This is a genomic window from Promicromonospora sp. NFX87 (assembly GCF_048564965.1).
Classification (GTDB): Bacteria; Actinomycetota; Actinomycetes; order Actinomycetales; family Cellulomonadaceae; genus Promicromonospora.
The window spans coordinates 6,310,573-6,531,727 of sequence record NZ_CP183413.1 but is presented as its reverse complement, the minus strand read 5'-3'; the positions used below and the strand labels follow the sequence as shown (position 1 = coordinate 6,531,727).

Annotated in this window: 210 protein-coding genes, 4 tRNA genes and 2 pseudogenes (1 of these 216 cut by a window edge); 70 read left to right on the top strand and 146 right to left on the bottom strand. The window is 71.2% G+C overall.

What is annotated here, in order from left to right:
- Window positions 1-459 precede the first annotated feature (459 nt).
- From ACNYC2_RS29310 to ACNYC2_RS29280, 7 genes are all read right to left on the bottom strand, one after another.
- The gene (locus tag ACNYC2_RS29310; RefSeq protein ID WP_419705099.1) at window positions 460-1,146 is read right to left on the bottom strand and encodes a 3-oxoacid CoA-transferase subunit B; all 687 of its coding nucleotides are present in this window, start codon (window positions 1,144-1,146) and stop codon (window positions 460-462) included.
- On the bottom strand, window positions 1,143-1,856 hold the full coding sequence (locus tag ACNYC2_RS29305) for a 3-oxoacid CoA-transferase subunit A (protein WP_419705098.1): 714 nt from the start codon (window positions 1,854-1,856) through the stop codon (window positions 1,143-1,145). The genes ACNYC2_RS29310 and ACNYC2_RS29305 overlap by 4 nt, the downstream gene beginning before the upstream one ends.
- Window positions 1,853-3,046: a thiolase family protein gene (locus ACNYC2_RS29300; RefSeq protein ID WP_419705097.1), complete on the bottom strand. Its 1,194-nt coding sequence runs from the start codon at window positions 3,044-3,046 to the stop codon at window positions 1,853-1,855. Before ACNYC2_RS29300 ends, ACNYC2_RS29305 begins: the two co-directional genes overlap by 4 nt.
- Before the next feature lie 72 nt (window positions 3,047-3,118).
- Window positions 3,119-3,913 carry an IclR family transcriptional regulator domain-containing protein gene (locus tag ACNYC2_RS29295; protein WP_419705096.1) on the bottom strand — a complete coding sequence of 265 codons (795 nt, stop codon included), beginning with the start codon at window positions 3,911-3,913 and terminating at the stop codon, window positions 3,119-3,121.
- A 289-nt stretch (window positions 3,914-4,202) separates the two neighbouring features.
- Window positions 4,203-4,853, bottom strand: a complete 651-nt coding sequence (locus ACNYC2_RS29290) for a PAS and ANTAR domain-containing protein (RefSeq protein WP_419705095.1) — start codon at window positions 4,851-4,853, stop codon at window positions 4,203-4,205.
- 162 nt (window positions 4,854-5,015) lie between these two features.
- A tRNA-Arg gene (locus ACNYC2_RS29285) sits at window positions 5,016-5,088 on the bottom strand.
- A 210-nt stretch (window positions 5,089-5,298) separates the two neighbouring features.
- A tRNA-Ser gene (locus tag ACNYC2_RS29280) sits at window positions 5,299-5,390 on the bottom strand.
- A gap of 238 nt (window positions 5,391-5,628) precedes the next feature.
- Between ACNYC2_RS29280 and ACNYC2_RS29275 the strand changes: the two genes are divergently transcribed.
- Complete coding sequence (locus ACNYC2_RS29275) at window positions 5,629-7,341, top strand: GMC oxidoreductase (RefSeq protein WP_419705094.1); 1,713 nt, start codon at window positions 5,629-5,631, stop codon at window positions 7,339-7,341.
- A 41-nt stretch (window positions 7,342-7,382) separates the two neighbouring features.
- On the opposite strand, the gene ACNYC2_RS29270 is transcribed toward ACNYC2_RS29275, so the two are convergent.
- The 5 genes from ACNYC2_RS29270 to ACNYC2_RS29250 form a co-directional block, all read right to left on the bottom strand.
- Window positions 7,383-7,467: transfer RNA gene (locus ACNYC2_RS29270), tRNA-Ser, on the bottom strand.
- A gap of 124 nt (window positions 7,468-7,591) precedes the next feature.
- The gene (locus ACNYC2_RS29265; protein WP_377141902.1) at window positions 7,592-8,230 is read right to left on the bottom strand and encodes a GTP-binding protein; all 639 of its coding nucleotides are present in this window, start codon (window positions 8,228-8,230) and stop codon (window positions 7,592-7,594) included.
- 172 nt (window positions 8,231-8,402) lie between these two features.
- A complete protein-coding gene (locus ACNYC2_RS29260) occupies window positions 8,403-8,813 on the bottom strand; it encodes a DUF742 domain-containing protein (RefSeq protein WP_020017526.1) in 411 nt (136 codons plus the stop codon).
- A gap of 10 nt (window positions 8,814-8,823) precedes the next feature.
- Complete coding sequence (locus ACNYC2_RS29255) at window positions 8,824-9,273, bottom strand: roadblock/LC7 domain-containing protein (RefSeq protein WP_020017525.1); 450 nt, start codon at window positions 9,271-9,273, stop codon at window positions 8,824-8,826.
- Between the two features lie 42 nt (window positions 9,274-9,315).
- The gene (locus ACNYC2_RS29250) at window positions 9,316-13,476 is read right to left on the bottom strand and encodes an ATP-binding protein (protein WP_419705093.1); all 4,161 of its coding nucleotides are present in this window, start codon (window positions 13,474-13,476) and stop codon (window positions 9,316-9,318) included.
- A 142-nt stretch (window positions 13,477-13,618) separates the two neighbouring features.
- Here ACNYC2_RS29250 and ACNYC2_RS29245 point away from each other — a divergent pair, with 142 nt between their 5' ends.
- Together ACNYC2_RS29245 and ACNYC2_RS29240 are read left to right on the top strand one after the other, a co-directional pair.
- Complete coding sequence (locus ACNYC2_RS29245) at window positions 13,619-14,596, top strand: NAD(P)H-quinone oxidoreductase (RefSeq protein WP_419705092.1); 978 nt, start codon at window positions 13,619-13,621, stop codon at window positions 14,594-14,596.
- Between the two features lie 94 nt (window positions 14,597-14,690).
- Complete coding sequence (locus ACNYC2_RS29240; RefSeq protein WP_419705091.1) at window positions 14,691-15,323, top strand: bacterial proteasome activator family protein; 633 nt, start codon at window positions 14,691-14,693, stop codon at window positions 15,321-15,323.
- Window positions 15,324-15,393: 70 nt separating this feature from the next.
- On the opposite strand, the gene ACNYC2_RS29235 is transcribed toward ACNYC2_RS29240, so the two are convergent.
- The 3 genes from ACNYC2_RS29235 to ACNYC2_RS29225 form a co-directional block, all read right to left on the bottom strand.
- On the bottom strand, window positions 15,394-16,449 hold the full coding sequence (locus ACNYC2_RS29235; protein WP_419705090.1) for a hypothetical protein: 1,056 nt from the start codon (window positions 16,447-16,449) through the stop codon (window positions 15,394-15,396).
- 165 nt (window positions 16,450-16,614) lie between these two features.
- Entirely contained in the window at window positions 16,615-17,190 is a 576-nt protein-coding gene (gene dcd / locus ACNYC2_RS29230) for a dCTP deaminase (protein ID WP_419705089.1), read from the bottom strand.
- A gap of 23 nt (window positions 17,191-17,213) precedes the next feature.
- A complete protein-coding gene (locus tag ACNYC2_RS29225; RefSeq protein WP_419705088.1) occupies window positions 17,214-17,702 on the bottom strand; it encodes a TM2 domain-containing protein in 489 nt (162 codons plus the stop codon).
- A gap of 155 nt (window positions 17,703-17,857) precedes the next feature.
- Here ACNYC2_RS29225 and ACNYC2_RS29220 point away from each other — a divergent pair.
- Window positions 17,858-17,931 (top strand) — tRNA-Gly (locus tag ACNYC2_RS29220).
- 123 nt (window positions 17,932-18,054) lie between these two features.
- Here the strand turns inward: ACNYC2_RS29220 and ACNYC2_RS29215 are convergent.
- From ACNYC2_RS29215 to ACNYC2_RS29200, 4 genes are all read right to left on the bottom strand, one after another.
- Window positions 18,055-18,648: a hypothetical protein gene (locus tag ACNYC2_RS29215; protein ID WP_419705087.1), complete on the bottom strand. Its 594-nt coding sequence runs from the start codon at window positions 18,646-18,648 to the stop codon at window positions 18,055-18,057.
- Window positions 18,649-18,706: 58 nt separating this feature from the next.
- Entirely contained in the window at window positions 18,707-19,246 is a 540-nt protein-coding gene (locus tag ACNYC2_RS29210; protein WP_419705086.1) for a hypothetical protein, read from the bottom strand.
- 136 nt (window positions 19,247-19,382) lie between these two features.
- Window positions 19,383-19,760: a hypothetical protein gene (locus tag ACNYC2_RS29205; RefSeq protein WP_419705085.1), complete on the bottom strand. Its 378-nt coding sequence runs from the start codon at window positions 19,758-19,760 to the stop codon at window positions 19,383-19,385.
- The gene (locus ACNYC2_RS29200; RefSeq protein ID WP_419705084.1) at window positions 19,748-20,047 is read right to left on the bottom strand and encodes a hypothetical protein; all 300 of its coding nucleotides are present in this window, start codon (window positions 20,045-20,047) and stop codon (window positions 19,748-19,750) included. Before ACNYC2_RS29200 ends, ACNYC2_RS29205 begins: the two co-directional genes overlap by 13 nt.
- 140 nt (window positions 20,048-20,187) lie before the next feature.
- Between ACNYC2_RS29200 and ACNYC2_RS29195 the strand changes: the two genes are divergently transcribed.
- Window positions 20,188-20,913 (top strand): GntR family transcriptional regulator, encoded by a 726-nt coding sequence (locus tag ACNYC2_RS29195; protein WP_419705083.1) that lies wholly within the window; start codon window positions 20,188-20,190, stop codon window positions 20,911-20,913.
- A gap of 56 nt (window positions 20,914-20,969) precedes the next feature.
- On the opposite strand, the gene ACNYC2_RS29190 is transcribed toward ACNYC2_RS29195, so the two are convergent.
- On the bottom strand, window positions 20,970-21,881 hold the full coding sequence (locus ACNYC2_RS29190) for a hypothetical protein (RefSeq protein WP_419705082.1): 912 nt from the start codon (window positions 21,879-21,881) through the stop codon (window positions 20,970-20,972).
- A gap of 1 nt (window position 21,882) precedes the next feature.
- Window positions 21,883-22,923 carry an SPFH domain-containing protein gene (locus ACNYC2_RS29185; protein WP_419705081.1) on the bottom strand — a complete coding sequence of 347 codons (1,041 nt, stop codon included), beginning with the start codon at window positions 22,921-22,923 and terminating at the stop codon, window positions 21,883-21,885.
- 88 nt (window positions 22,924-23,011) lie between these two features.
- Here ACNYC2_RS29185 and ACNYC2_RS29180 point away from each other — a divergent pair, with 88 nt between their 5' ends.
- Entirely contained in the window at window positions 23,012-23,788 is a 777-nt protein-coding gene (locus ACNYC2_RS29180) for an NUDIX hydrolase (protein ID WP_419705080.1), read from the top strand.
- Here the strand turns inward: ACNYC2_RS29180 and ACNYC2_RS29175 are convergent.
- A complete protein-coding gene (locus ACNYC2_RS29175) occupies window positions 23,757-24,809 on the bottom strand; it encodes a pirin family protein (protein ID WP_419705079.1) in 1,053 nt (350 codons plus the stop codon). The genes ACNYC2_RS29180 and ACNYC2_RS29175 overlap by 32 nt on opposite strands.
- Window positions 24,810-25,328: 519 nt before the next feature.
- Window positions 25,329-26,339 carry a hypothetical protein gene (locus ACNYC2_RS29170; protein WP_419705078.1) on the bottom strand — a complete coding sequence of 337 codons (1,011 nt, stop codon included), beginning with the start codon at window positions 26,337-26,339 and terminating at the stop codon, window positions 25,329-25,331.
- 303 nt (window positions 26,340-26,642) lie between these two features.
- On the opposite strand from ACNYC2_RS29170, the gene ACNYC2_RS29165 reads away from it, so the two are divergent.
- Window positions 26,643-27,248 (top strand): TetR/AcrR family transcriptional regulator, encoded by a 606-nt coding sequence (locus tag ACNYC2_RS29165; RefSeq protein WP_419705077.1) that lies wholly within the window; start codon window positions 26,643-26,645, stop codon window positions 27,246-27,248.
- A 129-nt stretch (window positions 27,249-27,377) separates the two neighbouring features.
- On the opposite strand, the gene ACNYC2_RS29160 is transcribed toward ACNYC2_RS29165, so the two are convergent.
- From ACNYC2_RS29160 to ptsP, 3 genes are all read right to left on the bottom strand, one after another.
- A complete protein-coding gene (locus tag ACNYC2_RS29160; protein ID WP_116677252.1) occupies window positions 27,378-28,514 on the bottom strand; it encodes a magnesium and cobalt transport protein CorA in 1,137 nt (378 codons plus the stop codon).
- A 311-nt stretch (window positions 28,515-28,825) separates the two neighbouring features.
- Complete coding sequence (locus ACNYC2_RS29155) at window positions 28,826-29,704, bottom strand: sugar phosphate isomerase/epimerase family protein (RefSeq protein WP_419705076.1); 879 nt, start codon at window positions 29,702-29,704, stop codon at window positions 28,826-28,828.
- Between the two features lie 82 nt (window positions 29,705-29,786).
- On the bottom strand, window positions 29,787-31,436 hold the full coding sequence (gene ptsP / locus ACNYC2_RS29150) for a phosphoenolpyruvate--protein phosphotransferase (RefSeq protein WP_419705075.1): 1,650 nt from the start codon (window positions 31,434-31,436) through the stop codon (window positions 29,787-29,789).
- A 211-nt stretch (window positions 31,437-31,647) separates the two neighbouring features.
- Between ptsP and ACNYC2_RS29145 the strand changes: the two genes are divergently transcribed.
- A complete protein-coding gene (locus ACNYC2_RS29145) occupies window positions 31,648-32,154 on the top strand; it encodes a PTS sugar transporter subunit IIA (RefSeq protein WP_419705074.1) in 507 nt (168 codons plus the stop codon).
- Between the two features lie 98 nt (window positions 32,155-32,252).
- On the opposite strand, the gene ACNYC2_RS29140 is transcribed toward ACNYC2_RS29145, so the two are convergent.
- The 4 genes from ACNYC2_RS29140 to ACNYC2_RS29125 all read right to left on the bottom strand — a co-directional run bounded on the left by ACNYC2_RS29140 (window position 32,253) and on the right by ACNYC2_RS29125 (window position 36,302).
- Complete coding sequence (locus ACNYC2_RS29140; RefSeq protein ID WP_419705073.1) at window positions 32,253-32,906, bottom strand: HAD family hydrolase; 654 nt, start codon at window positions 32,904-32,906, stop codon at window positions 32,253-32,255.
- Between the two features lie 62 nt (window positions 32,907-32,968).
- Entirely contained in the window at window positions 32,969-33,901 is a 933-nt protein-coding gene (locus ACNYC2_RS29135; protein ID WP_419705072.1) for a hypothetical protein, read from the bottom strand.
- A 228-nt stretch (window positions 33,902-34,129) separates the two neighbouring features.
- Window positions 34,130-36,076 (bottom strand): NHL domain-containing thioredoxin family protein, encoded by a 1,947-nt coding sequence (locus tag ACNYC2_RS29130; protein ID WP_419705071.1) that lies wholly within the window; start codon window positions 36,074-36,076, stop codon window positions 34,130-34,132.
- A gap of 10 nt (window positions 36,077-36,086) precedes the next feature.
- Window positions 36,087-36,302, bottom strand: a complete 216-nt coding sequence (locus tag ACNYC2_RS29125) for a hypothetical protein (protein WP_419705070.1) — start codon at window positions 36,300-36,302, stop codon at window positions 36,087-36,089.
- Between the two features lie 260 nt (window positions 36,303-36,562).
- Between ACNYC2_RS29125 and ACNYC2_RS29120 the strand changes: the two genes are divergently transcribed.
- Both ACNYC2_RS29120 and ACNYC2_RS29115 read left to right on the top strand, forming a co-directional pair.
- Window positions 36,563-37,648 carry a hypothetical protein gene (locus ACNYC2_RS29120; RefSeq protein WP_419705069.1) on the top strand — a complete coding sequence of 362 codons (1,086 nt, stop codon included), beginning with the start codon at window positions 36,563-36,565 and terminating at the stop codon, window positions 37,646-37,648.
- Between the two features lie 283 nt (window positions 37,649-37,931).
- On the top strand, window positions 37,932-38,225 hold the full coding sequence (locus ACNYC2_RS29115; RefSeq protein WP_419705068.1) for a hypothetical protein: 294 nt from the start codon (window positions 37,932-37,934) through the stop codon (window positions 38,223-38,225).
- A gap of 107 nt (window positions 38,226-38,332) precedes the next feature.
- On the opposite strand, the gene ACNYC2_RS29110 is transcribed toward ACNYC2_RS29115, so the two are convergent.
- Both ACNYC2_RS29110 and ACNYC2_RS29105 read right to left on the bottom strand, forming a co-directional pair.
- A complete protein-coding gene (locus ACNYC2_RS29110) occupies window positions 38,333-40,519 on the bottom strand; it encodes a prolyl oligopeptidase family serine peptidase (protein ID WP_419705067.1) in 2,187 nt (728 codons plus the stop codon).
- A 51-nt stretch (window positions 40,520-40,570) separates the two neighbouring features.
- On the bottom strand, window positions 40,571-42,619 hold the full coding sequence (locus tag ACNYC2_RS29105; protein ID WP_419705066.1) for a cytochrome c oxidase assembly protein: 2,049 nt from the start codon (window positions 42,617-42,619) through the stop codon (window positions 40,571-40,573).
- A 165-nt stretch (window positions 42,620-42,784) separates the two neighbouring features.
- Here ACNYC2_RS29105 and ACNYC2_RS29100 point away from each other — a divergent pair, with 165 nt between their 5' ends.
- Complete coding sequence (locus ACNYC2_RS29100) at window positions 42,785-43,057, top strand: WhiB family transcriptional regulator (protein ID WP_357449574.1); 273 nt, start codon at window positions 42,785-42,787, stop codon at window positions 43,055-43,057.
- A 205-nt stretch (window positions 43,058-43,262) separates the two neighbouring features.
- Here ACNYC2_RS29100 and ACNYC2_RS29095 read toward each other — a convergent pair whose 3' ends face one another.
- The 4 genes from ACNYC2_RS29095 to ACNYC2_RS29080 form a co-directional block, all read right to left on the bottom strand.
- Window positions 43,263-44,735, bottom strand: a complete 1,473-nt coding sequence (locus tag ACNYC2_RS29095; RefSeq protein ID WP_419705065.1) for a dihydrolipoamide acetyltransferase family protein — start codon at window positions 44,733-44,735, stop codon at window positions 43,263-43,265.
- Window positions 44,736-44,753: 18 nt separating this feature from the next.
- Window positions 44,754-45,785 (bottom strand): alpha-ketoacid dehydrogenase subunit beta, encoded by a 1,032-nt coding sequence (locus ACNYC2_RS29090; RefSeq protein ID WP_419705064.1) that lies wholly within the window; start codon window positions 45,783-45,785, stop codon window positions 44,754-44,756.
- A gap of 5 nt (window positions 45,786-45,790) precedes the next feature.
- Entirely contained in the window at window positions 45,791-46,960 is a 1,170-nt protein-coding gene (pdhA, locus tag ACNYC2_RS29085) for a pyruvate dehydrogenase (acetyl-transferring) E1 component subunit alpha (RefSeq protein WP_419705063.1), read from the bottom strand.
- A gap of 301 nt (window positions 46,961-47,261) precedes the next feature.
- Window positions 47,262-48,824 carry an MFS transporter gene (locus tag ACNYC2_RS29080; protein ID WP_419705062.1) on the bottom strand — a complete coding sequence of 521 codons (1,563 nt, stop codon included), beginning with the start codon at window positions 48,822-48,824 and terminating at the stop codon, window positions 47,262-47,264.
- Window positions 48,825-48,925: 101 nt separating this feature from the next.
- Here ACNYC2_RS29080 and ACNYC2_RS29075 point away from each other — a divergent pair, with 101 nt between their 5' ends.
- On the top strand, window positions 48,926-49,822 hold the full coding sequence (locus tag ACNYC2_RS29075) for a helix-turn-helix transcriptional regulator (RefSeq protein ID WP_419705061.1): 897 nt from the start codon (window positions 48,926-48,928) through the stop codon (window positions 49,820-49,822).
- A gap of 89 nt (window positions 49,823-49,911) precedes the next feature.
- On the opposite strand, the gene hisC is transcribed toward ACNYC2_RS29075, so the two are convergent.
- A complete protein-coding gene (hisC, locus tag ACNYC2_RS29070; protein ID WP_419705060.1) occupies window positions 49,912-51,000 on the bottom strand; it encodes a histidinol-phosphate transaminase in 1,089 nt (362 codons plus the stop codon).
- Window positions 51,001-51,014: 14 nt separating this feature from the next.
- Between hisC and ACNYC2_RS29065 the strand changes: the two genes are divergently transcribed.
- Window positions 51,015-51,422 (top strand): phage holin family protein, encoded by a 408-nt coding sequence (locus ACNYC2_RS29065; RefSeq protein ID WP_419705059.1) that lies wholly within the window; start codon window positions 51,015-51,017, stop codon window positions 51,420-51,422.
- Window positions 51,423-51,426: 4 nt separating this feature from the next.
- Here the strand turns inward: ACNYC2_RS29065 and ACNYC2_RS29060 are convergent, their stop codons facing one another.
- Both ACNYC2_RS29060 and ACNYC2_RS29055 read right to left on the bottom strand, forming a co-directional pair.
- Window positions 51,427-52,992, bottom strand: coding sequence for a hypothetical protein (locus ACNYC2_RS29060; RefSeq protein ID WP_419705058.1), 1,566 nt, complete (start codon window positions 52,990-52,992; stop codon window positions 51,427-51,429).
- The gene (locus ACNYC2_RS29055; RefSeq protein ID WP_419705057.1) at window positions 52,989-53,246 is read right to left on the bottom strand and encodes a hypothetical protein; all 258 of its coding nucleotides are present in this window, start codon (window positions 53,244-53,246) and stop codon (window positions 52,989-52,991) included. The genes ACNYC2_RS29060 and ACNYC2_RS29055 overlap by 4 nt, the downstream gene beginning before the upstream one ends.
- Before the next feature lie 220 nt (window positions 53,247-53,466).
- Here ACNYC2_RS29055 and purB point away from each other — a divergent pair, with 220 nt between their 5' ends.
- From purB to ACNYC2_RS29035, 4 genes are all read left to right on the top strand, one after another.
- Window positions 53,467-54,963 carry an adenylosuccinate lyase gene (gene purB, locus ACNYC2_RS29050; RefSeq protein WP_419705056.1) on the top strand — a complete coding sequence of 499 codons (1,497 nt, stop codon included), beginning with the start codon at window positions 53,467-53,469 and terminating at the stop codon, window positions 54,961-54,963.
- A 30-nt stretch (window positions 54,964-54,993) separates the two neighbouring features.
- Window positions 54,994-56,364, top strand: a complete 1,371-nt coding sequence (locus ACNYC2_RS29045; RefSeq protein WP_419705055.1) for a M20 family metallopeptidase — start codon at window positions 54,994-54,996, stop codon at window positions 56,362-56,364.
- A gap of 238 nt (window positions 56,365-56,602) precedes the next feature.
- Window positions 56,603-57,967 (top strand): acetamidase/formamidase family protein, encoded by a 1,365-nt coding sequence (locus ACNYC2_RS29040; protein WP_419705054.1) that lies wholly within the window; start codon window positions 56,603-56,605, stop codon window positions 57,965-57,967.
- Window positions 57,968-58,074: 107 nt separating this feature from the next.
- A complete protein-coding gene (locus ACNYC2_RS29035) occupies window positions 58,075-58,449 on the top strand; it encodes a hypothetical protein (RefSeq protein WP_419705053.1) in 375 nt (124 codons plus the stop codon).
- A 119-nt stretch (window positions 58,450-58,568) separates the two neighbouring features.
- Here the strand turns inward: ACNYC2_RS29035 and ACNYC2_RS29030 are convergent, their stop codons facing one another.
- Entirely contained in the window at window positions 58,569-60,878 is a 2,310-nt protein-coding gene (locus ACNYC2_RS29030) for a YhgE/Pip domain-containing protein (protein WP_419705052.1), read from the bottom strand.
- Window positions 60,875-63,709, bottom strand: a complete 2,835-nt coding sequence (locus ACNYC2_RS29025; RefSeq protein WP_419705051.1) for an MMPL family transporter — start codon at window positions 63,707-63,709, stop codon at window positions 60,875-60,877. Before ACNYC2_RS29025 ends, ACNYC2_RS29030 begins: the two co-directional genes overlap by 4 nt.
- Window positions 63,710-63,834: 125 nt before the next feature.
- Between ACNYC2_RS29025 and ACNYC2_RS29020 the strand changes: the two genes are divergently transcribed.
- Window positions 63,835-64,530, top strand: coding sequence for a TetR/AcrR family transcriptional regulator (locus ACNYC2_RS29020; RefSeq protein ID WP_419705050.1), 696 nt, complete (start codon window positions 63,835-63,837; stop codon window positions 64,528-64,530).
- Window positions 64,531-64,545: 15 nt separating this feature from the next.
- Here the strand turns inward: ACNYC2_RS29020 and ACNYC2_RS29015 are convergent, their stop codons facing one another.
- On the bottom strand, window positions 64,546-65,529 hold the full coding sequence (locus tag ACNYC2_RS29015; RefSeq protein ID WP_419705049.1) for a glycoside hydrolase family 6 protein: 984 nt from the start codon (window positions 65,527-65,529) through the stop codon (window positions 64,546-64,548).
- Between the two features lie 161 nt (window positions 65,530-65,690).
- Window positions 65,691-67,382 (bottom strand): phosphoglucomutase (alpha-D-glucose-1,6-bisphosphate-dependent), encoded by a 1,692-nt coding sequence (pgm, locus tag ACNYC2_RS29010; RefSeq protein WP_419705048.1) that lies wholly within the window; start codon window positions 67,380-67,382, stop codon window positions 65,691-65,693.
- Between the two features lie 74 nt (window positions 67,383-67,456).
- On the opposite strand from pgm, the gene ACNYC2_RS29005 reads away from it, so the two are divergent.
- Window positions 67,457-67,792, top strand: a complete 336-nt coding sequence (locus tag ACNYC2_RS29005) for a rhodanese-like domain-containing protein (protein WP_419705047.1) — start codon at window positions 67,457-67,459, stop codon at window positions 67,790-67,792.
- 51 nt (window positions 67,793-67,843) lie between these two features.
- On the opposite strand, the gene ACNYC2_RS29000 is transcribed toward ACNYC2_RS29005, so the two are convergent.
- Complete coding sequence (locus ACNYC2_RS29000; RefSeq protein ID WP_419705046.1) at window positions 67,844-69,544, bottom strand: glycoside hydrolase family 10 protein; 1,701 nt, start codon at window positions 69,542-69,544, stop codon at window positions 67,844-67,846.
- A gap of 235 nt (window positions 69,545-69,779) precedes the next feature.
- Window positions 69,780-70,088, bottom strand: a complete 309-nt coding sequence (locus ACNYC2_RS28995) for a GNAT family N-acetyltransferase (protein WP_419705045.1) — start codon at window positions 70,086-70,088, stop codon at window positions 69,780-69,782.
- 116 nt (window positions 70,089-70,204) lie between these two features.
- Between ACNYC2_RS28995 and ACNYC2_RS28990 the strand changes: the two genes are divergently transcribed.
- The 3 genes from ACNYC2_RS28990 (at window position 70,205) to ACNYC2_RS28980 (ending at window position 73,546) form a co-directional block, all read left to right on the top strand.
- Window positions 70,205-71,425, top strand: coding sequence for an MFS transporter (locus ACNYC2_RS28990; RefSeq protein ID WP_419705044.1), 1,221 nt, complete (start codon window positions 70,205-70,207; stop codon window positions 71,423-71,425).
- Window positions 71,426-71,531: 106 nt separating this feature from the next.
- The gene (locus tag ACNYC2_RS28985) at window positions 71,532-71,993 is read left to right on the top strand and encodes an NfeD family protein (protein WP_419705043.1); all 462 of its coding nucleotides are present in this window, start codon (window positions 71,532-71,534) and stop codon (window positions 71,991-71,993) included.
- Window positions 71,994-72,091: 98 nt separating this feature from the next.
- Complete coding sequence (locus ACNYC2_RS28980; protein WP_419705042.1) at window positions 72,092-73,546, top strand: flotillin family protein; 1,455 nt, start codon at window positions 72,092-72,094, stop codon at window positions 73,544-73,546.
- Window positions 73,547-73,635: 89 nt separating this feature from the next.
- Here the strand turns inward: ACNYC2_RS28980 and ACNYC2_RS28975 are convergent, their stop codons facing one another.
- From ACNYC2_RS28975 to ACNYC2_RS28960, 4 genes are all read right to left on the bottom strand, one after another.
- Window positions 73,636-74,943, bottom strand: coding sequence for an MFS transporter (locus tag ACNYC2_RS28975; protein ID WP_419705041.1), 1,308 nt, complete (start codon window positions 74,941-74,943; stop codon window positions 73,636-73,638).
- A 273-nt stretch (window positions 74,944-75,216) separates the two neighbouring features.
- A complete protein-coding gene (locus ACNYC2_RS28970; protein WP_419705040.1) occupies window positions 75,217-76,326 on the bottom strand; it encodes a hypothetical protein in 1,110 nt (369 codons plus the stop codon).
- A gap of 81 nt (window positions 76,327-76,407) precedes the next feature.
- On the bottom strand, window positions 76,408-77,826 hold the full coding sequence (locus ACNYC2_RS28965) for a hypothetical protein (RefSeq protein ID WP_419705039.1): 1,419 nt from the start codon (window positions 77,824-77,826) through the stop codon (window positions 76,408-76,410).
- 225 nt (window positions 77,827-78,051) lie between these two features.
- Window positions 78,052-79,182: a VIT1/CCC1 transporter family protein gene (locus tag ACNYC2_RS28960; protein ID WP_419707925.1), complete on the bottom strand. Its 1,131-nt coding sequence runs from the start codon at window positions 79,180-79,182 to the stop codon at window positions 78,052-78,054.
- A gap of 219 nt (window positions 79,183-79,401) precedes the next feature.
- Between ACNYC2_RS28960 and ACNYC2_RS28955 the strand changes: the two genes are divergently transcribed.
- Window positions 79,402-80,013, top strand: coding sequence for a ribonuclease H family protein (locus ACNYC2_RS28955; protein WP_419705038.1), 612 nt, complete (start codon window positions 79,402-79,404; stop codon window positions 80,011-80,013).
- A gap of 82 nt (window positions 80,014-80,095) precedes the next feature.
- Here the strand turns inward: ACNYC2_RS28955 and ACNYC2_RS28950 are convergent, their stop codons facing one another.
- From ACNYC2_RS28950 to ACNYC2_RS28905, 10 genes are all read right to left on the bottom strand, one after another.
- Window positions 80,096-81,625, bottom strand: a complete 1,530-nt coding sequence (locus ACNYC2_RS28950) for a class-II fumarase/aspartase family protein (RefSeq protein ID WP_419705037.1) — start codon at window positions 81,623-81,625, stop codon at window positions 80,096-80,098.
- A gap of 502 nt (window positions 81,626-82,127) precedes the next feature.
- Entirely contained in the window at window positions 82,128-82,265 is a 138-nt protein-coding gene (locus ACNYC2_RS28945; protein ID WP_165827337.1) for a hypothetical protein, read from the bottom strand.
- A gap of 163 nt (window positions 82,266-82,428) precedes the next feature.
- Entirely contained in the window at window positions 82,429-83,451 is a 1,023-nt protein-coding gene (locus ACNYC2_RS28940; protein ID WP_419705036.1) for a branched-chain amino acid ABC transporter permease, read from the bottom strand.
- Window positions 83,448-84,347 (bottom strand): branched-chain amino acid ABC transporter permease, encoded by a 900-nt coding sequence (locus ACNYC2_RS28935; protein WP_419705035.1) that lies wholly within the window; start codon window positions 84,345-84,347, stop codon window positions 83,448-83,450. The genes ACNYC2_RS28940 and ACNYC2_RS28935 overlap by 4 nt, the downstream gene beginning before the upstream one ends.
- Window positions 84,348-84,464: 117 nt before the next feature.
- Window positions 84,465-85,181 carry an ABC transporter ATP-binding protein gene (locus ACNYC2_RS28930; protein ID WP_419705034.1) on the bottom strand — a complete coding sequence of 239 codons (717 nt, stop codon included), beginning with the start codon at window positions 85,179-85,181 and terminating at the stop codon, window positions 84,465-84,467.
- The gene (locus tag ACNYC2_RS28925) at window positions 85,178-85,963 is read right to left on the bottom strand and encodes an ABC transporter ATP-binding protein (RefSeq protein ID WP_419705033.1); all 786 of its coding nucleotides are present in this window, start codon (window positions 85,961-85,963) and stop codon (window positions 85,178-85,180) included. The genes ACNYC2_RS28930 and ACNYC2_RS28925 overlap by 4 nt, the downstream gene beginning before the upstream one ends.
- Window positions 85,964-86,033: 70 nt before the next feature.
- Window positions 86,034-87,344 carry an ABC transporter substrate-binding protein gene (locus tag ACNYC2_RS28920; RefSeq protein ID WP_419705032.1) on the bottom strand — a complete coding sequence of 437 codons (1,311 nt, stop codon included), beginning with the start codon at window positions 87,342-87,344 and terminating at the stop codon, window positions 86,034-86,036.
- A gap of 124 nt (window positions 87,345-87,468) precedes the next feature.
- Window positions 87,469-88,380, bottom strand: a complete 912-nt coding sequence (locus tag ACNYC2_RS28915) for a dioxygenase (RefSeq protein ID WP_419705031.1) — start codon at window positions 88,378-88,380, stop codon at window positions 87,469-87,471.
- A complete protein-coding gene (locus tag ACNYC2_RS28910; RefSeq protein WP_419705030.1) occupies window positions 88,373-90,202 on the bottom strand; it encodes an FAD-dependent oxidoreductase in 1,830 nt (609 codons plus the stop codon). Before ACNYC2_RS28910 ends, ACNYC2_RS28915 begins: the two co-directional genes overlap by 8 nt.
- 64 nt (window positions 90,203-90,266) lie before the next feature.
- Window positions 90,267-91,307 carry a helix-turn-helix domain-containing protein gene (locus ACNYC2_RS28905; protein ID WP_419705029.1) on the bottom strand — a complete coding sequence of 347 codons (1,041 nt, stop codon included), beginning with the start codon at window positions 91,305-91,307 and terminating at the stop codon, window positions 90,267-90,269.
- Between the two features lie 183 nt (window positions 91,308-91,490).
- Between ACNYC2_RS28905 and ACNYC2_RS28900 the strand changes: the two genes are divergently transcribed.
- Window positions 91,491-92,174 (top strand): histidine phosphatase family protein, encoded by a 684-nt coding sequence (locus ACNYC2_RS28900; RefSeq protein ID WP_419705028.1) that lies wholly within the window; start codon window positions 91,491-91,493, stop codon window positions 92,172-92,174.
- Window positions 92,175-92,189: 15 nt separating this feature from the next.
- Entirely contained in the window at window positions 92,190-92,681 is a 492-nt protein-coding gene (locus ACNYC2_RS28895) for a PH domain-containing protein (protein WP_419705027.1), read from the top strand.
- Here the strand turns inward: ACNYC2_RS28895 and ACNYC2_RS28890 are convergent.
- Window positions 92,668-93,495 carry a MerR family transcriptional regulator gene (locus tag ACNYC2_RS28890; RefSeq protein WP_419705026.1) on the bottom strand — a complete coding sequence of 276 codons (828 nt, stop codon included), beginning with the start codon at window positions 93,493-93,495 and terminating at the stop codon, window positions 92,668-92,670. The two genes, ACNYC2_RS28895 and ACNYC2_RS28890, sit on opposite strands and share 14 nt — an antisense overlap.
- A 42-nt stretch (window positions 93,496-93,537) precedes the next feature.
- Here ACNYC2_RS28890 and ACNYC2_RS28885 point away from each other — a divergent pair, with 42 nt between their 5' ends.
- On the top strand, window positions 93,538-94,032 hold the full coding sequence (locus ACNYC2_RS28885; RefSeq protein ID WP_419705025.1) for a DUF6194 family protein: 495 nt from the start codon (window positions 93,538-93,540) through the stop codon (window positions 94,030-94,032).
- A 30-nt stretch (window positions 94,033-94,062) separates the two neighbouring features.
- Here the strand turns inward: ACNYC2_RS28885 and ACNYC2_RS28880 are convergent, their stop codons facing one another.
- The 3 genes from ACNYC2_RS28880 to ACNYC2_RS28870 all read right to left on the bottom strand — a co-directional run bounded on the left by ACNYC2_RS28880 (window position 94,063) and on the right by ACNYC2_RS28870 (window position 97,506).
- Entirely contained in the window at window positions 94,063-94,782 is a 720-nt protein-coding gene (locus ACNYC2_RS28880; protein ID WP_419705024.1) for an MOSC domain-containing protein, read from the bottom strand.
- A gap of 99 nt (window positions 94,783-94,881) precedes the next feature.
- On the bottom strand, window positions 94,882-96,123 hold the full coding sequence (locus ACNYC2_RS28875) for a metallophosphoesterase family protein (RefSeq protein WP_419705023.1): 1,242 nt from the start codon (window positions 96,121-96,123) through the stop codon (window positions 94,882-94,884).
- A gap of 75 nt (window positions 96,124-96,198) precedes the next feature.
- The gene (locus ACNYC2_RS28870) at window positions 96,199-97,506 is read right to left on the bottom strand and encodes an amino acid permease (RefSeq protein WP_419707924.1); all 1,308 of its coding nucleotides are present in this window, start codon (window positions 97,504-97,506) and stop codon (window positions 96,199-96,201) included.
- A gap of 143 nt (window positions 97,507-97,649) precedes the next feature.
- On the opposite strand from ACNYC2_RS28870, the gene ACNYC2_RS28865 reads away from it, so the two are divergent.
- The 6 genes and pseudogenes from ACNYC2_RS28865 to ACNYC2_RS28840 all read left to right on the top strand — a co-directional run bounded on the left by ACNYC2_RS28865 (window position 97,650) and on the right by ACNYC2_RS28840 (window position 104,229).
- A complete protein-coding gene (locus ACNYC2_RS28865) occupies window positions 97,650-99,038 on the top strand; it encodes an NAD(P)/FAD-dependent oxidoreductase (RefSeq protein WP_419705022.1) in 1,389 nt (462 codons plus the stop codon).
- A gap of 101 nt (window positions 99,039-99,139) precedes the next feature.
- Complete coding sequence (locus tag ACNYC2_RS28860; protein WP_419705021.1) at window positions 99,140-100,201, top strand: glycoside hydrolase family 5 protein; 1,062 nt, start codon at window positions 99,140-99,142, stop codon at window positions 100,199-100,201.
- Window positions 100,202-100,241: 40 nt separating this feature from the next.
- Window positions 100,242-101,309 carry a metalloregulator ArsR/SmtB family transcription factor gene (locus ACNYC2_RS28855; protein ID WP_419705020.1) on the top strand — a complete coding sequence of 356 codons (1,068 nt, stop codon included), beginning with the start codon at window positions 100,242-100,244 and terminating at the stop codon, window positions 101,307-101,309.
- A pseudogene (locus tag ACNYC2_RS28850) lies at window positions 101,306-102,991 on the top strand (FAD-dependent oxidoreductase); the annotation flags it as partial. The gene ACNYC2_RS28855 and the pseudogene ACNYC2_RS28850, both read left to right, overlap by 4 nt.
- Window positions 102,992-103,036: 45 nt before the next feature.
- Window positions 103,037-103,483, top strand: a complete 447-nt coding sequence (locus ACNYC2_RS28845; RefSeq protein ID WP_419707923.1) for an arsenate reductase ArsC — start codon at window positions 103,037-103,039, stop codon at window positions 103,481-103,483.
- 44 nt (window positions 103,484-103,527) lie between these two features.
- Window positions 103,528-104,229, top strand: a complete 702-nt coding sequence (locus tag ACNYC2_RS28840; RefSeq protein ID WP_419707922.1) for an aquaporin — start codon at window positions 103,528-103,530, stop codon at window positions 104,227-104,229.
- A 114-nt stretch (window positions 104,230-104,343) separates the two neighbouring features.
- On the opposite strand, the gene ACNYC2_RS28835 is transcribed toward ACNYC2_RS28840, so the two are convergent.
- On the bottom strand, window positions 104,344-105,894 hold the full coding sequence (locus ACNYC2_RS28835; RefSeq protein WP_419705019.1) for an FAD-dependent oxidoreductase: 1,551 nt from the start codon (window positions 105,892-105,894) through the stop codon (window positions 104,344-104,346).
- A gap of 101 nt (window positions 105,895-105,995) precedes the next feature.
- Here ACNYC2_RS28835 and ACNYC2_RS28830 point away from each other — a divergent pair, with 101 nt between their 5' ends.
- From ACNYC2_RS28830 to ACNYC2_RS28820, 3 genes are all read left to right on the top strand, one after another.
- Complete coding sequence (locus tag ACNYC2_RS28830; protein ID WP_419705018.1) at window positions 105,996-106,355, top strand: ArsR/SmtB family transcription factor; 360 nt, start codon at window positions 105,996-105,998, stop codon at window positions 106,353-106,355.
- A 42-nt stretch (window positions 106,356-106,397) separates the two neighbouring features.
- Window positions 106,398-107,459: a low molecular weight phosphatase family protein gene (locus ACNYC2_RS28825; protein ID WP_419705017.1), complete on the top strand. Its 1,062-nt coding sequence runs from the start codon at window positions 106,398-106,400 to the stop codon at window positions 107,457-107,459.
- Window positions 107,460-107,617: 158 nt separating this feature from the next.
- Entirely contained in the window at window positions 107,618-108,355 is a 738-nt protein-coding gene (locus ACNYC2_RS28820) for a VOC family protein (protein WP_419705016.1), read from the top strand.
- A 33-nt stretch (window positions 108,356-108,388) separates the two neighbouring features.
- Here ACNYC2_RS28820 and ACNYC2_RS28815 read toward each other — a convergent pair whose 3' ends face one another.
- The gene (locus tag ACNYC2_RS28815) at window positions 108,389-109,033 is read right to left on the bottom strand and encodes a uridine kinase (RefSeq protein WP_419705015.1); all 645 of its coding nucleotides are present in this window, start codon (window positions 109,031-109,033) and stop codon (window positions 108,389-108,391) included.
- A gap of 204 nt (window positions 109,034-109,237) precedes the next feature.
- Here ACNYC2_RS28815 and ACNYC2_RS28810 point away from each other — a divergent pair, with 204 nt between their 5' ends.
- Entirely contained in the window at window positions 109,238-109,867 is a 630-nt protein-coding gene (locus ACNYC2_RS28810) for a hypothetical protein (protein ID WP_419705014.1), read from the top strand.
- Here the strand turns inward: ACNYC2_RS28810 and ACNYC2_RS28805 are convergent.
- Both ACNYC2_RS28805 and ACNYC2_RS28800 read right to left on the bottom strand, forming a co-directional pair.
- A complete protein-coding gene (locus tag ACNYC2_RS28805) occupies window positions 109,864-110,346 on the bottom strand; it encodes a CoA-binding protein (protein ID WP_357508237.1) in 483 nt (160 codons plus the stop codon). The two genes, ACNYC2_RS28810 and ACNYC2_RS28805, sit on opposite strands and share 4 nt — an antisense overlap.
- Window positions 110,343-111,698, bottom strand: coding sequence for an O-acetylhomoserine aminocarboxypropyltransferase/cysteine synthase family protein (locus ACNYC2_RS28800; protein ID WP_419705013.1), 1,356 nt, complete (start codon window positions 111,696-111,698; stop codon window positions 110,343-110,345). Before ACNYC2_RS28800 ends, ACNYC2_RS28805 begins: the two co-directional genes overlap by 4 nt.
- Window positions 111,699-111,811: 113 nt before the next feature.
- Here ACNYC2_RS28800 and ACNYC2_RS28795 point away from each other — a divergent pair, with 113 nt between their 5' ends.
- Complete coding sequence (locus tag ACNYC2_RS28795; protein WP_419705012.1) at window positions 111,812-115,288, top strand: S41 family peptidase; 3,477 nt, start codon at window positions 111,812-111,814, stop codon at window positions 115,286-115,288.
- A gap of 153 nt (window positions 115,289-115,441) precedes the next feature.
- Here the strand turns inward: ACNYC2_RS28795 and ACNYC2_RS28790 are convergent, their stop codons facing one another.
- On the bottom strand, window positions 115,442-116,296 hold the full coding sequence (locus tag ACNYC2_RS28790) for a class I SAM-dependent methyltransferase (RefSeq protein WP_419705011.1): 855 nt from the start codon (window positions 116,294-116,296) through the stop codon (window positions 115,442-115,444).
- A gap of 188 nt (window positions 116,297-116,484) precedes the next feature.
- On the opposite strand from ACNYC2_RS28790, the gene ACNYC2_RS28785 reads away from it, so the two are divergent.
- The 5 genes from ACNYC2_RS28785 (at window position 116,485) to ACNYC2_RS28765 (ending at window position 120,717) form a co-directional block, all read left to right on the top strand.
- The gene (locus tag ACNYC2_RS28785) at window positions 116,485-117,408 is read left to right on the top strand and encodes a cation diffusion facilitator family transporter (RefSeq protein WP_419705010.1); all 924 of its coding nucleotides are present in this window, start codon (window positions 116,485-116,487) and stop codon (window positions 117,406-117,408) included.
- On the top strand, window positions 117,405-118,319 hold the full coding sequence (locus tag ACNYC2_RS28780; protein WP_419705009.1) for a helix-turn-helix domain-containing protein: 915 nt from the start codon (window positions 117,405-117,407) through the stop codon (window positions 118,317-118,319). Before ACNYC2_RS28785 ends, ACNYC2_RS28780 begins: the two co-directional genes overlap by 4 nt.
- Before the next feature lie 79 nt (window positions 118,320-118,398).
- A complete protein-coding gene (locus tag ACNYC2_RS28775; protein ID WP_419705008.1) occupies window positions 118,399-119,196 on the top strand; it encodes an amino acid ABC transporter substrate-binding protein in 798 nt (265 codons plus the stop codon).
- 44 nt (window positions 119,197-119,240) lie between these two features.
- Window positions 119,241-119,900: an amino acid ABC transporter permease gene (locus tag ACNYC2_RS28770; RefSeq protein ID WP_419705007.1), complete on the top strand. Its 660-nt coding sequence runs from the start codon at window positions 119,241-119,243 to the stop codon at window positions 119,898-119,900.
- Window positions 119,887-120,717: an amino acid ABC transporter ATP-binding protein gene (locus ACNYC2_RS28765; protein ID WP_419705006.1), complete on the top strand. Its 831-nt coding sequence runs from the start codon at window positions 119,887-119,889 to the stop codon at window positions 120,715-120,717. The genes ACNYC2_RS28770 and ACNYC2_RS28765 overlap by 14 nt, the downstream gene beginning before the upstream one ends.
- A gap of 58 nt (window positions 120,718-120,775) precedes the next feature.
- On the opposite strand, the gene ACNYC2_RS28760 is transcribed toward ACNYC2_RS28765, so the two are convergent.
- On the bottom strand, window positions 120,776-121,756 hold the full coding sequence (locus ACNYC2_RS28760; RefSeq protein ID WP_419705005.1) for a Gfo/Idh/MocA family protein: 981 nt from the start codon (window positions 121,754-121,756) through the stop codon (window positions 120,776-120,778).
- 125 nt (window positions 121,757-121,881) lie between these two features.
- The gene (locus tag ACNYC2_RS28755) at window positions 121,882-124,188 is read right to left on the bottom strand and encodes an immune inhibitor A domain-containing protein (RefSeq protein ID WP_419705004.1); all 2,307 of its coding nucleotides are present in this window, start codon (window positions 124,186-124,188) and stop codon (window positions 121,882-121,884) included.
- Window positions 124,189-124,445: 257 nt separating this feature from the next.
- Here ACNYC2_RS28755 and ACNYC2_RS28750 point away from each other — a divergent pair, with 257 nt between their 5' ends.
- The 5 genes from ACNYC2_RS28750 (at window position 124,446) to ACNYC2_RS28730 (ending at window position 127,177) form a co-directional block, all read left to right on the top strand.
- Window positions 124,446-124,568 (top strand): hypothetical protein, encoded by a 123-nt coding sequence (locus ACNYC2_RS28750; RefSeq protein WP_419705003.1) that lies wholly within the window; start codon window positions 124,446-124,448, stop codon window positions 124,566-124,568.
- A gap of 113 nt (window positions 124,569-124,681) precedes the next feature.
- The gene (locus ACNYC2_RS28745; RefSeq protein WP_419705002.1) at window positions 124,682-124,912 is read left to right on the top strand and encodes a hypothetical protein; all 231 of its coding nucleotides are present in this window, start codon (window positions 124,682-124,684) and stop codon (window positions 124,910-124,912) included.
- 38 nt (window positions 124,913-124,950) lie between these two features.
- Entirely contained in the window at window positions 124,951-125,445 is a 495-nt protein-coding gene (locus ACNYC2_RS28740; protein ID WP_419705001.1) for a DUF6879 family protein, read from the top strand.
- Window positions 125,417-126,310, top strand: a complete 894-nt coding sequence (locus tag ACNYC2_RS28735; RefSeq protein ID WP_419705000.1) for a helix-turn-helix domain-containing protein — start codon at window positions 125,417-125,419, stop codon at window positions 126,308-126,310. The genes ACNYC2_RS28740 and ACNYC2_RS28735 overlap by 29 nt, the downstream gene beginning before the upstream one ends.
- A gap of 45 nt (window positions 126,311-126,355) precedes the next feature.
- A complete protein-coding gene (locus tag ACNYC2_RS28730; protein WP_419704999.1) occupies window positions 126,356-127,177 on the top strand; it encodes an HAD family hydrolase in 822 nt (273 codons plus the stop codon).
- A 90-nt stretch (window positions 127,178-127,267) separates the two neighbouring features.
- Here ACNYC2_RS28730 and ACNYC2_RS28725 read toward each other — a convergent pair whose 3' ends face one another.
- Genes ACNYC2_RS28725 through ACNYC2_RS28675 form a run of 11 tightly spaced genes read right to left on the bottom strand, consistent with a single transcriptional unit; the run spans window position 127,268 to window position 138,559 of the window.
- A complete protein-coding gene (locus ACNYC2_RS28725; RefSeq protein ID WP_419704998.1) occupies window positions 127,268-127,711 on the bottom strand; it encodes a hypothetical protein in 444 nt (147 codons plus the stop codon).
- Between the two features lie 13 nt (window positions 127,712-127,724).
- On the bottom strand, window positions 127,725-128,642 hold the full coding sequence (locus ACNYC2_RS28720) for an N-acetylmuramoyl-L-alanine amidase (RefSeq protein WP_419704997.1): 918 nt from the start codon (window positions 128,640-128,642) through the stop codon (window positions 127,725-127,727).
- 3 nt (window positions 128,643-128,645) lie between these two features.
- A complete protein-coding gene (locus ACNYC2_RS28715) occupies window positions 128,646-128,966 on the bottom strand; it encodes a hypothetical protein (RefSeq protein ID WP_419704996.1) in 321 nt (106 codons plus the stop codon).
- Between the two features lie 14 nt (window positions 128,967-128,980).
- Window positions 128,981-129,148, bottom strand: coding sequence for a hypothetical protein (locus ACNYC2_RS28710; RefSeq protein WP_419704995.1), 168 nt, complete (start codon window positions 129,146-129,148; stop codon window positions 128,981-128,983).
- Window positions 129,145-132,540: a hypothetical protein gene (locus ACNYC2_RS28705; RefSeq protein WP_419704994.1), complete on the bottom strand. Its 3,396-nt coding sequence runs from the start codon at window positions 132,538-132,540 to the stop codon at window positions 129,145-129,147. Before ACNYC2_RS28705 ends, ACNYC2_RS28710 begins: the two co-directional genes overlap by 4 nt.
- 58 nt (window positions 132,541-132,598) lie before the next feature.
- Complete coding sequence (locus ACNYC2_RS28700) at window positions 132,599-133,426, bottom strand: hypothetical protein (RefSeq protein WP_419704993.1); 828 nt, start codon at window positions 133,424-133,426, stop codon at window positions 132,599-132,601.
- Window positions 133,426-136,596 carry a hypothetical protein gene (locus ACNYC2_RS28695; RefSeq protein ID WP_419704992.1) on the bottom strand — a complete coding sequence of 1,057 codons (3,171 nt, stop codon included), beginning with the start codon at window positions 136,594-136,596 and terminating at the stop codon, window positions 133,426-133,428. The genes ACNYC2_RS28700 and ACNYC2_RS28695 overlap by 1 nt, the downstream gene beginning before the upstream one ends.
- Before the next feature lie 4 nt (window positions 136,597-136,600).
- The gene (locus ACNYC2_RS28690; protein WP_419704991.1) at window positions 136,601-136,810 is read right to left on the bottom strand and encodes a hypothetical protein; all 210 of its coding nucleotides are present in this window, start codon (window positions 136,808-136,810) and stop codon (window positions 136,601-136,603) included.
- Window positions 136,810-137,364, bottom strand: coding sequence for a DUF7426 family protein (locus ACNYC2_RS28685; RefSeq protein WP_419704990.1), 555 nt, complete (start codon window positions 137,362-137,364; stop codon window positions 136,810-136,812). The genes ACNYC2_RS28690 and ACNYC2_RS28685 overlap by 1 nt, the downstream gene beginning before the upstream one ends.
- Window positions 137,361-138,137 (bottom strand): IPT/TIG domain-containing protein, encoded by a 777-nt coding sequence (locus ACNYC2_RS28680; RefSeq protein WP_419704989.1) that lies wholly within the window; start codon window positions 138,135-138,137, stop codon window positions 137,361-137,363. Before ACNYC2_RS28680 ends, ACNYC2_RS28685 begins: the two co-directional genes overlap by 4 nt.
- A 2-nt stretch (window positions 138,138-138,139) precedes the next feature.
- Entirely contained in the window at window positions 138,140-138,559 is a 420-nt protein-coding gene (locus tag ACNYC2_RS28675; protein ID WP_419704988.1) for a phage tail terminator protein, read from the bottom strand.
- A 53-nt stretch (window positions 138,560-138,612) separates the two neighbouring features.
- Between ACNYC2_RS28675 and ACNYC2_RS28670 the strand changes: the two genes are divergently transcribed.
- On the top strand, window positions 138,613-138,810 hold the full coding sequence (locus ACNYC2_RS28670) for a hypothetical protein (RefSeq protein WP_419704987.1): 198 nt from the start codon (window positions 138,613-138,615) through the stop codon (window positions 138,808-138,810).
- Here the strand turns inward: ACNYC2_RS28670 and ACNYC2_RS28665 are convergent.
- The 35 genes from ACNYC2_RS28665 to ACNYC2_RS28495 form a co-directional block, all read right to left on the bottom strand.
- Complete coding sequence (locus ACNYC2_RS28665; RefSeq protein ID WP_419704986.1) at window positions 138,807-139,154, bottom strand: hypothetical protein; 348 nt, start codon at window positions 139,152-139,154, stop codon at window positions 138,807-138,809. The two genes, ACNYC2_RS28670 and ACNYC2_RS28665, sit on opposite strands and share 4 nt — an antisense overlap.
- Window positions 139,151-139,405, bottom strand: coding sequence for a hypothetical protein (locus ACNYC2_RS28660; protein ID WP_419704985.1), 255 nt, complete (start codon window positions 139,403-139,405; stop codon window positions 139,151-139,153). The genes ACNYC2_RS28665 and ACNYC2_RS28660 overlap by 4 nt, the downstream gene beginning before the upstream one ends.
- Window positions 139,406-139,413: 8 nt before the next feature.
- Window positions 139,414-139,740: a hypothetical protein gene (locus ACNYC2_RS28655; RefSeq protein WP_419704984.1), complete on the bottom strand. Its 327-nt coding sequence runs from the start codon at window positions 139,738-139,740 to the stop codon at window positions 139,414-139,416.
- Window position 139,741: 1 nt separating this feature from the next.
- Window positions 139,742-140,143: a Gp19/Gp15/Gp42 family protein gene (locus tag ACNYC2_RS28650; RefSeq protein WP_419704983.1), complete on the bottom strand. Its 402-nt coding sequence runs from the start codon at window positions 140,141-140,143 to the stop codon at window positions 139,742-139,744.
- Between the two features lie 191 nt (window positions 140,144-140,334).
- Entirely contained in the window at window positions 140,335-140,832 is a 498-nt protein-coding gene (locus tag ACNYC2_RS28645; protein ID WP_419704982.1) for a hypothetical protein, read from the bottom strand.
- Between the two features lie 40 nt (window positions 140,833-140,872).
- On the bottom strand, window positions 140,873-141,691 hold the full coding sequence (locus ACNYC2_RS28640; RefSeq protein WP_419704981.1) for a hypothetical protein: 819 nt from the start codon (window positions 141,689-141,691) through the stop codon (window positions 140,873-140,875).
- Window positions 141,692-141,712: 21 nt separating this feature from the next.
- Window positions 141,713-142,297, bottom strand: coding sequence for a hypothetical protein (locus ACNYC2_RS28635; RefSeq protein ID WP_419704980.1), 585 nt, complete (start codon window positions 142,295-142,297; stop codon window positions 141,713-141,715).
- An 84-nt stretch (window positions 142,298-142,381) separates the two neighbouring features.
- The gene (locus ACNYC2_RS28630; RefSeq protein ID WP_419704979.1) at window positions 142,382-143,230 is read right to left on the bottom strand and encodes a hypothetical protein; all 849 of its coding nucleotides are present in this window, start codon (window positions 143,228-143,230) and stop codon (window positions 142,382-142,384) included.
- Window position 143,231: 1 nt separating this feature from the next.
- Window positions 143,232-144,740: a phage portal protein gene (locus tag ACNYC2_RS28625; protein WP_419704978.1), complete on the bottom strand. Its 1,509-nt coding sequence runs from the start codon at window positions 144,738-144,740 to the stop codon at window positions 143,232-143,234.
- Complete coding sequence (locus tag ACNYC2_RS28620) at window positions 144,737-146,164, bottom strand: hypothetical protein (protein WP_419704977.1); 1,428 nt, start codon at window positions 146,162-146,164, stop codon at window positions 144,737-144,739. Before ACNYC2_RS28620 ends, ACNYC2_RS28625 begins: the two co-directional genes overlap by 4 nt.
- A 28-nt stretch (window positions 146,165-146,192) precedes the next feature.
- Window positions 146,193-146,456: a hypothetical protein gene (locus tag ACNYC2_RS28615; protein WP_419704976.1), complete on the bottom strand. Its 264-nt coding sequence runs from the start codon at window positions 146,454-146,456 to the stop codon at window positions 146,193-146,195.
- Between the two features lie 14 nt (window positions 146,457-146,470).
- Entirely contained in the window at window positions 146,471-146,998 is a 528-nt protein-coding gene (locus ACNYC2_RS28610) for a hypothetical protein (protein WP_419704975.1), read from the bottom strand.
- A gap of 188 nt (window positions 146,999-147,186) precedes the next feature.
- Entirely contained in the window at window positions 147,187-147,504 is a 318-nt protein-coding gene (locus ACNYC2_RS28605) for an HNH endonuclease (protein WP_419704974.1), read from the bottom strand.
- Window positions 147,505-147,636: 132 nt separating this feature from the next.
- Window positions 147,637-148,032: a DUF6221 family protein gene (locus ACNYC2_RS28600; protein WP_419704973.1), complete on the bottom strand. Its 396-nt coding sequence runs from the start codon at window positions 148,030-148,032 to the stop codon at window positions 147,637-147,639.
- Window positions 148,029-148,391, bottom strand: a complete 363-nt coding sequence (locus ACNYC2_RS28595; RefSeq protein ID WP_419704972.1) for a hypothetical protein — start codon at window positions 148,389-148,391, stop codon at window positions 148,029-148,031. Before ACNYC2_RS28595 ends, ACNYC2_RS28600 begins: the two co-directional genes overlap by 4 nt.
- Window positions 148,388-149,206, bottom strand: coding sequence for a hypothetical protein (locus ACNYC2_RS28590; protein ID WP_419704971.1), 819 nt, complete (start codon window positions 149,204-149,206; stop codon window positions 148,388-148,390). The genes ACNYC2_RS28595 and ACNYC2_RS28590 overlap by 4 nt, the downstream gene beginning before the upstream one ends.
- A gap of 32 nt (window positions 149,207-149,238) precedes the next feature.
- On the bottom strand, window positions 149,239-149,874 hold the full coding sequence (locus tag ACNYC2_RS28585; protein ID WP_419704970.1) for a hypothetical protein: 636 nt from the start codon (window positions 149,872-149,874) through the stop codon (window positions 149,239-149,241).
- Window positions 149,875-150,214: 340 nt separating this feature from the next.
- Window positions 150,215-150,748, bottom strand: a complete 534-nt coding sequence (locus ACNYC2_RS28580; protein ID WP_419704969.1) for a hypothetical protein — start codon at window positions 150,746-150,748, stop codon at window positions 150,215-150,217.
- A complete protein-coding gene (locus ACNYC2_RS28575; RefSeq protein WP_419704968.1) occupies window positions 150,745-151,461 on the bottom strand; it encodes a hypothetical protein in 717 nt (238 codons plus the stop codon). The genes ACNYC2_RS28580 and ACNYC2_RS28575 overlap by 4 nt, the downstream gene beginning before the upstream one ends.
- Window positions 151,458-152,003, bottom strand: coding sequence for a hypothetical protein (locus tag ACNYC2_RS28570; RefSeq protein WP_419704967.1), 546 nt, complete (start codon window positions 152,001-152,003; stop codon window positions 151,458-151,460). Before ACNYC2_RS28570 ends, ACNYC2_RS28575 begins: the two co-directional genes overlap by 4 nt.
- 50 nt (window positions 152,004-152,053) lie before the next feature.
- Window positions 152,054-152,467, bottom strand: coding sequence for a hypothetical protein (locus ACNYC2_RS28565; protein ID WP_419704966.1), 414 nt, complete (start codon window positions 152,465-152,467; stop codon window positions 152,054-152,056).
- Window positions 152,468-152,475: 8 nt separating this feature from the next.
- Entirely contained in the window at window positions 152,476-153,393 is a 918-nt protein-coding gene (locus ACNYC2_RS28560; protein ID WP_419704965.1) for a hypothetical protein, read from the bottom strand.
- Window positions 153,390-153,701: a hypothetical protein gene (locus ACNYC2_RS28555; protein ID WP_419704964.1), complete on the bottom strand. Its 312-nt coding sequence runs from the start codon at window positions 153,699-153,701 to the stop codon at window positions 153,390-153,392. The genes ACNYC2_RS28560 and ACNYC2_RS28555 overlap by 4 nt, the downstream gene beginning before the upstream one ends.
- Window positions 153,698-155,149, bottom strand: a complete 1,452-nt coding sequence (locus ACNYC2_RS28550; protein WP_419704963.1) for a ParB/RepB/Spo0J family partition protein — start codon at window positions 155,147-155,149, stop codon at window positions 153,698-153,700. Before ACNYC2_RS28550 ends, ACNYC2_RS28555 begins: the two co-directional genes overlap by 4 nt.
- Before the next feature lie 3 nt (window positions 155,150-155,152).
- Window positions 155,153-155,392 carry a hypothetical protein gene (locus tag ACNYC2_RS28545; protein WP_419704962.1) on the bottom strand — a complete coding sequence of 80 codons (240 nt, stop codon included), beginning with the start codon at window positions 155,390-155,392 and terminating at the stop codon, window positions 155,153-155,155.
- 2 nt (window positions 155,393-155,394) lie between these two features.
- Window positions 155,395-155,742 carry a hypothetical protein gene (locus ACNYC2_RS28540; RefSeq protein WP_419704961.1) on the bottom strand — a complete coding sequence of 116 codons (348 nt, stop codon included), beginning with the start codon at window positions 155,740-155,742 and terminating at the stop codon, window positions 155,395-155,397.
- Window positions 155,739-156,047 (bottom strand): hypothetical protein, encoded by a 309-nt coding sequence (locus ACNYC2_RS28535; protein ID WP_419704960.1) that lies wholly within the window; start codon window positions 156,045-156,047, stop codon window positions 155,739-155,741. The genes ACNYC2_RS28540 and ACNYC2_RS28535 overlap by 4 nt, the downstream gene beginning before the upstream one ends.
- Complete coding sequence (locus tag ACNYC2_RS28530) at window positions 156,044-156,244, bottom strand: hypothetical protein (protein WP_419704959.1); 201 nt, start codon at window positions 156,242-156,244, stop codon at window positions 156,044-156,046. Before ACNYC2_RS28530 ends, ACNYC2_RS28535 begins: the two co-directional genes overlap by 4 nt.
- Before the next feature lie 106 nt (window positions 156,245-156,350).
- Window positions 156,351-156,503: a hypothetical protein gene (locus ACNYC2_RS28525; protein ID WP_419704958.1), complete on the bottom strand. Its 153-nt coding sequence runs from the start codon at window positions 156,501-156,503 to the stop codon at window positions 156,351-156,353.
- Window positions 156,500-156,919 (bottom strand): hypothetical protein, encoded by a 420-nt coding sequence (locus ACNYC2_RS28520; RefSeq protein WP_419704957.1) that lies wholly within the window; start codon window positions 156,917-156,919, stop codon window positions 156,500-156,502. Before ACNYC2_RS28520 ends, ACNYC2_RS28525 begins: the two co-directional genes overlap by 4 nt.
- Entirely contained in the window at window positions 156,919-157,194 is a 276-nt protein-coding gene (locus ACNYC2_RS28515) for a hypothetical protein (RefSeq protein WP_419704956.1), read from the bottom strand. Before ACNYC2_RS28515 ends, ACNYC2_RS28520 begins: the two co-directional genes overlap by 1 nt.
- The gene (locus ACNYC2_RS28510) at window positions 157,191-157,676 is read right to left on the bottom strand and encodes a hypothetical protein (RefSeq protein WP_419704955.1); all 486 of its coding nucleotides are present in this window, start codon (window positions 157,674-157,676) and stop codon (window positions 157,191-157,193) included. Before ACNYC2_RS28510 ends, ACNYC2_RS28515 begins: the two co-directional genes overlap by 4 nt.
- Window positions 157,676-157,831: a hypothetical protein gene (locus ACNYC2_RS28505; protein WP_419704954.1), complete on the bottom strand. Its 156-nt coding sequence runs from the start codon at window positions 157,829-157,831 to the stop codon at window positions 157,676-157,678. The genes ACNYC2_RS28510 and ACNYC2_RS28505 overlap by 1 nt, the downstream gene beginning before the upstream one ends.
- Window positions 157,828-157,986 carry a hypothetical protein gene (locus ACNYC2_RS28500; protein ID WP_419704953.1) on the bottom strand — a complete coding sequence of 53 codons (159 nt, stop codon included), beginning with the start codon at window positions 157,984-157,986 and terminating at the stop codon, window positions 157,828-157,830. Before ACNYC2_RS28500 ends, ACNYC2_RS28505 begins: the two co-directional genes overlap by 4 nt.
- Before the next feature lie 124 nt (window positions 157,987-158,110).
- Window positions 158,111-158,410 (bottom strand): helix-turn-helix domain-containing protein, encoded by a 300-nt coding sequence (locus ACNYC2_RS28495; RefSeq protein ID WP_419704952.1) that lies wholly within the window; start codon window positions 158,408-158,410, stop codon window positions 158,111-158,113.
- A gap of 90 nt (window positions 158,411-158,500) precedes the next feature.
- On the opposite strand from ACNYC2_RS28495, the gene ACNYC2_RS28490 reads away from it, so the two are divergent.
- From ACNYC2_RS28490 to ACNYC2_RS28475, 4 genes and pseudogenes are all read left to right on the top strand, one after another.
- Window positions 158,501-158,800: a helix-turn-helix domain-containing protein gene (locus ACNYC2_RS28490; RefSeq protein ID WP_419704951.1), complete on the top strand. Its 300-nt coding sequence runs from the start codon at window positions 158,501-158,503 to the stop codon at window positions 158,798-158,800.
- Between the two features lie 241 nt (window positions 158,801-159,041).
- Complete coding sequence (locus ACNYC2_RS28485; protein ID WP_419704950.1) at window positions 159,042-160,619, top strand: recombinase family protein; 1,578 nt, start codon at window positions 159,042-159,044, stop codon at window positions 160,617-160,619.
- A 14-nt stretch (window positions 160,620-160,633) separates the two neighbouring features.
- Window positions 160,634-160,963, top strand: a complete 330-nt coding sequence (locus ACNYC2_RS28480; protein WP_419704949.1) for a hypothetical protein — start codon at window positions 160,634-160,636, stop codon at window positions 160,961-160,963.
- A gap of 80 nt (window positions 160,964-161,043) precedes the next feature.
- Window positions 161,044-162,171 (top strand): annotated as a pseudogene (locus ACNYC2_RS28475) (MFS transporter); the annotation flags it as partial.
- Here ACNYC2_RS28475 and ACNYC2_RS28470 read toward each other — a convergent pair.
- On the bottom strand, window positions 162,152-162,691 hold the full coding sequence (locus tag ACNYC2_RS28470; RefSeq protein ID WP_419704948.1) for a septum formation family protein: 540 nt from the start codon (window positions 162,689-162,691) through the stop codon (window positions 162,152-162,154). The pseudogene ACNYC2_RS28475 and the gene ACNYC2_RS28470 overlap by 20 nt on opposite strands.
- A 189-nt stretch (window positions 162,692-162,880) precedes the next feature.
- Between ACNYC2_RS28470 and ACNYC2_RS28465 the strand changes: the two genes are divergently transcribed.
- Together ACNYC2_RS28465 and ACNYC2_RS28460 are read left to right on the top strand one after the other, a co-directional pair.
- Window positions 162,881-164,179 (top strand): endonuclease/exonuclease/phosphatase family protein, encoded by a 1,299-nt coding sequence (locus ACNYC2_RS28465; protein WP_419704947.1) that lies wholly within the window; start codon window positions 162,881-162,883, stop codon window positions 164,177-164,179.
- Window positions 164,180-164,269: 90 nt separating this feature from the next.
- A complete protein-coding gene (locus ACNYC2_RS28460; protein WP_419704946.1) occupies window positions 164,270-166,615 on the top strand; it encodes a S9 family peptidase in 2,346 nt (781 codons plus the stop codon).
- A gap of 62 nt (window positions 166,616-166,677) precedes the next feature.
- On the opposite strand, the gene ACNYC2_RS28455 is transcribed toward ACNYC2_RS28460, so the two are convergent.
- The 8 genes from ACNYC2_RS28455 to ACNYC2_RS28420 form a co-directional block, all read right to left on the bottom strand.
- Entirely contained in the window at window positions 166,678-167,937 is a 1,260-nt protein-coding gene (locus tag ACNYC2_RS28455) for a glycoside hydrolase family 3 N-terminal domain-containing protein (RefSeq protein ID WP_419704945.1), read from the bottom strand.
- 60 nt (window positions 167,938-167,997) lie between these two features.
- Window positions 167,998-169,101, bottom strand: a complete 1,104-nt coding sequence (locus ACNYC2_RS28450; RefSeq protein WP_419704944.1) for a threonine aldolase family protein — start codon at window positions 169,099-169,101, stop codon at window positions 167,998-168,000.
- Window positions 169,102-169,199: 98 nt separating this feature from the next.
- Window positions 169,200-169,964: an ABC transporter ATP-binding protein gene (locus ACNYC2_RS28445; RefSeq protein WP_419704943.1), complete on the bottom strand. Its 765-nt coding sequence runs from the start codon at window positions 169,962-169,964 to the stop codon at window positions 169,200-169,202.
- The gene (locus ACNYC2_RS28440; RefSeq protein WP_419704942.1) at window positions 169,961-170,953 is read right to left on the bottom strand and encodes an ABC transporter ATP-binding protein; all 993 of its coding nucleotides are present in this window, start codon (window positions 170,951-170,953) and stop codon (window positions 169,961-169,963) included. Before ACNYC2_RS28440 ends, ACNYC2_RS28445 begins: the two co-directional genes overlap by 4 nt.
- Entirely contained in the window at window positions 170,943-171,929 is a 987-nt protein-coding gene (locus ACNYC2_RS28435) for a branched-chain amino acid ABC transporter permease (RefSeq protein WP_419704941.1), read from the bottom strand. Before ACNYC2_RS28435 ends, ACNYC2_RS28440 begins: the two co-directional genes overlap by 11 nt.
- Before the next feature lie 13 nt (window positions 171,930-171,942).
- Window positions 171,943-173,346 carry an ABC transporter permease subunit gene (locus tag ACNYC2_RS28430; RefSeq protein WP_419704940.1) on the bottom strand — a complete coding sequence of 468 codons (1,404 nt, stop codon included), beginning with the start codon at window positions 173,344-173,346 and terminating at the stop codon, window positions 171,943-171,945.
- 370 nt (window positions 173,347-173,716) lie between these two features.
- A complete protein-coding gene (locus ACNYC2_RS28425) occupies window positions 173,717-174,994 on the bottom strand; it encodes an ABC transporter substrate-binding protein (protein ID WP_419704939.1) in 1,278 nt (425 codons plus the stop codon).
- Between the two features lie 257 nt (window positions 174,995-175,251).
- Window positions 175,252-176,106 carry an aldo/keto reductase gene (locus ACNYC2_RS28420; protein ID WP_419704938.1) on the bottom strand — a complete coding sequence of 285 codons (855 nt, stop codon included), beginning with the start codon at window positions 176,104-176,106 and terminating at the stop codon, window positions 175,252-175,254.
- Between the two features lie 247 nt (window positions 176,107-176,353).
- On the opposite strand from ACNYC2_RS28420, the gene ACNYC2_RS28415 reads away from it, so the two are divergent.
- Window positions 176,354-176,557 (top strand): cold-shock protein, encoded by a 204-nt coding sequence (locus ACNYC2_RS28415; RefSeq protein ID WP_116677330.1) that lies wholly within the window; start codon window positions 176,354-176,356, stop codon window positions 176,555-176,557.
- A 188-nt stretch (window positions 176,558-176,745) separates the two neighbouring features.
- Window positions 176,746-177,477, top strand: coding sequence for a hypothetical protein (locus ACNYC2_RS28410; RefSeq protein WP_419704937.1), 732 nt, complete (start codon window positions 176,746-176,748; stop codon window positions 177,475-177,477).
- A 101-nt stretch (window positions 177,478-177,578) separates the two neighbouring features.
- Here ACNYC2_RS28410 and ACNYC2_RS28405 read toward each other — a convergent pair whose 3' ends face one another.
- Window positions 177,579-178,730 (bottom strand): DEAD/DEAH box helicase, encoded by a 1,152-nt coding sequence (locus tag ACNYC2_RS28405; RefSeq protein ID WP_419707921.1) that lies wholly within the window; start codon window positions 178,728-178,730, stop codon window positions 177,579-177,581.
- Window positions 178,731-179,110: 380 nt separating this feature from the next.
- The gene (locus ACNYC2_RS28400) at window positions 179,111-181,597 is read right to left on the bottom strand and encodes a TM0106 family RecB-like putative nuclease (RefSeq protein ID WP_419704936.1); all 2,487 of its coding nucleotides are present in this window, start codon (window positions 181,595-181,597) and stop codon (window positions 179,111-179,113) included.
- Window positions 181,598-181,754: 157 nt separating this feature from the next.
- On the opposite strand from ACNYC2_RS28400, the gene ACNYC2_RS28395 reads away from it, so the two are divergent.
- Complete coding sequence (locus tag ACNYC2_RS28395; RefSeq protein WP_419704935.1) at window positions 181,755-182,957, top strand: excalibur calcium-binding domain-containing protein; 1,203 nt, start codon at window positions 181,755-181,757, stop codon at window positions 182,955-182,957.
- Window positions 182,958-183,101: 144 nt separating this feature from the next.
- Here the strand turns inward: ACNYC2_RS28395 and ACNYC2_RS28390 are convergent, their stop codons facing one another.
- The 4 genes from ACNYC2_RS28390 to ACNYC2_RS28375 form a co-directional block, all read right to left on the bottom strand.
- Complete coding sequence (locus tag ACNYC2_RS28390) at window positions 183,102-184,439, bottom strand: hypothetical protein (RefSeq protein ID WP_419704934.1); 1,338 nt, start codon at window positions 184,437-184,439, stop codon at window positions 183,102-183,104.
- A 2-nt stretch (window positions 184,440-184,441) separates the two neighbouring features.
- Window positions 184,442-185,224, bottom strand: a complete 783-nt coding sequence (locus ACNYC2_RS28385) for a SigE family RNA polymerase sigma factor (protein ID WP_419704933.1) — start codon at window positions 185,222-185,224, stop codon at window positions 184,442-184,444.
- A 159-nt stretch (window positions 185,225-185,383) separates the two neighbouring features.
- On the bottom strand, window positions 185,384-186,799 hold the full coding sequence (locus ACNYC2_RS28380; RefSeq protein WP_419704932.1) for a hypothetical protein: 1,416 nt from the start codon (window positions 186,797-186,799) through the stop codon (window positions 185,384-185,386).
- A complete protein-coding gene (locus ACNYC2_RS28375) occupies window positions 186,796-187,461 on the bottom strand; it encodes a SigE family RNA polymerase sigma factor (protein WP_419704931.1) in 666 nt (221 codons plus the stop codon). The genes ACNYC2_RS28380 and ACNYC2_RS28375 overlap by 4 nt, the downstream gene beginning before the upstream one ends.
- Before the next feature lie 112 nt (window positions 187,462-187,573).
- Between ACNYC2_RS28375 and ACNYC2_RS28370 the strand changes: the two genes are divergently transcribed.
- Both ACNYC2_RS28370 and ACNYC2_RS28365 read left to right on the top strand, forming a co-directional pair.
- Window positions 187,574-188,353 (top strand): response regulator transcription factor, encoded by a 780-nt coding sequence (locus ACNYC2_RS28370; protein WP_419704930.1) that lies wholly within the window; start codon window positions 187,574-187,576, stop codon window positions 188,351-188,353.
- Entirely contained in the window at window positions 188,350-189,393 is a 1,044-nt protein-coding gene (locus ACNYC2_RS28365) for a sensor histidine kinase (RefSeq protein ID WP_419704929.1), read from the top strand. The genes ACNYC2_RS28370 and ACNYC2_RS28365 overlap by 4 nt, the downstream gene beginning before the upstream one ends.
- A 61-nt stretch (window positions 189,394-189,454) precedes the next feature.
- Here ACNYC2_RS28365 and ACNYC2_RS28360 read toward each other — a convergent pair whose 3' ends face one another.
- The 10 genes from ACNYC2_RS28360 to ACNYC2_RS28315 form a co-directional block, all read right to left on the bottom strand.
- Window positions 189,455-190,270 carry an amino acid ABC transporter ATP-binding protein gene (locus tag ACNYC2_RS28360; RefSeq protein ID WP_419704928.1) on the bottom strand — a complete coding sequence of 272 codons (816 nt, stop codon included), beginning with the start codon at window positions 190,268-190,270 and terminating at the stop codon, window positions 189,455-189,457.
- Window positions 190,267-191,241 (bottom strand): amino acid ABC transporter permease, encoded by a 975-nt coding sequence (locus ACNYC2_RS28355; protein ID WP_419704927.1) that lies wholly within the window; start codon window positions 191,239-191,241, stop codon window positions 190,267-190,269. The genes ACNYC2_RS28360 and ACNYC2_RS28355 overlap by 4 nt, the downstream gene beginning before the upstream one ends.
- Before the next feature lie 31 nt (window positions 191,242-191,272).
- Window positions 191,273-192,199 carry an ABC transporter substrate-binding protein gene (locus tag ACNYC2_RS28350; RefSeq protein ID WP_419704926.1) on the bottom strand — a complete coding sequence of 309 codons (927 nt, stop codon included), beginning with the start codon at window positions 192,197-192,199 and terminating at the stop codon, window positions 191,273-191,275.
- A gap of 278 nt (window positions 192,200-192,477) precedes the next feature.
- Window positions 192,478-192,654, bottom strand: a complete 177-nt coding sequence (locus ACNYC2_RS28345) for a methionine/alanine import family NSS transporter small subunit (protein WP_419704925.1) — start codon at window positions 192,652-192,654, stop codon at window positions 192,478-192,480.
- Window positions 192,651-194,213, bottom strand: coding sequence for a sodium-dependent transporter (locus ACNYC2_RS28340; RefSeq protein WP_419704924.1), 1,563 nt, complete (start codon window positions 194,211-194,213; stop codon window positions 192,651-192,653). Before ACNYC2_RS28340 ends, ACNYC2_RS28345 begins: the two co-directional genes overlap by 4 nt.
- A gap of 46 nt (window positions 194,214-194,259) precedes the next feature.
- Window positions 194,260-195,531, bottom strand: a complete 1,272-nt coding sequence (locus ACNYC2_RS28335; protein ID WP_419704923.1) for a D-arabinono-1,4-lactone oxidase — start codon at window positions 195,529-195,531, stop codon at window positions 194,260-194,262.
- A 40-nt stretch (window positions 195,532-195,571) separates the two neighbouring features.
- Window positions 195,572-195,952 carry an STAS domain-containing protein gene (locus ACNYC2_RS28330; RefSeq protein ID WP_357503951.1) on the bottom strand — a complete coding sequence of 127 codons (381 nt, stop codon included), beginning with the start codon at window positions 195,950-195,952 and terminating at the stop codon, window positions 195,572-195,574.
- 291 nt (window positions 195,953-196,243) lie between these two features.
- Entirely contained in the window at window positions 196,244-196,711 is a 468-nt protein-coding gene (locus tag ACNYC2_RS28325) for an aminoacyl-tRNA deacylase (RefSeq protein ID WP_116677347.1), read from the bottom strand.
- A 71-nt stretch (window positions 196,712-196,782) separates the two neighbouring features.
- On the bottom strand, window positions 196,783-197,112 hold the full coding sequence (locus ACNYC2_RS28320) for a DUF2087 domain-containing protein (protein WP_419704922.1): 330 nt from the start codon (window positions 197,110-197,112) through the stop codon (window positions 196,783-196,785).
- Window positions 197,109-198,962 (bottom strand): D-alanyl-D-alanine carboxypeptidase family protein, encoded by a 1,854-nt coding sequence (locus ACNYC2_RS28315; protein WP_419704921.1) that lies wholly within the window; start codon window positions 198,960-198,962, stop codon window positions 197,109-197,111. The genes ACNYC2_RS28320 and ACNYC2_RS28315 overlap by 4 nt, the downstream gene beginning before the upstream one ends.
- A 316-nt stretch (window positions 198,963-199,278) precedes the next feature.
- Between ACNYC2_RS28315 and ACNYC2_RS28310 the strand changes: the two genes are divergently transcribed.
- The 3 genes from ACNYC2_RS28310 (at window position 199,279) to ACNYC2_RS28300 (ending at window position 201,152) form a co-directional block, all read left to right on the top strand.
- Entirely contained in the window at window positions 199,279-199,548 is a 270-nt protein-coding gene (locus ACNYC2_RS28310; RefSeq protein ID WP_419704920.1) for a hypothetical protein, read from the top strand.
- Window positions 199,549-199,748: 200 nt separating this feature from the next.
- Entirely contained in the window at window positions 199,749-200,240 is a 492-nt protein-coding gene (locus ACNYC2_RS28305; RefSeq protein WP_419704919.1) for a hypothetical protein, read from the top strand.
- 234 nt (window positions 200,241-200,474) lie between these two features.
- Window positions 200,475-201,152 carry an HNH endonuclease family protein gene (locus ACNYC2_RS28300; protein ID WP_419704918.1) on the top strand — a complete coding sequence of 226 codons (678 nt, stop codon included), beginning with the start codon at window positions 200,475-200,477 and terminating at the stop codon, window positions 201,150-201,152.
- A gap of 28 nt (window positions 201,153-201,180) precedes the next feature.
- Here ACNYC2_RS28300 and ACNYC2_RS28295 read toward each other — a convergent pair whose 3' ends face one another.
- Both ACNYC2_RS28295 and ACNYC2_RS28290 read right to left on the bottom strand, forming a co-directional pair.
- Window positions 201,181-201,753, bottom strand: a complete 573-nt coding sequence (locus ACNYC2_RS28295; protein ID WP_419704917.1) for a hypothetical protein — start codon at window positions 201,751-201,753, stop codon at window positions 201,181-201,183.
- A complete protein-coding gene (locus ACNYC2_RS28290) occupies window positions 201,750-202,235 on the bottom strand; it encodes a hypothetical protein (RefSeq protein ID WP_419704916.1) in 486 nt (161 codons plus the stop codon). Before ACNYC2_RS28290 ends, ACNYC2_RS28295 begins: the two co-directional genes overlap by 4 nt.
- A 335-nt stretch (window positions 202,236-202,570) precedes the next feature.
- Here ACNYC2_RS28290 and ACNYC2_RS28285 point away from each other — a divergent pair, with 335 nt between their 5' ends.
- Together ACNYC2_RS28285 and ACNYC2_RS28280 are read left to right on the top strand one after the other, a co-directional pair.
- Window positions 202,571-204,097, top strand: coding sequence for a glycoside hydrolase family 76 protein (locus ACNYC2_RS28285; RefSeq protein ID WP_419704915.1), 1,527 nt, complete (start codon window positions 202,571-202,573; stop codon window positions 204,095-204,097).
- 108 nt (window positions 204,098-204,205) lie between these two features.
- Complete coding sequence (locus ACNYC2_RS28280; RefSeq protein WP_419704914.1) at window positions 204,206-208,915, top strand: DUF3418 domain-containing protein; 4,710 nt, start codon at window positions 204,206-204,208, stop codon at window positions 208,913-208,915.
- 60 nt (window positions 208,916-208,975) lie between these two features.
- Here ACNYC2_RS28280 and ACNYC2_RS28275 read toward each other — a convergent pair whose 3' ends face one another.
- Window positions 208,976-211,363 carry a hypothetical protein gene (locus ACNYC2_RS28275; RefSeq protein ID WP_419704913.1) on the bottom strand — a complete coding sequence of 796 codons (2,388 nt, stop codon included), beginning with the start codon at window positions 211,361-211,363 and terminating at the stop codon, window positions 208,976-208,978.
- 219 nt (window positions 211,364-211,582) lie between these two features.
- Here ACNYC2_RS28275 and ACNYC2_RS28270 point away from each other — a divergent pair, with 219 nt between their 5' ends.
- The 3 genes from ACNYC2_RS28270 to ACNYC2_RS28260 all read left to right on the top strand — a co-directional run bounded on the left by ACNYC2_RS28270 (window position 211,583) and on the right by ACNYC2_RS28260 (window position 213,649).
- Window positions 211,583-211,780, top strand: a complete 198-nt coding sequence (locus ACNYC2_RS28270) for a PspC domain-containing protein (RefSeq protein WP_419704912.1) — start codon at window positions 211,583-211,585, stop codon at window positions 211,778-211,780.
- A 91-nt stretch (window positions 211,781-211,871) separates the two neighbouring features.
- The gene (locus tag ACNYC2_RS28265) at window positions 211,872-212,060 is read left to right on the top strand and encodes a PspC domain-containing protein (RefSeq protein ID WP_357455064.1); all 189 of its coding nucleotides are present in this window, start codon (window positions 211,872-211,874) and stop codon (window positions 212,058-212,060) included.
- A gap of 149 nt (window positions 212,061-212,209) precedes the next feature.
- On the top strand, window positions 212,210-213,649 hold the full coding sequence (locus ACNYC2_RS28260) for an alpha-amylase (protein WP_419704911.1): 1,440 nt from the start codon (window positions 212,210-212,212) through the stop codon (window positions 213,647-213,649).
- 102 nt (window positions 213,650-213,751) lie between these two features.
- Here the strand turns inward: ACNYC2_RS28260 and ACNYC2_RS28255 are convergent, their stop codons facing one another.
- Window positions 213,752-216,154, bottom strand: a complete 2,403-nt coding sequence (locus ACNYC2_RS28255; protein ID WP_419704910.1) for an esterase-like activity of phytase family protein — start codon at window positions 216,152-216,154, stop codon at window positions 213,752-213,754.
- Window positions 216,155-216,293: 139 nt separating this feature from the next.
- On the opposite strand from ACNYC2_RS28255, the gene ACNYC2_RS28250 reads away from it, so the two are divergent.
- Together ACNYC2_RS28250 and ACNYC2_RS28245 are read left to right on the top strand one after the other, a co-directional pair.
- Window positions 216,294-217,595 carry an MFS transporter gene (locus ACNYC2_RS28250; RefSeq protein ID WP_419704909.1) on the top strand — a complete coding sequence of 434 codons (1,302 nt, stop codon included), beginning with the start codon at window positions 216,294-216,296 and terminating at the stop codon, window positions 217,593-217,595.
- A 106-nt stretch (window positions 217,596-217,701) separates the two neighbouring features.
- Window positions 217,702-218,106 (top strand): hypothetical protein, encoded by a 405-nt coding sequence (locus ACNYC2_RS28245; RefSeq protein ID WP_357448055.1) that lies wholly within the window; start codon window positions 217,702-217,704, stop codon window positions 218,104-218,106.
- Window positions 218,107-218,110: 4 nt separating this feature from the next.
- Here ACNYC2_RS28245 and ACNYC2_RS28240 read toward each other — a convergent pair whose 3' ends face one another.
- A complete protein-coding gene (locus ACNYC2_RS28240; protein ID WP_419704908.1) occupies window positions 218,111-218,905 on the bottom strand; it encodes a hypothetical protein in 795 nt (264 codons plus the stop codon).
- 96 nt (window positions 218,906-219,001) lie between these two features.
- Here ACNYC2_RS28240 and ACNYC2_RS28235 point away from each other — a divergent pair, with 96 nt between their 5' ends.
- On the top strand, window positions 219,002-221,155 hold the 5' portion of the coding sequence (locus ACNYC2_RS28235; RefSeq protein ID WP_419704907.1) for an SNF2-related protein. It continues 1,131 nt past the right edge of the window; the window shows 2,154 of its 3,285 coding nt (coding positions 1-2,154); its start codon is at window positions 219,002-219,004; its stop codon lies beyond the right edge, outside the window.

The window sequence follows — 221,155 nt, the reverse complement described above, 5'->3', positions numbered from 1 at the left end:
ACTTCTCTAACTTACCAGAGCCGATCCTGCCTCGCAAACTCGCTGATCCTGTTGGATCTGCATGCTCTACAAGAGAGGATCCACATCTGATATCCCGCAAGGCGATTTGACCTGCCCTGCATCAGAGATGGGATCCAGCCCCGGCGCGGCCACCCGGGCCGTTTCCGGCCCCGTGTCCGTCGGCCCGTCGGGCTGACATCCAGAACAGTACGTCAGGTGCAGGGGTGCGTCAAAGCCGAGGCCCGTGACGGCGGACACAGAAGCGCTGTTCACCGGATGTTTTTCCAAGAGCACCTCAGGTTCGAGGGGTCTGGAGTCATGCAGAACGACCTCAGCCGCCGCCTGGAGCGGCAGATTGGCCCTGACCAGACCAAGAACTCACCTCGTCGGCCATGTCTACGTAATCTTTGATTCAGATTTCGTCATCACGTCGACACGGGCCGTCACGCCCTGCCGGGACTAGGCCTGACTGGGAGCCAGTCCTAGTCCCAGCATCTCCTCGAGCTGCCCGTGCGAGACCCCGAAGGTTTCGACGAGGCGTGCCTCGCCGTCGAGCGCCGGCCCGACGTCGATCACCGCGACGTCGCTGTAGATCCGCGACACGCAGCCGATACCTGTGAGCGGGAGCGTGCACTCGCGTACGAGCTTGGGTCGGCCGTCCTTGGTCAGCAGCTTCATCATGACGACGCTCCGCTTGGCGCCCACGGCGAGGTCCATCGCCCCGCCCACAGCGGGTACGGCCCCGGGACTGCCCGTGGACCAGTTCGCCAGGTCGCCCGACGTCGACACCTGGAAGGCACCGAGCACACAGACGTCGATGTGTCCGCCGCGCATCATGGCGAACGAGTCCGCCTGGTGGAAGTACGCGGCACCGGCCAGCTCGGTGACGGGGACCTTGCCCGCGTTGATCAGTTCCGGGTCCACGAGGTCCGCCCGCGGCGACGGCCCCATGCCCAGCAGCCCGTTCTCCGTGTGCAGGGTGATGCCGGAGTCCGCCGGCAGATGGTCGGCCACCAGCGTCGGCAGGCCGATCCCCAGATTCACGTACGAGCCGGGCCTGATGTCTGCGGCCACGCGGGCCGCGAGCTGCGCCATGGAGAGCGGGGCCGTACCGCGCGAGCCCGCCGCGATCGTCTCCGCGCTCACGATGCGGCTCCTCGTTCCGCGGGCTGCGCGCCCGCGAGCGTGGTCGCGCCGTCGATCTTCACCACTGCGTCGACATAGATGCCGGGGGTCACCACCGTCTCGGGGTCGATGGTCCCGACCGGAACCACCTCCGTCACCTGCACCACCGTCCGTCGCGCGGCCGTAGCCATGACCGGCCCGAAGTTCCTGGCCGTCTTGCGGTAGACGAGGTTGCCGGCGCCGTCGGCCCGGAATGCCTTGACCAGGGCGAGGTCGGCGTGGATCGGTGACTCGAAGACCATCGGGACGCCGTCGACCACGCGTGTCTCCTTACCCTCGGCCAGCGGGGTCCCGAAGCCGGTCGGGGTGAAGAAGCCACCCAGGCCGGCGCCTGCCGCGCGGATCCGCTCGGCGAGGTTGCCCTGCGGGACCAACTCGAGCTCGATCCGGCCCGCGCGATAGGCCTCGTCGAAGTGCCACGAGTCCACCTGCCGGGGGAACGAGCAGACGATCCGGCGGACGCGGCCCAGGTGGATGAGGCGGGCCAGGGCGTCCTCCCCGTTGCCGGCGTTGTTGGAGACGACGACGAGATCGCCGGCGCTCTGGGCCAGGAGCGCCTCGATGAGCTCTACCGGCTGACCGGCGGGCCCGAACCCGCCGATCATCACCGTCGAACCGTCGGCGACGTCGCCCACCGCTTCAAGAGCGGTCCGCGCGAGCTGGACGGTCATGCGGTGGCTCGCACGTTCTCCAGCACCACTGCCATGCCCTGCCCCACGCCGATACAGATCGCCGCGACGCCCCAGCGCTGGTCCTCCGCGACGAGCCTGCGCGCGAGCGTCCCCAGGATCCGGGTGCCCGAAGCGCCGAGCGGATGGCCGAGCGCCGTCGCGCCGCCCCATGCGTTGACGATGTCCAGGTCCACGCCCCAGGCGTCGACGCAGGCGAGCGACTGAGCGGCGAACGCCTCGTTGAGCTCGACGGCGCCGACGTCGGCCCAGGCGATACCGCTCTTCGACAGGGCGCGGTCGACGGCTTCCACGGGCGCGTACCCGAAGTACTGCGGCTCGTTGGCGACCGACGCCCGGCCCGCGATACGGGCGAGCGGTTCCAGGCCGGTGTGGCCGGCCGCGGACTCCGAGCCGATCAGTGCGGAGCTGGCGCCGTCCGTCAGCGGCGAGGCGTTCCCGGCGGTGATGGTGCCGCCCTCCGCGCGGAACGACGGCTTCAGGGCGGCCAGCTGCTCCACGGTGCTGCCCGGGCGAACGGGTTCGTCCCGGAGCAGATCGGTGTCGGGGTACGCGGTGACCAGGTCGTCGTACCGGCCGGCCTCCCAGGCCTCGTGCGCCAGCCGGTGGCTGCGCAGAGCGAACTCGTCCTGGCGCTCTCGCGTGATGCCGTACTTCTCCCGCAGGCGTTCGGTGGCCTCGCCGAGGGACACGGTCCAGTCCGGCTGCATCCGCGCGTTGACCAGCCGCCAGCCCAGCGTGGTCGAGACGAGCTCACCGTTGCCCGCCGGATAGGCACGCTCCGGCTTGCGCATCACCCAGGGTGCGCGGCTCATCGACTCGACCCCACCCGCGACGACCACGTCGGCGTCGCCCGACTCCACGGCGCGGGCCGCCTGGACGACTGCCTCGAGCGACGAGCCGCACAGCCGGTTCACGGTGGCTCCGGGAACCGTCAGGGGCAGCCCGGCGAGCAGGACCGCCATGCGCGCCACGTTCCGGTTCTCCTCGCCGGCGCCGTTCGCGTTGCCCAGGATGACGTCGTCGATCCGGGCCGGATCCAGGCCGGGCGCCCGGCGCGTCTGCTCCCCTACGACGAAGGCCGCGAGATCGTCGGGGCGGATCGCTGACAGCGCCCCGCCGTAACGGCCGAAGGGAGTGCGCACCGCGTCATAGACGTATGCGTGTCTCATCGATCCAGACCCCTGTCTGTTCGCTGTGCGCACATAAGTTCCATATGCGCACACTCACGCTAGCAGCCGGGCTCAGGTCCGGGTACGGGCCAGATCCGCCTCGATCTCGCGGGCCGCACGCAGCAGCGCCGGGAGTATCTCGGTGGCCATCTGCTCGACCGGCCCACGACGGACTGGTGCCGAGACGTTGACGGCTGCGACCACTCGGCCCGTCCCGTCCCGCAGGGGTGCGGCGACGGAGCGCAGGCCCTCCTCGAGCTCCTGGTCGACGAGCGCCCAGCCCTGCTCCCGGACGGTGGCCAGCTCAGCACGCAGCACTCCCTTGTCCGTGATCGTGCGCGGGGTGAGCGGCGCGAGGGTGACCGCGGCCAGGAGGGCCTCGCGCTCGCCGTCCGGCACGTGTGCCAGAACTGCGCGGCCCATCGAGGTCGCGACCGCCGGGAACCTGGTGCCGATCTGGATCGCGGCGGACATGATGCGGTGGGTCGCCACGCGGGCCACGTAGACGATGTCGGAGCCGTCGAGCACCGCCACCGACGACGACTCCCCGACGTCCTCCGCCAGCTGCTCCAGGTGGGGCTGCGCCACCTCCGGCAACGACAGGCTCGACAGGTACGCGTACCCGAGCTCGAGCACCTGGGGGCGCAGCGCGAACACCCGCCCGTCGGTCACCACGTACCCGAGCTCGACCAGGGTGTGGAGGAAGCGCCGCGCGGACGCGCGGCTCAGCTCGGCCTCGCGGGCGACCTCGCTCAGGGTCATCCGGGCACGGTCCGTGCCGAACGCACGGATCACGGACAGGCCGCGCTCCAGCGACTGCACGAACTCGCCCGACCTGGCGCCGGCGTCGTGCACGATCTCCCTCATCCGAGGTCCTCCCTGCCAGCGCGCGCGTCCGCTTCGCATCCTCGGCCGGGTCTCCGGCCGCTCCAGCTCGCACACGTGCGACCGGGGGGTGCGTCACCTGGGCAGCACGCCCGCCCGGAACTTCCCAGGGCCGACGCCGGAACGCAACGTTGAGCTCCGACGTCCGCCCTGGCGACTCTCCGAACGGGTGTGCCGCACGTGAACGTAGCGACAGCCGCAGGCCAGGTCAACAGTCGAGTGGCCTGGGTCACAACCGTGACCCGATCGGGATATGCGCGGCCGCGTGCAGCTAGCCGACGGGCGGGCGGGGGCGCGACGGTGTCAGGGCAGCGACCACGTCTGCCGTCGATCCTCCGGAACGGGCCAGCTCGACGATCTGCTGAGCGACGTCCCGCACGGCGACGTTCGTGTCGTTGGAGATGCTGCGCAGCCGCTCGAACGCCTCTTCGGCATCGATGTTCAGGACGAAGGCGATGACGCCCTTGGCCTGCTCGATGGAGGCGCGCGTCGCGGCTGACGCGCGGATCGACTCGTTCGCCACCTCGTTCGCGTGGGCCTTGACCGCGGCGGTCACATCGACGAAGTAGCCGACGAGCGCGCCGACCTGGCGCGTCTCGGGGTCGCGGCTGCCCTGTCCGACGACGGTCAGCGTCCGCTCGCGCCCCCGGGCATCCATGATGCGGTGGACACTGCTGAACGGCTTGCCCGTCACCGCGGCGTTCGCCAGGACGCGGGACACGCGGGCACGGTCGTCGGGGTGCTTGTGGGCGAGGATGAGGGCCGTGGTCACGACCACCTCGCCGGGCTCGAAGCCGTGGATCTGGAACGTCTCGTCCGACCACCACCACGCCTGCGTGGCCAGGTTGTAGCGGTAACGCCCTACTACGTGGTTCAACCCGAGCGTGAGAGCACGCTCGATCTCCAAAGGCTCAGCGGTCATCTATGCAGTCCTCCTGCGCGTGGTGCGCCGATGAGCCGCGGCCTGACTCGATCCGAGCGTAGCGGTTAATCCACCGTCACCGGAACCCGAGAAGAAAATTAGTGCCCTGCCAACGACGAAGCCCCGGTCAGCGTTTCCGCTGACCGGGGCTTCGTTCTGCTGTGCGCCCGAAGGGATTCGAACCCCCAACCTTCTGATCCGTAGTCAGATGCTCTATCCGTTGAGCTACGGGCGCTGGTCGTACTACTTGCTACCTGCCTGCCGTTCACACGGCCGACCGACGAGAACATTACCGCCTGTTCGTCGCGGGCCCAAACTCAAACCCACGATTCCCGAGGAGAACTCCGTCACAGCCCTCCGGAGGGCTGTCGTCCACGAGCTGAACCGACGTTCCGGAGCCTCTCACAGAAAAGGCCCCGGGCGTCACGCGCGGCCGGGACCTTCCTGGCGGAGACGGAGGGATTTGAACCCTCGAACGGGTTGCCCCGTTACCACCTTAGCAGGGTGGCGCACTAGACCTGACTATGCGACGTCTCCTCGCGGCGGCCCTGCTCAGGCAGGGCCATGCCGCGCGGCCCAGGCTACCTGCCGTACGGCGGACTGAGCAAAGCGGAGGAGCCGACGGCGCCTCGATCGGCCCCGCATCGCCGTCATCCCGCCGATTTTTTCATGTGAACACGTTGCCGGCCGGGACGGGTGGAGCCCGTGGAGGGCCGCTCATCACCTCAGAGCCCGCGTATTTCACACCGCGTCAATAGCGAGTACATTCGCTGGCATGGACTACGACGTCTTGGTGATCGGGTCGGGCTTCGGCGGCAGCGTGGCCGCCCTCCGCCTCACCGAAAAAGGCTACCGCGTGGGTGTGCTCGAGGCCGGCCGGAGGTTCGAGGACCACGAGTTCGCCCAGAACTCCTGGCACCTCAAGCAGTTCCTGTGGGCGCCGGCACTGGGCTGCTACGGGATCCAGCGGGTGCGCCTGCTGCGCAACGTGCTGTGCCTGACGGGCGCGGGCGTGGGCGGCGGCTCGCTGGTCTACGCCAACACGCTCTACCGTCCGCTCGACCCGTTCTACGCGGACCCCGCGTGGTCCCACATCACCGACTGGAAGACCGAGCTCGCGCCGTACTACGACCAGGCGGAGCGCATGCTCGGCGTCGTCCAGTACCACGGCCGGTCCCCCGCCGACGAGATCGTCCGGAGCGTCGCCGAGGACATGGGCGTCGGCCACACCTTCCGCCCCACCCGCGTGGGCGTGTACTTCGGGCCCGGTGGCGCCGAGGCCCCGTCCCCGGGACAGTCCGCCCCGGACCCCTTCTTCGGCGGCGCCGGCCCGGAACGCACGGGCTGCACCGAGTGCGGCGAGTGCATGACCGGCTGTCGCCACGGTGCCAAGAACACCCTGGTCAAGAACTATCTCTATCTCGCCGAGCGTGCGGGTGCCGAGGTGCACCCGCTCACCACGGCCCACGGCGTGCGCCAGCTGCCCGACGGCAGCTACGAGATACGCACCCACCGCACCGGCAAGAAGTGGGCGGGCAAGCACACGTTCACCGCCCGGCAGGTGGTCCTCGGAGCGGGCACGCTCGGCACCCAGCGCCTCCTGCACGCCATGAAGGACTCGGGCACGCTGCCCCGGCTGTCGGACCGGCTCGGGCACCTCACGCGGACCAACTCCGAGGCGCTGCTCGGCGCGATGACGCACAAGGTCGGCGCGACGGACTACTCACGCGGCATCGCGATCACGTCGTCGTTCTACCCGAACGAGAGCACGCACATCGAACCCGTCCGCTACGGCCACGGTTCCAACGTCATGGCCGCGCTGCAGCACATCCTCGTCGACGGCGGGCCGTTCCGGTTCGCCCGCTGGATCGGCGAGCTGGGCAAGAACCTGAAATGGCTGCCCGTGCTGATGGACTGGCGCCGCTGGTCCGAGCGGACGGTCATCGCACTGGTCATGCAGGCCCACGACAACTCCCTGGTCACCCTCACCAGGCGTTCGCCGTTCGGCCGGTTCATGACGTCGAAGCAGGGCACCGGCGCGCCGAACCCCAGCTGGATCCCCGAGGGGCACGAGGCGGTACGCCGTATGGCCGACAAGCTGGGCGACGGTGAGGTCGAGGGCGTCGCCGGCGGCACCATCGGCGACCCGTTCAACATCCCGCTGACGGCGCACATCCTCGGCGGCTGCGCGATCGGGGCCGACGCCAGGAGCGGCGTCGTCGACCCCTACCTGCGCGTGTTCGGCCACGACGGCCTGCACGTCATGGACGGGTCGGCGGTGACCGCGAACCTGGGCGTGAACCCGTCGCTCACCATCACGGCTCAGGCCGAGCGCGCCTGCGCGCTGTGGCCCAACGCGGGCGAGCCGGACGCCCGTCCGGCCCTGGGATCGGCCTACGTGCCCGTGCGACCGGTACGCCCTACCTCCCCGGTCGTGCCCGAGGCGGCGCCCGCGGCGCTGCGCCTGCCCATCGTGGGCATCAGCTAGCCGCCCGGACAGGCGCTCTACTTCGACAACAACCACAAATGCGGAGGGCGAGGGATTCGAACCCCCGGTGCGTTGCCGCACAACAGTTTTCAAGACTGTCACATTAGGCCGCTCTGTCAGCCCTCCTCGCGCGCACGTCCCGAAGTGCATCGGGGAGTACGGCGCGGCCACACAGTCTAGCGTCCGACGAGACAGCTACGGCGGGCCGCCCACCGGGTGGCCCGCCGTCCGCAGAATGCTGGAGAGTTCCTCAGCCCTGCGCCTGTGCGCCCGACCTGAGCTGCCGCATCGCGAGCTGGACCAGCGCGATCAGCGTCTGCTTGGTCGCCGCCCGAGAGCGTGCGTCCGTGTAGAGCATCGGCACGTGCGCGGGGATCTGCAGAGCCTCGCGTACGTCCTCGAGCCGGTGCTTGGCCACGCCGTCGAAGCAGTTGACGCCCACGACGAACGGGATGTTGCGCGACTCGAAGTAGTCGATCGCCGGGAAGCACTGCTCCAGGCGGTCGGTGTCGACCAGGACGACCGCACCGATCGCGCCGCGCACCAGGTCGTCCCACATGAAGAGGAACCGGTCCTGGCCCGGGGTGCCGAACAGGTACAGCCACAGGTTGCCCGGGAGCTCGACACGGCCGAAGTCCATGGCCACCGTGGTGGTGGTCTTGCGGTCGGTGACGCCACCGGCGTCGTCGACGCCGACCGAGTGCTCGGTCATGGCGGCTTCGGTGTTCAGCGGCTCGACGTCGGAGATCGAGCCGATGAACGTCGTCTTGCCGACGGCGAAGCCACCGGCGACGACGATCTTGACGACCGTGGGCGCGGTGCGCTCGGCTGCGGGCTGAGCACCAGGAGCGGTCTGTGCGCCGGCGTTGCCGGCCGGAGCCTGCTGCATCACCGGCGGAGCAGGCTGCGCCTGCGGCGGACGGGACGCCTGTGCGGTGGGCGCCGGAGCACCGCCGCCACCACCCAGCACGCTCTGGCGCGCAGGCGTGCTCGAGGAAGCGGTCGCAGTGCCGGCGTTACCCGACACCGGGGCCCAGTTGGGACCGCTGCGGGCCCCGCCGTCAGAGGGCGGAAATGCCATTCAGAACACTCTCCAAGACGCTCAGCGACAGGCCCGAGTTCGAGCTGCCGTGGCCTGTGTGGACGTTAACCGGTGTCGAGGTGTGTACGGTCACGTGCCCTTCCTCCTGCATGTCCGCCACGAGAATCCGGACGACACCCAGGGGCAGCCGCAGAAGGGCCGAGAGCTCGGCGATCGACACATAAGTGTGCGCGGCGTGCTGAAGGATCGCGCGCTTCTCGGGCGGCAACCCAAAACTGCTGACAGCGCCTGGCAAAACCTCAACGAGGGCCTCGAGCGGCAGGTCGGAGAGCTCCGACCGCACCCGGCCACCGGTGACCGCGTAGGGGCGCACGGTGGACGTCTCACGGACGTCCCCCTGCCCCTGGGAACCGAAAGGTGCGTACGTCATGGTCGAGTCCTCATCCCACGCTGGCGGCTCGGGTCTGCCCATCGACCGGGAGGCTGCCACGCATCTCCGAGATCAGCTGCGGCGTGAGCGTGGCCTCGGTGCGGGACACCAGAAGAGCCATCTCGTAACCGATAAGACCGATGTCGCACGTAGCCTCCGCCACCACGCCGAGCACTGACCCGTTCGAGACATTCATCAGGAAAAGGAAGCCGTTGTCCATCTCGATGATTGCCTGACGGACATTACCGCCGTTGAGCTGACGAGATGCTCCACGCGTAAGGCTTGACATACCCGAAACGATTGCCGCGAGCTGGTCACCGCTCGTCCGGTCCAGCTGGTCGGACATCGCCATGAGCAGGCCGTCTGCCGACACGACCAGCGTGTGCCGGCTGCCAGGAACCGTACGCACGAAGTTGTCGAGCAGCCACCCGAAATTCGTTGCTTCGGTGCTGAGGGTCACTCTCTGTTCCTCCTAGTCAGAATCCACAGACGCGCTTGCTTGTCACCGCGACTGCGGCGCTGAGTCAGGGACATGATTCACGGTCGAGGGTGCCCACGTCGAGTCCCCATCGGCCTTCTTGCCGTTCGCGTTCTCGGTTTCGCCCTCTTCGACGGACTCCGAACGACCACGGGCCGTGGCCGACTGGAATGCCGAAAGACGCGAGCGAAGCTGCTCGGGATCACGGTCAATGCGAGCCGAGAGGCGCTCGACAGTGGGGTCCGCCCCGGTGCCGGAGGCACCGCGAGTGCGGCGAGTCAGACCACCGTTGGCAACCTCGGTGTTGACGGCTGCCGGACGGTACGAGTCGTTCTCTTTCACATCATCTTCCTGGAAAGCCCCTCGGCGAAGGAGGCTCGTCATCTCCTCGTAGAGGACCGCCGAAGCCGTCCACTCCGACCGTGCCTCCACCGAGTCCCGCACGTACTCCGGGTCGAGCGGGTCCTTCCCGTCGCCGTCGGTGCCGGCGGCACGCTTGGCGAGCGGCGCAGGCGAACCGTACGTCGGGTCGTACACAGCACCCGTCGGGTACGGCTCGCTGAACTCGCGGATCGGCTCGCGAACCGGGGCCTCGAAGGACTGCTGCACGGCCGCCATCGGCACGGCCTGTGTGGCCGGGCCCGAGTCGAACGAGGTGGGTGCCCGCTCCGGCGCCGGGGCCGGGGCAGGCGCCGCTGCACGCGGCGCCGCGTCGATGAACGGGTTGTTGCCGTGGGCCGGGGCCGGGTTGTTGCCGTGGGCCGGGGCCGGAACGGTCGCGTGCGCCTGGGTGGGCATCGGAACCGTGCCACCCGCGGGAGCGCTCGGCACGGCAGGCATCGCCGAGGTCAGCGACTCCTGGACCGCCCGCTGGTAGCCCTCCTGGTATCCCCGCTGGTAGGTCGGGTCCGCCACGGGCTGGTGCGGCTGCGCCGGGGCGGGAGCCTGGACCGGGAAGGCCCCGGTCATCGGGCCCGCCGCCTGCGGGGCGGGAACGCCCCGCGGGACGTACGGCGCCTGGAAGTCCTGCGGCACCTGCAGATCCTGGAAGTCCTGCGGCGGCAGATTCTGCGCCTGGAGGTTCTGCGCCTGGAAGCTCTGCGTCTCCACGTTCGACGCGCCGAACGCGGGCACGTCAGCGGCGGGGCTGCTCACGGTCTGGATCGGACGCGACGCCGGTCGCTCCTGCGGCTGGTAGGCACGCAGCTCGCCCGTGGCCGGCTGGCCCGGACGGCGACCGAACAGGCCACGCTTCGGCTGAGCCGGCTTGGCACCCTGCTGGGCGCCCGAGCCGCTCGAGCGGCGGCTCGGGAGGTCCGCCATGAGCTCTTCGAACGCGGGCAGTGCCTCGAAGGACGAGTCGGGCCCCTGGAGGCCGTCGGCCCCGAAGCCCTGCGACTGCTCGTCGTCGCCCTGGAACGAGCCACCGAAGCCTGCCGGCGGTCCACCGAAGCTCCGGGCCGGTGCCGGTGCGGCAGGCGCCTGAGCGCCTCCCGCGGCCGGGAACCGCATGACGTCGGTGTCGGACATCCCCGGCAGCGCGGCCGGGTCCTGCGTCACCGGGTCGAGCTGCAGCGACTGCGGCCCACCGGCGTCGACCGGGTCGATCGTGTTCAGCGAGCGGAAGCTCGAGAAGAGCGCGCTGCGCTGGTCGACGTCCACCGCGACCGGCGTGGTCTCCTCGAAGACCGGTGCGACGGGCGTGACCGGCTCCTCCGGCTGCGGTGCGCGCTGACGGCTCGGGAGCGAGCTGCCCTCGGACACGTTCGACGGCGGTGCCCACGCGTTGTCGTCGCCCTGGTACTCCTGCGGGAGCGACGGCGTCTGGATCTCGGGCAGGACTATCGAGCCGGTCGGCGTCGTCTCAGCCATCGGCTGTGCCGCGGTCGAGCTGCGGCGCCGGGCCAGGCCGAGCGCCGTCGTGCCGTCCGTGAGGGCGTTGATGTCGACCTGCTGCGCGACGGGCGCCGGCTGCGCCGCGAAGGCGGCAGCGGCGATCTGCGACGTGCCGGTCGGGACCGGCAGGCCGCCCTGCTGCGGCAGAGAGGTCGTGGCCGGCGACGCCGACGAGATGGCCGGCGAGCCGAAGCCGTTGGCGGGCGCACCACGCATCGCACCGGTGCCCGGGCCGGTGGCCAGGCCACCGTTGAACTGCGAGGCGGCCGCCTGCGTGTTGGCCTCCAGCGGGTCCGTGGGCATCGGCAGCGGCATGGCGTTGTCCGGCATGAACAGCACCGCCGGGAAGCGGACCGTCACCTCGGTACCGGTGCCGCCCTCGCCCACGCCGAACTCGACCTGGGCACCGAGACGGTCGGACAGCCGGCCAACGACGTAGAGGCCGAGGCGCTGGGCGCCGACGGCGTCCGACGCGGCGTGGCTGAGCACCTTGCGGTTGGCCTCGGCGACCTCGGCGGGGTTCATCCCGAGGCCGTGGTCGCGGACCACGACGGTGACGAACTGCTCGTCACGCGCGGTGGTGACCTCGACCGGGGTGTGCGGCTCGGAGAACATCGTCGCGTTCTCGAGGAGCTCGGCCAGCAGGTGTGCCGCGTTCAGCGCGTTGTGGCCGAGCATCATCGGGTCGACGACGAGGTTCAGGCGCACGCGGTCGTACAGCTCGATCTCGGAGGACGCCGTACGGATGACGTCGGAGACCGGCATGGGCTGGCGGACACGACGACCCGAGTCGATGCCCGCGAGGACGAGGAGGGACTCCGCGTTGCGGCGCATCCGGGTCGCGAGGTGGTCGAGCCGGAACAGGTTCGACAGCGTCGACGGGTCTTCCTCGGAACGCTCGAGGTCGTCGAGGAACGCGAGCTGCCGGTTCAGGAGCACCTGGTCGCGGCGGGCGACGTTGACGAACATCTCGGCGATCGAGCCACGGAGGGCTGCCTGCTCGCGGGCCACGTCGATGGTGGTCCGGTTGACGTCGTTGAACGCGGCGGCCAGCTGGCCGATCTCGTCCGACGACTCGACGGTGATCGGGTCCAGGTCGATGCTCGGGCCCTGGCCCGGCACCGAGACCTGCTCCACCAGGGTGGGCAGGCGGTCACGGACGACGCCGGCGGCCTGGGTGAGGCGGCGCAGCGGGGAGACCAGACGGCGGGCGATGACGAGCGCCGTGATGATCGAGAAGCCGAGGGCCGCGATCGCGATACCACCGGTGAGGTACGCGCGGTTGGCGGCGACGTCCGCCCGCTCCTGCGCGAAGGCCGAGGCGTCCTCTCGGACGGCATCGCGGACGATGCGTGCCTCGTCGACCCACTTGGCCGACTCGCCGATGAACGCCTCGCCCTGGTCCTTGATGGATTCGAGCTCACCACGCGCCACCGAGCCGCGAACGTTGCCATAGATGCCGTCCATGCCGGGGACCTGGTAGTCCCCGGGGATGCGGTCGTAGAGGTCCTGCGTCTCGTCCCACTCGCGGTCGCCCAGGTTCACCAGGTCCGCCGCGCGCAGCGCCAAGGACCGGGAGGCCGCAGGACCCGCGGGGTGCTTGTCGTAGATCCCGAGCGTCAGGGCGACGATCGGGCGCTCGTAGGTGTTCGTGAGCATGAGCTGGTCCATCGAGTGGTACGCCTCGAGACGCGTACCGAGCTGACGGTCCTCCGACGTGTCCGCGATGGCGTCCATCACCTCGAGGGCGCCGTCGATGTAGCCGCCGTACGCCTCGGTCGCCGCCTGCTCGGTGAGCCGGCCCGCGGCGACCTTCTTCTGCACGTCGGTGATGGCCGCGCGGTCCTCGATGGTCTCCGCGACGGCGGTCTTGACGCGCTGGTCCAGCATCGAGATGTCGATGTCGAGCAGCGCCTCGTCGCGCTCGTCGAGTGCCGTGATCGTCTGCGCCTGGGCAGCCGGGGCGGCCCACACCGGGGCGCCGTCCTTGATGACCGGCTTGCCCTTGTCGTCGAGCTCCGGCGTCCCTTGGAGCAGCGCACGGCTGGCCTGTTCGCCGGCCGAGTCGTTGTCGATCATCGCCACGATGTTGAGCGACCGTTCCTGCGCGAAAGTCGTTCCTGCCGCGTCCTGGTACTCCAGCGCGGCGACGAGATCACTCGTCTGCTGCGCGCGCATCGCGTCGACCACAGACAGGCCGATGATGTACGCCGCTGCGATGACCAGGACGATGGCAGGCGTGACCAGTGTCGCAAGAACTTTCCCGCGCACTCCCAACCTGCGGAACATGCGTACCTCTCTCCATCACTGATCCGGAAGGGGGTGGCGTGCTTCTGCCCGCCGAGCATCCCTCGGTGCTGCGTACAAGTTACCGGCACCCGGTTTCCGCTGGCGACCTTCGTGAGGCCACACGGAAGTAGGCTTCATCGCTGTGCGAGCCGTCACGATATCTGGACCGGGCCCATCAGGGAAACTCTCCCTTTCATCCCTGACTCCACCGATTGCTGGCCAAAGGGACGTGGTGATCACCGTCGCTGCAGCCGGCGTGAACCGTGCTGACCTGCTCCAACGCGCCGGATACTACCCCCCTCCGCCGGGTGCGCCCGACTGGCCGGGTCTTGAGATATCGGGAATTGTGAAGCGTGTCGGCTCCGGCGTGTCGCGATGGCGCGCCGGTGACCGGGTGGTCGCCCTGCTCGAGGGCGGCGGTTACGCCGAGGAAGTCGCGGTCCGCGAGACGCAGGTGCTCCCGGTGCCCGACGGCGTCGACCTGGTCGATGCGGCGGCCCTGCCCGAGGCGGCGTGCACGGTCTGGAACAACCTCGTGGACGTCGGCCGGCTGCGCGCCGGGGAGTGGGTGCTCGTCCACGGCGGTTCGGGCGGCATCGGCAGCTTCGCGATCCAGGTCGCCCGGGCGCTCGGCGCGCACGTGGCCGCGACCGCCGGCGGACCGGAGCGCACCGCCCGCTGCGCGGAGCTCGGTGCGGACCTGGTCATCGATCACCGCGAGCAGGACTTCGCCGACGAGATCCGGCGGGCGACCGACGACCACGGTGCCGACGTGGTGCTCGACCTGCTCGGCGGCGGCGCGCTCGGCGACAACGTCCGAGCACTGGCCAGGGGCGGGCGCCTGGTGGTCATCGGTATGCAAAAGGGACGCCGGGGCGAAATCGACCTCAGCGACCTCCTGGCCCGGCGCGGGACGGTCACCGGAACGCTGCTGAGGTCCCGGCCGGCGGACGAGAAGGCACGCATCGTCGCTGATACCGAACAACACGTCTGGCCCCTGGTCGCGGACGGGCGCGTTCGGCCCGTGGTGCATGCCCGCATCCCGTTCGCGGAGGCGCAGTCCGCGCACGACCTGCTGGAGTCAGGGGAGGCGTTCGGCAAGGTTCTTCTGGTGCCCTGATCATCGTGTGCCTATATATAGGCATGGTCGACAATTTCGGCCGCGCCGAGATGCTGCCATGCGGACGACAGGCAATCCGGGCAAGACTGGACTCATGACCGACGAGCAAGCCATCCCCCAGTCAGAAGAACGGCGCGACGACCGCCCCGAAGGAGCGCCCACCGTGCACCCCCAGGTGGTGACGCCCGACGGCGCCGCCGTGCCGTCGGGACGCAAGCCCGAGGGCTCCGCGGAGGACCCGATCGACGAGGCCGAGGCCGTCGTCGGTCAGGTCGAGGAACCGGCGAAGGTCATGCGCATCGGCGGCATGGTCAAGCGGCTGCTCGACGAGGTCCGCGACGCACCGCTGGACGAAGCCGCTCGTACCCGCCTGGCCGAGATCCACGAGCGCTCGATCCGCGAGCTCGAGGACGGCCTGTCCCCCGACCTCGTCGACGAGCTGCACCGGATCACGCTGCCCTTCTCGGACGACTCCGCGCCGTCCGACGCCGAGCTCCGGGTGGCGCAGGCGCAGCTCGTGGGCTGGCTCGAGGGCCTGTTCCACGGCATCCAGACGGCGCTCGTCGCGCAGCAGATGGCCGCCCAGGCGCAGCTCTCGCAGATGCGCCGCGCGCTGCCGCCCGGCTCGGGGGCGTTCGGCCCCGGCGGCCCTGGCGGCCCCACCATGCCCGGCGCACAGGACGAGGAGTCCGGCGGCGAGCGCCGGACCCCCGGCCAGTACCTCTGACCCGCTGGTCCTGACGCGTTCGCCCTGCCGGTCCCCGTGGGACCGGCAGGGCGAGGTCAGGAGCGGGTGCTCAGAGGTCGGAGGGGTCTACCAGAAAGCCGTCCTCGTCGGCGATCTCGCCTCCCGCGGCGGCGTGGACGGCGCCGGCGAGCCGGGCCACCAGCTCCGCCGCGCGCTTCCGCGCGACTCGTAGCTCCATGGACGGGAACTCGCGCTGCGACTCCACGAGGTCCTGCGGCTCCCAGTGCACCCAGTAGCGCACGGCGCCCTGCTCGGCCCACGGCAGGCCACGCAGCAGGCGCGGCAGCTTCTCCTCGCCGGAGATCTCCACCGAGACGATGCCGTCGACGTCGAGGTCCACGATCAGCCCGTACCCGTCGAGGACGCGCGGACCCGTGAGGGCCTTGATGTCGTAGTCGTCGGCGGCCGCGTGCAGCTTCTTGCGCAGCTCGGGGTCCAGGGGATCGCCGGGGTAGAGCGGCTTGTCGGCGATGCCCCGGGGCGGGCCGCCCCACTCCTTGCCCTCCATGTGGAGGCGGGCGCGCGGGTGCACCTTCTGCAGGATCGTGAGCGCGGCCTGCGGGTCGAGCCAGACGTCGGAGTAGACGGTCATGTCGATGGCCGCGCCGGCGTCGGGCGTGAGCACGACGCCGGCGCCGGGCTTCGCCGTCGGGCCGCCCGGGGCGTCCCAGAGGCCACCCACGTCCAGGCGGAGGGAGCCGCCCAGCCGGCGTGCGACCGAGACCAGCCACTCGACCAGGCGGCGCTCCTCGCGCTCGGGCATACCGGCCGCGAAGGCGCGTCCGATGCCGTCGCGGTCGCCGGCCGGGAACGGCACCTCGCCACGCTCCCGGTGGCAGACGATGTCGAAGGCCATCTCGGCCCCCGGCGGGACGCCGAGATCGAAGCCTTCACCCACGGGCTGGTACGGGCCGTTCATCACCGCGTGCCGCGAGACCCGCAGCACGCCGACCTCCTTGCCCTGCGCGCGACGCACCTGTGGTGCGCCCGCCACGTTGCCAGGGAGGATGCCCGCCGGCACCACGTCCCAGCGGGTGGCGGAGAAGCGAGAGAGGGCGAGGACCTCGATCTCGTCCAGCTCCACGTCGCCAGGCACTGTGAGCACATGCCTCGCCTGGTGCGCCTGCGCAACCGTGCGCGGCAGGAGCGGAAGCTGGGGAGCGGCCATCGGGGTCCCTTCTGACGTCCGGGTGTGTGCCCGGTCCGCGCCGGGCACCCGGGAGCCTACCGCTCACCGAGTGCCCTCATCGGCGGCGCCCGGCCCGGGCGGTCAGACCGCGGTGCGGTGGAAGTTCTTCGAGGATCGGGACGCCGTCGGACCGCGTTGGCCCTGGTAGCGGGAGCCGTACAGATCCGATCCGTACGGGTGCTCCGAGGCCGACGACAGCCGGAAGAAGCACATCTGCCCGATCTTCATGCCGGGCCACAGCTTGATCGGCAGCGTCGCGACGTTGCTGAGCTCGAGTGTCACGTGCCCGCTGAACCCGGGGTCGATGAAGCCGGCGGTCGAGTGGGTCAGGAGGCCGAGCCGCCCCAGGGAGGACTTGCCCTCGAGGCGGGCGGCGACGTCGTCGGGCAGGGTGACCGCCTCGTAGGTGCTGCCGAGGACGAACTCCCCCGGGTGCAGCACGAACGCCTCGTCGTTGTCCGCCTCCACCAGGCGGGTCAGCTCCGGCTGGTCGGTCGCGGGGTCGATGAACGGGTACTTGTGGTTGTCGAAGAGCCGGAAGTACTTGTCGAGGCGCACGTCGATGCTCGACGGCTGCAGCATCGACGGGTCGTACGGGTCGAGGACCACGCGGTCGGCCTCGAGCTCGGCACGGATGTCACGGTCGGAGAGGAGCACCCCGACACGGTACTGGGCCCCCGTCACCACTGCAGCGGCTTGTGCTTCGCGTCCACCGACCAGTAGCCCTTGCGCATCACGAGGTAGAGGATTCCTTCGATGCCGCCCCAGATCGCGGGCACGAACCACGCGTTCCCCAGCGACACCGCGGTGATGAGCAGCATGATCCAGCCCAGGCCCTTGTAGCCGAGGTAGAACCGGTGCGCGCCCACCACGCCGAGCAGGATCCCGAGCAGGCCCGCGGTGATGCGGGACTTGCGTCCCGGTACGTGCTCGACGGGCGGCGTGGGCCGGTCGTAGTCGTACTGCTGCTGATAGTTCGCCGGGGCCGCACCCGACGGCGTCCTGACCGCAGGGCCCGCCGGGGTCTTCGGCGTCTTCGGCGTCTTCATGGCGCGCGTCGCACCGGGCGGCGGCGGAGGCGGCGTCGGCTTGCTCGGCGGACGCGGGGGCAACCGCTTCGTCTCCTGGTAGATCGGCTCGGTGGGCTTCTCGCTGGGATGCTCGCTCACGACTGCTCCGGCTGCTCGGCGACACTCGCTCCGAAGTCCGGTTCGGGATCCGGGCGAGGTTGGGTATGATCGGGTCGCGCGCCAGGTTCACGGGCGCTGTTGCGGAACCCTAGCGGGATTCTGAAACAGCAGATACCCGGGCAGAACCGGACGATGCGGGTGTAGTTCAATGGTAGAACTTCAGCTTCCCAAGCTGATAGCGCGGGTTCGATTCCCGTCACCCGCTCCACAAGCTCCGCCCCAGGTCAGAGGATGTTTCCTGACCTGGGGCGGAGTTGTTTCCATGATTCGTAGCGCTGGCTCGAGTCCGCTCATCGAGCTGCAGGAAGCCATCACACCCACCGGGTCGCCCTCAGGAGCCCGGGTCGTTGAGCGCCGCCAACCGCGGCGTTTGGCCCAAGGCGTGCAAGCCATAGACGAGCTGCTCATACCAGGAGCGTTGCGCTTCGAGCTCGGGACTCACCTGCAGCGCGCTCCCGGGACCGTCCGGGAAGATCATCACCCGGAACGTGACGCCTTCGTCGTCAGGCTTGTTCGGCTCGGTGAAGACACTGAACTCCCACGACTCCGCCCCCGAACCAGCGCCGGCATGGATGCGGCGCAGCGCGTAGCTGGGATGACGCACGAAGACACCAGATCCCGCCCTGACCGCCGCCGCCTGCAACGGACGCCAGGGCGGCTCCGGTCCGATGTGGTGCATGTCCGAGAAGAGTTGCCGACGCAGCTTCACGTACCGAGGAGCGATCGCAGACAGGCCCTCGACAGCATCCGCCAGGTCCAACCGGCTGTCGCAGTGGTCCAAGCTGTGCTCTCGCCCCTCGAGCTCGTCTCGGACCCAAGCACTCAGGAGGCGATTCAGTGCGCCCAACCGGTACGCGCTCTCGGCTTGCTCGACCACGAACAGAGCACCGAGATAGAGGCCGCGATACTTCTCCTGCAGGTCCACCGTGCCCCCCAGCTGGTCCGTGTTGGCAGCAGACCCTACCGGACCGTGTTGGGCCAGCTCAGCCGGACACCTCGTCCGGCAGCGTGGTCAGGACCGTCAGGGACACGTGCGTCTCGCCCGGCCCGGGTTCGAGGCCGACCAGGGCGAACGCGTCCTCCCCGTCGGGGCTCAGCCAGCCCTGCGCCCACGCGTCGTCCCCCGGCTGCAGGGGCAGCGCCTCCCACCCCCGGTCACCCGCGAGCTCGGCGTCGTAGGCCTCCCGCACCTCCGCCACGTCCACCGCGGTGTCCAGGACCAGCGGGCGGGTGTGCAGACGTTCCCTGTCGACCTGCTCGGCGAGCGCGTAGTAGACCGGGTCCGTCGCGCGCAGGTCCCGGGCGGCGGTGTCGTCGCCGAACGCGTACTCCTCCGGGGCCGTCACACCGTCGGGCATGGCGGGGATCGCACCCGGTGGTTCGGACGGCGCAGTCGTGCAGGCCGCCATCAGGCCGGCGACCAGGACGGCGGTCGGGAGCCAGGCCACGGGGAGCCGGGCTGCCGAGCTGATACCAGAGCGTGCCGGGCGACGCTGCGCCGACGGCGATGGGCGAGACCTCATCGCCCCAGCCTGCCCGGTCCGGGTGAACGCGAGACGACGCCGGGCCGAAGGACTCCGCCGGTTCACCCGCTCCACGCAGGAGCACCGCAGGCCGGACCCACCGTCGGACCTGCGGTGCCCGTTCTTGAGGCCGGGTTCAGCCCCGCACCGGCGCAGTCAGGTGCAGGGAGACCGCCAGACCACGTTCGGCGGCCGGTACCCAGCCGCTCCAGCACCGCCACACCTGCGGGCCCTCGCTCTCGTGGTGCCCATGGCGCTCGGCCAGGTGGAGCATCCCCGCGAGCCGTATGGCGTCGGGCACCCGTGCGGCTACGACGTCGACGGTCAGCACGCCCACCACGTCGTCCTCGAGATCGAGGTGGTCGACACCCGCCCGGACGTCCAGGGTGTGGATGTCGAAGATGTGCGCGATCAGCGCGGTGACCCCGACGAGCTCCGCGAGGTGCGCGCCCGGCGTCGGGCAGTGGTCGGCGCCCAGGCCCGCGTCGCAGGAGCCCCCGGTCACGTCGGCCACGCCCGGATCGACCGCGCGGTCCCCCGCAGCTCGGCGTAGACGAACATCTCCATGCCGTTCCACCGGCCCGTCCAGACGGTGAAGCCCGGCTTGGTGGCCGGGTAGTCGGTGGCGACGGTGATCCCGAGCTGAGCCGCGATGTCCGCCCCCTCGACCAGCCGGGCCGGGTGCACGACCAGATGGTCGCGGAACACCTCTACCCACTTGATCCGCGCGTCCCCTACTTCCGCCAGCAGGTCCGCCGCACCGGCCGCGGAATCGGCCAGGCTGCCCGCTTTCGTCGCCATCTCTCCCACCTCTCCGCGCCTACCTCTAGGCGCATAGACAGCCTGTTGGGCGCGAACTGGGCACCGCAACCGCTACGCCGAAAAGTTGCGTATACGCACTGGCTGCGGGTTAGGTGGGTTCCGTGTCTAGAGAGGGACGTGTGACTGCCGCAAGCATCGCCAAGGATCTTCGTGCCGCGATCCGCTCCGGGACCTACAAACCGGGCGATCGCCTTCCGAGCGAAGCAGCGCTCATGTCGAACTACGGCGTGGCGCGCATGACCGCGCGCCACGGCCTGTCGATGCTCAAGGACGAGGGGCTGACCGTCACCCGGCACGGCTCCGGCGTGTTCGTGCGCGCCTTCGAGCCGATCGTGCGGGACACCACCGGCGGCAAGGCCGACGGCAGCTCGACGGTGACCGCCGAGATTGACGAGACCGGCGCCGGGCTCACCGTCCGCACGCTCGCCGTCACCGCGGAGGCGGAAGCGCCCGAGAAGGTGCGGACGACGCTCGGGCTCGCCGAGGGCGACAAGGTGACCGTGCGCGAGCGGCTCCACCTGCGCGAGCGCAAGCCCGTGCTGTTCGCGACGTCGTACCTGCCCGCGGCGATAGCCGCCGGAACGCCCATCGCCGCCCAGGAGGTCGGGCCGGGCGGGACCCACGCACGCCTCACCGAGGCCGGACATGCGCCGGTGCGGTTCCGCGAGGACGTGGTGGGCCGGATGCCGACCATCGAGGAGATCGAGGAGCTACGGATCGAGCCCGGCACACCGGTGCTGTCGGTCACGCGCACCGCGTTCACCGAGGACGGCACGCCGGTCGAGGTCAGCTACGTGGTGCTCGACGCCGGCGAGTTCATGCTCCGGTACGACATCGACGGCTGAGGCGTTCAGGCCGCCGCGGCCGTTCGTCGGCCACGGCGGCGCCGAGCGCCCCGGTCTCACACGAGCCGGAGCCGTCGCTCCGCGACCCCGATCCGGACCTCCTGTCCCCACGACACCTCGAGCCGGTCGCTCTCCATCCCGTCCCCGAACACGACGAGCCGGTCGGACTGGACGGTGACCACGAGCTCACCGTCGTCCCCGAGCGTGCCCTCCGTCATCGTGACGCCGGTCGCGGGCGACGGCCAGGCCTCCCGGACGAACCAGGCCAGCGCCTGCTCGGTGGGTGCGGGCAGCCGCCGTCCGCCACGATCGTGCGCGATCGAGGCGGACCACCCGGTCGCGCCGGTGCCCGTGCTCACGATCAGGCCCGACGACGACTGCCGCTCCGCGCCCCCACCGACGGTCAGCACGTAGCGCGCCGACTGGTGGCTCGTGTGCCCCAGGAACAGCTCGTTGACCGCGCGCAGCTCCTGGCCGTCGTCGAGCCGTGCGCGCGCCATCGTGAGCTCGTCGCACCGCACGACGGACGCCGGCTCCCCGGCCCTGCCCTGGGGGTCCGCCAGGCCGGCGATGATGTCCGCGACCCCGTCGGCGTCGTGCCGTACCAGGACGCCGAGGTTGGTGCCCGGCTCCGGGTTCACGCCGATCACGAGCTGCCGGTCCAGGTACTTGGCCGCGTTGGCGACGAGGCCGTCCTGACCCACCACCAGCACGACGTCCTCCGGCGCGAAGAGGAAGCGGTCCAGGTCGGCCCGCTCCACCTCCGCGAGAGCCCAGTCGGACGGCACGCTCGCCGCGACCGCCCGGCGGGCCGACGCCGCGGCCTCGTGCCGGGCCTCGACATCCGCCAGGGTGCGGCCGCGGGTGCGGAGGAAGAACTCCGCCTGGCCACGTGTGGCGTGCCGGTCGAGCAGCTCGTCGAGCTCCGTGCGGCGGTGCACCAGCACCGCCCGGGTGCGCAGACCCACCTCAGCGCTCCGCGGCCGGCACGCCGTCCGACGCCGGTGCACCGGCCGCAGGTGCGGTCAGCGCACCCAGCAGCCCGCTCACCAGATCCGGCGTGACGGTCAGCGAGCCCACGTTCGGCAGGTGGGCCGCGGCGTCACGCAGGGCGAGCGCAGCGAGCACCTCGCGCCCGACGTTCGCGTAGATCTCCATGAGCGCCGCCTCCTTGGCCGCCTCGGCCTCGCCGAGCTGCCGCAGGGAGGCCGCCTGGGCAGCCGCCGCGATCTCGCGCCGCTCGGCCTCGGACCTGGCCGACACCAGGGCGGCCGCCGCAGCCTCCTCGGCCTCCCTGCGCTTGTTCGCGCCCTCCTGTGCGACGAGCTGCTCGCGGCGGGAGGCGAGCTCGATCTGGCTCGCGAGCTCGTTCTCGGCGATCTTGCGCTCCCGTTCGACGGCGACGGCGCGCCGCTCGTAGGTGGCGCGGTCAGCCTCGGACTGGAGCCGCTCGCGCACGGGCGTACGCAGCGCCTTCTCCACGTCGCCCTCGGGCCGGACCGCCAGCACGCGCACACCCAGCACCTCGATGCCGGTCGCGACCAGGCGCGCGTCGTCGCCGAGCCCGCCGAGCGCCGTCCGGACCCGTCCGATGCCGGACGCGAGCGCGTCGGCGAGGTCCAGCGTGGCGATCAGGTCGACGGTGAGGCTCTGGGCGAGCTGGCCCACGATGGCACCCACCTGCTGGCGACCGCTCGCCTCCTGACCGGCGCCGTGGACGGGGAAGATGCCGAAGTCCAGCCGCTGGGAGGCGAGGACTGGGTCACCGAACCGGTAGGTGACGTTCGCCTGCACGCTCACGTCCTGCTGGTCACGAGTGACCGCGTGGAAGAGGACCGGGAGCTCCTGGTCGGTGGCGGGCACCTCGCTGAGCACCGACGTGTCGGGGCGGAACCAGAAGGCCTGTCCCACACCCTCGTGCCGTACCCGGCCCTTGCTGAGGTGAACCACGTAGTCGCTCGGTGAGCCCAGGAACTGGCGGACCCAGGGGTAGAGCTTGATCGTTGCCATCGTCGACCTCTCATCCGATTATCGTCAGATTGACGATAACCGACCCTTCGGCTTTTCGTCAAGATGACGAGAATGTACGGTCGATGCCATGGCCCGAACATCACCCGCTCGCACCGCAGTACCCGACACGGCGGGCTCCTTCCCCGTGACGGTCGACGTCGTGGCGCTCACCGTGCGTGCCGGAGCGCTGCACGTGCTCGTCGTCGACCGGCTCCTGGAGCCGTTCCGGGGACAGGCCGCGCTGCCGGGCGGGTTCGTGCTGGCGAACGAGACCCTGGAACAGGCCGCGGGGCGTGAGCTCGAGGAGGAGACGGGGCTGACCGTCCCGGCCCGGGTGGCCGGCGCGGGCCCGTGGCACCTGGAGCAGCTGCGTACCTACGGCCCGCTCGGCCGAGACCCGCGCGGGCCGGTGCTGTCCGTGGCCTACCTGCTGCTCGCCCCCGCCTTCGGGCTCCCGGCGGCCGGCGGCGACGCGGCCGAGGCGCGCTGGGTCCCGGTGATCGAGGAGGGCAACCCGCTCGCCTTCGACCACGACCAGATCCTGGCCGACGGCGTCGAGCGCGCCCGGGCGAAGATCGAGTACTCACCCCTCGCCGCGGCGTTCTGCCCGCCCGAGTTCACGGTCGCGGAGCTGCGCGGAGTCTACGAGGCGGTCTGGGGCACGCAGGTGGACGCGCGTAACTTCCACCGCAAGGCGACCGGTACGCCGGGCTTCCTGGAGCCGACCGGCCGCCTCGGCGGGGGCGGCCCCGGGCGGCCGGCGGAGCTCTACCGGCTTGCGTCCGGCGTGGACCCGGCGGCCGCCGTGCTGCACCCCCCGCTGCTGCGCTCCGTCAGCCCCGGCCGGGCCGCGTCCTCGGCTTGAGCCGCAGGTCCGGTAGCGCCGGTGCCCGCAGCGGCCCGCTCGCGTAGCCCTGGACCTGGCCGAACCGGCGTCCGGCGGCACCCGCGGCGTAACCGGTCGGCCCACCGTCCGGTCCCGAGGGGTCCAGCCCGGCGACCAGCGCCATCCAGTCGGCGCGGGCCCGCGCGATGTCCTCGTGCGTGCGGCCCATGAAGTTCCACCACATGATGACGTCCTCGGCGAAGGGCAGACCGCCGATCAGGACCGCTCGCGCCGGTGCGCCGGCACCCGCGCGCACGACGAGGGTGGACCGCCCGGGCGCCGCGTAGCCGAGGCCGGCCGGTGGCACCCCGCAGCCCTCGAAGGTCACGTCGCCGCTGTCCACCAGCAGGGCGTGCTCGTGGTCCGCGTCGACGTCGAGCCGGAGCTCCGCGCCTGGCTCCAGGTCGATCTGCGCTCCCACGAGCGGCGTGTACGTCGTCGCGGGTGAGGCCAGCTGCTCGCCGGCCACCGCCAGCCTCCCGATGAACACCTGCACGACGGCGCCGTCGTGCCGCGCGACCGGAAGGTCACCGTGGTGCTCGAAGTGCGGGTCGATGCCGAGGGCCGACCCGGGCAGCGCCGTCCACAGCTGCACACCGTGCAGGAGCGGCGGGCGCCCTGCGGGCGACTCCTCCGAGTGCGAGATGCCCACCCCCGCCGTCATCAGGTTGAGCTCGCCCGGACGGACCGCCTGCAGCGAGCCCACTGAGTCGCGGTGCAGGATCTCGCCCTCGAAGAGCCAGCTCACCGTCTGGAGCCCGGTGTGCGGGTGCGGCGGGACCTGCATGCCCTCGCCGACCGAGACGTCGTCGGGACCGTAGTGGTCGCTGAAGCACCACGCCCCCACGAGGGACCGGGCGCGCTGCGGGATGGTGCGCCGCACGTTCATCGCCCGCGGGCCGCCCAGCGGGACGTCGCGCGGGCTGAGGAGCTCGATGCCGGCGCCCTGCTCGCCCGCCGCGCAGACCTGTTCGGCGGGCCGGGTCTCGAGGTTGCTCATGCGCCGAGCCTAGACCGGGGCCATCCGTCCGGGACCCTCCGTCCCGGGACACGGCCAGGGCCCCCGGGGCAGGCCGGGGGCCCTGGCGCACCGCGCACCCTGGTCCACCCTCAGTGAGGACCAGAGCGCCGTGTCGACGTCACGGCCCCGAACCATCCGTCAGGCCTGGAGCACCAGGCCTGTTCTCCACGGACGCCCGGACGCGGGCGGTCTTCCGGCCCCGTTCAGGACCTGTGGCGTCATCCACAGCCCGCACCGCGGTACGGGACGTCCTGTCGTTCTCCGGTCAACCATGTGTCCGATGCCCGGGCCGGTCGGTACTGCTGCAGCGCACCGCATCTGCACCCGAATCGTCGAACCATTGCCACGTTTCTATCCGCGTGTCGCAGGAGCGGCAACTGCTCCGGCGTTGTAATTTTCACCCCGCCTTTGCCCACAGTTCTGTCCACAGGAACAAGCGCGGATTTCCCGTACCACCCACAGGGCTGTGGACAAGATCTGTGGATAACTAAAGGGTGATCAAACCCAGGCGCGCGACCCCGGAGTGCTGCCTGCCGTCGGGTCGCTGCGTGCGTCCAGCTCCTCCGACCCGGTGATGAAGCCACCGTCGTCCACGAGGATCCCCCCGATCCGGCTCTGGAGCGCCACCGCGAGGCGGGCGAGGGAGGCACGCATGCGGGCCCGGGCGATGACGTGGAGTCCGGACGCCTGCTCGAGCTCGAGCTCGTAGGGATCGGCGGGGGCCCAGCTCAGCCGATAGGCGAACGGCCCGTAGCTGCGCCAGTCCAGCGCACCGAGCGCGCGCGGCACCCGGTCGACGCGCTCCACGTCGACGACGAGCGCGCCGTCGTACGCGGTGCTGCCGGCGAGCGTGTAGCGCGGCGACCCGTCCGGGGTGGCCTGCTCCGCGGAGACGTCGGCGGTGGCGATGAGCGAGCGCAGCATCGGCAGCACGTCGCCCGGCAGGAGGACGTGTGCCGCGTAGAGCGCCACGTTGACCGACGCGGCAGGGTCCGGGACCAGGGGCTGCCTGCCGTCCGCGAGCACCGCGCCCCCGGACTTGCGGGCTGCCGCGACCATCCACTGCACGATGCGCAGCTCCTCGCCCTGCGGCAGGGCGTGCGGGAAGGTCCGGGCGATGCCGTCCCGGTCGCCGTACGACGTCGGAGCCGCGCCGCGGACGTCCCGCAGGCCGTCCGCGCGGGCCACCGAGTACGCCTCGGCCTTCACGGCGGAGATGCTGAGCTCGGCGAGGTGCGCCTCGCCGACCTCGAACGGGCCGGTCGCCACGTGCGCCTCGCCCAGACGCATGACACCCGGCACCAGCGCGTCGGGCTGCGCCATGCCGCGAAACCGGGCACCGGCCATCCGCCGGGACCCCGAGGTACGGGTCGGTTCTCGGAGCCACTCGATGTCGGAGAACCACGCGGCAGCGAGCTCGCTGACGGTGACGGGGCCGTTCGTACTGGGCAGGATCAGAATGTGACCCGAGGCGTGTTCCGCTGGAATCACACCCGCCAGAAATGTCATGCGCGCACTTTACTGCGGGTCACTTTCCGCGATGATGCAGGCATGTTACAAAGAGGAAACACGCTCGTGACAGCAGGCGCGGTTTATTTGGGCAGCGTCCGACATGTATGCCTTTGGATATTCACTGGCGACTGAGTCTCACCGCAAGAAGATGGAAATTCCGCCATCAGCCTCCGAAAAGACGCCATACGAGGGCTTGGCACCATCGTCACCACGAAGACCCCCCTCCGTTGCCGCTCCGGACCGGCACGTCCTGCGATCCTGGGTTCCAGTTACCTGACGAGGCGGGCATATGATGTCAGCATGCCCAAGATCATCGGGAAGAGCCTGCACGAGCACCGGCAGATGACCAGGCACAAGCTCTTCACCGCTCTGTCCACCCTCATGGCGGAGCGCGGGTTCGACACCATCACCCTGGCCGACATCGCCGCAGCGGCGAACGTCGGCCGGACTGCTGTCTACAACCACTTCCACGACAAGGAAGCGCTGCTCCTCGGGTTCATCACGCACGAGACCGAGCAGTACGCCCACACGCTGGAGCGCGCGCTCGACGGTGTGGACGACCCTGTGGAGCAGCTGCGCACCTACATCCGCCAGCAGGCTCAGCTCACCCGCGTCTTCCACCTCGCCCCCGGTCCGGACCTGCGGACGGTCCTGTCCCGCGCCACGCAGCAGCGCCTGCGTGAGCACGCCGACATCGTCGAGGCGATCCTCCGCCGGATCCTCACGGCCGGGATCGACGCGGGTACGTTCCCGCCCCAGGACATCGAGCCGACGGTGCATCTCGTCAACGCCTGCCTGTCCGGCCGCCTCATCCCCGACGAGCCCCTCGCCCGCGAACGCACCATCCGCGCCGCGGAGTCGTTCGTGCTGCGCGCGGTCGGGGCGCGGGAGCGCGTCCCCGCCTGAGCCGTCGGCTGACGCCGAAGTAGAACCGTGGCGAAGTAGAACCGTGGCGAGGTAGAGCGCTCGGTGCGCTGCGGTTCTACCTCGCTGCGGTTCTACTTCGCCACGGTTCTACTTCAGCGTGGGGAGGGGTCAGATCCAGCGCTTCCAGCGGAAGACGCCGAACAGGCCGACGCTCACGGCCAGCATCGCCACGAGGGCGACCGGGTAGCCGTACGCCCAGTCGAGCTCCGGCATGACCTCGAAGTTCATGCCGTAGACCGTGCCGACGAGCGTGGGGGCGAACAGGATGGCCGCCCAGCCCGAGATCTTCTTGACCTCCTCGCCCTGGCGGATGCTGACCTCCGACAGGTGCTTCATCTCCTCGTTCTGCCGCTGCGCGACGAGGGTCGCGGCCACGGTCAGGATGTCGCGCAGCGCGGCCCGGAAGACCTCGATACGGTCGGCGGCCTCGGTGAGGTGGTCCGCGACGTCGCGCAGGTAGGCCTGCAGTTCCGGGTCCACGCCGTACTTGTCGGCGCCCTTGGCGAGCGAGGCGCACAGCGCCTGCTCCGGCCGTACCGCCCGCTGGAAGTCGATGACCTCGCGGGACAGCTCGTAGATGCGCCGCGACACGTCCGGGGCGCCGCCCCAGACGTCGGACTCGATCTCGTCGATGTCGTGGTCCAGCCCGGCGACGACGGGCGCGTAACCGTCCACGACGCTGTCGAGGATCGCGTACAGGACGGCCTCGGGTCCCCGCGAGAGCATCTCGCGGTCCGACTCCAGGCGGCTCCGTACGGCCGCCAGGTCCGGCGAGGCGCCGTGCCGCACGGTCACCACGAAGTCGGGGCCGACGAAGACGTGCAGCTCGCCGAACTCGACCTCCTCGGCGTCGTCCAGGTAGCGGGCCGCGCGCAGCACCACGAAGAGGGTGTCGCCGTAGCGCTCGATCTTGGGGCGCTGGTGCGCCTGGATCGCGTCCTCGATGGCGAGGGGGTGCAGGTCGAACTCACGCGCGAGCGACGTCAGCTCGGCCTCGTCCGGCCGCTCCAGCCCGATCCAGGCCATGCCGCCGGGCCGGGAGCGGAGCGCGCTGAACGTCTCGGCGAGGTTGTCGTAGCCGGCGGTGCGGATGCCGTCGTCGTAGATCGCGGCGGCGACCACCGACGAGCGGGGCGCGGGCGCGACGGGGCGCGGGGCGACGTCGGGCACCACGTCGACGGTGCGGCGCGGGCGCCGGACGCCGAGCAGCGGACGAGAAGGGCGGGAGGGCAGGAACGTAGCCATGGGGAACTCCTGGGGGTCGAGCGCAGGAAAAGGACTGCGAACGGACACCGCAGCGGAGACGGCCGAACGACCGGTGGACCTCACGCCCGAGACGGGCGGAGCGCACCGGTGCGCGAGTACCCGCGCAAGGGCGGGAGGGGAACCGTCAGCTCAGCTGCGGTTCGGACTACTCGGAGGCTCGCTACGTGTCATGCGCGCCACCTCCTTGGTCCCAGCGGCGGATCGCCGCGCCGTACGTTCTCGACGGAGGCCAGTCTAGCCACGTCGAGGCGCAGAATCGAACCCTTTCGAGAGCAGGATCACACAATCCGTCACCAGGCGTCGTGGGGACGGTGGTGCACGCCGGGCGGAGTCTGGAAGTCGTGCGGCGTCGGCGACAGGTAGGCGCGCGCGAACTCAAGCGACGCGGCCAGGTCGCCGTGTCGCTCGGCGGCCGTGCGCGCCGCGCGGGTGGAGATCTCGACACAGACGTCGCCGCTCCAGCGTCGCGCGACCAGCTCCTGGAGCACCTTCTCGGCCTGCATGCTGCCGCGACCAGGCACCAGGTGCTCGTCCCGGGCCCCGAAGTTGCCGTCCGCCAGGTGCACGTGCCGCAGGCGGTCGCCGAACGTGTGGAGCAGCGTCAGCGCGTCCTGCTGCGCCACGCTCGCGTGCGACAGGTCGAGGGTCACGGCGTCGTAGTCGTGCTCGGCCGGGTCCCAGCCGGGCAGGTACGCCTGGAACTCGCGCTTGCCGCCGCGCCACGGGTACATGTTCTCGACGGCGATCGTGACACCCGTCGTCGCGCTCAGCTCGCGCACCTGCTCCTGGAACTGTCGCGCGTACTTGTACTGCCAGCGGAACGGCGGGTGCACCACGACGGTCCCCGCGCCGAGCTCGAGAGCCATCTCCGCGGTCCGTTCGAGCTTGGCCACCGGGGACCGGCCCCAGACCCGCTGGCTCACCAGCAGCGTCGGCGCGTGCACCGAACGCACGGGCATGCCCGTGTCGGCAGCCAGCTTCGCGAGGGACCGGGGGTTCTGGGTCACCTCCTCGGACCAGACCATGACCTCGACGCCGTCATAGCCGAGCTCGGCCGCCGACTCGAAGGCCAGCGGCACACGGCGAGGGAAGACCGAGGCCGTCGAGAGCGTGACCTGCACGTCAGGTGCAGCGGGCTCGTGCGGTTCGGTCCGAATCGGTTCGGGCATGCGGGCCACCTTAAAGCGCCTACGTGACTGTGATGTGACCAGTGGGTTCAGATGAGGTCGAAGTGCGAGTTCAAGTGCGGGTTCAAGTGAGCAGACGTTCCTGTACGACGTCGCGTGCCGCCTGCGCCGTCGAGCACTCGAGCACTGTCCGTGCCAGCTCGACGCACTCGTCCCGGGACACGCCTGCCAGGGTGCTCGCGACGTCGGCCAGCGCGCGGGGGGTCATGGACAGTGACGTTACGCCCAACCCCACCAGGACAGGAGCGAGCAGCGGATCTGCCGCCGCCTCGCCGCACACGCCCACGGGAGCACCATGCATCGCGCCGCCCTCACACGCCACTCGGACGAGCTGCAGGACGGCGGGCTGCCAGGGCGTGGACAGCGCGGCGACGCCGGCCAGGTCGCGGTCCGCCGCCATCGTGTACTGGGTGAGGTCGTTGGTGCCCAGGCTCGCGAACGACACCTCGGCCAGGACGTGGCGCGCCTGGAGCGCGGCTGCCGGCGTCTCGATCATCACGCCTGACTGCTCCAGCCCGTGGGCAGAGCAGGCAGCCGCGAAGTCACGCGCCTCGTCGACCGTGGCGACCATCGGCGCCATGACCCAGACCTCGGCGGTCTCGGCGGCGGCGGCCTGGGCTATCGCGTCCAGCTGACGGTCCAGCACGTCGGGGTGCGCGACGGCGGTGCGCAGCCCCCGCACACCGAGCGCCGGGTTGTCCTCGTGGTCCGGGGTGAGGAACCGGAGCGGCTTGTCGGCGCCCGCGTCGAGCGTACGGACGACGACCCGGCGGCCCGGGAAGTGGGACAGGACCGCCCGGTAGGCGGTCACCTGCTCCTCGACGCTGGGCTCCTCGCCCCGCCCGAGGAAGCAGAACTCGGTGCGGAACAGGCCGACGCCCCGCGCACCGGCGGCAGCGGCCGCCTGGGCTGCCGCGGGGTCCGCGACGTTCGCCACGAGCTCCACCGCGGACCCGTCGCGCGTGACACCCCTGCCGTCGAAGGTGGCTGCGGTGATGGAACGACGGGCACCCTCGACCTCCGCCGGCGACGGGGCGCGCAGGACGACGCCGACCGTGCCGTCGACCACTATCTCCTCGCCATCGGTGAGGTCGCCCGCTCCGGGCAGCGCCACGACCGCGGGGATGCCCAGGGCGCGGGCCAGGATCGCCATGTGCGAGGTGGGGCCACCGCGCGCCGTGACGACCGCCGTGACCACCGCCGGGTCCAGCATCGCGGTGTCGGCCGGGGCGAGGTCGCTCGCCACCAGCACGAACGGATGCCCCGGGTCGGGCACACCGGGCGGGGCCGCGCCCGTGAGCGCGGCGACTATGCGGTCCCGGACGTCCCGCACGTCGCGGGCGCGCTCCGACATCGGCGGGCCGAGGGCCTCGAGCTGGTTGGCCACCGAGCCGGCGGCGTCCCACACCGCGCGCTCCGGGGTGAGCCGGTCCTCCCGGACCCGCCGGGCGGCGCCCGCGGCAAGGGTCGGGTCGGCGGCCATGGCGGCGGTGACCGCGAGCACGTCGGCCGCGGTGCCCGACGCGCGGCTCGCCCGCTCCGCGAGGTCGGCCTCCACCCGGGCGGCGGCCTCCGTGACGGCACGAACGGCTTCGTCGGCGGAGCCCGACAGGCGGGTCGTCCTCGGCTCGGGCACGCGGGCCGGCATCCGGACCACCGGACCTGCTGCGCGCCCCGGGCTCGCCGGAACCCCCGTGAGCCTCTCGCTCGTCATCCGTACGCTCCCCAAGGCTCGTCGTCGCGTGCGCTCGGAACGTTACACGCGAGCGCTCCCCCGGGCGAGGCTCGGTTTTTCGGAGGAGGCCGCACCTGGAGAGGCTGCGGGGCGGACTCGCCGGGCGGAAGCGCCGGGGCCGCACGACCAGGCCGCCAGGGCGGGCAAAGGGCTGCTCTCGGGAAAGTCGGCGGTCTGGCAAGATGACACCATGGCCGAGGCCCTGATCGTCGGATCCCCCGTCGCCGGACGGGTGGTGGCGATGCGCGACGTGCCCGATCCCGTCTTCGCGGAGAGCATCGTCGGCCCAGGGCTCGCCATCGATCCCGACCCCGAGCTCGGGGGGCGCGTGGTCGCACCGTGCGCCGGGGTGGTGGTCAAGCTGCACCCGCACGCGTTCGTGCTGCTCGTCCCGTCCGCCGATCCGGCGGAGCCGGCAGGGACCGCAGGGCCTGCCGGCGGCCGGGGTGTGCTGGTGCACCTCGGCATAGACACGGTCCAGCTCAAGGGTGCGGGCTTCGACCTGCTCGTCGCGGAGGGCGACACGGTCGCCGCCGGGCAGCAGCTGATCGCCTGGTCCCCCGCCGAGGTGTCCGACGGCGGCCGCTCGCCCCTGGTGCCGGTCGTCGCCCTGGACCTCGGGCCGAAGGGCCTCGAGGAGCTGGTCCGGCCGGGCCACCGGGTGCAGGCCGGCGACCCGCTGTTCCGCCTCCCGTGACCGTCCTTCCGGGACCTGTCAGACACTCCGGGAGGTGTCAGACGCTCAGGTCACCTGGGTGACCTGTGGGTCTGACAGGTTCGTGAGGTTCTGACAGGTCATCCGGCTCGCGCGGCCAGCACCTCAGGCAGCTCGGTCAGCGAGTCGATGACCGTCGCGCGCGCCGCCTCGGGCCGGAGCGCATGGAGGTAGCCCCATGGGCCCCGGCGCAGCAGGATCGGCCGCATCCCGGCGTCGGCGGCGGGCAGGACGTCGTTGTCGAGCCGGTCGCCCACGTAGGCGATCTCCTCCGGCGCGACCCCGGACAGCTCCGCGACCCGGGCGAAGAACCCGGGCTCCGGCTTCTGGACACCCCATTCGTCGGAGGTCCGGATCGCGCTCGCCGGCAGGTCCATCGCCTCCAGCGCGGCGCGCGCCTCGGGCGGCTGGTTCCCCGCGATGACGACGTCGAGGCCCGCCTCGCGCAGCGCGGTCAGGGCCGGCCGGACGTCGGGGTAGAGGTCGTCGGCGTCGAACCCGTTGCGCAGGCCGTCCGGGTCCTCCCGGGCCCAGCGGGCGATCTCGGCCTCCACGTCGAGACCCGGCCGCAGCATCTCGAAGGCGTCCCGATGCGGCAGGTCGAGCGCGGCGCAACCGCCGAGCACGCCGAGGAACGTGAGCGGGGGGACCCCGAGCCGTGCGGCCCAGCCGAGCCAGATCCGGGACTCGTCGATCAGCGTCTCTCCGACGTCGAACACCACGGTGCGCACCATGGGCCCGACCCTAAGACGTGTCAGACCCTCGGGTCACTCGGGTGACGTGAGGGTCTGACACGTCAGGGGGATCGGAGGTGGCGGGTGAGGATCGCGAGGACGCGTTCCGGTTCGGTCCTTGCCGCGGACGCCGGTAGACGGAGGTGGATCGATCCGTCGCCGTCGTCCAGCTCGGCGTCCCGCAGGAGATCGTCGTACCAGCGGGACGCGTCCATGTGTCCGATCCCGTCGATCTCCACCACGAGCCGTCGCCCGTCGTCGAGAATCCATTCGGCGTCGAGGAAGCGGTGCCTTCCCCGGGCATCGATCCGATGTTCTTGGCGCTTGGGCTCGGGCAGGCCGTTTCGACGGCACAGCCGGACGAAGTCGATCTCGCTGAGGGCATCTGACCCACCCTGGATGTCGGCGACGCTGCGGCGCATGAGATCACGGAAGCGCACCTGGCCCACCCTTTCGAGCTGGTCCCACAGCTGCTCCGGTGAGGCCTTTCGTTGCTGCACCACCGCGGCGAGCAGCCCGACGGCGGTCCGGGGCGACTCCTGCCAGGCCGCCGCATCGACCGCGCACCGTTGCACCGTGTGAACGGGCAACCGGTCTACGCGCACGATGTCCTCGGGCGCAGGCCGCCTCGACTCGTGCACGACGACGCCGGGGAGCCGCCGGGTCTTCGCACCTCGCGGCACCACGATGTGCGTGCCCTCCCGATCCCAGCCGCGCAGTCCATGCTTGGCGAGGCCGGTCCACGAGCCGAGTGCTACCGGTGGTTCGGCGTCGAGGACCGCCACCCAAAGCTCTGCCTCGCGCGGCAGAGGCCCCGTGTACAGCACGACGACGTCGCTCGTCACCGCGCGCCATCTTCGGGCGGCGAGCTGGCTGGCAACATGCCGGGCAGAGATTCCGACGCCGGCAAGCTGGGCGCGGGTGACCACCGCATGCTGACGGCGAGCGAGCTGCACCAGCCCGGGTGTCCGCTCGAAGTTTCGTGATCCGGTCATGCCTGGATCCTGCGCCGGCGATCTGCGCCGCCGTTGGGCGCCCTCGGCAGCCTGTGCACGGAACCCCCTTACCGGCCCGTGTGGTCGCATTCGAAGCCCTGGAACCGCGTAGCGAGGGTCTCCCGACGCGACCGACAAGTTTCGCTCCGCAGACCTCCCCCGACGTGTCAGACCCTCAGGCCACTCGGGTGACTTGAGGTTCTGACACGTGCGCGGGTTTCTGACAGGTCAGCCCCGGAGCGGGAGCGTGAGCCCGGCGTCGCCGTCCGGCACCACACGGACCGGGACGCCCCAGTCCTGCTGCGCCAGGTGGCAGGCAGGGAACACGTCCGGGTCGGGCTCGCCGTTCGGCAGGAGGGGCACCTCGTCGCACGACGCCGCCTTGGCGGTCACGTGCAGCACGCCCTCGGCCACCTCTGGGTTGATGACCAGGTCGCGGAACAGGTCGGTGCCGTTCCCGGCCCCGGACAGCAGCAGCTCGGGCGGGGTGGCGCTGACCTGGAGCGACGTCGACGGGCCCCACCGGTCGTCGAGCTTCTGTCCCGGCGCGGGCACGAAGGGCACGTCGAGCCGGAGCGGTCCCGCGCCGACGTCGGTCGCGGGCCGGGCCATCCGGTGCGCACCGCCGTCGAGCACCTCCCCCGCCAGGCCCGCCGGGAGCGCGACCCGCGTGAGCCGGTGGGCCGCCGACTCGACGACGACCAGGTGCACCGCGCCGTCCACCACCTCGACGAGCACGTCCGACGGCTCCGCGAGGTCCTTGGCCAGGGTGGTCACCTCGGCGGTGGCGGGGTCGTAGCGGCGCAGCGCGCCGTTGTACGTATCGGCGACGACGACGGAGCCGTCCGGCAGCGTGGCCACACCGAGCGGGTGCTGCAGCAGCGCCTGGTCGGCAGGACCGTCCCGGTGCCCGAAGTCGAAGAGGCCCTGGCCGACGGCGGTCCGGATCTCCGCGCCGTCGTCGCTCCCGGGGACGATCCGGCGCAGCGCCGACGTCTCCGCGTCCGCGAGCCAGACGGACCCGTCCGCGGCTCGCGCGAGGCCGGACGGCTGCGCGAACCAGGCGCCGGCGCCCGGCCCGTCCTCAAGTCCTTCGTTCATGGTCCCGGCGAGCAGACGCACGCTCCCGTGCCCCTCACGCGCGACGGGGTCGAACGCCCAGAGCGTGTGGTTGCCGGCCATGGCCACGACGAAGGCTCCGAGCTCGGGCGACCACTCGACGTCCCACGGCGACGAGAGGTTCACGGTGCGCGCGGGATAGTCCTCGCCGGCGTCGAACGGCATGGCCGGACCGGATCGCAGCACGTTCTCCTGGCCGCCCACCATGAACTGCCGGCCCGTGCCCGCGACGGTGAAGACGGCGCCGTCCGCGAGGCGCACGCCGCGCAGCGTGTGGTTGACGGTGTCGGCGACCACGACGTCGTAGCCGAGGCTCGCCGTGAGATCGTCCGGCACCAGGCACAGCCCGTTCGGCTCCGAGAACCGCGCCTCGCCCGGCCCGCCGTCGACCAGACCACGCTCGCCGGAGCCGATGCGCCGCACGAGCGTCTCGCCGTCCGGCGCCAGCTCAGCCAGGGAGTGGTGCCCGGCGTCCGCGACCAGGAGATTCCCGTCGGGCAGCGCGAGAGCCTTCGCGGGGAACCGCAGCGTGCCCGACGCCGGAGCGGGCGGCACGTACGGCCCCGCGCCACGGTGCAGCGTGCCCTTGGCCGAGTGCTCGGCGATCAGCTCGGTCACGAGGGCGGCTATCGCCGAGCCGTGCCCCTCGCCCGCCATCTGCGCCACGATGTAGCCCTCGGGGTCGATGACCACGAGCGTGGGCCAGGCCCGCGCGGTGTACGCACCCCAGGTGACCAGCTCCGGGTCGTCCAGGACCGGGTGTCGCACCTCGTACCGCTCGACGGCGGCCGCGAGCGCCTCGGGGTCCGCCTCGTGCTCGAACTTGGGCGAGTGCACGCCCACGATGACGAGCTCGTCGCGGTGCTGCTCCTCGACCTCGCGCAGCTCGTCGAGGACGTGCAGGCAGTTGATACAGCAGAAGGTCCAGAAGTCGAGGATCAGGACACGGCCTCGAAAGTCTGCCAACGACAGCTCTTTGCCGCCGGTGTTCAGCCAGCCGCGCCCGACGAGCTCGGACGCGCGGACCCGGGGAAGGTTCTGGACTCCTGTACGCACGAGCCCATTGTCACTCTCGGGGTGAGGCGTCCTGCCCGGTGTCCGGCCTGCGGGCACGCCACTGCTCGACAAGTGTCTTGTCGGCGCGTCGTCGTGTGAGATCGCTCTTGCTGGAGTGCACTGCCGCCCGGTGCGCGAGCAGGGCGGCGCGGTCCCGTTCGAGGGCCCACATGAGGGCCTGCCGCACGTCGGCGCGGGTCACCCGCACGCTCCGCGTCTCGTCCATCGTCCCGATCATTTTCGCCGTTCCGTGTTTGCCGGCGTCCAGAGCGGGCACCGCCAACGATTCAGGAGGTCTCCCGGGGATGTTTTGTGACATCCCAGGTCTTCCTGGCTTTCACCCGGCCATGGTTGGGTGGTAGCAGAGGAACGTACCGCGCAAACCTGGCGGGGCGATATCCGCCTATCGGATGACTTTCTGGGGCAGACCGGCGTGTCGCCCTCACAGGGGCCGTGTGTGTTGGTGGGTGAGGAGAGGATCAGGGCATGGACCGCGACCAGGCCAGGAAGATGAAGGAGCAGCTCGCAGCCTTCGCCCGAGAGCTCGCCGAGAAGCATGGAGTAGTGGCAGTACCGCGGTCCCTGGGTGCGCAGACGGAGTCGGAGGCTGCCGACGTCGTACGCGCCCCCACCCTCGCCCTGGGTCTCGTGCCCCAGGCAGGGGGCGGCTTCGGGATCGCCGTCCGCTACCGCCTGGGGATTCCGCGGGCCCGCTCGATAGTGCGCAAGGTCTCGGCGGAGATCGGCCCCGAGGCCGACGTCCGGCGGACCGGGCGCATCCGCCCGGTGAGCGAGCTGGGCCCGCGGCCGCCCGCGCCGACGTCGCAGGCCGACGGCGACACGGACCGGCGCCGTCCGCTGCGGCCGGGCATCTCCATCGGCCATGTGGGGGTGACGGCCGGGACGCTCGGCGCGTTCGTGACGCGTGCGGTCGCCGGCGGCGGGGACAGTTCCGGGGACGACGCCGGGGACGGTCAGCTCTACGCGCTCTCGAACTACCACGTGCTGGCCGGGTCTCCCGAGGCCAGGCCCGGCGACGTCGTCCTGCAGCCCGGGCCTGCGGACGGCGGCCTGGCGCCGGGCGACCGGATCGGCGAGCTGACCCAGGTGGTGGATCTCGATGCGCTGGAGCCCGCCTACACGGACGCCGCTATCGCCCGCCTGGACCGGGTCCCCGTGGACTTCGACTACCCCGTGGGTCGCGTGGTCAAGACCGCGCGTGCCCTCGGCGGCGAGATCGTCGGCAAGGTGGGCCGCACGACGTCGGTCACGCGCGGGCGGGTCACCGCCATCGAGCTGGACGACGTCATAGTGGGCTACGAGGATCTCGGCGCGCTCAGCTTCGACGACCAGATCGAGATCGAGAGCCTCGACGACCAGCCGTTCTCGCGCGGCGGCGACTCGGGTGCCCTCGTGTACCGGGAGGACGGCGTGGCGCTCGGCCTCCTGTTCGCCGGGTCGGAGTCCGGCGGGCCCAGCGGCAAGGGGCTCACCTATGCCAACCCGATCGACCAGGTGCTCGAGATCCTGGGGGTCGAGCTGGCCAGGGAGCCACCGGGCCCGTTCGCCTGAGCCAGGCACCCGTTCGGGGGGCGTTCGGTATGCGCACCAGCGTTTCCCGTGCCGGGCGTGTCGGTCCTGCCGGCCGGGGGCGCGGGCGTGTCCTTTCGGCGCGTCGAACGGCGCGAAACCCGCTGACCTGCGAAGGCGCTGCGGACCTTCTGAAGAGCGGCTCGACCGGCGGGGGACGGCGAGCGAGGGGGTAGACACGGGGGACACAATGGATGACCAGGAGGTGATCGGGATGGCAACACTCGACGAGGCTCGGTCCGCAAAAGCCGCATTACGGCAAAAAGTGACCGGGCTCGACGGTGTGATCGGAGTTGGCGTCGCCCCGGAGTTCACGACGTCCCTCGGGCAGCCCCCGCGTGAGTACCCCGCACAGAAGCACGCGCAGTCCGGCACGTCCGGTAGATCGTCGGTCGAGGTGCTGGCCGAGGAGGTCTCGGTCGAGCAGGTGACCGGATCCGGCGGAAGCTGGGTCCTCCAGGTCAACGTGACGGACCCCCGCCTCGTGGACAAGGTCCCGGAGGAGATCAACGACGTCGCCGTACGCGTGCGCGTAGTAGGCGCGGTGAAAGCGGGCTGAACCCAGGCCCGCCGAAGTAGAGCGTCTGTCCGGACGCGCATCCTCGGGTCGCCGAAGTAGAGCGCGGGTCCGGACGCACGCTCTACCTCGGCAAACCTGTGCTTGGGTCAGCCCAGGGTGGTCGGGAGGGTTGGGGTCTCGCCCAGGACCTGCTCTGCCAGGAAAGCCGACACCACCTGGTACCAGACCTTGGCGTTCTGCGGCGTGAGCACCCAGTGGTTCTCGTCCGGGAAGTACAGGAAGCGGTGCTCGGTCTCGCCGTCGTCGGAGGCGGGCAGACCCGACTTCGTCAGCAGCTCGAACCACAGACGCAGGCCCTCGCCGATCGGGACGCGGTAGTCCTTGTCGCCGTGGATGACCAGCATCGGGGTGCGGATCTCCCCCACCGCCAGGTGCGGGCTGTTCTCCAGCGCCATCTCCGGCGTCATCTCACGTGCCCAGTAGTAGCCGGCGTCCGTGGTGGGGCCGAACTGGTCCAGCGCCCACAGGCTCGCGTGCGTCACGACCGCCTGGAAGCGGTCGGTGTGCCCGGCCACCCAGTTGGCCATGTAGCCGCCGAACGAGCCGCCCATCGCGGCCGTGCGGGTCTCGTCGATCTGCGGCAGCGCCTCGGCGGCATCGGTGATGGCCATGAGGTCGGTGAAGGGGGCCTGGCCCCAGGCACCCCACCCGCGCTGGATGAACTCCTGGCCGTACCCGGTGGACAGCGCGGGGTCGGGCAGCAATACCGCGTACCCCTGGGCGACCATCAGCCACGGGTTCCAGCGCCAGCTCCAGGCGTTCCAGGAGCCCAGCGGGCCGCCGTGGATCCAGAGGAGGAGGGGCGCCTTGGCCTCGGGACCGGCGTCGGCAGGCAGGGCCAGCCAGGCGCGCACCCGGGAACCGTCCTCCGCGGTGGTCTCGATCTCGGTGAGGCGGCCCGGCAGTGCGGGAGCCGCCACCGGTGAGCGCAGCAGCGTCGCGGCGACCGGCGTCCGCTCCCCCGGTGCGCCCGAGGCGAGGAAGCCCGCCAGGTCGATCCGCACGGGCTCGGCCGGGGCCGCGTAGGAGGCGCGCAGTGCGAACACCGTGGCGCCGTCGGACGTGACGGAGAGGTCGGAGAAGACCGCGTCGTCGGCGGTCAGCCTCTCGACGGTGACGTCGCTGCCCGGGAGAGCCGTCGAGAACGTGAGGACGAAGACCGGCCCGCGGCCGTCGTCGTCGGCCTGGACCAGGAGGCCGCTGCCGTCCGGGAGCCAGGTGGGCCGGCCGGGCCAGCGGTCCCAGTCGTCGGCGAGGACCACCGGCTCGGCGGAGCCGTCGGTGGGCACCAGGGCCAGGCGGACCACGGGGGCCTCGGTCGGGGACGAGATGGACTCGGTCACGTAGGCGACCCAGGCGCCGTCGGGCGAGATGCGCGGTTCCCCGGCATCGGCGTCCGGGTCGTCGACGAGCACCCGGCGGTCGCCGGTCACCGTGTCGACGACGACGAGCGTGCTGCGCGTCGCGGCACCGGCGTCGGGCACCGCCCAGGTGGTGACCAGCGTGGTGCCGTCGGCCGACAGGTCCGCGGAGTGCTCCTCGAGGTGGCGGCCGGGGCCCGTGACGTCACGCAGGTCGAGGTGCTTGCCCGACGACGGGTTCTCCTCCTCGGCGATCTCGTCCTTGGCGCCGGTGGTCCCGGGGGCGTCCGGCAGCGGGGACGCCGGCTCGTCCGTGAGCGTCGCGAGGTCGCCGGCGAAGCGCCGCACCTGGTCGGGTCCGAGGTCGTGGTCCCAGAACCGCACGGGGTAGCCCGTGTGGAGGATCGCGGAGACCTTCTGGTCCTTGCGGGCCTTGCGGAGCTCGGCGTCCTGGGTCAGGCCCTTCGCGGAGGGCAGGAGGCTCGTGGCGACGCTCACCGTGTCGGCGTCGCGGGCGGCGAGCACCCCGGAGACGCCGCCGGGCGGGGTCGCGACGACGCGGGCCTCGCCGCCGTGGGCGGGCAGGAGCCAGAGGGCCGACGTCGGCTCGCTGGCCGAGCCGGCCGGGGCGCCGTCCGGGTCGGGCCTGGCCGAGGTGAAGAGCAGGTCGCCGGACCGCGTGAAGACGGCGGACGACTCGCCCTTCGTGGAACGGGTGAGTCGCCGCGCCGGCGCCTCACCCGCCGGGTCGAGCTCCCAGAGGGCCGTGCGGTAGCCGGTGCGCTCGCCGTCGAGCGTCTGGACTGCTGCGACGACGCGGGTGCCGTCCGGGCTGGCCGTGAGGCCGGCGAGGCGCGGGATCGCTACGTAGTGGTCGAGGTCGTGGAACGGGGTCTGCGGGGATTCGCTCACCGGACACGTCTATCACGCACGCCTCGCGTTGTGGGCGCCATTTTTGGCGGGTCAGGAGTCGCGCTGCTGGGTTGCCTGCCTGGCCTTCTCGGCCAGCATCTCGTTGTACGCCTCCAGCTCGGCGTCGCCGTCCCGTTCCGCCTTGCGGTCGTTCCGCTTGGCCTCGCGCGCGTCGGACCGGGCCCAGGAGATCGCCACGCCCACCGCGAGCAGCAGGGTCGGCAGCTCACCGATACCCCAGGCGACGGCGCCGCCCTTCTGCTGGTCCTCGATCGCGCTGGGTCCCCAGGGGCGGCCCATGAGCCCGAACCAGTCGGGCACGAGCAGGGCGGTGCCGGAGGTGAGCGTGACGCCGAAGAAGGCGTGGAACGCCATCGTGGCGAACAGGAGCACGAGCCGCAGGGGGTACCCGGGGCGGGCAGGCCCGGGGTCGACGCCGACCAGGGCGTTCGCGAAGAGATACCCCACGAGCGTGAAGTGGGCGATCATCCACAGGTGGCCGGCGTAGGTGGTCAGCGACAGCTCGAACAGGGGCGTGAAGTAGAAGGCGATCATCCCGCCCGCGAACAGGACCGCGGCCACCACCGGGTTGGCGATGAACCGGCCGAAGGCGGAGTGCACGAGCACCAGCACCCACTCGCGTGGCCCGCGGGAGTCGTCCTTGCGGGCGGGGACCGCCCGGAGGAGCAGGGTCACGGGCGCGGCCAGCACGAGGAACAGCGGCACCACCATCGCGAGGACCATGTGCTGCACCATGTGCGCGCTGAACAGGACGTGCCCGTAGGCCGCCGCGCCGCCGTTGGTGGCCCAGAACAGGACCAGGATGCCGAGGCACCAGGAGATGGTGCGGCCGACCGGCCAGGCATCCCCCCGGCGCCGCAGCCGCAGCGTCCAGCGCACGTACACGAGGACGGCGGCAGCGCACGCGAACGCGACGATGACGTCCCACTGGAACTCGGTGAGCCAGCGCAGCACGGTGGGCTCGGGCGGCAGCGGGTGGCCGGTGACGAGCTCGGCGGGGGTCGGGTCGGCGATCGCCTCGTCGGGCACGGGCGGCGCGGTGGAGCCGAGCGCGACCGCCACACCGGACACGGCGCCCATCACCCCGACCTCCACGGCGGTGAGCCGCCAGAACAGGCCGATCGCCGCGTTCCTGGTGGTGGTAGCGGCGGAGAGCCGGGCGACGACGGTGCTGCGGTGCAGGTAGCCAAGGCCGCCGAGGACGATCAGCAGCACGGCCTTGACCACGAGCAGGGTCCCGTAGTCGGTGCTCAGCCCGTCGAGCGAACCGATCCGGACCCAGGCGCTGACGACGCCGGAGACCGCCACGGCGGCGAAGCACCAGAACGCGATCTCCGAGTAGCGCCGGATCACGTCGGCCGTCGCGGCATGCCGGAGGCCGACGAAGGCGATGGCCGCCAGCCCGCCGATCCAGAGGGCGGCACCCCCGAGGTGCAGGAACAGGGCCGAGATGGCGACGTCGTGGCTCGCGGCTCCGGCGGCGTGGCCCGTCGAGGACTGCATGCCGAGAGCGAGCAGCGGCAGCGCGATGGTGCCCAGCGCGCCCACCGGGCCACGGACCAGCAGTGCGACGGCAGCCGTCAGCGCGGCGACGATGACTATCCCCAGGTACGTGCGGCCCACGGGGATGGTCGTCACGTACTCGATCAGCGCGGGGCCGAACCCCTCCGCGTCCAGCGGCAGGTACCAGGACCACGAGAACCGCAGCACCAGCTGCACCAGCGCCGCGAGCGTCCAGACCCCGGCGGCGACGCCGGCGACGCCGAGGGCCCGGTCGACCAGCGGACCGCGCGGCAGCACGAAGGCCGCCAGCGCGAGGGCCCCGACGGTCAGCGCCACGGCCAGCTCGGTGACCACCGTCGCGACCGGAGCGCCCCAGCGCACGAAGGCGCCCGGGTCGGTGAAGTTCGCGAACGCGGTGAAGGCGCCCGAGAACGTACCCGCGGCGAAGAGCGCCGCGAGCGCCACGAGGCCTGCGGCGGGCAGGGCGGTGACGAGCCACGAGGGGCTCGTCGGGCCGCTCGCGGTGCTCGTCCGCGCAGGTCTGCTGGTCCTGTTCCGGGCGTCGGTCGGCGTCACGCAGACCAGCCTAGGCGCGGTCCGTAGCAGTTCCGACCGTCCGTGGGCGTCGGGTTGACCACGTCATGACCCCGGAAACCAGGCATTTCGACGGAGTTCAGGAAAAGTTCGGCGGATTTGTGCACCAAACCCAACCCTTTAGCCCTCCTCTGCGTTGTGACCAGTGTGGACCTCGCGAACATCATCACCGTGACCGACGACTCCGTGCCGTGCTCGGAACAGCCCGAGCTCTGGTTCGCGGAACATCCCGCGGACCTCGAGGAGGCGAAGCGTGCGTGCGCTGTCTGCCCGCTGAAGGCGCAGTGCCTCGCGGGCGCGCTCGCGCGCCGGGAGCCGTGGGGTGTCTGGGGCGGCGAGATCGTCGTCGACGGCACCGTGCGCAGCCGCAAGCGTCGTCGCGGCCGGCCCCGGTCGATCGGGGGGATGCGCGTGGCGTGACCGCCACGTGACCAGAGACTTTCCCTGAGGCACGGCGACCGAGTCCATTCGCCGTGAGACACCGGAGCAGTGCGCTCTCCGCACCGAGGATCTCCCAGACGGATCCGGACGAGCGCACTGCCCCGGTCGTACTACGAGTCAGACCCCCAGGTCACCCGACCTGGGGGTCTGACTCGTTCTCGGCTCGGCTCAGCCCGGACTCGGCTCAGCCCCAGACGAGGCCGTGCGCCGGCTCCTCGAGCACGCGTGCCACGTCCTTGATGAACCGCGCGCCCAGCTCGCCGTCGGCCAGCCGGTGGTCGAAGCTGAAGCTCAGCTGCGTGACCCACCGCGGCTTCACCTTGCCCTTGTGCACCCAGGGCTGCTTGCGGATCGCGCCGAAGGCGAGGATCCCCGCCTCCCCCGGGTTGAGGATGGGCGTACCCGTGTCGATGCCGAAGACACCCAGGTTCGTGATCGTGATGGTGCCGTCGGACATGTCCGTGACCGAGGTACGTCCGGCTCGTGCGGTCGCCGTCAGCCCGGCGAGCGCCTTCGCGAGGCCGAGCAGGTCGAGCGTGTGCGCGTCCTTGATGTTCGGCACCACGAGCCCGCGGGGTGTCGCCGCGGCGATGCCGAGGTTCACGTAGTGCTTGTAGACGATCTCCTGCGCTGCGTCGTCCCACGAGGCGTTGATCTGCGGGTGCCGCTTCACGGCGAGCAGGATCGCCTTGGCCGCGACGAGCAGCGGCGTCACCTTGACGTCCGCGAAGTCGCGGTCCTCCCTGAGGTTCGCCACGAGCTTCATGGTCTTCGTGACGTCCACGGAGTGCAGCACCGTCACGTGCGGTGCGGTGAAGGCGCTGGCGACCATCGCCTCGGCGGTGCGCTTGCGGACCGACCGCACCGGGACACGCGTCTGACGCCCGTCCCCTGAGACCACGCCGGAGGCGAGCCACGGCTCGTCGTCCGGGTAGTGGGTAAGGGTCCGCACCGACGAGCGCTCGGCGTGGGCGACCACGTCCTCGCGCGTCACGATCCCGCCCGGGCCTGACGCGTGCACGCCCGCCAGGTCCACCCCCAGGTCCTTGGCGAGCTTGCGGACCGGCGGCTTCGCCAGCACCCGCGCCCTCGCGGCGGTGGTGGTGCCGGTGTCCGACGCCGGAGCCGCCGCCCGCGCCGGAGCGGCTGCCACGGGGGCTGCCACCGGTGCGGGTGCGCGGGTCTCGGCCACCGCTACGGGCGCCGGAGCGACCGGTGCAGAGGCGACCGGTGCCGGGGCGGGCGCGCCAGCCTGGTGCCGGCGACGGCGTCCGCTGGCCTTCGCCTCTACCGTGCCGTAGCCGACGAGCACCGATCCGGAGCTCTCGTCCTGGGCGCCCCCGGCTGCGGGGGCGCCGTCGGAGCCGGCCGCCGAACCGGACGGGGCCGATCCGGCAGAGCCTCCGGTGTCGGGCACGGTGATCTCGATGATCGGGGTGCCGACGTCGACGGTGGTGCCCGCCTCGACGAGCAGGGCGGACACCGTCCCCGTCCACGGCGACGGCAGGTCGACGAGCGACTTCGCCGTCTCGATCTCCACGATCGTCTGGTTCACCTCAACGGTGTCGCCGACGGCGACCTGCCACTCGACGATCTCGGCCTCGGTGAGGCCCTCACCGACGTCGGGGAGCGGGAACCTCTGGGTCTTCAAGCTCACTCTCTGCTCACTCCTGTGTCAGTGCGCGAAAGCGCGGTCGACGGCGTCGAGCACACGATCCACGCTCGGCAGGTACTCGTGCTCGTGCTTGGCCACCGGGTACGGCGTGTGGAAGCCGCCCACGCGGAGCACGGGCGCCTCGAGAGCGTAGAAGCACTCCTCGGTGACCCGGGCCGCGATCTCGGCGCCTGCGCCGAAGAACACGGGCGCCTCGTGGATCACCACGCAGCGTCCGGTCTTGCGCACGCTCGCCACGATCGCCGCGGTGTCGAGCGGCGAGATGGCGCGCAGGTCGAGCACCTCGGCGGACCGGCCCTCCTCGGCGAGCGCGTCGGCAGCCTTGAGCGCCGTCGCGACGGACGGGCCGTAGGCGACGAACGTGACGTCGGTGCCCTGGCGGACCACGTGTGCCGAGTTCAGGGTGTCCGTGCCGACGGGAGCGTCCAGGTCGACCGCGCCCTTGCCCCAGTAACGGCTCTTGGGCTCGAAGTACAACACCGGGTCCGGGGAGGCGATGGCCTCCTGGATCATCGTGTACGCGTCCTGCGGGGTGCTCGGCGAGACCACGCGCAGGCCCGCGGTGTGCGCGAACAGCGACTCCGGGCTTTCGCCGTGGTGCTCGACGCCGCCGATGCCGCCGCCGTACGGGATGCGGATGACGACGGGCATCTGCACCGCGCCGCGCGTGCGGTTGTGGATCTTCGAGAGCTGCGTGGTGATCTGGTTGAACGCCGGGAAGACGAACCCGTCGAACTGGATCTCGCAGACCGGCCGGTAGCCGCGCATGGCCAGGCCGATGGCGGTGCCGACGATGCCGGACTCCGCCAGCGGCGTGTCCACCACCCGCTGCTCGCCGAACTCCGCCTGCAGGCCGTCGGTCACACGGAAGACGCCGCCGAGGGGGCCGATGTCCTCACCCATGAGCATGACCTTGTCGTCGCGCCGCATCGCGGCGCGCAGGCCCTCGTTGATCGCCTTGCCGAACGAGAGCGTCTGGATGCCCGACGCCGCTTCGGGGGCGCCGGACGTGGTGTGCGTACGTTCCGCCATGGTTGTCATCGTGCGCCTCCCTGCGCTGAGTCCGCTATCGCGTACTGCGGGGCCGGCGGGTCGCCGGCGTCGTAGGCCTCGTACCAGGCACGTTCGGCGGCGACGGTGCCGTGGGGTGTGGCGTACACGTCGTCGAACATGCTCGAGACGGCCGGACCGCCGTCGAGGGCGCGGACGCCGGTGCGCAGCTTCGCGCCCAGCTCGTCGCCCTGTGCCTTGATCTCGGCCTCGAAGTCGTCGTCGAGCGCGCCCTCGGCACGCAGCAGCGCGCCCAGCCGGTCGATCGGGTCGCGGCCGCGCCACAGCTCCTCCTGCTCGGAGGTGCGGTAGCGGGTCGGGTCGTCGGACGTCGTGTGGGCGCCCATACGGTACGTGAACGCCTCGATGAAGCTCGGACCCTGGCCCGTCCGGGCGCGCTCGAGCGCTTCCTGGGTGGCGGCGTACACGGCGAGCACGTCGTTGCCGTCGACCCGCAGGCTGGGCAGGCCGAACGCCTCGCCCCGCTTGTACAGCGGGGTCTTGGTCTGCCGGGTGGTCGGCTCGGAGATGGCCCACTGGTTGTTCTGCAGGAAGAACACCACCGGTGCGTCGTTCACCGCCGCGTAGACCATCGCCTCGTTGACGTCGCCCTGCGAGGTGGCGCCGTCACCGAAGTAGGTGATCACGGCGGTGCCGTCGTGCTTGTCGAGCGGGGTGTTGTCCCGCTGGACGCCCATGGCGTAGCCGGTGGCGTGCAGGGTGTGCGCGCCGATCACGATCGTGTAGACGCTGGTGTTGTGCTCGGTCGGGTTCCAGCCACCATGGTCCGAACCGCGGAAGAACCGCAGCCGGTCGACAGGGTCCAGGCCGCGGACGTGCAGCACACCGTGCTCCCGGTAGGACGGGAACACGTAGTCCTGCGGCCGCAGCGCGTAGGCACTGCCGACCTGCGCGGCCTCCTGGCCACGAGCGGGCGCGAACAGGGCCAGCTCACCCTGTCGCTGGAGCGAGGTCGCCTCGTCGTCGAACCGACGAGTCAGGACCATGTCGCGGTACATGCCACGAAGGTCTTCCGTGGTCAGGGCCGCAGCGCGGTCGCGATACCCCTTGGACCCGCGCGTCGTGACGCGGTTCCCTTGGGGATCGAGTAGCTGCAACGTCGGGATCGCCTCGTTGGAGCCGTTGGTCGTAGTCACGCTTCCTCCTTCAACTGCGGACGCGAGCGCCCGCTGTTGCGGAGACGCCCGGCCCGTCCCGGGGACCTTTCCATCCTGGCACGGGTCCGGCCGGAAATTTAGCCGATCCGCAACCTACGCTCTCGTAGCCTACGCAAGCGTAGGCTACGGAACCGTAGGTCGGTCTGCCGCGATGTCGCCCAATCTCTTCCGGGACCGTTTGTCGGAACCCACCAAGGCGCGCGACGGAGTCTCGGCGACCCGGACCCGGTACCTACCGGGCGCGCGGAGCACGCGAGCGAGGACAGGACGTCGCCCGCGGTCAGCCCGCGGCGCTGTGCCGAGCAACGCGGTGGGCCAGCAGGGCGAACACGACGGCGCACGCAGCCTGCACGGCGAGCGCGGTCACCAGGCCGACCGCGAGACCCGACCCCGAACCGGTGGCGGCCGCGGCGGCCGTCCCGCCGGCGGGTCCGCCCGCGGCGTCGGCCACCGCGTGGAAGAGGCCGCCCAGGAGTGCGACGCCGAGCCCGATCCCGAGCTGCTGCAGCGTGGTCAGCAGCCCACCCGCCACGCCCGCCGCCCAGTCCGGCGTGCGGGAGAGCACCGTCTGGAGCGCGGGTCCGTACATCAGTGCCTGGACCGCACCGAGCACGATCAGCAGCGGCTGGAGCTCCGGCGGGGCGCTCCTCCCGCCGTCGAGCCCGACCACCAGGGCGATGCCCAGGAGGGCCACCGCCTGGCCGGAGGCGGCGTAGACCATGATCCGTGGGCCCACGCGGCCGAGAATGCCCGGAAGCACCAGCGCCGCGACGAGGAATCCGCCGCCGAAGCCGAGCGTCACCATGGCGACGTCCCAGCCGTCGGCGCCCCAGGCGGCCCGCGCGTACTGCGAGACCTCGTAGAGGAACGCACCGTAGGAGACGAAGAAGAGCAGCGTCATGAGCAGGCCGATGCGCACCACCGGGACCCGCAGCACACTGGGCGGCACAACGGGCAGCCCACCCCGCCGCTCGGTGGCACGCTGGGCGAACGCGAACCCGGTGAGGATCACGACGGCCGCACCGAGCAGGCCGAGGGACCAGGCAGGCCATCCCGCCGTCGGGCCGAGCGTCAGCGGCACGACCAGGGCCACCAGCCCACCTCCGAGCAGCGCCGCGCCCCGCAGGTCGAGCCCGAGCGGCGCCGGCGAGCGCGACTCCGGGACGGCACGCAGACCGGTCAGCGCCAGCAGAGCGATGGCCCCGGTGACACCCTGGACGGCGCGCCAGGCCAGGTGCTCGGGCATCGAGACAGCGATCGCACCCGCCACGACCTGGCCGGCGATGGAGGCGACCGCCCCCGCCGCGGTGAACAGGATGATGCCGCGGGTGCGCAGCGCTGCGGGCGCCGTGGCCTGGATGGTGGTGAGGACCTGGGGCGTGAACAGCCCTGCGGCCAGGCCGAGCGCCGCGCGCAGAGCCACGAGGGCGGTCAGGCTCTGGGCGAGCCCGGTCAGGACGGCCAGCGACCCGAAGGCGACCAGGCCGATCACGAGCAGCCGACGCCGCCCGTACCGGTCGCCCAGCCGGCCGGAGATGACCAGGCCCGCCGCGAACGTCGTCGTGTAGGCGGACAGGACGAGCTGCCCACCCGACGGCCCGGTGTGCAGGTCGGCGGTGATGGCGGGGACCAGGAGGTTCACCGCGCCGAACGTGAAGTTCACTGGGAGGAACGCGAGCAGGAGCACGGCGAGTCCGCCGGCGGTCAGGGCTCGCGCGTCGCTCGGCGTTCGCGGGGAAGCTGACGGGTTGGTGGCTGACGGGCTGGTGGCTGACGGGCTGCTCGGCGGCGTGGTGGCCGGCGGCACGCCCTGGGCGACGGCCGCGGGGATGGATGGCGTCATACCTCGACGATCCGGGTACCGGCATCCTGGTACCAGGAGCCTGTTCATACGGGTACTGGCACCACCTGGTTACGCGGGCGCGGCGGGGTGACACTGGTCAGGTGACCAGAACGACACCCGAGCACCAGGCTCTCGGCGCCTTCCTCCGCGAGCGCCGCGGGCGGGTGACCCCGGCCGACGTCGGGCTGCCGCAGGCCGGGCGGCGCCGGACCCCTGGGCTGCGCCGCGAGGAGGTGGCGCAGCTCGCCGGGGTCGGCGTCACCTGGTACACGTGGCTGGAGCAGGGGCGCGCACCCAACCCGTCGGACCAGGTGCTCGACGCCGTCGCACGGGCGCTCCGCCTGCGGACGGACGAGCGGCGGCACCTCATGCTCCTGGCCGGGCGCACGCCCGACGCCGGGCCGCGCGCGCCGAGCCCGCTCATGGAGGTGCGGCCGGAGCACGTGGCGATCCTGGACCAGCTGCTGCCCTTTCCCGCCGCGATCCAGACCGCCGCCTACGATCTCGTCGCGGCCAACCGCAGCTACCGGTTCTTCTTCGGTGACCTCGACTCGGTCGACCCGGTCGACCGGAACTGCGCGTGGCTGCTGTTCACCCACGACGACTGGCGCAGCAGCCTCGTGGAGCCGGAGCTCGTGCTGCGCGACCTCGCGGGGCGGCTGCGTGCCCGGGAGGCTGAGTTCCCGCACGACCCGCGCTGGCCCGGCCTGCTCAGCAGCCTGCGCGAGCACTCGCCCGACTTCGAGCGGTACTGGGACGAGCACGAGGTACGGGGCGACCGGACCCAGCTGCGCCGCTACCGGTCGTCGCGGGTGGGCAGGCTCGACACCATCTTCCAGAGCCTGTGGCTCGACCAGCGGCGCGGCGAGCGCATCGTCGTGCTCACCCCCGCCGACGCCGCCTCGGCCCGACGGCTGGAGCGGCTCGACTCGCTGGTCGGCGCCGCCCCGAGGTGGACAGCCCGGGACGGCGTCCTGACGGACGCGCTGATCAGCTGACGCGACGTGGTCGGCAGAACGTCAGGTGATCGGCACCTCGGGCTGCCGATCACCTGACGTCTTGCCGATCACCCGTCTGGTCGTCCGCGTCAGCGCCAGGTCGACGCGACCTTGAGGAACGCGTCGTTCGCCTCCGGGGAGCCGATGCTGACACGGATGCCGTGACCGGCGAAGGGGCGCACCAGGACGCCCGCGTCCTTCGCCTCGGCGGCACGCTGCATGGTCTGCTCGCCCAGGCCGAACCACACGAAGTTGGCGTGCGTCTCCGGCAGCACCCAGCCCTGGTCATGGAGGCTCTCCACGACGCGGTTGCGCTCGCCCACCAGCGCCTCGACGTGCTCCGTGAGCTGGCTCTGGGCCTCGGGCTCCAGCGTCGCCAGCGCGGCGGCCTGGGCCACGAGGGAGACACCGAACGGCGTGGACACACTGCGGATCCCGGCGGCGAGGCGCGGCTCGGCGATCGCGTAGCCCACGCGGAGACCCGCCAGGCCGTGCGCCTTCGACAGCGTGCGCAGCACCACCACGTTCGGGTGGCGCGTGAACACGTCGACGCCGTCAGGTACCTCGGGGTCGCGCACGAACTCGAGGTACGCCTCGTCCAGCACCACCAGGACGTTCGTCGGCACCGCCGCCAGGAACGTCTCCAGCTCTCCGGCGTGCACCGCGGGTCCGGTCGGGTTGTTGGGCGAGCAGACCAGCACCACGCGGGTGCGCGGCGTGACGGCGGCCGCCATCGCGGGCAGGTCCAGCCGGCCCGTGCCCTCCTCGAGCGGCACGGTCACGGCGGTGCCGCCGGACACGGCAGCCGCGATCGGATAGGCCTCGAACGAGCGCCACGGGAACACGATCTCGTCCCCGTGGTCGACGACGGCGCTCAGGATGTGCGAGAGCAGCGCGACGGACCCGTTGCCGACCACCACGTTCTCGACGGCCACCCCGCTGTGTGCCGCGAGTGCCCCGACGAGCTCCTCGGCGTACATGTCGGGATACCGGTTCACCTCGGCCGCGGCACGCGTGATGGCGGCCTGGACCGACGGCAGCGGCGCGTACGGGTTCTCGTTGGACGAGAGCTTCCACGCCGGTGCGCCCGCGCCGACGCGCGCGCCGGGAACGTAGGCGGGGAGTGCCGACACGGCCGGGCGGAGCGGTACGAATGCTTCTTCCACGGGGGTCAGCATGCCACGATGGCCAGATGAAGCTCGTGGCGCGCATCCTCATCACCGCACTCGCGATCGGGCTGTCAGCCCTGATCCTCGGTTCCCACATGGACATCGTCAGCAACGACACCACCCTGGGCACGATTCTCGCCACGGTGATCGTCGCGGTGATCTACGGCCTGGTGCACATGGTCGTGAAGCCGATAGTCCAGCTCATCTCGCTGCCGCTCTACATCCTCACGCTCGGCCTGGTGTCGCTCCTGATCAACGCGTTCATGCTGTGGATCACGACGCTCATCACCAACCAGTCGTGGTTCTCGGACCAGCCCAACTGGGGTCTCGAGGTAACCGGCGGCTTCTGGTGGTTCGTGCTCGCGGCGCTCGTGATCTCGGTGGTGCAGACGGTCCTCCTGGCGGTCCTGCCCAACAAGATCACTGACTGAGAGGTCACTGACCGACCCGTTCCGCGCGGTAGAACGTGGTGCGCACCGTCGTCCCGTCCAGTCGCGGGCCGATCCTGTCCACCACCTCGGTCACCCTGGGATCGCCGAGGCCGATGGCCAGGTCGAGCGTGCGGACGTGCGTGCTGACCGAGTGGGCCCGCACCACGTCGCCCGACGCCGCGCGGTCGTCCGGGTCGGCGGAGTCCCGGAGCGACCGGACCACCGTCACGCGGTCCCTGGTGCGGGGATTCTCCGAGGCGGACCGGCCGTCGGTGTGCGAGACGAGCTCCTCCGGGGTCTCGAGGTGCAGTACCGGGATACCCGGCGGTGTGGTCAGCAGACCCGTCGGTGACCCGGCCGTGACGAGCCCGCCGATCCGGTAGCGCTCCGCGAAGCCCGCCCGCGACACCAGCGCCGACGCGGCGATCCCGCCGAGGCTGTGTCCCACGAGGGTCACCGGCTCGTCGGGTCCGACGCCGGAGTCGGCGAGCGCACGCTCGACCGCCGCGGTGGCGCCGTCCGCCTGGTCGGCGACGAGCTCGACGTCGGTCCGGCCGTCCCACGGATGTTCCGCGGGCAGCGCGGACTGGGTGCCGGGGATCAGCACGGTCCACGAGACCGCGCCGTCTGGCCCGGTGACCTTCTGGACCGCGACGGTGCCCGGCGGCGCCCCGCCCGTCGCCGGGTAGAGGCTGTCGATCCTGGCCACCGCCTCCTGCACGGACCGGGCCCCGGTGTCCGACCAGGCCGGGGGCGAGCCGTTCGCGAAGTCCTCCGCGGTGATCCGAGTGACCCGGACCCCCTGGTCGTCGTTTCCCAGCAGTGGGAGCTCCCGGGCCACGTGCGCGAGCACACCTGCCCCTCCGGCGATGCCGGCGTCGCCGTTGGCCAGGCCCGGCTGCGCCTGCCCGACGCCGCTGCCCAGCCCGGCGAACACCTCGTCCGTGTACGGGGCCAGGTCGCGCACGGCGGCCGGACCGAGCCACGAACCGAGCCATCCGGTGAGCGCCCAGGGCACGCCTCCGGTGATCAGTCCCCCGCCCATACGACCCGCCAGATCGCCCGCGGCCAGGATGCCTGCTCCCGCCAGCCCGAACCCACCCTGGCTGCCGAACGCTGCTCCCGTACCGAAGGTTCCTGCGGTGACCAGGGCGCCGACCACTCGCTCCGCCGTCGACTCCGCCTCCTCGTAGAGCCCTGCCGCACGAAGCAGACGCCAGCCCAGCAGGTCGCACAGGTCGGCGTGCTGGACGAGGCTCCGTGCCACCTCGTGCACAGCCTCCTCCAGCGCGCGGGCTGCGGGGGCGAGCGCGGCGACGGGCCGGCCCAGACCGTCGTCGGGCAGCCGGGACATCGCTGCTCCGGCGACGCCTGGGAGCACGACGTCCCCGCTCGCGGCAAGGCAGAGCCTCGCGGCCGAGCGCAGGTCCTCGGCGGCGGCCGCCACCCGGGCCGCCGCCCGGCGTACCGAGTCGGACTCGACAGCTGTGACACCCGCTCCCCCGAACACCGCGACGGTGTCCGGCGCCAGATTCGGGCCGTCCGGCGGCACCGTCAGGGGTGCCGTCATCCCGGCCCGCCCGCGGCACGCAGGACGGCGACCCGACTCATCGCCTCCTTCAGCCGCGAGATGTCGCGTGCGACGGCGAGCGCCGCCTCGGCAACCTCTGCCCGGTACAGCTCCGCCGCGGGCGCCTCCCAGTCCACCTCGACGGCGGCGGCCAGCAGCTGGTCGCTACCCCGGGCCAGCAGCTCCACGGCGGCCGCGAACGCCGCCGTCGGACCTCCTGATCCGGGTACGGGCAGTCCGCATGCGCCGGTCATCGGCTCTTCCTCTTTGGTCGTCCTGCTGTACCCATCCCGCGTGCTCCCCGTCCGGTGTGTCTCATCGGTCATGACGCTAGGCGCGGGCCGGGCGCCGTCGTCGGCCGGGGGCGGCCGCCTGTGCACAAGTCGCCGAACCGGTCGGGTGTGGTCGGGCTCGCAGCGGTGCGGCGCCGTCCTGCGGGTCTGTGCGGGTCCCCTGCGGATCTCCCGTGGGAGAATGGAGAACGTGCCTGAGACGACCGCGCCCGCCGCCAGCCCGACCAGCCCCGCCACCCGCGTGACCCTCGCGGAGGTGAGCCCGGCCATCGCGCTCGGACCGCTCGACGGCCGGTACCGCAAGGCTGTCGCCCCGCTCGTGGACCACCTGAGCGAGGCCGCGCTGAACCGCGAGCGCATCCACGTCGAGGTCGAGTGGCTCATCACGCTGTGCAACGGCGCGCCCGGCATCGCGGCGCCCGTGGTCCCCGGCGCACCGACCCTGTCGGTGCAGGAGATCGACTACCTCCGGGCGATCCCCGCGACGTTCGGCGCGGACGAGATCGCCGAGCTGGCCGAGATCGAGCGCGAGACGGTGCACGACGTCAAGGCCGTCGAGTACTTCATCAAGCGCCGCATCGCCGTGGCGCCCGAGGTCCTGGGGACGACGAGCCTCCCCGCGGCGAGCGAGCTCGTGCACTTCGCCTGCACGAGCGAGGACATCAACAACCTCTCGTACGCGCTGATGGTGCGCGGCGCGGTCCGTGACGCCTGGCTCCCGGCCGCGACCGCCGTCGTCGACCAGCTCGCCGGTATGGCGCGCGAGCACGCCGCCGCGCCGCTGCTGTCGAGGACGCACGGCCAGCCCGCGACGCCGTCGACCCTGGGCAAGGAGCTCGCCGTGCTGGCGCACCGCCTGCGCCGTCAGCTGCGCCGCATCGAGGGTGCCGAGTTCCTGGGCAAGCTGAACGGCGCCACCGGCACCTACGGCGCGCACACGGTCGCCGTCCCGACCGCCGACTGGCCCGCCGTCTCGAAGGCCTTCGTCGAGGGTCTCGGGCTGGACTGGAACCCGCTGACCACGCAGATCGAGTCGCACGACTGGCAGGCCGAGGTCTACGCCGACATCGCGCGCTTCAACCGGATCCTGCACAACCTCGCGACCGACGTGTGGACCTACATCTCGCTCGGGTTCTTCACGCAGATCCCGGTCGAGGGCGCCACCGGCTCGTCCACGATGCCGCACAAGGTGAACCCGATCCGGTTCGAGAACGCCGAGGCCAACCTCGAGATCTCGTGCTCGCTGCTGGACACGCTCTCGGCGACGCTCGTGACGAGCCGCCTCCAGCGCGACCTCACCGACTCGACGACGCAGCGGAACATCGGCCCGGCGTTCGGGCACAGCCTGCTCGCGATCGACAACGTCTCACGCGGCCTGGACCGGCTCGCCGTCAACGAGGTACTGCTGCGCGAGGACCTCGACGCCAACTGGGAGGTGCTGGGCGAGCCCGTCCAGTCCGCGATGCGTGCGGCCTCGGTCGCGGGTGTGCCCGGCATGGAGAACCCGTACGAGCGCCTCAAGGACCTCACCCGCGGCCAGCGCGTGGACGGCGCGCGCATGCGCGAGTTCGTGGCAGGCCTGGGCCTGCCGGACGACGTCGCCGCCCGCCTCGCCGCGCTGACCCCCGCCACGTACACGGGGCTGGCCGAGCAGCTGGTGAAGGACTACCTGGACTGACCCCGCGGGCGCCTTCCATACGATGGCCGCATGAGCCGCTCCACCCCGCCCAGCACCGCCTACCTGGACCACCTGGTCGCCGAGACCGCCGGGCGGCGGGCGGCGCTGGCGGGCGCGGCATCCGCGGGCGGCCTCGACGCCGTCGGTGGACAGGACGCCGCGCTGCCCGACGGCGGTGCGCCCGCAGCGCTCCACTCCACGATCGAGCGGGCGGCCGAGCGGCTGGAGCCGGAGCTCGCCGAGATCGTGCGGCGGCTGCACGAGCACCCCGAGACCGCCTTCGAGGAGCACCGCAGCGCGGCGACGCTGATCGAGGTGCTGGCTCGGCACGGCGTCGAGGCGGAGCCGGGCGCCCACGGGGTGCCGACGGCGTTCCGGGCGGAGATCGGCGATCCCGCCGGGCCGACCATCGCGATCTGCGCGGAGTACGACGCGCTGCCCGGCATCGGTCACGCCTGCGGCCACAACGTCATCGCGGCGTCTGGTGTCGGCGCGTTCCTCGCCCTGCACGAGGTCATGACCTCAGCCGATGCGCCCGCCGGACGGGTGGTGCTCCTCGGTACGCCTGCCGAGGAGGGGCACACCGGCAAGGAGGTCCTGGCGCGCAACGGAGCCCTCGAAGGCATCGATGCCGCGATCATGGTGCACCCGTACGGGCTCGACGTCGCCGACCAGGTCTGGCTCGGTCGCCGTCTGCTGACCTGGACCTTCACCGGGCGGCCCGCGCACGCCTCCGCCCAGCCGTACATGGGCCGCAACGCGCTGGACGCCGCCAGCCTGGCCTACCAGGGCATCGGCCTGCTGCGGCAGCAGATGCCGCCCGTGGACCGCGTGCACGCGACGATCGCGGAGGGCGGCACCCGGCCGAGCATCATCACGGAGCGGGCGGTCGTGCACCTGTACGCGCGGTCCAAGTACGCGGACACCTTGCGTGACCTGTCGCGCCGCCTGGACGACATCGCGTACGGCGCCGCGCGCATGACGGGCACGGACGTCGAGATCACCTGGGACGACGGCGCACACCCGAGCCTCCCCGTGCGCACCAACCGGCGGCTCACCGACCGATGGGTCGCGGCTCAGCGTCGCCGTGGGCGTGACCCGCTGCCCGCCGGCGTGCTCTCGGAGACGCTCGCGGCGTCGACGGACTTCGGCAACGTCTCCTTCCGCATACCCGGGATCCACCCCCTGGTGCAGGTCTCGACCCCGGACGTCGCGCTGCACACGGCTGAGTTCGCCGCTGCGGCGGCAACCCCGGCGGCGGTGTCCGCCGCGGTCGACAGTGCGGCAGGGCTCGCGTCGACGGCCCTGGACTACCTGTACGACACCGGGCTGCGGACCGCGGTGCACGCGGAGTTCGCCGTGGAGGGCGGCGCGGTCGACGTGCCCGCGTACTTCGACTGACCGCCACGTCCGCCGAGGTAGAACCAGGGCGAAGTAGAACTGTGGCGAAGTAGAACTGCAGCGCACCACGGCACGCTGCGCTTCTATCTCGCCCTGGTTCTACTTCGCCAGGGTTCTACCTCCGCACAGAGTGACTAGTCCGGTTGGCGTAACGGCGGGCACACACAGGGGAAATCTCCGGTTCCTACCGTCGGGACCGTGCGGTGCTCGGCCGCGCGTGACGAAGGAGCGTGGACCTGTGACCCTTCCCAGACACCAGCCCGGACGTGCCGCCGCGGAGACTCTCGCGTCCGCACTGGGGCGACGCCGGTTCCTGCAGGCGGCACTCGGCGTGGGAGCGGGGTCGGCGCTGGCGGCCGGGTCCGCAGCGCCCGCCGCCTGGGCAGCGTCGGCGTCGCGGCCCGGACGCGGCTCCGGGAGGTTCTCCGGCGTCCTGCAGCCGGGCCGCGGCCGCATCCCCGGTGACGTCTACCTGGGCTCGGAGGTCGACGACGTCCTGTGGGGCTACGTCCCGTCCGTCCACGCGGACGCGGTGGCGCGGGTGCGGTCCGGGCAGACGGTCACCATCGATGCCGTCTCCCACGAGGGCATCCTGGAGGATCAGGGCCGCGACCCGGTCGCGTACTTCGCCGAGCACGGTGTCCGGCGACGCGAGGTGCTGGACGACGCCGTGGCGATCGCCGCCGGGTACTCCCGGACGTCGCGCAACTTCGACGTCGACGGGCCGCACATCGTGACCGGTCCGGTCTTCGTGGAGGGCGCCGAACCCGGCGACGTCCTGAAGATCGAGACGCTGGAGGCGACGCCGCGCGTGCCGTACGGCGTGGTCTCGTCCCGGCACGGCAAGGGCTCGCTGGCTATGACGGCCTCTGGGGCGCCCGCCGGCATCACGCTCGACGAGGTGATGCCGCCCGTCGATTCCGACGGCCGCGAGTCCGGCATCCCCACCGAGTACGGCAACGTGTCCGTGTTCGCCGGGGTGCGGGGCGACCACGCCGTCATGGGTTCCGGCACGGGCCGGGTCCGGTTCCCGCTGCGGTCGTTCTTCGGGATGATGGGCGTCGCGTTCGCCGAGACGACGAACCTCACCGCCCCCGAGGCAAACTCGATCCCGCCCACGCTCGGCGGCGGCAACATCGACATCAGCCATCTCGGCGCCGGCTCCACCTTCTACCTGCCGGTCAGCGCGGAGGGCGCGCTCTTCTACGTCGGCGACCCGCACATGGCGATGGGCGACGGCGAGGTGGCGCTGACCGCCATGGAGGGCTCGCTGCGCGGGACGTTCCGGCTCACGGTCTGCAAGCCCGGGTCGGGCGGCGCGCCGTCGGTCGCGTACTCGTACCCGTTCGCGGAGACGGCGGACGCCTGGATCCCGATCGGGCTGTCCGACCCGGACGGCTCGGTGGGCGGTCAGCTCAGCGACCTCGATGTCGCGATGCGTCGTGCCGTCGTCAACGCCCTGGACTTTCTCCAGCACGACCACGGGCTGGACCGGGCGATCGCCTACGCCTACCTGTCCGCCGCAGCGGACTTCGCGATCTCGCAGGTCGTCGACCGGACGGTGGGCGTGCACGGGCTGATCCGGAAGTCGGACCTGGGCTGATCCCCGGACCGGGCCTGTCGTCCCGCCTGAGCAGAACTCGGGCGAGCCGAGGCGTCCGGCGGGAAAACAGCGCGCTCCGAGGCAGGGGTCGACCGTATGGTCGGGCCATGACGACGCCGGAGATCGCACCTGTCGACACCTGGCTCGCCGTCACGCGGGAGGACGGCGAGACCGTTGGCTACCTCGAACCGCTGACCGACGACTACGCCGACGTGCTGCCGCGCAACCGCCTCGGTCATGCTGTCGGCGAGGCGCAGGACTATCACGCGGCCGAGGAGCTCGTGCTCGAACGCGGCCTGGGCGAGCTGGCGGAGTACTGGTTGCTCGACGGCGAGGGTCCTGAGCTCACGGTCATCGAGCTCTCACCCGAAGGGATAGTGCTGCGCGACGCTTTCCTGTCCAAGGCGCTGGAGCCCACCAAACGGGTGGATGTCCCGTGGCCGGACACCGCGGAACGCCTCCGCCGAGCCCCGGCGAGGTAGTGCGCCCCGAGGCCGAGATAGAACCCTGGCGAGATAGAACTGGGGCGAGATAGAACCGCAGGTGCTGCGGTTCTATCTCGCCCCAGTTCTATCTCGGCTGTCTCAGTGCGGTGGCTGGGTCAGGCGGTTCGGAGGAGCTCCGCGACCCGGACCGTGCGCTGTCGGGCCACCATGATGGTCGTGACGGCCAGGCCTGCGATACCCCACAGGACCACCGAGGCGATCGCCAGGCCGACACTTCCCGTGCCGGGTTCGATGAGGCGGCCCAGTCCGACGATCGCGGGACCGACCGGCAGGAACGCCGCAAGGCCTTCGAGCACGCCCGGCACCGTCGACACGACACCCGTCGCGATGACGAGCACCGCGATCAGCAGGCTGATCCCCCGGCCGACGTGTCCGAGCGCCGCCGCGAGCGCCTGGTTGACCGCGACGAAGGCGATCGAGATCAGCGCGCCGACGCCCATGGTCGCCGCCCATCCACCGGCGTCGAGGTCCTCGATCCCGGCCAGGACGACGCCCGCCGCGAGGCCGGTGACCAGTCCGACCGCCGCCGGGACGGCGAACGTCTCGAGCACGAGCCGCAGCGCGCCGCGGGTCGACCCACGGGCGTGCAGCGGGACCGGCGAGAACACGGTCATCAGCGCGAGCGCGCCGAGCCAGAGCGCCAGGACCGCGAACATCGGGCCCGTCGCGCCGGTGTCGAGGTCGGTGACCTCGCCGTCGGTGGCGACAGGGTCGGCCACCACGGAGGCGAGCGACTTGCGCTCGTGCTCCGTGTAGGACGGGATCTCCTCGGTGGCCTGCCCAAGACCCTTCGACAGGTCCGTCGCGCCGCCGGCCAGCTCGCCGACGCCGTCGGCCAGGCCGTCGACACCCGTCGCGAGCTGGCTGGTGCCGGTCTCCAGCTCACCGACGCCGTTGGCAAGCTCCGTCGCACCGGACGCGATGCCACCGGCCCCGCCGGACAACTCGCGTGCGCCGCTGGCCAGTCCGGAGGCACCGGAGGCGAGCTGCGAGGAACCGCCTGCCAGCTCGGTAGCGCCGGACGCAACCTGTGCGGAGCCGGACTCCAGCTGACCGAGGCCATCAGCAAGCTGGCGGCTACCCGTCGACAGTTCCTTGGCACCACCGGCGAGCCCACCGACGCCCGCGGCAACCTGGTTCGCACCCTGCGAGGTCTTGGAGGCTCCGGCAGCGAGACCGTAGAGGCTCTTGTCGCTGCCCTTGTCCGACATCGCCTTCAGTCCGAACTCGACGGTGCCCGCTTCGACAGGGAGGTCCGCGTTGTCACTGAGGGCGCCACACAAATCCGAGACCTGCACCGCGAGCAACGGGTCCGCACAAACCTCTGCTGCCTCCGCCACCAAGGCGACAGCACCCTTTGACACCTTGCCTGCGTGCCCAGCAAGGTTCTGGGCACCATCGGCAGCGCCCTGCGCACCAGCAGCGACCTGGCTGGTACCGTCGGCGACCCCGTCAGCACCGGCGACAAGCTTGGTCGCTCCGCCCGCGAGCTTGTCCGCGCCACCGGCGAGCGCTCGCGCTCCGTCGGCGCTCTGCCCCAGACCGTCCGCCACCTGGTTGGCGCCGTCCGCGAGACCAGAGGCACCGGAAGCCAGTCCCGCCACACCGGCCGAGACCTGGTCCGCGCCCGCAGCCCACTGGTTCGCACCCGTGGCCCACTGCCCCACGCCGCCGGCCAGGCTGTTCACGCCGTCACCGACACCTGCCACACCAGCCGAGGTCTGGTGTGCCCCGTCGGCCAGCTTCTCGGCGCCCTTGCCCGCCTCGTTCGCGCCGTCGGCGAGCTGGTCGGCGCCGTCGGCGGCCTTGCCCAGCTCCTCGGAGAGCGTGGAGAAGCCGACGAGGACGTTGTCCACGTAGGTCTCGGTCAGGGTGCTGCCGAGCACGCCGGTGGCGGTCTGCGCCACGATCTGCGCGAGGGCGTCATCGAGCACACGGCCGTTGGCCGGGGTCGCGACGTCGATGGTGGCCTGGCGTGCCTTCGACGGGTCGTCGCCGCCGAACGACGTCGCCGCGGCGGAGAAGCCCTCGGGGATGGTCACGACTGCGGCGTACGTACCGTCGGCGAGGCCGTCGGCCGCGCCTGCCTCGTCCGTGATCTGCCAGTCGTAGCTCGCGTCCGACGCGGGGACCGCCGCAGCCTCTCCGGCCTTGGCGTCCGCGGTCTCACCGCCGCTCACCAGACCTGCGGCGAGCTGACGGCCGAGCGGAACGGTCTGGCCGTTCACCTTCACCGGCTCGTCGAGGTTCACGATCGCTGCCTTGACGGTGTCCAGCCGGTCCTGCGGGTTCCACAGGGCGGAGATCAGCAGCCCCAGGATCATCAGCGGTAGAAGTGCTACGGCGACTGCGCGCCACGGGTTGCGGAACGGCTCGGGCCGCAGCCATCTCGTTGCGGTGCTCATGCCCGCACCTCCTGCTCTGTCACGTTGGTCGGCTGGTCAGGTTCTGTACTGAGGGAATCGGCACGCCCGCCCGCGCTGACGTCCAGCACCGGGGTGCCGGACGGCGCAAGGTCGGTCGCCGCTGATCCCGTCGAGCCGAGCAGCACCGCGACGCCCGCACGCTGCGCGCCGGCCACCGCCTGCGCCAGCTCGGCCCGCGCCGTCAGGTCGCCCACCGTCTCGGTGGCATCCACGACGAGCACTCGGGGCTTGTCCCGCAGGGCCCGGCGGACCGCCTCGGCGGGGTGCCCGCCCTCGGCGGCCGAGTCGATGACCGCCACGTTGTGCCGCACCGAGGACGCTCGCTCAGGCAGCACCAGCCCGGCGGTCTTGGCCACGCCCCCCGTCACGCGGAGGCGGCCGGACACCGCGAGCAGGAAGGCGCTGACCGGCGCGGTCGCGTCACCGTGGACGAGCAGGGTGCCGCCGTCGGGCACCCGGACGCTCACCGGGCCGACGACCAGACCCGACCGGCCGCGGACCTCGAGGTCTCCGGCGGCCACCGCGTCGGTGGCACCCGGCTCGGGCCAGTCCGCGAGCGACAGCTCGCGGGCCAGGCCCTCACCCTCGACGTCGAACGACGGCAGCACCCGGTCGAGCCACTTCGGCATGTACCAGGCCTTCTCGCCGAGCAGCGCGAGCACCGCCGGGACGAAGATCATGCGCACGACGAACGCGTCCACGGCCACACCGACGGCGAGGCCCAAGGCGATCGGTTTGATGTTCATGTCTCCGTGCGGTACGAACGCCACGAAGACCGCGATCATGATGATCGCCGCTGCGGTGACGACCTTCGCCGAGCTCTGGAAGCCGGTGGTGATCGCGTGCCTGGCGCTGCCGCCGTGCACGTAGTCCTCACGCATGCGGGACACGAGGAAGACCTCGTAGTCCATGGCGAGCCCGAACAGGATGCCCATGAGCACGATCGGCATGAAGCTGATGACCGGCCCGGAGCGGGTCACGTTGAGCGCCTCGGCGAAGACGCCGTGCTCGAACACGAGCGAGACGACACCGAACGCGGCACCCACGGAGAACAGGTAGCCGATGGTCGCCTTGAGCGGCACCGCGATCGAGCGGAACACCATGGTCAGCAGGATCAGCGACAGGCCGACGACGACCAGGGCGAACGGCAGCAGGGCGTTACCGAGCTTGTCCGACACGTCGATGCCGACCGCCGTGAAGCCGGTGACGGAGAGGTCGACACCGTACTCGTCGAGGAAGTGGTCGTGCTGCGCGCGGATCTCGCGCACCAGGTCCTCGGTCGCGGCGGACGTCGGGCCGCCCTCGGGGATCACCTGGATGATGCCGGTGTCCGCGGTCTGGTTCGGCGTCGACAGCGGCACGTCGGCCACACCTGGCAGGTCTTCGATCTCAGCCCCGAGGTCGTCCATCAGCGCTACCGGGTCGGTGCTGGTCACGATGGAGCCCGTGACGATCAGCGGTCCGTTGAAGCCGTCACCGAAGTGCTCGGAGACCAGGTCGTACGTCACGCGCGCCGGGTCCTCCTTGGCCATCACGCCCGCGTCCGGGAGCGCGAGGCGCAGGTCCGTCGCGGGGAAGCTGAGCGCCCCCATGGCGACGATGACCAGCACGACGGTCAGCGCCGGGACCTTGGTCACGAGCCGGACCCAGCCGGCGAAGAAGCGGTTCGGCTTCTGCTCCGGCGCGGTCACGACGTCCGCACGTCGGCGGGTGGCCTCGGGCTCGTCGCCCGCCGCGACAGCGGCAGCCGCCGCCTTGGCGGCAGCCCGCCGGGCCTCACGTGACGGCTTGGGCCGCAGCCGCTCCCCCGCGAACCCGAGCAGTGCCGGCAGCAGCGTGAGCGACACCAGCACGGTGATGCCCACCGTCACGGCTGCCGCGACGCCCATGGTGGTGAGGAACGGGATACCCGCCACACCGAGACCGACCAGCGCGATCATCACGGTGAGGCCCGCGAACACGACCGCGGAGCCCGCGGTTCCCGTCGCCCGGGCGATCGACTCGTCGACCCCGAGCCCCCTGCCGAGCTGTTCTCGGTGGCGGGACACGATGAACAGCGCGTAGTCGATACCGACCGCCAGGCCGAGCATCACGGCCAGGAGCGGCGTGGTCGAGTTGATCGGACCGAGCGCGGTGGCCGCGAACAGCAGCCCCATCGAGATGACAACACCGAGCAGCGCGTTGAGCAGCGGCAGGCCCGCGGCCACGAGCGAGCCGAGGGTCAGCACCAGCACCACGAGCGCGACCAGCAGGCCGATGCCCTCGGTGAGCGTCATCTTGGGGAGCTCCGACGAGAACAGCTGCCCGCCCAGGTGCGCCTCCGCACCGTCGGGCAGGGCCTGCGCGAGCGCGTCGGCCTCTTCGTGCAGCGCGTCCTTGGTCGCGTCGGTGATGGACCCCTGGTCACCGTCGAGCTGGATCGTGAGGAGCGTGGCCTGCTCGTCGTCGGAGATCGACGCCGGCATCTGCTTGTCGTACGGCGAGGTGACCACCTCGACCTGCGAGACGTCCTCGAGCGCCTCGACACCGTCGGTGATGGCCGCGCGCATCGGCTCGTCCTTGATGGACCCGCCCTCTGGCGCGACCACTATCACCTGTGCGGAGGCGCCGCTGACCTGCGGGAACGTCGTGGCCAGGCGGTCGAGCGCCTCCTGCGACTCGGTACCCGGGATGGTCACCGCGTTGTCGAGGCCCTGCTGGAGCAGGCCGGCCGCGCCACCCACGAGGAGGAGCACGACGACCCATCCCGCGACGACGAGCCGACGAGCGCGGACGGCCCAGCGGCCGAGTGAATAGAGAACGGAGGACACGCAGGCTCCAGGGGGAGAGGCGGAACGACGGAGGCGGTTCGATGCACCACTGTATCCGATACATCGGTGCATCCAATACACCGATGTATTGATAGGCTGGTCACTTGACACCCCAAGGAGCTTCTGTGACATCTGAGCGTGTAGGCGACGTCGGCCCCGGGTCGTCCGTCGAGCGTGCGTTCGCGGCGGCCCTGACCCCCCGCCGCGAACGGACCCGTGAGCGCCTGCTCGACGCCGCCTTCACCGTCTTCGCGCAGCACGGCATCCGTGGCGCGTCCATCGAGGCCGTCTGCGAGGCCGCCGGGTTCACCCGTGGCGCCTTCTACTCGAACTTCAGCAGCAAGGAGGAGCTGTTCCTCGCGCTCGCCGAACGAGCGATGCGCAGGCAGCTCGCCTCCCTGGAGTCGATCGGCAAGGAGCTGCAGCCGGACATCATCCGGGGCGGCGTGGTCGACCACGACGCGATCAGTGCCGTGCTCTCGGTGGTGGTCACGGATCCCGGTGACGCCAGGCAGTGGGCGCTGATGCGCGCCGAGCTGGAGCTCCTGGCGATGCGCGACCCCACTGTCGGCCGTCCGTTCCTCGCGCAGGAGGAGATGCTCCGCACGGAGCTCGGCGCCGCGATCGAGCGGATCGTCGAAGACCTCGACCTCCGGTTCACCGTCGACCGGCGGTCGGCGGTCGACATGATCCTCAGCATCTACGAGTCGTCGGCGCGGGCCGCCGTCGTAGCTAACCCCACGCCGGAGGACGGCGATGCCGCACCCGGCACCGCCGTCCTGAGCCAGCTGATCAACCTTCTGATGACGACCGCCGACTGATCTCGTACTCGCCGGTCACCAGTGGGCGTTGGCCGCCAGCTCCAGTGCGATCTCCTGCCACCACTGCCCGGCCGCGGGGCCGCCGTTGCACGCGCCGTCCGACTCGCCCGGCAGCTTGACCCACAGCAGCGCGTCGAGCGACGTCCCGTCGTCGACGAACCGGGGCCGCTCGCCCAGGGCGCGACCGCGCGGGTTGCACCACTCGCCGTTGGAGCCGTTGCCGTTGCGAGAGGTGTCGATCACGTACGGCCGCCCGCCCACCTGCGACGACACCTGTTCGGCGTAGGCCTGGGTGTTCGCCGTCGTCTGGTAGTTCGACGTGTTGAGCGCGAAGCCGACGGCGTCCGTGAAACCGATGAGCTGCAGCCGCCGCGCGGCCTCGCTCGGGCTCAGCCACCCGGAGTGCCCCGCGTCGATGTAGACGCGCGCACCGGCGTCGGCCAGCGATGCGGCCGCGTACCGCAGGTAGCCGACGCGGTCACCCTGGCCGTCGCAGTCGCCGAGCTGAGCCAGCGCGTCCGGTTCGAGGACCACTACCGGGTTGCCCACGATCCCGGACGCCACGGTGTCCACCCACCGCGCGTACTCGCTCTCGGGCACGCCGCCCCCCGAGTGGTTGCCGCAGTCGCGGCCCGGGATCGCGTACACGGTGAGGACGCCGGTCTGCCCGGCGGCTGCCGCGCGGCCTGTGTAGTCCGCGACCTGCTGTCGGGTCTGGTCGGCGCCCGCCCAGTCCCCCACCCAGTACGACTGCGGCGTCAGGGCGATCTTGGCCAGCAGGTCCTTGTTCGTTCCGCTCGCCGCCTGCCACGCGGCGTACGCCTGGGTGGTGGGGTCCACGTAGAGGTCCGTCGCGGCCGGGGATACCCCGAGGCTGGTCACACCGAGGCTGGTCACCCCGGCCGTGGCGCTCTGCGATACCGCGATGGTGCCGGCTGTCATGAGGGCGAGGGCAGCGGCCAGGGCCGCCGTTCGGGTACGACGTCGTACGCGAGACATGGCGCTCTCCGTTCGGTCAGGTTCAGCCCGGCCGTCCGGCCGAGGTGTACCCCTGTGACGCTAGGAAGCACCGGGCTGCCCCGGTAGAACGCGAATCGTTTAGGCGGTGGTCGAGCTTGGCGGGACCGGGGTCTCGACAAGCTCGACCAGCGAAGGCCTGGTCAGGCGAGGGCTTCGTCCACCAGCGTCTTCGCGGCCTCCTGCACCTCGGTGAGGTGCTCGGCGGACACGAACGACTCCGCGTAGATCTTGTACACGTCCTCGGTGCCGCTCGGCCGCGCGGCGAACCAGGCGTCCGCGGTCGTGACCTTGAGCCCGCCGATCTTCGCGCCGTTGCCGGGCGCCTCCGTGAGCTTCGCCGTGATGTCCTGCCCGGCGAGCGTGGTGGAGGTGACGTCCGACGGCGAGAGCGCGCCGAGCCGGGCCTTCTGCTCGCGTGTGGCGGCGGCGTCGACCCGGGCGTACCAGCTCGTCCCGAAGCGCTCGACCTGCGCGGCGTGGTGCGCGGACGGCGACGTGCCGGTGGTGGCGAGGATCTCCGAGGCGAGCAGGGCGAGCAGGATGCCGTCCTTGTCGGTGGACCAGACGCGGCCGTCCTTGCGCAGGAACGACGCGCCGGCCGACTCCTCCCCACCGAACCCGACCTCGCCGGAGAGCAGGCCGGGGACGAACCACTTGAAGCCGACGGGCACCTCCAGGAGCCGGCGGTTGAGGTCTCCGGCCACCCTGTCGATGAGCGCCGACGACACGAGGGTCTTGCCGATCGCCGCATCCGTGGGCCAGCTCGGACGCGCCCCGCCGTAGAGGTACTCGATGGCCACCGCGAGGAAGTGGTTGGGGTTCATGAGGCCGTCGGACGTGACGATGCCGTGGCGGTCCGAGTCGGCGTCGTTCCCGGTGGCGATGTCGAAGGGCACCTGACCGCCGACGCCGGTCCCGCTCATCTTCTCCACCAGCGACGCCATCGCGTAGGGCGAGCTGCAGTCCATCCGGATCTTGCCGTCCCAGTCGAGCGTCATGAACGCCCACCGGGGGTCGACCTGCGGGTTCACGACCGTCAGGTCGAGGTCGTACCGCTCGGCGATCGCGCCCCAGTACTCGACCGAGGCCCCGCCCAGCGGGTCGGCGCCGATGCGCACCCCGGACGTGCGGATCGCCTCGAGGTCCAGCACGTTCGCGAGGTCGTCGACGTACGAGGACAGGAAGTCGTGGCGGTGCGTCGCGTCGGAGGCCAGCGCGGCTTCCAGCGAGACCCGCTTCACCTGCCCGACGCCGGTGCGCAGGATCTCGTTGGCCCGGTCCGCTATCCACCCGGTCGCGTCGGAGCCGGCCGGCCCGCCGTGCGGCGGGTTGTACTTGAACCCGCCGTCCCGGGGCGGGTTGTGCGACGGCGTCACCACTATCCCGTCCGCGAGGCCGGCACCGGGGGCCGCCAGGCCCGGCGTCCCCTCGGCGAACCGCGTCTGGTTGTGCAGCAGGATCGACTGGCTGACGGCGGGGGTCGGCGTCCAGGAGTCACGAGCATCGACCATGACGTCGACGTCGGCGGCCGCGAGCACCTCCAGCGCCGTCTGCCAGGCCGGCTGGGACAGCGCGTGCGTGTCGCGGCCGATGAACAGGGGCCCGTCGGTGCCCTGGCCACGTCGGTACTCCACGATCGCGGCAGTGATCGCCACGATGTGCGCCTCGTTGAAGGCGTGGTCCAGGCTCGACCCGCGGTGGCCCGAGGTGCCGAACGCCACCTGCTGCCCAGGGTCGTCCGGGTCCGGCGAGAGGTCGTAGTAGGCGCCGACCACCTGGTCGACGTCGATGAGGTCGCTGGGCTGGGCGGGAGTTCCGGCGCGCGCATCCATGCAGCCGATACTGCCAGGTACCGGGCAGGTCCGTCGCCGCCGGAGCGCCGATGGCGCCGTCGTAGGCTGGAGCCATGTTCCAGCCGATGCTGCCCGAGGTCCCCTCGGTCCACCCCACCGAGCTCGACCCGACCTCTCCCGTGCCCGACGGGTCCGTGCTCCTGGACGTCCGCGAGCAGGACGAGTGGGACGCCGGCCATGCCCCCGGCGCCGTGCACATCCCGCTGGGCGACCTGCCCGCGCGGTACGGCGAGCTGGACGCCGACTCGCAGGTCCTGGTCATGTGCCACTCCGGCGGACGCTCCGCGCGTGCCACGCAGTGGCTCAACGAAGCGCTAGGCCTCGAGGCGACCAACCTCGACGGTGGCATCGTCGCGTGGCAGGGCGTCGGGCTACCTGTCGAGCGCTGAGGCTCGGCTCGCCGGGAGCCCGGGACGGGGCCTACCCGGTGAGGACGACGCCTATCGGGTGCCGCGTGGCCGGCTCGGCTCGGTCTCGTTCCAGACCCGGTCCAGCGCGGTGACGACGTAGGTGTAGTCGGCACCGGGTGCGGCCGACGTGTCGAGCCACGACTGGACCCGCCCACCGACCGAGCGGAACGTCCCGACGAGGTGCGCCGGGTCGTCGATGTCGACAGAGCGGACGGATCCGGTCACGCGGTACACCGCGAACGACGTAGCCCTGGCGGATCTGGTGGCGATGTCCGCCAGATGGATCCGGACGCCGTCGCGCACCCTGCGCACGTTCGTGAGCACCGGGGCGACGACGGCCTCCGCCGGCAGGTGCGGCATCGGTGGTACGAGAGCCGGGCGCTGGTAGTGGTCCGCGACGACCTTCGACATCCCGCCCTGTGCGTCGAGCGGCACGTGCTTGGCCGAGTAGTAGACGTTGCCGTGGATCGGCCCGACGTCCCGGCTGACCTCTCGGCACAGGTCGATGTGGTTCGTCATCTCGGCGGGGTCCGTGAAGACCCCGCTCGCCATCTTGTACAGGCCCTCGCCGATGTAGAGCTGCGTGCCGGACTGCGCGGCGACCTCCGCCCACCACGGGACGAGAGCCGCGTAGTCGGCGACCGAGAGCCCGATCTGCCAGTAGATCTGCGGGTTGACGTAGTCGAGCCAGCCCTCGAGGACCCACTTGCGGGTGTCGGCGAACTGGTCGTCGTACGACTGGGAGCCCCCGGTGTCCGAACCCAGCGGGTCGGTGCCGGTGTTCCGCCAGATGCCGAACGGGCTGATCCCGAACTTCACCCAGGGCTTGGCCTCCTTGATCCGGCCGCTCATCGTCTCGACGAACCGGTCGACGTTCGCCCGCCGCCAGTCCTCGATGGAGTCGTAGTCCCCGCCGTACTGCTCGTAAGTCCCGGCGTCGGGCAGCGTCTGCCCTGCCACCGGGTACGGGTAGAAGTAGTCGTCGAAGTGCACGCCGTCGATGTCATACCTCTCGACCGCATGCAGGATCGCGCGCTGAATATGCTCCGCCGCCTCGGGAACGCCCGGGTCGAAGTAGAGCTTGCCGCCGTACGCCCACACCCAGTCCGGGTGCTGCCGCGCCGGGTGGTCCGCGACCAGCTGCGCCGGGTCGGTCTGCATCGACACGCGGTACGGGTTGAACCAGGCGTGCAGCTCGATGTTGCGCTTGTGCGCCTCCTCGACCATGAACGCGAGCGGGTCGTAGCCCGGGTCCTGGCCCTGCGTACCGGTCAGGTACTGGGACCACGGCTCGTACGGGCTGTCGTAGAACGCGTCGGCCGTGGGCCGCACCTGCACGAACACGGCGTTCAGCCGGTTCTCCTCCGCGACGTCGAGCCAGTGCAGGAACTCGGCCTTCTGGCTCTCAGCGGAGAGCCCGCTCGTCGAGGGCCAGTCGATGTTGGCCACCGAGGCGATCCACATGGCCCGCAGCTCGCGCTTGAGGCTCAGGGCCGACGACGGCTCCGGCGTGGCGTTGCCCGTCAGGGCGGGAGCACCGAGCGCCGTGGCCGGGTCGAGCGCCGCGATGGTGACGCTGATCGCGGCTGCTGCCGTCCCCGCCGCCGCCATCGTGAGGAACTCACGGCGACCGATCCCCGACATCACCCCCGACAGCTTTGCCGGCGGAAGCGACGTGGTGCGCGCATAGGCGGGCATCGGTGTCGCCTCGCGGCGGACGGGGTGCCTCACGTACTTGACCTCCGGTAATGGCTGCTGGGGGTTGGTGCCGTGGTGCGTCGTGTTGTGTTGTCTCGTCGTCCTGCTAAGTTGGCCGGCGCCGATCCGGGAAACACTGAGGTGACGAACAATGCCACCGGGCGGCGCCGTGAGGAAACTCTCGCACATGTCGCGTCGGATGTGAAGTTTGCAGCGTGAATGAGATTGTGAAACTTACTTTCACTCACTCTGGACGTACCCGCGTGCCTCAGTCCGTCACGGGCTGCAGCAGCAGGTCGTCGTACTCGGGGGCGTGCTTCTTCACGTAGGAGCGGATGTAGGGGCACAGCGCGACGACCTTCCCGCCCGCCTCGCGCACCATGCCGAGCGAGGCCTTCGCGAGCTGCCCGGCGAAGCCGCGGCCCTCGTACTCCTCGAACACCTCGGTATGCACGAAGACGACGGCACCGCTGTCGATCTCGTAGGCGGCGAAGCCGGCCAGAACTCCGTCCACGCTCACCTCGAAACGGGACTTCTCGGGGTTGTCAGCAACTGTCACCAGCGGTTCATCGGTCATGGGGCAATCGTGTGCCATCGGGACCACCGCTTGCCACCCGTTCGTCGCTCGGCGGAAACCGGCCGCCCACCAGAAACAGCCGGACCAGTGTCAGTGGTCGATGGGACACTCGATCCGTGCCACAGACCGCTGCCTCACCCCGCTCCAATCCCTACGCAGCAGTGCTCCGCACGCCCGGAACGCTCCGGTTCTCCGCGGCCGGAGCGCTCGCTCGCCTGCCGATGTCGATGGTCGGGATCGGCGCCGTCCTGATGGTGCAGGGTCTGTACGACAGCTACGCCATGGCGGGCCGGGTCGCGGCGGTCCTGGGGCTGGCGCAGGCGTTCCTCGCCCCGCAGCTCGCGCGCTGGGTCGACCGGCGCGGTCAGCGGACGGTCCTGCTGCCCGCGCTCGGCGTGTCGGTGATCGGCCTGGGCGGCCTCATCACGGCCGCCGTGCTCGGCGCGCCCGAGTGGGTGCTGTGGTCGTTCGCCGCGCTCGCCGGCGGCAGCCAGGGTTCGTACGGCTCGATGGTCCGGGCGCGCTGGAACCATGCGCTCGACGACCCGCGCCGTCTGCACACCGCGTACTCGCTGGAGTCCTCGATCGACGAGCTGGTCTACATAGTGGGCCCGGTGCTCGCCACGACGCTCGCGACGGCGGTCGCGGCGCCGTCGGCCCTGGTGCTCGCCGGGGTGGCGGCACTGGTGGGCGGCCTGCTGTTCCTGGTCCAGCGCGCGACCGAGCCACCGGTCGTGGTGCCCGATGCCGAGGCCCGGCACCGCCCGGTCGTCCTGATCCCCGGCATGCCCGTGATGGTGCTGATCTTCGTGGCCATGGGCGTCATCTTCGGCTCCGTGGAGGTCACCACCGTGGCGTTCGCCGAGGAGCTGGGCAGCAAGGGCCTGTCCGGGGTCGTGCTGGCGGTCTTCGCCCTTGGTTCGCTGGTCGCCGGGCTCGCCTACGGCGCCCGGCACTTCACCAGCTCAGCGGCACGCCGGTTCGTGATCGGCATGGCCGCGCTCGGCCTGGGCGTGTCCCTGGTCCTCCTCGCGCACTCGCTGTGGACGCTGGCCGCCGCGATGTTCGTGGCCGGCCTCGCCATCGCGCCGACCATCATCACCGGCAACGGGCTGGTGCAGGACATGGTCGGTAGGCACCAGCTCACCGAAGCCCTGACCTGGGTGGGCACCTCGATCGGCATCGGCACCTCGCTGGGCGCTTCGATCGCCGGAGCGCGCGTGGACGACGCGGGGGCGGCCGCGGGCTTCCTCGTCACCGTCGGCGCCGGCTGGTTCGCGACGCTCCTGGCCCTCGCCGCGAGCCGGACTCTCCGGCGGCAGTCGGCAGCGAGATAACGAGGGACGACGAGCGGCGGTACTTCACCCCGTTCGGCGCCCGGTCGCGAGGGTCCCCCTGATACGTTGCATCCGACTTTTCCAGATCTTCACGAACGGACCCGGGATGCTCGTCTTCATCATCATCGGTCTTCTCGGGCTCGCGCTGGCGGTCGCCTCGCTCGTGCTCGGCGACTTCATCGACCTGGTCGACGGCGCCCTCTCGGGCACCTCGCTGGGTGCCGGCGGGATGCTGTTCGGCGCCACCGGCATGGTCGTGCTGTCGTCCGGGCTCGAGCCCTGGGTGGCCTACCCGGCCGGGCTCGTGGTCGGCCTCCTGGTGATCGTCCTCGTCAACGTGCTGCTCAAGCGCCTCAAGGCCGGCGACGACGGCACCCCCGTCTCCCTCGTTGGCGCGCAGGGCTCCGTCACGTCCGGCGTCGACCGCGGCCACGGCGAGGTCTCCCTCGACGCCGCCACCGAGCTCGAGACCCGGCTCGCGTTCTCGGACGAGCCCATCGAGCAGGGCACGCGGATCGTCGTCGTCGAGCAGCACGGTGCGCGCGTCAAGGTCGAGCCGGTGCGCTGAGCCGCACCCCGCATCCGCCGTCCGCCGTCTTAACCCCGCACAACCACATATCCGGCCGGGACCGCCCGCGGGCCCGGCCGACGCACCCCTGGAGCAACATGGAAATGACCGGTCAGCTGGTGGGCATCATCGGCGTAGTGGTAGGTGTGCTCGCGATCTTCCTCGTGCTCGCGTTCATCGCGAGCCGTATCCGGCGCGTGCCGCCGAACGAGGCGTTGATCATCGTGGGCCGCGGCGCGGGGAAGTCCGAGGCGCAGATGGCGAGCCAGCGCGTCGTCGTCGGCGGGCGGGCGTTCGTGTGGCCGGTGCTGCAGCAGGGTTTCGCGATCTCCCTGGAGCAGCGCCAGATCGGCATCACCGTCGAGGGTGTCGACAAGAACCGCATCAAGATCGCCATCAAGGCGTCGATCAACTTCAAGGTGCGCGGTGACGAGGAGGGCGTCCGGCGCGCGGCCCAGCGCTTCCTGTCCCAGCAGCACCTCCTGACCGAGATCATCAAGGAGTCGCTCGAGGGCTCCCTGCGGTCGATCGTCGGCGACATGACGATCGAGCAGATCATCTCGGACCGCAAGGGCCTGTCGGACCGCGTGGTGCAGTCCACCAAGACCGATCTCTCCGAGCAGGGTCTCCAGGTCGACCTGCTGAACATCTCCGACATCTCGACTCCGGGATCGGACTACCTGGCGAACCTCGGTCGGGCCGAGGCCGCCAACGCCCGTCAGCTCGCCGAGGTGTCCGAGGCGGAGGCCAACCGCGCCGCGGAGTTCGCCGCGATCGAGGCGGCCGAGCAGATCGCCGTCCGTAAGAAGGCCCTCGACCTCAAGAAGGCCACCATCAAGGCCGAGACGGACCGGGCCAACGCGGAGGCCGACGCCGCCGGCCAGCTCGCCCGCGCCGAGCAGGACCGGCTCGTGGCCCAGCAGGAGCGCGAGGCCATGGCCGAGAAGGCCCGCGTGGAGCAGGAGCGGCTCGACATCGAGGTCCGCAAGCCCGCCGAGGCCCAGGCCTACGCGGAGGTCCAGGGCGCCAACGCTCGCCGTGACGCCAACAACGCGGCCACTGAGGCCGAGGCGTTCAAGCGCACCACCATCGCCGAGGCGAACAAGACGGCAGCGCTGCAGGACGCCGAGGCGTCCGCCGAGTCGGTGCGCCGCGCCGGTGAGGCCGAGCGTGACAAGCAGGTCGCACTGGCCGCCGGTGTCGAGGCCGAGGGCCGGGCGCGCGCCATCGCCATCGAGGCACAGGGTCTCGCCGAGGCCACCGCCATCGACGCCAAGGCCGAGGCGCTGCGCAAGTACGGTGAGGCCGCGCTGGTGCAGGAGCTCATCGAGCGTCTGCCCGACATCGTCCGCGCCGCCGCCGAGCCGATCTCGTCGATCCAGGGCATGACCGTCATCTCCACGGATGGTGCCTCCGCGATCACGAAGAACGTCGCGTCGGTGCTCGGTGAGGGCCAGGGTGTCATCAAGCAGCTGACGGGTGTGGACATCCACCAGCTCATCTCGAACCTGGCGGCGGCCCCCGCCAACGGCACCCCCGCCGAGAAGAGCTGACCCACCGAACTACCGCGCTGAGTGCTGGGTATTTGTGGTATCGAAGCGTTCGATCCCACAAATATCCAGCACTCAGCGCGTGTGGTGGGTCAGGGTTCTGGGTGGCGGGCGTCGTAGCGCCAGAAGCGTGGGGTCAGGCGGACGATCAGCCAGAGGAGCGCCAGGCACGTCAGGCCGCCTGCGACGGCCGCCCAGCCCTCGCCGAACCACGTCGCCTCGGCGCCGAGGACCATCTCGCCGAGGCGCGGTCCGCCGGCCACAACCACGATGAACACACCCTGCAGCCGCCCGCGCATGTGGTCGGGCGTCGCGGTCTGCAGGATGCTCTGCCGGAACACCGACGAGACGCTGTCGGACCCGCCGGCGAGCGCCAGCGCGACCCCTGCCGCGACGACCGCCCAGACGATCGGCCCGTCCGGTGAGCCCCGCCCCACGAGCACGAGGACCAGCCCGAAGGCGGCGATCGACACGGCCCACGCGGTGATGGCCCAGATGATCACCTGCCCCTGCTTGCGGATGCGTGTCAGCCCGCCGGAGAACACACCCGCAAGGATGCCGCCGGCGGCGAAGGCCGCGGCGAGCAGGCCGGTGGTCGTCTCGCCACCGCCGAGGTAGATCACGCCGGCAGCAGGCCACAGGACCCGCGGGAACGAGAGGACCATCGCACAGATGTCGACGAGGAAGGTCGTGCGCACGTTGGGCTGGGTCGCGAGGTAGCGCAGGCCGTCGAGCACCGAGCGCAGCCCGACGACGCCCGTCCGCCCCCTGCCGCTCAGCGTGCCGGCGGGCTCCGTGCCCTCGGGCGGCACGGGCGGCAGCCGGAACACGGCCCACAGCGCCGCGAGGAACAGCACCATGTCGAGCGTGTACGCCCAGGCGTAGCCGAGCTGGGAGACCAGCAGCGCGCCGATCAGCGGCCCGCCGGTCAGGGCGACGTTCCAGGAGAGGGTCATCAGCGCGTTGGCCGCCGGCATGAGCTCCTTGGGGAGCAGCCGCGGGATGATGGCCGACCGCGCCGGGTTGTTGATGGCGAAGGCCGCGCTCTGCACCGCGACCAGCCCGTACAGCAGGTGCACCGACTCCATCTCGAACCACGCCTGCGCGGCGATGCCTGCGACGACCACCCACAGCACCAGCGACGACAGGAGTGAGACCTTGCGCCGGTCGTAGTGGTCCACGAGTGCTCCGCCGTACAGACCGAGCACCACGAGCGGCACGAGCGAGAACAGGCCCAGCAGGCCGACGGCGAGCGTCGATCCGGTCAGGGCGTAGATCTGCAGGCCCACCGCGACGATGGTCACCTGCGTGCCGATGTTCGAGACCGAGAGCCCGAACCAGAGCCGCCGGTAGTCGGCCGACACCTTCAACGGTGTGGTGTCGGCGAGCAGGTGGCGCATGGTGCTCCGATCCTAAGCCTCGCCTGGACGGCGCCGTGCAGACGACGTCGGGCAGACGACAGAGCGGGCGCTCAAGACACCCCCCGATGTCCTGAGCTCCCGCTCTGTACTGTCCTGGTCCGCGGGCCGGGGCGCCCCCCAGCGGCGCCCCGACCCTACGAACCTGCCGACCCGGGTGTTGATCGGCCCTCGGTCATGAGTCACCGTGATGGCTCATGAACGCTGACCGCGCCCGGATCGTTGTCAACCGGCGAAGCGTGGTCTAGCCACGCCTCATCGGCGACGCGTTCGGAGCGCCGCGATCCCCAGCCCCAGAAGGAGCGAGATCAGCGAGAGCTGCCCCGTGATCATGTGGCCCGGCTCAGGAAGGGTGTCGTCAGGCACCATGACTGGTGCCGCCTCCACCTCCGCCTCGGGCTCAGTGGTGATGTCCAGGTCCTCGCCCAGGCCCCCGGAGAGGTAGGTTCCCTCGTAGGTCGTCGGGGCAGGGCCGGACTCGTCGCCCCAGCCGATGTCGACACCGTCGCCGGAGTGGTCCCGGCCCGTGTCCGACTCGGCGGAGTCGTCGTCCTCGTCCGCGCCGGACGTCGAGCTGGCACCGACGTTGGTGCCGTACTCGCCCCCGAGCGTGACGCTGCCGGTCATCTGGCCGTTTCCGGCTGCCGGTGTGTGGACGTCGGGACCGTCGGTCCCGGACCATCCGGTGCTGGGACGCTCGGTGCGCGGACCACCCTCGTCGCCACCGCCGCTACCCGGTCGACCCGTACCGGAGCCGCCCGTACCGGGGCGGTCGGTTCCCGGCTGTTCGGTTCCAGGCTGTTCGGTTCCCGGCTCTTCCGTACCCGGCTCTTCCGTACCCGGCTCCTCGGTCCCAGGCTCCTCCGTACCGGGCTCCTCAGTTCCCGGCTCTTCCGTACCGGGCTCCTCAGTTCCAGGCTCCTCCGTACCGGGCTCCTCAGTTCCAGGCTCCTCCGTACCGGGCTCCTCAGTTCCAGGCTCCTCGGTCCCAGGCTCGTCAACGCCACCCGTCAGCAAGTCGTCGACCAGGCCGTCCTCGCCCAGCGTCCCGTCGACAACTCCGGCGACGTCGGCCTCCATGAGCGATCCGACGATGCCCTCGCGGCCGACGAGGTCGCCCACCAGGCCCTTGTCATCAGTGGCGGCAGCGGTCTCCGCTACATCGGCTCCCGTACTTGCCGGGGCGCTCTCGACCGCGTCGAGGTCGCCGCGCGCGGCGGACTCTTCCTCTACCGGGTCGACAACTCCCTGAGTGACTGGATCCAACAGACCTTCCTCGGCGGCGTGCGCGGAGGAAGCGCCGACGACCATGAGGCCGCCCGCAACAAGTGCCGTGTAGAGCACGCGTCGGAAGTTTTTGTCCATGGGTCTCTCCTAGCCTGGCGTGGAGCCGACGGCAGATGCACCGTCGGGCTATGCCGCACGTGAAGGCGCGGCCCAGCCAGGTCAGGCAGGAGAGACAGGGATATCCGTGTAGCTGCTCGAAAGCTTCGCGCGCGCCTCGTCGGTCGCGACGCGCCAGGAGCGGGCCCGGAAGACCAGCAGGGCGGAGAGCACCGCGAGGAGCTCGCCACCCGGCACCTTGAGCTGGGGTGCACCGCCGCCGAGGAGGCCTGCGGCACTCGCGGCCACCGCGTTGCCGACGCCGCCGGCACCGAACGGGAGCTCCACGCCGAGAAGGCCGGGGCCGCCCGAGCGGACGACGTCCTCCGTCACGGCGCTCAGCGCCACGGCCGATGCGGCGGCGCCCACGGGGGCGCTCACCTGCATCAGGTCGAGCATCGCGTGCCGGACCCCCGCGGAGGTCCAGACCACGACTGCGACGTCACCGGGAGCCTGCAGCGACCCCGGGTACGTCGACTCGGTGCCCTCGGCCTGCTCCGCCGGGACCACCGTGCTTGGACCGTCCGGCCGCGAGGGCTGGACGACGGGAGACTCCGGCACCAGGACACCGGGCACCGGAACGATCGGCTCGACGATCGGAGCCAGCGGCTCGACGATCGGAGTCAGGGGTTCGAGGATCGGAGCCACCGGCTCGACGATCGGAGCGACTACCTCGACGACCGGCGTCAGGACCGGGTCGAGAAGATCAGTGACGGGGGCGGTGACGGGCTCGAGCGCCCCCACGATCGGAGTGGTCACGCCGCCCACGACGTCGGTCACCGGGGAGACCAGGTCGACGACGGGCGTCAGCAGGCCGCCGGTGACGGGAGCGAGCGACTCGGTCACCGGCTTGACGACCTCGCCGACCTGCTCGGTGACCGGCTTGAGGACCGGGTCGAGGATCGGGTCGGAGACCTGCTCGACGATCTCGGTCACCTGCGCGACCGGCTGCTTGGTGACCTGCGTGACCGCATCGCCCACCGGCTTCGTCACCGCGTCGCGGACGGGCTCGGTCAGCGGCTCCAGCACGCCACCGGTGACCTTCTCGACCGTGCCCTGGACGGTCCCGGTGACCGGCTCGGCCACCGTCTCCGCAGGTTCGGGCGCCGGCGCCGGGGCAGCGGGCTGTGTCTCGACGGCGGGCGCCTCGTGCGGCGCGGGCTCGGCTGCCGGGTCGGGCGCGGGCGCCGTCGGTTCCGGCGCGGGCGGCTCCGTCGCCGCCGAAGAGCTGTCCGCCGTGGCCTGGCCGTCCGAGGTCCTGGTCAGGCCGAGCAGGTCGGTGGTCCGCGTGACGGTCTGCGTCGTCGCCTCGACCGTGTCGCTGAGGACGCCGTCGAGCGCGCCGCGTTCAGCGGCGCTCGACGGGGCCGCGAGAGTGACGCCGAGCGCGAGGCCCGCGGCACCGAGGGCCATGGTTCCGACGGCGCGCGCGACAGCACGACGGAGGTGATCCCCCGTGCTGGTCAGCGCGTCCTTCGACATCGGTCTCCCGGCTCTCCGGCCCTTGGCGGGCCGCTGTCAGAGATGCATACACATTCAATCTGGTGGGGGTTCCAGATATCGGCAACTGCAGACCTGCGGTTTGCGGATCGCGAGTTTTGTGCTTAGGAACTGCGACATGTCAGGAGAGGCGCGCCATCTCGCCCTTCCCGTGCTTATCCACACTATTGGAACACGCTGGAGGGGCCCTGTGGGTGAACTCTCGAATCACCCCACCGTGGCCCCGAAGACGAGGCCGAGCACGTAGGTGACACCCGCCGCTCCGAGACCGATGGCGATCTGGCGCAGCGCCCGGGTGAGCGGCGAGGTACCCGACAGCAGCCCGACGACGGCGCCCGTCACCAGCAGCGCGAGCCCGACAAGAACCGTGGCGACGACCACTGCCGCGAGGCCGTCGAGGCCGAGCAGATAGGGCAGCACCGGAACGACCGCGCCCGACGCGAAGAAGCAGAAGGACGAGAGCGCCGCACCCCACGCGGTCCCGTGCGTCTCGAGATCGTCCACCTCGGCCGCGGAGTCCGCCGGACGCTCCTCGGCCGGCGCCTCGTGCACCCGCAGGAGCGGCCCCTGATGCTCCGTGGGTGTGACGGCGAGCCTGGCGAGCACCGCGTCGGCGTGCGCCGTCGCGTCCTCGATGTTCATCCCCCGGGCGCGGTACACGAGCGCCAGCTCGTTCGCGTCGACGTCCAGGTGCGGCAGTGCGGCGTCGGTCGCGGCCGACGGCGACGACGCCTCGAGCAGCTCGCGCTGCGAGCGAACCGACACGAACTCCCCCGCGCCCATCGAGAGCGCACCCGCGAGGAGGCCGGCGAGCCCGGACAGCAGCACGGTGCTCGTCGCCACCCCGGACGCGCCGATGCCGAGCACCAGCGCAAGGTTCGACACGAGCCCGTCGTTCGCACCGAACACCGCGGCACGGAACGTGCCCGAGAGCCGGTTCCGGCCCCTGGTGGCCAGCGCGCGCACCACTTCCTCGTGGATCTGCTCGTCTGCGGCCATGGTCACCGTGGCGTCGGCGTCGTGCGCGTACGACGACCTGGCCTCGGCGCGCTGCGCGAGCGCCAGCACGAAGACGCCGCCGAAGCGGCGCGCGAGGAACCCCAGCGCGCGCGTGCGCAGGTCGCCGCGTACGGGCGCGCCGACGTCGGGGCCCAGGAGGTCGAGCCAGTGCGACTCGTGCCTCTTCTCGGCGCGCGCGAGCGCGAGCAGGATCTCGCGCTCCTCGCCGGTGCGCCGCCCGGCGAGGTCGCGATAGACCGCTGCCTCGGCTCGTTCGTCCGCGAGCAGCCGGCGCCACCGCCGGATGTCGGCGCGGGTCCGACGGCGGGACGGGTGCAGCTCCTGCGCCCGCTCGGCGGGCGTCGGAGTGCCGGCGGACGGGCGCCGGGCCGGGTCGGGCGGTAGATGAGGCACTACGTCATCATGCCTACGGATCACGGGGCGCGGGTTTCGTGGCTCCAGTGCGCAATTTTCGCTCCGCCGAACTCTGTGCCCGGCCACGCCCGAACGTGCCGTTCCCCGGCCTGCCGTACGGATTCTCGGGCAGAAGGAGGCACAATGGACGCCGTGATCATCGTCAGCACGCACGGGTCGGCCGCACCCGGCGGCGCGATCGGATGGGCGTGGATCAACCACGCGGGCGGTCAGTTCGACTCGGGCGGCGCTGCCCGGGGAAACGACCAGGTCGCAGCGCTGTCAGCCCTGCTACGAGCCATCGAGGCGCACCCCGGTGACGAGCCCTTGCTCGTGGAGTCCGGCTCGCAGTACGCCATCCGATCAGTGTCCGAGTGGTCCGAGGGATGGAAGCGCAACGACTGGCGCTCCCCGTCCGGCGACCCGGTCCCGAACCTCGACCTGGTGCAGGGCATCGACCGCGCCGTCACGGAACGCACGGGTCCGGTCCGGTTCCACTGGGTACGGGGACACGTGGGCAACCCGTACAACGACCGCGTCGACCAGCTCGCCGGCTTCGCCGCCGAGGAGTGGGACGCTGGGCGGGGCGGCGTCGGCGAGATGCTCGTACCCGACGCCGGGATGATTCCCGACGCCGAGCTGCGCGGCGCCGGCTTCACCGCCGAGCCGCAGGAGGCTCCTGTCCGGGTAGCGCCGCCGGCGCCGGTCGGGACGAGCGCCGGGCGGACATGGGTGGCGGAGACCCTGTTCGACTGAGGCAGGGTCGACCGAGAGACGTGTCAGACCCCCAGGTCACCTACGTGACCTGGGGGTCTGACATGTCCGGGGCGTCAGCCGATCAGAGGCCGACGAGCAGGAGGTCCTCAGGGGTCCGAGCGACACGGGCCATCCGGTCGGAGTCCTGGTCGATGCCCGAGTCCGCGTCGAGGTGGATGCCGGCGTCGTGGATGCCGGCGTCCGTGGCGACCGGGTCGGCGTCGCCGTCGTCCTTCGTGGTCGTCTCGCGCAGGAAGTACGGGACGGGCTTGGCCGTCCGGGCGCTGAACTCGAGCCGGTCGGCGACGGCACGCGCGTGCTGCGCCATCTCGTGCGCGATGGCGACGCTCTCGCCCAGGTACGCACGCGGGTCGATCAGGCGCCGGATCTCGTCCCTGTCGAAGTAGGCGCTGACCGTCGCGTTCCGCACGAGCAGGTCGAGGAACTGCGCGTCGCCGCACGCCGACTCCTGCGCGACCTCGTACACGACCTCGTGCGCCTTCTGCCGGCCGATGCGCTCGCCCAGCTCCATCATGAGCGACTCGGAACCGATGAGGCCCTCGCTCAGAGCGAGGTTGGCGCGCATGCGCTGCTCGTCCAGCTCCAGGCCGTCCAGGATGACGTCGAGCCGGGTCAGGATGTCGCCGCCGAGAACAGTGGCCCGCTTGACCGTCTCCTCCAGGAGGTCGGTCATGCCACCGTTCGCCTCGTGGTCGTGCTGCATCGACTCGAGCGCCGGTGCCGCGAGCGCGCGGAGCTGGGCGCTCATCGACAGGAGGTCGAGGGCGAGCTGCGGGTTGCGCTTGTGCGGCATGGTCGAGCTGCCGACGGTGCCGTCGGGGATGGGCTCGAACGCCTCGCCGAACTCCGGCTGCATCATCGAGTAGATGTCCTTGCCGATCTTGCCCGCGGTCCCGGCCACCTGGCCGAGCACGAGAACGAGCTCGACGATGCCGTCGTTGATCGCCCGCGACGGGACGGGCATGGTGCCCAGGCCGAGGTGGTTGGCGACCCGGCGCTCGACCTCGCGCCCGGCGGGGCCGAACGACGCAAACGTGCCGACGGCGCCACCCATGAGGACGCGGAAGAGCCGGTCCTCGAGACGCTCCAGGCGGTCGGTGTGAGCGGTGAGCTCGTCGATCCAGACCGCCACCTTGAAGCCGAAGGTGATCGGGACGGCGTGCTGGCTGTGTGTGCGGCCCGCCATCGGCACCGCGGCACTGGCGTCCGCCTGCTTCGACATCCCCCGCAGGACCTTGGCCAGCAGGTCCTTGAGCGCCCGGTGCGCGTCGCGCAGCACCAGCACGTCAGCCGTCTGCGTGATGTTCTGCGTGGTGGCGCCCCAGTGCACCCAGCCGCCGTGCTCCCGTCCGACCACACGGGCGAACTCCTCGATGAGCGGCATCAGGGGGTGGCTCGCCGACATCGTGTCGGCGGCCACGCGGACGAGGTCCAGCTTCTCGATCTGCGCGGCCTGCGCGATCGCCTCACCGGCGGGCTCGGGGATGAGGCCTACCTCGGCCTCGGCCAGTGCGAGTGCGGCTTCGACGTCGAGCCGCGCCTGGAATCGGTTCTCGACGCTGAAGAGGTGCGCGATCCCGGCGTCGGGCACGCGTCCGTCAGTAAAGTGTCGAATCGATTCGTCGTTCATCCCTGGTTTCCCCACTCAGTTTTGTCGCCGTACGTATCTGGACGTGCTCTGGCCGGCCTGCCCCTCGTGGGGCTGCACCGGCGGCGAGTTCCTGATCCACGTCGTACCGACCGCCGCGGGACCTTGCCCGCATGACTTGCCGTGCCGAACTCGCTGTACCCACCTGCGTGTCGCATCGACCTGCTGTACCGAATTGTGGAAGAAGATGCTTGTCCAGGCTACCGGAATTGTTTCAGGAATGTAACGTCAGTGAGGTCCGTCACAGGATTGGTTCCCGCCGCAGCCGCCCAGACCGCCAGGTCCGAGCGCCGATGCGGGCGCAGCGGGTGAACTTTGGCGGCGATGGCCTTTGTCTCGCATGGTGGACGGCGCAGACGCGGAGAGCCCGGTCGCACCCGCCAGAAGGGGGCGTGCGGCCGGGCTCTCTGTCGAGCACCAGGTGTTCGGCGCGTGCGCGCTGTGGTCAGCTCGCAGCGGCTTCGTCGGGGGCTTCGCGGTCCTCGCGTTGCGACCCATATGTGTCGCTGACGCTCCGATGCAGGAGCGTGATCCGGCGAGGGTTGGCGATGGAGTGGTACTGAGCGTCGTCGGCGTCCGTCATGGTCCTCCTCCGGTGCAGGCGTACAAGCTACGGTGCACGTGGTTCTCCGCTGGTGTGCGGGTCTACCAGTTTCGTTGATACCGAGTCGCGGCGTCGACCGAAGAAGCTGTGACATCGCCCTCACCACGCCGTCGCAACTTATGTGCGGGCGCGATCGTTGCGGCTACCTGCCTGTTTTCGGCCCAGCAGCCGCGCCCGCAGCGACGCGGTGGATGCGGTGGGTGGTCGGGAAGAGCTGGTAGCTGCCGGCGAACAGACCCCAGAGGCCGCGGGGCGCCAGGAGGACCACAGCCACCGCCACGGCGCCGAGCACCACCAGGTACCAGGTGCCGAGCGGCGCGAGGACCTGCTGCAACGCCCAGTAGAGGACGGCCCCGACGAGTGGCCCCTCGATCGTCCCGATGCCCCCGACCACCACGATGAAGATCATCGCGGCGGTCCAGCTCACGGAGTAGATCGACCCCGGCGTGACCCCGAGGGTGCTCAGCGCGATCAGGGCTCCCGCGAGCGCTGCCCCGGCCGAGCCCGCGACGTACACGAGGCGGCGTCCGCGGTCCACGGCCACCCCGAGGCTGCTCGCCGCCACGCGGTCGTCACGGATCGCGGTGAGCCCCAGTCCCACGCGAGAGCGCATCAGCAGATACGTCCCGAGCACGACGGCGACCATGAGCCCCAGCGCGAACCAGTAGACGAACGCCACGCGCTCCACCCGGTCGGTGCCGCGGAACGCGGTCAAGGACAGCCCAGCGCCGCCGCCCAGGCCGTCGATCCGCATGGTGACGAGGCGGAACACCTCCGCCACGACCCACGTGCCGATCGCGAAGTAACCGCCCGCCAGACGGAACACCAGGTAGCTCGTCGGCAGGGCGAGCGCGGCGCCGATCAGGCCCGCGGCCGGCACAGCCAGCCACGGCGGCGCGCCGACGGCGTCGGCGAGCTGGATCAGGGCGTAGCCGCCCACTCCGACGTAGGCCTGCTGGCCGACGCTCACCATGCCGCCGTAGCCGGCGAGCAGGTTCCAGGTGGTACCGAGTATCACCAGAGCGAAGAGCATCACGAGGCTCGACAGCGCGCCGAGGGTCACCACGTAGGGCACGACGGCGGCGAGCAGCACGACGACGAGGAGCAGGACGCCGCCGCCGACCAGGGATCCACGACCGCCTCGGGTGACCTCGGGGCTGCTCATGCCTGCACGCTCCTCGGCATCAGGCCGCCCGGCCGGACCACCAGGACGGCGAGGAAGACCAGGTGCCCGGCGAGCACCCCGGACTGCGGGTCGAGCTGCGCGCCGATCGTCTGGGCCAGGCCCAGGACCATGCCGCCCGCGAGGGTGCCCCACAACGAACCGAGGCCGCCGATGATCACCGCCTCGAACGCGAACAGCAGCACGAGGTCTCCGTAACCCGGCGAGAACTGGGTGCTCATGCCCACGAACACGCCCGCGAGCGCCAGCGTGGCGAAGGCGAGGGCGGTCGCCACGGCATACATGTGGTTCGGGTCGACGCCCGACATGGCGGCGGCCCCGGCGTCGTCGGCGACCGCGCGCATGGCGCGGCCGGTGCCGGTGCGGGCCAGGAAGAGCTGGACCGCGACGATGACCGTGACCGCGGCGGCCAGGGTGATCAGCGGCAGGACACCCACCGAGAGACCGCCGACGGGCAGTCCCGCCGAGGCGAGATCGCCGGTAGGAATCTTGCGGGTGTCGGCGCTGAACACCTCCTGGAGCAGGTTGGTGAGCGCTACGGCGACGCCGAACGACACGAGCAGCGGCGCGAGCTCGCCGGCCCCGCGCGCCCCGCCCGCGGCGTCCCTGCCGACCTGCGCGAGCGCCGGGTTGAACAGGCCACGCTGTACCGCATAGCCGAGCGCGGCGAACACCGGGACCACCACGACGACCGCGAGCCACAGCGGCAGCCCCTGCTGCACCAGGACCAGCGAGAGGTACGCGGCGAGCACCGCGAGCACGCCGTGCGCCAGGTTGACGATGCGCATCACGCCGAAGATCAGCGACAGGCCGCAGGCCAGCAGGGCGTACTGCCCGCCGAGCAGCACACCCTGCACGCCTGCGTTGATCCAGTCCATCAGGCCTCCGGTTTCGCTCGGTCCTGCCTCGGTGCGGTTGTCGCGCCCTGGTTCTACTTCGCCCTGGTTCTACTTCGCCCTGGTTCTACTTCGCCCTGGTTCTACTTCGCTGTGGTTCTACCTCGGCGAGGGGTGGGTGATGCCGAAGTAGGCGTCCGCCACGGTCTCGCGGTGCAGGCCTGCGGCCGGAGCCTCCAGGACGGTCCGGCCGCCGAGGAGGCACTGGACCCGGTCGGCCACGCGCAGCGCCTGATCCAGGTCCTGCTCGACGACGAGGACGGTGGTGCCCGCCGCGGTGATCCGCCGGACGGCGTCGTAGAGCTGGGTCACGACGGTGGGCGCGAGCCCGAGGGAGACCTCGTCGAGCAGCAGGACTCGCGGGTTCGCCAGCAGTGCCCTGCCGATCGCCACCGCCTGCTGCTGGCCGCCGGACAGCACGCCGCCCCGTCGGTCCCGCATCTCGGCCACCAGCGGGAACATGTCGTACACGGCGCGCAGGTCCCACGGTCCGGGTCGCTTCGGGTAGCGGCCCATGAGCAGGTTCTCCTCGACGGTGAGCGAACCGAAGACGCGCCGCCCCTCCGGGACCAGCGCGATCCCGCGCCGGACACGCCGGTGGGCGGGCAGCCGGGTGACCGGCTCACCGTCGAGCAGCACGCTGCCCGACGTCGGCGGGTGGGTCCCCGCGAGCGCCGCCAGCAGCGTGGACTTTCCGGCGCCGTTGGCGCCGAGCACCGCGAGGGTCTCCCCCTCGGCCAGAGTCAGGGACACGCCGTCCACCGCGAGCAGGTCGCCGTACCGGACCTCCAGGCCGGTCGCCTCCAGGATGTTCATGCGGTCCCCTCGGTGGGCTCCGGGCTCGGAGCCTGGTCCACGGCCGTGTCGACCGTCGAGCCCAGGTAGACCTCGATCACCTGGGGGCTGCGGATCACCTCGTGCGGGTCGCCCTGCGCGATCACCTCACCTCCGGCCAGGCACATCAGCCGGTCCACGACGTCGAGCAGCGCGTGCAGGACGTGCTCTGTCCAGACGATCGCCACGCCGTCGTCCCGCAGGCGGCGCACGAGGCGCACGACCTGCGGCAGCTCGCGGTCGGTGAGGCCGCCGGCTATCTCGTCGAGCAGGAGCAGGCGGGGACCGGTCGCGAGCGCCCGGGCGACCTCCAGCCGCTTGCGGTCCAGCAGGCGCAGGCTGCCCGACGGCGTGTTGGCCGCCTCGGTCAGATCCGTCACCTCGAGCGCGTGCCAGGCCTGCGCGTGCGGGTCCCGTGCCGTCCCGCTCCTGGCGTGCCGCCGCCCCGCGAACGACGCCCCGACCAGCACGTTCTCGTACACGGTCAGGCCACCGAAGGGCCGCGGCACCTGGTACGACCTGGCGATCCCCCGGTCGGCGCGGGCGGCGGCGCCGAGCCGGGTGACGTCGTGGCCGTCGAGGACCACCGCCCCGGCGTCGGCCCGCTGTGTGCCCGCGACGACGTCGAGGAGCGTGGTCTTGCCCGCCCCGTTCGGGCCGACGAGGCCGAGCGCCTCGCCCGCGGCGACGTCGAAGGACACGTCGCGGGCGGTGACCACGCGGCCGAAGCGCTTGGCGACGGCCGACACCTCGAGGAGGGGCACGTGTGCGGTCCTTTCGGGGTCTTGACAGGCTCGACCAACAGGGGCGGCTCGACCAACGCCGCGGGGCGAGTTACTGGAGGGGCTCCACCGTGCCGCCCGTCGGGATCTCCGGGGCCAGCTTGTTGGAGACCACCACGAGCTCGTAGGGGTGCTCGCCCTCGTCCTCTCCCTCGTCCAGCCGCCACTGGCCGCCGACCAGCGGCGTCTTGGCGACGTACGGCGGGACCGTGTCGTCGACACCCCAGGCGATGTCGCCGACCACCGTGGAGACCTCGAGCGTGGACAGGGCCTCGGTGATCGCGTCGGGCTCGGTGGACCCGGCCTGCTCCACGGCGGCGACGGTGATCTCGAACAGGGCCTCCGCGAAGCCGAGCGGCTGCGTCCACTGCTTGCCCGTGTCGGCCTCGTACTGGTCGGCCAGCTCCTGCGCCGTCTGCCCGGTCAGGGAGGAGGCGAACGGCGCGGTCGGGTGCCACCACACCTCGGAGGTGAGGCCGTCGCCCGCGTTGCCCAGCGCCTCGACCGCCGAGGGGAAGAGCAGCGCCTTGCCGATCGTCGCGACCTTCGGCTGGTAGCCCTGCTGCCCGGCCTGCTGCCAGAAGGTGGTGAAGTCCGGCGGGATCGGCACGCCGACGAGGATGTCGTGGCCCTTGAACGCGGAGAGCTGCGCCGAGAAGTCCTGGGTGCCGTTCGGGTACAGACCCGGGTCGTCGATGGTGACTCCCGTGTCCGCGGTGAGGGCGGGGAAGTTGGCGCTCCAGGCCTGGCCGTCCGGGTCGTTCGGGAACAGGCCCGCCGCCTTGGAGTTGGTGTCGACCTGGCTCCAGATGTCGGCGTAGACCGCCGAGACGTCCTCCAGACCCCAGAACGCGTGATAGCTGTACCTGAGGTCGGCCGGCTGGTCGCCCTCGCGGATCGCGAAGGGCTGCCAGGGTGCGACGGTCGAGATGCACGGGACCGAGTTGGCCTCGCACTGCTCCGAGACGGGGTTGGTGATGTCCGGCGTGGACGAGGTGAGCACCAGGTCGACGCCGTCGGTGTTGATCAGCTCCGCGGCGACCTCACCCGCACGCGCCGAGCTGGACTGCGAGTCCTTCACGATGATCTCGACGGTGTGCTCCGCCCCGTCGACGGTGACCGGGTTGTCCGCGAACCACTCCTCCATCGCCTGGATCACGTAGGTGTTGGCCTCGCCGAACGGCGCCGACGGACCCGTCTCGGTCGAGACGAAGCCGATCTTCAGCACGTCGTCGTCCTCGCCATCACCGCCGATCGTCCCGCCGCCGACGCCGCCGCAGCCCGCGAGCGTTCCCGCGAGCACCGCCGTCGACGCCCAGGCCGCTGTCGCCCTGACCGTCCGGACCCGTCCGTTGCGAACCATCGTCGTCACTCCATCTCTGTAGTCGAGCCGGTAGTTGTCAGACGCACGGGTCACCGGGGTGACCTGTGGGTCTGACACGACGTGCAGGTGGTGCAAGTAGCGCGAGTGGTGCGGGTCGTGCGGGTTACTCGCGTGGGGCGAGCACCATGTCGAACCGGGTGCGCGACCACGTGCCCTCGACCGCGCGGCCGTCCGGCGTCGGCGTGCCGGCCGGCAGCTCCTCGAAGTCCATGACCAGCGAGTCCTTGACCCCGAACACGGAGTCCGAGGCGAGCTGCTCGTCGCCGCGCACGAAGATGTGGGTCACCAGGGTGCGCAGCTCCGGCGCGGTCACCATGAAGTGCAGGTGCGCCGCGCGCAGGGGCGACCGGCCCGACGCCGCGAGGAGCGCGCCCACCGGCCCGTCGTGCGGGATCGGGTACGGCGTCGGCGTGATGCCCCAGAACCGGTAGCCGCCGTCGTCGTCCGAGTAGAGGTGCGCACGGCCGGCGGTGCGCTCGTCGCCGTACTGGACGTCGTAGAACCCGTCCTCGTCGGCCTCCCACACCTCGATCCGGGCGCCTCGCACCGGCCTGCCGGACGTGTCGGTGACGGTGCCCTCGACCCAGCAGGGCTGCCCCGTGGCGCCACCGGCGATGTCGCCGCCGTTGTCGATACGCGGCGCGTCGTCCACGAAGAACGGGCCGAACACCGTGGCCTCCGTGGCGTTCGCGTAAGCCTCGTTGTTGATGGCGATGGTCTGCATGGAGGCGCCCAGCACGTCGGACAGCAGGATGAACTCCTGCCGCTTGTCGTCGGTGACGTGCCCGGCGGCCGTCAGGAACGCGATGCCCTTGTTCCACTCGTCCTCGGTGAGCCGTACCTCCCGCAGGAACGCGTGCAGGTGCCGGGTCAGGGACTGCAGGACGGTCTTCAGCCGCTCGTCGCCAGCGCCCTCGAAGGACGCCGCCACCCGGTCGGTGAGGTCCTGCTCCCGAGCGGCCTGCTCCCGGGCCGCCCGCTCCCGGGCCGCCCGCTCCTCGGCCTGCTCAGTCATCGCGCTCGCCCCGCCCGAGCACCGCCTTGAGCGCGTCGCCCAGGGCTCCGGCGGGATCGTCGGCGAGAGTCTGCGCGCGCCACGCCACGTGCGAGTCCGGACGGACCAGGATCGCGCCCGACTCCTCGACGCCGCGCATCTTCGCCCAGTCGTAGTAGGTGTCGATGACCTCGCGGCCCGGCCCGATGACCACGGCCCCGAGGGGTACGCCGAGCTCGTCGGCGACCTTCGCCGCGGCGTCGGCCCAGGCCTCGCCCGCGATGCCGGTCACGAGCGTGAACCGCCCGTACGGGACCAGGTCGTGCGTGGAGCGCTTGTGGCCGTCCGGGTCCGCCACCCACACGTGCGGGAACCGCGCGCCCGGGACCGTGGACTGCTTGTAGTAGAGCTCGGGGTCGCGCTCGTCCACAGGCTGGGGAGAACCGTCGGGGACGATCGCCGCCGACTCGTAGAACTGCCCCATGTCCACGCCGTGCGCGTTGAACTCGTAGTGCTTGAGGTCCATCGCCTCCACGAGCGCCGCACGCTTGGCCGCGCCGGCCGGGGTGTTCGCCTTGCGCTCGTCGATGGCGGCCTGCATCGCCTCGGGCGTCTCGGCGTCCAGGACGCCCAGCACCTCCATGAACCGGAACTCGCCGCCGGACTTGTTGGCGCGCAGCACGATCTGCTCGGCGACCGGCGCGCGCTCCGTCGAGTAGGTCTCCAGCAGGGACGGCGCCGCCTGGCCGTTCAGCACCGCGGCGATCTTCCACGCCAGGTTGTACGAGTCCTGGACCGACGTGTTGGAGCCCAGGCCGTTGCTCGGCGGGTGCCGGTGCACGGCGTCGCCCGCACAGAAGACGCGGCCCTGCTGCAGGTGCGTCGCGTACATCTGGTTGTTGCCCCAGAGCGAGTAGCCGGTGATCTCGACGTCCAGGTCGTCGACGCCGACGAGCTGGCGCACGATGTCGGCGGCCGCGGCGTCGTCGAGCTGCGGCGGCTCGCCCGTGATGTCGTAGCCCCAGACGATCAGCCACTCGTTCCACGGCCGGACCATGCGGACCAGGCCCGCGCCGATGCCGCCGACGTCGGACCCGGGCTGCAGCACCCAGTACAGGACCGACGGGCGGTGGCCCACGAGGTGCGTGAGGTCGGCCTTGAACGTGATGTTCATGGAGCCCGCGATGTCCATCGCGCCCTCCATGGGCAGGCCGAGGTCGGCGGCCACCTGGGAGCGGGCGCCGTCGCCGCCGATCAGGTACCTCGACCGGATCGTGTACTCGGTGCCGGTGACGCGGTCGAGCACCCGGGTGCTGACGCCGTCGGCGTCCTGCGTGTGGCTCAGGTACTCCGTGGAGAACCGCGACTGCGTGCCGCGCTGGGTCGCGTTCTTGACCAGGATCGGCTCGAGGTAGGTCTGCGGGATGTCCACGGTGAGCGACGGCGAGGCGAGCCGCGCGTCCGCCTCGCGCGCGGGGTGCGTCTCCCAGGTGAGGATGCGGCCGATCTCCTCGCCCGCGATCGTCGTGCAGAACACCGTGTCGCCGACCAGCTCGTGGGGCGTGGCGTCGGCGAGGACCTGGTCCTCGATGCCGAGGTCGCGGAAGATCTCCATGGTCCGCTGGTTCGTGATGTGCGCGCGGGGCGTGTTCGCCGTCCAGCGGTACTTGGTGATCATGATGTTGCTGATCCCCAGGCTGGACAGGAACAGGGCGGCGGAGGCGCCCGCGGGCCCCGAGCCGACGACCAGCACGTCGGTATCGACGACGACGTCGGTGGGCGTGGCGCCGGCGGGGCTGCTGGGCAGTGCGGTCTCGGTCAGACCGTCGTCGAACTCAGGCATGCGCACAGGCTGCCGTGGCCTCCCACCAGGGAAAAGGGATGACCACGAAAGTCGGCGGAAATCCTCAAGAGCCGATGGGGAGGGTGTTGGCCGGCCCCGGGTACCGGCGGACCTCCGACGGCGACATGCCCGACTGCTCCCGGAACACGCGCGAGAACTGCGCCGCCGACGAGAAGCCGCAGCGCAGTCCGATGGCCTCGACCGTCTGCTCCGCGTAGGACGGCATGCGCAGCATGCGGGCCGCCAGCTCCACCCGGCGTCGGGCGACGAACCGCGGCACGCTCGTGCCGCACTCGGCGAACACCCGCGAGAGCTGCCGTTCGCTGAGCCCTATCGCGTCGGCGATGCGGCGCGCGGACAGCGTGGGGTCACGCAGCCACTGCCGCACGTACTGCTCGGCGGCGGCGAAGTGGGCGCCCGTCGTCGGCGTCCTGGTCGCGGGCGGCGCGTCGGCGGTGTCCGGCTCGGTCAGCACCGCGGCGACCAGCTCGAGCAGCGCCTCCTCGTTCGCCGAGCCGTCCCCCTGGGAGCCCAGGGCGCGCGCGACCAGTGCGGCCAGGGCCGCCGCGTAGGTGTCGTTTCCCCAGGCCTGTGCCGACCTGCGTCCCGAGCCGGCGCCGTTGCGGAAGTCGATCACCCTGGCGGCGCGCGGCATGGTGGCGCCCGCCGACCGGAGCACGTCGTAGGGCACCTTGACCGCCAGCTCCTCCAGCCCGTGCGCGAAGCCACGCAGGAACGGCCGGTCGGCGTCGCACACGAGGAGCTGGCCGGGGCGCAGCGTCCGGGTGCCGTCGTCGTCGGTGAAGATCGCCTCGCCCGCGAGCGTGAAGTACAGGGCCACCGACTCGGTCGGCCGGGCGCGGACGGTCCGTGCGGTGCGTTCGACGGCGTGCGGGTTGGCCGCCACGTGCGCCAGGTGCAGCCGGTCCAGCTGGAGGTTCGCCTCGGCGGCCTCGAGCGCCGACTCGTCGAGCATGCGGGCCCGCAGCGCCACCAGGGCGTGCGCGTTGTGCCTCTCCCAGAGCTCGATCCGCCGCGGTGCGGGCAGGCCTCGGGTGGAGAAGCGGTCCACGGCGACGTGCGACGCCGGTATGCCTCGGGTCACGCTGCTCAGAGTAGGTCCGGCGGGTACGGGCGCACCAGGATTACCGGTGATCCCCCGGCGTGTTGGCCTGGCGTGTTCGGGCAGGTCAGAGGCGGTCTCGACCAGCTCGGCCGACGGGGGCAGGTCGCAACGCCCCGGCGAGCCGCGGGTGCGGGCGGCCGTCAGGCGCGGGATGCTCCACCTATGTCTGACGCATCCCGCACCGAGCCACGGCCGCAGCCTCTGAAGCCCTCCCGCGACCCGCAGCTCGTGCTCCTGCGGCACGGCGAGACCGAGTGGAGCGCGAGCGGACAGCACACCGGGCGCACCGACATCCCGCTCACCGCGGCCGGCGAGAAGCAGGCGCGGTACGCCGGGGGCGCCCTCGCGAACTACGAGTTCGCGTCCGTGTACACCTCGCCGCTGCTCCGGGCACGGCGGACGGCGGAGCTGGCGGGCCACGCGGACGCCGTCGTCGACGAGGACCTCGCCGAGTGGGACTACGGCCCCGTCGACGGCCGCACCTCGCACGACGTCTCCGTGGAGCTGGGGCGGGAGTTCCTCATCTTCGACGACGGCGTGCGCGTGCTGCCGCCGTCGGCCGAGCACGGCGAAGGGCGGCCCGGGGAGACGCTGGAAGACGTGGCGACCCGGGCGGCACGGGTGGTGGCGAAGGCGGAGGAGACGCTCGCCGCCCGGACCGACGACGGCGGCGGTGACGTGCTGCTCGTGGCGCACGGGCACCTGCTGCGGGTGCTCGCCACGGTCTGGCTCGGCGTCGACCCGCGGCTCGGGGCCCGGTTCGAGCTGGGGACCGCCGCCGTCTGCCTGCTGGGGTACGGGCACAACCTGCGCACCGTAGAAGGATGGAACCTGGCAGCCCAGTAGGGCAGTATTCGCGGAATGAGGGAAGAGCACCTCGCCGAAGGCGAGACCATCGTGATGCAGCTCCGGACCCACCCGAAGAAGGTCATCAAGCCGATCCTGCTGCTCGTGGTGCTGATCGTCGCCCTCGTCGCGCTGTGGGTGGTGCCGCTGCCGGTGGACGGCATGGTGCTCGGGATCGCCACGCTCGCTCTGGTGCTGCTCGGCCTGGCCGCCGCCGCCGCACCGTTCCTGCGCTGGCGCACCACGCGCTACATCATCACCAACCAGCGCGTCGCGCTGCGCACCGGCATCCTCACGCAGACCGGCCGGGACATCCCGCTCTACCGGATCAACAACGTGACCTTCGAGAAGCAGCTCAGCGACCGGTTCTGGGGCTGCGGCACCCTCGTGATCTCCGACGGCACCGACCAGCCGGGCATGGTGCTCGACGACGTGCCCGACGTCGAGAAGGTGCAGCGGGCCCTGCAGGACCTGGTGCGCCAGGGCAAGCAGCTCAGCGACGACTGACCCGGCGTCCCGCTTCCCGCTGCCACACCTCGTCGAGGACCGCGGCCAGGTCGGCGCCCGCGCGGAGCAGCGCGACCGTGCGGGCGGCGATCTGGTCGAGACGCCGGTCCAGGATCCGCTCCGCCTGGACCGCTCCGTCGGCGACGCCGTCGACCTCGCGCAGGGTCGCGACGACGTCCCGCACCGCCGGGATGCCGTACCCGCTGCTGCGGAGGGCCGCGACGATCCGCGCCTCCTGGATCGCCCCCGTGCTGTACTGGCGAGCGCGCAGGGTCGTCACGCGGTCGGGGACCGCCAGCCCCTCCTGCTCCCAGAACCGGAGCGTCGACGTGCGCACGCCGAGCGCGGCGGCGAGCTCGGTGATCGTCATGGTGTCGCCGGCCCGGTCGGGCGCGGCGTCCGTGGGGTCGCAGTCCGGTGCCACGGTCGCGACCGCTTCCGCCTGGATGGCTCGGAGCGCCTCCCGTGCGCGCAGCGCCTCGTCCCGCTCGCGCGCGAGCCGGACGTGCACGGCGCCGATCGCGGCGGCGGCATCGGCGAGGCGCGTGCCCGGCTCCGCGGGATCGCCCCGTGGAGCGGCGAACGTCGTCGCGAGCAGGCGCCGCGCGTCCACGGGCCCGGCGGCGCTCGCGAGCCCGCGGTAGGCACGCAGCGCCCGGACGTGCGCAGCCGTGTAGGCCCGGTACCCGTTCGGCGCCCTGACGGCGGGCGGGATGACGCCGAGCCGTTCCAGGTCCCGGACCTGCTGCACCGAGTATCCGGACTCCCGCGCGACGTCGGCGGTCCGGAGCGGTGACCGGTCTCCTCGTGTCATACGGCAAACCCCACACAAGCACTTGAAGGTGATGCTTGAACCATGAGCACCCACCTGAGTATCGACCAGATCATCGGCGCCGTGCGGGACCTCGACGGCTCGCTCGTCGTGGCGCCCGCCGCGGGGGACGCCGACTTCCCTGAGCTGGCCTGGGGCGACGCCTTCTTCTACTACGCCCCCGACGGCCAGATGCCGCGGACCGTCCAGCCCTACGGCACCGTCGTCACCAAGAACTACCCGGACGACACCGGATCGGACCTCGACGCGGACGGGCGCTGGCGCGTGAACATCCATGTCGACCGGGCGGCGTTCCGCGAGCTCACCGCGGGTCGGGTCGACGCCGGGGCCGTGCTCGACGGCGCCGAGGCTTCCGCGACCGACCCGGCCACGCCCGACGTCGTGCTGCCGCACCCGGTCTACGGGTCCGCCGGCTGGATCGCCGTCGTCAACCCAGGGCCGGCGACCGCCGACACGGTCCTGCGCCTCCTCCGCGAGGCGCACGACGCGGCCCGCACGCGCTACGCCCGCCGACGCTGACCCGGACAGAGCGAGAACGGGGGCTTCGGGTCAGTCGACCGGGATGGTCGTCGCCTGGGTGGTGCGGCGGAGCATCCCGGCGCTGAGCCGGATCTCGCCGAGGGTGTGCGCGTCCAGGAGGCGCCGCGCCAGCTTCTCCAGCACGTCCGGGTCGGGTGCGCCCCGCTCCTCCGCGGGGTCCACGGCGTCGCCGGCCTCCTGGCGGGCCAGGCCGTAGCTCGCGGCGAACCAGTCCGCGACGGTCACCCCGTGCACGGGCGTGTGCACGACGTCGACGGTGTCACCCGCGCCGATCTCACCGTTCTCGATCACGCGCAGGTAGGCGCCCGTTCGGTTCGCCTGCGTGAACCGGCGCACCCAGCGCTGCTCGCCCAGCCGGCGGCCGAAGGTCTGACAGGGCACGCGTGGGTGCGTCACCTCGAGCAGCGACGAGCCGACCCGCCAGCGTGCCCCGATCACCGCACGGCTCACGTCCAGCCCTCGCACACGCAGGTTCTCGCCGAACAGCCCGGGCGTGACGTCGCGGCCCAGCTCGGCGGACCAGAAGTCGGCATCCTCCTGCGCGTACGCGTAGACGGCCTGGTCGAGGCCGCCGTGGTTCGCGCGGTCCGCCTGGACGTCCGCGTACAGGCCGTACGGCCGGACCTTGACGCGACCCTCGACCGGACGCTTGTCGATGGCCGTTACTCCCACGGTGCCGGCGTCGGGGAGCAGGACGTGGACGCGGCAGACCGCGAGGAGCTCAACCATGCGCACATGCTCCCATCCCCCGAAACCCCTTTTTCGCACGTGTCAGACGCTCAGGTCACCGGGGTGTCCTGAGCGTCTGACACGTGGGAGGGACCTGCGTCACTTGCCCTTCGGCAGCGGAAGCGGCTCCATCCACTGGTCGTTGGCCGTGAGGTCGATGCCGAACTCGCCCGCGAACCGCATGCGCGTGCCGGTCAGGACGCCGTCCGCCGACTCGTCGAGGTCGTAGACGCGCGCGCCGCGCAGGCGGTTGCGCTCCGGACCCGACAGGCCGTACGTGCCGAACCCGGTGTTCCCCGCGTAGCCGAGCAGCACGCCGTAGTAGTCACCCGAGTAGGTGTTCACGTGGTCGTGACCGCAGAACACGCCGCGCACGTCGCCGCGCTGCTGGATCGCCGAGAACATGCCCGAGTTGAACGGCCCGGGGCACTCCTCCTCGTTCCGCTCGCCCTCGATCCGGTGCCGGGCCTTGCCGCGCTCGTGATCGGCGTCGGTGCGGCCGTCGACCGAGCCGAACCACATGAACCGGTACTCCCACAGCGGGATGTGGATGAACATCAGGGCCGGGACGACGTGCCCGACCTTGCGCTCGATCTGCACCGACGTGTCGTAGTACCACTTGACCTGGTCCATGCGCAGCCAGTCCCAGTGGGGGTAGCCCTCGAAGTCCTGGCCGGCCAGCAGCTCGGGGGCGTAGCGCCCGGAGTCGAGCAGCCAGACGTTGAACGCCGGGCGCCCGTTCGTGCCGTCGATCAGCAGGTTCGAGTTGCCCTGGCCGGTGACGCCGCGCGCCGTCGGGCCGTTCACGTTGTAGCGGTAGGACCGGTAGAAGGCCAGCATGTCCGTCTCGTCGAGGCCGCTCTTCGGCGTCGAGTCCTCGTCGTGGTTGCCGAAGGTGATGGCCCACGGCACCGCGCGCTCCTCCATCGGCTGCACCACGTTGTTCATCGCCTGGTGCATCTCGAGCGGGGTGTCGCAGCCGCCCGTGATGTTGTCGCCGTTGAGGATCACGAGGTCGGGCCGCTCGTCGTCGAGCACGGCGCGCATCAGCTCCAGCGTGCGGCGGTCGACCTTCTCGTCGTCCTGCGTGTCGTTGAACTGGACGATCTTGAACTTGCCGTCCCGGCCGAACCGCAGCCCGCGCTGGGGGTGCCTGCCGAGCTCCGTCGCCGTGGCAGGCGCGGCCGCCGCGACGGTCGCGGCGGTCGCGACGCCGGCCGCGCCGAGGCTGCTCAGGGACAGGAACGTCCGGCGGTCGACGGCGGACGTCCCGCTCTCCGCGGTGCCGCCGTCGGCCTGGTTGATCTCGCTCGGCATGTCGCCGGCAGTCTTCTCGCTCATGCCGACGACGATCGGGGGCCGGGCTGGCGGCCGTCCGACCGGCGGATGGACCCCCGGTGACGGTCTGCTGAACGCCTACTGCCGCACGGCCCGTGCGATCGCGTAGACCACCAGGATCACGGCGACCAGGCCGGTGGTCGCGGCGATCTGCGGCCGGGCGGCGGCGTCGGACAGCATGAGGCCCACCACCGCGACGAGCGCCACGAGCGTCACCCAGGAGAGCCACGGGTAACCCCAGGCACGCAGGCGCAGCTTCTCGCCCCGCGCGGCGGCCTCGGCCTCCAGACGGGGTCGCAACCGCAGCTGCGAGACGACGATCAGCAGCCACACCACGAGCAGCGCCGAGCCGACGGCGTTGAGGAGCACCCCGAGCAGCGACTCGGGCAGCAGGTAGTTGAGCAGCACCGCGACGACGCCGAAGAACACGGAGACCAGCACCGCCACCCACGGCACGTCGCGGCGCGAGACCTGGGTCGCGACCACGGGTGCGTCACCGCGCCCGCCGAGCGAGAACAGCATGCGGGACGTCGCGTAGACGTTGGCGTTGAAGGCGCTCAGGAGCGCGAGCACCACCACGACCTCCATGAGCCGGGCGGCGCCGTCGAACCCGGCCATCTCCAGCACCGACACGAACGGCGACTCGAGGCGGGCGGCGTCGGTCCAGGGAATCAGGGCGACCATGATCGCGACGGAGCCCACGTAGAAGAACAGGATGCGCCAGAGGATCGTGCGGGTGGCGGTCGCCACCGCGGACTGCGGGTCCCGCGCCTCGGCCGCCGCGATCGTGACGATCTCGATGCCCCCGAACGCGAACACCACGGTGAGCAGGCCGGCCGCGATACCGGGCAGGCCGGCGGGCGCGAAGCCGCCGTGCGCGGCCCAGTCCCCCAGGGCGCTGCCCGCCACGGGCACGACGCCGGTCACGATGAGCACGCCCAGCACCAGGAACCCGACGATCGCCGCGACCTTGATGGTCGCGAACCAGAACTCGGCCTCGCCGAACTGGCGCACGCCGACGAGGTTGATCGCGCCGAACACCGCGACGACGGCGGCGGCGACCGCCCACTGCGGTACTGCGGGCCACCAGCCGTGCACGATCCCGGCCACGCCGGTCACCTCGACGCCGAGCACCATGACGATGGTGAACCAGTACAGCCAGCCCAGCAGGAACCCGGCCCAGCGGCCGAGCGCGGCCTCCGCGTAGACGGAGAAGGACCCGCTCGACGGGAGGGCGGAGGCCATCTCCGCGAGCATCCGCATGACGAGCACCACTATGGCGCCCGCTATCGCGTAGCTGAGGAGGACGGCGGGCCCGGCGGCGGCGATGCCGAGACCCGAACCGAGGAACAGGCCGGCTCCGATGGCGGAACCCAGGCCCATCATCGTCAGGTGCCGGGGTCGCAGTCCGTGGGCCAGCTGCTGGTGCAGTTCGTCGGTGGTGCTCACGACCGACCACGGTAACCCGAGCGACCGGGTGCCGGTCCACAGCGGATGTGAGTGGCCCATCCGGTGAGAGACTTTGGGGCGTGACCGACTCCGCACATACCCCCGTGCACGCTGGTGAGGCCCGCTCCGTCGAGAACGAGGACTACGGCCTCGAGACACCCCTGGAAGGGCACCCGGAACCGCTGCCCCACGTGGTGGTGATCGGCGGCGGATTCGCCGGCATGGCCGTCGTGAAGGCGCTGCGGGACGCGCCGGTGCGGATCACGCTGATCGACCGCCGGGTCTACAACACGTTCCAGCCGCTGCTCTACCAGGTGGCGACGGGTGGGCTGAACGCCGGCGACGTCACCTACTTCCTGCGCGGGATGCGGCTCAAGCAGAAGAACGTGCACGTGGTCCACGAGCACCTCGTGGAGGCGGACCACCAGGCGAAGAAGATCCGCCTCCTGAACGACCACTGGGTCAGCTACGACTACCTCGTGGTGACGGCGGGCGTGACCACCAACTTCTTCGGGACGCCGGGCGCCAAGGAGTTCGCGTTCCCGATGTACTCGCGGTCGCAGGCGTTGCGGATCCGCGACAACCTCTTCATCCGCCTGGAGAAGGCGGCGAAGTCCAAGCGGCTCGACGACGGTCTGCGGGTCGTCGTCGTGGGTGGCGGGGCCACCGGGGTCGAGGTGGCCGGCGCGCTCGCCGAGCTGCGGACCGCCGGCCTGGCACCCGCCTACCCCGAGATCCACGGCGACGCGTTCGAGGTCAAGATCGTGCAGCGCGGTGGCGAGATCCTCAAGGCGTTCGCGCCCAAGCTGCGCACCTACGCCGCCAAGGAGCTGGCACGGCGCGGGGTCTCGCTGCACCTGGGCGCGGGCGTCGCCGCCGTCGAGCGGGACGCGGTGGTGCTCACCGACGGCAAGCGCATCCACGCCGACCTCACCGTCTGGTCCGCGGGTGTGCACCCGCACGAGGAGGTCGCCGACTGGGGCCTGCCGCAGGACGAGTACGGCCGCATCAAGGTCGGCGAGGACATGCAGGTCGAGGGGCTGCCCGGCGTCTTCGCGGCGGGCGACATCGCGGTCTCGCCGTCGGACCTGCCGCAGCTGGCCCAGCCCGCGATCCAGGGCGGCACCGTGGTCGGCCGCAACATCAGGGCGCTCCTCGAGGATCGGCCCCTGCAGGAGCTGCGCTACGTCGACAAGGGCACGATGGCGGTGATCGGCCGGCGCGCCGCGATCGCCGAGATCAACCTGCCGGGCGGCAAGTCCCTGCGGATCACCAAGGGCATGGCGTGGCTGGTCTGGCTGTTCGTGCACATCATGTCGCTGGTCGGACCGCGTAACCGCGTCACGACGCTCGCGGGCCTGGCGACGCGCTACGGGTTCCCGTTCCACCGGCGTCCGATCCCGATCGTGGGCGACGTGCCGACGGTGCGACCGCCCAAGCCGGGGACGCCGTCGGTGCCCGAGGCCTGAACCCGGGCCCGGCTTAAGCGTTTCGCTTCCTGTTTCTCCCGCAGGCGCGCGGGAGACCCTTCGAGGGCCGTAATCGATGTACACCTCGAAGGGGAGGCACCATGAGACCCACCCGCGCGACCATCTCCGGTACCGCGACGGCCGCGATGTTCGGCCTGCTGCTCGTCCCGCTGCTCGCCCAGTCGGCAGGCGCAGCGACGCCCGCGGCCCCCGACGGCGGTGCCGACGCCGGCGGGGCGGACGCCGTCGGTATCCACGTCTCCGGCGGGCAGCTCGTCGAGAGCGACGGCTCGCCCCTGCTGCTGCGCGGCGTCAGCCACGCCCACACCTGGTACGCCTCGGAGACCGGCTCGTTCGCCGACATCGCCGAGGCCGGCGCCAACTCGGTACGGGTGGTCCTCAGCGACGGGACCCGCTGGAACCGCAACGAGCCGGCCGACGTCGGAGGAGTCGTCAGCCTGTGCGAAGGAAACCGGCTGATCTGCGTCCTAGAGGACCACGACACGACCGGCTACGGCGAGGAGGCCGCCGCAAGCACCCTCGACACCGCCGCCAGCTACTGGATCTCGTTGCTGCCCACGCTGCGGGGCACCGAGGACCGCGTGCTCATCAACATCGGCAACGAGCCCTACGGCAACAACGCGGCGGTCAACGCGAGCTGGGCCGCCGACACCTCCGCGGCGATCCAGCGCCTGCGCGACGCCGGGTTCGAGCACACGATCGTCGTGGACGCGCCGTCCTGGGGCCAGGACTGGCAGGGCATCATGCGGGACTCCGCGGCGGACGTCCTCGCGGCCGACCCGGACGGCAACACCGTGTTCTCCGTGCACATGTACGGCGTGTACGACACCGCGGCCGAGGTCACGTCCTACCTCGACGCCTTCACGAGCCGGGGCCTGCCGATCATCGTGGGCGAGTTCGGGCACGACCACTCCGACGGCAACCCCGACGAGGACACGATCATGTCGTACACCCGGTCGCAGGGGATCGGCTGGTTCGCGTGGTCCTGGAGCGGCAACGGCGGCGGGGTCGAGTACCTGGACATGGTGACGGGCTTCGACCCGGCGCAGCGGACGGCGTGGGGCAACCGGGTCATCACCGGGCCGGACGGGCTCGCGGAGACGTCGGTGCGGGCGCGCGTGTTCGCGGACGTCTCGTCCTGAGGGTCTTGCGTCCTGTATCGACAGATGTCAACATAGAAGCGTGTCGATACAGGACGACGCCGCAGGCCCCGTCACGTCAGCCGCGGCACACGCCATTGGCGCTGATGCCGCCGCCGATCTCGCCGCGACGCTCAAGGCGATCGCCGACCCCCTGCGGCTGCGCATGCTCTCGGCGATCGCCACCTCGCCCACCGGCGAGACGACGGCGGGCGACCTGGCCACGCTGACCGCCGTCTCCCAGCCCACCGTCTCGCACCACCTCAAGGTGCTGCGCGAGGTCGGCCTGCTCACGGCGGACCGCCGCGGTACCTGGGTCTGGTACCGCATCGCCCCGGCCTACCGGGGCGCGGTCACCACGCTCCTGGACCGGTTCGCCCCGGCCGCCGTCGAGGTGCACGGCGCACACGCGGAAGCGTCGCGGGGTGAGCCGGCCGGGCTCGACAACGTCGACCCCGCCCTCGACCGCATAGCGGCCTCGCTCGCCGAGCGATTCACCGCGACCCCTGAGCGCGAGTGCTACCGCGTGGTCCGGGAGTCGTACGCGGCGCTCGCCCGGCGCGGCGGGAACGCCGCCCACCTCGTGCCGCTCACCGAGCAGTTCGCACGCCAGCGCATCGTCGACGCCGAGCGGGCACAGACGGCGGACCGCGCGCGCAAGCCGCAGGTGCTGTTCGTCTGCGTGGCCAACGCCGGACGTTCGCAGCTCGCCGCGGCGCTCCTGCAGCACTACGCGGGCGACCGGGTGGTGGTCCGGTCGGCGGGTTCCGCACCCGCGAGCGATGTGCACGCCGCTGTGCGCGGACTCCTCGACGGGCTCGGTGACCCGGCCGGCACGGGCGCCGTCGGCAGTGTTGATGCCCCCTTCTACCCGAAACCCCTCACCGACGACGCGGTCCGCGCCGCCGACGTCGTCGTGACCATGGGCTGCGGCGACGTCTGCCCGGTGCTGCCCGACACGCGGTACGAGGACTGGACGGTCGGCGACCCCGCGCTCGCCTCCCCGGCCGGCGTCGCAGCGATCCGCGACGAGCTGGACCGGCGCGTACGTGGGCTGCTCGCCTCTCTGGACGTTGCCGCCGGAAACCCGACGAGCGAAGGAACCCGATGAACGCCCCGCACCAGCCGGACGCCCCGCTGAAGATCGTCATCGTCGGCTCGGTGGCCGCCGGCACGTCGGCCGCCGCGAAGGCCCGGCGCAACACCGAGGCCGCGCGGATCACCGTCTACGAGCGCGACCACGACATCTCCTACTCCGGCTGCGGCCTGCCCTACTTCGTCGGGGGCGAGGTCGACGACATCGACGAGCTCACCCCGCGCGACCCGGCGTGGTTCAAGGCCCGGTACGACGTCGACGTGCGCACCGGGCACGAGGTGACCGCCGTCGACGCCGAGGCCCGCACCGTCACCGTGCGGGACCTGACCACCGGCCGCACCTTCGTGGACACCTACGACGAGCTGGTGCTCGCGACCGGCGTCCGCGCCGTCGTACCGCCCGTCCCTGGTGCCGGCTCGACAGGCGTGTTCTCCGTGCGCACCCCCACCGACGCCCGCGCGATCCGGGCCTGGATCGAGGACGGCGGGTCCCGGGGCAGGCCGGTACGGCGCGCGGTGGTCGTCGGAGGCGGCTACATCGGGCTGGAGATGACCGAGCAGCTCACCGCCCGCGGCCTCGCGGTGACGGTGGTCGAGGCGGCCGAGCACACCATGCCCCGCATGGACGCGGACATGTCCGCCCGGGTCGACGACGAGGTCCGCAAGCACGTCCGCGAGCGCGGCGGCGACCTGCTGCTGTCCACGAAGGTCACCGGCATCACGTCCGACGACGGCGGCGTGACCGGGGTGGACGTCGACGTGGCGGGCGGACACCTGGACGCCGAGCTGGTGATCGTCTCGGTGGGCGTCCGGCCGAACACCGAGCTGGCCGAGCAGGCAGGCGTACGGATCGGTCCGACCGGCGCGATCGCCGTCGACCGGCGGCTGCGCACCAGCGTCGAGCACGTGTGGGCCGTCGGCGACGTCGCCGAGTCGTTCCACGTCATCACCGGCGAGCCCGTCTGGGTGCCGCTGGGTTCGACGGCGAACAAGATGGGCCGCATCGCGGGCGACGCGATGACGGGCGGCCCGCTGGAGCACCGCGGCATCCTCGGGACGTCGATCGTCCGGGTCTTCGACGTCGGTGTCGCCCAGACCGGGTTCACCGAGGCGCAGGCGCGCGCCGCGGGATACGACGTCGAAGTGCTGCACAACATCAAGCCCGACCGGCCGGAGTACCTGGGCGGCAGGCCCCTGGTCGTCAAGGCGGTCGCCGACCGGGCCACCGGACGGCTCCTGGGCGCGCAGGCCATCGGGGCGTCGGGAGCGGACAAGCGCATCGACGTGCTGGCCACGGCGATCACCTTCGGTGCCGACGTCGCCGACCTGTTCCACCTCGACCTCGCCTACTCCCCCACCTACGCCACCACCAAGGACCCGGTCCACTACACCGGGATGGCGCTGACCAACGCGATCCACGGACAGGCGCCGCTCGTCACGCCGGCCGAGCTGGACCGGCGTCGGGCCGACGGCGAGCGGATCCAGGTGGTGGACGTGCGCTCCGCGAAGGACCGCGCGAAGTCCGCCGTGCCCGACTCCGTACACATCCCGTTGGCGGAGCTACGGCGGCGGTCGGGCGAGCTCGACCCGGCGCTGCCCACGCTGACCTACTGCAACAAGGGTGTCACCGGGAACGCAGGGCAGAACTTGCTGCGCAACCTCGGCTTCGCGGACGTCGCGAACCTTTCGGGCGGCAACCAGAACTACCAGCTCAACCTTCGACCGAACCACCAGGAGAACCGCATGCCCGAGACCACTACGCCGGACGCCGCCCCGCCGTCCGCCAAGCCGTCCGCCCTCTTCGTCTGCGTGCACAACGCGGGCCGCTCGCAGATGGCCGCCGGCTTCCTCCGGGCGCTGTCCGACGGCGCCGTCGAGGTGCGCTCGGCCGGGTCGATGCCCGCCGACCAGATCAATCCGACGGCCGTGGAGGCCATGCTCGAGGTGGGCATCGACATCCGCGACGAGAGGCCCAAGATCCTGACGAACGAGGCGGTAGAGGCGTCGGACGCCGTCATCACCATGGGCTGCGGCGACGCGTGCCCCTTCTATCCGGGCAAGAACTACCAGGACTGGGAGCTCGACGACCCGGCGGGGCAGGGCCTCGACGCCGTCCGGCCCATCCGCGACGAGATCGAGCGCCGGGTCCGCGGCCTCCTCGCCGAGCTCGGCGTGCAGCCCGTCGCGTGAGCGCGCCGGTCGCTGCGCCGTCCGGCACACCCGTGCGGGCGCCCGTGAGTGCGGGGGCGTCGGTGTGGCGCCGGGCGTTCGGTGAGCTCCTCGGGACGGGGCTGCTGGTCGTGACCGTCGTCGGCTCCGGGATCGCCGCCGCGGACCTGTCGCCCGACGACGTCGGGCTGCAGCTGCTGGAGAACTCGATCGCCACCACGCTCGGTCTGGCCGTGCTGATCGCCGTGCTCGGCCCGCTGAGCGGGGCGCATCTCAACCCGGTGGTGACGCTCGTGGACTGGGTGCTCGGACGGCGCGCCCCGGCCGGGGCGCGCCTCGGCGACGTGGCCGCCTACGTCGGCGCGCAGGTCACGGGCGGGATCGGCGGCGCGGTGCTCGCCAACGCGATGTTCGGCGAGCCGACGGCGATCGCGACCGCTCACCGGGTGTCGGGCGCGACGCTCCTCGCCGAGGTGGTCGCGACGGCCGGCCTCGTGCTCGTGATCCTCAGCCTGCTTCGCACCGGCCGTGACGTGCTGATCGCCCCCGCGGTGGGTGCCTACATCGGTGCGGCCTACTGGTTCACCAGCTCGACGTCGTTCGCCAACCCAGCGGTCACCGTCGGCCGCATGTTCAGCGACACCTTCGCGGGGATCGCCCCGGGTTCGGTGCTGCCGTTCGTGCTGGCGCAGCTGGTCGGTGGAGCGGTCGGCGTCGCGCTGGCGGCCGTCCTGTACCCGACCTGCGCCGTGTCTCCGCCGAGATAGGCAGCTTCCGGATCGGCGGGGCGCGTCAGGTCGCAGGTCCGCTTCCACCACACGATTGCGCCTGCCTTCTGGCCGAAAAGCGTGCATAACCGTGTGGTGGAAGCGGACCTTCCGTCAGTCGCCCGAGCGGCCGTGCACGACGCCGGTGCTGAACCCGACCGGTCCCGCCGGTACCGGGGCGGCGGGAGCGGCATCCGCCCCCGCCGCCTCGGCCGGCGCGAGCCCTATCGAGACCTGCTGGGGACCTGCCGAGGTGCCGCAGCACGAGCCCTGCCCGGAAGCGGCGAGGCCCTCGGACGAGACCACGCCGTCCGCGTCGGCGGCCAGCGCGAGGTCGGACGAGCAGACGCCGGTCGCCGGGAGGTTCAGCTCGACGGCGTCAGCCGCCGCCCGGTCGCCCGCGAGCGCCGCGGCGACGGAGCGGACCTGCTCGTAGCCGGTGGCGAGGAGGAACGTCGGGGCCCGGCCGTAGGACTTCATGCCGACCAGGTAGAACCCGGCGTCCGGCTGGGCCAGCTGGGCCTCGCCGTGCGCGGGGACCGTGCCGCACGAGTGGAAGTTCGGGTCGATGAGCGACGCGATCTGCCGCGGTGCCTCCACCACGGGGTCGAGGTCGAGGCGCACCTCGCGCAGCATCGCCAGGTCCGGGCGGAAGCCGGTGGCCGCCGCGACGTTGTGGACGGTCAGGTCGAGCGCGCCGTCGTCGCCGTCCCGACGTGCCGAACCGAGGACCCGCACGGTGTCGCCCGCGCCGTCGGGCGACGGCTCCAGGCGGTCGATCGCGACGCGGGTGAGCAGCTCGATGCGGCCCGCCTCCACCGCGTCCCGCAGGCGCGTGCCGAGCAGGCCGCGCGCCGGGAGGTCGTCGCCGGACCCGCCGCCGTACAGGCGGCGCGGGGACCCGCCGCGGATGGCCCAGGTGATCCGGGTGCCTGGCGCCCGCTCGGCGAGCTCGACGAGGCTCAGCAGGGTGTTCGCCGCCGAGTGCCCCATGCCGACCACGAGGGTGTGCCGGCCGGCGAACCGTTCGCGGTCGCGGTCGAGCACGTCGGGCAGGCCACCCACGAGAAAGCTCCCCGACTCCGGTTCGCCCAGCGTCGGCAGGCCGGACGTGCCCAGCGGGTTCGGCTGCTCGTACGTACCGGACGCGTCGATCACCGCCTGTGCCCGGATCTCCTCGACGCCGGCGGGGCCGCCGTCGACCCGGAGCAGGTACGGCAGGCGCTCACGCCCCAGCGAGCGGGAGCGGTCGGCGCCGTCCCTGGTCACGGCGAGCACCCGCGTCCCGTAGCGGATCCGCGCGCCCGCACGCTCGACGAGCGCCTCGGCCAGGGGTGCGAGGTACCGCTCGACGAGCTCGGTACCCGTGGGCAGTGCGTCCAGGTCGGGTTCGGTCCAGTGCCCGGAGCCCGTGCTCGCGGTGCCCGTGCTCGCGGTGCCCGTGCTCGCGCCGCCGGTGAGCAGGCGGCGGGCCGCGGCGTCGACGTCGTACCGCCACGGCGAGAAGAGGCGTACGTGACCCCAGCGCGCGACGGCGGCGCCGGGGCCGTCCCCGGCCTCGAGCACGAGGGGTTCCAGCCCGCGCTCGGCGAGGTGTGCCGCGGCCGCGAGGCCGACGGGTCCGGCGCCGATCACTACGACCGGCAGGTTCTGCGCTGTGGTCATTCCAGTCACCATCGTCTCTGTCAGCCCTGGTCGTATCGAAGAGTCTCGATGTGTCATGGCGAACATATCCATAAACTTCAATGCGTGGCAAGATGGGGGGCATGACGACGATCGCGCTCGCACCGGCTGCTCCCACGTCCGGCACCTGCTGTGCGCCGCTCGTGCGCGAGGCTGCCGACCCCGCCGCCGCCGCCGACCTCGCCCGCTCCTTCAAGGCGCTCGGCGACCCCACCCGCGTGCGGCTGCTCTCGATCGTCGCGGCGCACGACGGCGGCGAGGCCTGTGTCTGCGATCTCACCGAGCCCGTCGGCCTGAGCCAGCCCACCGTGAGCCACCACCTCAAGATCCTGGTCGACGCCGGACTGCTCGCCCGTGAGCAGCGCGGCAAGTGGGCCTACTACTCGGTGGTACCCGGTTCGCTCGACAGGCTGGGTGCTCTGCTCAGCGAAGCCGCGAGGTAGCCTCGCTCCTGGCGCCCGGCCACACCGCGCCAAGGAGAGATCATGACCCCGGACGAACTGCGCTCCGCGCAGAGGCTGACGATGGCGAACCCCGAACGGTTGCGCCTGCTTGCCCGCATGCTCACGCATCCGGCGGGCCGCGCAACCGCCGAGGACCTGGCGCGGTACGCCGCGTCCGACGCGCCGCGAGACGCGGTCGACGTACCGGCCGTCGCGGACGTGGAGCAGGATCTCGACGCGCTGGTGGCGGTCGGCCTGGTCGCCGTCGTGGGGCCGGTGCCCTCGTACCGGGCGTCGTCGCGAGGGATCGCGCGGTTCGGCGCGGCGGCCCTCGCGGCGCCCCGGCACCCGGGCGAAGCGGCACTCGACGTGCACGACCACGAGGCGCTGCTCGACCGGGTGGTCGAGACCCTGACCGCCGGGTTCGCCGCGAACGCGGGCGCGGGAACCGTGCATCGTCTCGTCCGCGAGTGCTACTCCTCGCTGAGCCGCCGGATCGGGTCGCCCGGGCACCTGCCCGCGCTGGCCGCATGGCTCGCGACCGACCGCCTCGCCGCGATGACCGAGGTGACGCACGGCTCCCCGCGGGACGTGCTCTTCGTCTGCGTCCACAACACCGGCCGGTCCCAGATCGCGGCGGCGGTCACCCGACGCCTCGCGGGTGACCGCATCCGCGTGCGCACCGCCGGGACGAGGCCCGTGGCCGAGCCCGACCCGATGACCGAGACGGTCCTGGCCCGCCGCGGCCTCGACGGGCTCATCGAGTTCCCGCGCGAGCTCACGGACGACATAGTGCGTGCCTCCGGCGTCATCGTCACGATGGGCTGCGGTGACTCCTGCCCCGTCTACCCGGGACGCCGCTACCTCGACTGGCCGCTCGACGACCCCGCGGGCCGCCCGATCGAGGAGGTGGAGCGGATCGTCGACGACATCACCGCCCGGGTCCGGGCGCTGCTCGCGGAGATCGACGCCGCGGACGCGGCAGTATCGCTCGACGGCTCACCGGCGTGGACACCGCGCGGCCGGCTGCCGCGTGCTGCCCGGCGGCCGTGGTCCGCCGTCGCGACCGTGCTGGGCGTGAAGGGTCAGCGGAAGGCCCGGTAGCCGGGGACCGCCAACCTGTTCACAGGCCTGTGGACGACGCCTGTGGATAACGGGTTGTGGATAACCGCGGGGTGGCCCGGTGGGGAGTGTCAGTGGCTCGGTGCATGGTGGAGGAGCGAACCACTCTCCGTGAGACGACCTCTTGAAGGGCTGAGTCAATGACCGCACCAACTTCTGCCGTGCCCGCTCCTGACGGAGTCGGCACCCTGGACTCCGTCGTCCTGGACGTCCCGAACCTCACTGCCGAGGCGGACTTCTGGAAGGCGCTGACGGCCGGCACCGTGTCGAAGGCGGACGACGACTGGATCACCGTCGTGACCCCTGACCGCTGGGGTCTCGCGTTCCAGCTGGCGCCCAACCTCGTGCCGCCGCAGTGGCCGGGCCAGGAGCACCCCCAGCAGGCGCACCTCGATCTCTACGCGGCGGACCTGGCATCCGCGAGCGCCCGCGCGGTCGAGCTCGGGGCCACCGTACTGCGGGAGGGCGAGCAGTGGATCACGCTCGCCGACCCGGCGGGGCACCCGTTCGACATCTGCCTCAAGGAGGAGGCGGAGGGCGTCACCGTCATGGGCGCGACCTTCGACTGTCCTGACGCGTCGCAGCTCGCCCAGTTCTGGTCGGGCGTGGTGGGCGAGCCGGTCACCTACGACGCGGACGGGGTCGCCATGCTGGGCGGTCCCAAGCCGCTGCTCTTCCAGTCGGTGGAGGGGTACAACGCGCCGCGGTGGCCCGATCCCGCGTACCCGCAGCAGCTCCACCTCGACATCGAGGTGCCCGACCTCGACGCCGGCGAGGCGGCGGTCCTCGCCCTGGGCGCGACGCGTCTTCCCAGCCACGAGGAAGGGTTCCGGGTGTTCGCCGACCCGGCGGGTCACCCGTTCTGCCTGGTGCACTGACTCACTGGTGCACTGACTCACTGGTGCGCTGACTCAGGTGTGCACGAGGGCCGGGTGGTCCGGGTGGTCGACCCGGACCACCAGGTCCGGTGCGCCCTCGATCTCCTCGGCGTAGCGCTCGTAGGCGGGAAGGGTCCAGGCCTCGGCGGGCGGCGTCCGACGGCGGAGCGTCGCCGGCTTGAGCGCGAGGTGCACCACCAGGTCGACGTCGAGCCCGCGTCCGACGGTGAGCGCCCCGTCGAGCACGACGACGGTCCCGGGTGCGGCGGATGCGTAGCCGACCCGGGTGGCGCGGTCGGTGTCGGGGTCGCGCAGGCTCGGCAGGTACTCCTGCCGGTCGACGACACGCGTCAGCACCTCACGGTTCAGCGCTCCGACGTCGATCCAGTCGTGGAGCAGGCTGTCGGAGTCCTCACGCCCTCGTTCGAGCCGGAGGGACCGTGGGCGGAGAAAGCCCCTGACACCGACCCGTGCCACGGGACGGCCGGCGGCCTCGAGCGGCACGACCAGCGCGTCGGCCAGCAGGTCGGGGTGCGTGGACGGGTGCCCGTCGACGAGCAGGCGGAGCGGTGTCCCGGCGGCGTCCTGGTCGCCCGGGCCTTCCGCGCGCGCGAGGACGAGCTGGACGACCCGCTCGACGAGAAGCGCCTCGCTGACCGGTTCTACGCGTGTGCTCATCGAGGTCTGACTCTATGGCGTCCGGCCCTCCTGACGGGTTTCCAACTGGACGAGCGCGACCACAGGAGGTCTTCGCGGCCCTTCGTCCACAGATCGCGGACGGCTACCTCCAGGACGTTCCCGACCGGTCGAGGATCGTGCCGAGACAGGTGCCGAGACAGGTGCCGAGCACCACCGACCGCAGGCCGTCCGGCAGGGGGACACATGCCAGGAGCACGGGAAGTCCGGGACGCACCGGTCATCGACCTGAGCGCACGCCGACAGGACCGCGACCGCCGTCAGGTGCCCGGGACCGCCACCGCCCACGACGACTCACCGGGCTGGTTGCTCCGCCCTCCCGCGTACCGGGTCGTGGAGAACCTCGTGCCCTGGGCGGGGCGCGCCGACGGCGGCAGCTTCGCCGTCCTGCTCGGCGATCCGATCGACGCCCACCTGATCGGCACCACGTTCCCGGCCCAGGCCCTGGCACGGAGCTTCTGCGGCGGGCCCACGCTCGAACAGGTCACGCACGCCATCACCAGGGAGCCGCGACGGATCAAGGCACGGGTGTGGGTGGGCGGCTACGGGACACTCGACGAGGGCGTCAGCGTCACCGCGGTCTACGTGCGGTTCGAGGGCGGCCGCACCGACGCCGACGCACGAGCCGCGCGGCATCCCGCGCTCTGGGCGTGGCTGGCCGGCCGGCTGGGGCGGGACGGCACCCGACCCCGCTGGCCCGAGCCCGACGAGATCGCGGCGGACAGCGCGGACGTGCGGGAGTCCGGCAGCTGGTGGCGCCTGCGGTGGGGTCCGTCGCGCACGCCGCACGCCCGGGACGGCGGGGCGCGGCTCTAGTGGTCGGCGCGCCGGGAGCTGATCACGCCGGTGTCGAACCCTGCCAGGTGCAGCCCACCGTGGAATCGCGCGTGCTCGATCTTGAGGCACCGGTTCATCACCACGTCCAGCCCGGCGGCCTCGGCCCCACGCGCCACGTCCTCGTGCCACAGGCCGAGCTGCAGCCAGAGCGTCTTGGCACCGACGGCCACCGTCTCGTCCAGCACGCCCGGCAGGTCGTCGTGGCGCCGGAAGACGTCGACGAGGTCGGGCACCACGGGCAGGTCGGCCAGGCTCGGGTACACGGGGTGGCCGTGGATCTCGGTCGCTCGGGGGTTCACGAAGTACACGTCGTACGAAGAGGAGGAGAGCAGGTATGACGCCACGAAGTAGCTCGCGCGCGCAGGGTTCTCCGACGCCCCGACGATCGCGACCGAGGTGGTCGTACGCAGGATCCGCATGCGGTCCTGGAGGCTCGGCCCCTGCCAGGTCTCGCTCATCGGTTCGCTCCCGTCGCCTTGGTCAGGGCCTGGTCGAGGTCCCAGAGGATGTCCTCGACGTCCTCCAGCCCCACGGAAATACGGATGAGGTCCTCGGGCACGCCCGCTGCCTCGAGCTGCTCGCTGCTCAGCTGCTGGTGCGTCGTCGACGCCGGGTGGATGACCAGCGTGCGGGAGTCGCCGACGTTCGCCAGGTGCGACGCGAGCTGCAGCGACTCGATGAACCGCCGGCCGGCGTCCCGGCCGTCGGGCGCGCCACCGACTTCGGGGATGGTCGCGCCGTCGGGCAGGCCCGTTGCCGAGGGGACCTGCAGGCCGAACGCGAAGACCGAACCCGGCCCGAGCGGCAGGTACTTCTGCGCCCGCTCGTGGTGCGGGTGCGACGGCAGGCCGGCCCAGAGCACGTACGAGACCCGCGGGTCGGTGTCGAGCCACTCGGCGACGGCCCGGGCGTTCGCCAGGTGCGCGTCCAGGCGGTACGACAGCGTCTCCACTCCCTGCAGCAGCTGGAACGCGGACTGTGCCGAGAGCGCGGGGCCGATGTCACGCAGCTGCTCGGACCGCAGCTTGGTGAGGAACCCGTACTCGCCGAAGTTCGCCCACCAGCTCACGTTCCCGTAGGACGGGACGGGCTCGGTCATCTGCGGGAACTTCCCGTTGCCCCAGTCGAACCGGCCGGACTCCACGACCACACCGCCGAGCGTGGTGCCGTGCCCGCCGAGGAACTTCGTCGCCGAGTGGATCACTATGTCGGCGCCGTGCTCGATCGGGCGCACGAGGTAAGGCGTCGCGAGCGTCGCGTCCACGACCAGCGGGATGCCGGCGGCGTGGGCCACCTCGGCGAGCCCTTCGAGGTCGGCGACCTCGCCCGAGGGGTTCGCGACGACCTCGGTGTACAGGACCTTGGTCTCGGGCGTGATCGCGGCCGCGTAGTCGGCGGGGTCGGTGCCCGGCACGAAGGTGGTCTCCACCCCGAACCGGCGCAGCGTCACGTCGAGCTGCGTCACGGTCCCGCCGTACAGCTGCGCGGAAGCGACCACATGGTCGCCCGACCCGACGAGCGCGGCGAAGGTGATGAACTCGGCGGACATACCCGACGCCGTGGCGACGGCGCCGATGCCGCCCTCCAGCGACGCGATGCGCTCTTCGAGCGCCGCGACCGTGGGGTTGCCGATGCGCGAGTAGATGTTGCCGTACTTCTGCAGCGCGAAGAGGTTCGCGGCGTCCTCGGTGTCCCGGAAGACGAACGACGTGGTCTGGTAGATCGGCACCGCCCGTGCCCCGGTCGCCGCGTCGGGGATACCCCCCGCGTGCAGGGCCCGCGTGCGGAACCCGAAGGTGTGCTCGGTCATCGTTCTCACCGTAGTGGCCCGGATGGGGGCCTCGGAGCAGCACCCGCCGCCTCGCCTGCTGCCCTGAGCGATTTCCGATGACGCGTGTCGGACCGCGCGAGTACGTTGAACCGGTGACCCAGCCCTATCTCCGCTTCCCTCATGTCCATGGCGACCAGGTGGCCTTCGTAGCCGACGACGACGTCTGGCTGGCCCCGGTCTCCGGCGGCCGCGCGTGGCGTCTGACCAGCGATCACGCCCCCGCGGCCACCCCGCGCTTCTCCCCCGACGGAACGCGTCTCGCCTATGTGTCGCACAAGGACGGGCACCCCGAGGCCTATGTGGTCGAGCTCGCCGACGGCGCCACGCGGCGCCTCACCTGGCTCGGCGGAACCACCACCATGGTGCTCGGCTGGGACGACGCCGGGCGCGTGCTCGTCGCCTCCAACGCCGGAGCGCACGAGCGCTCGCTGACCGTGGTGCGCGCGGTGGGCCTCGACGGCACCGTCGAGACCCCGCGCTACGGGCCGTCCTGGGGCGTGGCCGAGCACGAGGGTCCGGACGGCAGGCGCACCACGGCCCTCGTCTCCGCCGGCTACCGGACCCCCGCATACTGGAAGCGGTACCGGGGCGGCACGGCCTCGGTGCTCTGGATCGACCGCGGTTCGGGCGACTGGGAGCGCCCGCTGCCCGACGACGAGGCAGGCGTCTACGACCCGCACTGGATCGGCGACGCTCTGGTGTTCACGTCGGACCGCGGGGCCACGTTCCCGGACCACGCCGACGAGCAGGCGAACCTGTGGGTGCTCGACGGCCTCGCGACCGGCACGGAGACCCCGGAACCGCGACAGCTCACGACCCAGTCGGAGGCGGAGGGCTACGTCCGCGACGCCACGTCGGACGGCTCACGCATCGTGTGGCACAGCCGCGGCGACCTGTGGCTGCTCGACGGCCTCGACGGCACCCCGCGCCGGCTCGACATCACGCTCACCGGCGCGCTGCCGCAGCCGTACTGGGCCGACCCGGAATCGAGCCACGCCAGCATCGACGGCCTGGCCGTGGACAGGACCGGCGACGCGAGCGTCGTCGGCTGGCTCGGTACCGCGTACTGGGTGACCCATCGCGCGGGTCCGGCCCGGGCGCTCGTGGCCGACCCGTCGGTCCGTGTGCGGGAGCCCGTGCTGCTCGGCGACACCGGACGCGCGGTCGTCGTGACGGACGCGCCCCGCAGCACCGCGCAGGGCGAGAGCCGGGAGGACGCGCTCGAGGTCCACGCCCTGCCCGGTGCCTCCACCGACAGCCCGGACGTCGAGCCCCAGCGCTTCGCCGCCGGCGAGCTCGGTCGGGTGCTGCACCTCGCCGCGAGCCCGGCGGGAGACAAGGTGGCGGCCGTCTCGCACGACGGTCGCATCAGCCTGGTCTCCATGCCCGCCGTGGACGGTTCGGACGGCGACGGCGCGGACGACGCCGATGCCGTCGCACCCGGCACGATCACCGCGCTCGGCCGGTCGGGCAACGGAGAGGCCGCGTCGCCGACGTTCTCCCCGGACGGGCGGTACCTCGTCTGGTCCAGCCCCACGGGCAGCGAGGGTGACCACCACCAGCTCCTCGTCGCGGACCTGCACGCCGAGAACCCCGCGGCGACGGCCCTGACCTCCGGCCGGTTCCACGACTTCTCCCCCGCGTTCAGCGACGACGGCAAGTACGTGGTGTTCCTCTCGGACCGCACGTTCGACCCGTCCTACGACTCCCACGAGTTCGCCCTGTCCTTCAGCGCCGCCACCCGGCCGTGGCTCATCCCGCTGGCAGCCACCGAGCCGGCGCCGTTCGGCCCGAGCGCCGACGGATGGCGCCTGGCCAAGCCCGAGGACAAGGACGACGACAAGGACACCGGTAAGGACACCGGCAAGGACGGCGACCGGACGGAAGACGCCGGCGAGGCGACCGACAAGAAGCACAAGGTCGAGAACGCCTCGCCCGACATCGACTTCGACGGTGCCGAGGAGCGCGTGGTGCCGTTCCCGGTCGTGTCGGGCCGCTACCGCGACCTGCTCGCGGCCAAGGGCGGGGTGCTCTGGATCCACGAGACCGACGACGCCGGTGTGCTCGGCTCGCGCCACGCGGGCTCGGAGGCCGACCCCGTACCCAACGTGCTGCAGTTCTGGTCGTTCGAGGCGCGCAAGGCCACGGACGTCGCGGAGAAGGTCGGCGCCTACGCGGTGTCGGGCGACGGCGAGCGGGTGGTGATCCGTACCGGGTACGGGCTCAGCACACAGTCCGCGACGAGCAAGCCGGGCGACGACGACCCCGGTGCCTTCGACATCGACCTCTCGCGCGTCCGCTACGAGGTGGACCCCCGCGCGCAGTGGCACCAGATGTTCGACGAGAACGCCCGCATCATGCGCGACCACTACTGGCGGGCGGACATGAACGGCGTCGACTGGGACGGTGTGGTGGCCCGCTGGCGCCACCTGGTCGACCGGGTCGCCACGCTCGACGACCTCGTGGACGTGCTCTGGGAGACCGTCGCCGAGCTCAACACGTCGCACGCGTACGTGCGCAAGCCGCACGAGCCGGGCGACACGTCCCGCAGGCTCGGCCTGCTCGGCGCGGACCTCTCCCGCACCGCCGACGGCTGGCGGATCGACCGCGTCCTGCCGAGCGAGTCGTCGGACCCGGGGGCGCGGTCGCCCCTGCGCGCCGCGGGGGTCGACGCCCAGCCCGGCGACCTGATCGTCGCGGTGGACGGGCGGCCGGTGGACCCGACGGCAGGCCCGTCGGCGAACCTGGTCGGAGCGGCCGAGATCCCGGTCGAGCTGACCCTGCGCCGACCCGCCGTCGGGCCGGACGACGGTGCGTCGGACGGTGCTGCTTCGGACGGCGACCAGGCGAGGACCGCCGACCGTCGCGTCGTCGTCGTGCCCCTCGCGAACGAGGCCGACCTGCGCTACCAGGACTGGGTACGGTCGCGCCGCGAGTACGTCGCCGAGAAGTCCGGCGGCCGCCTCGGGTACGTGCACGTCCCGGACATGATGAGCACCGGCTGGGCGCAGCTGCACCGCGACCTCCGGCTCGCCACCGACTGCGAGGGCATGGTCGTGGACGTGCGGTTCAACGGCGGTGGTCACACGTCGCAGCTCGTGATCGCACGCCTCGCGGCGCGCGTCGCCGGCTGGGGCCTGAACCGGCACTACGACCGTCCCAGCTCCTACCCGGACCGAGCCCCGCGCGGGCCGGTGGTGCTGGTCACCAACGAGTACGCCGGATCCGACGGCGACATCGTCAACGCGGCCGCGCAGGCGCTCGACGTCGGACCGGTGGTCGGCGTCCGGACCTGGGGTGGTGTGGTCGGCATCGACGGTCGCTTCGACCTCGTGGACGGCACGGGCATCACCCAGCCGCGGTACGCCTTCTGGCTCGAGGGCAAGGGTTTCGGCGTCGAGAACCACGGCGTCGACCCCGATATCGAGGTGCGGCACACGCCGGCGGACTACTTCTCCGACGTCGACCCGCAGCTCGACGCCGGTATGGCCGAGGCGTTCCGCCGGCTCGCGGAGCGCCCCGCCGCGGCCCCGCCCGCGATGCCGGAGCCGCAGGTCCGCCGCCGCTGACCCCCAACGCCAATCCGTTGGTCGAGCCTGTCGAGACCCCCCGTTGGTCGAGCCTGTCGAGACCCTGAGCTCGTACGAGACAGGTCTCGACAGGCTCGACCAACGGTGGCGCCGACCAACGGTGGCACCCGATCAACGATGGCGGCCGGCCCATCAGGGCCGCGTCGCCTGGACGAACGCGATCGGCCCGAAGCGGTGCTCCACGTGCTCCACCTCACGGACGTCGGCGAACCCGGCGTCCGTGAGGAGGCGCACCAGGTCGGCCGGGCCGTGCCCGCGCGGCCTGTCGTGCCCACCACGGTGGCCATGGCCGCGCCAGCCGTGCCCACCGTGCCCGTGCCCACCATGCCCGTGCCCGCCGTGGTCCGAGCCGTCCGCACCGGCCGCGCCCCCGAAGTCCACGATCGTGACCTTCCCACCAGGGCGAAGCACCCGAGCGGCCTCGCTGGCGAACCGGACCCGGCCCGCCTCGGGCACATGGTGCAGCGCGAGCGCCGACACGATGTGTTCGAGCGACCCGTCCGCGTTCGGGAGCCGGTCGGCGAAGCCCTGCACGAGCGTGATCGGCACCCGGCGCCGGGTCGCCTTGCGGGCTGCGACGCGCAGCGCTCCGGCGTCGGGGTCGAGGCCGGTGACGCGCGCGGCCGGCTGCGCACGCAGCACGGTGAGCGCCAGGTTCGCGGTGCCGCAGCCGACGTCGAGCACGGACTGGCCGGGCGCGACGCCCGCGAGCGCCGCGGCACGCTCGTGCAGGGCGCGCGCTCCGACGCGGCGCGAGAACAGGTCGTAGAAGGGGAGCAACCAGGGCTTGCCCATGCCGGGCAGGAACTCGCGCTCACGTTCCTCGGGGGTGCGGTGGTCGAGGATCTGCACGGTCGGGTTCATCCGGGAGGCCTTCCGTCGGGTGGTGATGCGGGTGGTGATGCGGGTGGTGATGCGGGTGGTGATGCGGGTGGTGATGCGGGTGGTGATGCGGGTGGTGATGCGGGTGGTGATGCGGGTGCGCACACGGATCGCCGCCGCGCAGGTCCCGCCGCACTCCAGCATCGGACGTTCTGCGGACCGGGAGCAGCACGGAAGTCGGCGGCGGTAGCACGATCCTCGGTCTCGCCGATCGGATCGGCCCGCCCGCCGAGGGCGAGCACTCCGGCCGGGACGGCGGTAGCGTCGAACGGGTCGCGACGAAGGGGGAACACATGGCGCGGGACAGGGGCGGCTCGGCGCTGACCGTGGTGATCGCTTTCACCGCCAACTTCGCGGTGGCGACGGCCAAGACGATCGCGGCGGTCCTGACCGGATCGGCGTCGATGGTGGCGGAGGCCGCCCACTCCTGGGCGGACACCGGCAACGAGGTGTTCCTCCTGGTCGCCGAGCGGAAGTCGGGCCGCGCGCCGGACACGGACCGCCCGCTCGGCTACGGCCGGGAGGCCTACGTCTGGTCGATGCTCGCCGCGCTCGGGCTCTTCGTCGCCGGCGGTGTGGTGTCCGTCTATCACGGCATCCAGGAGTTCGATGCGACGGGCGAGACCGGCTCCTACACCGTCGGGTACATTGTGCTCGCCGTCGCCTTCTGCCTCGAGGGGGTCTCGTTCCTGCAGGCGTACCGGCGCACCCGGAGGGAGGCGCGGGCGCTCGGGCGGGACCTGCTCGACCATGCGCTGGCCACCTCGGACCCGACGCTGCGCGCGGTGCTCGCCGAGGACGCCGCGGCTCTCGTCGGCCTCGTCATCGCGGGCGGCGGTATGGCGCTGCACCAGGTGACCGGCGACGGCCGGTACGACGCGCTCGGCTCGATCCTCGTCGGGGCGCTGCTGTGCGTGGTCGCGGTGGTGCTGTTCGACCGCAACCGGCGGTTCCTGACCGGCGAGGTGGCGGACGAGCGGATCCATCAGGCGGTCCGCGAGCAGATCGAGGCCCTGCCCGGGGTCCACCGGGTGGGCCGGCTGCGGCTCGAGTTCGTCGGCCCGCGGCAGATCCTGCTGGTCGCCAGCATCGACCTGCCCGGCGACGAGTCCGAGTCGCACGTGGCGGTCCGGCTGCGCGACCTCGAGGAGCAGCTCGAACGCATCCCGCAGATCGTCGACGCGGTCCTGACACCCGCGGTGCCGGACGACCGGTGACGCGCACCGAGTCTCGCCTGCGCACAGTCCGCCCGGACGGCACGCCCGTGTACCGGCACCCGACGCGACCGGGCGCGCTGCCGGTGCAGGTCACCCGGATCGACTTCGACGTCGATCACCCGCACGTCCCGCCGGACCACAGGCACGCGCACGACTTCCTCGTGCTCGTCTACGTCGAGCGGGGCGGGGGCACCATCGCGTTGGGCGGCCGGCACACACCGCTGCACGACGGCGACGTGCACGCCATCCCGCCGGGGCAGGCGATCGGCTCCGCGCTGACGGACCTGCACCACTGCCGGGCCTGGAGCGTCGCGTTCACGCCCGACGCCGTCCCCTCGCTCGCGTCCGTGTCGCCCCTCGCCTGGGCGCACCACCCGATCCTCGCGCTGTTCGCCCTCGCGCCGCCGCCCGACGGCGCCGGCGCCAAGGTCCCGGACGCCGAACGTCCCCGCTGGTCCGGGTGGCTGACGGAGCTCGAGGAGGAGCTGGCGGAGCCGGGCCGGCTGGGGGCACGCGAGGCGGCGTCGGCCGTGCTGACCCGGATCCTCGTCGCGGCGGCCCGCCTGGCGCCGTCCGCCGTCACCTCGCCCCACCCGCTGGTGACGCGCGTCTTCGACGAGATCGAGGCGACGTTCCGGGAGCCGGTGTCGGCGTCCGACGTCGCGCGGGCGCTGGGCTACACACCCGGGCACCTGACCACCGTCGTCCGCGAACGGACGGGTCGCACGCTGCTCGACTGGATCACCGAGCGCCGCATGACCGAGGTGCGCCGGATGCTCCGCGACACCGATCTGCCGCTCGGTGTCGTGGCCGCCCGGACCGGCCTGCGTGACGCCACCTACCTGGTCCGGCGGTTCAAGGACCGGTACGGGACCACCCCTGACCGGTGGCGTCGGGGCGAGCGTGTGTGAGTTCCCGCGACTATCAGTTAGTTTTGGGGCGCGCATCGGCAATGTCGATGTGTGCCAACCGTCGAACGGAGCCTCCACCATGTCTCGCACCCGCATCCTCCTCACGGCCGCCGCAGCCTCTGCTGCCCTCCTGGCCCTGACCGGCTGCGGCAGCTCCGGCGAGCCCGGCGGCGCCGGCGAGGAGCTGGGACTGGTGTCCGGCGACACGCTGACCGTCGCCACCGAGGGCACGTACCGGCCGTTCAGCTACCACGACGAGTCCGACAAGCTGGTCGGCTACGACGTCGAGGTCGCCGAGGCCGTCGCCGAGAAGCTCGGCGTGGAGATCGAGTTCCAGGAGACCCAGTGGGACGCGATCTTCGCGGGCCTCGACGCGGGCCGCTTCGACACGATCGCGAACCAGGTGACCATCACCCCGGAGCGCGAGGCCGACTACGTCTTCTCGACGCCGTACACGGTCTCCACCGGCGTGCTCGTCGTGCCCGCTGACAACAACGACATCACGAGCTTCGCCGACCTCGACGGCAAGACCACCGCCCAGTCGCTCACGAGCAACTGGAACGACCTCGCCAAGGAGAACGGTGCGCAGGTCGAGGCCGTCGAGGGCTGGGCACAGGCCGTGGCGCTGCTGGAGGAGGGCCGCGTGGACGCCACGATCAACGACAGCCTGACCTACCTCGACTACGCGAACACCGAGGACGCCTCGGGCATCAAGGTCGCCGCGGAGACCGAGGAGGAGTCGCAGTCGGCGTTCGTCGTGACGCCCGAGCGCCAGGCTCTCGCCACGGCGATCGACGGCGCCCTGGACGAGCTGCGCGCGGACGGCACCCTCGCGGAGCTGGGCGAGAAGTACTTCGGCGAGGACGTCTCCGAGTAACGCTCCGCGCCATACGTCTCCGCTGATCGCGGGGAGAGGGATACATGGACTGGCAGCTCGCCGTCGACTCGTTCTGGCCGCTCCTGCGGGGCGCACTCATCGGCACCATCCCGCTCGCCCTCGTGTCGTTCGCCTTCGGGCTGGTGATCGCGCTCGTCGTGGCGCTGCTGCAGCTGTCACCGAACCCGGTGCTGTCGTGGGTCGGCCGCGCGTACATCTCGCTGATCCGTGGCACGCCGCTCCTGGTGCAGCTGTTCATCATCTTCTACGGCATGCCGAAGCTGGGGATCCTCTTCGACCCGTGGCCCGCGGCCATCACCGCGTTCTCCCTGAACGTGGGCGGCTACGCGGCCGAGGTGATCCGCGCGGCGATCCTGTCCGTGCCCAAGGGACAGTGGGAGGCGGGCTGGACGGTAGGCATGTCGCCGGCCAGGACGCTGGGCCGGGTCATCCTGCCGCAGGCCGCGCGCGTCTCGGTGCCTCCGCTGTCGAACACGTTCATCTCGCTCGTCAAGGACACGTCGCTGGCCGTGGTGATCCTGGTGACGGAGATGTTCCGCAAGGCGCAGGAGATCGCCGCGTCCTCCAACGAGTTCCTTCTGATCTACGCCGAGGCGGCCCTGATCTACTGGATGTTCTGCACGGTGCTCGCCGCCGGCCAGAACGCTATCGAGAAGAGGCTGGACCGGTATGTCGCCCACTGAGGACGCCCCGATCACGAACCTCCTGACCGCCCGCGGCATCCAGAAGTCGTTCGGCACCAACCACGTGCTGCGCGGGGTGGACCTGGAGGTCCGGCGCGGCGAGGTGGTCGCGCTGATCGGTGCGTCGGGCAGCGGCAAGACGACGGTCCTGCGCTCGCTCAACGGGCTCGAGACGCCCGACGCCGGGCTGCTGGAGCTGGACGGCGGCCCCACCGTCGACTTCGGCGCCCAGGCCGCCGCGGCGGGCGGCGGCTGGGGTGCCCGGCGCGCCGGCGCGCGCCTGGCGAAGGCGAACCGTGCCGCCCTGCGGGACCGGTCCGCCATGGTGTTCCAGCACCACAACCTGTTCCCGCACCGCACGGTCCTGGAGAACGTGATCGAGGGCCCGACGCAGGTCAAGCGGATCCCCCGCGCGACGGCGGTCGGCCGCGCCGAGGAGCTCCTGGACCGCGTCGGGCTCGCGGACAAGCGCGACGCCTACCCGCACGAGCTGTCCGGCGGGCAGCAGCAGCGCGTCGGCATCGTGCGCGCGCTGGCGCTCGAGCCGGACCTCCTGCTGTTCGACGAGCCGACGTCGGCCCTCGACCCCGAGCTCGTGGGCGAGGTGCTGACCGTGATGAAGGAGCTCGCGGACGAGGGCTGGACCATGGTGGTGGTGACGCACGAGCTGCAGTTCGCGCGCCAGGTCGCGACCGAGGTGCTGTTCCTCGACGGCGGCGTGGTGGTCGAGCGGGGTGCTCCCGCACAGATCTTCAGCAACCCGGCCGAGGAGCGCACCCGCCGCTTCCTCGACCGGGTCCTGCACCCCCTCGACTAGACCCTCAGTACTCGAGCGCCGCCAGGTAGAACCAGGGCGAAGTAGAACTGTGGCGAGATCACTCGCCCGGGTACTTCAGGCCGATCTGCTCGCGGATCGTGTCCAGCGTGGCCATGATCGCCACCGTCTCCTCGCGCGGGAGGAGCGGGCTGTCGATCTCGCCGGCCGCGACCAGGCGCTCGGCCTCGGCTGCCTGGAACTGCATGCCGCGGCCGGTGATCTCGGCGGTGAACGTCTCGGTCTCGGTGCCCTCGGCGTCGTACACGTGAACGGTCGTCTGGCTGTACCAGACGGCGTCGATCTCGATGCGCCCGTCGGTGCCCAGGATCGAGGCCCGGTTGGGGCCCCTGGTGTCCGACGCCGAGACGGTGGTGGCGACCCGAGCGCCGTCGTACCCGAAGATCGTGGCGATGGTGGCGTCCGCGCCCGTCTCCTTGAACGTCGCGTGCGACTGCACGGTGAGCGGCTCACCGAACACGTCCCAGGCGAACGAGACGGGGTAGATGCCCAGGTCGAGCAGCGAACCGCCGCCGAGCGCCAGGTCGTTGATGCGGTGCGCCGGGTCGTCGGGCAGGTCCTGGGTGTGGTCCACCATCAGGGTGCGGACCTCGCCGAGCACGCCCGAGGCGATGATCTCGCGCACGCGCGCCATGTGCGGCAGGAACCGGGTCCACATGGCCTCGAGCGCGACGAGGCCCTTCTCCTCGGCGAGGTCCATGACCTCGCGCGCCTCGGCGGCGTTGACCGTGAACGGCTTCTCGACCAGCACGTGCTTGCCGGCCTCCAGCGCGAGCTTCGCGGCCTCGGCGTGCATCGGGTGCGGCGTGGCGATGTAGACGATGTCGACCTCGGGGTCGTTCACGAGGTTCTCGTACGAGCCGTGCGCCGTCGGGATGCCGAAGCGGTCGGCGAAGGCTCGCGCCTTCTCCAGGGACCGGGACCCCACCGCCTGCACGGTGAAGCCGTTGTCGTTCAGGTCTGAAGTGAAGGCCGCGGCGATCCCGCCGGCCGCCAGGATGCCCCATCGCAGGTGTGTCATGCGTTCGAGCGTAGTGCCCTCACCGATACGCCGAGGTGGAGGTCCGCGAAGTAGAGCGCCTGTCCGTGTTCCCCGGCGTTACCGGGGAGACTCGGACAGGCGCTCTACTTCGCGGGGAACTGGGGTCAGTTGACCTGGATGGTCATGTGGCCCTTCTTGGTGTCCTGCGTGAGGACCTTGATCGTGGTGCCGGTTCCACCGACGATCACCGAGTTACCCGGGCTGCTCTTCTTCCAGTACGCCTGGGGGTTGGTGTCGTCGAACGTCCACACCGGAACCTGCTTGTCCTTGACCAGGCGGGTCAGCTCGGTCTCCGACACCTCGCGGTGCAGCGAGAGCTTGTCGGTCCGCTGCAGCCCGAAGGTCGCGTCGAAGGACTGGATGCGGGGGCGGGCGATCGTGCCGTCCGACCACTTCATCACCTGCGGACGCGCGTCGACCGGGAGCGCCTGGCCGTGGCCCGGGTGCTGCGACACGTTGTTGTCGCTGTACCGGCTGTTCACGTACCAGATCAGCAGACCGTCCTGGTAGGGGTAGTGCTCCACGCGGTTGCTGTTGGAGAAGGTCCAGCCGTAGTTGTACGGACCCTCCTGGAGCGTCTTGTCGTAGCCGCCGTACACGCGGTTCTCGGCCACGTAGTAGTGCGAGAACTCGACCTCGTAGGTCCCGTCGGCAGCGACCGTCTGGAAGCCCTCGGCGGTCCAGTCCGACGAGTCCTCGAAGTCCTCGGTCAGCGCGGTGCCCACGGCGACGGTGTCCACCATGAAGCCCGTCTCGGTGGTGCCGCCGTCGGTCGAGTAGCGGAACCGGACGGACGCCGTCTGGCCGGCGTACGCGGAAAGGTCGGCCGTCAGATCGACCCACGCGCCGTCCGAGCTGCCCGTGATGCCGTTGCCCGGGTTGGTGCCGTTCGGGTCCTCGTCCGTGGAGAGGTTGGTCGCCACGGACGTCCACGAGGTGCCGCCGTCCGTGGAGACCTCCGCGAACGCGTAGTCGAAGTCCGCCTCGATGGCGTACTGGACCTTGGCGGTCAGCGAGCCGCCCGCCGGCACGGTGAACGACGGCGAAGCGATCGTGTTGTTCAGGTCGTCGGCCTTGCCCGAGTAGACGAACTGGCCGTCGACCGGAGCGACCCCCAGGTCCTCCTTCGCGACGCCGTCCGGCAGGTTCACGATCGCCGCCTGCTCGCGCGTGGTGGCGTGGTACGACGGGCCGAGCTTCACGCGCTCGGTGTCACCCGGCTCCACCACCTCGTAGTCGAGCCAGCCCAGGAACAGCTTCTCGGTGGCGCCCATGTGGTTCGGCGTCGTGCCGATGGTGCCCTCGCCGTGGCTCATCCACGAACCGGAGCTCATGAGGGTCCAGAAGCCGGTGCCGTTCTCGCCGCCGTCGGTGTCGTAGTAGTCCGGCAGGCCGAGGTCGTGACCGAACTCGTGCGCGAACACGCCGAGGCCGCCGTTCTCCGGCTCCGTGGTGTAGTCGCGGATCCAGAGGTCGGAGTCACCGATCTTGATGCCGCCGACCTTCGCGTAGTCGGCGGGGCCGTCGGTGCCCACACCGCCCTGGTTGACCGACCAGCGGTGGGACCAGATCGCCGACTCGGGCGCGCCGGCCTCCTCGCCCTCACCGGCGTGGATCGCCTGGAAGTGGTCGATGTAGCCGTCCGGCTCCGACGTGATGCCGTCGCCGTCCAGGTCGTAGCGGTCCCAGACGTCGAACGACTTGAGGTACGCGTCGATCTCCTCGGCGGTCTTGCCCGCCGCGACCTGCTGCTCGTACCAGGCGTCAGCGGTGTCCTGGATGAACCGCGTCATGTCCTCACCGGACTCGGTGGTGCCGTAGGACGCGGTGCTGTGCGGCACGGTGACCCAGTCGGACACGTCGCCCTGCAGGTCGAACCGGCCGGACGACATCTCGTCGTAGATGCCTGCGAACGACTCGCCGCCCTGGTCCTCCAGGCCGGTGAAGAACATCTCCTTGTAGTGCTCGCTGGAGAAGTTGGGCTCCCAGTAGGTGGAGTTGTCGCTGCGCACCGGCTCCGGGATGTCGTTGTGCACCGGGCCCGCAGGGGCGTCCGGGTAGCGCTCGTCGGCCTGGTCGCCGAACTCGACGAGGATGCTGAAGAGCTGCGCCGTCTCCTCGACGCCGTACTCGACGTACTCGCGAGGCGAGATCTCCACGACCTTCGACGCGCTGTCGCCCTTGCCGCGGATCTCGACCTTGGCCTCGCCGGTGGCGACCAGGTCGACCGCGCGCTGCCGCTTCTCGGTCTGCTTCTCCGCGAGCGGGTCAGGACGGTTGTCCTCCTTCGCGGGCGCCGCCTGCGGCGGCACCTCCTCGGCGGAGGGTGCTGCCGAGGCTGTGATCGGTACGAGGGCTGCGGAGAGCAGCAGGGCAGCTCCCGCGCCGACGGCACAGATGCGTTGGTTCATATTTCCTCCGTGAAGAGTTGCGGCGTCCGGGGACGAGGAGGTGATTCGTGTCGCCGGACCTGCGGGACACCTTTGTCCCTGGAGGAGGAAACCAGGGAAATATTACGACAATGTTGCCTAGGACACACGAATGGCTCACGATCCACGACTGATATTGGTACATCGAATCGGTCCGACGCCGCGTAGGTTGGTCGCCGTCCGCCGGGCTCGTTCGTCGTCCGGGTGCACCTACGCCCACCGAGCAGCCGGAGTACAGCATGACCTCGAGCAGACCCGTCGCCGCAGCGCGCTTCGCCGCGCCACCCGTGGACCAACGTCGGGCGGTCATCGCCCTGTTCGCCCTCTCCACGAGCGCCTTCACCTTCGTGACTAGGGCCTAGACGCACCTTTCCTGCGGCCGGTGCTATTACATCAACCCTTGACGCGTCGCCCTTGTCGTTAAACCATGACTGGGCAATGTTTCCCTGATTCCGAGCAAGGATGAGGTAGGAAGATGCGCGCACGGTTCCTCGGCAAGGACCCTGAGTCGAACGAGGGCAACAGCCCGACTCTCTTCGCAACCGACCGCACCGACCGGGTGACGTACATCGCCCAGGGGTGGAAGGTGACCGACCCCCAGGTGCTCGCCGACGTCGGCGAGGTCCCCGACCACGAGGCCATCATCGAGATTCCGGAGGACGTCATCAAGATGTGGGCCCGCCGGTACCAGGAGGGAACGCTCTGACCGCACAGCTGATCCCGCCCGGGCCTGAGTTCGCGCGGATGCTCAAGGAGTTCGAGCACTCGGCGTTCCGGCTGGAGACCCGCGACAGCTACGCCGCGCCGAGCGAGGCGGCTGCGTTCGCGCAGTTCCTCGCCGGCGAGGATCCCGACATGGGCTGGTTCCAGAACTGGCTCGCGTCGATCCGGACGACGACCGGCGACGGGCGCACCTTCCGGCGCGTTCGGGTCGTCTCGGTACCGCTGAGCGACTATGTCCGCTTCTCCTTGGGCGTCGCCGAGCTGGCCAACGAGGCGGGCGAGGACATCCGGTACGTTGCACGACAGGACGCCGGCGGGCTGCCCGAGTTCGACTACTGGCTGTTCGACTCGCGCACCGTCGGCAAGATGCACTTCGACGACGAGGACGAGTTCCTCGGCGTCGAGCTCATCGACGACCCGGCCACAGTGGTCGAGTTGAACTACCAGCGCGATGCCGCCTGGCACCGCGCGATCACGAGAGACGACTTTGCCGCGAAGCACATCGACAAGCTCTGATCTCAACGACGCTCGCGACGCCCTCGCGGGGCGTCTGCGCGAGCTACGGCGAGCTGCGGGCCTGACCGGCCTGCAGCTCGCCACGTCGTTGTCCTGGCAGCCGTCCAAGGTCTCGAAGATCGAGCACTCAAAGCAGACCCCCTCTGACGACGACATCCGCGCGTGGTGCCGGACTACCAACGCCGAGCAGGAGGTCGACGGCCTGCTCGTTGCGCTGCACACGCTGGAGACCCGGCACGCGGAGTGGCAGCGGCAGTTCCGCGCCGGCGTGGCCACCGTCCAGACGCAGACAGCTCGGCGCGAGGAGTCGACCGAGCTGCTGCGGATCTTCGAGCCGACGTTCGTCCCCGGGTTGCTGCAGACGCCGGAGTACGCCCGGTACCGGTTCGCCGAGGTCACGCACAAGTTCGGTCACCGCCAGGACGTCGACGCCGCGGTCGCCGAGCGGATGCGCCGGCAGGAGATCCTGTACCGGCCAGGCAAGCGGTTCCACATGGTTGTGACCGAGGCCGTGCTGCACTACGCCCTGTGCCCGCTCGAGGTGATGCTGGGCCAGGTCGACCGGATGATCTCGTTGTCCATGCTGCCCAGCGTCCGGCTCGGGATCATCCCGTTCGAGACGCGCTACACGATCGCGCCAACTCACGGCTTCTGGATCCACGACGCCGACCTGGTCCAGGTCGAGACCTTCTCGGCCGGCCTCAACCTGGCGCAGCCCGGCGAGGTTGAGCTCTACACGAAGGTGTTCGAATCACTCGCGCTGGACGCCGACTACGACCGCAAGGCACGCACCCTCTTGACCAGGACCGTCGAGGCGATCGCGAACCGTCTCGACGCTGAGGGCGACCCGTCCGAGCAATCTTGAGCAATCTTCTCGCCGCCAGCGATTCGCGTTAATAATCTCCAGCGCATGACCACAGCGACGCCGCTCGCAGCGCGGCACCCCGACGTGACCGAGCGGGCGCTCGTCGCCTGCGACATCGATGGCACCTTGGTCCGCACGGGGCACCCCGTGCGCCCTGCCGTGCGAGCCGCCGCAGCCAAGGTCCGCGCGGCTGGCCACCACATCGTCTTAGCGACCGGCCGGTCGCTGACCGGGGCGATCCCCGTGGCCCTGCAGCTGGGGCTGCAAGACGCGTGGATCGTCGCCTCGAACGGCGCGATCACCGCGCACCTGATCGACGGCCACTACGAGATCACCGAGCAGCACCTGGTCGATACCGAGATCGCCGTACGGGTCGCGCTCAGAACTACGCCCGGCGTGCGGATCGCCGCGGAGATCCCTGGCGACGGCTACCGCGTGAACCTGCCTTTCCCCGAAGGCCAGCTCAACGGCGTGCAGAACAGTGTGCGGGCCCTCGAGGAGCTCTGGAGCCACCCGACTCCGCGGCTCGCCATGCACGACCCCGCCGCCTACCGTCTCGTCCCGGACCTGCAAGCGCACGGGCTAACAGCTGTCGCACCCCAGGGCCGATCTGACTGGATCGACGTGACGGCCAACGGGATCTCCAAGGCGACCGCGCTGGAGAAGATCCGCGCCCTGCTCGGCGTCGAGGACTACGACACCGTCTCCATCGGCGACAGCGACAACGACCTCGAGATGCTCGAGTGGGCGACGTGCGGCATCGCCATGGGCCACGCACCCGCCCACGTCCGCGCGGCCGCGGACACCGTCACCGGCACCATCGACGACGACGGCGCCGCGAGCGCCCTGCTGTCGCTTCTGGACTGAGGTGTCCAGGCACGGCAAAGCGCCCCGACGCGGCCTCTGGGGGGCCACGCCGGGGCGCTTCTTCGACTACTGGGAGTTGTCTCGGTCAGGTTACTCCGAGGCTCTGACATCCTCGGGCGACGCCGGCTCGGCGGGGCGGTTGAGCACCGAGAGGTTGCCCGCCATCACCGCGTCGACGGCGGCGTCGAGGCTGTACCCGGCGCCGGTCAGCGTGGCGATCGTCCGGGCCAGGGCCTCCTGCGTGTACACGGCCTCGTCGGCGGGCTCTGCGGGCTGCAGTTGCTCCAGGCTGGCCCGCGTGGGCCGGTAGGCGAAGCCGAGGGCGCCGACGATGAACAGGCAGGCGGCCACGACCCGGGCCGTCGTGGCGTCGACGCGGTCGTCGAGCTCGGGGAACCAGATGTCGGTCACGCCCTGCGCGGCGATCGCGAGCAGCGCGACGACGACGGCCGCGGCGTAGATCACCGTGCGGACCTTGCGGGGGATGAGGTCGACGACCTCCGCGAGCGCCGTGGCGAGGGTGGGGTTGATCATGATGCGGGTTCTCCTACTTCGAGAGGCGGGCGGTGAGGGTGTCGACGACGGTGCGGGCCGTGTCGGCGGGCAGGCGTTCGAGCAGCGCGTCGAGGCGCTCGACCAGGGCGTCGGCGACGTCGCCGGCGTCGACGTCGACCTCGACCGGGACGACCTCGTCAGCCAGCTGGTTGGCCAGGACGCGGCGGGCGGCGTTAAGGACGCGCTCCCAGATGGCGCGCGGCGGCGCCGCGCCGCGGCCGTCCTTGATCGGGGTGGTCAGGAGGGCGTAGATGTCGTCGACGCGGTCCTTGAGCTCCCTCTGGTCCTTCTCGGTCAGGTCGGGCATGAAGCCTCCAGGGTTGGTGTCGGCGCCGGCCACGATGGCGATGGCGCGGTCGAGGATGGCGGGGATCTGCTTGATGCGGTTGTCGCCTGGGCAGACCTTCCCGAACGCGCTGGACCAGACCTCGCCGCCACCGCGCTGCATGCGGCCGGCGAGGATGTTCGGCATCGACGGGAAGTTGCCGTTCACGCCCAGGCGGTGCCAGCCGATGCCGTGCTCGCCCGTCGCGGACGACGTCATCAGCCGCAGCGGGATGCCGTAGGTCTGGTGGGCCCAGGCGATGATGCGGGCGATGGACTCGCACTGCTCAGGCGTCCATCGGCCGTTCGCGTCGGCGCCCTGGGTCTCGATCGAGAACGCCCGCGAGCTGCCGTACGAGTCGGCGGCGCTGAGCCGGTCGCCCCGGATGTACTGCTCGATGTGGCCGCTGCGCGCGACGTGGGTGTTCGAGCACGCCTTGTTCGCGGGGTTCGAGAAATAGCCGTGCTGGCTGGTGGCCTCGGACGCCGTCAGGTGCAGGATTACGCACGTCGGGTTGGTGGCGTCGTCGCGCGCCTCTGCCCAGGCGATCGGGCGGTAGGTGGCGAACGGGATGACGTGCTGCATGGCTCAGGCTCCGTTCCAGAGGTTCAGGGCGAGGCTCGCGATCGCGACGACGGCGGCGACCACGGCGGTCCAGGGAATGCGGCGGCCGTCGATCTCGGTCCGGACCTTCGATGCCTCGTGGCGCGCCTCGGCCACGGCCTGCTCGGCGTCGGCACGGGCCTCGGCGATCTCGCGGTTCGCGGATGCGCGCCACAGCTCCCACTCGGTGCGCGGCAGGAACGCGGAGGCCGTGGTGCGGACCTCCACGCGCATGTCGGAGACCTCGGAGCGCAGGTCGTCCAGGCGTGCGACGACAACGGCGAGGGTCGGGTCTGAGGTGGTCATGTCCGCCACAGCCCTTAGTCGGTGCCGCTCGCTGCCTGGGCCGCCTCCAGCTCGGCCACGCGGGCCTCAGCGGCCTGGGCGCGCACCTGCCAGACGGCTGCGGTCACGATGTCGGGGTGGGCGGACTCGATGATCTGGAGCACCTGCACGGCGTCCACGGACACCGGTGTCTGGTCGGTCATGGGTTGTCCCCTTCGAGGGTGGTGATACGGGCGGTCAGTGAGTCGATCTGCTGCTGCTGGCGCTGGGCGAGGACGACGAGGGCGGCGGTGAGGCGTTCGTAGGCCAGGCCTGCCGCCGCGCCCATCTCGTCGCGGGAGATGAAGACGTCACCGCCGGCGGCGAGGACCTCCTCGGCCACGAAGCCTGGGGTGCGCTCGTCGATGCGCAGGATGTGCTCGAGCTCCCAGTCGACCTGCTCCCCCTCGTCCTGGGCCGTGAGGGCGTCCGCGTAGCGCTCGACGTTGCTGCGGTCGAGCCATGTGCGCGGGCGCAGCGCGAGCGCCAGGTCGGCCCACGCGGCGGGGGCGTCCTCGATGTCGAGCTTCGCGGCCCGCAGGGACGTGGAGCGCATGAGGACGCCGCTCGTGGTGACCACGACCACGTTCGCGGCACCGGTCGTCGTGTTGGAGTAGACGGTCGCGCTGCGCAGGTTCGTGTTGTCCAGGGTGACCGTGTTGCCGTTCGCGGAGACGAAGTTCGCTCCAGCACCCAGAGTCAGCATCGCGCCGTTGCCGCCGGCGACACGCAGTGCCCCGGCCCCGGCGCGGTCGATGGACCCTGTGGTCACGTCGGAGCCGTCGATGAAGAAGAGCGTGCTGTGGTTGCGGATCTGGGACTCGGCCGCGTACAGCCAGAAGTTCGCGAGGGGGTCGGTCGTGTCACCGAGGGATATGCGCGTGGACCCCGACGAGCGCCACCCGTGGATGAGGGTCCCGCCCGCGTTGTACAGGTAGAACTCGTCCGTGTTGATGACGAAATCCGTCATGGCGGACCCGGTGCCGGGGATGCTGTCGTTCTGGCCGAACCAGACACCGGTGGCCCACACCTGCATGGTGAGGATGTTCTGGTTCTCGTGGCCGACGAAGATTCTCCCGGAGTCGCCACTGGTCTGGTAGACCCGCATGACCGGGTTGCCGTTGTCCTTGTTGACCAGCAGACCCCACGAGGGCCCGATCGGGCCAGCCTGGAGGGCGACCTGCCCGTTGATGTGCTCAGCGACGAACTGGCCGCCGCTGAAAATCTTGATCTGCCCGTCGGTGATCTTCATGACCTCGGCGTTGGCCGGGTTGCGGAAGCTCATGACCGACGTGGTGCCCGAGGTGTACAGGAAGACGCGCGAGGTGCCTGCGGAGTCCCACAGGTAGATGCCCGGTGAGACTGTGTCGGAGACCTGCATGGTGGCTCGCGCCGCGCCGGTCGAGTCACGCGCCCAGAACCCGCCGCCGCCGGTCAGGTTCGCCATGTCGGCACGGGCACCGGAGGCCGCGGTGCGCACCAACGCGCCAGTGACGGTGCCGCCGGTGATCGTGGCGGTGCCGCCGACGATCGAGACGGTCTGGGTGCCCGCGGAGTTGTACCAGTAGGAGCCGGTGGGGTTGATCTCCACGCGCGCGCCAGACGTCGCCGTCTTGATGTCGGGCGCGACCAGCTCCATACCGTTCGCGATCTTGAAGTCCAGTGCGCCGACCGCGATCGTGTTCGCGGTGACGGAGTTGGCCTCGAGGTCGGGCCCCTTGACGCCGGCCACGACGACCGACACTGCGGCGGAGTAGGCCGAGACGTTGCCGGTCGTGTCCACGGACCGCAGCCGCGCCCAGACGGTGTCCCCGATGGCCACACCGAGCGTCTGTGCGGTGACCTGCAGCGCCCCGCCACGGGTGAGCGCGCCGCACACCGTCGTCGGTGTGGACGTCGTGCCCACGGCGACCTCGACGCGTGCGAAGTCGGCAGGGATCGCCGCCGCGAGCGTGCCCGCCCACGTCACCGACACGATCATCAGCGCAGACGCGGTCGTCGGCGCCGTGGGCACCGACGGCGGGGTCACGTCGCCCGGCACCAGCACGGTGTCGACCGTCGACCACGCGCTGGGCAGCGTGGTGCGTGCACCGATGGCACGCACGCGGGTCTCGATCGAGTCGCCCGGGGTGAGGTTGCCGATCTGCGCCGACAGCTCCGCCGTACGGATCGCCTGCCAGGCGCCGGCACCGATGCGCCACTGGAGCTCGTAGCCGCTGATCGTCAGTGCGCCCGTGTCCGTGCCGGTGGTGACCGGGTTCCACACTGCCGTGACGACGCCGCGCGGGGTGGTGCCCTGGAAGACAACGGCGGCGGTCGTCTCCAAGCCCGTCGGGGTGGACGGGACGCGAGACGCCTCCGGGTCCACGGCGATCGGGGCAGGCGGCCCGCCGGGCGAGATCGTGCCACCGGCCAGTGACGCGAGAGTGCGCGCGCGACGCTCCTCCTGCTCGAGCATGAGGTCATTCAGCGTCAGCGCGCCGGTCGAGTCGATGCCCTTGAACGAGAGCGTGGCCTGCTGCACGCGCAGCTTCTCGCCCGCACCAGCAGCCCCAGGCGCCATGATCCAGCAGCCCGGCCAGTAGTCCATCAGCGGCACGTGGGTCGCCTCGCCGAGGACGAGCTCGCGCGTGAACTGCCCCTGCGGGCGGCCCACCTGCTCCAGGTGCGCCTGCCCCGCGGCGATGCCGGCGGACTCCCCCGCGACCTGCCCGATCCGCAGCGTGGTCTCGGGGATGCCCCAACCCGTGGTGGCCGTCGGCTCCTCGGCCATAGTCACGCCGCCGGCAGCGGCCATGACCAGGACCCGGCCCGCCATGTTCGCAATGGACCGCTTCGTCGGTGCGCCGGCGATGTCGGTGCCGAGGGTCAGCGTGACGCCGTCCGTCCCGGACAGGTCCAGGGACAGCGTCGGCGAGTCGGGCACGTAGCAGTACAAGCCGCGAGCCTGCGTCGTCCAGTCGCACGCGCCGGCCGCCATCAGGCCGTCGAGCACCGTGAGGTAGTCGTCGCCGACGTTGAACCTCATGTCCGGCAGCACCGGCCAGGCCGTGCCCGCGGAGTCGGTCGTCTCGGTGAACGTCGGCACGACCGAGGTGGCGTACCCGTCGCGGTCGACGTTCTCGTCCAGGAGCGCCAGGAGGATCTCGCCGACCGTCGGCGCGGTGAAGGTCCGGATGTTGTCGACGGCACCCGCCGCGCCGACGACACAGCGGGCCAGCAGCCACCCGAACGAGGGCAGCGTCAGGCTCACCCGCTTCGTGGGGTCGGACGGGTCGCTGTCGTCCTCGAGGCGAACGAACCGGCAGCCCTTGGGCTCGACCCACACGTCACGGCCCAGCACGTCCTTCTCGCCCTTGGACAGCTCGAGCGCGACCTCGAGCCCGGACTGCAGCGCGGTCGCCAGGTGCGCGCCGCCCGCCGCCAGGTTCGAGTACGAGAACGTCAGGGACCCGACGTCGTTGTGCGCGACCATCGGGTCGATCGTCAGCGGGTACGGCAGCTCCCCCAGCGGGGCGCCGTTCGGCGTGTAGGCCTGCAGGCGTGCAGCGATCACGAGGAACCCCGCTTCCGGGTGAAGTAGTGGCAGCCACGGGGCGTGACTGCACTGGCGACTAGAGGTAGGCCGGCTGCGCGCGCACGGTCAGCGCCGTCGTGCCGGCGAACCCCGTGCCGGTCACGGTGACCGAGCACTCCGGGACCGCCGGGTCACCGACGGACGGCGTCGGCTGCAGCTGCAGCGACCCGAGCGCCTGACGCGACAGGCCGCCCGAGACGTCCGTTCCCCCCGGGGCCCACTGGGTGGCCGACGTCGAGCGCCACGCCTTCGACGTGGCCGTGTCGATGAACAGATAGTCGGCGGAGGTCAGTGCGGTACCGGACCACGAGTTGCCCGTGCCGGATGCGTCGTCGACCGCCACGACGACCGACAGCGGACCCCGGAAGCGCAGCACCGCGTCGGCCACCGGGCCGGACCCGGCAGCGAGCGCCGGCAGGTCGATGGACAGCCCGGTGGTGACGACGGTGGGGCCGATGTCGATCGAGGGTCCGCGCAGGAACGCGCCGGGCACGAGGATCTGCGCGGTGAACCGGGCCTGGACCTCGGCGGTGAACTCGCCCTGCGAGAGCCCGAGGAACTTCGCCGGCGCGGAGGTGACCAGGCCACCGGCGGACAGGCCGAGCACGAGCCCGGGCGCGGTCAGTGCCCGCTTGAGCTCGTGCTCGGCCGCCACCAGGGAGACCATTGCGCCCTTGAGCAGGAACTCCAGGGTGACGGTGAACGCCTCGTACTCCTGCAGCGGCTCGACGATCACGCCGTGCCGGCCTGGGATCACCACCTGGGCCTGCCTGGTGCCGACGTCGGCGGTGTGCTGCGACGCAGCCTGGATGTTCCAGCGTCGGGTGTCGATCCCCCGCGCGGTCCAGGTGATGTCAGCGGCCATCAGCGCCTCCCGACGTTCGCGAACTGGCGAGCGGTCTTCGCGATCGTGACCGACGGCGGCTCGTTGACTGGGCTGTACTGGGTGATGTTCCAGTTGTGCGTGACCGTCGGGCCACCGCCGCGCAGCACGTTCGCCGTGTCAGGGTTGTTGACGATGTACCCGTCGCTGCGTTCGACGCGCAGCTCCGGGCCGTTCTCGCCGACCAGGTAGGCCGACCCATCGACCGTCGGGCCGCCGCCGGCGCGGGCCTTGATGCCGAGCGCACGGGCGAGCTCGCTGCCGAGCCGGGTCGCCCAGTCGTTGATGCGCTTGTCGATCGCGGCGGCCTGGGCCTCCGCGATCTCGAGCGCACGAGCTGCCGACGAGAGATTGCCTCCCGTCGCCTCAGCACCCGCACGATCCCCGAGTCGATCGATCTCGGAGAGCGACGACTGCAGGGCTTTCATGTCCTTCGGCGACAGGGCCAGCAGCGCGTCAGCCATCGCCACGCCGCCCTCGACGCCCTGCGCGGCGACCTCCTGCAGGATCGCCGTGCCGTAGCCGGCCTTCCGCAGTGCCTGGAGCCGCAGGACGAGAGTCTTCGCCTTTGCCTCGTAGGACTGCGTCGCCGCCAGCAGCTGAGAGCCCGTTGCCGCGCGCTCAGCGCCCGACCACGGGTCGGTGCCGCCCGTGACGCCGCCCAGGGAGAAGCCCTCGCTGATGGTCGCCGAGACGTCGTCGGCGATGGCCTTCCACTTCTCGAAGTTCGACGTCGCCGAGGCGACCTTCTTGTCCAGGCGGTCGGCATGCTTGTACAGAATCGACAGCGCCCGCTCCGCCTTGTCTGCACCACCCGCCAGGCGCTCCGAACTGCTCCGCGACAGGTCACCCGAGCGGGCGAGATCCCGCAGCTGGTCCGTGGCACCCTGAGCACCCGACAGGCCGCTCGTCACCTGGTCGCGGATATCTCCACGGCGCAGGTCCGTGCGCAGGCTCGCGGCTTCCTCACGCAGGCGCGCGTACCGTTCACGTGCCGCCTCAGCCGCTTCCTGCGCGGCGCTCCAGCGGTCCTCGTTGCGGTCGGAGCGCACGCGCCGGAACGACCTACGGGCCAATTCGAGAGCACGTTGAGTGCGCAGCACGTCGGCGCGGGCCGCCTGAACCCCGCCGCCGGCGAGGCCGGGGAGACCGGCCAGCACCTCGCGCGGGACCGCCATCGCGTTGATCGCAGACAGCAGGCCATCGCCGTAGTAGTCCGCCGCCGGCTCCCGGATGAGCCACTCGCGCGAGCGCACGCGCACGCGGGGGATGCCCGCGCCGTCGACGCCCAGGAGGTTGTCCGCCAGTGGGTCCGACGGCGGGCGGCCGGGCAGGCGCCCGCCGGTGGGGAACCCAGGCAGGCGGGAGCCGGTCGCGCTGTTGCGCAGCACCGTGCCGGTGCCCGTGGGACTACCGCCCCAGACCTGCTGGATCGTCGTGATCGTGACGACCTTGGACGTCGGGATGTCCGCGATCTCGCCCTTGACGCGATCGGCCGACCCGCCGTCGGTCACCGTGACGGTGATGTCCTTCTTCGGGTGGACCGCCTCGATCGTGCCGTCGACGGCGCGCTGCAGGCGCCACCCCTGCTTTACCAGGGTGTCGGCCATCTGCTGCGAGATCGAGCTACCGGTGGCCGCAGCGTGCGACGCGATCGCCGCGGCCTGCTGCTTGGGTCCCGCCTCGGCGATGACTGCCGCTACCGAGCCGGCGACCTCCGGGCCCTTGGCCCGCAGCTCGTCGGCCATGGCCTGACCGCCGGCCGCGGCGATGGCCGCGAGGTTCTCCTCGAACTCCTGGGCCTCGCGCGCCTGGCGCTGCCACTGATTGATCAGGTCGCCCGTGGTGACCGTGACGTCCTTGGCGAAGTCCTCCCAGCTGTCCGACGCATCCGACGTCGCCTCAGCGGTGGCCTCGGCGGTGCGCTGCTCGGCTGCTTCCTTCTGCGTCAGCAGATCGTTGTACACGCTGACCGGGTCGGCGGCGGAAGTGAGCGCCTGGTTGTAGGCGTCCTGAGCCTCGGCGGCGCGCTCCTGGGCGGCGATGTGTGCTCGGTAGGCGTCGACGGACAGGCCGAGTGCCGAGGCGTTCGCACGCTCGATCTCGTTGGCGGCCTCCTGCTTGGCCGCCTCCTCTTCGACGATGTCACCGAGCTGCTCGAGGGCAACACGCTTGTCACCGAGCGCCCGCGACTCGGAGATAGTCACGAAGCCTTGCTGCGCTTCGATGTACTCCTGCTGCTTTGCGCGCACGGATTCGAGCGTGTCGCGCAGGCTCTCCAGCCGAGTGGTCGGGTCGGTCTCCTCGAACGACGACATGAACGCCGAGACGTCCTCGCCGGCGAGGCTCGACGCCGCGGCGATCTGCTCGACGGCGGTGACCGCACGGTCCTGCCACAGCTCGTAGACCTCGCGAGTGTCGCGGACCTCAGCGGCCAGCTCGGACCATGCGTCCCGGAGCGAGCCGAGCCGTCCCGCCTGGTCGGTGCCGTTGAACGAGGTCGACCACTCGGCGCCCTCTTCGGCCGCCGCGTTGGTGGCCTCCGAGATCTCGTTCAGCTTGGCCAGGACGATGCCGAGACCGGCCGCAGCGGCGAGGCCTGCTGCGGCGCCGATCGGGCCGAAGCCGGCTAGTGCGTTCGCCGCGGTCTCCTGCACCGCGTCGGCCGCAGACTCGAACGAGCCGTCGAACGAAGCCGCCGCCTCGCGGGCGGTGCTGTTCGCCTCGTCCCGGAACTCGTGCAGCCCGTCCGGGTTGATGCGCGGGCGGACCACCGTGGAGTCCAGGTCCTCGAGGGCGCGCTCCGCCTTCTCGAGGTCGGACAGCGCACGCTTGACCTCGGCGTGGACCTCGGCCTCGGCGCGGGTCTGGTCGACGTCGTCGAGCTCGGCGGCCAGGTCGCGCAGCGCGGCCTGCGCGGTGTCGATGTCGGCCTGGACGGTGGCACGGGCGGTCGACGAGTCGATCTCCCGCAGGCCGGCCAGGACCTCGTCGAACGAGCGCAGCGCCGCCGTGTCGTCGCCGTCGACCTTGACCGTGGCCGTGGCCCCGTCGATCTCCTTGCGGCGGTTCTCGGTCCGCTTGATGACCGTCTCGACGCCAGAGTCGTCACCCTTGAACAGCGTCATCAGCTCTGCGACTACGAGTGCCATGCGGCTACCTCCAGACGGCTCGGTACACCAGCGAGGACGAGTCGAGCAGGAGGCCGAGCAGGTACGGCCGGACGCGTGACCACGGGCCACGCATAGTGGACGGGTCTGTTAGGTCGATGCCGTACAGGCGTCGCAGGTCCAGCACCGCGAGGCGCCAGTGCGGGATGACGTCGCCCCACCCGCGAGTCACACTCTCGGGGGTGGGGGCGTCCATCACTCCTTCGGGGAAGACGTAGTCCGGGAACCAGCCCGTGACCGGGTCCCGCTCGCCGATGCCGTACTGCGCGATGTCTTCCGGCCCGACCGGGCCCGTGATTTTGGGGGCGTCGGGGTCCCCGACTCCGCCTCGGCGGGACGGCCGAAGTTGGCCAGGTAGTTGCGTGCGATCTCGTCGGACCCGTAGGCCCACCGGATGAGACAGAGCGTGGACACCCGCCGCATCGCCTCACCATCGGCTCTCATCCCCGCGTCAATGAGCGCCTCGTAGGTCTCACGCCCAATGGTGAGAACCTCGAGCGGCTCGCCCTGCAGGATCGCGTCGAGCGCACCGCCCTGGTCCGCCGAGTCGGCGGCGACGTCGGTCTCCTCGACATCGCTGCTCGGCTTCGTCTCACCCCTGGACAGGGCAGACAGCGCGACGATCCGCTTGCCGCGAGCGCCGTCGGGCGGCTGTGCGTAGTACACCTGCCCGCGCCAGGGGATCGGGATTGGGGCGTCGTCGGCGTCGGCGAGCCATTCGCCGACGACGCCCGCGTCGAGCCCGCTCACGCGGCGACCGTGTACTGCACGGCGTTGGAGGCGCCGGCCGTGGTGGTGACGATGACCGGCGACGCGCCGGCGGCAGCGACCGGGATCACCACGACGAGCTGGTTGGGTCCGACGTAGTTGATCTCCTCCGGGGCGAGCGCGATGCCGTCGATCGTGACGGTGGCCGCGGCGGTGAAGTTGGACCCGTTGATCGTGATGATCTCGCCGACGGCGCGACCTGCCGGCGAGATTGCCGCGATGATCGGGTCCTGCGCGACCGCGGCGCCCGTGTACGGGTTGGCGATCTCCAGGATCTTGCCCTTGCTCGTGAGCGTGTGCGTGACGTCGGAGGTGGCGCCGACGATGCCGGTGGTGGGCGGAGTCTGCGCGACCGACACCCACCCCTCGAACGCCACCGGGTGCGGCGTCACCCCGGGCTGCTTCGGCTTGTGGTACCACCGGCAGTGGGCCGCGTTGAACGGGCTGGCCTGCCGCGACTTGATGTCCAGCACCTCGACCTCGGGCAGGTACAGGCCCGTACCGAGCGCGGTCGCCAGGCGGGACGTGGCGGCCAGCGCCACACCGACGCCAACCACGCCCTGGTTCGGGTTGCCCTCGTCGTCGAACGTGCCCTCGTCGCGGGTGACCTGGGTCGGGGTGGGCGTCATGCTCGTCAGGAGTCGGTGGGCCTGCCACGTGGGCGTGACGTCGGTGTCGGTCAGATCGATGTCCAGACCCCACTCGAAGTCCGAGACGAGGCTGTAACCGGCAGGCAGAGAGGAAGGGAGTGGCATGGTCAGGTCTCCAGTTCGGGTTGGATCTCGTAGTTGTCGGCCCGCAGACGCCGGCCGTTTCCGTCGATGCCGAGCTGGGCGCTCGACACGCGTTTCATCAGGTGGATGCCACCGACCCGCATCAGGCCGTGCAGGATGTCGAACGCGGCATCTGCGAGGTCGTCGGCGCTGTCCGGGTCGCCCTTGTCGCCGCGAAGCCATAGCTGCACGCGGCGCAGTCCGGGCACGTCGCTCAGGTCGTCGGTTGGCCCGTACGGCGTGATGCCGCACGCCCGGTGCGGGGCGTCGGGGGCGGTGCTGACCTGGCCGTAGTAGACGCCGGTCTCGGTCGCGGTGTACGCGGGGCCGGTCGGCCGCCATGCCCAGCCCGTACCTGCGGCGAGGATCGTGGCGACTTGCTTGACGAGGTCTGAGTCGCGCATGTTCACCCCCTGCTTCCGTGGGCGCTCGTGTGCGCGGGTGGGACTATCGGGGCATGGACGCAGAGCAGGAGTCGTCACGCCCAGCGCGGGGTCAGGTCATCGGCGCGATCGCGCTCATCGCGGTGGTGGTGGCCGTCGTGCTCGGCATCTACTGGATCCAAGACATCGACGAGCAGAACGAGCGCGCCGAGTGCGAACAGTCGGGACTGGTCCAGGACGGCACGTGGTCCGTCGAGGACTGCATGCTCTAGCCACCCAGCTCGCGCAGCGCGGCCTGCGCCGCCGCCTGCTCCATCCGGTTCTGTGAGTCGGCGCCGACGACGGCGGACTCCATGAACTTCGGCTGCCCGTTCGCGTGCTTGTTGTACAGCGCCTCGTGCTGCCACGGCGCGTAGACGAGGTCCGTGTACAGCGTCGCGACGACGTCGTCCGGCGTTGCCTCGCTGACCTCGAGCGAGTCGGCCAGGACGTCGTCGTCGCGCGGCACGAGGGCCTCGGTTCGTTCGTGGCCGAGCTCGGCCTGCGCGTTGACCGCTGCGGCGTTGGCGCGGCGGATCATCGCGAGCAGGTCACCGCTCGACACGATGTCCGTCACGGTTGCCAGCCGTCGGGCATCTGCGCCCCGCAGATCGGCGGGGCGGTCGCGAGCGTCGGCACGAGCTCCTGCAGGAGGTCCTGGAACTTGGGGTGCTCCCGGGCCGCGTCGGTCGCCCAAGCGGCGCCGAGCTCGACGCCGCGGACGGCGTTGGGCGATCGTGGCGTGAGGATGATGAAGCCGCGAGCGCCGTGCCTCTCGGTCCAGCGGCGGGCGTCGGCGTGGTCGGTGGCGATGAGTGCGAACTTCACGGGGCACCTCAGGTCAGGTTGAGGGTCTGCCAGGACGGCAGGGTGGGGTGTGGTGCGCCGGCGGTCGAGACGACCGTGGCGGTGCGCTCCTTTGCGGTGCCGGTCCACACGGTGACGTTGGAGCCGGGCGGGGCGTCGACGTCCCAGGAGCAGTGAACGCGGGCGGAGGACACGGTCTCGGCGCCGGTGGCGTCGCGCACCAGGAGGGCGCCCTCCTCGACCATGGCGGGCACGTCGGAGACCGGGGGTCCCCAGGTCTCGCCCATGCCGCCCGAGCCCGTCAGCGGCTCGACAGTGACCCGGTGCGGCGTCATGTACGCCGGGATCTCGGCCACGTCACACGGTCTCTTCGTAGGCGCCGGCCCACATGTCGACGTGGCCGGCGCGCTGCTTGGTGAATCGCAGCTGCCTACGTTCGGCTTTGGTGAGGTACAGGTCGCCCATCGGGTTGGCGAACGTCTTGGACTCGTTGAACCCGCCGGCGCCCCAGGCCGTCTGGGTGATCGGTGCGCCGTCGGACGCGCCCGCTGCAGGCAGCGCGGCGCGGATGGCCACGGCGATCGTGATGCGCTTGATCGTCGGAGTGACGGCCGTGAGGTCGTCGAGGATGCCCCGGGTGTCCTCGTCGAGGATCAGCTGCGAGGCGTTCGTCAGCTGCGCTGCGGCTCGTACGCGGACGTCGGCGTTGAGCGTGCTCGGCAGGTCCGACTCCGCGGCGAACGGTGGCGTGAGAGCCATGGTGACCTCCTCGGGCGGTGGTGCGGTGGCGGGCGCAGGCAGGGTCGTCGCGGGGCCGAAAGTCACCCGGGATACGCAACCCCTGCCCTACCTTCGTCGGGAAAGGTGGGCGCACACGGGGCCCTTCCCGGGCCGACGTTGACGCCCGCCACCAGGTGTGGGGCACGCGGGCGGTTGCCCGCCCGCGTGCGTCAGGAGTCCTTGGACTCGGTCTCGTCCTCGGCGTCGACGGGGGTGTCGGACTCGTCGTCCTGGTCCTCGTCGCCGTCGGGCTCGTCGGGGTCCTCGTCGTCGATCTCGTCGTCGTCGAGGTCCTCGTCGTCCAGGTCCTCGTCGTCCAGGTCGTCGTCCTCACCCGCGGTGAGCAGGGCGGCCAGGATCTCCGGCTTGGTGCGCGCGCCGTCGAGCTCGACGCCGCGGTCCCTGGCGTAGGCCTTGAGCTGCTTCACCTGCCAGTCCGCCGCGGGCTCGCCCGCGGGGTACTTGGCCGGTGTGGTGCTGCCGGCCTGCTTGGGCTGCACGTCGATCGGCACGCCGAACGTGGGCGCCGTCGCGTGCAGCGGCTTTGCCCCCGACTCGCGCGGGTCCGAGTCGAAGGCCTCGTGACCCTGGTCGACGAGCTGCTTGGCGCGGTCGACGTCCTCGACGTCGAACACGTTGCCGTTGGTCTTGGATCGGATCCAAACCATGTGGGGGTTCCTCCTGTCGGAAAGGGGGTCGGGCCGCGACTCAGGCGGCCGCGAGCCAGGTGCGCACGGCGGTGGGTCGGATGACCTTGCCGCCGTAGACGTGCAGGCCGTCGACCTGGTCGCCGAAGGCGTCCGTGACGGTCTGCGCGCGGTCCTTGACGAGCTGCTCGGCGAACCCGTAGGCCCGGCCCCAGTAGCCGACCGCGCCCGGGCGTCCGGCGTTGGCCAGTGCGGCCGACGGGGTCTCGATGACCGTGAACCCGCGGTAGGTACCGATGACGCCGTTGCGCAGCGTCTGGTCCGACCCGGACTCGTTCGCCTTGAACAGCGACCCGCCGGCGTCCATGAGCCAACCGGCGAACTCCGGGTTGGCCGCGAGGTAGCGCTGCGCGGTGGGGACCTTGGCCTTGACCATGGCCGTGCGCATCGTCTTCACCGCGGCGTCCGCCGCGGCGAACGTCGCGAGGGCGGTCGTGCCGGCCGACGTGCCGTTGGTCAGCATGTCGGTGATGACGAAGTCCTCGGCGACGTCGGCGAGCGCCAGGCCGGCGTCGGCCTGGACCGCGTCGAACGAGCCGGCCGCCTGGACCTTGTCGACGTCGTCGACGAGGTAGGCGTAGTACTTCATCTGGTCGATGAGCAGCTCGAGGCCGTTGTCGACGATCGCGTCGCGCGTGATCGAGCCCGTGTAGGTCTTGACCGTCGGCGTGGTGAAGCCGGTGATCTTGACCTTCTCGCCACCGTTGACGATGTCGCCCTCGTAGTCGTGGTTGAGGGTCGGGATGATGAACGTGTTCTGGTGGAGGTTCTCCAGGAGAGCGGCGTGCCAGATCTCCGGGATGTAGTTGTTGACGGCCATGGTGGGTGTCCCCTTTCAGGGTCAGACGCCGAGCAGCTTGTTGAAGCGCCCCTCACGGCGCGCCTTGTTGATCTGCTCCGGGGTCATGGACTTGAGGTCCGCCGCGGTGAGCTGGGCGACACCCGCGGGCGGGGTGCCTCCCTCGCCGGGGACGGTGGGCCCGGCCGGCGGCGCCGGCGGTTCGGGCGGGGCAGCAGCAGCGATGAGCGGCTTGAGGGCCTCGGCGTGCGCCTGGAGCTCCTCGAGCGACGAACCCTTGAGCGCGGCGGCGGGAACACCGGTCTCCTCGGAGACCTGCTTCTTCCAGCCGGACACCTGCTCCTTCGTCTTGAATCCCTGGTTCTCGGCCTCGAGCGCCGCGATCCGAGCCGCCGTCTTCTCGGCCTCGGATAGCTGCGATGCCTCGATCTCGGCCAGCTTCTCGGCCTTGGTCTTGAGGTCGTCGTAGTCGGCGAACTTCGCGCGCTCGCGCGAGAGTCGCTCGGCGACGATCCGGTCCAGGTCTGCCTGCGATGCGGGGGGCGTGTAGTTCCCGCTCTGACCGCCCTTGTTGTCGTTCTCCGCAGGCTGAGGGGGCGTGCCGCCCTCGGGGATGCTGGTGCTCATCGTTGTTCCTTCCGTAGGCCCGTCGGCATTCCGCGCTGTTACCCCGTGCGCGTGTCGGGTACCCCGCCGCGTGGCGGGAAGCTTCTAGTCGCCGTCGACGGCGTCGTCGTCGGTGGCGTCGTACGTGACGCCGGCGTCCTCGGGCAGTTCCTCGAGGTAGTTCGCGAGTCGGGTGCGGTACTCGGCGAGCTTCGCCGCGGCGGCGGCGTCGCCCCGCTCGGCCTGCAGGCGCAGGGCCGTGGTCCTCGTCGAGGCAACGAACTCCGCGCGGACGTCGGCCTTGGGCGCGCTCTGGTCCCACGTCGGGCCGACGACGCACAGGCACTCGCCGTCGTGCGCGTCGAACGCTGCGGAGATCTCCGTGTACACGCCGCCGCGGCCCGAGAGCATGCGGCAGAACTTGCACGCCCCGGGCCGCACGAACCGGCCCCAGCCGTACGCGGCCCGGTCCCGGTTCGTGTTGGCCACGAGCGTGTCCCTGCCCGGCTGCAGGACCTGCTTCTGCAGGGCTCCGCGCAGCATCTTGAGGGTCTGCTCCGGAGTGGCCGGCATGTCCTTGGGTCGGGTTGCCTCGTCGGGCCGGTACAGCCCGCCGGCGGCGAACCGGACCGTTGACTCCGTGGCCACCGGGGGCACCGACTCCAGAGGGTCGAGCGCGCGAGCTCGGAAGTTGCCGAGCACACCCACCGCGCGGAACAGCCCGTCGCCCGCGGCCTGGTCGCGCAGCTGCTCGAACCACTCCGCCGCGGCGTCCGCAGCGATCTCGCCGTACTGCGCCACCAAGATCGGCACGAACTCCAGCAGCATGTCGCGGGCCGTGTCGGGATTGCGCAGCGGCAGCGTGGCCCAGAACGACGCCAGGTCTGCGTTCACCATCCGCACGATGGTCTGGTTCGCGGCCGCGAACTGTGCGACCTCAGCAGGCGTCGGCATCTCAGCCGGCCCCGGCCGGGGCCGGCTCCGAAGCAGGTGGCGGAGTCGGAACGGCCGGCGGCGTCGGTGCGGTCTCGCCGTCCGCCTCGGTCGGCAAACGGCCGGCGGCGAGCGAGGCCAGCAGGCCGCCGCCCTGAGCTCGGCGCCAGTCCGACTGCATCTCCTTGATCTCGTCGGGCTTGTAGCCCATCTTCCGGAGCTCGACCGTGGTCTGTGCCAGCGCGGGGATCGCCGTGACGCGCGCCTGCGACGCCTGCGCCTGCGAGACCTCCGTGGGTGTGGCCCACGATCCCCAGTCCGCGCGCAGCGTGCGGGCCGCAACGAGCGCCGCCGGGGAGTCGGAGGCCATCAGGACTGCGCGGCGCATGATGCGCTGGTGCGCCGGCCCTAGGACGGCGCTCTCCCAGTTCTCGATCTCCAGGCCCAGGTCGTCGTTGGCAGCCTTGATCGCCTCGGCGCTGGACGGGTTGTCCTGCACGATGCCGAGCGAGCTGACAGGCAGGTCGGTCTCGGCGGCGAACGAGGAGGCGTTCTGGCGCTGCTGCGCGAGGTTGGGCTCCATCGACTGCTGGGCAAACTGGCCGACGGTGGGGATGTTGCCGTCCTCGTCGCGGGACAGTGTCAGCAGCCGGCCGAGCGTGACGGTCCAGGACGGGATCGGCTTGCCGTTCTTGTCCTCGAACGCGTCCTCCTCGGCGCCGAGGGCGTACCGCTGGGGCGCGTTGTAGAACTCGGCGCCGACCTCGGTGCGCAGCGCTGTGCGGGCTGCCGCGTCGGTCAGGTACATGACCGCGCGGGTGATGCGGGAGCGGCCGAATGGGCGGCCGAGCAGCGGCTGGTACGGGAGGACCTCGACCGGCACGCCGGCGCCGTGCGTCTGCACGTCGCTGACCTGGTAGATCCCCAGGTTCGGCACGTAGTCGATGATGTAGACGATGCCCGGCACGTACAGGGCCAGGCTCGTCGGGCGGCCCAGACCGAACGTGGTCTCGTCGATGTCCAGGACGGACAGCGCGGCGCTGCAGGACTGGGTGCGGGCGTTCCACTCGGCGGTGGCCCACTCGGCGTCGCGGAACGTGACCATCACCTCGGGCTCGCCGAGCTCGGGCCGGCCGAGGTGCACGAACGCGAACACGCACCCGTGCTGCAGCGCACTGGTGTGTGCCGACCCGTACTGCGAGAGCAGGTTGTTGCTCTCGATGATCTCGTCGACCTGCGCCTGCAGCTCCGCGGAGCCCTCGGTGTTGGTGAAGCCGAGCAGCTTCGTGCGCCGCACCATGGCGTTGACGGCCTTGGCCGGCCACCCGACGACGACCTCGAACGTCTTGAGCTGCGGCGGGATCGAGATGCCCAGGTCCTTGAGGCCGTTCTTGCCCTCGTAGTACTTGCGGCGCAGCTGGTTGCGGAACCGTCGCTGCTGCCACTCGCGCACGAGCTGCACGAGCGTGTCCTTGGCGTCGTCAGGCAGCCCGGCCACGACGGTAGGCAGGTTGATCGGTCGGGTCTTCATGCGAGCACTGACCCCCTCGTCTTGCGTCCGGGCCGTCGCCGGCTGGTTCGTGCGGCCCATGCCGCGAACGCGACAGACTCGACCGCTGTCGGGTCGCCGCCGTTGATGCCCTCGAAGCCCCAGCCACCGGCCTTGCCGATCAGCCGTTGCCCGGAGCGGGCTACCGAGTCGTTCAGGACCGGATCGTCGAGGTGGGTGATCGTGACGCGCTTGACGCCCTCCAGGAGCATCGTGTGCGCGGCGATCACCTGGTCCGTGGTCGGGGTGATGATCACGCTCTGGGCGACCCTCGCCGCGCGCAGCTCGTTCACGAGCCCGGCCTGACCAGCCTTGCCGTCCACCACGATCTGCGCCGCCTTCCGTCGCCGCGGAGCGAGCCACTCGACCAGCCACGCCGTGCCGTCCGACGTCGGCCGGCGGGCGATGCACTCGACGTGCAGCCGCCCGTCGTCCGTCTTGCGGCACGCGGACAGCGCGACGACCGCGCCATCGGGCGAGAACTTCACGCCGTAGCTGTCGACGCCGTCGGCGGGCGGCTTGCTCACGTTGCCCTTGGCCCAGCGGCGCGGGTGGATCTTCGACCGGTTGGCGTCGTCGTCCCAGATGCCGAGCGCCTCGCGCCGGAACGAGCCCGGCACGTTCATGTTCTTCTTCATCCGCAGCACGGATGCCGTGTTGGTACGCGACGGGTAGGACGGGTTCGCCTTGGCCCACTGCGTGCGGTCGTCCTCGCTCGCGTCCGGGTCGGCGGAGAACTCGACGTAGAGGGTGTCCTCGTCGCCGTCGATCGCGTCCTTGCGCTTGCCCCGGAACACCTCGCCCGGGTCCTTGGGCCGCGGCGGCGTGCCGATGAAGAACAGCAGCGGGTTCCGCGCGACGTTCGTCGCCGGCACCATGTCCTCGACCGCAGCCTCGGTGAGGATCTGCGCCTCGTCGAAGATCTCGACGTCGACGTCGTCGAACCCGCGGCCGAAGCCACGCTCGCGAGCGCCGAACAGGATCCGGCTGCCGTTCTTGAAGTAGACGACCTCGTCGCCCGAACCGACCGTGACCCGGTCGACGTGCGGCGCGATCTTCTTCCGGCCGGCGAACGCCTGCAGCTTGCCGAACGTCTCCTCGGCGGTCTTCTTGCGGTGTGCTGTCCACAGGACCGTGAGGTCCTTGTGGAGGAGGCACATCGCGAACACGATGGCCGCGATCAGGAACGTCTTGCCGGTCTGCCGCGGGATGCTGAGCACCACGCCACCGATGCCGGCCGCGTACGTGCCGTCCTCGCGCTTGGCCAGCGCGAGCTTGCCGACCGAGTCCTGCCAGTCGTCGAACGTCAGGCCGAGCTGGCGGCACTTGCTGCGGACCGTGGGCCACTCCGTCGTGCGGATGCCCTGCGGGACGCACACGTGCCGCGCGACGTCGCGCAGCCGCACACGCTGCGGGTGCCGACCACGCCGAGGGTCAGACGTCCTCGTCCGGGTCGAAGTCCTCTTCCGGGTCGAGGTCGCCATCTTCGGCTCCCTCCTGCACCTCCGCGTCGATCTTCTCGATCGCGGCGGTGATGCTCATGAGGCGGTTGGTCAGCGCGGCGATGTCGCGCGACGAGGTCGCCTTGTCGTCGATCCGCACGGACACGACATCACGCATCGCGACCAGGACCGCGCGGCGATCACCGTGCTGCACGGCGTACTGGACCGTGTTCTGGCTCTCGTCCTCGGCGGCCATCGATGCACCCCCGCTCAGATCGGCAGACGCTCCAGCGTCGTACGGATGAACCGCTCCCGGGTGTACCGCTCCACGCTGATCGGCTCGCCGTCGAGCTGCAGCGTGCGGCGCCACCCGCGTTCCTCCGCGGCCGTGACGAACACGTGCACGCCGTTGCCGGACAGGCTGCGCTCGACGTACAGCACGCGCTCGGTCACGGTGCGCACGAACGCGGCGGCCTGCTCGTCGGTGACGTGGTCCAGGTCGTAGCAGCCGAGCCCGGCGCCGAGCATGACACCCAGGCCGTCGCCGGCCTGCGAGCGCCGTGCGGCCGCGTACGTCGACCAGGTCGTGGCATCGGTCGACGACGCCGGCGTGCCGCTCGTCGTGATGGGCCGTTTGCCGTCCGCGCGCACCCAGCGCGGCGCGTCGACGAGCTCGTCGGGCAGCTGCGCACGCTTGCGCGCACGGTGTGCTGCGACGCGGCAGCGGGTCGAGCAGTAGTCGGCATCGGCACGTGCGAGCGCGTCGATCGGTCCGCCGCACCTGTCGCATGTCCGCATGACTCAAGTGTAACGGCTATAGCGCCCTGACCTGCGGATACGCTCGGGTGAGGTTCTGGCGGGTTCGGGTGCCTCAGGCATACAACGCTCTGACCTGCGGAAACGCTCGTGGAAAAAACTCGGGGATAGATCGCGCAATACCCCGGGCAGCGACCCCCTTTGGGGGGAGGGGGGCTCCTGCCCCCCTGTCACCAGATATCGGAGTGCAGCGGGACCGGCCAGGCGTCCGGCGCGTTGGCCCGGTTGCGCCGCTTCGAGCGCCGGCGCTTGTTGCAGTCGGCGCAGATCACGCGAGCGTTCTCGACGGTGTCCTGGCCGCCATCCTCGACCGGCACGATGTGGTCGACCTCGGCGCGGCGAGGGTTGTAGTGCTCGAGGCTGCGAGGCACGTAGTGCAACGGGAGCTGACACAGCGGGCACGACGTGATCCCGAGGTGCATCGCCTCCGCGATCACCGTGCGCTGCACGCGCTTCCAGTTCGCGGTGCCCGTGCGCGAGGTGACCATCGGCACCTCCCGGGCATGCGAGAGGCCCGGCGGCGATCACTCGCCATCCGGGCCTGTCGCTGGAAAAGATCCAGCAGAGCACACGTTATCCGGTACACCTCGGCGTGCGCAACACGCCGCGTGCGACGTCGCTCACGTCGTCGCCCACGTCGGGTCGAAGTCGGGGTGCTCGGCGTGCGGCTGGAGCAACGCGAGCGTGGTCGGGCACGGATACTCCATCTGCTCGCAGTAGCCCCGCTCGTCATGCAACGCGACGCACGACGAGCACCGGCCATCGTTGATGGGGTGGGCACCGATCTCGTGGGTGTCCTCCGCCGTGGCCGGCCGGTGCTGCTCGACGATCGCCTGCTTGGCGGTGACGTCGGCGAGCACACGGCCCAGCGTCAGCGTCCACTTGTGGACGCGGGCGAGCGGCTCGTCGGGGGTGGGGGACGGCGTGCCGTCGTGCGTCCATCCGGGCGTCAGGAGCTTGACGAGCGCGTCCGTTTCCTCGTCGTGGCGAGCGGTCAGGAACTCGGTGGGGCTCATGCGTCCGGTCCTTTCACGGGCACCTCGTCGGCGGCCTGCCACTGCCCCAGCGACCCGGACTGCCTCATCTCCTCGTGCCGGATCCGACCCGAGCGCACCGCCCGCATGAGGCCGTCCTGCGCCCTGTCGAGCGCTGCCCGCTCGAGCTCGTACACCGAGGGCAGTCGCGGGCGCTTCGTGATGCGCTCGACGAGATCCCGGTACCGCTCGGGCATCTCCGGCTCGGGCAGCACCATGAGCGGGCCAGGCTGCCAGTTGGCGAGGAGGGCGGCCTCGTCGACCGCGATGCCGGTCACGATGCGGGGCCTGTAGAAGCGCCACGGGTTGGGCTTGATCGTGCCGAAGTTGTCGATGATCACGCTGCTGTCGGTCCTTCCACTAGTCGGTTGCCATGGCGTGTGAGCGCGAGCTCCCACGCCAGGGGGAACGGGTACAGGCCACTGCTGGCCTTCGGCGGTACGAACGGGAAGCCCAGCCACTCGGCGTGCCACTGCGCGTCGTCGATGTGCTCAGGCAGGCGCGGCAGCTTGCCCCGGATCGACCTGGACCAGGTGCGCACTGTGTCGTAGGGCACCTCGACGCCGGCGACCTTGAGCGCGCTCGTGAGCTCGGACAGCGTCATCAGGCGATCGGACATCGCCCAGGCCGCGTGCTCGGCCTGCCCCTGCCTGGTGACGTCCGCACCGCACCCGCGGCACGTGCCGACCTCCCGACCGGGCGAGAGGTACACGTCGGCGTCACACAGCAGGGTGGGGCACGGTCCGAGCCAGTCGGGGCGCACCTTGGTCCCCAGGGACTGCTCGGTGCGCTCTCGCAGGTCCTTCGCGGTGTCCCAGAGCTCGACGGCCGTCCGGGCGTCGGTCGCGAGCCTGTGACCCTCGTACGCGGCCTGCCGGAGCTTGCCCGGCGTCGTCGACGCGGTGACGAGCACGTCGACGTCGAGAAGGGCGCGCTCGAGGAACTCGGCGTGCCGGCGGATGTCCTTGAGCAGGTCCGCGACCGTGATGTCGTACGGCAGCGGCACCTCGCCGTCGCCGCCAGGCATCCCGGTGAGCGCACCGCCGCCGCCGGTGGCCAGGCACGCCGTGAGGTCGGGCAGGTGGTCCGCGACGGCCAGCAGGTCGTCACGGGCACCCATCACGGCGAGCTGGTCCAGGCCGTCGTGCACGGGCACTGGCGCCATGGTGGGACGGGTCTTACGTCGGCTCACGATGCGGCCCCCAGTTCCTCGAGCTCGGCTTCCATCTGTGCTTCTACCCACTCCCCGTGGGCCAGGCGGGCACGGCCGCAGGGTGCGCATGGGTGGTCGGTTCCGTCGGGGTGCCTCTTGCAGAACGGTGACGGCTTGGGCGTACCCATGAGGCGTGATCGAGTGCCCTGCGGGGCCTCGCCCGCTCCCACTCTCAGCTCCCCCTCTCCCCCTCCCACTCCCTCGCTCTTCTCTCTCTCCACTACCGCGAGAGTCTGTATAGAGGTATCGGGACCCGACCGAGCGGCACTCGGTGGCGGCGGTACGCGCGAAAAATCCTCCTGTGACCGGTTGTCCACCGACGGCCACTCCACGAGCTGGAAGTACGTGCGGCCGCCGACGACGTACAGGCGGATGTACCCCGCGTCCTCGAGAGCGACCAGGTGCTCCTCGACCTGCTCCTCGCCGACCGCCTGCGTCAACGGCCACACCTGCGCCTTGACCATCGTCGGATTGGCGGTCTGTCTGCCCTGATCGTTCGCGAAGAAGCGCAGTCCCAGCCCCGTCAACCGCACCTCGGCCGGCAACTCCAACAGCACCTCGTCGGCGAACATCGACGGAGGTATCTTCCGCAGCCTGCTGGTCACGGCCATAGCGCGCGAACCCCCTAAAGATCGTCCTCAACATTGCCTCGAACGTCTCCGCGGTCACGCGGAAGCATTCGGTCCACCCACGGCCTGCCGGCGCTAGCACGGCGACAGCCTCGCCCTCGTTCGCGAAGGCGCGCTCGTAGCCCGCCGTGGCGAGCTCCTTGAGCGCGTACTGCTCCCACCCGCGGGGCGTGTCGCGATGCGCGATCACGACCCGCCCGCCGGTGGCGTGAAGGTTGCGCAGGCGCGAGGCCTTCCACGCCCGTCCGACCTTCACGATGCCGAGCTCGTCCCACACGACCACGTACGTGATCGCCAGCTCGGGGATGTGCACAGGACCCACTCAGGCCTCCTTGCCGACGCTGACGACGGTCAGAGGGCCGGAGGTGGCCAGAGTGGAGCTCGTGCAGTCGACGAAGGCGTTGGGGCGCACCCAGCCGACGTCGAGGCGCCGCGCCCACTCGTCGCCGCGCGGGTCGAAGACGACGGTCTGCTCAGGTGCCGCCTCCAGCCACTCCTCCACGGCGCCCTCGGCGTCGTCGACGACGTCGCCCGGCTTGAACGGCCACGGCACGCTCGGCGCGGTGAGGACGACGTCGGGCAGCACCAGGTCGACCTCGAGCTCGACCCACTCGCCGTCGACGAGGCGCTGCACCTTGACGACCTTGCTCAGGCGCGGGTAGACCCTTTCGCCGAGCCAGGTCCGCGCGAGGCTGGTACCTCGGGTGTTGTCGACCACCTGGTTCAGGAACGCGTACAGCACGTCGTCGCGCAGGCGCTCGGCGCCGGCCTCGCCCTCGTAGTACCGGACCTCGCCCCCCGACGAGCTGGCGCTGCCCTCGCGGACGAACTGGGCGCGGTGGATCTCGACTGTCATGCTGCGGCCTCTCGCATCGGGGTGGTCAGGGTGCCGATCAGGTCGACCCACCACGTGTCGCCGGCGGCGAGCTCGGCGGGTTCGAGGTGCTGGGGCAGGAGGACGCCGGCGAAGTCCTCGCCGACCCGGAACGTGAAGCCCTTGCCCCCGGCGCCGTGCCGGGGCTCGACGAGCAGGTGCTCGCCGTCGTAGACCTTCGAGCTGGCGATGAACCGGGCGAGGTAACCCGGGTTCACGCCGACGCGCTTGGTGTACGACGGCGCCGAGCGCAGGTGCACGGCCGTGACCTCGGTGACGTTCGGGTAGTACTCAGGCTCGCCGAGCCGGGGCACCTCGAGGCGCCGGTTGTCGGCCAGGTCCGACTCCTCGGTCACGGTCACCTGGTCCGTCGTGGCGACGACACGGAACGACTCGGTCTCCCACACCGAGCGCTGGTCCTTGTCCTTCGGCGGCGTGAACACCGCCAGGAGCTCCTTGGCGGTGCGGGGCTCAATGTCGATGCACGGCAGGTCGGACAGCGCGTAGACCTCGTGCACCGCGACGCGGGCGATGCCGGTCGAGTAGCCGTCCGTGGCGATCGCGAACAGGTGCTCGTCCGAGTGCATCAGGAGGCGCACCCGACCGAGGGCCAGGTTCTTCCCCACGTGCGGCAGGACCGCCGCGAGCGCCTTGCGCAGGGACGCGCGGCCGAGGCCGATGTCGGTGGTAGTCACTCGTCGTCACCGGACCCGTCCTGGCACTCCACGCAGGTGGTGTGCGAGTCGCCCTCGTCGGGGATGTGGTCGCGGCCGCAGTTGGGGCACGTGACCTCGTCGGCCTCGCCAACCTCGTCGGTGCGGTACTCGCACTGGCTTCGGGCCTGGCACTCGCCGGTCGTCTCGCACGCCTCGCCGCCGCACAGCTCGTGAACGGGCACGGGGGCTGGCGGGCAGTGCACGCCGCCGCAGACGCTGCCGTCGACGCAGGGCGCGCGGTGACCGAGCACGGGCACGTCGGGGATGGCGGGGATGGCGGGGATGGTGAGCGTGTCGCCCGGCTCGATCGTGATGGTGATCTGCTCCCGCTCGCCGAGGGCACGGAAGTCCGCGGCAGTCAGGTAGATCAGGGGCAGGGCGATAGCGCCCTCCGGCGCGTCGTCGTCCGGGCGCGCGTAGAGGGCGGACATGCCGGCGAGCGCCGACGCGTGTCCGGACACCAGGTCGAGCACCACGCAGCGCTTGGTCAGGGGGGTGACGGGGGTCTGGTCAGTGGTCATGGTGTGCCCTTGGTCGGCTTGCGGAGGATGGTTTCGTTCAGTGGTCGGCTTCATGCGCGGATTCCCGTGGCGATCGCGAGCGCCGCGGCGCCGGGCAGCACCACGAGGACGGCGCCGAGGAGGATCACGAGCAGACCGGGGTCGGCCTCGCCGCTGTCGTCGCCTCGGATCGCGGCATCGATCACGCCAGCAGCCCACGCACCGATCCGCTCGGCCTGGTCGCGGCGCGACTCGCCCGGGCGGCGCATCACCAGGGTGTGGACGTCCTGGCCGTCCAGGTCGTCAGCGACGGATCGCGCCATCGCCCCGACGTCGAGCGACCCGAGGGCGGCACGGGCGAGGTCGGTCATCGTGGCGCCGAGCGGGAAGGTGCCGATCGCACCGAACGGCTTCGGGTCGAACGTCGGGTGCGCCTTGATCTCGGCCTCGATGGCCTCAGCTGCTCGCCGAACAGATTCGGGCACGGGGGCGCTCATCGGCTCACGTCCCCGTCGAGCAGGCGGACCAGGTCGTGGGCCTGGTCGGCGGCCTCGAGGACGAGTGCCGGCAGCGCGACCTCGGCCAGGGTGTGGCCCGCGGCGGTGTCGACCTCGGTCGCCTTCGCGAACAGCGCGTGCCATGCCGCGAGGAGCTCGAGGATCTCCTCCGGCAGCGGGCCGGGCAGCGTGGACACCACAGCAGCCTGGCGAGCCTGCTCGCCGAGGCCCTCCAGCGCCTCGGCGAGCTCGACCGCGACCCTGTTTGCCTCGACGCGCGCCTGGTTGCGCTGCTCCTCGGTGGTGAGCAGCACGGCGCGGACGGTCTCGGCGTCGTGCTGGGCCTCCGCGAGCTCGGCCTGCAGGGCGGAGTACGCGACGCCGAGACGGTCGAGCTGGCGGCGCAGGTCGACCTCGGTCACGGTGGCCGATTCTTCGACCGGCGCGCCGTCGTCCTGGTCGGCGTCGGGCCCGGCGAAGGCTGCGTCGATCTCGGCGGCGATCTCGTCGTCGGTCGGCTCCGTGCGCACGGGCGCGGTCCCGGGGACGCCGTCGGCCGCGATGTACGCGTCGACGACGCCACGCGGGACCATCCCCATCGACGCGACCCGCAGCCCGCGGGTCTTGGCCCACGCGCGGATCACGCTCGGGTTCATGTCCAGGCTCGGGGCCGTGTCCAGATCGGTTGCCATGCTCTCCTCCTCCTCGTTCTCCTCGAGCAGGGCGCGCGCCTTGTCGAAGTCGTTCAGGTCCAGCAGGTGGGCTGACTCGCCGGCCAGCTGGTCGGGCATGAGCCCGAACGCCCGCAGCGCCTCGAGCGCCTCGGTCACACCCGAGGCCGCCCCCGCTGTGACACGGCGTGCGTGCCACAGCGGGGGCGTAGCCAGGTCGGTCACGGTGGTCACGGTGGTCACGTCGGCCCCTGGTCACGGGGCGCCTGTGACCGGCGGCCGCGCAGCGCCCGGGCCTGCGCCTGGCGGCAGGCCTGGCTGCAGGTGTCGGCCTGCGAGTCCTCGGGCAGCAGCTGCTCGCAGTCCGGGGCCGTGCACCGCCACGGGTCGGCGGCGTGCTCCGCCTCGACCTCGCGCAGCCGGGACAGCAGCGCGTCGGTGGTCACACCCTGAGCGGCGGCCACGTCCTCGGCGTACAGGCGGTCGTCAGCGCGGGGTGTGACCCGAGATGTGACCATCTCGGGGTCGGGTGTGACCTCGTCGCTGGTCACGGTGTGACCGCCTCGGCGTCACGCTCGGCGGCGCGCTTCGCCTCGGTCTCGCGGTACTTGGTCACAGCGTCGTCCCACGCCTGCAGGTACTCGCGCTCGACCGGCGCGAGCCCGTAGCCCCACGTCTCCAGCTGGCGCAGGTGCTGCACCGCGACCGGGGCACCGCCGGCCATGCTGTAGTTGCCCGCGTAGTGGTGCGAGCGCCAGAACGTACGGGGCAGGGTCGACTCACCGATGGCCAGCACGCGACGCAGCAGGGACCGCTCTGCGGCCACGCGGGACGATCCGGGGGGCGGCAGCGTCTTGCCGCGCTCCCACTCGTCCAGGAGCGTCCTGGCCTCGTAGTCGAGGCCCGTGCTGGACTGTGCCACCACGGCAGCGACGTGCTGGACGGTGCCGTCGCGAACCTTCGTCATCCGGCCCTTCGGGTCCCGTTCCCACAGCAGGTGGTCGGAGATGAACCGCCGGCGCACCTCCTGCGCGGCATCCGCGGCGGCGTTCTGCTTGAGCGTGTTCTTCCGCTCGGCCGACTTCTCCGCGGGGTCCGCCTGCGGACGGTCGTACCGCTTGTGATGTCCGGCGGCCTCCCAGTCCATGCACCGCTCGCCGACGGTGACCTCCACCTCTCCACCACCCCAACGCGCGGACACGTGGACGGCCCGGTACGGGCAAGTGGCGTGCTCCTCGACGGTCAGCGCGGACGGCGTCGACGAGACGGTGGCAGGTGTTGCCGACAGGTCCCACAGCGACCCGCCGGCGTCGTCGACGTCGACGCGCACGCCTGAGGCCTCCAGCTCGGCGATGCGCTCGGCCCTCGCCACCTTCACCGCCCGGTTCTGCCGGGCCCACGCCAGCTCGTGATCCAGGGACTCGGGCTCCTCGGACGCCGTCTCGGAGAGGTCGGCGAACACGTCCTCGTCGTCGGCGAACTCGGCCAGCTTCGCCGCGGCGAGCAGGTCCATGGCTGGCGCAGCAGCGAGCGCCTCCAGGACCTTGGGTGCCTCGGCCACGACCAGGGCGGCGTCGACCTCCTCACGGGACGTGCCGAGCCGCTTCGCGATCGCCGCCGGGGACCGGCCGAACAGCGACAGCTGCCTGGTGGCCTCCGCCCGCTCCCCCGCGGTCAGGGGCGCGCGGTGCTCGTTGAGGATCCACTGGTTGGTGATCCGGTCGCCGTCGTCGCCGATGTCCGACACGACGATCACGGGTGCCGTCGCCTTGCCGGTCTGCAGCGCGGCGAGGTAGCGGCGCTGCCCGTCGACGATGAGCAGCTGGCCGAGCGGGTCCTGGCGCGCCTCCAGCGGGACCAGGACACCGTTCTCCTCGATCGACGCGACGAACACGTCGTCGAGCTGGGTGTTGGCGCGGATGTTGTCGTCCAGCACCAGGTCGCCCAGGGGGACCTCCATCAGGGTGCCTGCGGGCACGTGCTCGGTAGTGGTGGTCATGCGTCATACCTCCGTGAGATGGGTCAGGGTGTCGTCGCCCGCCACGAGCGCCGCGACGTCGAGGACAGTGCGGGTGCGGCGCGTGGCCGGCGTGGGCGTGGTGGCCGGGCGGGCGTCCGAGCGGCACGCGCGGCAGGTGTCGGTGTGCGGCTCGTCGGCGTGGTCGCCGACCTTGTGGTCGGCCGCGCAGCTGGGGCACGGGTTGGTCTGGCCGTGGTCGGCACAGTGGGTGCGGTTCTTCACCGTCAGATCACCGCCTCGAGCATCGCGACGACGTCGGGGAGCTCGGAGGTGCGGCGGCTGCGCGAGATCTCGCGCAGCCGGTCGCACGCGTGGGCGATGACGGCCTCCGTGGCGCCGCGGTGGGCGTCCGCCTTCGTCAGGGGCACGATCACCGGGAGCCGGCCCGTGACGGGCACGGCGGCCACCTCGACGGCCGCGAGGACGGTACGCAGCTCCTCCTCCAGGACGTCGCGATCGGCGCGGGCGGCGCGCTCCTGGTCGGCGGCAGCGATCTCGGCGGCGGTCGGCCAGGCGTCCGTGTCGTACGCGGTCGGCGGGACGTCGACCTCAGGCAGCAGCAGCGGGTTCACGGGTGCTCTCCTTCGGGCTGGTGTAGCGGGTGGCGGATCGATGCGTAGTGCGGCGGGAGCGCGAGGTCGAGCACCTCGGCCGGCGTCGGGTTGGTCGGTCGCTGGTCGCAGCTGTGCTCGTGCGCGTCCTGCTGGGCCGTGGTGTTGAACCACGCGTTGCAGAACGGGCACGTGCGGGCCTGGCGCGGCCCGTGGCTGTCGAGGTGGTCCCAGCCGGAGCGGCCCGGCTCGGGGTCGAGGGCGGCCGACCGGCGCATCGGGCGCATGAGCTCCTGCACCACGAGGGTGACCAGGTCCCGGATCATGCGGCGGCCTGCTCGGGCAGCATGCCCAGGCGGACACGGCGAGCGCGGATGAGGTCGACGAGCTCCTCGAAGGACGGGCCGCCGGCGTGCATCGCGCGGCGGGCCGCCTCCTCGATGGGCAGCGAGTCGCTGACGCGCAGGCCCTCGACGATCGAACGGGCGGCGCCCGCGAGCGCCTCAGCGCGGGTCCTGGTCATCAGCGGTGCCCTCCCTTGAGGGTGTGGACGATGTAGCGGCCGACGGCGAGCGCGAGGAGCGCGGCCGCGAGCCAGAGCAGGACGTGGGGCACGAGCTCGGCGGCGGTCATGCCGGCACCGCCGCGACGGTCGGGGCCGGGCCCGGAGCGGGCGTCGGCTCGGTGCCCGACGGCGCCACGAACGCGTATGCCGCGAGCGCCACCAGGAGGCCGACGACGGCGCCAGCCGCGAGCGCTGCGGCCCGCACGGCGCGGCTCACTGACGCTCCGGTGCGCAATTGGCAACGACGGCGTCCGTGACGGCGTGGGCGGTCGCGAGGTCGAGCCGCCTCTGCTGCTCGGCGCGCATTGCGGTGTCGAGGACCTTGCCGGACCGGAGGATCGCGTCGCGGTCCGCGGAGAGCGTGACCTCGGCGAGGTCGGCCGCGGCGTGCTGCACGTTCTCTCCCGCCTCGGCCAGGTACTCGACGGCGGCGCGCTCGGCCTGCAGCTCGGCCTCGATCTCGCGGCACGCCGGCGCGGCGGCCAGCGTCCGGATCTCGGTTTCGGTCGTGGGCTTGTCGAGGTAGAACCCGAGGCCGACACCGCCGCCGCCGAGGGCCGCGATGCCCACGACGCACAGCGCGATCTGGCCGAGCAGGGCGGGCGCCGGCGGGCGCTCGAACCGGAGCCGCATCAGAGCCACCCCATCCCGCGGGCGACGGGACCGACGACCACAGCGGCCGAAGCCACGCCCAGCAGGGTGCCGGTCACCACCTCGAGGGCGGCCCTGCGGGCAACCTCGGCGACCTGCCAGAGACGGAGCGGGATGCCTCGACGCTGACGAGGCAGGAGCTCCTGCAGCGGGCGGGTGACGAGGGGCTGACCGCCACGGGCCAGACGCTCGAGGTAGTGCTTGTGCATCCGGTCGGCCGAGGGCTGGGACCGTGGGGGTCGGTGGGTGAGGCTCATCGGTTCGTCGCCTTCCGGTAGTCGCGCGCGGCGGCGCGCAGCTCGTCCTGGGCGTCCGTGTGGGTCCACGGCACGTCGTGCTCGGAGGCCTCCCACGCGAGGGCCGCCTGGATCAGGCGGGCCTCGGCGTGGGCCTGGTCCAGCTGAACCAGCGCCGGCAGGGGCTCCGGCTCGGGTGCGGGTGCGGGCTCGGGTGCGGGCTCGGGTGCGGGCTCGAGGAGCTCGATCTCGTCGCCGATGGTTCCCAGGGACTGGCGCATCGGGTCGTCGAGAGTGGCGAGGTCGTCCTTGAGCACGAAGAAACCGACGCACTCGTCGCCGTCGAACACGTAGGCGCGTGCCGTGATGCGGTAGCCGCTCGAGGAGGTGTAGGCCGGAGCGACTTCCCGGATCGTGCCCTCGTAGCGGTGCGGGTCGCGGTCGTCGCCGAAGTGCGCGGCCCCGCGGACGACGTCGCCGACCTGCCAGACGCGGGCGCTCATCAGTAGAGCCCCGATCCGCACTCGCCGCGGCGAGCGCGGGCGGCGGCAGCGTCGGCGTCCGCCTGGCGGGCCCGCTCGACCTGGGCCTGGTGCTCGGCCTCGGTCGGCACCGGGCCCTCCTCGACGCCGCCCCGGGCGTGGTCGCGGCCGGTCACTTACCGGCCTCGGGCTCGTCGAAGTAGATGGCGCCCAGGAACGCCTTGCGGGCGTCGGCGGCCAGGCGGTCAGCGGCGGACGGCCGCAGGGTCAGCGGCGCGCTGCTCGGCTCGACCCTCTCGGGCTCGTACTTGCCATTCGGTGTGGTCCCCATGGGACACTTCCCTTCGGTGGGGCCCCGCATATGCGTTCTGAGCGCGCGGGGCCTCGCTCTTTGCCCGGATACCGTCCGAGCGTCGGTGTGAGGCGGAGGCGTGAAGCCGTTCAGCGCATATGCGCTACGCAGCGGTACGCGAAAGCCCGGGCGAGGAGCTTGCCGAGGCCTCCGTGGGCATGTCGGGGATCGTCGACGGGAAGAAGACCGACACGTCGATGCGGAACGCGCGGGCGATCAGGAAGAGCTCGGGGGCGCTGAACGGCTGCGCGCCCCGCTCGCGCTCGGAGTAGGCCGGCTGCGAGACGCCGAGGATCCGCGCCACCGCGTCCTGCTTCTCGCCGCGGCGCACCCGCTCCGCTCGGACGTTCTGGCCGATAGGGACGTTCACGCCGCGGATGGCGGGGGTGGTGATGTGCTCCATGTTCAGGAACGTAGCGCATATGCGCTAGGAGGTCAACCGATCCCGCATCGGGCTAGCGCATATGCGATCCGGGCTCTACCGTGTTGACCCATGGACAAACAGTCGGAAGACCTCAACGCGCGGCTGAGTCTCGCCGCGTCGGAGTACATGAAGGAACACGGCGTCACCCAGCCGCAGGTCGCGACCGTCCTTGGCCGCACCCAGAACTACGTGAGCGGCCGGCTCATCGGCCGGCACCACATCTCGGCGGACATCATCATGGGCATCGCCGCCGTGGCCCAGGTCCCGCCGGACTGGCTCATCCAGGAACTCACGCGGCGAGCAGCGCAGAAGGCAGCTGCGGGCACGGAGACTCCAATGTCTCCGGATCCGGCCGGTGCAGCCGGTTAAGCCGGCACGCGAACACCGGGCACGAGCGTGGACAGGTTGGAAGGGTGAGGCTCTCTACGCCCCCTGTGTGTGACATACCACCCATCCTGCAATAGTGAAAATGGTTGCCTGCGGCGATTGCCCCTGTTTATCCGTTTAATGTCCCCCGGGTGAATTGTCGTTTCAAATGATGAAATCGCCCTATCTACATGCGCGTTCATGTAACAGCGGTGTCATTTGCGCCTGACCAGGAGGAATACCGGTGCCGACCCCACCAACAGAGCACGACCGGCCGCGCCGCGGCGTCGCGATAATCCGTGTCTCGAAACTGGGCGCACGCGGCGACAACCTGCTGAGCCCTGATCTGCAGCAGGCCTCGATCGAAAGCCACTGCGCCCGTGCGGGAATCGAGATCGTCGACACGATCGAAGCGATCGACGAATCCGGGTCCCGCCGCAAGTCGGCATGGTGGCCACGACTCGACGCGCAGATTGAACGTGTCGAATCCGGCGAGCTCGACACCATCGTCGCGTGGGAGTACTCCCGCCACGCACGCAACCGGGTGCGGTGGGCCGTCGCGCTCGACCGTGTCGAGAGCGCGGGCGGCTACCTCGAGTCGGCGACCGAGCACCCCGACGTGACGACGGCGTCCGGGCGATTCCACCGCGGCGTCCTCGCCGAGATGCACGCCTACAAGGCCGAGCTGATGGGCGAGAGCTGGAAGAGCGTGCAGACCAACCGGGTCGCGCGCGGTCTGCCGGCGAACGGCAAACCACGGTTCGGATACACCTACGACACAGAACGCCGGCTGCACGTCCCCGACCCCGTCACCGGGCCCATGCTCGCCGACGCCTACACCAGGTTCGCCGCCGGCGAGAGCTTCTACACCCTGATCGGGTGGCTCAACGCCTCGGGCGTCCGGCCGGCCGCCGGCTACGGCGTCAGGACGTCCGCGGCGCTGTGGAGCGACCGCACGATCCGCCGCATGATGGACAGCGGATTCGCCGCCGGCCTGCTGTCCGTGCACGATCCAGCATGTCGGCACCGGCCGGACCGGACGTGTGAGCGTCGCGTCCACGTCCCCGGCGTCCACGAACCCCTCATCGACTCGGACTTGTGGGACGAGTACCAGACGCAGCGAGCGGCCCGCCGGCGCACACGCACCACCGAGCGCAGTGCGTACCTGCTGTCCGGTCTACTGCGCTGCGTCGCACCCCTGCCTGACGGCGGGACCTGTGGCGGCCCCATGGGCGGCAGCCTCTCCGGCAGCAACACACCGGGCGGCAAGGGACGGCCCCGCTACATGTGCAACCGCCGCGTCAGCTCCCAGGCGCACGCCGGCGGGACGGTCTCAATCGACAAGGTCGAGACCTTCGTCATGGCCTGGTTGCACGAGCTCGCCGACGACCTCGAGCCCGCACTCGCGCGAGCGGAAGCCGCGAGCGCCAAGCGTGCGGTCGACATGGGCCGCGTCGAGCGCCAGGTGGAGACGGCGAAGGCGAAGCTAGTGTCCGCGACGCGGTCCTACCTCGAGGGGCAGGTGCCCGAGATGGCATGGCCGGAACTGCGGGCCGAGCTCGAGGAGACCGTGCGCAATCTCGAGGCGCAGCACGCGGCACTGCGCGCGGCCGCGCGTCGGCCAGTGCCGGAGGCGATCGCCGCGGCCGCCCTGGTCGACTGGGGGGCCATGCCGATCGAGCACAAGCGTGGGACGCTGCGGCAGCTGATCAAGCGTGTGGAGGTCGAGCCCGGTCGGGTGGAGCGGGTCGACGGCAAGTGGGCGCCGCGCATCCGCGTGGTGCCGAGCTGGGAAGACGACGAAACATCTACCGAAGGGTGAGCACGATGCGACTGGTGAACGAGCTGAACGAGGCCGAGCCGCGTGAGGGCGTGCTGTACGTGGGACAGGACGGCGACTCGGCGATCGTCGACCTGCGGACGTTCGACCTGGTGAGCGCGTCCGGACTGGTGGATAAGGACGGCAGCGCTACTGGAGTCATCGTCAGCGTGCGGGATCCCGAGATCGACCACACGCCTGACGAGGTGTTCGAGGATGGGCTGTACGCGGTCGCTGGATACCTGCAGCCCGGGGCATACCGGGTGATGTACGACGACACGTCCGACACGTGGGTGCCCATCGACGACGACCGCCAGGTCGCGGACATGCAACCATTCCGGGTCTAACCGGCCCTCGCTGGCCCCTGCCGTGTCGGAGCGGTCCAACAAGGTGCGCCTAGGCCCTAGTCACATTCGTCACCGCGGAGAACCTGCCGGGCGGCCTGCTCACCCTCATCGCCCCGGACCTGGGCCGCAGCACCTCCGAGATCGGGCTGCTGGTCAGCGCCTACGCCGCCGTCGTCGTCCTCGCTTCGCTGCCGCTCTCGCGTCTCACGCGCCGGTTCCCGCGGCGCTACGTGCTCGCGGCGACCACCGCGGTGTGCACGGTCGGGACGCTGTGGTCGGCGGTGGCGGTCGGCTATGCCGACCTGATGGCCGCTCGCATGGTCACGGCGCTGGGGCAGGCGCTGTTCTGGTCGGTGGTGACGCCGGCCGCGGCGAGCCTGTTCGCACCCGCCGTCCGCGGCAAGATGATCGCGCGGCTCGCCATCGGCAACTCGCTCGCACCGCTGCTCGGCGTGCCGCTCGGCACCTGGGTCGGTCAGCAGACGAGCTGGCGCACCGCATTCCTGATGTTCTCCGTGGTGAGCCTGCTCGCGTGCCTCGCGATGGTCATCGCCATGCCGAACGTCGACGCCGAGGAGAGCGGTACCGCCCGCGGCACGCACCCCAGCACGCGCGGCTTCGTCGTGCTCATGGTGGTCACGGTGCTGCTGGTGACCGGCGGGTTCATGATGATCACGTTCGTCACCCAGTTCGTGCTGGAGACGGCGGGCTTCCCCGACCGGTATCTCAGCGTGCTGCTGCTGGGCCAGGGGGTCGCGGGCATGGCGGGGACGCTGCTGACCGGCCAGGTGCTCGACAAGCGGCCGTGGCAGACGATGCTCGTCGCGCTCGGCCTGCTGACCGGGTCGCTGGTGCTCCTGTGGGGCCTCGGCCACGTCCCGGCGCTCGCCCTGGTCGGGCTTGCCCTGTTCGGCCTCGCGTTCAGCGCGATCCCGCCCGCCCTGTCGTTCCTGTCCATGCGGGTCGCCCCGGGCGCCACCGAGTCGGCGACCGCGATATCGAGCTCCGTGTTCAACCTCGGGATCGGCGGCGGGGCGGCACTCGGGGCGCTGGTGGTCGCCACCGTCGGAGTCGGCACGGTGCCCCTGGTCGGGGCGGTGTTCGTGCTGGCCGCACTGGCTGTGGTCGCGACGGACCTGTGGCTGACGGCGCGGCGCGCTGCCGCGCCGCGCCCGACTGCGCCGAGCTCTACTCCGCTACACCCTTGAGGCTGTCCGTGACCGGCTCCTCGGAGCTGACTATGCACTGCAGGGTGCGGTCGTCGAGCTGCTCCCAGGTGTCCTTGGTCGGGAAGAATCCGGTGTACCCGTACACGGACTCGTCGTAGGACAGGCCGACGAACTTCTCGAACTCGGCGTAGCACCACTCGTCGAACTTCTTCGTCACGGCCTCGGCGCCCGGGAACTCGGTGCCCTCCATGATCAGCTCGGCGTAGACCTCACCGGTGTGCGGCTCGGCGCAGGGCACCACCGGCACCGACTCGACCTCGAACTCGTCACCCTCGGAGGAGTCGCCGTAGCCCTTGAGCGCCAGCAGGTCTATGCAGTCGCCCTTCAGGATCTCGAAGGCGTCCGCCTCGGCGGAGGCGGTGATCTCGCCGCCGGGCTCGTCACGCGGGGCGTCACCGCCCGACGTGATCTCGTCCAGGATCGCTCCGCAGCCAGTGAGCATCGTGAGGGACAGGGTCACAGCGGCGGTGGCGGCGGCGAAGCGGAAAGCTCGGTTCATCGACTCTTCCTCAAGAAACTGCGCGACGGCGAACGCCGTCGGCGCGCGGCCGACTGGCCGCCCCGGGGAAAACTACCGTTATGAACCCCCTGTGCAGGGCTGTTCATACGCAGTTCACCCGGTCGAACCGACTCGGCCCTACGGTGGCTGACGCGGACCACCCGCACAGCACCCGAAGAAGGAGCAGTCATGCGAGCCAGTACCCCAGTGCGCCTGACCAGCACCGCCGCGGCAGTGGCACTGCTGGCCGGAGCGTTTCTCGCCTCGGCGGGCACCGCGTCGGCAGGAACGGCCACCGTGGGTGCGCCCACGGCAGGCGCGGACCGGACCAGCGCCGGCCACCCCGGCGTCGGCCACCGGACCCTGCGCGCCGCCACCTACAACCTGTCGCTCAACCGGGCGACGGAGGGTGAGCTCGTCGCCGACCTGTCCACGGGCGACGACGCCCAGGCCGCGACGGTCGCCGAGGTCATCCAGCACGCGAACCCCGACGTCGTGCTGCTCAACGAGTTCGACTACTCCGGCGACGCCGACCCGTACGCCGCCGCGGACCTGTTCCGCGAGAACTACCTCGAGGTGCCGCAGGGCACGGGCAAGCCGGTGGAGTACCCGTACGCGTTCGTCGCGCCGTCGAACACGGGCATCCCGAGCGGTTTCGACCTGAACAACAACGGGACCGTCGGCGGGGGCGACGACGCGCTCGGCTTCGGCCTGTTCCCCGGGCAGTACGGCATGCTCGTGCTGTCCAAGTACCCCATCCAGCACGACCGCGTGCGCACGTTCCAGGACTTCAAGTGGCAGGACATGCCGGGCGCGCTCCTGCCGGACGACCCGGCCACGGCGGCCCCGGCCGACTGGTACTCGGCCGAGGAGCTCGCGGTGCTGCCGCTCTCGAGCAAGTCCCACTGGGACGTCCCGGTACGGGTCGGCCGCGAGACGGTGCACGTCCTGGCCGCGCACCCGACCCCGCCGTCGTTCGACGGTGCCGAGGACCGCAACGGGCTGCGCAACCACGACGAGATCCGGTTCTGGGCGGACTATGTGCGCGGCGGCTGGCGCTCCCGCTACCAGTACGACGACGAGGGCCGGCACGGCGGGCTGCGTCCCGGCTCGTCGTTCGTGATCGTCGGCGACTACAACGCCGACCCCGTCGACGGCGACTCCGTCGACTCGGCGATCGACCAGCTGCTGCGCAACCCGCGGATCACGGACCCGCAGGCGACGTCGGCGGGCGGGCCCGAGGCCTCCGCCCTGCAGGCCGGCGCGAACCTCACGCACCAGGGCGACCCGGCGTTCGACACCGCCGACTTCGCCGACACGACGCCCGGCAACCTGCGCGTCGACTACGTGCTGCCGTCGCGTGACCTGCGGGTCCGGGACGCCGGCGTCTTCTGGCCGGTAGCCGCCGACCCGCTGTCGCGGCTCACCGGCGTCTACCCGTTCCCGAGCAGCGACCACCGCCTCACCTGGACCGACCTGAAGCTCTGATCTCGTGAGTGCGGGATGTTCGCCCTTCCAGGCCCGTCTGGAGGGCGGATATCCCGCACTCGACGATGCGCGCGCGGATACGCTTGCGCGGTGCCTGACGCCCTGACTCCTTCAGAGACCGCCCGCTCTACCGCAGAGTCCCCCCTGACGGCGCGCCGCCCGATCGAGCGCACCTTCCACGGCGACACCTTCATCGACGACTACGAGTGGCTGCGCCGCAAGGACGACCCGGACGTCGTCGCGCACCTGGAGGCGCAGAACGCCTGGACGCTCGCCCAGCAGGAGCACCTCGCGCCGCTGCGGCAGACCCTGTTCGACGAGATCAAGGGCCGCACCCTCGAGACCGACCTCTCCGTCCCGTCGCGTGACGGTGACTGGTGGTACTACGCCCGCACGGTCGAGGGTCAGCAGTACCCGATCCACGCGCGCTACCGCGCCGCGGGGCCGGACGACTGGACGCCCCGCGTGCTCGAGCCCGGCGAGCCGGTCCCCGGCGAGCAGCTGCTGCTGGACCAGAACGTCCAGGCCGAGGGCCACGACTTCTTCGCGCTCGGTTCGCTGGACGTGTCCGAGGACGGCACCCGGCTGCTCCACGCCACCGACACCGCGGGCGACGAGCGCTACACGCTGCGCGTCCGCGACCTGGCGACCGGCGAGGACCTGCCGGACGAGGTGCGGGACACCGCTCCGGGCGCCATGTTCTCGCCCGACGGCGAGCACATCTTCTACCTCACCGTCGACGACGCCTGGCGGCCGTGGCGGGTGTGGCGGCACCGGCTCGGCACGCCGTCGTCCGACGACGTGCTCGTGTTCGAGGAGCCGGACGAGCGCTACTGGGTGGGTGTGGGGCTCTCCCGGTCGAAGAAGTACCTCCAGATCGAACTCGGCTCCAAGGTGACGAGCGAGTCGTGGCTGCTGGAGTCGGACAACCCGACCGGCGAGTTCCGCGTGGTGTGGCCGCGTCGCGAGGGCGTGGAGTACACGGTGGAGCACGCGATGCTGCCCGCCTCGATGGTCGAGCCGTCCTCGCTGTCCGAGCCGCCCTCGCTCGTCGACCCGCCCTCGGTGGTCGAGCCCGGCGAGACCCGCGACGTCCTCCTGATCCTGCACAACAAGGACGCGCTGAACTTCGAGCTGGTCAGCTCACCCGTTCCCGCACCCGGCAACACGGTGACGCCGGAGGCAGCGACCGTCGTCGTGGCGCACGACCCGGACGTGCGGCTGGAGGGCGTGAGCGCGAGCGAGCGCTACCTGGTGCTCTACTACCGCCGCGGGGCGATCTCCCGCTCGGCGGTCCTGTCGTTGGTCGACCCGGCCGGCACCTCGCAGACCGGCACCTCGCAGGCCGACCCCGCCGAGATCCCCCACCTCACGACGCCCCAGGCCACCTGGAGCTTCCAGGAGATCTCGTTCGGCCAGCCGCTGGAGTCGGTCGGCGCGGGCGTCGGTGTGTGGGAGCAGCCCAACCTCAAGGTCGGCTACACCTCGTTCGTCACGCCGCAGTCGCTCTACCTGTACGACGTCGCCTCCGGCGAGCGTGTCCTGCTCAAGCAGCAGCCGGTGCTCGGCGGCTACGACCCCGGCGACTACGACCAGCGCCGCGAGTGGGCGACGGCGGAGGACGGGACCCGCGTCCCGATCTCCCTCGTCTGGCGCAAGGACAAGGTGCGGTTCGGGGTCCCGTCAGGCTCGACGGCCGAGGCGGGCGCGCCTGCCGAGCCGGCACCCCTCCTCCTGTACGGGTACGGCGCGTACGAGTCCTCGATCGACCCGTACTTCTCGGTCCCGCGTCTCAGCCTGCTCGACCGCGGCATCGTCTTCGCGATCGCCCACGTACGAGGCGGCGGCGAGATGGGCCGCGCCTGGTACGACGACGGCAAGCTGAGGGCCAAGCTCAACACGTTCACCGACTTCGTGGCCTGCGGGCGGCATCTCGCCGACACCGGTTGGACGGCGTCCGACCGTATGGTGGCCGACGGCGGCAGCGCGGGCGGGCTGCTCGTCGGGGCCGCCACCAACCTGGCGCCAGAGCTGTTCGCAGGAGTGCTCGCCGGAGTGCCGTTCGTGGACGCGCTGACGTCGATGCTCGACCCGACGCTCCCCCTGACGGTCACCGAGTGGGACGAGTGGGGCGACCCCCTGCACGACCCCGAGGTGTACGCGTACATGCGCTCGTACACGCCGTACGAGAACGTGACCGACGACGCCTCGCACTACCCCCGGATCCTCGCCACCACCAGCTTCAACGACACCCGGGTGCTGTACGTGGAGCCGGCGAAGTGGGTGGCCCGGCTGCAGGCGGCGGGCGCGCCGGCGATGCTCAAGATCGAGATGTCGGCGGGGCACGGCGGCGTCTCGGGGCGCTACTCGGCGTGGGAGCAGATCGCGTTCGAGCACGCCTGGGTCCTGGACGTCCTGAACCTGGCGAACCACTGATCCCGCCCGCTGGTTGAGCTTGTCGAAACCAGGTCTCGACAAGCTCGACCAACGGTGGACGGTCAGAGGTCGGCCTTGGCCGCCACGATCCGGGCTGCCGCCGCGTCCACCTTCGCGGCGAAGTCCGGGTCGTCCCGCGCTGTGCTGATCAGCGCGTCCACCATCGCCGGGGCGACCGACGGCCGTGCCGAGGCGAGCACCATGTCCACCCCGGCGTCCACCGCACGGACCGCACGCTCCCCCGGCGGCACGCTCTCGACCTGCACCGCTGCCGACAGGTCGTCGGAGATGATGACACCGTCGAACCCGAGCTCGCGCACCAGGCCCACCACGGTGGGGCTGAACACGGCGGGGGCGTCGGGATCGATCCGCGAGTAGACCGCCGACGACATCATGACCAGCCCGGATCCCGCCTCGATCCCGGCGTCGAACACGGCGACCGACGGAGCGTCCGGGCCGGTGACCGTGTCGGTCACCCCTGCCGTGTCGTCGGTGTTGCCCGTGACCCGGCCCAGCCCGGGGAAGTGCTTGATCGACGTCTGGACGCCCGCGTCGCGCTGGCCCTGTGCGAACGCGTTTCCGTGCGTGATGACGGACTCCGCGGTGTACCCGTAGTTCCGCCCGAAGAAACCGATGGGCGCGTTCGACGAAGCGGCGGTCTGCGGCACGAGGTCCAGCACGGGCGCCAGGTTGAGGTTCACCCCCGCGGCGGCGAGCTCGTCACCCCAGACCTCGGACCGCTTCCGCAGCTCGGCCGCCGTGAGCGTGGCCTGGTCGAGCGCGTTCGGGATGTCACTGAAGCCAGGGCCGCGGAGCACCTGCACGGCGCCGCCCTCCTGGTCGGTGGCCACGAAGAGGGGCTCCCGTTCCCGGGCCGCGGCGTCGACGGCGGCGTCCACCAGGTTCTTCACCGGCTGCCGGCCCGCCTTGGTGCGGCCGTGCAGGAACACGCCGCCGATCTGGCCGTCGCGGAGCATGTCGAACGTCGGCTGGAACGGGCCGGCGACCGGCAGGCCCACCATGAGGATCTGGCCGACCTTCTCCTCCAGGGTCCAGCCGTCCACCAGCGAGAGGTCGGGCTCGCCCGGTGTCGGCTCCGGCGTGGGTCGGGCCGTCGGTGTGGGTCGCGCGGTCGGCGTGGCACCGGCCGTCGGCTCCTCCGGCGACGCACTGCTCGGCGTGGGGCTCGGCTGCGCACCCGTCTGGGCAGGTCCGGGGAGCGACGTCGGATCAGGCTCCCCCGTCAGGCCGGAGCAGCCGGCGGTCAGGACCGCCAGCGTGAGAACCGCGGCGACGACGGCGCGCGGGCGAAAACGGGTCATGGACCTCAGTCTCACCCCAGCGGGTGAACCGCGTGCGACGAGCGGCCCGGAGCGGTTCGCTCAGACCGCGCCGACGAGGGCCCGCACGAACCCGTCGACGTCCGCCTCCGAGGTGTCCCACGCGCACATCCAGCGGACCTCTACGCGATCCGTCGTCTCGCCCGGCGCCCAGTCGTAGAACCGCGCGTAGGCACGCAGCCGGTCGGCCGCCGCGCGGGGCAGCGTCGCGAACACGACGTTCGCGTCGGTGGGGCAGGTGATGCGGACCGTCTCGGTCAGTCCCGCCGCTTCGATACCCGCCCGCAGGCGCGCGGCCATCGCGTTCGAGCGCGCGGCGTTCCGCAGCCAGAGCGGCGCGCTCTCCCCCGTGCCCGACGTCGGCGTGCCTGGCTCGCCGAGCAGCGCCAAGAGCTGCGCCGACACGTACCGGGTCTTCGACGCGAGCTGCATCGTGGCCTTGCGCAGGTACGGGACGGCCTCCCCCAGGTCTGCCGACGCGCCGGCCGCGTCGCCGCCGTCGGACAGCACCACCACCGCCTCGCCCAGCATGCCGCCGTTCTTCGCGGCCCCGAAGGAGAGGAGGTCGACGCCGACGTCGGTGGTGATCTCCCGCAGCCCGACGCCGAGCGTCGCCGCCGCGTTCGCGAGGCGGGACCCGTCGACGTGCACCCGGAGGCCTGCCGCATGGGCGGTGTCGGCGAGGAGCTTCAGGTCAGCGACCGAGTAGACGGTGCCGAGCTCCGTGACCTGCGTGAGGCTCAGGACCGCGGGCTGGGCGCGGTGGATGTTGCCGAGGTCGCCGGCGTAGCGGTCCACGGCATCGGGCCCGATGCGGCCCGCCACGCTCGGGACCGCCAGGATCTTGAGGCCGCCGACGCGTTCCGGGGCGCCGTTCTCGTCCGTGTGGACGTGCGCGACGTCGCTCGCGATCACGGCGCCCCAGCGCGGAGCCGCGGCCATGAGGCTGATGACGTTCGCACCGGTGCCGTTCAGCACGGGGAAGATGCGGGCGCGCTCACCGAACACCTCGGCTGCCCGGTCCTGGAGCCGGGCGGACACGGAGTCGTCGCCGTAGGACACGGCGGGACCGTCGTTCGCCGCGACGATCGCGGCCATGACCTCGGGGTGGACGGGGGCGTAGTTGTCAGAGGCGAACTGCTGCACCCGGCCATTCTCCTCCCGTTGCCGAAGTAGAGCGCCTGTCCGGGTCTCCCTCGTCGTACGAGAGGAAGACCCGGACAGGCGCTCTACTTCGGCAACCGTCAGGAGGCCTTGTCGACGTCCTCCGCCAGCGTGCCCAGGTACAGGGAGATCACCTTGGGGTCGGCCTGGAGCTCCCGGCCGGTCCCGGTGTGCGCGTCCTTGCCCTGGTCGAGCACGTAGCCGCGGTCGCAGATCTGGAGGCAACGCCGCGCGTTCTGCTCCACCATGACCACTGACACGCCCGCCTTGTTGATCATGCGCGTGCGCAGGAACGTCTCGTCCTGACGCACCGGGGACAGGCCGGCGGACGGCTCGTCGAGCAGCAGCACCGACGGGTTCATCATGAGCGCGCGGGCCATCGCGACCATCTGGCGCTCACCACCCGACATGGCGCCCGCCCGCTGCCCGCGCCGCTCGCCCAGAGTGGGGAACAGGTCGGTGATGAACTCGAACCGCTCGTCGAACGTCTTGGGGCGCAGGTACACGCCCATGCGCATGTTCTCCTCGACGGTGAGCGAGGGGAACACGTTGTTGTTCTGCGGCACGAACCCGACGCCCTGGGACACGAGGGTGTCGGCCTTCTGGTTCGTGATGTCCTGGCCGGCCAGCGTGACGGAGCCGGAGCGCACGTTCACGAGGCCGAACAGGGACTTGAGCAGCGTCGACTTGCCGGCGCCGTTCGGGCCGATGATGCCGACGAGCTCGCCCTTGGCCACCTCGAGGTTGCACCCGTTCAGGATGTTCACGCCGGGCAGGTACCCCGCCACGATGTCGGTCGCCTTGAGCAGGGGCTCCCCCTTGGCGATCGTTGCCACGTCGCTCATCGCTTCTCCTCCTCGGCCTCGAGCCGGGCCAGCACTGCGGGGTCGAGCAGCGAGTCGTCCCCGAGGTCGGTGTCGTGGTGGGCGCCGAGGTAGGCGTCCACCACCGCCTGGTCCTGCATGACGGCGGCGGGCGGGCCCTCGGCGACGATGCGGCCCTCGGCCATCACCACCACCCAGTCCGAGATGTGCCGGACGGCGTGCATGTCGTGCTCGACGAACAGCACCGTCATGCCGTCGTCGCGCAGCGCCTGGACGTGGTGCAGCAGGGACTGCACGAGGGCGGGGTTCACGCCGGCCATGGGCTCGTCGAGCATGATCATGGTCGGGTCCGTCATCAGGGCCCTGGCCATCTCGAGGAGCTTGCGCTGGCCGCCGGAGAGCGATCCCGCGAAGTCGTCCTTCTTGGTGTCGAGCTTGAACCGCGAGAGCAGCTCGAGCGCCTTCTCGGTGTTCCGCTTCTCGGTGCCCGCCCACAGGGGCTTCACGAGGGAGGCGAACAGGTTCTCGCCCGGGTTGTCCATCGAGGCGAGCAGCATGTTCTGCATCACCGTGAGGCGCGACAGCGCCTTGGTGAGCTGGAACGTGCGGACCATGCCGTTGCGCGCCACCTTGGCGGCGCCCATCCCGTCGAGCGACCTGCCCTCGAAGGACCAGGAGCCCTGGTTGGGCTTGTCGAACCCGGTGAGCAGGTTGAAGAACGTCGTCTTACCCGCACCGTTGGGGCCGATCAGGGCGGTGATGACGCCCCGCTGGACCTCCAGGTGGTCGACGTCGACGGCGGTCATGCCGCCGAACCGGCGCTGCACGCCGTCGGCCATCAGGATCGTGTCGGGCTTGCTGACACCCACCTTCGGCTCGACGGCGGCGAGCACGTGCTCCGCCGCTCGGGCGGCCGCGGAGTCACTGCGCTCGACGGCGTCCAGCGCCTCCACGGTGCTCTCGGGCTCGGTCACCTCAGTCACGGTGTTCTCCGTCGTCTCATCGGGCATCGAAGGCCAGCTCCTTCTTGTTCCCCAATATTCCTTGTGGGCGGAAGATGACCAGCAGCATCAGGGCGACCCCCACGGCGAGGCCACCGATGTTCTCCACCTGGGTGGGAGCGAGCGTCCCGGCCATACCCTCGCGCAGGCCGGCCCGCAGGAGCATGAAGACGGCCCAGAAGAGCATCGCGCCGAGCACGGGTCCGAACAGGGTGGCCGCACCACCGAGCAGCAGCACGGTCCAGACGAAGAACGTCATCGACCTGGCCATGCCGTCGGGCTGGACGGCACGCGGCAGCACGTACAGCACACCGCCGAGAGATCCGAAGACACCGCCCAGGATGAGGGCCTGCATCTTGATGGCGTAGACGTTCTTGCCGAGCGCACGGACGGCGTCCTCGTCCTCGCGGACCCCCTTGAGAAGGCGGCCCCACGGGCTGCGGGTGAGCAGCCAGACGAAGACGAGCGCCAGCGCCACGAGGCCCCAGCCGACGAGCCGGACCCACCAGGAGTCCGAGCCGTTGTTGAGGTACTCGAACGGGCCGATCGTGGTGCGGCCGTCGGGCAGGGGCGAGAGCGCGGCGAACGTGTCCTTGAACTCGTTACCGCGCAGGCCTGCCTGGCCGCCGGTCCACTCGGCGAGGCCGCTGGAGCGGCCGAGCATGCGGACGATCTCCGCGGCCGCGATGGTGACGATCGCGAGATAGTCACCGCGCAGCTTCAGGGTGGGCATACCGAGGATCAGCGCGAACAGGATGCTCGCGACCAGCGCGACGGCCAGGGCCAGCCAGAAGGGCGCGCCGGCGATCGTCGAGATGGCGAAACCGTAGGCGCCGAGCAGCATGAAGCCCGCCTGGCCCATGTTGAGCAGCCCGGTGTACCCGAAGTGCAGGTTGAGGCCGATCGCGGCCAGGACGTAGGCAGCCGTGGTCGGCGCGATCAGCTCGCCGGCGGCTTGCGTGAGGATTCGGCTCAGTTCTTCCATGGGAGTTGTCCTTTCAGCCGATCCGCTCGCGCTTGCCCAGCAGGCCTTGCGGCCGCAGCAGCAGGACGAGGATCAGGATCGCGAGCGCGGTGGCGTAGCGGAGGTCGTTCGGCATGCCGGGGATGAGCGGCGACATCTCGACGACGATGCCGATGACCATGGACCCGGCGAGGGCGCCGAACGCCGTCCCCAGGCCGCCGAGCGTCACGGCGGCGAACATCAGCAGGAGCATCTGCATGCCGGTGTTCCAGCCGAAGGTGCCCACGGACAGGCCGTACATCAGGCCCGCGAGGCCCGCGAAGCCGGTCGACATGGTCCAGACGATGCGGATGATCTTGTCCGGGTTGATGCCGGTGGCGGACGCGAGCGCCGGATTGTCCGACACGGCGCGCGTGGCTCGCCCGATCCGCGTGCGGGTGAGGAACCAGGCGATGAACAGGATCGCCACGACAGCGACCGCCATCGATGCCCAGGACCACGACGAGAGCCTGATGCCGGCGATCGTCATCGACGTCGGGTTCGTGCTCAGGATCCGCTCGGAACCGTTGCCGATCATCAGCTGGATCGTGTACTGCAGCACGAGCGACAGACCGATCGTGATGATCATGAGCTGGGTCAGCGGGGTTCCGCGCTGGCGCAAGGGCTTCCAGAGCACGACGTCCTGCAGGAATCCGGTGGCCGTGCAGATGACCACTGCCAGGATCGCGGCCGGCCAGAAGGGCAGGCCCCACATGTTGATCCCGATGAAGGCGAACACCGCGCCGAGCGTGAACTGCTCGCCGTGCGCGAAGGTCGACAGCCCGGTGGTGCCGTAGATCAGGCTGATGCCCACGGATGCCAGCGCGAGCAGCAGCCCGAGACGGATACCGAGTCCGAACTTCTGCCAGGCGTTCGCCAGGGAGAACCCGCCGGACGTGGACTCCTCGGAACCGGCCTCGCCCGCCGCGGGGGTCTCAGCGCCTTCGCTGGCCCCCGGCTCGGCGGAGGGGGTCGCATCCACCGGCTGGTCGCCGAGCCGGATGGCGCCTCGCGCGGTGGAGCCTGTCTGCGCTGTCACCTCGATCTGGGGCGGGTCCGGGAACAGCCCGTCGGGCAGCGTCGCCTCGTCGAGCGTGATCGTGTACGTGCCGACCTCCGGCACCTCCACGGAGACGGGGCCGTCCTGGGTGGTCGTTACTTGGGCCTCGAACCCGGCGCCGGTGATGGTGGCGCCGACATCCGGGACGAAGTTGTTCTCCTCGTCCATGACGATCGCTGCGACGCATGCCGTCGAGCTGTCGGGTGTGCAGTCCGTCGCGACAGGTGCCGTGGCTGCCATGGCTGGCGCCGCGGCGAGCAGGGCCGGGAAGGCCGCTGCCACGAGCGTGGCCATGAGCCTGCCCGCGGCCGTCGCGAGGATCGGTCGGTCGGCTGTCATCTGCCGGGTCCTCCGTCGGTTCTGGTGTGTGGTGCTCCGAGGTCTCGGTGCCGCACGACGCCACAGATAGATTTAGCCCTGCTTAACCAGGCCTGCATCAAACTGATGGCATCAGCGTGCCGGAAGTGTAGCCGCACCGTGTGTCACGGATTACACGTGTCGTGTCACACAGAGTTTCGGCAGGCCGCGGGCCCGAGATCGAAACGATCCGCGCCGTTGCGGACCGGGTGACGGGTGTGCGCCGCGCGGCTGGTGGCGGGCTCGATGTCCGGTTCGGGACCCGCCTTGATCGCGGTTCGACAACGATCGGCCCGGTCACCCCGTGGGGTGACCGGGCCGATCACGATTCAGTGGTCAAGGACCGACAGGGTCAGCCTGCGACCGAGCCCTCGACGACCTTGGTCCAGATGTTCTTGTTGTCGCCGTCGTACTCGTAGACGCCGATGAACGCGGACGACGGGTCGTTGTCCTCGTTCAGCGGGCCGATGCCGGAGACACCGCTGTAGGCGATCTCGTCGCCCGCCTCGAGCGCCGCGACGCCCTCCTCGAACGTGGAGACCTCGGTGGCACCTTCCTCCGAGCCCGAGACCGCACGGATGTTGTCCGCGATGGTCTCGCCGTCGGTGCCCTCACCGCGGACGGCGGCGAGCGCGACCAGGATGGCGGCGTCGTACGACTCGGGGCCGTACGCGTAGTCGGCCAGCTCCTCGCCGGCGTCCTCCTGGTACCAGGTGTTCAGGCGCTCCTTGAAGTCCTCCGGCGCGTCGGCACCGGGGATGGTGCCCTTGACGCCCTCGAGCGTGCCCGGGTCGAAGTCCTTGGAGTAGTCGGCGGTGTTGCCGTCGCACAGGTACGTCTTGCCGCCGAACTCCCAGTCCTGGGTGACCAGCTCGGCGATGGCCGCCTTGGTCTCCTCGAACGCGAAGATGGCGATCGCGTCGGGCTCGGTGGCCAGAGCGTCGGCCACGACGTTCGAGAAGTTGGTCTCGGCCTGAGCGAACTCGGTGCCCTCGCCGGTGGCGCCGTAGACGACCTCACCGCCGCCGGCCTCGATCGCCTTCTGCACGTTGTCGCGCAGACCGGTCGCGTAGTCGTCCTGCATCGTCAGGAACGCGACCTTCTGGTGCCCGTCGTCGAGCATGAGCGAGCCGAGCGCCTGACCCTGGACGGTGTCCGGCGGGGCGGTCCGCGCAAAGAGCGGCGAGTAGCCCGACAGCGTGGTCGAGGTGTTGGCGGGCGACACCTGGATGACGCCGGCCTCGGTGACCGAGTCGACGACGTTGAGCGTCACCGTCGAGGACGCCGCACCGATGATGGCGCTGACGTCCTGGGCGAGCAGGTCGGTGACCGAGTTGGTCGAGACCGCGAGGTTGTCGCCGTCGCCCGAGTCCGCGGGAGCGATCTCGACGTCGTTGCCGAGGACGCCGCCGGCCGCGTTGATGTCTTCGACCGCGAGGCCGACGCCCGCGACCTCGGGCGGACCCAGGTAGGCGAGGTTACCGGTGAGCGGGAGCAGGGTGCCGATCTTCAGCGGATCGGACGAACCCTCCCCCTCGCCGCCTCCGGAGGTGGTGGAGCAGGCCGCGAGGCCCACGCTGAGGACAGCGGCGATCGCGAGACCGCGCGCCGCCGTGGAACGTCGAATCATTCTGCTGTTCCCCTTCGAGCGGGAGTGAACCTGACGCGGCGACTTGCCTCGTCGTGGCGTGAACGTAGTCACACTCTGTGTCACCAATGTGTCTAGTCCGCCACACCGACTCGATCGTTACGAGGATGTTACCCAGACCACACCGTGCCCCAAGAGCAGGGGTGAAACAGGGTTTGAACCGGCAAGAAACGTGCCGACGGCAGCTCGGTAGGAGGGCCTTCCAGCGCCCGGTGCGCCTCTCCGAGGGCCCTCTCCGGTCAGCTCCGGAACTGGGTGAACGAGGCGGTCGCCGGGTCCGCGCCGATCCGGCCGTCCGGCGATTCCAGGGCGTCGATGTCGGCCATCTGCGCCTCGGTCAGCGAGAAGGAGAACAGGTCGAGGTTGGTCGCCATGCGCTCCGGGTTCACGGACTTCGGGATCAGGATCACGCCGTGCTGCACCTGCCAGCGGAGCACCACCTGACCGGGCGTCACACCGAGCTCGTTCGCGATGCCGACCACCGCCGGCGCCTCCAGGTCGGCACCCTGCCCCAGGGGCGAGTACGCCTCGGGGACGATGCCGTGGGCCCGGCTCCGCTCGACGGTGGCAGGCTGGCGGAAGGTCGGGTGCAGCTCCACCTGGTTCACCGCCGGCACCACGTCCGACTCGCTGACCAGGCGATCTATGTGCTCGGGCAGGAAGTTGGAGACGCCGATGGCCCGCACCGCGCCGTCGGCCAGCAGCTTCTCGAATGCTCGCCACGTCTCTCCGTACAGACCGCGGCCGGGGACCGGCCAGTGGATGAGGTACAGGTCGACGACGTCGAGGCCGAGCGCCCGGCGGCTGTCCTCGAAGGCCCGCAGCGCGCTCTCGTAGCCCTGGTCGCCGTTGCGCAGCTTGGTGGTGACGAAGATTTCCTCGCGCGGGACGCCGGTGGCCCGGACGGCAGCGCCGACGCCCTCCTCGTTGTAGTAGGCGGCAGCTGTGTCGATATGCCGGTAGCCGAGCTCGAGGGCCGTCTCGACACACGCCTGCGTGCCGTTGTCGGGCACCTGGAACACGCCGAGACCCACCTGCGGGATCTCGACGCCGTTGTTGAGCTTGACGGACGGGATGTCGGTCGCTGCGTTCATGCCAACCGTTCTAACATCCGCCCCTGACACCGTCGAGACACCAGCCGCGAGGCCCCGAAAACCGGGCTTCGGACCCCTCGGATACAAATTCGATGCAAGTCACTCAAGATTGATCGGGCTTTCCTTGCGTCTGGCGGGTAGGGTAGGGGCGTTGCAGTGCCTCGATCGTTCTTCCGTGAGATGACGACGACACCGTGATTATGCGATCCCGACGGTCGGGGTCGTCGCCTCATGCAAGGAGCAGTACATGGCATTCGGAACCGTCAAGTGGTTCAACGCCGAGAAGGGCTTCGGGTTCATCGCACCCGAGGACGGTGGGCAGGACGTGTTCGCTCACTTCAGCGCGATCCAGTCGGACGGCTACCGTTCACTGGAGGAGAACCAGCGCGTCGAGTTCGACGTGAAGCAGGGCCCCAAGGGCCTGCAGGCGGAGAACATCCGCCCGATCTGATCCCTCAGACTTCGCAACCGTCGCGCTGAGCTCTGAGCTCGTCGCAGGTTGTACGACGTCGGCCCGGTCACCTCTCGAGGTGACCGGGCCTTCGCCATTTTCAGCCCGTGGACCGACGGCTCGATCTGGAACCGTTGGGCCGCGCCGGGCGTTTCCCACCTGGACCGTCACCTACGAAGGACGAGATCATGGGCTTCCTCGACCGACTGCTCGGCCGCGAGCCGCGCGAGCAGACCCCGGGCATGTATCAGGGCGGCAGAATGCCGCAGCAGCAGTACCGACAGACGTCGGGCCAGACCCCCGAGTACGGCACCGCACCCGTCTACGGCTCCGCCGCGAGCACCGGCCGCAGCGAGGACGAGGTGGCGATCGAGCGCTACCGGTACCTGCTTCGCACCGCACCGCCGGACCGGGTGGAGGAGGCGCACGCCGAGGCGTTCGCCCAGCTCACGCCTGAGCAGCGCAGCCAGGTCCTGGCCCAGCTCAGCGAGACCGTCCCGCCGAACGAGCGCGCGACGTCCGACGACCCGCGGGACCTGGCCCGCATGGCCACCCGCGCGGAGATGCGCAACCCCGGCACCCTGGAGCGCAACTTCGGGCAGAGCCGCGGCCCGGGCTTCGGCTCGATGCTCGGCGCCAGCATGCTCGGCACGATCGGCGGCATGGTCATCGGCTCCGCCGTGGCGGACATGATGTTCGGCAGCTCCTTCGGTGACCCCGCGCAGGACTTCGCCGGGGGCGAGGAAGGCGGCGGCGCCGAGGAAGCGGGCGCCGAGGGCGGCGAGGCCGGCGCGGAGCCGGTCGAGGCTTCCGGCGACGCCGGAGGTGATGCGGGCGGCGACGCCGGCGGCGGCTTCTTCGGAGACTTCGGTGGCGGCGGCGACTTCGGCGGGGGCGACTTCGGCGGCGGCGAGTTCTAACCCCCCGCTGGACCGGCGCCATCTCGTTGGTCGAGCTTGCCGAGACCCCTCGTAGGTCTCGGCAAGTTCGACCAACGGATGCTCCGTACGACCGGCGGCGATCAGCCGCCGATGAGGCGCAGGAATCCGCCCAGCTCCATGAGGCGGCGGACGCCGTCGGCCTCCAGGTCTCCCGGCAGGTAGTCGGTGAGCCGGGGCGACGAGATGACCACCGCCCGCCACTGCGCGCGTGAGACCGCCACGTTGATGCGGTTGCGCGACAGCAGGAAGCCCATGCCCCGGGAGACGTCGTCCGGTGTCGAGGCGGCGAGCGTCAGGATCGCCACCGGCGCCTCCCGCCCCTGGAACATGTCGACGGTTCCGACCGGCACCCCGTCGAGACCGGCGTCGCGCAGCGCCTGGCGGACCAGGTGGACCTGCGCGTTGTACGCGGCGACCACCACCACGTCGCCGACTCCGAGCGGGCGAGGCGACCCACCACCTCCCGGCGTCCACGTGCGCCCGAGCACGTTCTGCACCTGGCGCACCGCCTCGGCGGCCTCCTCGGGGGACGCCGTCGAGCGACCCTCGTGCACCACCGGGACGTGCAGCACTCCGGGAGTCACCCCGTCGAGCGATCGCGTGGTCGTGACCGGATGGGCCGAGAGACGGCCGGCGTACGAGAGCCGGGACACCGCGGCGCAGACGTCGGGATGCATGCGCCACGACTCGGGCAGCAGGTAGCCGAGCCCGTCCGGAAGCACCGCGCTGCCGGCCGCGAGCCAGGCGAGCGCCGACTCGTCCACGGGTTCGGGGTGCTTGCCCTGGCTGACCTGCGGCAGCTGTTGCGGGTCGCCGAGCAGCAGGAGCCGCTGAGCGGACCGGCCGACGGCGATCGTGTCGGCGAGCGAGAACTGGCCGGCCTCGTCGATGACCAGCAGGTCGAGCCCTTCGTCGGGCCAGCGCTCGTGCGCGAAGTCCCACGCGGTACCGCCCACCACGCAGCCGCCCGAGCTGTTCGCCGCGAAGTCCGCGAGCTGGGTGCTCGACAGCTCCTCCCACGGCTGGCCGCTGGCCTGCTCGGCGCCCTTCGCCCGCTGCTTCTTCGCCACGAGCTCGGCGGGCACGTCCGCCTTGTCGACCACGGCGCTCAGCATGTTCTCGACCGCCGCATGCGACTGGGCCACCACGCCCACCCGCCAGCCGGCGCCCACCAGCTTGGCGATGACGTGCGAGCCGACATGGGTCTTTCCGGTGCCGGGCGGTCCCTGCACCGCGAGGTAGGAACGGTCGAGCCGCTCGACGGCCGCGTGCACCGCCGCCTCGACATCGAGACCGCCTTCGAGACCGCCGTCCCGTTCGTCGCCGAGCTCGGGCAGTACCCCGCCGACCAGCCGCGGCTGCCGTCTGCGCAGCAGATCGACCGCGGCCCCGTCGGGCAGCCTCCGATCCGTGTCCCACGAGGCGAGTGCTGCCCGAGCGGCTTCCTCTACCGCCCGCTCCTGCGCGTCGCGTGCGGGTCCGCACTGCGGCGCGAGGGCGATCGGCGCCTGTTCGTGCGGCTCCGCTCCTCCGGACAGCCGCTCCCGCAGCACGACGACGTCGCGCCCCCGAGGCACGTCGTCCCGCTCACCAGGTTCCCTGACCTCCTGGATCACGCCGCCGGAATGCTCCCCGCGCACCGCCCGCGCCTCCAGCTCGCCGACGACGGCCGGCACCGGCTGGTCGTACAGCACGTGCACCGTGTTGCCGACGCCGAGATCGGACCCGTCGACCCGCGAACCGTCGAGGATGCGCCCCACCAGCTCGATCTCCCGTGAGGGCAGCCGATCACGCCCCACGACCCCCCAGTCGCGCAGCACGGTCGAACGTTCCACGTGGAACGTCGACCTCCGGCCGGGCCATTCGTCGAGCGGAAGCTCGAGACGCGCGTAGTGCTCCTGCCAGAACGGCTTGTCCTCCCGCTGGTAGTACCCGACGGCGGCCCCGAGCAACGCGAGCGCCTGCACCTCGAGCGACCGCTCCCCCCGGTTCTCCCCCACCCGAGCGGAGATCTCGGCAGCCAACGCCAGCCGCCTCTCCCTCCCCTCCCTCCGAGCCGAAGCCCGAGCACTCTCCTCGCCACGCCCTGGGGAGCCCTCCGAGTCTGCCGAGGCCTCGACAGGCTCGACCAACGGCGCCTCGACAGGCTCGACCACCGGCGCTGCCCCCGCCACCCCACCCGCACCCCCACCCGCACGCAGTCCGACCTCCCCACCCTCCCCGGGCGCACCCCCTCAGAAGGCGAGTCAGCAGCGAAGGCCGTGGGGAGCGAGAATGCGCGCGCGGATGTATTCCTTCCCGAAGTGGAGGGCCCCCTGGGGCCCGTGAACGCATCCGCGCGCGCGTTCTCGCTCCCCACGGCCGCCCCGGCGGTCTCGTCAGGCTCGACCGACGAGACCAACGAGACCGACGACCGCGCATCCCTCAACCATTGGAGGAGCCGCAACGTAGACCGACAGTCGTACTCGTTGTAGTCCAGGATCCGCTGCTTCAGCTCGACCGCCCGCTCCGCCCCCTCAGCGGCCAGCTTCGCGTACTCCGCATACTCCGTGACCGAGGCGGTAGCACTAGTGACCCCCTCCCGCGCCGGGTCGTCCTGCATGTAGAGCGGTTCGAGCTTCTTGATCGACTTCGACCGGTTCGAGATCCGCAGACACGACCGGACCACCGCGTAGAGGTCGACGAGCACACCGTCGCGCAGGAGCTGGTCCACCTCGTCCTCGTACACCCCGTGCCGTGCCGCGATCGAGAGCAGATGCGTCTTCTCGTAGGCCGCGTAGTGGTAGACGTGCAGGTCAGGGTAGGTCTGACGGCGTGCGTTGAGGTAGTCCACGAACTCGACCAGCGCAGCGCGCTCGCCCGCCAGGTCGTCGGCCCAGAGGCCGTGGAAGGGCGGGGTCCCGTCGCCCGGACCGGGGCGTTCGACCCAGCCGAACAAGTAGTCGAGCCCCATGGCCCGCGCCTGGTCCTCCCCGGGCAGGCGGGCCTCCTCCCACAGGGGGTCGCCCTCGAAGTCGAAGAACACGTCGCCTGGACTCGGCGGCGGGAGCCGGTCGATGGCCTCCGTCGCGGTGAGCTGCCAGCGGAGCCGCGCGTCGGGCCCGTCCGGGTCGACGCCGTCGGGCAGGTGGTCGAGCGCTACCGAGCCGTCGCCGTCGTCGAGCCCGAGCTGGAGGCCCGCCTGGGCGCGCAGGTTCTCGAAGCGAGCGACGGCCATGCCGTCGGGCGGCTCCTCGGCGGTCGCCAGGGCGTCGATGGTCGAGATCCCGGCCTCCGCCAGCTTCGACCGCTGCACGCCGTACACCCCGCCGACCAGCAGGACGTCGCGGGCCTGGGCGGCGGCCTCCGCGCAGTCCGGGCAGCTGCGGAGCTTGCCGCAGGCCAGGTAGCGGCCGTCGTCCCAGGTCACCGGGGCGTCGTCGGCCACGTGGGTGTCCAGGACCTCGACGAGCCGGGTGCGCCGCTTCCGGAAGACGGGCAGCAGGTCGGCCAGCCGGTGCGACGTCGTCTCCCCCGTGCCGAGCACGAGGTGGACCTCGTCGGTCGGGTCGATCCGGGCGTCCATGAGCTGGTCGGCGTACGCGGCGAGCTGGAGCAGGGCGCGCACCTTGGTGCGGCGTGCGAGCTTGGAGTCGTGCACCGCATAGCGCGGCCGAGGTGCCCCGCCCCGGTGCACCATCTCGCCGAGCGGGTCGCGCACCAGGAAGTCGGCGCGGCCGTGGAACCGGCCGTCGAAGAACGAGGCCTGGTAGACGACGTCGGCGCCCTGCTCCATCGCGGCCAGCGTGCGCGCGTGTGCCTCGATCAGCTCGTCACGGGCCATACGCCGCGCGGCCGGGACCTCGAGGACACCGCCCGGGCGTCCGACGTCGGCCGGGCCGAAGGTGCGGAGGTGCCCGTCGAGGACCCGTCGTTCGTGGTCCTCACCGAGTGCCGCGGTGCGGGCCAGCATCTCGTCCTCCTCCCGCGGCCTGCGCGGGCTGCGGCCGAGGAGCTCGTCAAGGCGTCTCAGCAGGCGGAACTCGCACTCGCCGGCGATCACGAGGTCGCTTGCGGAGTGCACGAGAGTGCCTGCGTCGTCTCGCTCCAGGAGGAACATGCCCCCAGGTCTACCAGTGACCCCTGACACAAGCGCGCTACTGTCACCCTCGCAGGCGGTAGATATGTCCGGTTAGACCCCTAGTCGTGGCGCCTGGTTCTGGCGCCGGACCGCCTGGATGGCCGATAGTGGGGCCGACCGTATCGAAGGAGCAACCATGCCCGTGCGCTTCAACCCGCCTCCGGGTTGGCAGGTGCCCCCGGGATTCCGGCCCGATTCCGCCTGGGCTCCCGACCCGTCGTGGCCTCCGGCCCCGCCCGGTTGGAACTACTGGGTCGACCGACCCGATGCCCCGCAGCCCGACGCCGAGACCCGCGTAGCAGCGCCACCCGTACCACCCGGGCCACCCGCGCCCCCGGTTTCCCCCGGCTCGACCCCACCGGCCGTCGTCCCGGCGGGCGCCGGCGGGGAGACGATGACCGTCGCGATCCAGGTGGTCAGCGCCCCGCCGGCCCGCCCGGCGTCAGCGGCGCCGTCCGCGCCTGGCATGTCCGCGGCGGAGGCGATGGGCTCGACCATGACGATGGCGCCGATCAGCGCTCCCCCGGCTTCGCCCCGCCCCGGCTCCGGCCCCCAGCCGGTCTACCCGCCGCATCCCGGGACGACGCCACCGCCACCGCCGCCGGAGGGGCCGAAGAAGGGCCCGACGACCGGCGTGCTCGCCGCCCTCAAGGGTCTGGGCGGCAAGGGTTCCGCCGCGGCCGCCGGCCCGTCCGCGCCCTCGTCCCGACCGGGCCCCGGCCCGCTGAGCATCGACGACGCGAACCGCACCGGACCCGGCGGACCGGTGATGTCCGCGACCGTCGCGGTCGCACCGGCGGCCGCAGGCGCGCACCCCGGCGCGACCGGACGTCGGGGCCCGCGTCCACCAGGAGTCGGCATCATGATCGCCGTCGCCGTGGCCGGTATCGCGCTCGGCGTGATCATCGGCGTGATAGTGACCGCCGGCCAGCAGGCCGACGCGAACCAGGCGATCGCGGACGCCCAGAACATCCGCTCGGAGATGGAGGCCAACCAGGCCGAGATCGAGGAGCAGCGCGCGCAGGTCGACAAGCAGCGCGACGAGGTGGCGGAGCGCGAGCAGGCGCTGGGCGACCGCGAGGCGCAGCTCGAGGAGCGCGAGAAGGCGCTCGAGCAGCAACAGCAGCAACAGGAGCAGCAGCAAGAACAGGAACAGCAGCAGGAGGACCAGGAGAACGACGACAACGGGAACGGCGGCGGAGGCCCGGGCACCGTCTTCTACTGGAACTGCGACGCCGTCCGGGCGGCCGGTGCCGCCCCGCTCCAGAACGGGCAGCCGGGCTACATGCCCCACCTCGACGCCAACGGCAACGGCACGGCCTGCGAGCAGGGCGAGTAAGGCCGGACGAAGCCAGGTAGTGGCCGGCCGGTGACGTCGAAAGAGATATGAACGGGCCGAGGCAGATCCCCAGACTCTGCCTCGGCCCGTTCATGTGTTCCCGGCCCACGCCATCTCCCCAGACGAGACGCGGACCGGGAAGTCCTAACCCCCGAAGAGTCCCTCCAGGAGTGCGCCGAGGCCGAGGGGATCCTCGTCCTCGGGAGCTTGTGTCGGCTCCTTGCTCGGAGCCGGGCGCGGCGTCACGCCGCCGGGCGGCGGAGCCTCGCTCGTCGAGGCGACCTGCAGTGCCTCGCTCATGTCGATCAGGCACAGCCGCCAGACGTCGGCGTCCACACCCTTCGGCGCCTGACCGAACGACTTGCCGGTGAGCCGCGGCGGCGCCGCCCACTCCTTGCCGGTGCGCTGCGCGACGCAGGTCTCCATCGCGGGAACCTCGTTCGCCGCCGCGTCCTCGGTCAGCATCGGGGCGAGCCGGGCGACCATCGGCGCGGGCGCGGCGGCCTTGGGCGTCTTCACGGACTCGCCCGCCACGTCGTGGATGACCGCGCACTCGGGCGACGTGCTGTGGCACCACGAGGCGCTCCACGTGTCCCGGTTCGAGTAGACGAACCCGCGCGGCTCCGCCGTCGAACGGTCGACCTGCAGGACCCGCATCCACACGCTGCCGTCGCCGAGCACGTCGAACGGCGTGACCCGGAGCGACGAGCCCGCTTCCGGCGCACCCGAGGGCGCGTCGCCGGGCTCCGGTGACGCGGGCGCCCCCTGCGCGCCCGCGGCACCACCGGTCACCGGGTCGTCGAAGACCAGGAACTGGTCCCCTTCCACCGCGCCGGAGAAGCCGAACACGAGCGCCGGTCCACCGTCGGCCGGCAGGATCATCGCGTCGGACGTGACGCCTCGCCACAGCAGCGTCCCACCGAGGTTCCCCGCACGGAGGTTCTCGAGGGCGGTGTCACCACCGGCGAGCAGCTCCAGGTCGGTGGCGCTGTGGCGCCCGTCGATCTTCGCCAGGGTCACCACCGCGAGATAGCGGTCGCCGCCCCCGGCGTCCAGACCGAGGTCGAGGACCACGGTGTCCCGGTCGACGGGGTAGGCCACGGGCTCTGCCACCGTTCGCACCCCGGGCGCGAGGTAGGCGAGGCTCGCCTCGGGATCCGGGAGGTCGGTGGGCGACGGCGCGGGCGGGTCGACCATCACCTCGCCCTCGGCCGTCGGTCCCGCACTGCTGGGCGCCACCTCGACCGGCGCGCTGCTCCAGAGACCCGGGATGCCGGGGAGCGCACCCGCGGCCCCCGCACCCACCGTGGCGAGCGCCAGCGTCGACGCCAGCGTCACGCTCGCACGCCGTGTGGCCTGCTTGCGTCGGCTCGACCGCAGGACGCTGTTCAGGTCCAGCGTCGACGCGGGTACCGCAGCGTGCGCCGACTCGCGGACCCGTGCGACGAAGTCGTCGTCGGGGGCGCCGTGGGAGGAGTTCATGTTCATCGGGTTCCGCCCAGTGAATCGATGTCGAGGATCGCGCGCAGGTGGGCGAGGCCGCGCGAGGCGGTGGACTTCACGGTGCCGAGAGGTATGCCGAGCTCGCTCGACACCTCGGACTCCGACAGGTCCAGCAGGTGACGCAGCACCACTACACGGCGCTGCTTCAGGGGGAGGCGCAGGAGGGCGCGCACGACGGCGTCGCGGTCGTCCACCGTGCGCGTCGGCATCCGGGCTGCCGCACGGGCGACGCGCACGTCGTCCTGAGGCAGGTCGTCGGGGCCGGTCAGTACCTCGCGCCGGGTGCGGCGCCAGGCGTCGATACGCAGGTTGGCCAGGACACGCCTGGCATAGACCAGCGGGTCACCCGCCCTGGCCTTGTGCCAGTGCCGGTAGCACCGCTCGAAGGTCTGCTGGGTGAGCTCCTCCGCGCGGTGCGCATCACCGCTCAGGAGGAAGGCCATCCGGTGGAGGGGATCTCTGGCCTCTCGCATGAACGCGGTGAACTCTTCGTTCTTCGAGATCTGTGCGTTCCTGCGCGCGTGAGTGGCCGTAGGCCGGTCTGTCCGCACGGGCAGCGAGGCTACGTCATCGACGTCCGCCGCCCCACCTCGGACCACCGTGAGCGGCCGGGTGGCCGGGGCCGTATCGGTCTTCGCGGTGTCGGTCTTCACGGGGGCGCCGCCCGACACCGGGTCCGGCGTCGTCGTGGATAGGGAGTCTGGGGTGTTCTGCTCGGTGGTCACGGTCTCCAGGTCGTCCGCAGAGCTGGAGTCGGCGCGCACGACGCGCAGGGTCACGGGCTTGGGGACCCGGGACTCTGGCGCTAGTGCGCGCGGACTCGTGACTGTCACGAACGGAACACGGGCCGGCGAGGCCGAAGGTTCCATCCAGTTCCACGATTTCTTTTCGAGCCCCGGCCGGAGCCCGCGCGCACCGCGTCGTCACCGCCGGAAGTCGAGCGTCCCCAGGAAGGTGTGGAGGTCCTGCCAACCCTGCTTGCCGCCGTCGAAATCGACCACCAGGAACAGGTTCTCGCCCTGACCCTCCTGGTGGACGTAGATGCTCGCCGAGTAGTAGTCGGGCTCGCCGTCCACGTTGTTGAGCGTCAGCTGGACCTCGGCGTAGTCGGCGCCGGGCACGTCGATCAGCTGTGACTCAGGCGCCGACATCGTCTGGCTCCACCAGTTGCCACCGGGCTTGCCGCCCTGGACGTAGACCCGTTCGAACGAGGTCATCTCCTCGGCTGCACGCTCCTTCTCCTCCTCGGAGGCGTCCGTCCACAGCTCGAGCGTCGCGGCGTCGATGCCCGGCTCGACGTGCGTGACTGTCGTTCCCGTCCACTCGACTCCTGGCGAGAACTGGCCCTCGGTCGGCGCGGACGTCCAGCCCTCCGGCACGCCGAACGTCAGGTCGTTGTGCTCGGTCTTCTGCCAGCCGGCGGGGATGCCCCGCTCGATCTTCGCCAGGGTCGGGTGCTCGAACTGCGGTGTGTACCAGTCGGGCTCACCCGCGTCCTTGAGCCAGAGGTTGCCGACGAAGTTCCGCAGCATGGTGTCGCCTGCCGCATCTGCGGAGAAGCGGGTCTCGATGATCCAGCCCTCGGCGCCACTACGGATCCGGATCGTCGCGGGGCGGACCTTCCCGTCCTTCCGGTGCTGCTCGATGACGACAAGATCGGCACCCTCGATGTCCAGGGTCGTGGCGCCGGAGTCCTTCGCCGGCACCGTCCAGTCCGCGACGTCGGTGACGTTCCGCAGCTCGAGCGTCGCGTCCAGGTCGTCGATGCTCATGTCGAGCGGATCCGGGTCGAAGCTCATCGCCATCGGGTGTTCGGGTTCGAGGAACCCGGCCACGCCGCCTGCGTTGACATCGCCGACCGCGGACCAGCCGCCCGGCGGGACCTCGTACCAGAGACCGCCGAGGATGTAGGGGTGGTGCCCGTCACCCTCGACCACCCCGCGCTCGACCGCGGAGAGCACCGGCAGCGTCCCGCCGCCGGTCTCCAGGTACTCCGTGGGTGCGGCCTCCGGCTCACCGCTCGGGCTCGGCGAAGGGCTCGCGCTGGCCGGCGCGGTCGCCTGGGCCGACTCGGCGGTCGTCTTGACCGTGCCGGGCAACGGCTCCTGCCGGTCGGCGTAGATCGCGCCGACCGCGCCGATGCCCGCGCCGGTGAGCGCGAGCGCCGCCACGCCCGCCGTCGCCGCGACCACCACCCGGCGTCGGCGGACGTTCCGCACCGCACGCACCGCCATGGTCGTCGGGTCCAGCGAGGTGGGCGGCTCGATGGCCGAGCCGGCCGCGCGGAGGCCGGCCATCATCGCTGCGTCCTGCTTCGAGTGGATGTCGTGCACGTTCATGATCGGCTCCTTTCGCCGTCGGGCACCACGAGGGTGCGCAGCCGCGCCAGGGCGCGTGAGGCGGTGGACTTGACCGTGCCGGTGGAGATACCCAGCTCGGCCGCGGTGTCGGACTCGGAACGGTCCAGGAGGTAGCGCAGGACCACCACCCTGCGCTGCTTGACCGACAGTGACATCAACGCACGGACGAGACGGTCGCGCTCGGCCAGCTGGGCGTCCGACGCCGGTGCGCTGCGCACCTGGGTGCTGCCCGCCGGGTCGTCGGTGAGCACCTCGCGACGGGTGCGGCGCCAGGTGTCGATGCGCGCGGTGGCCAGCACGCGGCGCGCATAGGCGAACGGGTCGCCGTCGCCCACCTTCTTCCAGGCCTTGAACGTCCGCTCGAGGGCGAGCTGCACGAGGTCCTGCGCACGGTGCTGATCACCGCAGAGCAGGTAGGCGATCCGGTACAGCGCAGGAGTGTTGGCCTGCGCGAAAGCCGTGAAGTCCACGACGGGGTCCACACCGCTCCGGACGACGACCATCTCGCCGGTGCTCGGCTGCACCCCAGGACTCACCGCTACCTCGCTCATCCCGCGCACCGCCCGGAGCCGTGTCCGGATACCTGCCCCGGCGCTGGTCTGCGGCGCCGTCCGCGTCGCTTCGTCTGCGTCATGCACCATAGACGCAGCCAGGGACCGTCGGGGTTGCGACCTTTCGGAACGGGTTCTTACGAGTTCCTCACGACGGCACCAGAACCCGGGTCCTCGCGACGACCGACCGTACCCTTCAGGAGTGGCCCGAGTCCTGGTGATCGACGACGACGCCACCGTCGCACAGGTGGTCGTCGCCTATCTCGAACGCGCCGGTGTCGTGGCCGAGCACGCCGCCGACGGCCCGGCAGCGCTGGCGGCCGCCGCCGAGAACCCGCCCGACGCCGTGGTGCTCGACCTCATGCTGCCCGGCATCGACGGCCTGGAGGTGTGCAGGCGCCTGCGTGCCGACCGCGCCGACCTGCCGGTGCTCATGCTGACGGCGCGGGGCGAGGAGGAGGACCGGGTGCTCGGTCTCGAGACGGGCGCGGACGACTACGTGGTCAAGCCCTTCAGTCCGCGTGAGCTGGTGCTGCGGGTGCAGTCGCTGCTCCGGCGCGCGGGGGTCGCCGTCGGTCCGGCGGCGGGTGCCTCGGCGGTACGAGCACCCCTGCCTCCCGTCGTCGGCCCGGCGCCCGCCCACGAGGCGCCCAGCGTCCTGTACGACGGCGATCTGCGCCTCGACCCGGCCGCGCACCGTGTCGTCCGCTCCGGGGCCGAGCTGCAGCTGACCATGCGCGAGTTCGAGCTGCTGCGCTGGTTCCTCACCCACCCGGGTCAGGTGCACGGCCGGGAGGCGCTCATGCGGGGCGTCTGGGGCTGGGAGTACGGCGACCGGTCCACCGTGACGGTGCACGTGCGACGGCTGCGCGAGAAGGTGGAGGCCGATCCGTCCAGGCCGACGCGGCTCGTGACGGTGTTCGGCGTCGGCTACCGGTGGGACGCCACGCCGCCCGCTGCCCGACGGGAGGACGGCGCGTGAACGATCTCGAGGGTGTTGTCCTGTCCGTCTCCGTGGCCGCGGTGGTCGGCGTGCTGGGCGCCGTCGCGCTGTTCGCCCTGGCCCGTCGCCGGGTGGGGCTCGCGGCGACCCTCGCGCCGCTCGTGGTCGTGGGCTCCGTGGCCGCGGGCGTCTACGCGAGCGCCCGGGCGATGTTCCTGTCCAACACCGACTCGATGACCGTCCTGCTGCTCCTGCTCGCGACGGTGCCGGTCGCGCTCGGCGTCGGCCTGGTGCTGACCGCGCGGATCCGCAGGGTCACCACGGAGGCGGCCGCCGACAAGGCGGCCCGCGAGCGCGACCGCGAGATCGAGGTACGCCGCCGGGAGATGGTGGCCTGGGTCTCGCACGACCTGCGCACGCCCCTGGCGGCGGTGCGGGCGCTGGCGGAGGCGCTGGAGGACGGCGTCGGCCGGGTGGACGAGCACGTGCCCCGGATCCTCGCCGAGAACCGGCGGATGGCGGCGATGGTCGACGACCTGCTCGCCCTCTCCCGGCTCCAGTCCCCCACGGCGACGCTGCGGCGCGAGCCGGTGGCCGTCGCCGACCTGGCCTCCGACGCGATAGCGGGCGCCCAGCCCCTTGCCGACTCCGGAGGGGTGCGGCTGGCGTGGGACGTCACCGACCCGGTGGTGACGTCGCTCGACGCGCAGCAGGTCGGACGCGCGCTGGAGAACCTGCTGGTGAACGCGATCCGGCACACGGGGCCGGGCGGCACGGTCCGGGTGGCCGTGGCGTACGCGGGGAGCGCGGCCGGCAGCCCGGAGGCGCCGGGCAGCGTGACGATCGCCGTCGAGGACGAGTGCGGCGGCATCCCGGAGGCGGACCTCGACCGCGTCTTCGAGGCGGGCTGGCGCAGCTCGGGGGCGCGCACCCCGGAGCGGGGGAACGTGCCGGGAGGCGGCGCGGGCCTCGGCCTCTCCATCGTTCGTGGAGTGGCCGAGGCCCACGGGGGTACGGCGTCGGCCACCAACACGCAGCGAGGCTGCCGCTTCACCCTCCACCTCCCCACCGCTCGTTGAGTGCTGGGTATTCGCCCTCGAAAGCGCGTTTCCAGGGCGAATACCCAGCACTCAACGGTGGTCAGAGGACGTGGGAGAGGAAGTTTCTCGTGCGTTCTTCCTTCGGGTTGTCCAGGACCTCCGTTGGCGGACCGCTTTCTACGATCACGCCGTCGTCCATGAAGACGACGTGGTCGGCGACCTCACGGGCGAACCCGATCTCGTGCGTCACCACGATCATCGTCATGCCGGACCGTGCCAGGTCCTGCATCACCGACAGCACCTCGCCCACCAGCTCGGGGTCGAGGGCCGACGTCGGCTCGTCGAACAGCATGAGCTCCGGGTCCATCGCGAGCGCCCGGGCGATGGCGACCCGCTGCTGCTGGCCGCCGGACAGCTGCGCCGGGTAGTGGTCCATCCGGTCGGACAGTCCCACACGCTCGATGAGCTCGAGCGCGCGGTCCTTCGCCGCCTTCTTCGACATCCCCCGGACCTGCACCGGCGCTTCCATGATGTTCTCGAGCGCCGTCATGTGCGGGAACAGGTGGAACCGCTGGAAGACCATCCCGATGCGCGAGCGCTGCTTCGCGACCGCCTTCGGGTGCAGCCTGTGGAGGGTCCCCTTGGCGTCCTTGCGGTAGCCCATGAGGTCCCCGCCGACGACGACGGAGCCGCCGGTGATCTCCTCCAGCTCGTTGATGCAGCGCAGGAGGGTGGACTTGCCGGACCCCGACGGGCCGAGGATGACCGTGACCTCGCCCCGCGCGACGTCGAGGTCGACGCCCTTCAGGACGTGCACGGCGTCCTGGCCGTGGCCGAACACCTTGTGCACTGCGCGGACGGAGACCATGTCCGTGGTGTCCGCCGGAGCGGCGGACGAGTCGGTGCCGACGCTCATGGCGTCACCTCCCTGTTCGGGTCTTCTTTCACGGTCCCGGCAGCGGCGATGGCGGCCTGTCTGCCACCCAGGCCCTTGCCGCGCCCGCGCCGCCCGGTGGCGGTGCCGAAGCCACGTCCGTAGTACTGCTCCAGGTAGTGCTGGCCCACCATCAGGATCGAGGTGATGAGCAGGTACCAGAGCGCGGCGATGACCAGGAACGGGATCGACAGGAACTGCCGGTTGCCCATGGCGGACGTCGCGTACGTGAGCTCGAAGGTCAGCGGCACCGCGACCACCAGCGAGGTGGTCTTCAGCATGGAGATGGTCTCGTTGCCGGTCGGCGGCACGATGACGCGCATGGCCTGCGGCAGGATCACGCGGCGCATGATCTTGCCGTCCTTCATCCCGAGCGCCTTGGCGGCCTCGGCCTGGCCCGGGTCGACGGACGTCAGGCCCGCGCGCATGATCTCGGCGAGGTACGCCGACTCGTTGAACGCCAGCCCGAACAGCGCCAGCCAGAACACGGTGAGGACGTCGTCGGTGCGGAACGAGAAGAACTCCGGACCGAACGGGATGCCGAGCGAGAGCCGCGGGTACAGCACCCCCAGCAGACCCCAGAAGATCAGCTGCGTGTAGATCGGCGTCCCGCGGAAGAACCAGATCCAGACCCAGCTCACCCAGCGCATCACCGGGTTGTCCGACCGGCGCATCATCGCGAGCGTCACCGCGAGGACCACGGCGATGGCCATGGACCCGAAGGTCAGGATCAGCGTCCACATGACACCGCGGATGATGACGACGTCGCGCAGGTAGAGCCAGACCACGTCCCAGCGGAAGTTGTCGTTCGTGATCAGCGCGTTGGCCGCCATGGCGGCCAGCACGAGCACGACCACGGCCGCGACGAGGCGGCCGGGCCGGGGCACAGGGCGTGCATGGATCCGGTTGGGCACCGGGTCGTTACCCGGTGCCGCGGTCTTGCTGGAGCTCATCTCGCCCCTCTTCTCTGTCCGGAGACGCTGGTCACTCGGCAGGGTTCAGCTCGGCCTCGTCCACGACGACGCCCTCGCTGCCCCAGCCGGCGAAGATCTCCTCGAGCGTGCCGTCGTCGATGAGCTTCTGCAGCGCGGCCTTCACGGCCTCGGTCAGCTCGTCGTCGTCCTGCGCGACGACGATGCCGTACGGCGCCGCGTCGTTGATCTCACCGATGGTCTCGACCTCGCCCGAGGTCTGCTCGACGGCGTAGGCCGTGATCGGCGAGTCGGCGTACATGGCCTGGAGCTTGCCGCCCACGAGGTTGGTGGTGACGTCGGCCTGCGACTCGTAGCGCACGACCTCGAGGGGCTCCTCGCCCTCGTCCTCGCAGTCCTTGGCGGCCTCGGTGAGCTCCTCGTCCTGGATGGTCGAGGTCTGCACGCCGATGGTGCTGCCGCACAGGTTCTCGGGGTCGAAGCCCTCGGGGTTGTCCGCGGCGACGCCGAACTGCGAGCCGGCGACGGCGTAGCTGATCATGTTCGCCTCGGCGGTGCGCTCGTCCGTGATCGTGAACGCCGAGATGCCCACGTCGTACTTGGAGCCGATGGCGGGGATGATCCCGTCGAACGCCGCCGTCTGGACGTCGGCCTCCAGGCCGAGCACCGCGGCCACGGCGTTGATCGTGTCGATGTCGAACCCGACCGGCGTCTTGCCGTCCACGTCGATGAACTCTGCCGGTGCGTACGCCGTGTCGGAACCGACGGACAGCGTGCCCTTGTCGGCGATCTCCTTCGGGAGCATCGCGGCGATCTCCGCGTCGGCCTCGATGGCCGACGGGTCGAACGATGCCGTGGCGCTGGCGTCGTCGGAAGCGGTACCACCGGCGGGCTGCTGTGACGCGTCGGTGCACGCGGTGAGGACGAGGGCGGCAGCGGTAAGTGCCGTGGCAGCGGTGAAGGCGGGAAGCCTGCGCATCAGGGGTCTCCTGGGTCGGATCGTTGGTGTGTCACGAGGCGCTACGACCCGGCAGATCTCCGTCATCAGGGGAGCAGAGGACCCGACGGCGCACTGGGCGCCTCGTGTGCGAGTCTCACCTAACCGTGACGCCCTCCTGGCGTAAACCCGGGAGATCGAGACCGATGTCACATTGTGATGTTTTGCGCGTCTCGTTAACGATTAATCCACTTACATGTGGTCTGACCTGCGCAAAGAACCCCGGCAAGCCGGCCGCTGGCCGACTTGCCGGGTGCTGCTCAGGTGTCGTGCTCGACGGGCTCGTCCGGCCGGTCCTCCGGACCGCCCTCGTGCTGCCAGCCGTGGGGGAACTCGGTCCGCTCGGGCCGCCTGGCGAGGGCGATGATGCTCACCGCGAGCCCACCCCACACGATGACGAGCGAGACGACCAGAAGGGCGATTGCTTCGCCGGTCATGACTTACCTCCGTAGGTGGGCCACGCATCGAACTTGTCGGGCTCGACCCGCCACCGCATCAAGGTGAGTACCGCGGCCCCGGCCACCAGAACGACGACGGTGCCCCACCCGGCGACGCCGAGATAGGACGCGGCGTAGCCCTCGTAACCGTCCTGGATCAGGCTGACGATGCGCGAGACGAGCATGTAGGTGAGCACCACCGGCCCGAGCACGATGATGCAGAACGACCACCAGCGGCCGACCTGGAGCGTCGAGACCGAGTTCAGGTGGAACCGCATCTCCTCGGTACGCCGCAGGACCCACCCGACGATCACTGTCGTGACCACCGCGGAACCGACGATGCCGATGTTGTTGGCCCAGTTGTCGACGGTGTCGAGGGCGATCAGGCCCGTGGTCGTGGAGAACCCCACCACCGAGATCACCGCCGCCACGACGCCGATCCGGATCGCGGCCTGCAGGCGCGTCCAGCCGAACTTCTCCTGGAAGGACGCCGAGACCACCTGCAGGATCGAGATCAGCGAGGTGAACCCGGCCATCACCAGGGAACCGAAGAACAGCGCGCCGAAGAGCGGCCCGGCCGGCATCTCGGACACGATCGCAGGGAACGTGACGAACGCCAGGATCGGGCCGGAGATGCCCTCGAGCTCGGCGATGGCCAGTGCCTGCTGGTTCGCGAGGAAGCCGAGCGCCGCGAACACGCCGATGCCCGCGAAGACCTCGAAGCCGGAGTTGGCGAACGCGACCACCAGACCCGGCGAGGTCAGGTTGGCGCGGCGCTTCCGGTAGGAGGCGTAGGTGATCATGATCCCGAACGCGATGGACAGCGAGAAGAAGATCTGACCGTAGGCGGCGATCCACACGGCCGGGTCGGCGATGGCGCCCCAGTCCGGGGTGAACAGCGCGTTGAGCCCGTCGGCAGCACCAGGCAGCGTCAGGGACCGGACGACCAGAGCGCCGAAGGCGACGAACAGCAGCGGGATGAAGATGAAGTTGACCTTCTCCACACCCTTCGCCACGCCGGCGGCCAGCACGACGATCGTCGCCACCCACACGAGGACCAGCGGGATCAGCACGGCCGACACGAAGTCGAGGGTGAACCACGGGTCGGCGCCGCCGACGTCGGCCAGCTGGAGGTAGCTGCCGGTGAAGAAGCCGGCGGTGTCGTCACCCCAGCTCAGGTCGAACGAGTACACGAAGTAGCTGAGCGCCCAGGCGATGATCACCGCGTAGTAGACGGCGATCACGAAGCAGATCATGACCTGGAACCAGCCGAGGCCCTCCAGCCAGCGCTTCAGCCGGCGAAAGGCCAGCGGTGCCGCGCCTCGGAACCGGTGCCCGATCGCGTAGTCCAGCAACAGGATCGGGATACCAGCCGTCAGCAAGGCCACCAGGTAGGGCATCATGAACGCGCCCCCACCGTTCTCGTATGCCACCCCCGGGAAGCGCCAGATGTTTCCCAGCCCGACAGCGGAGCCGATAGCGGACAGGATGAATCCCAGCTGTCCGCTGAACTCCTCCCGCTTCTCGGGCTCCGCGGTAGCTCTCTGCGCGTCGCTCATAACCTGATCCTCCGAGAAAATCACCCCGAACGCGAAATCGGGCTCATCAGGCGAGCAGCTCCTCGACGTATCCGCCGCGGAACTTGCCCGTCGGATCGAGGCGCGCGGCCAGGTCTGCGAAGTCCTCGAAGTGCGGGTACAGGCCCGGCAGGTCGGCAACAGGCACCGTGAACAGCTTGCCCCAGTGCGGGCGCGCACCCAGCGGCAGGAGCGCCGCCTCCACCTCGGGCAGGAGCTCCCGGACGGCCGGCCAGTCCTGCCGCCACGTGAAGTGGAACGCGATGCTGTCCTCGCCGGTGGTGCTGAGCCACTGGTCGTCGCCGGCGATCGTGCGGATCTCCGAGGTCAGCAGCAGCGGCCCGATCCGGTCCCCGAGCGCCCGCAGCGCGCGGACGGCGTCCGGCCCCGCGGCACGCGGCACGAGGTACTCCGACTGCAGCTCCTCGCCCAGCGACGGCGTGAAGTCCAGCCGGAAGTGCGGCAGCCGCTCGAACCAGGGTCCCGGCACCCCGCCCTGCTCGGTGCACGCGACCGCCGCGACGTCCGGCAGGGGATGCATGGGCTCGGTCGCAGGCGTGGCCCCCAGCTCGACCAGGAGCGTGGGCGCCTCGCCACCTGCCTCGCCGCCGGTCGAACGTGTCGCGACCTTCGACTTGCACCAGACCATCCGGACGTCCGGCTCGAACCAGCTCGTGAAGATGCTGACGGAGTACGCGCTGCCCATGACGGCGTCGAGGTTCTCGAACAGCGCGTCCCAGGGCAGGCCCGTGAAGACGTCCTGGCGCACGTCGAACGTCGGCACCGTCGCCAGCTCCACGCGCGTCACGATGCCGAGGGCGCCGAGCGCCACCACGGAACCGGGGAAGTCGGCGTCGCCGCGGCGCAGGATCAGCACCTCACCGGAGGCGGTCATCAGCTCCACCCCGACGACGTCGCCCGCGAGCGAGCGCGTCCCGTCACCCGAGCCGTGGGTACCCGTGGCGACGGCACCGGCCACCGAGATGTGGGGCAGCGAGGCCATGGCGCCCAGGGCGCGACCCTCGGCGTGCAGGCCGGCCGCGACCTCGCCGTAGCGCAGGCCCGCACGGACCGATGCGACACCCGTCCCAGGGTCTACCTCGAGGGACGGCCTGCCGTCGTCGAGCAGGTCGAGCTGGACGTGCACGCCCGTCGTGTCGGCGACGTCGCAGAACGAGTGGCACGATCCGAGGGCCCGGACGCGGGGCTCACCGGCGACGATGCCGGCGAGCTCCGCGAGGGTCCGGGGACGTTCGATGCGCTCGGAGGAGTAGGTGAGGTTCGCTGCCCAGTTCTTCACCGGACAAGGGTGCCACTCCTCCGACTGGTCGGGTTCCGGCTCAGGCGCTGGCCGCGGCGCTGCGGACGACCGGAATCCGCTGACTGATACCGACCATGTCCAGGACCTCCATCACGACGGCGGACGGCTCACGGAGCAGCACGGGCGAACCTGTCTCCTCGCCGAGCACGAACACCTGCAGGATGAAGGCGACCCCGGAGGAGTCGATGAACGTGACATCCCGCGCGTCGACGATGACGGGGTCGGGATCGGGTCGTGCGGCGAGCGTGGCCATCGCCGCGCTCGCGTTCTCGCGCAGCAGCGCGTCGATGTCACCCCAGAGGGTCAGCACCGTGCCCTCGTAGGTGTTCCGGCAGGCGATACCGGATCCCGGGCGACCGGGAACCATGTCCTGCGCTGAGTCTGACGGGAGAGGGTCCATGGGGTCATTCGCTCCGTCCTGCATTGGTCGGGCCTCGACTTCGTTAGACACTGACTTACCAACCGACTTTCAACGGTGACCTTGCACTGGCGACCTTGCACTGGCGACTTGGACTCTTCTTGGTTCTCTCTGACCGCTCCTTGGTCGGGAGGGGCAAGAATTGCCTAGGGCGAGTGTTCACCCGGCACATGGCTTCCGTCCACCCCCCAGGCGTTACGGTCACGTTGCACGGAGGCGAACTGCCGGCCTCCGCACCCTCGCGGGCCTGCTCGATCCCGGTCCGAGAACGCCTCAGACCGGGTCGGTCACGTCCGCAACCGTGGCGTCGAGCGCCGTCGTGAGATCAACGGCGTCAACCGTGGCACCCACACCGTGAGCACCCCCGCCGATCGACACCGGCCCCGGCTCGCTGAGCCGGGAGTCCGCGACGACGGGCCACCTGTGGAACGACCCGAACGGAGTGATGGTTCCCCTCTCATAGCCTGTGACCTCGAAAGCCACGTCCTTGCTCGGCATCGAGAGCCGGGAGACGCCGAGCAGCGCACGCAGCTTGGGCCACGAGATCTGCCGGTCACCCGGGACGAGCACGAACAGGTAGTCCTCGTCCGCCCGGCGCACCACGATCGTCTTGATCAGCTTCGCCGGTTCGACCCCGCGCGCGGCAGCGGCCTCAGCGAGGCTAGCGACCTGACCGTGTCGCGTCATCTCGAACGGGATACCCGCCGCCTCGAGCGCCGCGACGGCACGTTCTTCGCTCATGAAATTTCCTATCCCGAAAAGACGAGTCTTTGTTGTCTCGAAATATGGTCAAGACTTCGCCCAGGGGCAACTCAGAGGTCGTACTCGGTCCGTTCGGTGCGCCAGTACTCGGCCCCGTCCCGGGTGCGCTGCACCAGACCGTGGTCGACCATCGCACGCCGCATGCCCACCGGGTCGTGCGCGACCTCGTGCAGCCGGTCGGTCAGCTCACGTTCCGTCACCGGCTCCAGCAGGGTGGGCAGGACCCGAGACGCCAGGTAGCGGGTCACCGCCACCTTGTCGCGCCATTTCCGCGGCATCGACTCGAGTCGCCCGGAGCGCAGGAACCGCTGCGGGTCGCCGGCAGCGCCTCCTGGAGGAGACGCCGCGACGCGGTCGCCCGGGGCCTGCTCCGCCGTCATGTGGTGATCAGTCCTCGCCGCCTGACCAGGCTGAGCCGCTCGGGACGGCTCGCCGACAGAGCGGCCGCCGTCACCGTGGCCGGGGTTCCGTCGCCGCTCGCGTCCGTGGACCCGGCGGTCTCCGTGGTCTTTTCGGCCTCCGAGCCCTCTTCAGGTGCGCACGGGTCGTCCGCCGGCTCCTCGGCCCCGGTGCTCGGCGCGGGCGTCGGCTCGGGGCTGACGCTCGGCTCGGGCGAAGCGCTCGGCTCAGGTTCGGGTTCGCCGCCCGGGCACGTCGGGTCCGACGGCGACGGGCTGGGTGACGGGCTCGGCGAGGACGGCGACGGCGACGGGCTCGGTTCCGTCGGGGTCGGAGTCGGCGTGGGCGTAGGTGTCGCCGACGGCGTCGGTGTCGGCTTCGGTGTCGATGTCGCCGACGGCGTGGGTGTCGGCGTCGGCTTGGGCGTCGGCTTCGGCGGCTTCTGCGACGGCGGATTGTCGCCCGGCCGGTCGGACGGCTTCGAGGCCGGCGGCTTGTTATCGCCGCTGCCGTTGCTCGGCTTCGGGTCGAGCGCGGGCTTGTAGCGCGGGGTCGTGTCGTCCGACGGCACCCACGTACCGACGTCGGACGGGTCGATCGCGCGGTTCGGGATCGAGCCGGCAGCGAAGAACTCGAAGTGCCACGGCTCCGGCTTCGACCCGTCGAGCTGGGCCCACGACGGGTTGTCCCAGCCGTAGTCCGGGCCGTGCAGCCGCAGCCAGACGTACTCCGGTGAGCGGCCGCCGGCGATCGGGTTGCCGAGGTCCACCGCGATGCCCCAACCGTGGTTGGACGTTCCGGGGATCGCCGCGAGGTGCGGCTTGATACCGGCCAGGGTGACCTGGGCCTCGTAGGAGCGGTAGGAGTCGGTGATCGGGATCGGGTAGCCGAACTCCTGCTCGAACAGCTCGCTGAGCGCCGTCAGCCGTTCTGCCGCGTCACAGCGCAGCATGTGGCCGGACGCGAACTCCAGGGGGCACAGCACGTCGGTCGGGATGCGGCCGTTCGCGTAACCGGTGGTGGTCCCGCCGAACATGCCCACGACGTCGAGCAGGCTCTCGCGCAGCGAGAAGCCCTCGCGCTGCGTGGACCCGTCCACCTCGACGAGCGCGTTGGGCACCGACGGGTCCAGCATGTTCGCGAGCCGTACGGCGGCGATCACCACCTCGTCGTAGGTGATGTAGCCGGCCGTCGGGTCCTCGTCGTGCGGGTCGATGACCGACGTGCGCTCGTTCGACACCTGCACGGCAGGCGGGGCGTCGTCGTCGGTCCCCGGCCCCGGGCGGGCCTCGCGCTCCTCGGGCTCGCGCTCGTCGGCGTCCTGGTCGTCGTTGCCCTGGTCGTCACGCTCGCTGTCGGCACCCGCGGCCGGATCCTCTGCGCCCTCCTGGGCGCCGCGCGCCACCGGCGCGTCCTCGAGGCGGAGGCCCTTGTTGTTCTCGCCGAAGGCGAGCTGCTGCATCTGGTACGTCGTGTAGAGCATGCCGAGCTCGGCGGCAGCCTGCGCGATCGTGGGGCTGAAGTTGGGCCCCTGTTCCTGCGCCTGCTCCTCGGCCCGCTCGAGGACGGCGACGATCTGGGCGAGCGTGACGCCGTCGGGAGCGGTCTCCGTCTCACCGACCGTGACGCTCTGCAGCAGCCCGTAGAGCCTGATGGGCAGGTCGCCGCCGTTCCCACCGGCAAGGTGGGACGCGGGGACGCTCGCGGAAGCGCTGAACAGCACACCCACTGCGATGACGGTGGCGACCGCACCGGTCCAGGCGGTCCGGAAGTACTTGCGCAGACCCGCGCGGGAGTCGTGCGGACTTGGCTTCTTCGCCTCGTCGTTCACGCGTCGCCCCCTCGGTCGGTGCGCCACTTCGTGGTGCGCGGTACGTGCGTCTGGATCCTTGTACAGGCCTATCACGCCCAGGTGAACTCGAGCGGCGTAATTATCGGCCGCCCAGGGTGAACCGGTCCCCAGGGTCAGGCGCCGGACCCCGGGACGGATGACACCCCTGATCGCCAAGGGTAACGATTCGGGCGTACGGCGCAATGAAACCTTTCGTGGACATCTCGTGATGCCTCACACTGGCCCGCGTCCCAACGGGCGCACCCGCGCCCGCAGTCGAACGGCCGGAACAGTGGCCGTGAAAGGAAAGTCCCCCATGAGCGAGACCACGAGCGCCCCCGCCGACCAGGGCACGGTCCAGGACCCGAAGGCCAACACCCTGGCGATCGTGGGCTTCATCCTCGCGTTCGTCGCGCCCCCGATCGGGATCGTCGTCTCGGCGATCGCCGCCTCGAAGGCCGGCAAGGCGGGCCTCGACAGCAAGCTCTCGAAGTGGGGCCTCGGCCTCTCGATCGCCTTCACGGTGCTGTACCTCGTGCTGTTCGGCCTCGCCGGCTACGCGGCGCTCACCCTCCAGGCGGCCTGACCCGCCGAGACCGACCCGGGCGCCGCGACGTGCCCGGCAGCGCAACCTTGCGCACCCAGCAGCGCAGAGGCTGCCGTTCCCGGAGGAGCGGCGGCCTCTGCCGCTTGAATGGCTGGTACCGGTCTATCCAAGACCATTCGGATACTCCACAATATGGCCTGACATTTCATAAAACCTGCAACCAGGGGAGCACTACCGACATGACCACGCCCGACACCACGACTCCCGAGGCCGCTGTCGACCAGAGTGCGGCAGCCACCGCCACCGAGGTCGTGGAGACCGCGCCTGCCGCGCCGGAGGCGACGTCCGAGGCGAAGGCAGAGGCCGAGGCCCCCGCAGCCGAGACCGCGCCCGTCGAGGCCGCTGCCGCGACGTCCCCTGCCGAGGCCGTCACCGAGGCAGCTGTGGCCGTAGCGACCCCCGCGGCCGCCGAGACCGCCGTCGCCGCGCCGGCTGCCGCAGTCGAGGAAGAGGATCCGCAGACCGCGGTCTTCAGCCTCCTCACCTTCTTCCTGGCAGCCCTGCCGGTCATCGGCGTCATCCTGAACGCGATCGCCGTCGCCCGCGCCGGCAAGGAGGGCTTCGACCTGTGGCTCGCTCGCTGGGGCCTCGCGCTCGCCATCCTCGAGACGCTCGGCGCCCTGGCCCTGGTCGGCCTCGGCTACTACCTGGGCGTGCTGAGCGCCGGCTGAGCCGCCTGAGCCGCTCGACCCCTCAAGGTCCGCCTCCGCCCCGTCCACTCGCGCGGTCTCCCCAGACCCGCCGCGAGCGGCCGGGTGGGGGCGGACCTTACTGGTGGAGCGACATGGCGGACCTTGACCACAGACCGGGTGAAATTTCGCTAACCGTCACATCACGGTCATTTGGATGACACCGCCCAGATCGACGATGAACGCGCCCTGATCGGTCTCGCGAAAGGTCTGCCCATGTCGCAGCTCGTCGTCCAGCACGAACCTCGGCGAGGGCTTCGCGCCCGCCGCCTGATCGCAGCGGTCACGGCGCTGGCGCTCGTGGCGCTGCTGATGGTGGTGTTCCCGCAGCAGGCAGGCGCGTACCCGCCGGGCGTCCCGTCCAAGGCAGTGGCACAGTCCGAGCTCAACGCGCTCACGGTGCGGGCCGAGAGCGCGTCCGCCCCGTACGACCGCACCCTGTTCCCGCACTGGATCACGGTCAGCGGCTGCACCACCCGCGAGACGGTGCTCAACCGCGACGGCGACGGCGTAGTGGTCGGCAGCGACTGCTACCCGACGTCGGGAAGCTGGTACAGCGAGTGGGACGGGCTGACGGAGACAGCGCCGTCGGACATCGACATCGACCACGTCGTGGCCCTCTCCGAGGCCTGGGACTCGGGCGCCAGCGAGTGGACGACGAGCCGTCGGCAGGACTTCGCGAACGACCTCACCGGCCCGCAGCTGATCGCCGTCACGGACAACGTGAACGTCTCGAAGAGCGACAAGGATCCCGCCGAGTGGGTCCCGCCGCTCGCCGGCGCGCGCTGCGCCTACGCCAAGATGTGGATCCACACGAAGTACCGCTGGAGCCTCACGCTGGACTCCGCGGAGAAGGCGGCACTGCAGCCGCTGCTCAACACCTGCTCGTCCTGAACGCCCCCGTCCGCCACCGCCCGTGCTGTCAGACCCTCAGGTCACTCCGGTGACCTGAGGGTCTGACACGTACGTAGGACAGCGCCGCGTAGAGCGCCTCCTCGGCGTCGCGCGCGGCCTCGTAGGCGTCCTGGCAGGCGGCGTAGCCCGCGCAGGCGACGTCGAGCACGGCCGTCGCGGCCGAGGAGGCGGCTTCGGTCCGTCCCGGGCCGACGTCGGCGTCGGCGTCGGCGTCCGCGTCCGCGTCACCGGCCACGGTGAGGCCCGCCGCACGCTGCCGGGCGGCCCGGAGCTGCGCCAGCCCCGCACCGTGCCTGGCCTGCCCCGACTCGAGGGCCGAGGCGTAGGACTCGAGCGCATCGGCCACCGCCCCGAAACCCGGCACTCCGTCGCGGACAGTCCGGGCGCCGACCCGGAGCGCCACGGGGTCCCCGTCCGGCGGGCGGCCTACCGCCGTGTCCCACTCGGCCGCCGCGATCCGTAGGTCGTCGAGCAGACCCTCGACGTGCTCGGGCGCATCGCTGTGCTCGAACGCCTGCCGGATGCGGCTCAGGCCGTTGATCCGGCTCTCGCACAGAGCGGCGAGCTCACGGGTCGTCATGCCGGCCCGTCGGTGGCTGCCCGCCGGACGGGCCGGACCGGCAGGACGCGGGGACCCGAAGTCGCCGTGGGCTCGGGGGGCGAGCTCGCTGCGGTCCGGGTCGGTCGGCTCCGGGTCGGTCGGCTCCGGGTCGGTCGGCTCCGGGTCGCCGGCGTCTCGACCGGCTCCACCAGCGCGTCGGTCGTGGCCGGCGTGCGGGGCGGGACCAGCGGCGCCGTCTGCTCCATCACCGACAGGACGCGCTGGACCTTCGAGATCTCGCGGAGCGCCGCGGCAGGGTCTGCCTCGCCTCCGGCGGAGCGCAGCACGTGACCGAACGCGGCACGCGCCGCCTCAGGCACTTCGAGCACCCCGTCGCCCAGCGCTATGACGTCGGCGAGCCCGGCCAGCCGGACGGTGACGGCCACCCGGTGCGTCGTCGGCCAGGTGACGCCTGCCGCGTTGAGCTGCTGCACCGAGCGCGCGATGGTCTCGGGGCTCATGCCTCCGCGCCTCCGGCCCGAGCGTTCGCACGCACTGTCCGCGGCGCCGTGGGCACCGCGTCCTCGTCGGCCGTCAACCTGTCAGTCATACCGCTCCCCTCGGGCATCCCGGTGCACGTCACAGGAATCTCGAAAGCCTACGGAGGCGACGCCCGTCGCGACATGGGGAGCCATCCCCATCCCGCGAGCGCCGGTCCCCCACCCCGGGCCGCCGACGCTATTGACCTGCTGTCCGTTCCGGGTGAATCTTGTCGGGCCGCGGGTCGTGCCGCGCCTGATCGCTCCATCGCTCCACCACTCCGAAGACGAAGCAAGGACGAGCACAGGGAGTTTCGATGACATCGCTGTCAGTACCCTCCGACCATCCACGCCGACGTGTCGGCACCCGCCGCGCCGTCGGCTCGGCGACGGCCCTAGCCCTTGCCTGCCTCCTGGCCGTGCCCCTCGCCCCGGTCACGCGGGCCGATGCCGCACCGCAAGCACCAGCCGCGCCGGACGCCGTCGTCTGCGACATCTACTGCGATGCCCGGGACCCCGGGCTCGCCGCGGGCGACCGCACGCCGGTGAGCGCCGCCGTCCACGGCCGGACGCTCCGGCTCCACGTCTCCGACCCCGATGTCATGGGCTGGGGCACCGTCGAGGGCGGCCGGGCGGGCGACGAGGTCTGGCTCGACCGGTCCTTCGACGGCGGCAGGACGTGGGCCTCGGGCAGCAGGCTCGGCGTCACCACGATCCCAACGGGCTCCACGAGCTGGCGCACCCAGATGTACAACGTGGACGACTGGAACACCGCGGGCATCGGCGCCCTCCGCGTCTGCGGCAAGGCGGGCGACCGGCCCGAGATCGCCTGCACCGGCTGGGCCCGCAACGACCGCAACGCCGGGAGCCGCTCGACGGCGGCCGCGACCGCGCTGATGATGCTGTGGGACCGCAACACGGGCCTGTTCGAGACCAACGGCTGGTGGACCGGCGCCAACGCGCTGACCGCCGTCATCGACAACGCCCGGATCAGCGGGATGGGCAGCTACCGGTACGTGATCGCGCAGACGTACGACAAGAACGTCAACGCGCGGCAGGGCCAGTTCCGCAACGAGTACCTGGACGACACCGGCTGGTGGGGTCTTGCCTGGATCGCCGCCTACGACCTGACCGGCGACAGCCGGTACCTGAACACGGCCCGGGCCGACGCCGACCACATGCGCGCCTACTGGACCTCCAAGTGCGGCGGCGGCGTCCAGTGGAACACCGGCATCGCGTACAAGAACGCCATCACCAACGAGCTGTACATCCAGCTCAACGCGGCGCTGCACAACCGCATCCCCGGCGACACCACCTACCTGCAGCGTGCCCAGGAGAGCTGGAACTGGTTCCGCGCCAGCGGCATGATCAACTCCGGCAACCTGGTCAACGACGGGCTGAACGACTCGTGCGCCAACAACGGTCAGCCGACGTGGACGTACAACCAGGGCGTCATCCTGGGCGCCCTGGCCGAGCTGCACCGGGCCACCGGGGACGCGTCACTGCTCAGCACCGCCCGGACCCTGGCCAACGCCTCGACCAGCTCCACCTACCTCAACCCGGGCGGGGTGCTGCGCGAGGTGAACGAGGGCGACGACTGCAACAGCGACGGCGCCTCCTTCAAGGGCGCCTACGTCCGCGGCCTGGGCAAGCTGAACGCAGCACTGGGCGACCGGCCGTACAGCGCGTACCTCGACCGGCAGGCCGACACCGCGTACGCCAACGACCGTGACTCGCTCAACATGTACGGCCCGCACTGGAACGGCCCGCGGGTCCCGGTGAGCTCGGGGCACGGCTGCCAGCACGGCGCGCTCGACCTGCTCAACGCGGCGCAGGCGAGCTAGGACCCACGACGTGTCAGACGGGCAGGCCACCCGAGTGACCTGTGCGTCTGACACGTTGCGGGTGCCCGGTGGCAAATGACCTTGCCGTTCCTGGGAGAATGGGGGGTTGTGAGTACCGAGCCCTCTTCCACCCCGGTGTCCGACGGCGATCGCGGCCGCGCGGGCGGAGGCCGGAACCGCCGTCGTGGGCCGGGCAAGCAGGCGGACAAGCAGAACCGCCGACCCCGGCGCAACGGGCCGCAGCGGGTCTCCACCGCGCAGCTCGAAGCGGCGGCGGCCAAACGTGCCGCCGTCGAGGTGCCGCCCATCACCTACCCCGGGCAGCTGCCCGTCTCCGCGCGCCGCGAGGACATCGCCGCCGCGATCCGTGACAACCAGGTGGTGATCGTGGCCGGCGAGACCGGCTCCGGCAAGACCACCCAGATCCCGAAGATCGCGCTCGAGCTGGGCCGCGGGCGGCAGGGCCAGATCGGGCACACCCAGCCCCGGCGCCTCGCGGCCCGTACGGTCGCCGAGCGCATCGCGGAGGAGCTCGGCACGGAGCTCGGCGGCGTGGTCGGCTACCAGGTCCGGTTCACCGACCAGTCCAGCGAGGACACGCTGGTCAAGGTCATGACCGACGGCATCCTGCTCGCCCAGATCCAGCGCGACCCGCAGCTGCTCGCCTACGACACGATCATCATCGACGAGGCGCACGAGCGGTCGCTCAACATCGACTTCCTGCTCGGCTACCTGTCGCGGCTGCTCCCCCAGCGGCCCGACCTGAAGCTGATCATCACGTCGGCCACCATCGACTCGGAGCGGTTCGCCGCGCACTTCTCCCCCGCGGCCCTGGCCGAGCGGGGCGGCGCGCCCGCGTACGTCACCGACGTGCTCCCCGAGCTGGCGCCGATCGTCGAGGTCTCCGGCCGGACGTTCCCCGTCGAGATCCGCTACCAGCCGCTGTCCCCGGACGAGGACCCGTCGGGGGCCGATGCGTCGCGGGCCGACCCCTCGCGGGTCGAGCTTGCCGAGGCCAAGGGGTCTCGACAAGCTCGACCGGCGGGTGGCGCTCGACCGGCGGGTGGCGCCCGACCAGGGGGCAGCGCCCGCGCACCGAAGAACGCGCGCGAGGAGAAGGACCTCGTCACCGGCATCGTCGAGGCCTGCGACGAGCTGCTGCGCGAGGGCAACGGCGACATCCTCGTGTTCCTCTCGGGGGAACGCGAGATCCACGACACCGCCGACGGGCTCACGGGCCACCTCAAGGAGCGCGTCCGGGACCCGAAGCATCCGCAGCACGTCGAGATCCTGCCGCTGTACGCGCGGCTGTCGAGCGCGGAGCAGCACCGGGTCTTCCAGCCGCACGCGTCACGGCGCATAGTGCTGGCGACCAACGTCGCCGAGACCTCGCTGACCGTCCCGGGCATCCACTACGTCGTCGACCCCGGTACGGCCCGGATCAGCCGCTACTCCAAGCAGACCAAGGTCCAGCGGCTGCCGATCGAGCCGGTCTCGCAGGCCTCGGCCAACCAGCGCAGCGGCCGGTCCGGCCGTGTCGCCGACGGCATCGCGATCCGCCTCTACTCGGAGGAGGACTTCAACGGGCGCCCCGAGTTCACCGAGCCCGAGATCCTGCGCACATCGCTGGCGTCCGTGCTGCTGCAGATGATCTCGGTGGGCGTGGTCAGCACGCCCGACGACGTCGCCCGCTTCCCCTTCGTCGAACCCCCGGACACCCGCGCGATCCGCGACGGCGTCCAGCTGCTCACGGAGCTGGGTGCGCTGGAGGAGGTCGACGACGTCACGCGGCTCACCGAGGTGGGCCGCACGCTCGCCCAGCTCCCGATGGACCCGCGGCTGGCCCGCATGGTCATCGAGGGCTCGCGGCACGGCGTCGCCCGCGAGGTGGCGATCATCGCGGCCGCGCTGTCGATCCAGGACCCCCGCGAGCGCCCGGCGGAACAGCGTGCGCAGGCCGACCAGCTGCACGCCCGGTTCGCCGACCCGCGTTCCGACTTCCTCACGTACCTGAACCTCTGGGAGTACGTCCGGGAGCAGCAGCACCAGATGGGCAGCTCGGCCTTCCGCCGCCTGTGCAAGGCGGAGTACCTCAACTTCCTGCGCATCCGCGAGTGGCAGGACGTCGTCGCGCAGCTCCGTGAGATGTCGCGGCCGCTGGGCATAGAGATGTCCTTCCAGCCCCGCCACCGCCCCGCCACGACACCTCAGGCCGCCGGCGACAACGGTGACCGAACCGCAGAGGCGGAGGGCGGCCAGGACCAAGAGACGCCGTCGTACCGCCAGACCTGGGACGACGACACGATTCATCGTTCGCTGCTCGCCGGGCTGCTGTCGCAGCTGGGCATGCAGGACAGCGGGGAGGTGAAGGCGTCCGCCGTCGCGCACCTCCGTGGGGCGCAGCGGGAGATCGCGCTGAAGCGCGCCAAGAAGCAGGCGCGGAACGAGTACATCGGCGCCCGCGGGGCGCGGTTCGCCATCTTCCCCGGGTCGCCCCTGTCCAAGAAGCCGCCGGTCTGGATCATGGCGGGCGAGCTGGTCGAGACCAGCCGCCTGTGGGCGCGCGACGTCGCCCGGATCCAGCCGGAGTGGGCCGAGGACCTCGCCGGCCCGCTCGCGAAGCGCACCTACTCGGAGCCGCACTGGTCCTCCAAGCAGGGCGCGGCGATGTGCACCGAGAAGGTGCTGTTGTACGGGGTGCCCATCGTGTCCGACCGGCGCGTGCTCTACGCGAAGGTCGATCCCGAGGCCGCGCGCGAGATGTTCGTGCGGCATGCGCTCGTCGAGGGCGAGTGGACCACGCATCATCGGTTCTTCCACGACAACCGCGCGCTCCTGGAGGAGGCCGGCGAGCTCGAGGCCCGTTCCCGGCAGCGCGGGCTGGTCGCGGACGAGGACGACCTGTTCGCCTTCTACGACGAGCGCGTCCCCGACTCCGTGGTGTCCGCCGCGCACTTCGACCGCTGGTGGTCGCGGGCCCGCAAGGAGACGCCGGACCTCCTCACGTTCACGATGGAACAGCTGGTCGGCGACGCGTCGGTCGATACGTCAGCGTTCCCCGAGCGGTGGCCCCAGGGCGAGCTCTCCCTGCCGCTCACCTACCAGTTCCAGCCCGGGTCCGACGCCGACGGCGTCACCGTGCACATCCCGATCGCGGTGCTCGCGCGCGTCGTGCCGGACGGGTTCGACTGGATGGTGCCCGGGCTCCTCGAGGAGCTGACCGTGGCGACCATCAAGTCGCTGCCCAAGGCGGTGCGGCGTGAGCTGGTGCCGGCGCCGGACGTCGCGCGCGACGTCGTCGCGTGGATCCGCGAGGAGTGCCCGGCGTGGGAGGACATCGTCCGGGCCGGCGACATGGCGGAGTCCTACGTCGCCGCGTTCACGCGGGCGGTCCGCGCGCTCCGCGACGTGATCGTGCCGCCGGAGGTCTGGGACGAGGAGCGGATCGCACGCCTTCCCGGGCATCTCCGGGTGACGTTCCGGGTCGTCGAGGAGCGCGGGCGGGGGCGGGACGCGTCGGCGATCGTGCTGGACGAGTCCAAGGATCTTTTGCTGCTGCAGCGGAAGTTGGCTTCGCGGGCTGAGGCTGCTGTGCGGTCTGCTGTGAAGGGGGCTGTGGGTCGGGCTCTGGCTGAGGCTCGGGTGGCTGGGGCGGGCGCGGAAGGCGAAGACCCTCGCGCGGACGCGTTCACGGGCCCCAAGGGGCCCTCCACTTCGGGAAGGAATACGTCCGCGCGAGGGTCTTCGCCTTCCGCGCCCTCCGTAGGTCCGTCACCTTCTGAGGTGGGTGCGCGCAGCTCCAGTCGGGGGGTGGTTGACGGGGGTGCTGGTGCTGGGGCTGGTGCGGTTGTTGGGGAGCAGAGCGGGCTGACTACCTGGCCATCTGGGTTGGCGGACGGCGGGTCGTTGCCGGTTTCCGTGTCTACCGGGGTTGGGGCCGGGGTTGTCGTGCGGGGGTATCCCGCGCTGGTGGAGGAGGTTGCTCCCAAGGTGAAGGGGCAGGCTCGGTCCGTGGGGGTCTCGCTGCGGATCCTGGCCGACGAGACACGGCGGGATGCGCTGCATGCCGCTGGCGTTCGGCGGTTGCTGGTGTCCGAGGCTGCGCTCGGTACCGGGCGGGTGACGTCGCGGTGGACCGGGACGCAGTCGCTCACGATGGCGGCGTCGCCGTATCCGAACACCGAGGCACTGGTGGCGGATCTGCAGCTGGCGGCTGTTGTGTCGTTGACCTCAGGTGCGGACTCGGCGCGGTATGACACGCCTTCGGGTGGGCCGGATGCTGCGTCCGTGCGGACTGCCGCTGCCTACGCCGACGCGCTGGCGTTCGTGCGTCGGCATCTGGAGGACGAGGTCTACCGCGTCGTCGGGCACGTGGTGGCCGCACTGTCGGCGAGCCGGACGCTCGAGGCGGAGATCCGCGCGTCGGGCAGCCTCGCGCTGCTGAACACGCTGCAGAACCTGCGCGAGCATCGCGCGACCCTCATCCACGACGGGTTCGTCTCGGCGACGCCGCCGCGGCGGCTGCCGCACCTCGCGCGCTACCTGCGCGCGGACTCGCACCGCCTGACGAAGGCGGCGGAGAACCCGGCACGCGACTCCGACCTCGCCTGGCGGATCGGCGACGTGACCGCGGCGTACGAGAAGGCGCTCGCCACCTACGCGGCAGGCTCCCCCGACGCCGCACGCGCCGCCGAGCTGGCGGACGTTCGCTGGATGCTGGAGGAGCTGCGGGTCTCGTTCTTCGCGCAGCAGCTCGGCACGGACGGCACGGTCAGCGAGAAGCGCATCCGGAAGGTGCTGGTGCCGAACGGCTGGTGAACCCGGGAGATGCGGAGGGGCCGGCCGCGAACGTCCGCGACCGGCCCCTCCGACAGCCGGTCAGTCCAGGTAGGCCGCCCGGCCGTAGGCGTTCGGCGGTGCAGGGTCACCCTTCTTCACGAGCAGCACCTGGACGGCGGTGATCCGCGTGGCGTAGCTCTCGGTGCCCGCACGGCCGCTGTTCCTGGCCCAGCCGAGCCAGCCGGTCCCGGCTACGTGGGTCCGGTAGTAGATGTCGTACTGAGCAGCCATCTGGTCGGTCAGTCGCATCCGGTAGGCCGAGGTGCGGTTGGTCGCGTGGTACGTCCCCGCGACACGATCGTTGGACACGTAGCTGCGCCAACCGTCGCCCTCGACCCGGGCCGCCACCTGGACGCCGCCCGAGTACTGGGTCCCGTCGACGTCGACGCGCAGCGCGTTCAGGCGCTGGTTCGTGCTGGTCAGGCCCGCGGTCGCACCACCGATCACAGGCGCGCGCCACGTGTTCGACGGCCGGAGGTAGGAGCTGACGTGCACCTGCTGCTGCACCGGGGCGCTGTAATAGGCCGCATTGCCCGACGCGGACTCCAGGCGCTTGCCCGTCGGTAGCACACGGATCTCGACGGCCTCGATGGTGTGACCGAATCGAGTAGCGCCCGCGTTCTCACCGTTCTTGGCCCAGCCGAGCCACCCGCGCTGCGGTGAATAGGCGCGGTACCAGACGTCGTAGTAGGGGGCCAGCACACCACCGTCATCGATGCGGAACGCCTCGAGCCGGCGGTTCTCACCGACGCTGCCGAGGTAGTAGACGTCGTCCTTCCTCTTGAGCCCCTCCCAGCCGCGGCCCTGGACGTAGCCCTCGGAGTTGAACCAGTAGTCGGCGCTGTAGCCCTGGTCGGCAGGGGGCTCGCCAGACTCGGAGTACGAGTACCCGGGGCCAGGCCACGGTTTGGCGACCAGCATCTCCAGAGCCAGACCACTTCCCGGTTCACCGACCAGGCCGGTCCCACCGTTGTCCCCGGTGCGGCAGTACGGGTAGTTGCTCAGCCATCTCGTCCCGATGGTCTTTCCGCCGGCACAGACATCGGCGCCCACCCGGTCGCCGATCTTGACCGAGGTCGTGACTGTCTTGGGCGTCATGCGCGGTCCGTAGGCGGTCACCCGGGCCGTCAGGGTCTGTCCCTCATCGGACGGAAGGCTGAGGTAGTAAGCGTCCTCGTCACGCTCACCAGAAGAAACCACCTTGCCGGCCCGCAGCCACTCGTACCTGTAGCGCGTCGGCTTCGGCGAGAACCCGGACACCTCGGCGCGCAGGCCTGGGTCCAGACGAATGTCCCCGGCCGCCGTGATGGTTGCCTTGCCACCTGTGAAGGCACAGTCCTTCGCGCAGATCCGGGCCGTCGTGGACAGCGTCGGCTCACCCTCGAACTGCCGGTACTCGGCAGTGATGTTCTGGAAGCCGGTACCGACGAGGGACTGCTCCACGAGGACGGTCTCGGACGGCGCGTCGAACGTCGTGCGGCCGACCTCCCGAGTCCCGTACCGGAGCACGACCTCGCCCATGGCCCGGGCTGACAAGTCGCTCGTGAGCACGACCTCCAGCGGGATACGACCGTCGTCGGGAGTACCGTCCTCCGGTTCGGTCACGGTGACCGGCGGCGGGGTGGGCCTCGTCGTCCCGGCGGTCCCGACAAGAAAGCTGTTCACCCGGGTCGGACCGCGTACGCCGTACTGGTCGATGCCCCGCAGGTGCAGGTACTGACGGCCTTCTGCCGTCGGGACCACGGTGATCAGGGGTCGCTCGCCGTCCACCACGGCGAGGCTCTCCCAGGCCGTCGGCCGGGTCGAGCTGCCCGTCACGGCGTACTCGAACATGACCGGCTCGCCCTCACGCGTGGCTGCGACGAGGTACTGCCCGGCCACGCCCACGCCACCCCGGGCCTCGCCGTAGACGTACGCGGCGTCGGCGCCGAGCACCGGCACGACCGCCGAGACGACAGGTGGATGACGCACGCCGAAGACGCACGACGCCACAGGTTCCGGGTTCCAGAGACCGTCAGAGCCCCGGAACCGTACCTCGAGGGTGTAGACCTTGCCGTGGTCCAGGCTCAACGTGCGGTCCCGGCTGGTGGCGACGTTGTCGTCGACCGGCGCAACGGTCACGTCGACGTCCACACCGTCCGGGTTGACGACCGCGTACATGACGGCGGTCTCGGCCGTCGGCACCTCGAACGTGGTGGCCCAGTGCGCCACGAGGTAGTTACCGTCGCCGGTGTGCCAGGTCGGCTCATCACCGCAGGGCACGCCGTCGATCGTCGTCGACAACCCTGGGACCGCGTCGGTGGCGGACGGCGACGGCTCCGCCGTCGTGGCGGACGCCGGAATCGCCGGCCCCGTGACCAGGCCGGCGAGCAGCGCGCCACCCGTCAGGACTGCCAGGACACGGCTCGGTACACCCGTAGATCGCATGGGGTTCAAATCGTCGTTCCTCTCAAGGGCCCTCAGGGGCCGCAAAGGCCCCGCGCAGGAAGGGCTGCGCCGAGACTAGGTCGGGCGAGAACGCGACAACAACGAAGGTCCGGGAAGTTCACCCGCCCTCACTCCCGGAGTTTTCTCCGGGCCGGATCAGGGCCACACCAGGGAGTCACCGGATACCCGCCGGCACGCAGCAGACGTACCGTCGATGGCATGAGCACACCCACACTCTCCCGTCCCCGTCAGGGCCGCATGATCGGCGGCGTCTGTGCCGGTATCGCCCGCCGATTCGGCTGGAATCCCACGACCGTGCGCATCGTCGCCGTCGCCTCGTGCCTCATCCCGGGACCGCAGTTCCTGGCCTACGTGATCGGCTGGATCTTCATCCCGAACGAGCGCCAGGCGGCATGAGATCACCCTGGGGACTCCCAGGGAAGGATCAGGGGCCGACCGGGGCATCACCGGATTCTCAGGCGCCCGCGACGTCCGTACCGTCGATGACATGAGCACACAGACACTTTCTCGTCCGCGCCAGGGACGCATGATCGCCGGCGTCTGCGCCGGCATCGCGCGCCGATTCGGTTGGGATCCCACGCTGGTCCGGATCCTCACCGTCGCCTCGTTCCTCATCCCGGGGCCGCAGTTTCTCGCGTACATCGCGTTCTGGATCCTCATGCCCAACGAGGACTGAGCGTCCACACCTCCGACACGCCGGGCCCGGGTTTTCACCCGGGTCCTTGGCGTGTCGCCGGATGCTCTGCAACGCTTGCAGCAAGATCCGGAAACGGCCGCGCAACGCCGCGCGCGCCTCAGACCGGGACCACGCCGCAAGGAGCCGCAATGATGCGCCGTCCGAACGCGCCCCGACGACTGCTCGCCACCCTGACGACCTTCGCCGCCGCACTCACCCTGGGCCTGGTCGCGACCACGGCCACCCCCGCCGTCGAACCTGCCCGGGCCGCGACTCCCGCGCACGGTGACGGCGACGTCATCCTCAACATGTTCCAGTGGACCTGGGACTCCGTCGCCGCGGAGTGCACGAATGTCGTCGGCCCGGCCGGGTTCGGCTACGTGCAGGTCTCCCCGCCCATGGAGCACGTCCGCGGCTCCCAGTGGTGGACGTCGTACCAGCCCGTGAGCTACCGGATCGAGTCCAAGCTGGGCACCCGCGCCGAGTTCGCGAACATGGTCGCCGCCTGCGACGCCGCCGGTGTGGGCGTGATCGCGGACGCCGTCGTGAACCACATGGCGGGCGCGGGCCGGTCCGGGACCGGCGTGGCGGGGACCGCGTACTCGGACGACAACTTCACCGGCACGTACGGGTACCAGGACTTCAACGACTGCCGCACCGACATCTCGGACTACACGAACCGGTACCAGGTCCAGAACTGCCGCCTCGTCGCGCTGCAGGACCTGCGCACCGGCTCCGACTATGTCCGAGGCAGGCTCGCCGCGTACTTCGACGACCTGGTCTCGCTCGGCGTCGACGGGTTCCGGATCGACGCGTCGAAGCACGTGCCGGCATCGGACCTGGAGGCCATCAAGTCGCGGATGCGGAACCCGAACGTCTTCTGGGTGCACGAGGTGATCGGCGCCGCCGGGGAGCCGGTCCAGCCGTCCGAGTACCTCGGCAGCGGCGACTCGCACGAGTTCAACTACGCGCGCCAGCTCAAGCACGACTTCGACGGGCAGATCAAGAACCTTCGGTTCATCGGCGACGGCAAGCTGCAGTCCGGACGGGCGGGTGTGTTCGTGGACAACCACGACACCGAGCGCAACGGCGAGTCGATGAACTACAAGTGGGGCGCCAAGTACGTCCTGGCCAACACGTTCCTGCTGTCCTGGCCGTACGGGTCGCCCACCGTGTACTCCGGCTACGAGTTCTCGAACAACGACGCCGGCGCGCCGGGTGCCGGCGAGACCTCGGTCCCCGACGCGACCTGCGGCGCCGGGCGGTGGACCTGCACGCAGCGCTGGACGGAGATCCGAGGCATGGTCGGTTTCCACAACGCGGTGGCGGGAACCGCGGTCACCAACTGGTGGGACGACGGCGGAAACCTCATCACCTACGGCCGCGGCAACCGCGGCTACGTGGTGCTGAACAACACGGCGTCGGCCGTGCAGCGCTCGTTCCAGACGCCGCTCCCGGCGGGCACGTACTGCGACGTCGTCGCGTCGTCGAACTGCTCGGTGAAGCGGACCGTCAACGCTGACGGCTGGTTCACCGCGACGGTCCCGGCATACGGGGCGCTGGCGATCCACGTGAACGCCCGCGGCTGAGCCCCGTTCCCACCGGGGTAGTCGAAACCCCGCTGGTCGAGCTTGTCGAGACCTGTGTCTCGACAAGCTCGACCACCGGGGCCGGGTCGGGCGGGGAAGGTGTCAGCGGAAGAGACGGCGGGCGCTGCCGAGGTCCAGGAAGACGGTCTCACCCGTCGCGTCCTGCACGCCGTCGTTGTCCGTGACGGCGTACACCCGGCCGTCACCACCGATCGTGAGGCCCTCCAGCTTCTCCTGCGTCCACCCGTTGGTGGCACGCAGCGCGGGCAGGACGTCGATCGCGAGCCGCTTGCGCAGCACCGGGACCGTCCCCGGACGCGGGTCGCGCTTCGGCAGGTCCACCGTGTAGACCGCCTTGAGGGCCGCCGCCGGGCCGTTCAGCTTGTCCCGCTCGATGACGGCGAGCGTGTCGCGGTCCACCACCGTGATCTCGGACAGACCCACCCAGTCGCCGTCGGCCGTCGGGGTGGACAGCGGGTAGCCGAACCAGGTCCACTTGCCGGTCGCGACGTCGTACCGCCCGATGCGGGCGTAACCGCCCACGCCGTCGTCGCTGGTCAGGCCGCGCTGCAGCGCGACGAACAGGTGCTCGCCCGTCCGGTCCACGGTCCCGGTCACACCCTCGATGCCCCACTTGCCGAGACCCGCGGCGACATCGGCGGGCAGGCTGACGCGCTCCTGCACACGGCCCGACGGCGACACGCGCACCAGCGCGTTCTCCGCACCCGTCGCACCCTCGACGCCGAGCCAGAAGCCGCCCGCCTTGCCCCGGACCGACGGCCGCGCCCAGATGCCCTCGGCGTCCAGCCCGGCGGGCTCGCCGTCCTCCGTCACGACGATCTCGCGGTCGATGACCGCCGGGCCGCTCTTGCCGCGCTGACCGGCGGTCGAGACGGAGAGGATCGACGTCGGTGACTTCACGGCGTCGGTGACGGTCCACAGCCGGTCGCGTTCGCTCAGGTCGGCCGAGAGCGCGCCCAGCGCCGACCAGCCGATCGGCTTGACCGCACCCGTCGTGGTGCGTGCGTCGGCGGACACCAGCGTCGGGAACGCAGGCGAGCCGGCGTCCCGCGCGTAGCGGTGTCCCTTGCCGAACACCGAGACGGACGCACGGACGCCGTCCTCGGCCGAGTCCTCCTCGGAGGACACGACGAGCAGGTTCCGCGACGGGATCGGCAGGATGCCCTCCGGACCGTTGGTCGTGGCCAGGACCTGCACGAACCGCGGGGAAGTCGGGTCGGACACGTCGTACACAGCCACGAAGTTGGAGCGCTCGGAGCCCACGAACGCGTAGCGGACGCCGTCGAGCGTGGCCACCGCGAGGCCCTCGATCTCGACGCCCTTCTTGCCGGCGCGGTCCTCGTTGTGCAGGCCCACACGGACGGCCAGCTCCTCGAGGTCCGCACCCGCGTCCCAGACGACGTCGCCCGTCGCGGCCTCGAAGACCGTCCAGCCGCGAGTGCCGCCCTTCCAGTCGCCCTCGTTCGCGGTCGCGACGTGCTCGTCGTCGACCCAGCCGATGGCGTCGGGCTCGCGCGGGGCCGCATCGAGGGAGCCGGTCTGGTCGATGGCGCCCTCGTCGTCCGCGTCGACGCCCTCCAGCGCGACGTCGCCCGCCGAGAACACGTTCTCGAGCTCGCCGGACACGACGTCGAGCACCGCGACGCCGTTGTTCTCCTGGAGCGTCACCGCGACCTTGGTGTCGGACGGGTTGATCGAGACGTACTCCGGTTCCACGTCCTGCGGGGTGTCCAGGCCGGCGGCCGCGAGCGCCGCCGCGTCGAGCGTGACGGGGCGGGTCCGCCAGGCCTGAGGGTCCGCGCCCGGGAGGTCGACGAGCTGCAGGAACCCGGCGGGGGCCTGCGGAAGGTCGCCCTCCTCGCCGTCGCCGGTGTCGGGGAGCACGTCCTCGTCGCGCTGGTTCTCCATGGCGATGACGGCGCGGCTGCCGTCGTGCGTGACGGCGATCGAGTCGGGCTGACCGCCCAGGTCGATGGAGCGCACGCGGGTGCGGGTCGCGAGGTCGACGACGTCGAGGCGGCCCGACGGCGCGGTGAACGACGTCGAGCTGTCGACCACCACGAGCACGTAGTCACCGACCACGGCGACCGACGTCGGCTCGTCGTGCTCGGAGCCGAGCTCCGCGAGGGAGAGCGAGCCGAGGCCGCGGGGCGAGTCGGGGTCGCTGATGTCGACGAACCCGATGCGGCGTGCGGCGGCGTCGGTGTGGATGAGGGTCCTGCCGTCCTCGCTCACGGCGGAGATCTCGGCGACCGTCTCGTCGGCGGGGTCGGTGCCCGCAGGAGCGTTCTGGAAGACGGGGTAGGTGGCGAGCCGGTGGAAGGTCGAGCTCAGCCCGCTGGTCGAGCTCAGCCCGCTGGTCGAGCCTGTCGAGACCCCACCACGCTCGGTCGAGGGAGCCGCGAAGGCCGGGAACGCGCTCAGCCCCAGTGCGAGGACGGCGCCGGAAGCGATGAATGCCGCGTGGCGGCGATCGAGAGACACACGGGCAGGCTGGCCCCGGCCCGTGGCAGCCGGGCCGACCCGCGATGACGACAAGATGGACACCGCGTGAACTTCGGCGACGGGCCTGCCCCGCCCGCACCGCCGTCGCCCCAGCGGGGCGGACAACTACTGTGGGCAAGTGACCGTTCTTGCCGAACTGCGCGCGCTGCTGCGCCTGCCCGGGTTCCGCAAGCTGTTCACCGTGCGTCTCGTTTCCCAGGCCGGCGACGGCATGTTCCAGGTGGGCCTCGCCAACCTGCTGTTCTTCAGCCCGACGTCGCAGGGGTCGGCGGCGGCTATCGCGGGCGCGTTCGCGATCATGCTGGCGCCGTTCACGATCGTCGGCCCGTTCGCCGGCGTGTTCCTCGACCGGTGGCAACGGCGGCAGGTGCTGGTGTACGGCAACGCCGTGCGCGTGCTGATCACCGGCACGATGGCGGTGCTGATGCTCACGCAGGGCGTCACCCCCGCGATCTACGTGCTGGGGCTCGCCGCCCTGAGCGTCAACCGGTTCCTTCTCGCCGGTCTCTCGGCGGGTCTGCCGCGCGTGGTCCAGGGCGACCTGCTGCTCACGGCGAACGCGCTGACGCCGACGCTCGGTGCGGGCGCCGCGTTCCTCGGAGGCGGCATCGGCTTCGTGCTCGGCCTGGCCGTACCGGCTGGCCGCATCCAGGACGCGGCGGCCCTGACCTGCGCCTGCGTCGTCATGGGCTGTGCCTCGCTGCTCGGGCTGCGGATGTCCCGCACGCTGCTCGGACCGCTGCAGCCCGCCGTCGGCTCGATCCGGAGCGAGCTGACGGCGGTGGCGAGCGGTCTGGCCGACGGCGCCCGCTACCTCGCCGCGCGCCGCACCCCCGGTCAGGCGCTGCTGGTGATGGCGCTGCACCGCTTCCTGTACGGGGTGGTGTTCATCGCGGCGATCCTGATGTCGCGCAACCTCCTGGCCGAACCGGGCGACCGCACGGCCGGTCTCACCACCTTCGCCACGGTGATCGGCGCGACGGGTGTCGGTGGCGGGCTCGCGATCCTGCTCACCGCGTTGCTGGCGCGGCGGATGGCCCCGCAGTCCTGGATCGCCGTGATGCTGGTGGTGGCCGGCGTGTCGCAGCTGATCCTGGTGCCCGAGCCCGGCTTCGTCGGCGTGGTCACCGCCGCCGCCCTGCTCGGGCTCGCCGCACAGGGCGCGAAGATCGCGGTCGACACGATCGTGCAGCGCGACTCGGAGGACGCCTACCGCGGCCGCGCGTTCGCCTTCTACGACGTCCTCTACAACGCGGCCTTCGTGGGTGCGGCAGCCCTCGCGGCCTTCCTCGTGCCCGACGCCGGGTGGTCGCCCGGGCTCTTCGTCGCCCTCTCCCTCGGGTACCTGGCTACCGCGATCGTGTTCGGCATGCGTGGCTCTCGCACGGCTTCCGTTCCTCGGCAACCGCTGGGCGGGTGAATTAGTGGATGAGGTCCGGTCTCTAGAGCCGATCGTGCCTGTTTTGCCGGCCGAACGGTGCAAGGATTGACGTACTTACCTACACAGGGACTGGAGGCATCCGTTCATGTCCGACGCACCCGCCGTCACCCCGACACCCACCTGGGGCGAGGTGTTCCCATGGTTCCGCGAGGTCATGGCTGAGGACGACGCCTGGTACGTCGGTCAGGTCGACAGCAAGACCGACATCGGTACCGCCCGCCTCGCCGAGGCCGCCGTAACTCGCCTCAAGTCGTTGCCCGTCGGCAGGCTCTTCCCCGCAGTGCGGCGGGTCGAGCGCCTCGACGAGCTCGACTGGCCCAAGCACCGACTCGTCAACGCGCTGCACCGCGGCGGCTGCTTCACCGGGGACGACCTGTCCTACATGGTGATCGCCGAGATGCTCTCGTGGGAATCGGTCGGCCCGATCATCGTGAAGCAGATCCTCGAGGTAGTCGCACTCGAGGAGATCCGGGTGAGCACGGCAAAGTAGCGAGTCAGCGCTCCGCCCGCCGGGCTGCCGCCTGCCGCCGGCCCGCGATGACCGCGAGCGGCACGGCCCCCAGAGTCAGCAGTGCCTGAACTACCTGCGTCGCACCGTAGCCCGCACCGAAGGCATCTGCTGTCTCGGCCACCGCCGCGATCCCCAGCACCCCGACCACGGCAGCCAGGAGCGCGCCGATCCGCCGCGTGATCGGCGCGGCCCAGCCGCACAGGGCCGCCGCCGCGACGACCAGCAGGTTGAGGGCCATCGCGACGACGAGTGACCAGACCATCCCGGGTCGCGGCCCGCCATAGGGCAGGGCCGCGACCACCGGAAGCAGCACGTTTGTCCACAGGGTGTGGATAAGTGCCCCGGCCAGGGCCACGGCGAGACCGGCCCGGCGCGCCGTCGCCGGCTTGCGCAGGAACAGGGCGATCAGCACCCCGGCCAGCAGCACCGTCAGGGCGATGATCGCGACGAGCGTGCCGAGCACCAGCTCGGGGCGGGCGCCGTTCACGAGCTGCACCCCCGCTGTGCCGAGCTGGAACAGCAGGTGCAGACCGACGACCGCTACCGCCCCGACGAGGACGCGTCTGGACCGGAGAGCTGCGGCTCCGACCCCGAGCACTACCGTTCCGGCCATCGCCGCGTTCTCGATCACGAAGATCGCGTTGTCCACCGTGAAGCCGAGATCGAGCTCGTTGCCAGGGATCAGCAGCCGCATCGGGACGGACGTCCACACGGCGGCCGCGAGAAGAAGGACGCTGAGCGCGGCGGGCCGACGTCCGGCGTCGGGCAGGGTGTGCATGGCGACACTCTCCCAGAGGTCACCCACACCGTGGGGTTGAAGGCACGCTGTGGATAACTCCGCGGACCGGTGGCCCGGGCGTGGAACCATGGAGGGGTGCCCGCTACCGTTCCCGCCCCGCGCATCCACCCCGCGGCGATCAAGCTTCTGGTGGGCAGTGGCGCGTACCTGCGCGGCGAGGACTACCAGAAGCAGGGCCGGGTCATCTCGTGGGAGTGGCTGCCGGACGACCTCCTGCTCATCTCGTGGGTGCGCGGCAGCGGCCGCAGCACCTACTCCTGCTCCATCCAGTTCCGGACCAACAGCCCCGGACCGCCCGTAGTCGTCGGCACGGACTGCACGTGCCCGGTCGGGTCCGCCTGCAAGCACGTCGTCGCGACGCTCATCGAGTCCGGGTCGGACGGCCTGGCCTCGATGGTCCGGCCCGCGTCCTCGCTGAAGCGCACGCCGCAGGTACCGGAGTGGAAGGCCGCGGTGCAGCAGCTCGTGCCGACCGCTCCGGTCGAGGCTCCGCCTGCGCACCCGTCGACGGCCGAACCCCGGCCCGTGCTGGCGCTGCAGCTCCGCGTGGACGGCACGACCATCGACAACAACCTCTCCCTGTCGATGCGGCCTGTCCAGCGCAACAACAAGGGCTCGTGGGTGGGCGGCACCGCCTCGTGGAACTACATCCGCAACGGGTTCCTGCGCGGCGTCGATCCCGTCGTCCGGGAGTGGTTCACCACGCTCGACGCCCTGCGCGCCACGAGCCCGCGCGGCTACGGCTACGTCAGCGCTGGTGACTGGATCAGTCTGGACGACGTACTCCCCCGCCCGTTCTGGCGCCACCTCGCCGATGCCGCGGACCTTGGCATCGAGCTCGTCGGCAAGTCGAAGCGGGAGTCGGTGCGGCTGGCCGGCGAGGCGTCCATCGCCCTCGACCTCTCCCTGCCCGACGGCGGCGCGCGGCTCGAGCGAACCGTCTCCTTCGACGGCGCCGTCACCCTGGCGACCTCGGTCGGCGCGCTGGGTCGGCACGGCCTGTTCGCCGTCGAGGAGTCCCCCTCGGGCCGCACCATCACCCTCGGCCCGACGGCGGCGCCCCTCACCGACCAGGAGCACGCGGCGGTCCACCTGGCCGAGCTCAAGATCCCCGCAGACGCGGTCGACGAGTTCCTGGCGGACTATCTGCCGCTGCTGCGCCGGGAGGTGCAGGTGCACGCCGACCCCGACGTCGAGCTGCCGGACCTGCCGCAGCCCCAGCTGGTGGCCACCGTGAAGGCAGTATCGCCGGCGGAGATCAGCGTGGCGTGGCGGTGGGCGTACCCGCCGTCGGACAAGGAATATCCGCTCACCACCGCTATGGAACCGGGTGCGGACCTGCGTGATCTCGCGGCGGAGGCCGCGACCCTGGGCAGGGTGATCGCCGCCGTACGCGAGGTGCCTGGCTTCGGCCACTTCCGGGTGGCGCCCGAGGTGTTCCGCGGGCTGCAGGCGATGGACTTCGCCACCACCGCGCTGCCCGTGCTCAAGGAGCAGCCGGACGTCCGCGTGGAGAGCGAGAAGCTGCCCGAGTACCAGGGCCTCGAGGCGACACCGGTGGTCAGCATGCGTGCGGACGACAGCACCGACCTGGACTGGTTCGACCTGGGTGTCATGGTCACGATCAACGGGCGGGAGATCCCGTTCGGCCCGGTGTTCGATGCGCTCGCCCGGGGCAAGAAGCGGTTCATGCTCACCGACGGCTCCTGGCTGCGGACGGACCTGCCCGTGTTCGCGCAGCTCCGGGCGCTGATCGAGGAGGCGCAGCGACTCTCCGACCAGCCGGGCAAGCTGCGGATCAGCCGGTTCAACGCCGGCCTGTGGGCGGAGCTGGAGCAGGTGGCCGACATCGTCGAGCAGTCCGACCGGTGGCGCCGCTCGGTGAGCGACCTGGTGTCGCTGACCGCCGACGGCGTCGACGGACCGGAACCCGTGCCGCCGCCCGTCGGGCTGAAGGCCGATCTGCGGCCCTACCAGCAGCACGGCTTCGAGTGGCTCACCTTCCTCTGGCGGCACGGGCTCGGCGGGATCCTCGCCGACGACATGGGCCTCGGCAAGACCGTGCAGACCCTCGCCTTCGTCGCCCAGGCCAGGCAGGAGCGGCCCGACGACGACGCGCCGTTCCTGGTCGTCGCACCGGCGTCGGTGGTGAGCAACTGGGCCGCCGAGGCCGCCAAGTTCACGCCGGACCTGAAGGTGGCGATGCTGTCGACCACCGCCGCGAAGGCA

Bases quoted from the DNA above. Each gene is read 5' to 3' on its own strand.
- ACNYC2_RS28970 (WP_419705040.1), bottom strand. From the start codon at position 76,326: ATGGACAAAAACTTCCGACGCGTGCTCTACACGGCACTTGTTGCGGGC.
- ACNYC2_RS28985 (WP_419705043.1), top strand. From the start codon at position 71,532: ATGCTCGTCTTCATCATCATCGGTCTTCTCGGGCTCGCGCTGGCGGTC.
- ACNYC2_RS29240 (WP_419705091.1), top strand. From the start codon at position 14,691: ATGACCGACGAGCAAGCCATCCCCCAGTCAGAAGAACGGCGCGACGAC.
- ACNYC2_RS28270 (WP_419704912.1), top strand. From the start codon at position 211,583: ATGAGCACACCCACACTCTCCCGTCCCCGTCAGGGCCGCATGATCGGC.
- ACNYC2_RS28835 (WP_419705019.1), bottom strand. From the start codon at position 105,894: ATGACCACAGCGCAGAACCTGCCGGTCGTAGTGATCGGCGCCGGACCC.
- ACNYC2_RS28400 (WP_419704936.1), bottom strand. From the start codon at position 181,597: ATGTTCCTCCTGGAGCGAGACGACGCAGGCACTCTCGTGCACTCCGCA.
- ACNYC2_RS28730 (WP_419704999.1), top strand. From the start codon at position 126,356: ATGACCACAGCGACGCCGCTCGCAGCGCGGCACCCCGACGTGACCGAG.
- ACNYC2_RS29160 (WP_116677252.1), bottom strand. From the start codon at position 28,514: ATGGCTACGTTCCTGCCCTCCCGCCCTTCTCGTCCGCTGCTCGGCGTC.
- hisC (WP_419705060.1), bottom strand. From the start codon at position 51,000: ATGCTGACCCCCGTGGAAGAAGCATTCGTACCGCTCCGCCCGGCCGTG.
- ACNYC2_RS28900 (WP_419705028.1), top strand. From the start codon at position 91,491: ATGTCTGACGCATCCCGCACCGAGCCACGGCCGCAGCCTCTGAAGCCC.
- ACNYC2_RS28680 (WP_419704989.1), bottom strand. From the start codon at position 138,137: ATGCCACTCCCTTCCTCTCTGCCTGCCGGTTACAGCCTCGTCTCGGAC.
- ACNYC2_RS28520 (WP_419704957.1), bottom strand. From the start codon at position 156,919: ATGCGGCTCCGGTTCGAGCGCCCGCCGGCGCCCGCCCTGCTCGGCCAG.
- ACNYC2_RS28930 (WP_419705034.1), bottom strand. From the start codon at position 85,181: ATGAACATCCTGGAGGCGACCGGCCTGGAGGTCCGGTACGGCGACCTG.
- ACNYC2_RS29065 (WP_419705059.1), top strand. From the start codon at position 51,015: ATGAAGCTCGTGGCGCGCATCCTCATCACCGCACTCGCGATCGGGCTG.
- ACNYC2_RS28420 (WP_419704938.1), bottom strand. From the start codon at position 176,106: ATGAACGCAGCGACCGACATCCCGTCCGTCAAGCTCAACAACGGCGTC.
- ACNYC2_RS29210 (WP_419705086.1), bottom strand. From the start codon at position 19,246: ATGAGGTCTCGCCCATCGCCGTCGGCGCAGCGTCGCCCGGCACGCTCT.
- ACNYC2_RS29250 (WP_419705093.1), bottom strand. From the start codon at position 13,476: ATGTTCCGCAGGTTGGGAGTGCGCGGGAAAGTTCTTGCGACACTGGTC.
- ACNYC2_RS29260 (WP_020017526.1), bottom strand. From the start codon at position 8,813: ATGACGTACGCACCTTTCGGTTCCCAGGGGCAGGGGGACGTCCGTGAG.
- ACNYC2_RS28265 (WP_357455064.1), top strand. From the start codon at position 211,872: ATGAGCACACAGACACTTTCTCGTCCGCGCCAGGGACGCATGATCGCC.
- ACNYC2_RS28300 (WP_419704918.1), top strand. From the start codon at position 200,475: ATGTCGCAGCTCGTCGTCCAGCACGAACCTCGGCGAGGGCTTCGCGCC.
- ACNYC2_RS28360 (WP_419704928.1), bottom strand. From the start codon at position 190,270: ATGAGCGTCGGCACCGACTCGTCCGCCGCTCCGGCGGACACCACGGAC.
- ACNYC2_RS28895 (WP_419705027.1), top strand. From the start codon at position 92,190: ATGAGGGAAGAGCACCTCGCCGAAGGCGAGACCATCGTGATGCAGCTC.
- ACNYC2_RS28570 (WP_419704967.1), bottom strand. From the start codon at position 152,003: ATGACCACTGACCAGACCCCCGTCACCCCCCTGACCAAGCGCTGCGTG.
- ACNYC2_RS28310 (WP_419704920.1), top strand. From the start codon at position 199,279: ATGAGCGAGACCACGAGCGCCCCCGCCGACCAGGGCACGGTCCAGGAC.
- ACNYC2_RS29180 (WP_419705080.1), top strand. From the start codon at position 23,012: ATGGCCCGAACATCACCCGCTCGCACCGCAGTACCCGACACGGCGGGC.
- ACNYC2_RS28445 (WP_419704943.1), bottom strand. From the start codon at position 169,964: ATGAGCGACGTGGCAACGATCGCCAAGGGGGAGCCCCTGCTCAAGGCG.
- ACNYC2_RS29060 (WP_419705058.1), bottom strand. From the start codon at position 52,992: ATGACGGCACCCCTGACGGTGCCGCCGGACGGCCCGAATCTGGCGCCG.
- ACNYC2_RS29035 (WP_419705053.1), top strand. From the start codon at position 58,075: ATGACGACGCCGGAGATCGCACCTGTCGACACCTGGCTCGCCGTCACG.
- ACNYC2_RS28945 (WP_165827337.1), bottom strand. From the start codon at position 82,265: ATGACGGACGCCGACGACGCTCAGTACCACTCCATCGCCAACCCTCGC.
- ACNYC2_RS29170 (WP_419705078.1), bottom strand. From the start codon at position 26,339: ATGACATTTCTGGCGGGTGTGATTCCAGCGGAACACGCCTCGGGTCAC.
- ACNYC2_RS28845 (WP_419707923.1), top strand. From the start codon at position 103,037: ATGCCCGAGACCACTACGCCGGACGCCGCCCCGCCGTCCGCCAAGCCG.
- ACNYC2_RS28880 (WP_419705024.1), bottom strand. From the start codon at position 94,782: ATGGTTGAGCTCCTCGCGGTCTGCCGCGTCCACGTCCTGCTCCCCGAC.
- ACNYC2_RS29005 (WP_419705047.1), top strand. From the start codon at position 67,457: ATGTTCCAGCCGATGCTGCCCGAGGTCCCCTCGGTCCACCCCACCGAG.
- ACNYC2_RS28275 (WP_419704913.1), bottom strand. From the start codon at position 211,363: ATGCGATCTACGGGTGTACCGAGCCGTGTCCTGGCAGTCCTGACGGGT.
- ACNYC2_RS28785 (WP_419705010.1), top strand. From the start codon at position 116,485: ATGGCGCGGGACAGGGGCGGCTCGGCGCTGACCGTGGTGATCGCTTTC.
- ACNYC2_RS29145 (WP_419705074.1), top strand. From the start codon at position 31,648: ATGGCCGAGGCCCTGATCGTCGGATCCCCCGTCGCCGGACGGGTGGTG.
- ACNYC2_RS28940 (WP_419705036.1), bottom strand. From the start codon at position 83,451: ATGAGCAGCCCCGAGGTCACCCGAGGCGGTCGTGGATCCCTGGTCGGC.
- ACNYC2_RS29295 (WP_419705096.1), bottom strand. From the start codon at position 3,913: ATGAGGGAGATCGTGCACGACGCCGGCGCCAGGTCGGGCGAGTTCGTG.
- ACNYC2_RS29140 (WP_419705073.1), bottom strand. From the start codon at position 32,906: ATGGTGCGCACCGTGGTGTTCGACGTCGGAGAGACGCTGATCGACGAG.
- ACNYC2_RS29175 (WP_419705079.1), bottom strand. From the start codon at position 24,809: ATGAGCAACCTCGAGACCCGGCCCGCCGAACAGGTCTGCGCGGCGGGC.
- ACNYC2_RS28820 (WP_419705016.1), top strand. From the start codon at position 107,618: ATGACCGCACCAACTTCTGCCGTGCCCGCTCCTGACGGAGTCGGCACC.
- ACNYC2_RS29055 (WP_419705057.1), bottom strand. From the start codon at position 53,246: ATGACCGGCGCATGCGGACTGCCCGTACCCGGATCAGGAGGTCCGACG.
- ACNYC2_RS28410 (WP_419704937.1), top strand. From the start codon at position 176,746: ATGGGCTTCCTCGACCGACTGCTCGGCCGCGAGCCGCGCGAGCAGACC.
- ACNYC2_RS28430 (WP_419704940.1), bottom strand. From the start codon at position 173,346: ATGACAGCCGACCGACCGATCCTCGCGACGGCCGCGGGCAGGCTCATG.
- ACNYC2_RS28440 (WP_419704942.1), bottom strand. From the start codon at position 170,953: ATGCCCGATGAGACGACGGAGAACACCGTGACTGAGGTGACCGAGCCC.
- ACNYC2_RS28305 (WP_419704919.1), top strand. From the start codon at position 199,749: ATGACCACGCCCGACACCACGACTCCCGAGGCCGCTGTCGACCAGAGT.
- ACNYC2_RS28550 (WP_419704963.1), bottom strand. From the start codon at position 155,149: ATGACCACCACTACCGAGCACGTGCCCGCAGGCACCCTGATGGAGGTC.
- ACNYC2_RS29185 (WP_419705081.1), bottom strand. From the start codon at position 22,923: ATGGCAACGATCAAGCTCTACCCCTGGGTCCGCCAGTTCCTGGGCTCA.
- ACNYC2_RS28325 (WP_116677347.1), bottom strand. From the start codon at position 196,711: ATGAGCGAAGAACGTGCCGTCGCGGCGCTCGAGGCGGCGGGTATCCCG.
- ACNYC2_RS28760 (WP_419705005.1), bottom strand. From the start codon at position 121,756: ATGACACACCTGCGATGGGGCATCCTGGCGGCCGGCGGGATCGCCGCG.
- ACNYC2_RS28600 (WP_419704973.1), bottom strand. From the start codon at position 148,032: ATGAGCCCCACCGAGTTCCTGACCGCTCGCCACGACGAGGAAACGGAC.
- ACNYC2_RS28515 (WP_419704956.1), bottom strand. From the start codon at position 157,194: ATGAGCCTCACCCACCGACCCCCACGGTCCCAGCCCTCGGCCGACCGG.
- ACNYC2_RS28510 (WP_419704955.1), bottom strand. From the start codon at position 157,676: ATGAGCGCCCGCGTCTGGCAGGTCGGCGACGTCGTCCGCGGGGCCGCG.
- ACNYC2_RS28625 (WP_419704978.1), bottom strand. From the start codon at position 144,740: ATGAAGACCCGACCGATCAACCTGCCTACCGTCGTGGCCGGGCTGCCT.
- ACNYC2_RS28975 (WP_419705041.1), bottom strand. From the start codon at position 74,943: ATGCGCCACCTGCTCGCCGACACCACACCGTTGAAGGTGTCGGCCGAC.
- ACNYC2_RS28675 (WP_419704988.1), bottom strand. From the start codon at position 138,559: ATGCGCGACTCAGACCTCGTCAAGCAAGTCGCCACGATCCTCGCCGCA.
- ACNYC2_RS28980 (WP_419705042.1), top strand. From the start codon at position 72,092: ATGGAAATGACCGGTCAGCTGGTGGGCATCATCGGCGTAGTGGTAGGT.
- ACNYC2_RS28700 (WP_419704993.1), bottom strand. From the start codon at position 133,426: ATGGCCGCTGACATCACCTGGACCGCGCGGGGGATCGACACCCGACGC.
- ACNYC2_RS28260 (WP_419704911.1), top strand. From the start codon at position 212,210: ATGATGCGCCGTCCGAACGCGCCCCGACGACTGCTCGCCACCCTGACG.
- ACNYC2_RS28530 (WP_419704959.1), bottom strand. From the start codon at position 156,244: ATGACCAGGACCCGCGCTGAGGCGCTCGCGGGCGCCGCCCGTTCGATC.
- ACNYC2_RS28605 (WP_419704974.1), bottom strand. From the start codon at position 147,504: ATGGTCACCTCGCGCACGGGCACCGCGAACTGGAAGCGCGTGCAGCGC.
- ACNYC2_RS28535 (WP_419704960.1), bottom strand. From the start codon at position 156,047: ATGATCCGGGACCTGGTCACCCTCGTGGTGCAGGAGCTCATGCGCCCG.
- ACNYC2_RS28830 (WP_419705018.1), top strand. From the start codon at position 105,996: ATGACGACGATCGCGCTCGCACCGGCTGCTCCCACGTCCGGCACCTGC.
- ACNYC2_RS28635 (WP_419704980.1), bottom strand. From the start codon at position 142,297: ATGAGCACCAGCATCCCCGAGGGCGGCACGCCCCCTCAGCCTGCGGAG.
- ACNYC2_RS28770 (WP_419705007.1), top strand. From the start codon at position 119,241: ATGGACTGGCAGCTCGCCGTCGACTCGTTCTGGCCGCTCCTGCGGGGC.
- ACNYC2_RS28395 (WP_419704935.1), top strand. From the start codon at position 181,755: ATGCCCGTGCGCTTCAACCCGCCTCCGGGTTGGCAGGTGCCCCCGGGA.
- ACNYC2_RS28805 (WP_357508237.1), bottom strand. From the start codon at position 110,346: ATGAGCGAGACCTGGCAGGGGCCGAGCCTCCAGGACCGCATGCGGATC.
- ACNYC2_RS29090 (WP_419705064.1), bottom strand. From the start codon at position 45,785: ATGGCGGAACGTACGCACACCACGTCCGGCGCCCCCGAAGCGGCGTCG.
- ACNYC2_RS29165 (WP_419705077.1), top strand. From the start codon at position 26,643: ATGCCCAAGATCATCGGGAAGAGCCTGCACGAGCACCGGCAGATGACC.
- ACNYC2_RS29300 (WP_419705097.1), bottom strand. From the start codon at position 3,046: ATGAGACACGCATACGTCTATGACGCGGTGCGCACTCCCTTCGGCCGT.
- ACNYC2_RS29030 (WP_419705052.1), bottom strand. From the start codon at position 60,878: ATGAGCACCGCAACGAGATGGCTGCGGCCCGAGCCGTTCCGCAACCCG.
- ACNYC2_RS28885 (WP_419705025.1), top strand. From the start codon at position 93,538: ATGAGCACCCACCTGAGTATCGACCAGATCATCGGCGCCGTGCGGGAC.
- ACNYC2_RS28745 (WP_419705002.1), top strand. From the start codon at position 124,682: ATGCGCGCACGGTTCCTCGGCAAGGACCCTGAGTCGAACGAGGGCAAC.
- ACNYC2_RS28630 (WP_419704979.1), bottom strand. From the start codon at position 143,230: ATGCCGACGCCTGCTGAGGTCGCACAGTTCGCGGCCGCGAACCAGACC.
- ACNYC2_RS28750 (WP_419705003.1), top strand. From the start codon at position 124,446: ATGACCTCGAGCAGACCCGTCGCCGCAGCGCGCTTCGCCGCGCCACCC.
- ACNYC2_RS28425 (WP_419704939.1), bottom strand. From the start codon at position 174,994: ATGATTCGACGTTCCACGGCGGCGCGCGGTCTCGCGATCGCCGCTGTC.
- ACNYC2_RS28320 (WP_419704922.1), bottom strand. From the start codon at position 197,112: ATGACGGCGGAGCAGGCCCCGGGCGACCGCGTCGCGGCGTCTCCTCCA.
- ACNYC2_RS28470 (WP_419704948.1), bottom strand. From the start codon at position 162,691: ATGAACCGAGCTTTCCGCTTCGCCGCCGCCACCGCCGCTGTGACCCTG.
- ACNYC2_RS28390 (WP_419704934.1), bottom strand. From the start codon at position 184,439: ATGAACTCCTCCCACGGCGCCCCCGACGACGACTTCGTCGCACGGGTC.
- ACNYC2_RS28345 (WP_419704925.1), bottom strand. From the start codon at position 192,654: ATGACCGGCGAAGCAATCGCCCTTCTGGTCGTCTCGCTCGTCATCGTG.
- ACNYC2_RS28245 (WP_357448055.1), top strand. From the start codon at position 217,702: ATGTCCGACGCACCCGCCGTCACCCCGACACCCACCTGGGGCGAGGTG.
- ACNYC2_RS28610 (WP_419704975.1), bottom strand. From the start codon at position 146,998: ATGCGGACATGCGACAGGTGCGGCGGACCGATCGACGCGCTCGCACGT.
- ACNYC2_RS28495 (WP_419704952.1), bottom strand. From the start codon at position 158,410: ATGGAGCACATCACCACCCCCGCCATCCGCGGCGTGAACGTCCCTATC.
- ACNYC2_RS28720 (WP_419704997.1), bottom strand. From the start codon at position 128,642: ATGCAGCACGTCATCCCGTTCGCCACCTACCGCCCGATCGCCTGGGCA.
- ACNYC2_RS29080 (WP_419705062.1), bottom strand. From the start codon at position 48,824: ATGACGCCATCCATCCCCGCGGCCGTCGCCCAGGGCGTGCCGCCGGCC.
- ACNYC2_RS29305 (WP_419705098.1), bottom strand. From the start codon at position 1,856: ATGACCGTCCAGCTCGCGCGGACCGCTCTTGAAGCGGTGGGCGACGTC.
- ACNYC2_RS28875 (WP_419705023.1), bottom strand. From the start codon at position 96,123: ATGAGCGAGAAGACTGCCGGCGACATGCCGAGCGAGATCAACCAGGCC.
- ACNYC2_RS28740 (WP_419705001.1), top strand. From the start codon at position 124,951: ATGCTCAAGGAGTTCGAGCACTCGGCGTTCCGGCTGGAGACCCGCGAC.
- ACNYC2_RS28815 (WP_419705015.1), bottom strand. From the start codon at position 109,033: ATGAGCACACGCGTAGAACCGGTCAGCGAGGCGCTTCTCGTCGAGCGG.
- ACNYC2_RS29290 (WP_419705095.1), bottom strand. From the start codon at position 4,853: ATGACCGCTGAGCCTTTGGAGATCGAGCGTGCTCTCACGCTCGGGTTG.
- ACNYC2_RS28350 (WP_419704926.1), bottom strand. From the start codon at position 192,199: ATGCGCAGGCTTCCCGCCTTCACCGCTGCCACGGCACTTACCGCTGCC.
- ACNYC2_RS29120 (WP_419705069.1), top strand. From the start codon at position 36,563: ATGGACCGCGACCAGGCCAGGAAGATGAAGGAGCAGCTCGCAGCCTTC.
- purB (WP_419705056.1), top strand. From the start codon at position 53,467: ATGGAGAACGTGCCTGAGACGACCGCGCCCGCCGCCAGCCCGACCAGC.
- ACNYC2_RS28455 (WP_419704945.1), bottom strand. From the start codon at position 167,937: ATGACCCGTTTTCGCCCGCGCGCCGTCGTCGCCGCGGTTCTCACGCTG.
- ACNYC2_RS29265 (WP_377141902.1), bottom strand. From the start codon at position 8,230: ATGCAGCAGGCTCCGGCCGGCAACGCCGGCGCACAGACCGCTCCTGGT.
- ACNYC2_RS29045 (WP_419705055.1), top strand. From the start codon at position 54,994: ATGAGCCGCTCCACCCCGCCCAGCACCGCCTACCTGGACCACCTGGTC.
- ACNYC2_RS28650 (WP_419704983.1), bottom strand. From the start codon at position 140,143: ATGGCTCTCACGCCACCGTTCGCCGCGGAGTCGGACCTGCCGAGCACG.
- ACNYC2_RS28580 (WP_419704969.1), bottom strand. From the start codon at position 150,748: ATGACAGTCGAGATCCACCGCGCCCAGTTCGTCCGCGAGGGCAGCGCC.
- ACNYC2_RS29135 (WP_419705072.1), bottom strand. From the start codon at position 33,901: ATGACCGGATCACGAAACTTCGAGCGGACACCCGGGCTGGTGCAGCTC.
- ACNYC2_RS29275 (WP_419705094.1), top strand. From the start codon at position 5,629: ATGGACTACGACGTCTTGGTGATCGGGTCGGGCTTCGGCGGCAGCGTG.
- ACNYC2_RS28800 (WP_419705013.1), bottom strand. From the start codon at position 111,698: ATGACCGAGCACACCTTCGGGTTCCGCACGCGGGCCCTGCACGCGGGG.
- ACNYC2_RS28995 (WP_419705045.1), bottom strand. From the start codon at position 70,088: ATGACCGATGAACCGCTGGTGACAGTTGCTGACAACCCCGAGAAGTCC.
- ACNYC2_RS28725 (WP_419704998.1), bottom strand. From the start codon at position 127,711: ATGATCAACCCCACCCTCGCCACGGCGCTCGCGGAGGTCGTCGACCTC.
- ACNYC2_RS28810 (WP_419705014.1), top strand. From the start codon at position 109,238: ATGCCAGGAGCACGGGAAGTCCGGGACGCACCGGTCATCGACCTGAGC.
- ACNYC2_RS28915 (WP_419705031.1), bottom strand. From the start codon at position 88,380: ATGACTGAGCAGGCCGAGGAGCGGGCGGCCCGGGAGCGGGCGGCCCGG.
- ACNYC2_RS29155 (WP_419705076.1), bottom strand. From the start codon at position 29,704: ATGCCCGAACCGATTCGGACCGAACCGCACGAGCCCGCTGCACCTGAC.
- ACNYC2_RS28340 (WP_419704924.1), bottom strand. From the start codon at position 194,213: ATGAGCGACGCGCAGAGAGCTACCGCGGAGCCCGAGAAGCGGGAGGAG.
- ACNYC2_RS28695 (WP_419704992.1), bottom strand. From the start codon at position 136,596: ATGGCACTCGTAGTCGCAGAGCTGATGACGCTGTTCAAGGGTGACGAC.
- ACNYC2_RS28435 (WP_419704941.1), bottom strand. From the start codon at position 171,929: ATGGAAGAACTGAGCCGAATCCTCACGCAAGCCGCCGGCGAGCTGATC.
- ACNYC2_RS28715 (WP_419704996.1), bottom strand. From the start codon at position 128,966: ATGACCACCTCAGACCCGACCCTCGCCGTTGTCGTCGCACGCCTGGAC.
- ACNYC2_RS28965 (WP_419705039.1), bottom strand. From the start codon at position 77,826: ATGTCGAAGGACGCGCTGACCAGCACGGGGGATCACCTCCGTCGTGCT.
- ACNYC2_RS28670 (WP_419704987.1), top strand. From the start codon at position 138,613: ATGGACGCAGAGCAGGAGTCGTCACGCCCAGCGCGGGGTCAGGTCATC.
- ACNYC2_RS28240 (WP_419704908.1), bottom strand. From the start codon at position 218,905: ATGCACACCCTGCCCGACGCCGGACGTCGGCCCGCCGCGCTCAGCGTC.
- ACNYC2_RS28285 (WP_419704915.1), top strand. From the start codon at position 202,571: ATGACATCGCTGTCAGTACCCTCCGACCATCCACGCCGACGTGTCGGC.
- ACNYC2_RS28645 (WP_419704982.1), bottom strand. From the start codon at position 140,832: ATGGTTTGGATCCGATCCAAGACCAACGGCAACGTGTTCGACGTCGAG.
- ACNYC2_RS28955 (WP_419705038.1), top strand. From the start codon at position 79,402: ATGGACGCCGTGATCATCGTCAGCACGCACGGGTCGGCCGCACCCGGC.
- ACNYC2_RS28690 (WP_419704991.1), bottom strand. From the start codon at position 136,810: ATGGACGCCCCCACCCCCGAGAGTGTGACTCGCGGGTGGGGCGACGTC.
- ptsP (WP_419705075.1), bottom strand. From the start codon at position 31,436: ATGACGAGCGAGAGGCTCACGGGGGTTCCGGCGAGCCCGGGGCGCGCA.
- ACNYC2_RS28615 (WP_419704976.1), bottom strand. From the start codon at position 146,456: ATGGCCGCCGAGGACGAGAGCCAGAACACGGTCCAGTACGCCGTGCAG.
- ACNYC2_RS28490 (WP_419704951.1), top strand. From the start codon at position 158,501: ATGGACAAACAGTCGGAAGACCTCAACGCGCGGCTGAGTCTCGCCGCG.
- ACNYC2_RS28330 (WP_357503951.1), bottom strand. From the start codon at position 195,952: ATGGACCCTCTCCCGTCAGACTCAGCGCAGGACATGGTTCCCGGTCGC.
- ACNYC2_RS28890 (WP_419705026.1), bottom strand. From the start codon at position 93,495: ATGACACGAGGAGACCGGTCACCGCTCCGGACCGCCGACGTCGCGCGG.
- ACNYC2_RS28710 (WP_419704995.1), bottom strand. From the start codon at position 129,148: ATGACCGACCAGACACCGGTGTCCGTGGACGCCGTGCAGGTGCTCCAG.
- ACNYC2_RS29125 (WP_419705070.1), bottom strand. From the start codon at position 36,302: ATGGACGAGACGCGGAGCGTGCGGGTGACCCGCGCCGACGTGCGGCAG.
- pgm (WP_419705048.1), bottom strand. From the start codon at position 67,382: ATGGATGCGCGCGCCGGAACTCCCGCCCAGCCCAGCGACCTCATCGAC.
- ACNYC2_RS28375 (WP_419704931.1), bottom strand. From the start codon at position 187,461: ATGGTGCATGACGCAGACGAAGCGACGCGGACGGCGCCGCAGACCAGC.
- ACNYC2_RS29200 (WP_419705084.1), bottom strand. From the start codon at position 20,047: ATGGCGACGAAAGCGGGCAGCCTGGCCGATTCCGCGGCCGGTGCGGCG.
- ACNYC2_RS28755 (WP_419705004.1), bottom strand. From the start codon at position 124,188: ATGAACCAACGCATCTGTGCCGTCGGCGCGGGAGCTGCCCTGCTGCTC.
- ACNYC2_RS28415 (WP_116677330.1), top strand. From the start codon at position 176,354: ATGGCATTCGGAACCGTCAAGTGGTTCAACGCCGAGAAGGGCTTCGGG.
- ACNYC2_RS28825 (WP_419705017.1), top strand. From the start codon at position 106,398: ATGACCCCGGACGAACTGCGCTCCGCGCAGAGGCTGACGATGGCGAAC.
- ACNYC2_RS28585 (WP_419704970.1), bottom strand. From the start codon at position 149,874: ATGGCCGTGACCAGCAGGCTGCGGAAGATACCTCCGTCGATGTTCGCC.
- ACNYC2_RS28910 (WP_419705030.1), bottom strand. From the start codon at position 90,202: ATGCCTGAGTTCGACGACGGTCTGACCGAGACCGCACTGCCCAGCAGC.
- ACNYC2_RS28380 (WP_419704932.1), bottom strand. From the start codon at position 186,799: ATGAACGTGCACGACATCCACTCGAAGCAGGACGCAGCGATGATGGCC.
- ACNYC2_RS28640 (WP_419704981.1), bottom strand. From the start codon at position 141,691: ATGGCCGTCAACAACTACATCCCGGAGATCTGGCACGCCGCTCTCCTG.
- ACNYC2_RS28355 (WP_419704927.1), bottom strand. From the start codon at position 191,241: ATGAGCTCCAGCAAGACCGCGGCACCGGGTAACGACCCGGTGCCCAAC.
- ACNYC2_RS28920 (WP_419705032.1), bottom strand. From the start codon at position 87,344: ATGGTTCGCAACGGACGGGTCCGGACGGTCAGGGCGACAGCGGCCTGG.
- ACNYC2_RS28860 (WP_419705021.1), top strand. From the start codon at position 99,140: ATGAGACCCACCCGCGCGACCATCTCCGGTACCGCGACGGCCGCGATG.
- ACNYC2_RS28295 (WP_419704917.1), bottom strand. From the start codon at position 201,753: ATGACGACCCGTGAGCTCGCCGCTCTGTGCGAGAGCCGGATCAACGGC.
- ACNYC2_RS28765 (WP_419705006.1), top strand. From the start codon at position 119,887: ATGTCGCCCACTGAGGACGCCCCGATCACGAACCTCCTGACCGCCCGC.
- ACNYC2_RS28870 (WP_419707924.1), bottom strand. From the start codon at position 97,506: ATGATGGGCCTGGGTTCCGCCATCGGAGCCGGCCTGTTCCTCGGTTCG.
- ACNYC2_RS28500 (WP_419704953.1), bottom strand. From the start codon at position 157,986: ATGGGGACCACACCGAATGGCAAGTACGAGCCCGAGAGGGTCGAGCCG.
- ACNYC2_RS28290 (WP_419704916.1), bottom strand. From the start codon at position 202,235: ATGAGCCCCGAGACCATCGCGCGCTCGGTGCAGCAGCTCAACGCGGCA.
- ACNYC2_RS28465 (WP_419704947.1), top strand. From the start codon at position 162,881: ATGCGAGCCAGTACCCCAGTGCGCCTGACCAGCACCGCCGCGGCAGTG.
- ACNYC2_RS29015 (WP_419705049.1), bottom strand. From the start codon at position 65,529: ATGTCTCGCGTACGACGTCGTACCCGAACGGCGGCCCTGGCCGCTGCC.
- ACNYC2_RS28775 (WP_419705008.1), top strand. From the start codon at position 118,399: ATGTCTCGCACCCGCATCCTCCTCACGGCCGCCGCAGCCTCTGCTGCC.
- ACNYC2_RS28935 (WP_419705035.1), bottom strand. From the start codon at position 84,347: ATGGACTGGATCAACGCAGGCGTGCAGGGTGTGCTGCTCGGCGGGCAG.